213 protein-coding genes, 4 tRNA genes, 1 pseudogene and 1 riboswitch (2 of these 219 only partly in view) are annotated in these 226,529 nt (G+C 65.6%); of the genes and pseudogenes, 99 read left to right on the top strand and 119 right to left on the bottom strand.

The window, feature by feature from the left end:
* Nucleotides 1-1,157, top strand: partial view of an NCS2 family permease gene (locus tag NNX38_RS00335; protein ID WP_255796203.1) — the 3' portion only. Its footprint begins 274 nt before the window's first position; the window shows 1,157 of its 1,431 coding nt (coding positions 275-1,431); its start codon lies off the left edge, out of view; the stop codon is at nucleotides 1,155-1,157.
* Between the two features lie 100 nt (nucleotides 1,158-1,257).
* Here NNX38_RS00335 and NNX38_RS00340 read toward each other — a convergent pair whose 3' ends face one another.
* The 6 genes from NNX38_RS00340 to NNX38_RS00365 all read right to left on the bottom strand — a co-directional run bounded on the left by NNX38_RS00340 (nucleotide 1,258) and on the right by NNX38_RS00365 (nucleotide 7,700).
* Nucleotides 1,258-3,471 (bottom strand): catalase, encoded by a 2,214-nt coding sequence (locus NNX38_RS00340; protein ID WP_255796204.1) that lies wholly within the window; start codon nucleotides 3,469-3,471, stop codon nucleotides 1,258-1,260.
* A 152-nt stretch (nucleotides 3,472-3,623) separates the two neighbouring features.
* Nucleotides 3,624-4,493, bottom strand: coding sequence for a spermidine synthase (locus NNX38_RS00345; protein ID WP_255796205.1), 870 nt, complete (start codon nucleotides 4,491-4,493; stop codon nucleotides 3,624-3,626).
* Nucleotides 4,493-5,005 (bottom strand): GNAT family N-acetyltransferase, encoded by a 513-nt coding sequence (locus NNX38_RS00350; RefSeq protein WP_255796206.1) that lies wholly within the window; start codon nucleotides 5,003-5,005, stop codon nucleotides 4,493-4,495. The genes NNX38_RS00345 and NNX38_RS00350 overlap by 1 nt, the downstream gene beginning before the upstream one ends.
* Nucleotides 5,006-5,051: 46 nt before the next feature.
* Nucleotides 5,052-5,702 carry an O-methyltransferase gene (locus tag NNX38_RS00355; protein WP_255796207.1) on the bottom strand — a complete coding sequence of 217 codons (651 nt, stop codon included), beginning with the start codon at nucleotides 5,700-5,702 and terminating at the stop codon, nucleotides 5,052-5,054.
* 41 nt (nucleotides 5,703-5,743) lie between these two features.
* Nucleotides 5,744-6,088 (bottom strand): thiamine-binding protein, encoded by a 345-nt coding sequence (locus NNX38_RS00360; RefSeq protein ID WP_255796208.1) that lies wholly within the window; start codon nucleotides 6,086-6,088, stop codon nucleotides 5,744-5,746.
* Between the two features lie 97 nt (nucleotides 6,089-6,185).
* The gene (locus NNX38_RS00365) at nucleotides 6,186-7,700 is read right to left on the bottom strand and encodes an amino acid permease (RefSeq protein WP_255796209.1); all 1,515 of its coding nucleotides are present in this window, start codon (nucleotides 7,698-7,700) and stop codon (nucleotides 6,186-6,188) included.
* 245 nt (nucleotides 7,701-7,945) lie between these two features.
* On the opposite strand from NNX38_RS00365, the gene pta reads away from it, so the two are divergent.
* The 5 genes from pta to NNX38_RS00390 all read left to right on the top strand — a co-directional run bounded on the left by pta (nucleotide 7,946) and on the right by NNX38_RS00390 (nucleotide 14,669).
* Nucleotides 7,946-10,018 carry a phosphate acetyltransferase gene (pta, locus tag NNX38_RS00370; protein ID WP_255796210.1) on the top strand — a complete coding sequence of 691 codons (2,073 nt, stop codon included), beginning with the start codon at nucleotides 7,946-7,948 and terminating at the stop codon, nucleotides 10,016-10,018.
* Nucleotides 10,019-11,164, top strand: coding sequence for an acetate/propionate family kinase (locus NNX38_RS00375; RefSeq protein ID WP_255796211.1), 1,146 nt, complete (start codon nucleotides 10,019-10,021; stop codon nucleotides 11,162-11,164). It abuts the gene before it with no gap.
* Nucleotides 11,165-11,283: 119 nt separating this feature from the next.
* The gene (locus tag NNX38_RS00380) at nucleotides 11,284-11,757 is read left to right on the top strand and encodes a hypothetical protein (protein WP_255796212.1); all 474 of its coding nucleotides are present in this window, start codon (nucleotides 11,284-11,286) and stop codon (nucleotides 11,755-11,757) included.
* Nucleotides 11,758-11,897: 140 nt separating this feature from the next.
* Nucleotides 11,898-13,085: a zinc-dependent alcohol dehydrogenase gene (locus tag NNX38_RS00385; RefSeq protein ID WP_255796213.1), complete on the top strand. Its 1,188-nt coding sequence runs from the start codon at nucleotides 11,898-11,900 to the stop codon at nucleotides 13,083-13,085.
* Between the two features lie 237 nt (nucleotides 13,086-13,322).
* Nucleotides 13,323-14,669 carry an MFS transporter gene (locus NNX38_RS00390; RefSeq protein WP_255796214.1) on the top strand — a complete coding sequence of 449 codons (1,347 nt, stop codon included), beginning with the start codon at nucleotides 13,323-13,325 and terminating at the stop codon, nucleotides 14,667-14,669.
* A 7-nt stretch (nucleotides 14,670-14,676) separates the two neighbouring features.
* On the opposite strand, the gene NNX38_RS00395 is transcribed toward NNX38_RS00390, so the two are convergent.
* The 3 genes from NNX38_RS00395 to NNX38_RS00405 are packed head-to-tail and all read right to left on the bottom strand — an operon-like array spanning nucleotide 14,677 to nucleotide 17,450.
* Complete coding sequence (locus NNX38_RS00395; protein ID WP_255796215.1) at nucleotides 14,677-15,195, bottom strand: metallophosphoesterase; 519 nt, start codon at nucleotides 15,193-15,195, stop codon at nucleotides 14,677-14,679.
* A 3-nt stretch (nucleotides 15,196-15,198) separates the two neighbouring features.
* Nucleotides 15,199-15,594, bottom strand: coding sequence for a hypothetical protein (locus tag NNX38_RS00400; protein ID WP_255796216.1), 396 nt, complete (start codon nucleotides 15,592-15,594; stop codon nucleotides 15,199-15,201).
* Nucleotides 15,591-17,450 carry a glycoside hydrolase family 15 protein gene (locus NNX38_RS00405; RefSeq protein WP_255796217.1) on the bottom strand — a complete coding sequence of 620 codons (1,860 nt, stop codon included), beginning with the start codon at nucleotides 17,448-17,450 and terminating at the stop codon, nucleotides 15,591-15,593. Before NNX38_RS00405 ends, NNX38_RS00400 begins: the two co-directional genes overlap by 4 nt.
* Nucleotides 17,451-17,679: 229 nt before the next feature.
* Between NNX38_RS00405 and NNX38_RS00410 the strand changes: the two genes are divergently transcribed.
* Entirely contained in the window at nucleotides 17,680-18,885 is a 1,206-nt protein-coding gene (locus NNX38_RS00410) for a DUF445 domain-containing protein (protein WP_255796735.1), read from the top strand.
* A gap of 89 nt (nucleotides 18,886-18,974) precedes the next feature.
* Here NNX38_RS00410 and NNX38_RS00415 read toward each other — a convergent pair whose 3' ends face one another.
* The 3 genes from NNX38_RS00415 to NNX38_RS00425 form a co-directional block, all read right to left on the bottom strand.
* The gene (locus tag NNX38_RS00415) at nucleotides 18,975-19,727 is read right to left on the bottom strand and encodes a hypothetical protein (protein ID WP_370646342.1); all 753 of its coding nucleotides are present in this window, start codon (nucleotides 19,725-19,727) and stop codon (nucleotides 18,975-18,977) included.
* 157 nt (nucleotides 19,728-19,884) lie between these two features.
* On the bottom strand, nucleotides 19,885-20,160 hold the full coding sequence (locus NNX38_RS00420) for a GlsB/YeaQ/YmgE family stress response membrane protein (RefSeq protein ID WP_255791428.1): 276 nt from the start codon (nucleotides 20,158-20,160) through the stop codon (nucleotides 19,885-19,887).
* Between the two features lie 170 nt (nucleotides 20,161-20,330).
* On the bottom strand, nucleotides 20,331-20,963 hold the full coding sequence (locus tag NNX38_RS00425) for an alpha/beta hydrolase (protein ID WP_255796218.1): 633 nt from the start codon (nucleotides 20,961-20,963) through the stop codon (nucleotides 20,331-20,333).
* Between the two features lie 244 nt (nucleotides 20,964-21,207).
* Between NNX38_RS00425 and NNX38_RS00430 the strand changes: the two genes are divergently transcribed.
* From NNX38_RS00430 to NNX38_RS00445, 4 genes are read left to right on the top strand one after another with little or no spacing between them, the layout of a single operon-like run.
* Entirely contained in the window at nucleotides 21,208-22,257 is a 1,050-nt protein-coding gene (locus NNX38_RS00430; RefSeq protein ID WP_255796219.1) for a 1-phosphofructokinase family hexose kinase, read from the top strand.
* Complete coding sequence (locus NNX38_RS00435; protein WP_255796220.1) at nucleotides 22,257-24,446, top strand: fructose-specific PTS transporter subunit EIIC; 2,190 nt, start codon at nucleotides 22,257-22,259, stop codon at nucleotides 24,444-24,446. The genes NNX38_RS00430 and NNX38_RS00435 overlap by 1 nt, the downstream gene beginning before the upstream one ends.
* Nucleotides 24,447-24,477: 31 nt before the next feature.
* A complete protein-coding gene (gene ptsP / locus NNX38_RS00440; RefSeq protein WP_255796737.1) occupies nucleotides 24,478-26,178 on the top strand; it encodes a phosphoenolpyruvate--protein phosphotransferase in 1,701 nt (566 codons plus the stop codon).
* A 52-nt stretch (nucleotides 26,179-26,230) separates the two neighbouring features.
* A complete protein-coding gene (locus tag NNX38_RS00445; protein ID WP_229951419.1) occupies nucleotides 26,231-26,509 on the top strand; it encodes an HPr family phosphocarrier protein in 279 nt (92 codons plus the stop codon).
* 207 nt (nucleotides 26,510-26,716) lie between these two features.
* On the opposite strand, the gene NNX38_RS00450 is transcribed toward NNX38_RS00445, so the two are convergent.
* From NNX38_RS00450 to NNX38_RS00465, 4 genes are all read right to left on the bottom strand, one after another.
* A complete protein-coding gene (locus tag NNX38_RS00450) occupies nucleotides 26,717-27,454 on the bottom strand; it encodes a hypothetical protein (RefSeq protein WP_255796221.1) in 738 nt (245 codons plus the stop codon).
* Nucleotides 27,451-28,176, bottom strand: a complete 726-nt coding sequence (locus NNX38_RS00455) for a hypothetical protein (RefSeq protein WP_255796222.1) — start codon at nucleotides 28,174-28,176, stop codon at nucleotides 27,451-27,453. The genes NNX38_RS00450 and NNX38_RS00455 overlap by 4 nt, the downstream gene beginning before the upstream one ends.
* A gap of 131 nt (nucleotides 28,177-28,307) precedes the next feature.
* Complete coding sequence (locus tag NNX38_RS00460; RefSeq protein WP_255796223.1) at nucleotides 28,308-28,607, bottom strand: GNAT family N-acetyltransferase; 300 nt, start codon at nucleotides 28,605-28,607, stop codon at nucleotides 28,308-28,310.
* A 45-nt stretch (nucleotides 28,608-28,652) separates the two neighbouring features.
* Complete coding sequence (locus NNX38_RS00465; RefSeq protein WP_255796224.1) at nucleotides 28,653-29,216, bottom strand: hypothetical protein; 564 nt, start codon at nucleotides 29,214-29,216, stop codon at nucleotides 28,653-28,655.
* A gap of 216 nt (nucleotides 29,217-29,432) precedes the next feature.
* Here NNX38_RS00465 and NNX38_RS00470 point away from each other — a divergent pair, with 216 nt between their 5' ends.
* The gene (locus NNX38_RS00470; protein ID WP_255796225.1) at nucleotides 29,433-30,518 is read left to right on the top strand and encodes an iron-containing redox enzyme family protein; all 1,086 of its coding nucleotides are present in this window, start codon (nucleotides 29,433-29,435) and stop codon (nucleotides 30,516-30,518) included.
* The gene (locus NNX38_RS16865) at nucleotides 30,515-30,886 is read left to right on the top strand and encodes a CDGSH iron-sulfur domain-containing protein (protein WP_370646343.1); all 372 of its coding nucleotides are present in this window, start codon (nucleotides 30,515-30,517) and stop codon (nucleotides 30,884-30,886) included. The genes NNX38_RS00470 and NNX38_RS16865 overlap by 4 nt, the downstream gene beginning before the upstream one ends.
* Nucleotides 30,887-30,953: 67 nt before the next feature.
* On the opposite strand, the gene NNX38_RS00480 is transcribed toward NNX38_RS16865, so the two are convergent.
* Nucleotides 30,954-31,026, bottom strand: a tRNA-Lys gene (locus NNX38_RS00480).
* 149 nt (nucleotides 31,027-31,175) lie between these two features.
* Here NNX38_RS00480 and NNX38_RS00485 point away from each other — a divergent pair.
* The 3 genes from NNX38_RS00485 to NNX38_RS00495 all read left to right on the top strand — a co-directional run bounded on the left by NNX38_RS00485 (nucleotide 31,176) and on the right by NNX38_RS00495 (nucleotide 33,768).
* Nucleotides 31,176-31,817: a hypothetical protein gene (locus NNX38_RS00485; RefSeq protein ID WP_229951413.1), complete on the top strand. Its 642-nt coding sequence runs from the start codon at nucleotides 31,176-31,178 to the stop codon at nucleotides 31,815-31,817.
* Nucleotides 31,818-32,192: 375 nt separating this feature from the next.
* Entirely contained in the window at nucleotides 32,193-32,756 is a 564-nt protein-coding gene (locus tag NNX38_RS00490) for a DUF47 domain-containing protein (RefSeq protein ID WP_257794248.1), read from the top strand.
* 1 nt (nucleotide 32,757) lies between these two features.
* Complete coding sequence (locus NNX38_RS00495) at nucleotides 32,758-33,768, top strand: inorganic phosphate transporter (protein WP_255796227.1); 1,011 nt, start codon at nucleotides 32,758-32,760, stop codon at nucleotides 33,766-33,768.
* 7 nt (nucleotides 33,769-33,775) lie between these two features.
* On the opposite strand, the gene pstB is transcribed toward NNX38_RS00495, so the two are convergent.
* The 4 genes from pstB to pstS form a co-directional block, all read right to left on the bottom strand.
* Entirely contained in the window at nucleotides 33,776-34,555 is a 780-nt protein-coding gene (gene pstB, locus NNX38_RS00500; protein WP_229951410.1) for a phosphate ABC transporter ATP-binding protein PstB, read from the bottom strand.
* Between the two features lie 25 nt (nucleotides 34,556-34,580).
* Nucleotides 34,581-35,690: a phosphate ABC transporter permease PstA gene (gene pstA, locus NNX38_RS00505; protein WP_255796228.1), complete on the bottom strand. Its 1,110-nt coding sequence runs from the start codon at nucleotides 35,688-35,690 to the stop codon at nucleotides 34,581-34,583.
* Nucleotides 35,690-36,622 carry a phosphate ABC transporter permease subunit PstC gene (pstC, locus tag NNX38_RS00510; protein WP_255796229.1) on the bottom strand — a complete coding sequence of 311 codons (933 nt, stop codon included), beginning with the start codon at nucleotides 36,620-36,622 and terminating at the stop codon, nucleotides 35,690-35,692. Before pstC ends, pstA begins: the two co-directional genes overlap by 1 nt.
* A gap of 116 nt (nucleotides 36,623-36,738) precedes the next feature.
* Nucleotides 36,739-37,860 carry a phosphate ABC transporter substrate-binding protein PstS gene (gene pstS / locus NNX38_RS00515; protein WP_255796230.1) on the bottom strand — a complete coding sequence of 374 codons (1,122 nt, stop codon included), beginning with the start codon at nucleotides 37,858-37,860 and terminating at the stop codon, nucleotides 36,739-36,741.
* A gap of 219 nt (nucleotides 37,861-38,079) precedes the next feature.
* On the opposite strand from pstS, the gene NNX38_RS00520 reads away from it, so the two are divergent.
* The 3 genes from NNX38_RS00520 to disA all read left to right on the top strand — a co-directional run bounded on the left by NNX38_RS00520 (nucleotide 38,080) and on the right by disA (nucleotide 41,897).
* On the top strand, nucleotides 38,080-39,210 hold the full coding sequence (locus tag NNX38_RS00520) for an aromatic acid exporter family protein (protein WP_255796231.1): 1,131 nt from the start codon (nucleotides 38,080-38,082) through the stop codon (nucleotides 39,208-39,210).
* Nucleotides 39,211-39,254: 44 nt separating this feature from the next.
* Complete coding sequence (radA, locus tag NNX38_RS00525; RefSeq protein WP_227920644.1) at nucleotides 39,255-40,622, top strand: DNA repair protein RadA; 1,368 nt, start codon at nucleotides 39,255-39,257, stop codon at nucleotides 40,620-40,622.
* A gap of 198 nt (nucleotides 40,623-40,820) precedes the next feature.
* Complete coding sequence (gene disA, locus NNX38_RS00530) at nucleotides 40,821-41,897, top strand: DNA integrity scanning diadenylate cyclase DisA (RefSeq protein ID WP_255796232.1); 1,077 nt, start codon at nucleotides 40,821-40,823, stop codon at nucleotides 41,895-41,897.
* Nucleotides 41,898-41,899: 2 nt separating this feature from the next.
* Here the strand turns inward: disA and NNX38_RS00535 are convergent, their stop codons facing one another.
* Nucleotides 41,900-42,571: a hypothetical protein gene (locus NNX38_RS00535; RefSeq protein ID WP_255796233.1), complete on the bottom strand. Its 672-nt coding sequence runs from the start codon at nucleotides 42,569-42,571 to the stop codon at nucleotides 41,900-41,902.
* A gap of 88 nt (nucleotides 42,572-42,659) precedes the next feature.
* On the opposite strand from NNX38_RS00535, the gene NNX38_RS00540 reads away from it, so the two are divergent.
* On the top strand, nucleotides 42,660-43,601 hold the full coding sequence (locus NNX38_RS00540; protein ID WP_255796234.1) for an A/G-specific adenine glycosylase: 942 nt from the start codon (nucleotides 42,660-42,662) through the stop codon (nucleotides 43,599-43,601).
* Nucleotides 43,602-43,612: 11 nt separating this feature from the next.
* Here NNX38_RS00540 and dhaM read toward each other — a convergent pair whose 3' ends face one another.
* The 23 genes from dhaM to dacB all read right to left on the bottom strand — a co-directional run bounded on the left by dhaM (nucleotide 43,613) and on the right by dacB (nucleotide 65,734).
* Nucleotides 43,613-44,329, bottom strand: a complete 717-nt coding sequence (gene dhaM / locus NNX38_RS00545) for a dihydroxyacetone kinase phosphoryl donor subunit DhaM (protein ID WP_255796235.1) — start codon at nucleotides 44,327-44,329, stop codon at nucleotides 43,613-43,615.
* Nucleotides 44,326-44,967 carry a dihydroxyacetone kinase subunit DhaL gene (dhaL, locus tag NNX38_RS00550; RefSeq protein ID WP_255796236.1) on the bottom strand — a complete coding sequence of 214 codons (642 nt, stop codon included), beginning with the start codon at nucleotides 44,965-44,967 and terminating at the stop codon, nucleotides 44,326-44,328. Before dhaL ends, dhaM begins: the two co-directional genes overlap by 4 nt.
* A gap of 2 nt (nucleotides 44,968-44,969) precedes the next feature.
* Entirely contained in the window at nucleotides 44,970-45,971 is a 1,002-nt protein-coding gene (dhaK, locus tag NNX38_RS00555) for a dihydroxyacetone kinase subunit DhaK (protein ID WP_255796237.1), read from the bottom strand.
* A 201-nt stretch (nucleotides 45,972-46,172) separates the two neighbouring features.
* Nucleotides 46,173-46,349 (bottom strand): CsbD family protein, encoded by a 177-nt coding sequence (locus NNX38_RS00560; protein ID WP_227920630.1) that lies wholly within the window; start codon nucleotides 46,347-46,349, stop codon nucleotides 46,173-46,175.
* A gap of 194 nt (nucleotides 46,350-46,543) precedes the next feature.
* Nucleotides 46,544-47,059, bottom strand: a complete 516-nt coding sequence (locus NNX38_RS00565; protein WP_255796238.1) for an amino-acid N-acetyltransferase — start codon at nucleotides 47,057-47,059, stop codon at nucleotides 46,544-46,546.
* 147 nt (nucleotides 47,060-47,206) lie between these two features.
* The gene (locus NNX38_RS00570) at nucleotides 47,207-49,714 is read right to left on the bottom strand and encodes an ATP-dependent Clp protease ATP-binding subunit (RefSeq protein WP_255796239.1); all 2,508 of its coding nucleotides are present in this window, start codon (nucleotides 49,712-49,714) and stop codon (nucleotides 47,207-47,209) included.
* 96 nt (nucleotides 49,715-49,810) lie between these two features.
* Entirely contained in the window at nucleotides 49,811-50,137 is a 327-nt protein-coding gene (locus NNX38_RS00575) for an Lsr2 family protein (protein ID WP_255796240.1), read from the bottom strand.
* 91 nt (nucleotides 50,138-50,228) lie between these two features.
* Nucleotides 50,229-50,411, bottom strand: a complete 183-nt coding sequence (locus tag NNX38_RS00580) for a hypothetical protein (protein ID WP_255796241.1) — start codon at nucleotides 50,409-50,411, stop codon at nucleotides 50,229-50,231.
* A gap of 2 nt (nucleotides 50,412-50,413) precedes the next feature.
* Entirely contained in the window at nucleotides 50,414-51,868 is a 1,455-nt protein-coding gene (gene lysS, locus NNX38_RS00585; RefSeq protein ID WP_255796738.1) for a lysine--tRNA ligase, read from the bottom strand.
* A gap of 138 nt (nucleotides 51,869-52,006) precedes the next feature.
* Nucleotides 52,007-52,906 (bottom strand): pantoate--beta-alanine ligase, encoded by a 900-nt coding sequence (gene panC, locus NNX38_RS00590; protein WP_255796242.1) that lies wholly within the window; start codon nucleotides 52,904-52,906, stop codon nucleotides 52,007-52,009.
* Nucleotides 52,907-52,953: 47 nt separating this feature from the next.
* Nucleotides 52,954-53,874 (bottom strand): Rossmann-like and DUF2520 domain-containing protein, encoded by a 921-nt coding sequence (locus NNX38_RS00595; RefSeq protein WP_255796243.1) that lies wholly within the window; start codon nucleotides 53,872-53,874, stop codon nucleotides 52,954-52,956.
* Nucleotides 53,861-55,519, bottom strand: coding sequence for a PH domain-containing protein (locus NNX38_RS00600; RefSeq protein WP_255796244.1), 1,659 nt, complete (start codon nucleotides 55,517-55,519; stop codon nucleotides 53,861-53,863). The genes NNX38_RS00595 and NNX38_RS00600 overlap by 14 nt, the downstream gene beginning before the upstream one ends.
* Entirely contained in the window at nucleotides 55,516-56,028 is a 513-nt protein-coding gene (locus tag NNX38_RS00605) for a PH domain-containing protein (protein WP_229951393.1), read from the bottom strand. Before NNX38_RS00605 ends, NNX38_RS00600 begins: the two co-directional genes overlap by 4 nt.
* Complete coding sequence (locus tag NNX38_RS00610; protein ID WP_255796245.1) at nucleotides 56,021-56,557, bottom strand: DUF3180 domain-containing protein; 537 nt, start codon at nucleotides 56,555-56,557, stop codon at nucleotides 56,021-56,023. Before NNX38_RS00610 ends, NNX38_RS00605 begins: the two co-directional genes overlap by 8 nt.
* A 4-nt stretch (nucleotides 56,558-56,561) precedes the next feature.
* Nucleotides 56,562-57,053 carry a 2-amino-4-hydroxy-6-hydroxymethyldihydropteridine diphosphokinase gene (folK, locus tag NNX38_RS00615; RefSeq protein ID WP_255796246.1) on the bottom strand — a complete coding sequence of 164 codons (492 nt, stop codon included), beginning with the start codon at nucleotides 57,051-57,053 and terminating at the stop codon, nucleotides 56,562-56,564.
* Nucleotides 57,050-57,445: a dihydroneopterin aldolase gene (gene folB / locus NNX38_RS00620; protein WP_255796247.1), complete on the bottom strand. Its 396-nt coding sequence runs from the start codon at nucleotides 57,443-57,445 to the stop codon at nucleotides 57,050-57,052. Before folB ends, folK begins: the two co-directional genes overlap by 4 nt.
* A gap of 4 nt (nucleotides 57,446-57,449) precedes the next feature.
* Nucleotides 57,450-58,355, bottom strand: coding sequence for a dihydropteroate synthase (folP, locus tag NNX38_RS00625; RefSeq protein ID WP_255796248.1), 906 nt, complete (start codon nucleotides 58,353-58,355; stop codon nucleotides 57,450-57,452).
* A 7-nt stretch (nucleotides 58,356-58,362) separates the two neighbouring features.
* Nucleotides 58,363-58,977, bottom strand: a complete 615-nt coding sequence (folE, locus tag NNX38_RS00630; protein WP_255796249.1) for a GTP cyclohydrolase I FolE — start codon at nucleotides 58,975-58,977, stop codon at nucleotides 58,363-58,365.
* A gap of 69 nt (nucleotides 58,978-59,046) precedes the next feature.
* Nucleotides 59,047-61,131 (bottom strand): ATP-dependent zinc metalloprotease FtsH, encoded by a 2,085-nt coding sequence (ftsH, locus tag NNX38_RS00635; protein ID WP_255796250.1) that lies wholly within the window; start codon nucleotides 61,129-61,131, stop codon nucleotides 59,047-59,049.
* Between the two features lie 188 nt (nucleotides 61,132-61,319).
* On the bottom strand, nucleotides 61,320-61,871 hold the full coding sequence (gene hpt, locus NNX38_RS00640) for a hypoxanthine phosphoribosyltransferase (RefSeq protein ID WP_227920598.1): 552 nt from the start codon (nucleotides 61,869-61,871) through the stop codon (nucleotides 61,320-61,322).
* Between the two features lie 37 nt (nucleotides 61,872-61,908).
* A complete protein-coding gene (gene tilS, locus NNX38_RS00645) occupies nucleotides 61,909-63,048 on the bottom strand; it encodes a tRNA lysidine(34) synthetase TilS (RefSeq protein WP_370646344.1) in 1,140 nt (379 codons plus the stop codon).
* 6 nt (nucleotides 63,049-63,054) lie between these two features.
* The gene (locus NNX38_RS00650) at nucleotides 63,055-64,239 is read right to left on the bottom strand and encodes a zinc-dependent metalloprotease (protein WP_255796251.1); all 1,185 of its coding nucleotides are present in this window, start codon (nucleotides 64,237-64,239) and stop codon (nucleotides 63,055-63,057) included.
* Between the two features lie 67 nt (nucleotides 64,240-64,306).
* Complete coding sequence (gene dacB, locus NNX38_RS00655; protein WP_255796252.1) at nucleotides 64,307-65,734, bottom strand: D-alanyl-D-alanine carboxypeptidase/D-alanyl-D-alanine-endopeptidase; 1,428 nt, start codon at nucleotides 65,732-65,734, stop codon at nucleotides 64,307-64,309.
* A 218-nt stretch (nucleotides 65,735-65,952) separates the two neighbouring features.
* Here dacB and NNX38_RS00660 point away from each other — a divergent pair, with 218 nt between their 5' ends.
* Nucleotides 65,953-66,498 carry an inorganic diphosphatase gene (locus NNX38_RS00660; RefSeq protein WP_255796740.1) on the top strand — a complete coding sequence of 182 codons (546 nt, stop codon included), beginning with the start codon at nucleotides 65,953-65,955 and terminating at the stop codon, nucleotides 66,496-66,498.
* Between the two features lie 80 nt (nucleotides 66,499-66,578).
* Here NNX38_RS00660 and NNX38_RS00665 read toward each other — a convergent pair whose 3' ends face one another.
* Nucleotides 66,579-66,791: a hypothetical protein gene (locus NNX38_RS00665; RefSeq protein ID WP_255796253.1), complete on the bottom strand. Its 213-nt coding sequence runs from the start codon at nucleotides 66,789-66,791 to the stop codon at nucleotides 66,579-66,581.
* Between the two features lie 84 nt (nucleotides 66,792-66,875).
* Between NNX38_RS00665 and NNX38_RS00670 the strand changes: the two genes are divergently transcribed.
* Complete coding sequence (locus tag NNX38_RS00670; RefSeq protein WP_255796254.1) at nucleotides 66,876-67,511, top strand: hypothetical protein; 636 nt, start codon at nucleotides 66,876-66,878, stop codon at nucleotides 67,509-67,511.
* A gap of 1 nt (nucleotide 67,512) precedes the next feature.
* On the opposite strand, the gene NNX38_RS00675 is transcribed toward NNX38_RS00670, so the two are convergent.
* Both NNX38_RS00675 and serS read right to left on the bottom strand, forming a co-directional pair.
* Nucleotides 67,513-68,361 (bottom strand): HAD family hydrolase, encoded by an 849-nt coding sequence (locus NNX38_RS00675; RefSeq protein WP_255796255.1) that lies wholly within the window; start codon nucleotides 68,359-68,361, stop codon nucleotides 67,513-67,515.
* 142 nt (nucleotides 68,362-68,503) lie between these two features.
* A complete protein-coding gene (serS, locus tag NNX38_RS00680) occupies nucleotides 68,504-69,778 on the bottom strand; it encodes a serine--tRNA ligase (RefSeq protein WP_255796256.1) in 1,275 nt (424 codons plus the stop codon).
* Nucleotides 69,779-69,845: 67 nt separating this feature from the next.
* Here serS and NNX38_RS00685 point away from each other — a divergent pair, with 67 nt between their 5' ends.
* Nucleotides 69,846-70,919, top strand: coding sequence for a diacylglycerol kinase family protein (locus NNX38_RS00685; protein ID WP_255796257.1), 1,074 nt, complete (start codon nucleotides 69,846-69,848; stop codon nucleotides 70,917-70,919).
* A 46-nt stretch (nucleotides 70,920-70,965) separates the two neighbouring features.
* Here NNX38_RS00685 and NNX38_RS00690 read toward each other — a convergent pair whose 3' ends face one another.
* From NNX38_RS00690 to NNX38_RS00705, 4 genes are read right to left on the bottom strand one after another with little or no spacing between them, the layout of a single operon-like run.
* Nucleotides 70,966-71,283: a hypothetical protein gene (locus NNX38_RS00690; RefSeq protein ID WP_255796258.1), complete on the bottom strand. Its 318-nt coding sequence runs from the start codon at nucleotides 71,281-71,283 to the stop codon at nucleotides 70,966-70,968.
* 35 nt (nucleotides 71,284-71,318) lie between these two features.
* Nucleotides 71,319-72,293 carry a DNA topoisomerase IB gene (locus tag NNX38_RS00695; RefSeq protein WP_255796259.1) on the bottom strand — a complete coding sequence of 325 codons (975 nt, stop codon included), beginning with the start codon at nucleotides 72,291-72,293 and terminating at the stop codon, nucleotides 71,319-71,321.
* A 50-nt stretch (nucleotides 72,294-72,343) separates the two neighbouring features.
* Nucleotides 72,344-73,324, bottom strand: coding sequence for a prephenate dehydratase (gene pheA, locus NNX38_RS00700; protein ID WP_255796260.1), 981 nt, complete (start codon nucleotides 73,322-73,324; stop codon nucleotides 72,344-72,346).
* Nucleotides 73,321-73,647, bottom strand: a complete 327-nt coding sequence (locus NNX38_RS00705) for a rhodanese-like domain-containing protein (RefSeq protein WP_227920571.1) — start codon at nucleotides 73,645-73,647, stop codon at nucleotides 73,321-73,323. Before NNX38_RS00705 ends, pheA begins: the two co-directional genes overlap by 4 nt.
* Nucleotides 73,648-73,798: 151 nt before the next feature.
* Between NNX38_RS00705 and NNX38_RS00710 the strand changes: the two genes are divergently transcribed.
* Nucleotides 73,799-75,199, top strand: coding sequence for an amidase (locus tag NNX38_RS00710; RefSeq protein ID WP_255796261.1), 1,401 nt, complete (start codon nucleotides 73,799-73,801; stop codon nucleotides 75,197-75,199).
* 1 nt (nucleotide 75,200) lies between these two features.
* Here the strand turns inward: NNX38_RS00710 and NNX38_RS00715 are convergent, their stop codons facing one another.
* Entirely contained in the window at nucleotides 75,201-76,193 is a 993-nt protein-coding gene (locus NNX38_RS00715) for an MsnO8 family LLM class oxidoreductase (RefSeq protein WP_255796262.1), read from the bottom strand.
* 203 nt (nucleotides 76,194-76,396) lie between these two features.
* Between NNX38_RS00715 and NNX38_RS00720 the strand changes: the two genes are divergently transcribed.
* The 4 genes from NNX38_RS00720 (at nucleotide 76,397) to pgm (ending at nucleotide 81,292) form a co-directional block, all read left to right on the top strand.
* A complete protein-coding gene (locus NNX38_RS00720) occupies nucleotides 76,397-77,866 on the top strand; it encodes a peptide MFS transporter (RefSeq protein ID WP_255796263.1) in 1,470 nt (489 codons plus the stop codon).
* 114 nt (nucleotides 77,867-77,980) lie between these two features.
* Nucleotides 77,981-78,104, top strand: a riboswitch (SAM riboswitch).
* 19 nt (nucleotides 78,105-78,123) lie between these two features.
* The gene (locus NNX38_RS00725; protein WP_255796264.1) at nucleotides 78,124-79,329 is read left to right on the top strand and encodes a cobalamin-independent methionine synthase II family protein; all 1,206 of its coding nucleotides are present in this window, start codon (nucleotides 78,124-78,126) and stop codon (nucleotides 79,327-79,329) included.
* A gap of 71 nt (nucleotides 79,330-79,400) precedes the next feature.
* Nucleotides 79,401-79,604 (top strand): hypothetical protein, encoded by a 204-nt coding sequence (locus tag NNX38_RS00730; RefSeq protein ID WP_255796265.1) that lies wholly within the window; start codon nucleotides 79,401-79,403, stop codon nucleotides 79,602-79,604.
* Nucleotides 79,605-79,660: 56 nt separating this feature from the next.
* Nucleotides 79,661-81,292 (top strand): phosphoglucomutase (alpha-D-glucose-1,6-bisphosphate-dependent), encoded by a 1,632-nt coding sequence (gene pgm, locus NNX38_RS00735; RefSeq protein ID WP_255796266.1) that lies wholly within the window; start codon nucleotides 79,661-79,663, stop codon nucleotides 81,290-81,292.
* Nucleotides 81,293-81,368: 76 nt separating this feature from the next.
* On the opposite strand, the gene NNX38_RS00740 is transcribed toward pgm, so the two are convergent.
* Both NNX38_RS00740 and NNX38_RS00745 read right to left on the bottom strand, forming a co-directional pair.
* Entirely contained in the window at nucleotides 81,369-82,805 is a 1,437-nt protein-coding gene (locus NNX38_RS00740) for an aldehyde dehydrogenase family protein (RefSeq protein ID WP_255796267.1), read from the bottom strand.
* Nucleotides 82,802-83,674 (bottom strand): SDR family oxidoreductase, encoded by an 873-nt coding sequence (locus NNX38_RS00745; protein WP_255796268.1) that lies wholly within the window; start codon nucleotides 83,672-83,674, stop codon nucleotides 82,802-82,804. Before NNX38_RS00745 ends, NNX38_RS00740 begins: the two co-directional genes overlap by 4 nt.
* Before the next feature lie 137 nt (nucleotides 83,675-83,811).
* On the opposite strand from NNX38_RS00745, the gene NNX38_RS00750 reads away from it, so the two are divergent.
* Nucleotides 83,812-85,125, top strand: a complete 1,314-nt coding sequence (locus NNX38_RS00750) for a uracil-xanthine permease family protein (RefSeq protein WP_255796269.1) — start codon at nucleotides 83,812-83,814, stop codon at nucleotides 85,123-85,125.
* 18 nt (nucleotides 85,126-85,143) lie between these two features.
* Here the strand turns inward: NNX38_RS00750 and NNX38_RS00755 are convergent, their stop codons facing one another.
* Genes NNX38_RS00755 through NNX38_RS00765 form a run of 3 tightly spaced genes read right to left on the bottom strand, consistent with a single transcriptional unit; the run spans nucleotide 85,144 to nucleotide 87,110 of the window.
* A complete protein-coding gene (locus NNX38_RS00755; RefSeq protein ID WP_255796270.1) occupies nucleotides 85,144-86,094 on the bottom strand; it encodes a glycerate kinase in 951 nt (316 codons plus the stop codon).
* Nucleotides 86,042-86,254 carry a glycerate kinase gene (locus NNX38_RS00760; RefSeq protein ID WP_255796271.1) on the bottom strand — a complete coding sequence of 71 codons (213 nt, stop codon included), beginning with the start codon at nucleotides 86,252-86,254 and terminating at the stop codon, nucleotides 86,042-86,044. The genes NNX38_RS00755 and NNX38_RS00760 overlap by 53 nt, the downstream gene beginning before the upstream one ends.
* 46 nt (nucleotides 86,255-86,300) lie before the next feature.
* Complete coding sequence (locus NNX38_RS00765; protein WP_370646345.1) at nucleotides 86,301-87,110, bottom strand: glycerophosphodiester phosphodiesterase family protein; 810 nt, start codon at nucleotides 87,108-87,110, stop codon at nucleotides 86,301-86,303.
* 125 nt (nucleotides 87,111-87,235) lie between these two features.
* Here NNX38_RS00765 and NNX38_RS16870 point away from each other — a divergent pair, with 125 nt between their 5' ends.
* The 3 genes from NNX38_RS16870 to NNX38_RS00780 are packed head-to-tail and all read left to right on the top strand — an operon-like array spanning nucleotide 87,236 to nucleotide 91,861.
* Nucleotides 87,236-89,770, top strand: coding sequence for a DUF2156 domain-containing protein (locus NNX38_RS16870; protein WP_255796273.1), 2,535 nt, complete (start codon nucleotides 87,236-87,238; stop codon nucleotides 89,768-89,770).
* 16 nt (nucleotides 89,771-89,786) lie between these two features.
* Nucleotides 89,787-91,085, top strand: a complete 1,299-nt coding sequence (locus NNX38_RS00775; RefSeq protein ID WP_255796741.1) for an alpha/beta hydrolase family protein — start codon at nucleotides 89,787-89,789, stop codon at nucleotides 91,083-91,085.
* Complete coding sequence (locus tag NNX38_RS00780; protein WP_255796274.1) at nucleotides 91,082-91,861, top strand: phosphatase PAP2 family protein; 780 nt, start codon at nucleotides 91,082-91,084, stop codon at nucleotides 91,859-91,861. The genes NNX38_RS00775 and NNX38_RS00780 overlap by 4 nt, the downstream gene beginning before the upstream one ends.
* On the opposite strand, the gene NNX38_RS00785 is transcribed toward NNX38_RS00780, so the two are convergent.
* The 4 genes from NNX38_RS00785 to NNX38_RS00800 form a co-directional block, all read right to left on the bottom strand.
* Nucleotides 91,782-92,633 (bottom strand): HAD family hydrolase, encoded by an 852-nt coding sequence (locus NNX38_RS00785; RefSeq protein ID WP_255796275.1) that lies wholly within the window; start codon nucleotides 92,631-92,633, stop codon nucleotides 91,782-91,784. The genes NNX38_RS00780 and NNX38_RS00785 overlap by 80 nt on opposite strands.
* 77 nt (nucleotides 92,634-92,710) lie before the next feature.
* On the bottom strand, nucleotides 92,711-93,247 hold the full coding sequence (locus NNX38_RS00790) for a YbhB/YbcL family Raf kinase inhibitor-like protein (protein ID WP_255796276.1): 537 nt from the start codon (nucleotides 93,245-93,247) through the stop codon (nucleotides 92,711-92,713).
* Nucleotides 93,248-93,295: 48 nt separating this feature from the next.
* On the bottom strand, nucleotides 93,296-94,210 hold the full coding sequence (locus tag NNX38_RS00795; RefSeq protein ID WP_255796277.1) for a carbohydrate kinase: 915 nt from the start codon (nucleotides 94,208-94,210) through the stop codon (nucleotides 93,296-93,298).
* A gap of 34 nt (nucleotides 94,211-94,244) precedes the next feature.
* Entirely contained in the window at nucleotides 94,245-95,003 is a 759-nt protein-coding gene (locus NNX38_RS00800; protein WP_255796278.1) for an alpha/beta hydrolase, read from the bottom strand.
* A 106-nt stretch (nucleotides 95,004-95,109) separates the two neighbouring features.
* Here NNX38_RS00800 and NNX38_RS00805 point away from each other — a divergent pair, with 106 nt between their 5' ends.
* Together NNX38_RS00805 and NNX38_RS00810 are read left to right on the top strand one after the other, a co-directional pair.
* Nucleotides 95,110-96,225: a GTP pyrophosphokinase family protein gene (locus NNX38_RS00805; RefSeq protein WP_255796279.1), complete on the top strand. Its 1,116-nt coding sequence runs from the start codon at nucleotides 95,110-95,112 to the stop codon at nucleotides 96,223-96,225.
* 51 nt (nucleotides 96,226-96,276) lie between these two features.
* A complete protein-coding gene (locus NNX38_RS00810; RefSeq protein WP_255796280.1) occupies nucleotides 96,277-97,326 on the top strand; it encodes a winged helix DNA-binding domain-containing protein in 1,050 nt (349 codons plus the stop codon).
* A gap of 21 nt (nucleotides 97,327-97,347) precedes the next feature.
* Here the strand turns inward: NNX38_RS00810 and NNX38_RS00815 are convergent, their stop codons facing one another.
* Nucleotides 97,348-98,358: a LacI family DNA-binding transcriptional regulator gene (locus NNX38_RS00815; RefSeq protein ID WP_255796281.1), complete on the bottom strand. Its 1,011-nt coding sequence runs from the start codon at nucleotides 98,356-98,358 to the stop codon at nucleotides 97,348-97,350.
* Between the two features lie 181 nt (nucleotides 98,359-98,539).
* Between NNX38_RS00815 and NNX38_RS00820 the strand changes: the two genes are divergently transcribed.
* On the top strand, nucleotides 98,540-99,538 hold the full coding sequence (locus NNX38_RS00820; RefSeq protein WP_255796282.1) for an SDR family oxidoreductase: 999 nt from the start codon (nucleotides 98,540-98,542) through the stop codon (nucleotides 99,536-99,538).
* A gap of 93 nt (nucleotides 99,539-99,631) precedes the next feature.
* Here the strand turns inward: NNX38_RS00820 and NNX38_RS00825 are convergent, their stop codons facing one another.
* The 4 genes from NNX38_RS00825 to NNX38_RS00840 all read right to left on the bottom strand — a co-directional run bounded on the left by NNX38_RS00825 (nucleotide 99,632) and on the right by NNX38_RS00840 (nucleotide 105,866).
* Entirely contained in the window at nucleotides 99,632-100,075 is a 444-nt protein-coding gene (locus NNX38_RS00825) for a GNAT family N-acetyltransferase (protein ID WP_255796283.1), read from the bottom strand.
* 79 nt (nucleotides 100,076-100,154) lie between these two features.
* Nucleotides 100,155-100,622, bottom strand: a complete 468-nt coding sequence (locus NNX38_RS00830; protein WP_255796284.1) for an SRPBCC family protein — start codon at nucleotides 100,620-100,622, stop codon at nucleotides 100,155-100,157.
* A gap of 99 nt (nucleotides 100,623-100,721) precedes the next feature.
* On the bottom strand, nucleotides 100,722-103,199 hold the full coding sequence (locus tag NNX38_RS00835) for a phosphoketolase (protein ID WP_255796285.1): 2,478 nt from the start codon (nucleotides 103,197-103,199) through the stop codon (nucleotides 100,722-100,724).
* 36 nt (nucleotides 103,200-103,235) lie between these two features.
* Nucleotides 103,236-105,866: an ATP-dependent DNA ligase gene (locus NNX38_RS00840; protein WP_255796286.1), complete on the bottom strand. Its 2,631-nt coding sequence runs from the start codon at nucleotides 105,864-105,866 to the stop codon at nucleotides 103,236-103,238.
* A gap of 165 nt (nucleotides 105,867-106,031) precedes the next feature.
* On the opposite strand from NNX38_RS00840, the gene NNX38_RS00845 reads away from it, so the two are divergent.
* A complete protein-coding gene (locus NNX38_RS00845; RefSeq protein ID WP_255796287.1) occupies nucleotides 106,032-107,534 on the top strand; it encodes an SDR family oxidoreductase in 1,503 nt (500 codons plus the stop codon).
* 146 nt (nucleotides 107,535-107,680) lie between these two features.
* Nucleotides 107,681-108,910, top strand: coding sequence for an Ig-like domain-containing protein (locus NNX38_RS00850; protein WP_255796288.1), 1,230 nt, complete (start codon nucleotides 107,681-107,683; stop codon nucleotides 108,908-108,910).
* Here the strand turns inward: NNX38_RS00850 and NNX38_RS00855 are convergent.
* From NNX38_RS00855 to soxR, 4 genes are all read right to left on the bottom strand, one after another.
* A complete protein-coding gene (locus NNX38_RS00855; protein ID WP_255796289.1) occupies nucleotides 108,907-109,566 on the bottom strand; it encodes a pentapeptide repeat-containing protein in 660 nt (219 codons plus the stop codon). The genes NNX38_RS00850 and NNX38_RS00855 overlap by 4 nt on opposite strands.
* A 5-nt stretch (nucleotides 109,567-109,571) precedes the next feature.
* Complete coding sequence (locus NNX38_RS00860) at nucleotides 109,572-109,790, bottom strand: hypothetical protein (RefSeq protein ID WP_255796290.1); 219 nt, start codon at nucleotides 109,788-109,790, stop codon at nucleotides 109,572-109,574.
* A 66-nt stretch (nucleotides 109,791-109,856) separates the two neighbouring features.
* The gene (locus NNX38_RS00865) at nucleotides 109,857-110,408 is read right to left on the bottom strand and encodes a flavin reductase family protein (RefSeq protein WP_255796291.1); all 552 of its coding nucleotides are present in this window, start codon (nucleotides 110,406-110,408) and stop codon (nucleotides 109,857-109,859) included.
* Nucleotides 110,409-110,488: 80 nt separating this feature from the next.
* The gene (gene soxR / locus NNX38_RS00870) at nucleotides 110,489-110,947 is read right to left on the bottom strand and encodes a redox-sensitive transcriptional activator SoxR (RefSeq protein WP_255796292.1); all 459 of its coding nucleotides are present in this window, start codon (nucleotides 110,945-110,947) and stop codon (nucleotides 110,489-110,491) included.
* Between the two features lie 230 nt (nucleotides 110,948-111,177).
* Between soxR and NNX38_RS00875 the strand changes: the two genes are divergently transcribed.
* The 3 genes from NNX38_RS00875 to NNX38_RS00885 are packed head-to-tail and all read left to right on the top strand — an operon-like array spanning nucleotide 111,178 to nucleotide 113,354.
* Nucleotides 111,178-112,113 (top strand): thioesterase domain-containing protein, encoded by a 936-nt coding sequence (locus tag NNX38_RS00875; protein WP_255796293.1) that lies wholly within the window; start codon nucleotides 111,178-111,180, stop codon nucleotides 112,111-112,113.
* Nucleotides 112,114-112,128: 15 nt separating this feature from the next.
* Entirely contained in the window at nucleotides 112,129-113,031 is a 903-nt protein-coding gene (locus tag NNX38_RS00880) for a Ku protein (RefSeq protein ID WP_255796294.1), read from the top strand.
* Nucleotides 113,032-113,036: 5 nt separating this feature from the next.
* A complete protein-coding gene (locus NNX38_RS00885; protein ID WP_255796295.1) occupies nucleotides 113,037-113,354 on the top strand; it encodes a hypothetical protein in 318 nt (105 codons plus the stop codon).
* 31 nt (nucleotides 113,355-113,385) lie between these two features.
* Here NNX38_RS00885 and NNX38_RS00890 read toward each other — a convergent pair whose 3' ends face one another.
* The 3 genes from NNX38_RS00890 to NNX38_RS00900 form a co-directional block, all read right to left on the bottom strand.
* On the bottom strand, nucleotides 113,386-113,625 hold the full coding sequence (locus tag NNX38_RS00890) for a DUF2630 family protein (RefSeq protein WP_229951307.1): 240 nt from the start codon (nucleotides 113,623-113,625) through the stop codon (nucleotides 113,386-113,388).
* A gap of 53 nt (nucleotides 113,626-113,678) precedes the next feature.
* Complete coding sequence (locus NNX38_RS00895; protein WP_255796296.1) at nucleotides 113,679-114,242, bottom strand: cysteine hydrolase family protein; 564 nt, start codon at nucleotides 114,240-114,242, stop codon at nucleotides 113,679-113,681.
* A 122-nt stretch (nucleotides 114,243-114,364) separates the two neighbouring features.
* Nucleotides 114,365-114,868: a DUF4383 domain-containing protein gene (locus tag NNX38_RS00900; protein ID WP_255796297.1), complete on the bottom strand. Its 504-nt coding sequence runs from the start codon at nucleotides 114,866-114,868 to the stop codon at nucleotides 114,365-114,367.
* 130 nt (nucleotides 114,869-114,998) lie between these two features.
* Between NNX38_RS00900 and NNX38_RS00905 the strand changes: the two genes are divergently transcribed.
* The gene (locus tag NNX38_RS00905) at nucleotides 114,999-115,796 is read left to right on the top strand and encodes an SDR family oxidoreductase (RefSeq protein WP_255796298.1); all 798 of its coding nucleotides are present in this window, start codon (nucleotides 114,999-115,001) and stop codon (nucleotides 115,794-115,796) included.
* Nucleotide 115,797: 1 nt separating this feature from the next.
* A complete protein-coding gene (locus tag NNX38_RS00910) occupies nucleotides 115,798-117,282 on the top strand; it encodes an FAD-dependent oxidoreductase (protein WP_255796299.1) in 1,485 nt (494 codons plus the stop codon).
* A gap of 89 nt (nucleotides 117,283-117,371) precedes the next feature.
* Here the strand turns inward: NNX38_RS00910 and NNX38_RS00915 are convergent, their stop codons facing one another.
* Entirely contained in the window at nucleotides 117,372-117,962 is a 591-nt protein-coding gene (locus NNX38_RS00915) for an SRPBCC family protein (RefSeq protein WP_320416854.1), read from the bottom strand.
* Nucleotides 117,963-118,234: 272 nt separating this feature from the next.
* On the opposite strand from NNX38_RS00915, the gene NNX38_RS00920 reads away from it, so the two are divergent.
* Nucleotides 118,235-118,732: a Dps family protein gene (locus tag NNX38_RS00920; protein ID WP_255796300.1), complete on the top strand. Its 498-nt coding sequence runs from the start codon at nucleotides 118,235-118,237 to the stop codon at nucleotides 118,730-118,732.
* A gap of 109 nt (nucleotides 118,733-118,841) precedes the next feature.
* On the opposite strand, the gene NNX38_RS00925 is transcribed toward NNX38_RS00920, so the two are convergent.
* Nucleotides 118,842-119,546, bottom strand: coding sequence for a FadR/GntR family transcriptional regulator (locus tag NNX38_RS00925; protein ID WP_255796301.1), 705 nt, complete (start codon nucleotides 119,544-119,546; stop codon nucleotides 118,842-118,844).
* 264 nt (nucleotides 119,547-119,810) lie between these two features.
* Here NNX38_RS00925 and NNX38_RS00930 point away from each other — a divergent pair, with 264 nt between their 5' ends.
* The 3 genes from NNX38_RS00930 (at nucleotide 119,811) to NNX38_RS00940 (ending at nucleotide 123,005) form a co-directional block, all read left to right on the top strand.
* The gene (locus NNX38_RS00930; protein ID WP_255796302.1) at nucleotides 119,811-120,329 is read left to right on the top strand and encodes a gluconokinase; all 519 of its coding nucleotides are present in this window, start codon (nucleotides 119,811-119,813) and stop codon (nucleotides 120,327-120,329) included.
* Between the two features lie 119 nt (nucleotides 120,330-120,448).
* Entirely contained in the window at nucleotides 120,449-121,225 is a 777-nt protein-coding gene (locus NNX38_RS00935) for a metal-dependent hydrolase (protein ID WP_255796303.1), read from the top strand.
* A 49-nt stretch (nucleotides 121,226-121,274) separates the two neighbouring features.
* On the top strand, nucleotides 121,275-123,005 hold the full coding sequence (locus tag NNX38_RS00940) for a sodium:proton antiporter (protein WP_255796304.1): 1,731 nt from the start codon (nucleotides 121,275-121,277) through the stop codon (nucleotides 123,003-123,005).
* A gap of 38 nt (nucleotides 123,006-123,043) precedes the next feature.
* Here the strand turns inward: NNX38_RS00940 and NNX38_RS00945 are convergent, their stop codons facing one another.
* Together NNX38_RS00945 and NNX38_RS00950 are read right to left on the bottom strand one after the other, a co-directional pair.
* A complete protein-coding gene (locus NNX38_RS00945; RefSeq protein ID WP_255796305.1) occupies nucleotides 123,044-123,421 on the bottom strand; it encodes a VOC family protein in 378 nt (125 codons plus the stop codon).
* Nucleotides 123,422-123,490: 69 nt separating this feature from the next.
* Nucleotides 123,491-124,234, bottom strand: coding sequence for a LysR family transcriptional regulator substrate-binding protein (locus NNX38_RS00950; RefSeq protein ID WP_255796306.1), 744 nt, complete (start codon nucleotides 124,232-124,234; stop codon nucleotides 123,491-123,493).
* A gap of 80 nt (nucleotides 124,235-124,314) precedes the next feature.
* Here NNX38_RS00950 and NNX38_RS00955 point away from each other — a divergent pair, with 80 nt between their 5' ends.
* A complete protein-coding gene (locus NNX38_RS00955) occupies nucleotides 124,315-124,677 on the top strand; it encodes a DUF5997 family protein (protein WP_229951524.1) in 363 nt (120 codons plus the stop codon).
* A gap of 178 nt (nucleotides 124,678-124,855) precedes the next feature.
* On the opposite strand, the gene NNX38_RS00960 is transcribed toward NNX38_RS00955, so the two are convergent.
* Nucleotides 124,856-124,938 (bottom strand) — tRNA-Leu (locus NNX38_RS00960).
* A 451-nt stretch (nucleotides 124,939-125,389) separates the two neighbouring features.
* On the opposite strand from NNX38_RS00960, the gene NNX38_RS00965 reads away from it, so the two are divergent.
* Genes NNX38_RS00965 through pknB form a run of 7 tightly spaced genes read left to right on the top strand, consistent with a single transcriptional unit; the run spans nucleotide 125,390 to nucleotide 134,705 of the window.
* Entirely contained in the window at nucleotides 125,390-126,121 is a 732-nt protein-coding gene (locus NNX38_RS00965) for a DUF3662 and FHA domain-containing protein (protein ID WP_255796307.1), read from the top strand.
* A gap of 59 nt (nucleotides 126,122-126,180) precedes the next feature.
* The gene (locus NNX38_RS00970; RefSeq protein WP_229951523.1) at nucleotides 126,181-126,606 is read left to right on the top strand and encodes an FHA domain-containing protein; all 426 of its coding nucleotides are present in this window, start codon (nucleotides 126,181-126,183) and stop codon (nucleotides 126,604-126,606) included.
* A 44-nt stretch (nucleotides 126,607-126,650) separates the two neighbouring features.
* Nucleotides 126,651-128,126 (top strand): PP2C family serine/threonine-protein phosphatase, encoded by a 1,476-nt coding sequence (locus NNX38_RS00975; protein WP_255796308.1) that lies wholly within the window; start codon nucleotides 126,651-126,653, stop codon nucleotides 128,124-128,126.
* Entirely contained in the window at nucleotides 128,126-129,544 is a 1,419-nt protein-coding gene (locus NNX38_RS00980) for an FtsW/RodA/SpoVE family cell cycle protein (protein ID WP_255796309.1), read from the top strand. The genes NNX38_RS00975 and NNX38_RS00980 overlap by 1 nt, the downstream gene beginning before the upstream one ends.
* On the top strand, nucleotides 129,541-130,980 hold the full coding sequence (locus NNX38_RS00985; RefSeq protein ID WP_255796310.1) for a penicillin-binding protein 2: 1,440 nt from the start codon (nucleotides 129,541-129,543) through the stop codon (nucleotides 130,978-130,980). The genes NNX38_RS00980 and NNX38_RS00985 overlap by 4 nt, the downstream gene beginning before the upstream one ends.
* Nucleotides 130,977-132,818, top strand: coding sequence for a protein kinase (locus NNX38_RS00990; protein ID WP_255796311.1), 1,842 nt, complete (start codon nucleotides 130,977-130,979; stop codon nucleotides 132,816-132,818). Before NNX38_RS00985 ends, NNX38_RS00990 begins: the two co-directional genes overlap by 4 nt.
* A 6-nt stretch (nucleotides 132,819-132,824) precedes the next feature.
* Nucleotides 132,825-134,705: a Stk1 family PASTA domain-containing Ser/Thr kinase gene (gene pknB / locus NNX38_RS00995; protein WP_255796312.1), complete on the top strand. Its 1,881-nt coding sequence runs from the start codon at nucleotides 132,825-132,827 to the stop codon at nucleotides 134,703-134,705.
* On the opposite strand, the gene NNX38_RS01000 is transcribed toward pknB, so the two are convergent.
* Both NNX38_RS01000 and NNX38_RS01005 read right to left on the bottom strand, forming a co-directional pair.
* Nucleotides 134,702-135,376 (bottom strand): aminodeoxychorismate/anthranilate synthase component II, encoded by a 675-nt coding sequence (locus NNX38_RS01000; protein WP_255796313.1) that lies wholly within the window; start codon nucleotides 135,374-135,376, stop codon nucleotides 134,702-134,704. The two genes, pknB and NNX38_RS01000, sit on opposite strands and share 4 nt — an antisense overlap.
* Before the next feature lie 176 nt (nucleotides 135,377-135,552).
* A complete protein-coding gene (locus NNX38_RS01005) occupies nucleotides 135,553-136,323 on the bottom strand; it encodes a class E sortase (RefSeq protein ID WP_255796742.1) in 771 nt (256 codons plus the stop codon).
* Nucleotides 136,324-136,551: 228 nt separating this feature from the next.
* Between NNX38_RS01005 and NNX38_RS01010 the strand changes: the two genes are divergently transcribed.
* Nucleotides 136,552-136,803: a cell division protein CrgA gene (locus tag NNX38_RS01010; RefSeq protein ID WP_255796314.1), complete on the top strand. Its 252-nt coding sequence runs from the start codon at nucleotides 136,552-136,554 to the stop codon at nucleotides 136,801-136,803.
* 459 nt (nucleotides 136,804-137,262) lie between these two features.
* Here the strand turns inward: NNX38_RS01010 and NNX38_RS01015 are convergent, their stop codons facing one another.
* Both NNX38_RS01015 and NNX38_RS01020 read right to left on the bottom strand, forming a co-directional pair.
* On the bottom strand, nucleotides 137,263-137,886 hold the full coding sequence (locus NNX38_RS01015; protein ID WP_308219809.1) for a rhomboid family intramembrane serine protease: 624 nt from the start codon (nucleotides 137,884-137,886) through the stop codon (nucleotides 137,263-137,265).
* Nucleotides 137,887-138,189: 303 nt separating this feature from the next.
* Nucleotides 138,190-138,732 carry a peptidylprolyl isomerase gene (locus NNX38_RS01020; RefSeq protein ID WP_229951279.1) on the bottom strand — a complete coding sequence of 181 codons (543 nt, stop codon included), beginning with the start codon at nucleotides 138,730-138,732 and terminating at the stop codon, nucleotides 138,190-138,192.
* A 167-nt stretch (nucleotides 138,733-138,899) separates the two neighbouring features.
* Between NNX38_RS01020 and NNX38_RS01025 the strand changes: the two genes are divergently transcribed.
* Nucleotides 138,900-139,892, top strand: coding sequence for a hypothetical protein (locus NNX38_RS01025; protein ID WP_255796316.1), 993 nt, complete (start codon nucleotides 138,900-138,902; stop codon nucleotides 139,890-139,892).
* 117 nt (nucleotides 139,893-140,009) lie between these two features.
* Here NNX38_RS01025 and NNX38_RS01030 read toward each other — a convergent pair whose 3' ends face one another.
* From NNX38_RS01030 to dnaA, 11 genes are all read right to left on the bottom strand, one after another.
* On the bottom strand, nucleotides 140,010-140,933 hold the full coding sequence (locus NNX38_RS01030; RefSeq protein WP_255796317.1) for a DMT family transporter: 924 nt from the start codon (nucleotides 140,931-140,933) through the stop codon (nucleotides 140,010-140,012).
* A 134-nt stretch (nucleotides 140,934-141,067) separates the two neighbouring features.
* A tRNA-Ala gene (locus tag NNX38_RS01035) sits at nucleotides 141,068-141,140 on the bottom strand.
* A gap of 65 nt (nucleotides 141,141-141,205) precedes the next feature.
* Complete coding sequence (locus NNX38_RS01040; protein WP_229951275.1) at nucleotides 141,206-141,325, bottom strand: DLW-39 family protein; 120 nt, start codon at nucleotides 141,323-141,325, stop codon at nucleotides 141,206-141,208.
* Nucleotides 141,326-141,370: 45 nt separating this feature from the next.
* A tRNA-Ile gene (locus NNX38_RS01045) sits at nucleotides 141,371-141,444 on the bottom strand.
* A 123-nt stretch (nucleotides 141,445-141,567) separates the two neighbouring features.
* A complete protein-coding gene (locus tag NNX38_RS01050) occupies nucleotides 141,568-142,077 on the bottom strand; it encodes a DUF3566 domain-containing protein (RefSeq protein ID WP_229951273.1) in 510 nt (169 codons plus the stop codon).
* A complete protein-coding gene (gene gyrA, locus NNX38_RS01055; protein WP_255796318.1) occupies nucleotides 142,074-144,731 on the bottom strand; it encodes a DNA gyrase subunit A in 2,658 nt (885 codons plus the stop codon). The genes NNX38_RS01050 and gyrA overlap by 4 nt, the downstream gene beginning before the upstream one ends.
* A 69-nt stretch (nucleotides 144,732-144,800) precedes the next feature.
* Complete coding sequence (gene gyrB, locus NNX38_RS01060; RefSeq protein ID WP_370646346.1) at nucleotides 144,801-146,858, bottom strand: DNA topoisomerase (ATP-hydrolyzing) subunit B; 2,058 nt, start codon at nucleotides 146,856-146,858, stop codon at nucleotides 144,801-144,803.
* Between the two features lie 265 nt (nucleotides 146,859-147,123).
* On the bottom strand, nucleotides 147,124-147,642 hold the full coding sequence (locus tag NNX38_RS01065; RefSeq protein ID WP_370646347.1) for a DUF721 domain-containing protein: 519 nt from the start codon (nucleotides 147,640-147,642) through the stop codon (nucleotides 147,124-147,126).
* Between the two features lie 4 nt (nucleotides 147,643-147,646).
* Nucleotides 147,647-148,831 carry a DNA replication/repair protein RecF gene (gene recF / locus NNX38_RS01070; RefSeq protein WP_255796319.1) on the bottom strand — a complete coding sequence of 395 codons (1,185 nt, stop codon included), beginning with the start codon at nucleotides 148,829-148,831 and terminating at the stop codon, nucleotides 147,647-147,649.
* Nucleotides 148,832-149,018: 187 nt separating this feature from the next.
* Nucleotides 149,019-150,143, bottom strand: a complete 1,125-nt coding sequence (gene dnaN / locus NNX38_RS01075; protein ID WP_229951266.1) for a DNA polymerase III subunit beta — start codon at nucleotides 150,141-150,143, stop codon at nucleotides 149,019-149,021.
* A gap of 601 nt (nucleotides 150,144-150,744) precedes the next feature.
* The gene (dnaA, locus tag NNX38_RS01080; RefSeq protein ID WP_146359770.1) at nucleotides 150,745-152,166 is read right to left on the bottom strand and encodes a chromosomal replication initiator protein DnaA; all 1,422 of its coding nucleotides are present in this window, start codon (nucleotides 152,164-152,166) and stop codon (nucleotides 150,745-150,747) included.
* A 526-nt stretch (nucleotides 152,167-152,692) separates the two neighbouring features.
* On the opposite strand from dnaA, the gene rpmH reads away from it, so the two are divergent.
* The 8 genes from rpmH (at nucleotide 152,693) to NNX38_RS01120 (ending at nucleotide 158,701) form a co-directional block, all read left to right on the top strand.
* Entirely contained in the window at nucleotides 152,693-152,830 is a 138-nt protein-coding gene (gene rpmH, locus NNX38_RS01085) for a 50S ribosomal protein L34 (protein ID WP_022892375.1), read from the top strand.
* Nucleotides 152,831-152,893: 63 nt separating this feature from the next.
* A complete protein-coding gene (gene rnpA / locus NNX38_RS01090) occupies nucleotides 152,894-153,241 on the top strand; it encodes a ribonuclease P protein component (RefSeq protein ID WP_255796320.1) in 348 nt (115 codons plus the stop codon).
* 30 nt (nucleotides 153,242-153,271) lie between these two features.
* The gene (yidD, locus tag NNX38_RS01095) at nucleotides 153,272-153,643 is read left to right on the top strand and encodes a membrane protein insertion efficiency factor YidD (RefSeq protein WP_255796321.1); all 372 of its coding nucleotides are present in this window, start codon (nucleotides 153,272-153,274) and stop codon (nucleotides 153,641-153,643) included.
* Nucleotides 153,644-153,652: 9 nt separating this feature from the next.
* Nucleotides 153,653-154,615, top strand: coding sequence for a membrane protein insertase YidC (yidC, locus tag NNX38_RS01100; RefSeq protein WP_255796322.1), 963 nt, complete (start codon nucleotides 153,653-153,655; stop codon nucleotides 154,613-154,615).
* Nucleotides 154,612-155,157: a R3H domain-containing nucleic acid-binding protein gene (locus NNX38_RS01105; RefSeq protein WP_255796323.1), complete on the top strand. Its 546-nt coding sequence runs from the start codon at nucleotides 154,612-154,614 to the stop codon at nucleotides 155,155-155,157. The genes yidC and NNX38_RS01105 overlap by 4 nt, the downstream gene beginning before the upstream one ends.
* Before the next feature lie 39 nt (nucleotides 155,158-155,196).
* Nucleotides 155,197-155,829 carry a 16S rRNA (guanine(527)-N(7))-methyltransferase RsmG gene (rsmG, locus tag NNX38_RS01110; protein WP_255796324.1) on the top strand — a complete coding sequence of 211 codons (633 nt, stop codon included), beginning with the start codon at nucleotides 155,197-155,199 and terminating at the stop codon, nucleotides 155,827-155,829.
* 214 nt (nucleotides 155,830-156,043) lie between these two features.
* Nucleotides 156,044-157,165 carry an AAA family ATPase gene (locus tag NNX38_RS01115; protein ID WP_370646348.1) on the top strand — a complete coding sequence of 374 codons (1,122 nt, stop codon included), beginning with the start codon at nucleotides 156,044-156,046 and terminating at the stop codon, nucleotides 157,163-157,165.
* Between the two features lie 105 nt (nucleotides 157,166-157,270).
* Nucleotides 157,271-158,701 carry a ParB/RepB/Spo0J family partition protein gene (locus NNX38_RS01120; RefSeq protein ID WP_255796325.1) on the top strand — a complete coding sequence of 477 codons (1,431 nt, stop codon included), beginning with the start codon at nucleotides 157,271-157,273 and terminating at the stop codon, nucleotides 158,699-158,701.
* Nucleotides 158,702-161,313: 2,612 nt separating this feature from the next.
* Here NNX38_RS01120 and NNX38_RS01125 read toward each other — a convergent pair.
* Both NNX38_RS01125 and NNX38_RS16875 read right to left on the bottom strand, forming a co-directional pair.
* On the bottom strand, nucleotides 161,314-162,045 hold the full coding sequence (locus tag NNX38_RS01125) for an MFS transporter (RefSeq protein WP_255796326.1): 732 nt from the start codon (nucleotides 162,043-162,045) through the stop codon (nucleotides 161,314-161,316).
* A pseudogene (locus tag NNX38_RS16875) lies at nucleotides 161,978-162,598 on the bottom strand (MFS transporter); the annotation flags it as partial. The gene NNX38_RS01125 and the pseudogene NNX38_RS16875, both read right to left, overlap by 68 nt.
* Nucleotides 162,599-162,658: 60 nt before the next feature.
* On the opposite strand from NNX38_RS16875, the gene NNX38_RS01130 reads away from it, so the two are divergent.
* A complete protein-coding gene (locus tag NNX38_RS01130; RefSeq protein ID WP_255796327.1) occupies nucleotides 162,659-163,234 on the top strand; it encodes a winged helix-turn-helix domain-containing protein in 576 nt (191 codons plus the stop codon).
* Nucleotides 163,235-163,358: 124 nt separating this feature from the next.
* Here the strand turns inward: NNX38_RS01130 and NNX38_RS01135 are convergent, their stop codons facing one another.
* Nucleotides 163,359-164,618 (bottom strand): DUF1116 domain-containing protein, encoded by a 1,260-nt coding sequence (locus NNX38_RS01135; RefSeq protein ID WP_255796328.1) that lies wholly within the window; start codon nucleotides 164,616-164,618, stop codon nucleotides 163,359-163,361.
* A gap of 75 nt (nucleotides 164,619-164,693) precedes the next feature.
* Between NNX38_RS01135 and NNX38_RS01140 the strand changes: the two genes are divergently transcribed.
* Entirely contained in the window at nucleotides 164,694-165,356 is a 663-nt protein-coding gene (locus NNX38_RS01140) for a class I SAM-dependent methyltransferase (RefSeq protein ID WP_255796329.1), read from the top strand.
* A gap of 121 nt (nucleotides 165,357-165,477) precedes the next feature.
* Here the strand turns inward: NNX38_RS01140 and NNX38_RS01145 are convergent, their stop codons facing one another.
* The 6 genes from NNX38_RS01145 to NNX38_RS01170 form a co-directional block, all read right to left on the bottom strand.
* The gene (locus tag NNX38_RS01145) at nucleotides 165,478-166,671 is read right to left on the bottom strand and encodes a peptidoglycan-binding protein (protein ID WP_255796330.1); all 1,194 of its coding nucleotides are present in this window, start codon (nucleotides 166,669-166,671) and stop codon (nucleotides 165,478-165,480) included.
* A 6-nt stretch (nucleotides 166,672-166,677) separates the two neighbouring features.
* Nucleotides 166,678-167,004, bottom strand: coding sequence for a thioredoxin (gene trxA / locus NNX38_RS01150; RefSeq protein ID WP_229951243.1), 327 nt, complete (start codon nucleotides 167,002-167,004; stop codon nucleotides 166,678-166,680).
* 28 nt (nucleotides 167,005-167,032) lie between these two features.
* Nucleotides 167,033-168,076, bottom strand: coding sequence for a thioredoxin-disulfide reductase (gene trxB / locus NNX38_RS01155; RefSeq protein ID WP_255796331.1), 1,044 nt, complete (start codon nucleotides 168,074-168,076; stop codon nucleotides 167,033-167,035).
* A gap of 178 nt (nucleotides 168,077-168,254) precedes the next feature.
* A complete protein-coding gene (locus NNX38_RS01160; RefSeq protein ID WP_255796332.1) occupies nucleotides 168,255-169,742 on the bottom strand; it encodes an ABC transporter substrate-binding protein in 1,488 nt (495 codons plus the stop codon).
* 165 nt (nucleotides 169,743-169,907) lie between these two features.
* Nucleotides 169,908-171,569, bottom strand: coding sequence for a murein biosynthesis integral membrane protein MurJ (murJ, locus tag NNX38_RS01165; protein WP_255796333.1), 1,662 nt, complete (start codon nucleotides 171,567-171,569; stop codon nucleotides 169,908-169,910).
* Nucleotides 171,570-171,631: 62 nt separating this feature from the next.
* Nucleotides 171,632-172,162, bottom strand: a complete 531-nt coding sequence (locus tag NNX38_RS01170; RefSeq protein ID WP_227920343.1) for an NUDIX hydrolase — start codon at nucleotides 172,160-172,162, stop codon at nucleotides 171,632-171,634.
* Between the two features lie 143 nt (nucleotides 172,163-172,305).
* Here NNX38_RS01170 and NNX38_RS01175 point away from each other — a divergent pair, with 143 nt between their 5' ends.
* The 4 genes from NNX38_RS01175 (at nucleotide 172,306) to NNX38_RS01190 (ending at nucleotide 178,703) form a co-directional block, all read left to right on the top strand.
* Nucleotides 172,306-173,832 carry a CCA tRNA nucleotidyltransferase gene (locus tag NNX38_RS01175; protein ID WP_255796334.1) on the top strand — a complete coding sequence of 509 codons (1,527 nt, stop codon included), beginning with the start codon at nucleotides 172,306-172,308 and terminating at the stop codon, nucleotides 173,830-173,832.
* Nucleotides 173,829-174,485 carry a histidine phosphatase family protein gene (locus tag NNX38_RS01180; protein WP_255796335.1) on the top strand — a complete coding sequence of 219 codons (657 nt, stop codon included), beginning with the start codon at nucleotides 173,829-173,831 and terminating at the stop codon, nucleotides 174,483-174,485. The genes NNX38_RS01175 and NNX38_RS01180 overlap by 4 nt, the downstream gene beginning before the upstream one ends.
* A 1,172-nt stretch (nucleotides 174,486-175,657) precedes the next feature.
* Nucleotides 175,658-176,902 carry a D-inositol-3-phosphate glycosyltransferase gene (gene mshA / locus NNX38_RS01185; protein ID WP_255796336.1) on the top strand — a complete coding sequence of 415 codons (1,245 nt, stop codon included), beginning with the start codon at nucleotides 175,658-175,660 and terminating at the stop codon, nucleotides 176,900-176,902.
* A 115-nt stretch (nucleotides 176,903-177,017) separates the two neighbouring features.
* The gene (locus NNX38_RS01190) at nucleotides 177,018-178,703 is read left to right on the top strand and encodes a formate--tetrahydrofolate ligase (RefSeq protein WP_255796337.1); all 1,686 of its coding nucleotides are present in this window, start codon (nucleotides 177,018-177,020) and stop codon (nucleotides 178,701-178,703) included.
* A 67-nt stretch (nucleotides 178,704-178,770) separates the two neighbouring features.
* Here the strand turns inward: NNX38_RS01190 and NNX38_RS01195 are convergent, their stop codons facing one another.
* Nucleotides 178,771-179,856, bottom strand: coding sequence for an inositol-3-phosphate synthase (locus NNX38_RS01195; protein WP_255796338.1), 1,086 nt, complete (start codon nucleotides 179,854-179,856; stop codon nucleotides 178,771-178,773).
* Nucleotides 179,857-180,052: 196 nt separating this feature from the next.
* On the opposite strand from NNX38_RS01195, the gene NNX38_RS01200 reads away from it, so the two are divergent.
* The 5 genes from NNX38_RS01200 (at nucleotide 180,053) to NNX38_RS01220 (ending at nucleotide 186,758) form a co-directional block, all read left to right on the top strand.
* Complete coding sequence (locus NNX38_RS01200) at nucleotides 180,053-181,513, top strand: glycosyltransferase family 87 protein (protein ID WP_255796339.1); 1,461 nt, start codon at nucleotides 180,053-180,055, stop codon at nucleotides 181,511-181,513.
* Nucleotides 181,510-182,601, top strand: a complete 1,092-nt coding sequence (locus NNX38_RS01205; protein WP_255796340.1) for a peptidoglycan bridge formation glycyltransferase FemA/FemB family protein — start codon at nucleotides 181,510-181,512, stop codon at nucleotides 182,599-182,601. The genes NNX38_RS01200 and NNX38_RS01205 overlap by 4 nt, the downstream gene beginning before the upstream one ends.
* Nucleotides 182,601-184,055, top strand: a complete 1,455-nt coding sequence (locus NNX38_RS01210; protein WP_255796341.1) for an NAD(P)/FAD-dependent oxidoreductase — start codon at nucleotides 182,601-182,603, stop codon at nucleotides 184,053-184,055. Before NNX38_RS01205 ends, NNX38_RS01210 begins: the two co-directional genes overlap by 1 nt.
* 154 nt (nucleotides 184,056-184,209) lie before the next feature.
* Nucleotides 184,210-185,457, top strand: coding sequence for a hypothetical protein (locus tag NNX38_RS01215; RefSeq protein ID WP_255796342.1), 1,248 nt, complete (start codon nucleotides 184,210-184,212; stop codon nucleotides 185,455-185,457).
* A 113-nt stretch (nucleotides 185,458-185,570) separates the two neighbouring features.
* A complete protein-coding gene (locus tag NNX38_RS01220; RefSeq protein WP_255796343.1) occupies nucleotides 185,571-186,758 on the top strand; it encodes a hypothetical protein in 1,188 nt (395 codons plus the stop codon).
* Nucleotides 186,759-186,788: 30 nt separating this feature from the next.
* Here NNX38_RS01220 and NNX38_RS01225 read toward each other — a convergent pair whose 3' ends face one another.
* On the bottom strand, nucleotides 186,789-187,109 hold the full coding sequence (locus NNX38_RS01225) for a putative quinol monooxygenase (RefSeq protein WP_227920318.1): 321 nt from the start codon (nucleotides 187,107-187,109) through the stop codon (nucleotides 186,789-186,791).
* 114 nt (nucleotides 187,110-187,223) lie between these two features.
* Here NNX38_RS01225 and NNX38_RS01230 point away from each other — a divergent pair, with 114 nt between their 5' ends.
* The 14 genes from NNX38_RS01230 to NNX38_RS01295 all read left to right on the top strand — a co-directional run bounded on the left by NNX38_RS01230 (nucleotide 187,224) and on the right by NNX38_RS01295 (nucleotide 201,086).
* On the top strand, nucleotides 187,224-188,906 hold the full coding sequence (locus NNX38_RS01230) for an ATP-binding cassette domain-containing protein (RefSeq protein ID WP_255796344.1): 1,683 nt from the start codon (nucleotides 187,224-187,226) through the stop codon (nucleotides 188,904-188,906).
* Between the two features lie 14 nt (nucleotides 188,907-188,920).
* On the top strand, nucleotides 188,921-190,153 hold the full coding sequence (locus NNX38_RS01235; protein WP_370646349.1) for an MFS transporter: 1,233 nt from the start codon (nucleotides 188,921-188,923) through the stop codon (nucleotides 190,151-190,153).
* A gap of 66 nt (nucleotides 190,154-190,219) precedes the next feature.
* On the top strand, nucleotides 190,220-191,227 hold the full coding sequence (locus tag NNX38_RS01240; RefSeq protein WP_255796345.1) for an ATP-binding cassette domain-containing protein: 1,008 nt from the start codon (nucleotides 190,220-190,222) through the stop codon (nucleotides 191,225-191,227).
* On the top strand, nucleotides 191,224-192,066 hold the full coding sequence (locus NNX38_RS01245; protein ID WP_255796346.1) for an ABC transporter permease: 843 nt from the start codon (nucleotides 191,224-191,226) through the stop codon (nucleotides 192,064-192,066). The genes NNX38_RS01240 and NNX38_RS01245 overlap by 4 nt, the downstream gene beginning before the upstream one ends.
* Before the next feature lie 33 nt (nucleotides 192,067-192,099).
* A complete protein-coding gene (locus tag NNX38_RS01250; protein ID WP_255796347.1) occupies nucleotides 192,100-193,032 on the top strand; it encodes an ABC transporter ATP-binding protein in 933 nt (310 codons plus the stop codon).
* A 113-nt stretch (nucleotides 193,033-193,145) separates the two neighbouring features.
* Nucleotides 193,146-194,099, top strand: a complete 954-nt coding sequence (locus tag NNX38_RS01255; protein ID WP_255796348.1) for an ABC transporter ATP-binding protein — start codon at nucleotides 193,146-193,148, stop codon at nucleotides 194,097-194,099.
* A gap of 4 nt (nucleotides 194,100-194,103) precedes the next feature.
* The gene (locus tag NNX38_RS01260; RefSeq protein WP_255796349.1) at nucleotides 194,104-194,982 is read left to right on the top strand and encodes an ABC transporter permease; all 879 of its coding nucleotides are present in this window, start codon (nucleotides 194,104-194,106) and stop codon (nucleotides 194,980-194,982) included.
* 174 nt (nucleotides 194,983-195,156) lie between these two features.
* On the top strand, nucleotides 195,157-196,437 hold the full coding sequence (locus NNX38_RS01265; protein ID WP_255796350.1) for a M18 family aminopeptidase: 1,281 nt from the start codon (nucleotides 195,157-195,159) through the stop codon (nucleotides 196,435-196,437).
* 215 nt (nucleotides 196,438-196,652) lie between these two features.
* Nucleotides 196,653-197,003, top strand: coding sequence for a 30S ribosomal protein S6 (gene rpsF, locus NNX38_RS01270; RefSeq protein ID WP_227920298.1), 351 nt, complete (start codon nucleotides 196,653-196,655; stop codon nucleotides 197,001-197,003).
* A 34-nt stretch (nucleotides 197,004-197,037) separates the two neighbouring features.
* A complete protein-coding gene (locus NNX38_RS01275; protein WP_255796351.1) occupies nucleotides 197,038-197,601 on the top strand; it encodes a single-stranded DNA-binding protein in 564 nt (187 codons plus the stop codon).
* Between the two features lie 150 nt (nucleotides 197,602-197,751).
* The gene (gene rpsR / locus NNX38_RS01280) at nucleotides 197,752-197,991 is read left to right on the top strand and encodes a 30S ribosomal protein S18 (RefSeq protein ID WP_007269381.1); all 240 of its coding nucleotides are present in this window, start codon (nucleotides 197,752-197,754) and stop codon (nucleotides 197,989-197,991) included.
* An 18-nt stretch (nucleotides 197,992-198,009) separates the two neighbouring features.
* Nucleotides 198,010-198,459 carry a 50S ribosomal protein L9 gene (rplI, locus tag NNX38_RS01285; protein WP_255791275.1) on the top strand — a complete coding sequence of 150 codons (450 nt, stop codon included), beginning with the start codon at nucleotides 198,010-198,012 and terminating at the stop codon, nucleotides 198,457-198,459.
* Nucleotides 198,460-199,034: 575 nt separating this feature from the next.
* Nucleotides 199,035-200,417 carry a replicative DNA helicase gene (gene dnaB, locus NNX38_RS01290; protein WP_229951200.1) on the top strand — a complete coding sequence of 461 codons (1,383 nt, stop codon included), beginning with the start codon at nucleotides 199,035-199,037 and terminating at the stop codon, nucleotides 200,415-200,417.
* 54 nt (nucleotides 200,418-200,471) lie between these two features.
* The gene (locus NNX38_RS01295; RefSeq protein WP_255796352.1) at nucleotides 200,472-201,086 is read left to right on the top strand and encodes a cell division protein CrgA; all 615 of its coding nucleotides are present in this window, start codon (nucleotides 200,472-200,474) and stop codon (nucleotides 201,084-201,086) included.
* Here the strand turns inward: NNX38_RS01295 and NNX38_RS01300 are convergent.
* Nucleotides 201,083-203,080 (bottom strand): APC family permease, encoded by a 1,998-nt coding sequence (locus NNX38_RS01300; protein WP_255796353.1) that lies wholly within the window; start codon nucleotides 203,078-203,080, stop codon nucleotides 201,083-201,085. The two genes, NNX38_RS01295 and NNX38_RS01300, sit on opposite strands and share 4 nt — an antisense overlap.
* Before the next feature lie 667 nt (nucleotides 203,081-203,747).
* Here NNX38_RS01300 and NNX38_RS01305 point away from each other — a divergent pair.
* Nucleotides 203,748-204,509 (top strand): transglycosylase family protein, encoded by a 762-nt coding sequence (locus tag NNX38_RS01305; protein ID WP_255796746.1) that lies wholly within the window; start codon nucleotides 203,748-203,750, stop codon nucleotides 204,507-204,509.
* A gap of 117 nt (nucleotides 204,510-204,626) precedes the next feature.
* On the opposite strand, the gene NNX38_RS01310 is transcribed toward NNX38_RS01305, so the two are convergent.
* A complete protein-coding gene (locus tag NNX38_RS01310) occupies nucleotides 204,627-204,965 on the bottom strand; it encodes a MoaD/ThiS family protein (RefSeq protein ID WP_255796354.1) in 339 nt (112 codons plus the stop codon).
* The gene (locus NNX38_RS01315) at nucleotides 204,943-206,076 is read right to left on the bottom strand and encodes a sialidase family protein (RefSeq protein WP_255796355.1); all 1,134 of its coding nucleotides are present in this window, start codon (nucleotides 206,074-206,076) and stop codon (nucleotides 204,943-204,945) included. Before NNX38_RS01315 ends, NNX38_RS01310 begins: the two co-directional genes overlap by 23 nt.
* Nucleotides 206,077-206,232: 156 nt before the next feature.
* Between NNX38_RS01315 and NNX38_RS01320 the strand changes: the two genes are divergently transcribed.
* From NNX38_RS01320 to NNX38_RS01340, 5 genes are all read left to right on the top strand, one after another.
* Nucleotides 206,233-207,111, top strand: coding sequence for a DUF4031 domain-containing protein (locus tag NNX38_RS01320; RefSeq protein WP_255796747.1), 879 nt, complete (start codon nucleotides 206,233-206,235; stop codon nucleotides 207,109-207,111).
* Nucleotides 207,108-208,352, top strand: coding sequence for an MFS transporter (locus NNX38_RS01325; protein WP_255796356.1), 1,245 nt, complete (start codon nucleotides 207,108-207,110; stop codon nucleotides 208,350-208,352). The genes NNX38_RS01320 and NNX38_RS01325 overlap by 4 nt, the downstream gene beginning before the upstream one ends.
* A gap of 46 nt (nucleotides 208,353-208,398) precedes the next feature.
* Complete coding sequence (locus tag NNX38_RS01330; RefSeq protein ID WP_255796357.1) at nucleotides 208,399-209,757, top strand: MATE family efflux transporter; 1,359 nt, start codon at nucleotides 208,399-208,401, stop codon at nucleotides 209,755-209,757.
* A gap of 110 nt (nucleotides 209,758-209,867) precedes the next feature.
* On the top strand, nucleotides 209,868-210,371 hold the full coding sequence (locus NNX38_RS01335) for a hypothetical protein (protein ID WP_255796358.1): 504 nt from the start codon (nucleotides 209,868-209,870) through the stop codon (nucleotides 210,369-210,371).
* 76 nt (nucleotides 210,372-210,447) lie between these two features.
* Nucleotides 210,448-210,816: a hypothetical protein gene (locus tag NNX38_RS01340; protein ID WP_255796359.1), complete on the top strand. Its 369-nt coding sequence runs from the start codon at nucleotides 210,448-210,450 to the stop codon at nucleotides 210,814-210,816.
* A gap of 9 nt (nucleotides 210,817-210,825) precedes the next feature.
* Here the strand turns inward: NNX38_RS01340 and NNX38_RS01345 are convergent, their stop codons facing one another.
* The 3 genes from NNX38_RS01345 to NNX38_RS01355 are packed head-to-tail and all read right to left on the bottom strand — an operon-like array spanning nucleotide 210,826 to nucleotide 214,879.
* Nucleotides 210,826-211,920 (bottom strand): DUF2795 domain-containing protein, encoded by a 1,095-nt coding sequence (locus NNX38_RS01345; protein WP_255796360.1) that lies wholly within the window; start codon nucleotides 211,918-211,920, stop codon nucleotides 210,826-210,828.
* Nucleotides 211,917-213,485: a D-glycero-beta-D-manno-heptose 1-phosphate adenylyltransferase gene (gene rfaE2, locus NNX38_RS01350; RefSeq protein WP_255796361.1), complete on the bottom strand. Its 1,569-nt coding sequence runs from the start codon at nucleotides 213,483-213,485 to the stop codon at nucleotides 211,917-211,919. Before rfaE2 ends, NNX38_RS01345 begins: the two co-directional genes overlap by 4 nt.
* Nucleotides 213,482-214,879: an aldehyde dehydrogenase gene (locus NNX38_RS01355; RefSeq protein ID WP_255796748.1), complete on the bottom strand. Its 1,398-nt coding sequence runs from the start codon at nucleotides 214,877-214,879 to the stop codon at nucleotides 213,482-213,484. Before NNX38_RS01355 ends, rfaE2 begins: the two co-directional genes overlap by 4 nt.
* A gap of 235 nt (nucleotides 214,880-215,114) precedes the next feature.
* Between NNX38_RS01355 and NNX38_RS01360 the strand changes: the two genes are divergently transcribed.
* Together NNX38_RS01360 and NNX38_RS01365 are read left to right on the top strand one after the other, a co-directional pair.
* Complete coding sequence (locus tag NNX38_RS01360; RefSeq protein ID WP_255796362.1) at nucleotides 215,115-216,287, top strand: glycosyltransferase family 9 protein; 1,173 nt, start codon at nucleotides 215,115-215,117, stop codon at nucleotides 216,285-216,287.
* 17 nt (nucleotides 216,288-216,304) lie between these two features.
* Entirely contained in the window at nucleotides 216,305-216,961 is a 657-nt protein-coding gene (locus NNX38_RS01365; RefSeq protein ID WP_255796363.1) for a TetR family transcriptional regulator, read from the top strand.
* A 43-nt stretch (nucleotides 216,962-217,004) separates the two neighbouring features.
* Here the strand turns inward: NNX38_RS01365 and NNX38_RS01370 are convergent, their stop codons facing one another.
* The 4 genes from NNX38_RS01370 to NNX38_RS01385 all read right to left on the bottom strand — a co-directional run bounded on the left by NNX38_RS01370 (nucleotide 217,005) and on the right by NNX38_RS01385 (nucleotide 221,888).
* Entirely contained in the window at nucleotides 217,005-219,248 is a 2,244-nt protein-coding gene (locus NNX38_RS01370) for a cytochrome P450 (protein WP_255796364.1), read from the bottom strand.
* A gap of 22 nt (nucleotides 219,249-219,270) precedes the next feature.
* Complete coding sequence (locus NNX38_RS01375) at nucleotides 219,271-220,440, bottom strand: serine hydrolase (protein WP_255796365.1); 1,170 nt, start codon at nucleotides 220,438-220,440, stop codon at nucleotides 219,271-219,273.
* Nucleotides 220,441-220,483: 43 nt separating this feature from the next.
* A complete protein-coding gene (locus NNX38_RS01380) occupies nucleotides 220,484-221,296 on the bottom strand; it encodes an SDR family NAD(P)-dependent oxidoreductase (protein WP_255796366.1) in 813 nt (270 codons plus the stop codon).
* Between the two features lie 82 nt (nucleotides 221,297-221,378).
* Nucleotides 221,379-221,888, bottom strand: a complete 510-nt coding sequence (locus NNX38_RS01385; protein WP_255796367.1) for a hypothetical protein — start codon at nucleotides 221,886-221,888, stop codon at nucleotides 221,379-221,381.
* 263 nt (nucleotides 221,889-222,151) lie between these two features.
* Here NNX38_RS01385 and NNX38_RS01390 point away from each other — a divergent pair, with 263 nt between their 5' ends.
* On the top strand, nucleotides 222,152-222,379 hold the full coding sequence (locus NNX38_RS01390) for a hexameric tyrosine-coordinated heme protein (RefSeq protein WP_229951171.1): 228 nt from the start codon (nucleotides 222,152-222,154) through the stop codon (nucleotides 222,377-222,379).
* 39 nt (nucleotides 222,380-222,418) lie between these two features.
* Here the strand turns inward: NNX38_RS01390 and NNX38_RS01395 are convergent, their stop codons facing one another.
* Genes NNX38_RS01395 through NNX38_RS01410 form a run of 4 tightly spaced genes read right to left on the bottom strand, consistent with a single transcriptional unit; the run spans nucleotide 222,419 to nucleotide 226,017 of the window.
* A complete protein-coding gene (locus tag NNX38_RS01395; protein WP_255796368.1) occupies nucleotides 222,419-222,895 on the bottom strand; it encodes a MaoC family dehydratase in 477 nt (158 codons plus the stop codon).
* Nucleotides 222,896-222,935: 40 nt separating this feature from the next.
* Complete coding sequence (locus tag NNX38_RS01400) at nucleotides 222,936-224,132, bottom strand: acyl-CoA dehydrogenase family protein (RefSeq protein WP_255796369.1); 1,197 nt, start codon at nucleotides 224,130-224,132, stop codon at nucleotides 222,936-222,938.
* On the bottom strand, nucleotides 224,129-225,058 hold the full coding sequence (locus NNX38_RS01405; RefSeq protein ID WP_255796370.1) for an amidohydrolase family protein: 930 nt from the start codon (nucleotides 225,056-225,058) through the stop codon (nucleotides 224,129-224,131). The genes NNX38_RS01400 and NNX38_RS01405 overlap by 4 nt, the downstream gene beginning before the upstream one ends.
* Before the next feature lie 14 nt (nucleotides 225,059-225,072).
* Entirely contained in the window at nucleotides 225,073-226,017 is a 945-nt protein-coding gene (locus NNX38_RS01410) for an SDR family NAD(P)-dependent oxidoreductase (protein ID WP_255796371.1), read from the bottom strand.
* A gap of 181 nt (nucleotides 226,018-226,198) precedes the next feature.
* Between NNX38_RS01410 and NNX38_RS01415 the strand changes: the two genes are divergently transcribed.
* Nucleotides 226,199-226,529, top strand: the 5' portion of a protein-coding gene (locus tag NNX38_RS01415) for a MarR family winged helix-turn-helix transcriptional regulator (protein ID WP_255796372.1). The gene runs 128 nt beyond the window's last position; the window shows 331 of its 459 coding nt (coding positions 1-331); the start codon lies at nucleotides 226,199-226,201; its stop codon lies beyond the right edge, outside the window.

Genomic DNA, 226,529 nt, shown 5'->3' on the forward strand with positions numbered 1-226,529 from the left:
TCAACGCCTTCGTGGCCGTGACGGTTGCCTCCAACGACGGATTGACCTGGCCTGACGTGATGGGCCTGGTAGTCATCGCGGGCCTGGCGATGGTGATCCTGGTCCTCACCGGATTCCGTACCGCCGTTTTCCGGGCCGTTCCGCCCAGCCTGAAAACCGCGATCGTGGTCGGTATCGGCCTGTTCATAGCGCTGGTCGGCCTGGTCAACGCGGGCTTTGTCCGGCGCAATCCGGATGCCGCCGGCACTACTGTGCCGCTGGGGCTGGGCAACGGCGGCCAGTTGCTGGGGTGGCCCACGCTGGTGTTTGTCTTCGGCCTGCTGCTGACCATTGTGCTGATGTCCCGCAAGGTCCGGGGTGCGATCCTCATCGGCATCGTCGCCTCGACCGCTTTCGCTGTCCTTATCGAATGGCTGGCCGCTCCGGGCAGCCAGGGTGCCGGAGTGGCTACCGGCTGGTCGCTGGTGACCCCGAGCATGCCCCAATGGGCTGCTCCGGATCTCTCCCTGATCGGCGATGTCAGCCTCGTAGGGTCCTTCCAGACCCTGGGCGGAGTTGCCGCCTCGCTGCTGGTCTTCGTGATCCTGCTCAGCATCTTCTTCGACGCGATGGGTACCATGGTGGGCCTCGCCACCGAGGCCGGCAGCATCGACAAGGACGGCAACATCCCCCGCGTGGAGCGCGTCCTCCTGGTGGATGCCGCAGGTGCGGTGGCCGGCGGCGGTGCCGGTGTTTCCTCCAACCAGATTTTCGTGGAGTCCGGCGCCGGCATCGGCGAAGGTGCGCGCACCGGGCTCGCCTCCGTGGTGACCGGCCTGCTGTTCATCGTGGCCATGTTCCTGACGCCGCTGATCTACCTGGTGCCGTTCGAGGCCGTGGCCCCTGCCCTGGTGGTCGTGGGCTACCTGATGGTCTCCCAGGTGGGCAAGATCGACTGGAGCGACATCGGGCTGGCCCTGCCGTCCTTCCTCACCTTCACGCTGATGCCGTTCACCTACTCGATCGCTGACGGCCTGGGTGCCGGGTTCATCTCCTTCACCATCATCCGCGTCTTCCAGGGCCGGGGCCGTGAGGTCCACCCCCTGATGTACGTGGTGGCAGCGGCATTCGCCCTGTTCTTCGGCATAGGTCCCATCAGGGAGATTGTGGGAATCTAGGCAGGGAGCTATTCCCCCCCAGCGCTGCTAAACAAGAAGGGATCCGCGGCTGCGGATCCCTTCTCGTTTTATCCGGCTTGGGCACCGGCAACCGCGTCAGCTAGGCGGTTGGAAAACGCTCCCACACCCGGTGGTTGGCCAGGAGCGCGGTAACGCCGGACGCAACCTCGGTGGCTCCGCCTACAACAACGCCGGCCGTTTCCGCGGGGATGCCGGCAGCCGCAAGAACCGAACCTCCATCGCCCCAGGCACCAAGGGCCTTGGCGTGGCGGAAGGCTTCGGCCAGGAGCAGGGTGACCCTCGGGTCAAGCGAGGGGTGCCCGCCGGGGTTGCCCGCCTTGGCATCCAGGCTGTCCGCCGCATCCGGTGCCGCGGCACCCGAAGCCGCCACGATCACGGCGTCGAATTCGGTGGAGCGGGCCGTCAGGTAGGTCCGCTGGACAGTGATTTCCGCACCCAGCTTGCCGGCGTGCGGGGCAATGACCAGCGGAACCATGCCCTCCGCGTGGATAGCTGCCAGGACCTCGGAAACCGAGGCAAGATCGGACGCTTCATCGGCGACAACACCGACCACCCGACCTGCCACCGGCCAAGAGCCGCCGAGCTGGCTGAGCGCAGGGCTGGGGGCGGTGTCGGCAACGTCGAGGGCAGGAGCCGGGGCCGTGAGGCCCAGGCCGGCGGCCACGTCGTCGGCAAGGCGCTTGTCGATATTCGCAAGCGACTGGAGCTGGCGCAGCCGGATGTTCTCCTCGTAGCACTTGCCAAGTTCAAATGTGTAGGCCTGGACCACGTGGTCCTGCTCCACCGGAGTCAGGGAACGGAAGAACATCCGCGCCTGGCTGTAGTGGTCATCAAAGGTGGCGGGATTCTCGCGCACTTTACGGGCCGCGGGCACCTCGACGGGAACATCAATGAAGGCACTCATGTCTGCTCCGGCCATAAAGGGGCAGCCGCCGTCGAGCGAGTTGGGCTGGTACGGCGCCACGCCGGAATGGTCCGCACTCTGGTGGAACCCGTCCCGAAGCATGTCGTTGACCGGTGCATGCGGGCGGTTGATGGGAATCTGGCTGAAGTTCGGGCCACCCAGCCGGGTCAGCTGCGTATCGATGTAGGAGAACAACCGGCCCTGCAGCAGCGGGTCATTGGTGACGTCGATGCCCGGCACCAGGTGTCCGGGGTGGAAGGCCACCTGTTCGGTTTCCGCGAAGTAGTTCGTGACGTTGGCGTTCAGGGTCATGGTGCCGATGACCTGCACCGGTGCCAGTTCCTCGGGGACGAGCTTGGTCGGGTCCAGCAGGTCGATGCCCTCAAACATTTCGTCTTCGGTGTCGGGGAAGACCTGGATACCCAGATCCCACTGCGGGAACGCACCGGCTTCAATCGCGTCTGCGAGGTCGCGCCGGTGGAAGTCCGGATCCATGCCGTTAATGATCTGCGCTTCTTCCCAGACGAGGGAGTGCACACCCTGGCGGGGCTTCCAGTGGAACTTCACCAGGGTGGTTTGACCGGCGGCGTTAATCAGCCGGAAGGTGTGAACGCCGAAGCCTTCCATGGTGCGGTAGGAGCGGGGGATGCCCCGGTCGGACATGTTCCACATGGTGTGGTGCTGCGCTTCGGTGTGGAGCGAGACGAAGTCCCAGAAGGTGTCGTGGGCGCTCTGGGCCTGCGGAATCTCACGGTCCGGGTGCGGCTTCCCGGCGTGGATTACGTCGGGGAACTTGATGGCGTCCTGGATAAAGAACACCGGAATGTTATTGCCGACCAGGTCATAGTTGCCCTCGGCGGTGTAGAACTTGGTGCTGAATCCGCGGGTGTCCCGGACGGTGTCCGCGGAACCGCGGGAGCCGAGCACGGTGGAGAAGCGAACAAAGACGGGGGTTTCCACGCCCTTGGCCAGGAAGCCGGCCTGCGTGACTCCTTCGGCAGCGCCGTTGGCCGTAAACACACCGTGGGCTGCAGCGCCGCGGGCGTGGACCACGCGCTCGGGAATGCGCTCGTGGTCGAAGTGGGTGATCTTTTCACGGAGGTGGTGGTCCTGCAGCAGCACGGGGCCGCGGGGGCCGGCCTTCAGCGAGTGATCGGTGTCCCGCACCCGCACGCCCTGCGCGGTGGTGAGGAATTGTCCGCTCTGGGAGGTGGAGGACTTCGGTGCCCCGGTGGCCACGCCTGTGGCGGTAACGGTCTCCGGTCCGTCCTGATCCGGTTTGGGCGGCAGCGGTTCGCGGGGCTGCGTCGGTTCGGCCAGTTCCGGGGCCTGCGTAGCCGGGGCGCCCGGGATAGGCAGGTCGGTTTCGGATGTGTTCTTGCTGAACATGTAGCCTCCATTGTGGTTGGTCCAGCCGCCGCCCGAAGGCCGCGGCCGTCCTCACCACCCTACTGAAGTAAGCATGCTGACTGTTAACCCGAGACTGTCGGGCTGGCAGCCTTCGGCTCCTCGTGGCGCTTCACGCGGCGGGTCCGGGCCGCCTATCCCGCCGGCACTTCCTGGACAGGGTCGTCATGGAGGGGCCTGGAACCGGCAGCAAAGCTGCGCACCTTTTCGTCCGCCCACAGATGGGCGGGAACCGCTCCCCCCAGCAGGGTGCGTGGCAGGGACGGATCCTCCGCAAACGGGGTGTCACTGCCGGCCAGGATGATGTTGCCGTAACGACGGCCCTTCAGCATGGCCGGATCGGCTATCGCCGCGGTGTACGCAAACGCCGCACAGATGGTGGCGGCTTCGGCCCGGGCGCCGCGCAGGTCCGGCGTGTCGCCGCAGTTCACCACATAGACGCCGCCCGGAGCGAGCACCCGGGCCACCTGCGCGGTGAATTCCGCGGTCGTCAGCGGCACCGGTGTCTTGGCGCCGGCAAAGACATCGCGGATCACCAGGTCGCGGCTGTCCTCATGCAGGGTTTCAGTCACGGCACGCGCCTCCCCCACCCGCAGCCGCAGCAGGGGTGCCCGGGGCAGGTCAAACCACCCGCGGACCAGCTCCGCCAGCCTGCCGTCCAGTTCCACGGCAACCTGACGGGCACCGGGATATACGGCGGCCAGGTACCGGGCCAGCGAACACGCCGCTGCACCCAGGTGCAGGGCACGCAGCGAGGCATCCGGACGCCAGCGCGATTCCACCAGGGCGGCGATCCAGCGCATGTATTCAAAGTCCAGGTGGCGCGGGTCGGCAAGGTCGATATGCGAACTGTGCACTCCGTTCACCATCAGGATCCAGCCGTCGGGGCTGAAAGAGTCCGGAACCAGTTCACATGTTCCCGTGTCGATCGGATAAGTGCCGGCCACCGGGCCGTTGCCCGCCACGGCGTCCACCGGATCCTTGCCGGGGCGCTTGCGTCCCATCAGTGCCTCACCATCCGGATTTCCACCATGCCGGTGCCGGCCCAGACCTGCGGCAGGTCCTTGGACGTTCCGTCTGCCGCGAAACCGTTGCGCCGGTAGAACGCCTGGGCGCGTGCGTTGTCCTCCAGCACCCAGACATACGCGGGTTCCGTTTCCACGGCGTGCTCTAGCAAAGCCTGTCCAACACCCTTTCCGTACGCTTCAGCCAGAATGTAAATGGACCACAGTTCCAGCGGAACGTCCGCGTCGCTGTCCCGTGCGGGGCCGGCGGACGCGAAACCCAGGAGCCGGCCGTCTTCCGAATGGGCCAGCCAGTTCCGAATGGCCGGGTCCACTGCCTGTTCTGCCAGGGCTGCCCGCCGGTGTTCGACGGCGGCGCTGCGGTCCGCTTCCCGGCGCTGGAACACCTCATCCCCCAGTACATGGGCGTAGCTCTCCCGCCAGGACTGCAGATGGACGGACACAAAGTCCTCGGCATCGCCGGGGAGTGCGCGCCGGATAGTAAAGCTCATGTCTCCAGCTTAAGTCGGCACAGGCTGCGTCCCGGACGGCGAGCAGTCACAGCACCAGTGCGAGCGCGAAGCCGTCCCATCCCTTGCTCCCTACTGTCTGCAGTGCCGTGGTGTCCAGCCGCGGATGCGAGCCGAGGATGTCCACGGCGGCACGGGTGCCCTGCACTGCTTCGTCGCCGTCGGGGTCCAGGACGCTGCCGCCGCGGACCACATTGTCCACCACAATCACGCTCCCCGGCCGGGACAGCTTCACCGCCCAGTCCAGGTAGGCGGGGTTGTTGACCTTGTCTGCGTCGATGAAAAACAGATCGAACGGCTCCCCGCCGGCTAGATCCGGCAGGGTGTCCAAGGCGGCGCCCACCCGAATGGTTACCTGGCCCAGAAGCCCGGCCGCGGCAAGATTGGCGCGGGCCACCTCCGCATGGCGGGGTTCGTATTCACACGTGATCAGTTCGCCGTCGTCGGGCAGTGCCCGGGCCAGCCAGGCAGTACTGAACCCGCCCAGGGTACCGATCTCGAGTATCCGCCGGGCGCCGGCGATGCGGGCCAGCAGCATCAGGAACTTTCCCTGCGCGGCGGATACCTCGATGGGCGGAAGCCCGGCGGCCCCGGTCGCGGCGACAATGGCCTTCAGCTGGTCATCCGGCTGCACCACCCGGCTGTTGAAGTACTCCTCGACCTGCTCCCACTGCGACATCTCCTGCTCCCGTTCCGCCGGTGCGTCCGGCCGCTGCATGCCTAGGCGTGCCCGCTGTACTCGTCCAGTTCGCCGAGTGCCTTTTCCAGCCGTTCCACCTTGCCGGTCAACTCGCCGGTGTGCCCCGGCCGGATATCCGCCTTGAGCACCAGCGAAACCCGGCTGCCATACTGGCCAACCGCTTCCGTGGCCCGGCGGATTACATCCATCACTTCGTCCCACTCACCCTCCAGGGTGGTGAACATGGCGTCCGTGGAATTCGGCAGGCCGGATTCCCTGACGATCTGAACTGCGGCGGCCACGGCGTCGTGCACCGAGGCCGAAGGACCGGCGGCGGGGGTCTGCGGGCCGGTACCGGAGGGAGCGACGGAAAAAGCTACAAGCATCTGCCCAGTGTGCCACCGCAGGCACCAAAAAACCCGCGCAGGCTGCCAGCCGGCGCGGGTTTAGAGGTTTACTGGAGGACCGTCCGGCCCGCCGGACTCAGACTGCCGTGTCCTGGTTCGCACCTGCGGCGGCCACGTCCTGGAACTTCTCGTTCAGACGTGAATGCCGCTGGCCGTAGGCGAAGTACAGCAGGAAGCCGATAACCAGCCAGCCCGCGAAGTAGATCCAGGTCTCAACTGCAAGGTTGGTCATCAGGTACAGGCACAGCACTGCGGAAAGGACCGGGATCACCGGACCGAAGGGCACCCGGAAGGCGGGGCGCAGGTCCGGACGCTTCTTCCGCAGCACGAGGATGCCCAGGCTCACCACCACGAACGCGGAGAGCGTGCCGATGTTGATCATTTCCTCGAGTACGTCCACCCGCGTGAACCCTGCCACCACCGCAACCAGGACACCGAGGATGATCTGCAGCCGGGCCGGCGTCGAGTGCTTGTCGCTGGTCCGGGAGAGCGAGCGGGGCAGCAGGCCGTCCCGGGACATCGCCAGCACCACGCGGGCCAGGCCCATCAGCAGCACCATGATCACCGTGGTCAGGCCGATCAGGGATCCGACGGCGATGACCGATGCCGCGCCCGTGTTCCCCACGAGGGCAAAGGCCGTGGCGAGGTTGGGGTCTTCGGCTGCGGCCAGTTCGGTGTAGGGGACCATGCCCGTCAGGGCCAGGGAGACGCCGATGTAAAGCAGCGTGACCACGGCCAGACCGGCGAAGATGCCCCGCGGCAGCGTCTTGCCAGGGTCCTTGACCTCTTCGGCAGAGGTGGCCACAACGTCGAATCCGATGAAAGCGAAGAAAACAATGGCGGCGCCGGCAAAGACACCGAACAATCCGTACTGCGCAGGAGCGGCACCGGTCATGAAGGAGAACAGGGACTGCTGAAGGACCCCGGAGCTTCCATCAGTGGCGGTGGAGACCGGATCCGGAATAAACGGCGTGTAGTTCTCCGCCTTGACGTAGAAGAAACCGGCGACGATCACGAAGAGCACCACGCCCACCTTGATGATGGTGAAAACGTTGCTCACCTGGGCGGAAAGCTTGGTGCCCATGACCAGCAGGAAGGTAAAGACGGCAACGATAAGGAACGGGCCCCAGGTCAGCGAAATCACGCCCAGTTCCAGCGTTGCCGGTACATCCCAGCCGATAAGTGCAAAAACCTCGCTGAGGTAGATGCCCCAGTACTTTGCAATAACCGCCGCCGCGGTGAACAGCTCCAGGATGAGGTTCCAGCCGATGATCCAGGCAGCCAGCTCGCCCATCGTGGCGTAAGTAAACACGTAGGCGGAGCCTGCCACCGGAATGGCCGTGGCGAACTCGGCGTAACACATAATGGCGAGCGCGCAGGTGATTGCCGCCAGTACGAACGAAAGGGTTACGGCCGGGCCGGAGAACTGCCCCGCCGCCCGGGCACCTACCGAGAAGATACCGGCGCCTACGGCCACCGCGACGCCCATGATCATGAGGTCCCAGGTGGTGAGTGAGCGCTTTAGCCGACGGCCGGGCTCGTCGGCGTCCGCAAGGGAACTCTCGATGGGTTTGGTACGGAAGAGACTCACGTGGATCCTCGCCTTATCTGAGGGAAAAACTAACCGATCAATCGTAGGCTGAGCGCCGTGCGGCTCTTATTTTAGTCTCACATGCTGAGACAACCGAGTCCAAGAAGCACCCTCTGGGGAACCGGCGCCGGGGCTCTGGCTGGCAAGTGCCGCAGCCTTTTGGGAGGATGGATATGACGTACGCCACTCGCTTGTCAGGGGCGGCTAACCCAGGTTTCATCCCGGCAACGAACGGACAAGCAGCTATGGCCCGCGGAATCTATGTAAGCGCCATGACGCCCGGATCCGGCAAATCCCTGATCAGTCTGGGGCTGGCGGACATGCTCGGCCGGCATGCAGACCGGGTTGGCTTCTTCCGGCCGATCGTCGAGGGCGACCATCCGGCGCAGGATCCCATGGTGGAGCTGATGCAGCGCCGCTTCAACCTTGGTCCGGCCACCTGCCGCGGCGGCCTCACCCGGGCACAGCTGCGTGCGCTGCTGGTTGCCGGAGAGCGGGGCGAGGTCGATGCCCGCTGCCTGGCCGTCTACAGCGAAATTGCCGCGAACTGCGATGTCGTCATTGTCGAAGGCACCGACCTCTCCGGGCACGACGTCGCCCTGGAGTTCGATCTCAACGCCCGGCTGGCCAATGACCTGGGCACTGTCGTGCTCGCCGTCGTCAACGCCCAGGAAACCACGGCGGCGGAGACGGCCGACGCCGTCGACGTGGCCCGCCGCCAATTGGCCGACGCGAAGTGCGACCTGCTGGCCGTGATGGTCAACCGGGCAGCACCGTCCGACGTCGAGGCCATCACCGCCGCCATCCGGCCCGGACAGAGCGGCCGGCCGGTCTACGTCATTCCCGAACAGAGTGAAATCTCCCAGCCGTCGATCGCCGAAGTGCAGACGGCGCTGCAGGCCCGCCAGGTGGCCGGCAGCGCCAACCTTGAACGCGACGTTTCCGCGGTCAAGGTGGCCGCCATGACCGTGGGGAACTTCATCCCCCAGCTCTCGGACGGGACCCTGGTGATCGTCCCCGCCGACCGCGCGGACGTTATGGTCGCCACCCTGGCGTCCTCCTTCTCCTCCGACTTTCCCGTCGCCAGCGGCATGATCCTCACCGGGGGCATCGACGTGGAACCGGCCATTCTGGGACTGCTGGCCTCGGCACCCTTTCCCGTCTTCGAAGTCGGGACGGACACCTATGTCACCGCTCGCCGGGTCAGCCGGGTCCGCGGCGAGATTTCCAGCGGAAACCGGCGGAAGGTTGCTGCAGCGCTGGGCACCTGGTCTCGACATGTGGATGAGGCAGAGATGCTGGAACGCCTGGCACTACCCCGTCCTGCCACCACCACTCCGCTGCGCTTCCTCAACGAGCTGATCGTGCGGGCCCGTACCAGCCGGCAGCGGATCGTACTGCCGGAAGGGTTGGACCTGCGGGTGCTGCAGGCGGCGGAGATCCTCAGCCGGCGGGACGTCTGTGCCCTGACGGTACTGGGACCTGAGGGCCAGATCCGCGAGCTGGCAGCAAGCCAAGGCGTTGACCTTTCCAACATCAACCTCATCAACCCGGCGACCAGTGCCCTGCGCGAAGAATTCGCCAGGGAATACGCCACACTCCGTAAGCACAAGGGCGTATCCCTGGAAGACGCCAACGAACGTATGCTCCACGGGGCATATTTCGGCACCATGATGGTGCAGCTGGGCAGGATGGACGGCATGGTCTCCGGCGCAGCCCACACCACTGCCAACACCATCCGGCCCGCACTGGAGTTCATCCGGACCCGGGAAGGCGTCAAGATTGTCTCCTCGGTGTTCCTGATGCTGCTGGAAGACCGCGTCCTTGTTTACGGCGACTGCGCGGTGAACCCGGACCCGGACGCCGAGCAGCTGGCGGACATCGCCTTGGCCTCCGCCGCAACCGCCGAACAGTTCGGAGTCACGCCGCGGGTCGCCATGCTCTCCTACTCCACCGGCTCCTCCGGAACGGGCGGCTCGGTGGAACGCGTACGGCAGGCCACCGAGCTGGTCCGCCGTGCCCGCCCGGACCTCCCGGTGGAAGGACCCATCCAGTACGACGCCGCCGTCGACGCCTCCGTAGCCGCCTCCAAGGCGCCGGGCTCCTCGGTGGCGGGACAGGCCACGGTGTTCATCTTCCCCGACCTGAATACCGGAAATAACACCTATAAGGCCGTCCAGCAGTCCGCCGGAGCCGTGGCCGTGGGCCCGATCCTGCAGGGCCTGCGCAAACCGGTCAACGACCTCAGCCGCGGCTGCACCGTTGAGGACATCGTGAACACCGTAGCCATCACCGCGGTGCAGGCACAGGAGGATTAAATGCTGGTTCTTGTCATCAATTCCGGTTCCTCTTCGCTGAAGTACCAGGTTCGGGAGACCAACACCCAGGAGCTGCTGGCCAAGGGCATCATTGACCGGATCGGCGACGTGGTTCCGGACCACGCCTCCGCACTGGAAAAACTCAGCAGCCGGCTCCGCGACGAACTGGACGGACGCACCATCGACGCCGTGGGGCATCGGGTGGTGCACGGCGGGGAACGCTTCAGCGAACCCGTGCTGGTCAACAACGAAATTGTCCGCTCAATTGAACGGCTCAGCCCGCTGGCCCCGCTGCACAACCCCGCGAGCGCCATGGGTATCCGCGCCGTCCATGACAAGTGGCCGAAGATCCCGCAGGTGGCCGTCTTCGACACCGCTTTCCACCGCACCCTGCCCGAACACGCCTGGCGCTACGCCCTGCCCGACAGCCTGTACCGGCGCCACGGCATCCGTCGCTACGGCTTCCACGGCACCAGCTACGCCTACGTGGCACCGGCCGCTGCACGGTTCCTGGGCATTGAGCCTGCAGAGTTCGACGGCGTGATCGCCCATCTGGGCAACGGAGCCTCGGTGGCGGCCATCAAGGGCGGCAGGAGCATCGACACGTCCATGGGATTCACCCCGCTGGAGGGCCTGGTGATGGGCACCCGCAGCGGAGACGTTGACCCGTCGATCCTCATTTTCCTGGCCCGCCAGGGGTACGACGCCGATGCCCTGGACAACCTGCTCAACCGGGAGTCCGGGCTGCGGGCCCTGGCCGGAGAGTCGGACATGCGCGGCATCGAGGAAGCGGCCGACAACGGTAATGAGCAGGCCCGGCTGGCCCTGACCGTGGCCGCCTACCGGCTGGCCAAGTACATCGGCGGCTACCACGTGGCCGTCGGCGGCGCGCAGGCGGTGGTTTTCACTGCGGGGATCGGCGAAAACGGCTGGAGTTTCCGCCAGCTGGTGGTGGACCAGCTGGGTCCCCTCGGCATCCAGCTCGACACCGAAGCCAATCTTGCAACCGGCAAGCAGGCCCGGCGGATCAGCACGCCCGACTCCGCGATTCCCGTCCTCGTGGTGCCCACCGACGAAGAGGAAGCCATTGCGGAGGCGACCGCCGCCGTCGTCGAACGCCACACGGAATCCGCTGCTACGTTCTAAGCGTTTGCAACCGAAATCCGCCAAAAAGGAAAGAACGGCAGACAGCGGGACATCCGCGTTGGTACGGTTGCAGACCCGGTTAAGCAGCGGCCGGGAATACCTGTCGGCGTGGAGAAGACATGGAAAAGCCGCTTCGTGTCCTGGTCCGGATAGATACGCGGAATGCAGCAGCCTCGATTGAAGTCCGCGGAGCACTCACAGGCGCCAGCTGCGGGACCCTGCTGAACATCCTCCAGCACACCGCCACCCTCGGCGCCGATATCTGCGTGAACCTCACGCGCACCGCCCGGATCGAAGCCGCTGCCTTGGAGGTGCTTGCCGGGGTCGCGGACGACGTCGAGCGCTCGGCGCCTGCCCACCTGCAGCTGCGCGTGCACATCCAGCTTCCACCGGATGCCCTGCCCGGCCATCCGACCGCCGGCAGCCTTCCCCCGGGGAGCCAGGAAGCACTGGATAACGAGACTGCACTGGAAATGATCCTGCGCCGGGACACCCGGGTCCTTGCCGGACTCCGCGAAACCGCCCCCAGGGACACCGCGGTACCCGCCGGAACCGCTCCGCGGTGGCGTAGCCTGCCGGCCCGGCCCTCCTAGCCGGCCCGCAAACCCCTTCCGCCCCGCCGAAGGCATTCTGCCCGAGAAAACACCTGTTTTGTCAGTACGCTTATGAATTGACACAATGGGAGTTAGTTCTTTCAACGCACTTCAGAATGCAACCAGCAGGAGGATCGCACGTGAAAGCAGTTACATGGCAGGGTAAAGAGTCCGTCAGCGTCGAGGTAGTTCCGGATCCGGTGATCCAGGAACCCACCGACGCGATCATCCGCGTCACCTCCACCGCGGTCTGTGGATCAGATCTCCACCTGTACGGCGTGCTGATGCCGTACATGAAGCCGGGTGACATCCTCGGCCATGAGTCCATGGGCATCGTGGAAGAGGTCGGCTCGGCAGTCACCAATCTAAAGAAGGGCGACCGCGTGGTCATCCCCTTCCAGATTGCCTGCGGCAGCTGTTTCATGTGCCGCCAGGGCCTGCAGACCCAGTGTGAAGTCACCCAGGTCCGCGAAAAGGGAATGGGTGCCCAGCTGTTCGGCTTCTCGGAGCTCTACGGTTCCGTTCCGGGCGGCCAGGCGGAATACCTGCGCGTGCCGCATGCTGACTACGGCCCCATCAAGGTCGGCTCGGAACTGCCGGACCACCGTTACCTGTTCCTCTCCGACATCCTGCCCACCGCCTGGCAGGGCGTGCAGTACGCCAACGTGCCCGACGGCGGCACCCTGGCCGTCTACGGCCTGGGACCGGTTGGCCAGTTTGCTGCCCGCATCGGCACCCACCTCGGCTACCGCGTCATCGCCGTGGAGCCCGAGGAGGAGCGCCGGAAGCTCGCTGCACAGTACGGCGTCGAGGTGCTGGACCTGCACAAGGACGTAGCCGACGAGCTGCGTGAAATGACCGACGGCCGCGGCCCGGATTCCGTAGTGGACGCCGTCGGCATGGAAGCGCACGGCTCCCCGGTCGGCAAGGCTGCGCAGACTGCGGTTGGCCTCCTCCCGGACAAGCTGGCGCAGAAGGCCATGGAAACGGCCGGCACCGACCGGCTCTCCGCCCTGCACGGCGCACTCGACGCCGTCCGCCGCGGCGGAACGGTCTCACTCAGCGGCGTGTACGGCGGCACGGCCAGCCCGATGCCGCTGATGAACATGTTCGACAAGCAGCTGAACCTGCGGATGGGCCAGTGCAACGTCAAGCGCTGGGTTGATGACCTGATTCCGCTGGTCGAGGATCCGGCCGACCCGCTGGGCGTGACCAACCTGGTGACCCACCAGGCCGGCCTCGAGGACGCACCGGAGCTGTACCGGAAGTTCCAGCAGAAGGAAGACGGCTGCATCAAGGTTGTTTTCCAGCCCGGCATCCAGAACTAACGGATACCGGATCTGCCCTGAAAAGCCAGGACCCGCCGCAAGGTGCGGGTCCTGGCTTTTGCGGTTAACCGCCCGGGCACCCCGCCCGGAGTGCCCGGGCGGAAGGCTCGCAGATGTAATTCGCACCACACACCCCTGTGGCCCTACACTCATTGAGGTTCCAAAAACGAACACGCGTTCGGTATGCGTACAGCATGGCCGGGCACCCCCACCTCAAGAGCAAGTTAGGTAAGACCCATGGAAATCAAGGAACGCATCGAAGCGGCTCCCATGAAGCGCATGCAGGTCGGCATTGTCGCCATCTGCGTCGCCCTGAACATGATCGACGGCTTTGATGTCCTGGTCATGGCTTTCAGTGCCAACTCGATCAGCGAGCACTGGGACCTCAGCGGTGCCCAGCTGGGCATGCTGCTCTCCTCGGCCCTCTTCGGCATGGCCGTGGGATCCATCCTGGTGGCCCAGGTAGCTGACATCATCGGTCGGCAAAAGACCATCCTGATCTGCGCCCTGGTGATTTCCGCGGGCATGTTCGCCTCCGCGTTCGCTCCCACCTATGAAGTCCTCTTTGTCCTGCGCTTCATCACCGGCCTGGCCATCGGCACCATGCAGGCGAGCCTCAACGTCTTCGTCTCTGAGTACTCCTCGGCCAAACGGCGTTCCACCTCCATCAGCTTCTACAGCGCGGGGCAGCCTATCGGCGGCATGCTGGGCGGCATCATTGCGGGCATCCTGATCGCGGCCTACAGCTGGCATGCGGCGTTCATTTTCGGCGGCATCATCACGCTGGCCATGATTCCGTTCATCCTGAAGCTGCTGCCCGAATCCCTGGACTACCTCATGACCCGGCGTCCTGACGGCGCGCTGGACAAGACCAACCGCATCCTGGCCCGCCTGGACCAGCAGCAGATCACCGAACTGCCCCTCATCCCCAAGGGCACGGCACTGACCGTCGGATCACGCTGGAAGTCCCTGTTCTCCGGCAAGTACGCGGCGACCACCGTCTTCCTGTCCATCGCATTCATGATGCTGATGGCCAGCTTCTACTTCGCGAACTCCTGGACGCCCAAGCTGGTCGCTGCCAGCGGCTTCACGGCGCAGGACGGCATCGACGCCGGCGTGCTCTTCAGCCTCGGCGCGATCATCGGTTCCATTGTCTTCGGACTGATCGCCGCCCGCTTCGCCGTCAAGTGGGTCCTGGTCACGTTCTTTGTCCTCGCCGCAGGCGGCTTCGGCGTGTACGCGGTCTCCACCGGCGCACTGCCCACGGCCCTGCTGGCGGCGGCCCTCCTGGGCTTCCTGGTGAACGCAGGCATCGCCGGCATGTTCTCCATCGGTCCCGTGTACTACTCCTCGGATGTACGGGCCACGGCGGTCGGGTTCATTACCGGCATGGGCCGGGTAGGTGCCATCATCTCCCCGATCGTGGCCGGCTCCCTGATTGACGGCGGCTGGGAACCCGGCAACCTTTACTTCCTCTTCATCGTTCCGATGCTTGTGGGCGGCGGAGCGATCGCCTGCCTGCGCACCAGCCGAAGCAAGGCGGCCGCACCGGCGGCCCTCCGCAAGGACACCGTCCCGGCCTGACCTGCCCCTAGGAACGCCCGATCTCCCGCGGTGGAAGCCGCTGGAGATCGGGCATTATTGTTTTCCCGTCAATTTCCAGCCGCAGATAGGTGCAGAACGGCTGCCGCCGACGGTCCGTGGGGGACCCGGGGTTCAGCAGGCGCATCCCCGCAGGTGTTACGGAGTCCCACGGGATATGGCTGTGGCCGAAGACCAGCAGGTCCGTGTCCGGGAACTGGGCGTCCATCCGCTCTCCGCGCTTTGCGGCGGTACCTGTCTCATGCACGACGGCGAGCCGCACCTCCTCGACCACCGCCCGGGCCACCAGCGGCAGCCGCTTACGCAGCCCGGCGCCGTCGTTGTTGCCGTAACAGGCAATCAGCCGCCGCGAGCGGGACTCGAGCTGGTCGAGCAGCTCCTCGTTCACCCAGTCACCGGCGTGCACCACAATGTCGGCGGCTTCAATGTCCGCCCAGAGGACCTCGGGAAGCACCTTGGCCCGCTTGGGCAGGTGGGTGTCCGAGAGCAGCAGGAGTTGAGTGGCCATCCGCTATTTCCGCAGGTTCCATGCCCACAGGATCAACGGCAGCTGGAGCGGGAGCCGAATACTGTGGATCAGTTTCTCTTTGTCCCCGCCGCGGGGGCCGAAGGCACGCTGCAGGGCAGAGATATGCCCCGCGATGAAGGCAACGTACATGGCCGCCGTCCCCGTTGCCGCCAGCCGCCGGGTGCCCGGCAGCAGCAGTCCGGCCGCGGCCGCAAACTCAATGACTCCGCTGACGTGCGTCCACTGCCGCCGGGTCAGCAGCCCGAACTTCCCCTCGGTATCGGTGCTGATGCTGCGCGGAACCACCGCGTTGTAGAAGCGCGGGTTGCGGAAGTGGTTGACGGCGCTGGTGGTCAGCAGGGCCGCCATGGCCGCTGCTGAGAGCGTCTGTCGGTTCATCGGGTTCCTTCGGTTGGGGGGACGGCCGCGTGCCGGGATGGTGCGGGCGGCGCAGCAGCGACGGCGACGGCGATCGCATCGGCTGCACGGACCAGGGCCAGGTGGGAAAACGCCTGCGGGAAGTTCCCGGCCATGGTGTTGTTTTCTGCATCATATTCCTCACTGAGCAGCCCAAGCTCGTTGGCGTACCCCACCAACTGGTCCATCAGCCGCCGGGCAGAGGGCAGCCGCCCCGTGTGGGCGTACTGCTCCACCAGCCAGAAGCTGCACGCCAGGAAGGGGTTCTCCCCCGCCGCCAGTCCGTCCACCCCGCTATCGGTGGCGTAACGCAGCAGGAGTCCGGAGCCGTTGAGCAGCTCCGCCTCCAGCCGGGCAACCGTGCCCAGCATTTTCTCGTCGTCGTAAGCCACGAAACCCACATGCGGCAACTGGAGCAGGGAAGCATCTACGGTGCCGCTGCCGTAGAACTGGGTGAATGAGTTCAGGGCTGGATCCCAGCCTCGTTCCATCACTTCATCGCGCAGCCCGTCCCGCAGGCCCTCCCAGACCTCCACCGGACCGTCGAGCCCGTAGGCCCTTGCGGCCTTGGCGGCCCGGTCAAAGGCAGCCCACATCATCACCCGTGAGTGGGTGAAGTGCCGGGGCGTCCCGCGCATCTCCCAGATGCCGCGGTCCGGCTCTTCCAGGTGTCTTTCCAGGAAGGTCAGCAGCGCCCGCTGCAGGGGCCAGGAAAAGTGGTCCTCCGGCACGCCCCTGTCCCGCAGCCGGTCCAGGGCCACCATCACTTCGCCCACGACGTCCGCCTGGTACTGCCCCACCGCCCCGTTGCCGATGCGCACGGGTGCGGCTCCGCCATAGCCGGGAAACTGCGGGAGGATCCGCTCGGGCAGTTCCCGGCCCCCGTCCACGGCGTACATGATCTGCAGGTCCTCCGGATCTCCGGCGACGGCGCGCAGGAGCCAGCTGCGCCACTGCAGGGCCTCGTCCTGGTAGCCGTGGGTCATCATGGCTTCGAGCGTCAGGGCGGCATCCCGCAGCCAGCAGTACCGGTAGTCCCAGTTCCGGTCCCCTCCCGCAGCCTCGGGCAGGGAGGTGGTGGGAGCGGCGACAATCCCGCCCGTGTCCTCATGGGTCAGGGCACGCAGGACCAGCAGGGAACGCCGCACCGCCTTCTCATAGGGGACGTCCCGCAGGAAGCGTCCGTCCCAGTCCTGCCAGTAGGCGGTGGTCCTGATCAGGGCGGCGTCCACATCCATTTTGGGCGGCACCGGCCGGTGCGAGGGGTACCAGGTGAGGTCCAGGTCCACGCATTCCCCGGCCCGGACGGTGAAACGGCCTACGTGGCGGTGGTTGTCCGCGTCCGGCAGGCTCGGCCCGCGCAGGACCAGGGCACCGGGGCCGGCTATGGCGGAAAGGTGCTCGCCGCCGTCGTCCCACCCCCGGAAAACCCAGGGAATGACCGTGCCGTAATCAAAACGGATTTCCAGTTCCTGCCGCATCTCCACACTGCCGCTCAGGCCCTCGATCCGCCTGATAAGGGACGCCCGCCGGTCCTTCACCGGCATGAAATCCGTGACCCGAACCGCACCGGTGGGCGTCTGCCAGTGGGTCCGCAGCACGAAGGTGGACTCCACGTACCCGCGGTGCGTTACCGTCGCAGCAGTATCTTCCGGGGCCAGCAGCCACCGGCCGTGGTCGCTGCTCCCGAGCAGCGCACCGAACACCGACGGCGAATCGAACCGCGGCAGGCAAAGCCAGTCCATGCTGCCGGTCCGCGAGATGAGGGCTCCGGTATGCAGGTCCGAAACCAGCGCATAATCCTCTATGGGGGATGCCATGGCACTACTCAACCACACGGTGCCGAGTCCTCAGCTCGTAGCGCAGCTGCGGCAATCACTGGTTAGATTGGGGTGGTCCCGCACGGAGGTTCCTTACGGCGGATCGGCAAGCGGGACCGGCACTGGATTAGGGAGCGGTATTGGAACACGCGTCAACCTCGAAGATGTCCTTCTCCGTGAAGGAGGTGCACGCGTGAGCGTGGTTGCCCAGCCCACCGATGAGCAGCGCGCCTATGCCCTGCGGCGCATGAAGATGCTCGCCACCGGCCTGCTGATCCTCCTGGCCGTTATCTTCCTCTTTTCCTTCGCACTGCAGGACAGGTACCCGTGGCTGGAATACGTCCGCGCAGCAGCGGAGGGCGGCATGGTGGGCGCCCTTGCCGACTGGTTCGCGGTTACCGCCCTGTTCAAGCATCCGATGGGTGTGAAGATCCCGCACACGGCCATCATCCCCGAGAAGAAGGACCAGATCGGGGCGTCGCTGGGCCAGTTCGTGGAACAGAACTTCCTGGCCGAGGACATCATCCGGGCCAAGCTCGATTCCATGCACGTCGCAGCGAAGGCAGGCGCCTGGCTGGCCCGGCCGGAGGGGGCCGAACGCGTCGCCACCGAAGGTGCCGCCGCCATCCGCGGGGCCCTGCGGGTACTCGACGACGACGCGGTCCGCGACGTCCTGGAATCCATGTTCCGCCGCCATGTGGTGGATCCGCAGTGGGGGCCGCCGGCCGGCAAAATGGCCCAGCGGATCTTCGAGGAGGGCCACCACCACCAGCTGGTAAACCTGATTGTGGACAGCCTCGCTGACTGGGTCCTGGCCAACCCGGAAGTGATCGGCCGGCTGGTAACCGAGCGTTCGCCGTCGTGGGTTCCCGCCTTCGTGGATGACCTGGTCGGCGACCGCGTGCAGATCCAGGCCGAACGGTTCCTGATCGATGTGCAGGAAAACCCCAACCACCAGCTGCGCGTGGCATTGGACAACTACCTCACCGGAGTGGCCCGGGACCTGCAGGAGGATCCCAAGACCATGGCCAAGGCCGATGCCGTGAAGGAGCAGGTGCTGGATGACCCGCGGGTGCGCGAGTTGATGACCTCCACCTGGACCACCATCAAGAACGCGCTGATGACGGCCTCGGATGACCCGGACAGCGAACTCACCCGGAACTTCAAGTCCGCACTGCAGGACTTCGGCACGCGGCTGATCAACGAGCCGGAGCTCGCGGCCAAGGTGAACGGCTACGTGGCAGACGCTGCGGGATACCTGGTCCGCACGTACAGCAACGACATTGCCGCCGTCATTACCGAGACGGTCGAGAACTGGGATGCGCAGGAAACCTCGGAGAAGATCGAACTGCAGGTCGGCAAGGACCTGCAGTTCATTCGAATCAACGGCACAGTGGTTGGTTCGCTGGCCGGGCTGGCAATCTTCACCATCGCCACGGCTGTGTTCGGCTGAACCCCGTATTCGGGTAAGCAGGCACGCTTTAGCCAGGAAAGGCCCGCCGGCATGCCGGCGGGCCTTTCGCAGTTCCGGGGAGGCTGCGCCTAGGCTGACTTCTCCAGCTGGTCCAGTTCTCCTGCCAGCTGTCCGGGGATCGACGTCGGCGGTTCACCGAAGGCGGCCCGGGTCGCCTTGATAACACCCTTGCCCATGGCCCGGTTGCCCACGCCGCCGACGACGGCGCCCACACCCAGCGGCAGGGCACGTCCGAGCAGGGCGGTACCCTGGCGGGCCATGACCCGCTTGAGGAACTGCTTGCGGATGCTGCCGCCCACCGAGCCCATCAGGCCGGAAGGCATGCTGCCCATGCTGCTGCCCCAGGCCTGCGCGGTTCCGCGGCCGGAAAGGGACTGCATCATGGACGTCCCTTCCTCGCCCAGCATGATGGCCATGACCATGGTCCGGGACTTCTCCGGATCGGCCAGCCGGACTCCGTGCAGCTCAGCCACAGACTGTGCGTACAGGGCTGTCGCCTCGAGGAAACCAACCGTCGCTGCTGCTGACAGGCCAAGTGCCGCGACGGTTCCCACGCCTGGAACCACGGCGGTGGCACCGATGGCTGCGCCGCCGCCGGTCACCGCGTTGAGGTAGTGCCGGTCCAGGATGCTGATCAGCTCGGCGGCGTTGGCGGACGGGTTCTTGCGCTGCATCCTGCGGATGTTCGCCAGCACCAGAGGCCGCTGCACTTCGACGGCACGCTCGATGGCCTTCACGACCTGCGGCTTGGGCTTGCCGTCCGCACCCATAGTGGCTCGTCCGGCCAGTTTGGCTGCGGGATTGAACTTACGTCGCTTCACAGAACTCTCCTTGGGGAAATCCGGTACGGGCTACACGCCTACGGTATTACTTCAACGCCAACGGTTTTACCTAAAGCAAAGGGCGGGGTCCGGCGGAAGATTCCGCCGGGGCCCCGCCCTCTAAATCAACGCCGCGTCAGCGGCGCTTACGCGCTAATTAGGCGCGGTTGCCGCTCTTGCGGGTAACGAAGCCGTAGATCACCAGAACGATGAGTGCGCCGACGATTGCCAGGACCCAGGTCCACAGGTTCGTCAGGCTGAAGAGCTCTCCACCGTTGTTGAAGAGGAGGCCGCCGAGCCAGCTACCCAGAAGGGCGCCGATAACGCCCAGAACCAGAGTGGCGATCCAGCCGCCGCCCTGACGACCCGGGAGGATCATCTTTGCAATTGCACCTGCGATGAGACCAAGAATAAGGAACGCAATGAAACCCATGAGATTCTCCTTGCTATGTGAGTGACAGTGATTTGAAGCACGACCTTGTGAGCCACGCTTTCCTCCAGACTACTTGATCAGCAACCTTAGCTCGTAGTCCGAGGGGAATTCCTCTTCAACTGGGTGTGTGTTAGGTACCGCGGGCGTGTGCCGATTCTGCCTATTCTGCCTCACGGCGTGTCGGAGGCAAGGTACCGCCGGAGGAAGACCGCTACATCGGTGATTTCACTCGTACCGATGGAATGCCCCATTCCCGAATAGGTCCGCGCCGTCAGCGCCGCATTCTCGTCAAGCCACTGCGCGGTGTAATCCACGGCGTCTGCGTTAATCACCCAGTCCTGCCGGTCCCGCCCCCAGAAGAACGGCACCCGGACGGGCAGCGGTTCCGCCGCGGCGAGGAGTTCGTTGCGGGCAATAAAACCGGAAAGGCCGACGACGGCGCGGAAATCCTTCGGCCTCAGCCGCAGCAGCGTGCCTGCCATGGCCATGCCCTGGGAGAATCCCACCAGCGACATTCCGGTGAACCCGTATTCCGTCCGGGTCCGGTCCAGCCAGGCCAGCAGCGAGAGGGCCGATTCCAGGACTTCGGTGGTGTCCGAGTTCAGGAGCGGATCCAGCAGAAACCATCCGCTGGCTCCGCCCACGTCCAAGGGTCCCCGCACGGCGGCTCCGACAGCAGAAGCCGGCAGGGCGATGAAGAGCCGCTCCATTGCCTGCTCGCCGGACCCGTAGCCGTGCAGAAAGACCACCAGTTCGCGCCCCCGGCGTCGCTCTGCCGGCTCGGACCACGTTACGTTTTCCATCGGTTCAGCGTAGCGCCGCACCCCGTTTACAGGCCGTCGGCGCGGCCTCGCCCGGCGGCCATTGCCACGGGTGGTGCGGCAAAAGTAAAGTCGCATCAGCGCATAAACGTGGCCATCGCCACAGATCGCGGGCGTTCATGTATCCAAGCAGAAGCCACCTAAAGTACCGGGAACCGCACCGGCCAGCAGTTCCACTCCCTACAGCGGCCGGCCCTGGCAGGCACGGCCTGGACGGATCCCCTTCATGATCCTCACGCTCACTGCCAATCCCAGCCTCGACCGCACCGTTTCGCTTCCCGGCGCACTGGAGCGGGGAGCCGTCCAGCGTGCCGTTGCCGCGGGGGAAGAACCGGGAGGCAAGGGCGTAAACGTCTCCCGGGCCTTGACCGTCTCCGGCGTCCGGTCCGTCGCCGTCCTTCCCGGCGCCGACGCCGATCCGGTCATGACCGGATTGCGGCAGGCCGGAGTCGAGTACCTGAACCTGCCCATCGAGGCGCCGCTGCGCAGCAACATCACGCTCACGGAGCCGGACGGCACCACCACCAAGATCAATGCTCCCGGTCCGCCGCTGAAGCCGGTGGAGCAGGAAGCACTGATCGCCCTGCTGGTAGGGGCCTGCACTGCCGGCGACAGCGGCCCGGGTTCCTGGCTGGTGCTGGCCGGGTCGCTCCCCCCGGAAGTACCGCCGGACTTTTACGCTTCGGTGGCCCACACTGTGAGGGACCGGCTGGGGGCCCAGGCACCGCGCATAGCCATCGATTCCTCCGGACCGCCCCTCATGGGCGCGCTGCTGCACGGAGCGGAGCCGGACCTGCTTAAACCCAATGCCGAGGAACTCGCCGAAGCGACGGGGTTCTCCTCCGAAGCGGAACTGGAAGCGGACCCCCTGCTGGCGGCGCGGGCGGCGGGGATGCTGATTGAACGCGGCGTCGGCGCCGTGCTTGCCACCCTGGGCGCGAGGGGGGCACTGCTGGTCACCGCCTCCGGAAGCTGGCTGGCCACCCGGCCGCCCGTGCAGGCCCGCTCGACGGTTGGCGCCGGGGATTCGGCCCTGGCCGGGTACCTGCTGGCCGAGGTCGCCGGTGCGGCCCCGCCGGACTGCCTCAGGCAGGCGGTGGCCCACGGGGCTGCTGCGGCCTCCCTTCCCGGAACCACTGTTCCCGCCGTGGCAGCTACTGATCCCGGAGCGGTAACGGTCACCACCCTCGACGGCACAGGCGGCGGTACCCCGCGGGGACCCGCGGCCGCCGGGAGCGCCACCGCTCCGCCGTCGTCTTCTAAGGAGGAAAGCTGATGTCGGACCTCATTACGCCGGACCTGGTCACGTTGGACGAGGATCTAGGCACGGACAAGAGCACTGTCATCGCCCATCTGGCCCGGGGCGTGGTAGCCGCGGGCCGGGCGACCAGCTACGAAGACCTCTATGCGGATGCGATGGGCCGCGAATCGAAGACCGCCACCGGTGTGCCCGGCGGCATTGCGATTCCGCACTGCCGATCCGCGGCGGTCACCAGACCGACGCTCGCCATGGCACGGATTCGTCCCGCTGTGGACTGGGGAGCGAAGGACGGCCCCGCCGACATCGTCTTTTTCATTGCTGCTCCGGAAGGAGCGGACCAGGAGCACCTCCAACTGCTCGCAAAGCTGGCCCGGTCCCTCATCCGTAAGGACTTCACCGCCTCCCTGCGTGCGGCTACTTCGCCGGTACAGATCGTGGAACTGGTCGACGGAGCCCTCGGGCTCGGCCCCGCACCTGACAGCGCCGGAAGCGCTGCCGGTTCGGGCGGCGCCGCTGCGGCGGGCACGGCCACCGGCGCCACGGCCGTGGGCAGCAACGCCGGCTCCCGCGACGGAGGCAGCAACGCCGGCTCCCGCGACGGGGGCCAAGCGGGCGGAACCGCCGACGGCGGACACGGAGCCGACGCTCCTGCCTCCGCCGGCGGCACCGGGGCGACCCACACGGACACCTCCAGGTCCCGGCATCTGGTCGCCGTCACCGCATGCCCCACCGGCATTGCGCACACCTACATGGCCGCCGATTCCCTCGCCGCGGCGGCTGCCGAGCGCGGCGTCGACCTGCAGGTCGAAACGCAGGGTTCCGCCAAATCCACTCCCTTGGACCCCTCGGTGATCCGCAACGCGGAAGCGGTGATCTTTGCCGTCGACGTCGATGTCCGGGACAAGGGGCGCTTCGCAGGGAAGCCGTTGATCAGCGGACCGGTGAAACGCGGCATCGACGAGCCTGGCGTGATGATCGACGAAGCCCTCAACGCGGTCAATGACCCGAATGCCCGACGCGTGTCCGGGGGTGGAGGCGGCGGAGAGGAGAACGACGGCGGCTCCGGCTCCGGCGGGGAAGGCTTCGGCGGACAACTCAAGCGGGCGCTGCTTACCGGCGTCAGCTACATGATTCCGTTTGTTGCCGGCGGCGGCCTGCTCATTGCCCTCGGCTTCCTCTTGGGCGGCTACGAGCTCGCCCTGTCGGTCGACGACGTCGCCAACGGCGACCGGATGCTGGACGGTACCTCGATCCTGAATCCGCCGCCGGAAGGCGTGATCCCCTATCTCGGGGCCGTGTTCTGGAAAATCGGCTCCCTGTCCATGGGCTTCCTGGTACCTGCTCTGGCCGGCTACATTGCCTATGCCCTGGCTGACCGACCCGGCATAGCCCCCGGCTTCACTGCGGGAGCCGTGGCGGTGTTCATGGATGCCGGCTTCATCGGCGGCATCATCGGCGGCCTGCTGGCCGGCTACGCGGCCCGGTGGATCGGCGGCTGGAACGTTCCGTCGTGGATGCGGGGGCTGATGCCGGTGGTCATCATTCCCCTTTTGGCGTCGATCATCGCCTCCGGCCTGATGATGCTGGTCCTGGGCGGACCCATAGCTGCCTTGACCATGGGTCTGAACAACTGGTTGACCGGCCTCACCGGGGTGGCGGCCATCGGGCTGGGTATCATCCTTGGCCTGATGATGGGTTCCGATCTTGGTGGTCCGATCAACAAGGTGGCCTACGCGTTTGCCGTGGCCGGGCTCGGGGAAGGCAGCTTCGAGAACCAGGTGCCGTGGGAAATCATGGCAGCGGTCATGGCCGCCGGCATGGTCCCGCCGCTGGGCATGGCATTTGCCTCCACTGTGCTGGCAAAGAACCAGTTCAGCATGGCGCTGCGCGAGAACGGAAAGGCGGCGTGGCTGCTGGGCGCGGCCTTCATCTCGGAGGGCGCCATCCCGTTTGCCGCTTCCGATTTCTTCCGGGTCATTCCGTCCACCATGCTGGGCGGTGCGGTGGCAGGTGCGATCTGCCTGGGCACCGGAGTAACCTCACAGGCACCGCACGGCGGTATCTTCGTGTTCTTCGCCATCGGCAACCTGCTCATGTTCATCGTCGCCATACTGGCAGGAGCAGCAGTTACCGGCTTCGTCTATGTCGCTTTGAAGCGGTACGTAAAGCCCCGGAAAAAGGCGGAGGAACCAGCAATTGCCTAACGCACAGTCGATGAAGAGGAAGGCTTAGATGATGCGGACCATCCAGGGAATCGGAGTCAGTGCCGGACGCGTCCTCGGCCCCTCACGCCGGATGCCGCCTCCGGTGGCCGAGCCTGATGCCGAGGCGAAACCCGCACCGGGCAGCACCGTGGACGGGGAGAAAAGCCGCCTCAAGGATGCCGCTGAAGCAGTTCGGGGGGACCTCAAGCACCGGGCGGAAACCGCCTCGGGCGACGCGAAAGCCGTGTTGGACGCCACGGCCATGATGGCTTCCGATCCGATGCTGCTCAAAGCGGCGGGCAAACACATCAACGCAGGCATGGCCACGGACCGGGCCATCTGGGAAGCGGGCATGGAGGTGGCCGCCATGCTCCAGAGCCTCGGCGGCTACATGGCTGAACGAACCCAGGACGTGCTCGATGTCCGCGCCCGGATTGTCGCCGAGCTGAACGGACTGCCGGCTCCGGGGATTCCGGCTTCCGATGTCCCCTTTATCCTCACGGCCGTGGAGCTGGCACCGGCGGATACGGCAACGTTGGACCCGGCAATGGTGATCGGACTGGTCACCAGCGAGGGCGGCCCGCAGTCCCACACGGCAATCCTCGCCCGCTCCCTGGGCCTGCCCGCCGTCGTCGGAGCGCCCGGCGCGGACGAGGTGCCTGATGGCGCCGAAATCTTTCTCGACGGCGCTGCCGGCACCGTGGTGGTGGAACCCGGGGAAGAGGAACGGGAGGCCGCGCATAAATACGCAGCACGCTCCGCACTCCCGGTATTCAACGGCACGGGGACAACCTCGGACGGCCACAGGGTCCCGTTGCTGGCTAACGTCGGCTCCGGGAAGGACGCCCGGGCCGCGGCGGAAGCAGGTGCCGAGGGAATCGGGTTGCTCCGCACGGAGTTCTGTTTCCTCGGCAGGGATACAGAACCCACCATCGACGAACAGGTTGCCGCGTACGGTGCGGTGTTCGAAGCATTTCCCGGCCGGAAGGTAGTGATCCGGACCCTCGACGCCGGTGCGGATAAGCCGCTCCCGTTCCTGACGGACGCAACGGAACCCAACCCGGCGCTGGGGGTACGCGGTTTCCGGACCGACCGGACCACCCCCGGTGTCCTCGCCCGCCAGCTGGAGGCTATCGCCGCGGCTGCCGGAGCCCACACTGCCGACGTCTGGGTGATGGCCCCGATGGTCTCCACCGCAGAGGAAGCCGCCGACTTCGCCGTGATGTGCGCGGCAGCCGGACTTGGCATGCCCGGAGTGATGGTGGAAGTGCCCTCAGCGGCCATTATGTCCGAAGCCATCCTTTCGCGGGTGCGGTTTGCCAGCCTCGGCACCAATGACCTGACGCAGTACACCATGGCCTCGGACCGGCAGCTGGGTTCGCTGGCAGCACTGAACGACCCGTGGCAGCCGGCTGTCCTGCAGTTGATTTCCGCCACCGTGGCCGGTGCCTCCCGGGCTACGGCCCTGGAACCGGCGGCCGGCGCCAGGACCGTGGGGGTTTGCGGTGAGGCAGCCGCTGACCCCGCACTCGCCGTCGTCCTGGCCGGCATGGGAGTCAACACGTTGTCGATGACGCCCCGGGCACTGTCCAGCGTGGGGGTGGTACTGGCTTCCGTGAGCCTGGAGCAGGCCAAGGAGCTGTCAGCGCGGGCCCTGGCAGCACACTCCGCCGCCGAAGCCCGGACCATTGTCCGCAGCCGGCTGCCCATCCTCGAAGAGCTCGGCCTGTAGGTGGTCCAAGGCGGAACGAAAGCCAGCAGCTAAACCACGGAAGGAATGAAAAATGGCAGAGCGCAAAGCCACAGTGGCCAGCCGGGTGGGACTCCATGCCCGGCCGGCATCGATCTTCGCGGAAGCGGCAGCGGCCCAGCCCGTTGACGTGACCATAGCGATGGAAGGGGACCCGGCCGAAGAGGCAATGGACGCCTCAAGCATGCTCTCCCTGATGAGCCTGGGCGCGTCGCACGGAGATGTGGTGGTGCTGCGCTCGGACGGCGAGGGTGCGGAAACGGCCCTGGAGGAACTGGCAAAGATTCTCGAAACAGATCTGGATGCGACCTAGGCAGACCAGGCAAGAGGCGGGGCACTCATCCGTTCCATGAATGTCCCGCCCTTGCTTTCAGCACCGGCTACTTCCGGAAATGACGAAGCCAACGGCAGTGCCGCTGGCTTCGTTGTAACTTCACGCTGACCCCCCACAGGCAGCGGACGTTACATATTCATTATTCTGGCATACAAACATGAAAATGTGGACAACTTTACCTAATTGTCACCTTGTGTAGTTGGGAGTCAGCAAGCTTTGCTTTTGCTTGTTTCTTGCGGCGATACCGTAATAAGCCACGGCAGCGAGCCCCGCTGTGAGAACAATGACCGAGGAATGCGGAAGGATGTAGTCCCAAACGCCGGTCTGCCGGCCGGTCACCCACAGCACAGACCACGTCAGGATCTCGGCAAGGGCAACGCCTATCAGTGCCGATCCGACCCGCAGGAGGGCAGGCCGCCCCGCCGTCGCGGCGACACGGAAAGCCGGGATGATCAGGCAGGCGGCTATATAGGCCGGATAGATCCGTCCCAGCACCGAGTAGGCCCAGATATGCTCCTGGTGCATGTAGCCGTTGAGGCCCGGCGAAGACACAGGCATGTCTCCCATGCTGAACAGCACGGTGGTGGCTGTAACGGTTGCAGCCAGCACTACGAGTCCCGGCAACCCCAGAATGATTTTCTGTACCTGGGGAGCCCGGAAGGCTGCAGCAGCACTGCCGCCAATAAGCGCTACGACTCCGTAGGTGGCATAACGGAGAATCAGGTTTGCATGGTTTTCTCCGCCCAGCCAAGCGTCCACAGGCAGGTAAATCGACGGAATGCTCAGGGCCACTCCGACAGTAGTAGCAGCAAGCCCCCAAAAGAGCATGGGATTGCGGCCCTGCACAGCCAGCGGCAGCCGAACCAGGGTAAAGACGGCCACCACGGCCAGCGCGCCAAACTGAATGGCAGAGGCTATATTCATCCCAGGTTCTCCAAGAGCGTTAGATCATTTTCCACATCGTGTTCAAACTTCTTTAGTTGCTTTCCCACCCCGTCCAAGCGGTCCCGGGCCAGAAACAGCAGTTCCGAATCAGTGAGCGCAGCCAGAGCCTCCTGCTGGCCCTTCTGGGGCCACCCGGCCTCGCCCGGCGTGACCAGGCCGGTGGCCACCAGTCCGCCCGGCAGCGAGGCACCCGCAATCCGCGCGGCCTCCACAGCCAATTCGGGTGCCAGCCGGCCGGCTGAAAGCTGCGCCGAAATATTCTGCGGCGCGACGCCGGTCCTGGCGCTGAGCTGCTGGCGCAGGTCCCCCGGGTCTACTGCCTCGAACCAGGAACGAATCGCGTTCCGGTGCGGATGCCTGGCCAGGTCCGGGCATTCCGGCGGCCCGGTCTGGGTGGCCCTGGCCAGGATCATCTGCAGGATGCAGATGTAGGAAACCTGGCTGATGAGTTCCGCGGCGCTGGGCCGCCATGGCCCGCCCAGCAGATCGGAGTATTCCTCGAAGTCAGAAAGTGCCTCTACCGGATTTTTCCCGTACGCCCGGGCTACCCGGACCACGGTAATCTCCGCAACTTTGCCGCGGACAACCTGCTGGGCCAGAGTGGAGCGCTTGATGCCCGTCCGGCGGCAAACGTCCGCGTTGGATTCGCCCGGAGCCACTGCGGTGCGCCAATTCTGGAAAGCCTTGGCAGACACCGCCATCTTCGGCCCCCCTCGATTGGATTTACCCGGACAAATGGAATTATACTGTTGGAACTGGCTTCCCCTTCTGCGTTCCCCCCATATGCAGAGCGGGAAGCCAGCTTCAATTAACGCCCGGCTTGCCGCCCTGACTACTCCTGCGGCCAGGACACGTGGTGGCTGTATTCCGGATGCTTGCCGAGGTAGGCGGCCATATAGGAGCAGTACGGCTTGACCCGCCGCCCGCCGCTCACGATGTCCTCCACGGCATATCGGGCCAGGCGTGACGAGTAGCCCTGATGCCGGAAAGCCGGCTCCATCTCTGTATGGGTCAAAGCAACGCCGTCCGGCTGTTCCTGATAATCGGCCATGCCCACGAGCGTGCCGTCCAGCCGCAGCTCGTACCGGTTCAGCGCCTCATTGCGCGTGAAGCTGATGTCTTTGCTAGTCATGGCCCGAGACTGCCACGCATTCCCACCACGGTCCAGCCCCCGCAGTCAGGCCGCCTGCCCGCCGTCAGCTGCCGCTTCCGCACGGCGAAGCGAATCTTCCAGCGTGGTCACAGCTTCGGCGTAGGCAGCGGCCTCCGCCGCGGTGCCCGCTTCGGGGCGCAGTTGCTCGGCGGCCTTCAGCGCCCGGATAAAGGTCCGCGTTTCCGGGGTGCGTACGTCCAGCATCTGCGGGTTTTCCGCCGCGAGCCAAGGGTCCAGTTCATAGGCACTCCAGCGGGCCAGGACTTCCCGGTGCCGGGCGGCGGTGGCATTTACCGCGGCCTTCAGCTGTTGGCGTTCGCGGTTCCGACGACGACGGCGGTCCCGTCGCCCCACCCAAAGCGACGCGGCGATGCTGCCCGCCACCACAACTGCCCCGACAGCGGCGGACGCGGCCGACGTGGCAGCCAAGGCCCAAGCGGCAGTCAGGAGCACTCCCAAAAAGGCGGAGAACCCGACCCAGAAGAGACCTTCCCCGTCCCGGGTAGCAAGCGCCCGGTCTACACCGGCAGACCCGGCCACGAGCACTGCCGCCAGCACCAGCAACGGCAGAACCGTTGAAGGATCCATACCGGGCATTTCCACCCTCCTGCATATTGGCCGTCTTTGTATTGGCCGTCCTTGCCTCCATTGCACCGAACCCGGCGGCAAAGGTCAATGCCGGCCCTCCCCGCCCGGCAAACGGGCCCCTTGGGGCCGCACCAAGTATGCTGACGGTTTGGATTCGTTCCAACCACCCCATGAAACCGCCGGAAAAGCGCCCTGTAGTGCGTTGTAAGGAAAGCAATGAAGATTCCCGCCCCGAGAGGGCCTGTCAGCGCCACCTTGATCGATCTCCTCCGGAACCGCGGCGGAACAGGTCACGCCAACGCCTACGGTTCATTGAACCTGCTGTTGGACGAAGCACTGGCTGCCACTGCGGATCTGCTCCGTGACGAAGACCTCCAGCTGACCTTGTTCTGCCTGTACGAGCTGCATTACAGCGGACTGGACGGAGTTGAGGATGCCGCCGAGTGGGATCCCGAACTGATCCGCGTGCGGGCACGGCTGGAGGCGGCCTTCGAGGATGTGCTGCGCCGCGCGGTGCCCGTCCCCGAGCTGCCCGCGCCGGAGAGCGAAGCCGTAGCGGAGACCCTCTTCCGTCTGGCAGCCGACGACGACGGCCCCAGCGTTTCCCGGTTTGTCGCCAGCAAGGCCAGCGTGGAACAGCTTCGTGAGTTCCTGATCCTGCGCTCGGTCTACCAGCTGAAGGAAGCGGATCCGCACAGCTGGGCAATTCCGCGCCTGCCGGTGGGCCGCGCAAAGGCAGCGCTGATCGAAATCCAGGCCGATGAGTACGGCGGCGGGCGAGTGGAACGGATGCACTCGAAGCTGTTCGGCACCACCATGGAGGGTCTGGGCCTGGATTCCGGCTACGGATACTACATTGACCAGGTTCCCGCCCTGACCCTGGCGTCCTCCAATGCCATGTCGCTCTTCGGGCTGAATCGCCGGCTGCGCGGCGCCATTGCGGGGCATCTGGCGGCGTTCGAGATGACGTCCTCGATCCCCAACTCGTTCTACGCCCGCGGGTTCCGCCGGCACGGCTTCAGCGACGATGTCACCTACTACTTCGACGAACACGTGGAAGCGGATGCCGTGCACGAACAGATTGCCGCCAGGGACCTCGCCGGCGGTTTGGCCGAGGCTGAGCCCGACCTGCTCGCCGACATCATCTTCGGTGCCGCGACCGTACTGGCCATCGATGCCTTGCTCGGCGAGGAGCAGCTGAATGCCTGGCAGGCAGGCGAGTCCGCGCTGCTGCCCCTGGTGAACGACGGCGGGCCGGCAGCGCCGGCCGTAACGGCTGCGGCCGGCGGAGTAACCCCGTGACGGCTCCGGCAGCCGGCCCAGTAGACGCCGAAGACGCCACGCAGGATGCGCTGACGGAGGCGGACGCCGAGCAAGCGGACGTCCAGGCGGAGGAGGAGGAGACCGACGCGTGGAAGACGCGGGAAGGAGCCGCTCCCGCTTCCATCGTGGCCTGCCCCAACGGTCCCCTGCTGGTCCGCGGCGACTTTGAGATTGTCACGCCTGACGGGGTTCCCGTACCCCGTGACCGGGAAACCGTTGCCCTGTGCCGGTGCGGCGGTTCGGCCATCAAGCCGTACTGCGACGGCACCCATAAGTTGATGAAGTTCGATACCGCCCGCCGTCGTCCGGTTCCGGCACCGGCGCGCAAGGCGGCGGAAGAAGCGTAACCCGGCGCTGCCGGATATAAGAATGGCTTGCCTTCACTGAAGGCAAGCCATTCTTATTCTTATTCGGTGCGCCCAGCAGGGCTCGAACCTGCGACCCACGACTTAAAAGGACGTTGCTCTACCAACTGAGCTATAGGCGCTCCACCGGCCGTGGCTTTTGACAGCGCACGGACCGACTGTCCCACTTTATCGCACACCACACAGATCGTGGAAAACCCCGGTCCGAGGCACCGCCCGGCACCCCTGAGACCGCCTCGATTCCGCGTAAATCCCGGAGTATTCTTCCAGTATGAGTGAGTCCAATTCAACGCCGCGCCATCACAAGCCAAAGCCTCTTGCACCAGTGGACTTCGCCAACTTCCCCGGCGGTGCCGATCCGGCACGCGTTTCGGAGGCGGCCCATCTCGCCGCCCAGGCGCTGGTCCACCACGGCCGCGAGAGCACCGATCCGGAAGTCACCCGCCGGCTCGTGGAACTGACCGACCAGCAGGGGGTGGAAGCGGTGGCCGAGATGTGGGCTGAAAGCCCCGCCCGGTCCCTGCCCGGCGCCCTCTGGCGCCTGTATGCCCTCCGGGCGTCCATCCAGCGGAATCCGGAACGGATCGCCGCCTACTACGCGGCAGGCAAAGACGTTGCACAGGTGTCCAAGGTAGTCGCCGGAGTAGCCGAGCCCCTGGGGGCGGATGAAGTGCGGGCTATGGCGGACACCATTCTTTCCGGTGCCTTCGAGGGTGACTTCGACGTCGCACTGGAGCGTTTTGCCGCATTCTGCCGCGTGGTGGCCCTCGGCCAGGCCAATCATGCCGATTCCTCGGAGGCCTCCAACGGGGACCGCGCCACCCTGCTGACCCGCAACGCACGCCAGCTGGTACACACGGCCGAGGACCTGGAGCACTCGGCAGCCGCCTGGCGGCGCGGAGAGCTCGACTAGCCATGCCGCACCGTGCACAGTGGCAAGGCACACAATGGCGCTCCTCACAGTGCCGCCCCGGCCCGCATGGCCGTGTTGACATCACCGGCCGAGCGTAGAAAACTGAAATCGGTGTCGGACTGCGGAACCCCCGGGCTTCAACTCTGAGCCGCTTCGAGCGGCCTTCCGCCGAGAGGCGCTCCCGGTCCGGCACCGTTACTTTTCCCCAGCTGGTTCTCAGCGGGATTCTTTCGCGGGCTTTCCCGCAATTCCAGCCCAGCCATCGGATATTCTTGGGCCTGTGAGCACCCTCGATACTTCCCCGGCCGATGTGCGTCCAGCGTGAAGCTTCAACTCTTCCCCCAAGAAAATGCAGGCCTTGAGCTGCTCTCCCGCATGGCGTCACAACTGCTGCGCGGCACCGGCGTGCTGGCGGAGATCCTCGGGGCCGAGCCGGATGAGTTCGAGCGTCTCACCGAGCAGCTGCATCAGATCGATGCCGAAACCACCGATCTGCACTTTGCGCTGATGACGCAGATGCGGACCAGCTTCATCAACCCACTCCCCCGTGAAGACCTCTATGAGCTTTCCCTGCTCCTGATGTCCGCCATGGAGTGCCTGGACGCCTCAGCGGAAACCATTTCCCTCTACAAGCTCACAGGGGTTTCCCGCCGGGCTTCCGAGCAGCTGGAAGTCATCGGCCGGCAGGCTGAGCTGACCGCCGCTGCCATGCGCCGGCTCGCTTCGCTGGAGGACCTGGAAGAGTACTGGATCGAAATGCTTCGGCTGGCCCGGCGGGCCGAGCGGTCCCGCCGGATCTGGGTGGCGGAACTGATGCGTGAGTACAAGCCCATGGCCTATGCCCGGCACCGGGACCTCGCCGACCAGCTATCGGGTACCTCGGTGCAACTGCGCCTGGCGGCAACATTCGTGGGCGGCGTCCTCGTCCGGGAATCCTAGGGTGGCGGCCCTCCTCCTGGCCGGCGTCGTCCTGCTCGCCGGAGCCTATGCCTTCCTCAACGGCTTCCATGACGCATCCAACTCGGTGGCCACCTCCGTTCGTACGCGGGCACTGACCCCCACCGTGGCCATTCTGCTGGCCGCCGGCTTCAATCTCCTGGGTGCGCTGGTGAGCACCACACTGGCCGTTGCCCTGACCGTCCGGTTCGTGGATCTTCCGGCCGGACCCGAGGGCCTCGGCATCCTGATTGCCGGGCTGCTGGCGGCCTGCGGATGGGGCGTGTGGACCTGGTGGCGGCGGATGCCGTCGTCATCCACTTCCGCCCTGGTGGGCGGGCTGGTGGGTTCCGGCGCGGCCTCAACCCTGGTGGGCGGGCAGAACATAGCCGAGTCCTACCGGCTGATCTGGGAGCAGATAGCCCTGCCGTTGCTGCTGTCCCCCGTGATCGCCTTTGTACTGGCTTACCTGCTGGTTTTCCCGGCCACGTGGTTGATGCGTTACAGCTCTCCGCGCCGCGGGGACGCCGGAAACCGGATAGCGCAGTCCGTCTTCACCTCCGCCTTCTCCCTGGGGCACGGAATCCAGGACGGGCAGCGGACCATGGCTGTGGTGGTGCTTGCCCTGCTGGCCGCGGGGCAGACCGTTGAAACCGGCATTCCCTTCTGGGTGCAGCTGTTTGCGGCGCTGGCCCTGGCCGGCGGCACGCTCTTCGGCGGCTGGCGGATCACGCACACGCTGGGGTACCGACTGGTCCGGATGGACCCGCTGCGGGGCATGAGCGCCCAGGCGGTCAGCTCCGCCATGCTGTTCCTTGGGGCGCTCTGGCTGCACATTCCGCTTTCGAGTACCCAGACCATGACGTCCGCCATCGTCGGCGCCGGTACCAACCAGCGCTTTTCCACCGTCCGCTTCATCCCGCTGCGGGAAATCCTCGTCACCTGGCTTGTCACGGCGCCCGTAACCGCACTGCTCGGCGGGATCCTGCTGCTGGCCCTCAGCCCGCTCCTGTAGGCGCCGCTTATCCGAAGCGTCCGGAAACGTAGTCTTCCGTGGCCTGCTCGGCGGGGTTGCTGAAGATGACCGGGGTATCGGCGTATTCGATCAGCCGGCCGGGCTTGCCGGTGCCGGCGATGTTGAAGAACGCCGTCTTGTCCGACACCCGCGCCGCCTGCTGCATGTTGTGCGTGACGATAACCACCGTGTAGTCACTCTTGAGTTCCTCGATGAGGTCCTCGATGGCCAGCGTCGAGATGGGGTCCAGGGCGGAGCACGGCTCGTCCATCAGGATCACCTCCGGGGACACCGCTATGGCGCGGGCTATGCACAGGCGCTGCTGCTGGCCGCCGGAGAGCCCGGAGCCGGGCTTGTCCAGGCGGTCACGGACCTCTTTCCAGAGGTTGGCGCCGGTCAGGGACTTTTCCACCAGGTCATCGGCGTCGGATTTCGAGATGCGCTTGTTGTTCAGCTTCACGCCTGCCAGGACGTTGTCCCGGATGGACATGGTGGGGAAGGGGTTGGGCCGCTGGAACACCATGCCCACGTGGCTGCGGACGGTCACCGGGTCAACGCCGGGGCCGTAGAGGTTCTCCCCGTCCAGCAGCACTTCACCTTCGACACGTGCGCCGGGAAGCACCTCGTGCATCCGGTTCAGGGTGCGCAGGAAGGTGGACTTGCCGCAGCCCGAGGGGCCGATGAAGGCGGTCACGGAGCGGGGTTCAATGTTGATGTTGACGTCCTGGACGGCAAGGAAATTGCCGTAATAGACATTCAGGTCTTTGACGTCGATGCGCTTGGACATGGTTTCCTTAAATCGCTTTACAGGGCTAGCGGGAGGTCCGGGGGGCGAAGATCCGGGCGATCAGGCGGGCGCCCAGGTTCAGCAGCATCACCATGATGATCAGGATCAGTGCGGCCGCCCAGGCCCGCTGGGTACTCGGATCTGTATTGGTCGGGGAGGTGGGGCTCATCAACTGCCGGTAGATAAAGGTGGGCAGCGTGCTCATCCAGCCCGCAAACGCGTTGAAGTTGATGGTGTTGACGAAGCCGGCGGTGACCAGCAGCGGTGCCGTTTCCCCGATCACGCGGGCAATCGCCAGGGTGACGCCCGAGGCAATGCCGGAAATCGCGGTGGGGACCACTACCTTCAGGATGGTCCGCCACTTACGCACACCCAAGGCGTAGGACGCCTCCCGGAGTTCGTTGGGCACGATCTTGAGCATTTCCTCGGTGGAGCGGACCACCACCGGGATCATCAGCACGGAGAGGGCGACGGCGGCAACGAAGCCGGTGCGGGTGCCCGGTCCGAAGACGAGCCCGAAGAACGCGGCGGCAAACAGGCCGGCCACAATCGAGGGGATACCGGTCATCACATCCACAAAGAACGTTATGGCCCGCGAAAGTGTTCCGCCACGGCTGTATTCCACCAGGTAGACAGCGGCCAGCAGGCCCACGGGCACCGAGATGACCGTGGCCCAGAAGGTGATCAGCAGGGTGCCCACAATGCCGTGGTAGGCGCCGCCCAGCACCGCGGTCCCGTTGTCCACCGTGGCGTTGTCCACGGCGCCGGTCATGCCGCCCATGGAGGTGAGCAGGAAGTCCGGGCTGAGGCCGGGCAGGCCGCGGACCAGGACGGTGAAGATCACCGATACCAGCGGCAGCAGCGCCAGCAGGAAGGCACCGCAGACCAGGTTCGTGGCGAGGCGGTCCACTGCGTGCCGCTTGCCCTCGACGACCCAGGTGACAACCGTGCCGCCGATGACGAAAAGCACGGCGGTGAAGATTGCGAAGGACGTGACGGAGAAACCGATGAGGGCGGACAGTGCCGCACCCAGGATCAAGGCAGCGGCGAGCACAATCCAGGGCGTATAGCGGGGCAGCCTGTTCTTGGTCAGCAGGGACCCGGGACGGCTGAGGGCGGAGGTTGTATCGAGCATCAGTTGGCTCCCGAGAATTCTTTGTGGCGGCTGATGATCCAACGGGCAACCACGTTGACCGCCAGCGTGATCAGGAACAGCACGAGCCCGGCAGCGATCAGTTCCGAGAGCCGGAGCCCGAACGCTTCAGGGAAGTTCAGGGCGATCTCGGCGGCGATGGTCTGGTTCCCCGGCCGGATCAGGCTGGCGATCAGCCCGCCGGAGGAGAGCACCAGCGCCACAGCCATGGTTTCGCCCAGTGCGCGGCCCAACCCCAGCATGACGGCACTGATGACGCCGGGACGGGCGAACGGGAAAACAGCCATCCGGATCATTTCCCAGCGGGTGGCGCCCATGGCCAGGGCCGCTTCCTCGTGCAGCTTTGGCGTCTGCAGGAAGATTTCCCGGGTAAGGGAGGTAATGATCGGCAGCACCATCACGGAAAGCACAATTCCGGCCGTGAGCATGGTCTTGCCGGTCTGGCTGGCCGGACCGGCGAAAATCGGAATCCACCCGGCGTTTTCAGCCAGCCAGTTGTACGGACCCACCAGCGCCGGGGCCAGCACCGTCATGCCCCAGGCGCCGTAGACCACCGACGGGATGGCGGCGAGCAGGTCCACCAGGTACCCCAGCCCCTGCGCAAGCCGCCGCGGGGCATAGTGGGAGATAAACAGGGCGACGCCGATTCCCACCGGTGTGGCGATCAGCAGCGCGATAAGTGCCGCAATGACGGTTCCAATGACCAGCGGCAGGATGTACTGGCCGAACCCGCCGCCGCCGGAGATGTCCGCCGGATCGGCCATGAACGTGGGCAGCGCCTGCCACATCAGGAAAACCGCCACGCAGAACAGGACGAACAGGATCAGGCAGCCGGCTGTCACCGTAATGCCGGAGAATATCTTGTCTCCGGCGCGGCCCGCGCCGCCTTCTCCCGTTATGGACTTGCTGGACACTGCTCAACCCTTCGAAATGCGTTGGTGCAGACTCTTTATCAGTGTAGGTACTCCGCCTTGGAGCGGACCCCTGTCCTCCCCTGCAGGGAGCCGGGGAGGACAGGATAGTGGCCGGGCTAGGAACGCACCTGGATGGTTTCCAGTGCCGCTTGGGCCCGGCTCCGGAGGCTCTCGGAGAGCGGCGCGCTGCCCGCGGCGTCGGACGCGGCAGCCTGGCCTTCGTCGCTGACTACGTAGTTGCCGAAGGCACGGACCAGGTCCACGGTCTGCTGGTCCTCGTAGCTGGTGCAGAACACGTGGTAACTCACCAGCACCACGGGATAGGCACCCGACTCCGCCGTGTCACGGTCCAGGTCCATGGCCATATCCGCTTCCGGACGACCCTCCCCTGTCACTGCTGTGGACGATTCGACGGCGAGTGCGGCGGCGTCGGCACTGAACGGTACGTAGGTATCGCCCACCAAGACGCTGACCTCGCCCAGGGACCCGGCCGCCGACGCGTCGGCATAGGTGATGCCGCCCTCGGTGGAGGCCACAGTGGAAATGACGCCACCGGTGCCGGAGGCGCTTTCCCCGTTCGGCAGCCCGGCCGGCCATTCACCTGATGCCTTATCCGTCCACTTTTCGGGTGCTGCTTCGGCCAGGTACTCGGTGAAGTTCTTGGTGGTGCCGGATTCGTCACCGCGGTGCACCGCCGTGATGGCAGTGTCCGGCAACTCCGCTGCTTCGTTCTGCGCGGTGATGGCCGGGTCATTCCAGGTGGTGACCTCGCCGCGGAAGATCGCTGCAATGGTGGCTGCGTCGAGGTTCAGGTCCGTTATGCCGGGAAGATTGAAGGCCACGGCGATCGGCGAGATGTAGACGGGAACGTGGATGGCGCCGTCGGGACCGCAGACCTCCGCGGCCGCAACGCTTTCTTCTTCATCAAGGTAGGCATCGGACCCGGCAAACTGGACACCCCCGGCCAGCAGCGCTTCCCTGCCGGCGCCCGAGCCGTCCGGTGAATACTGCACGGATGCCTGCGGATTGGCGGCGCCGAAGCCCGCAATCCAAGCCTGCATGGCCGCGTCCTGGGAGGACGCGCCGGCACCGGAAAGCGTGCCGGTGACGGAGCTTTCCGCACCGGTACCGGCCGGGGCCGGCGCCGCACTGTCGGTGCCGCAGGCCGCGAGGCCCAGGGCAACGGCAGCGGAAACGGTTAAAACGGATGCAGTGCGGCCGAAATTCGAAACCTTCACCATCGGATCCCTTTCAAGGGGTTTGTTCGGCACTGGTGCGCCGGGAAGCTGATTGCGGAAAGCAGTCGAGCACGTGGAACCTCCAACACGTTCCTGTCCTAGGGTGGCGAACCAAGGTGAACGGAAAGTTAACGCCCGCCGGGCGGCGGCGGAACATCCGCTTGCCGCCGAATGTAACGCCGGATACAGGTTGCCCTCAGCTCCCCCTAGACTGGTTCCATGCCCCAACGCAGCTCCTTCGCCAAAAGCCGGGGTTTCCTGCTAAACCGGGCCCGCGTAGGGCTGCAGCGCAGCCGCAATTCCGTGGTTCCGGCCCTGCAAATGACCATCTGCGCCGTCGGGGCGTATGCCTTCGCCGAGTACGTGCTCGGACACGAGGGCCCGCTGTTCGCCGCGACGGCCGCCCTGATATCGCTGGGGTTCTCCCGGGAACCGCGGACCCGCCGGGTGCTGGAGGTGGGAATCGGCTGCACACTGGGCATCACCATCGGTGAAATCCTGCTCACTCTGCTGGGCAACGGCCTGGCCCAGGCCGCCGTCGTCCTCTTTTTCTCCGTGATGCTGGCCCGCTTTTTGGACCGAGGCGTCATTTTCACCACTCAGCTGGGGCTGCAGTCCCTGCTGGTGGTACTCCTGCCAGCCCCGGACGGCGGTGTCTTTACCCGCAGCGTGGACGCCATAGTCGGCGGTGTTTTTGCCCTGGTGGTGACCATGCTGGCGCCGCGGGATCCGCGCCGGGAACCGAAGTCCAACATCCGCGAGCTCCTGCACGAACTGTCTGCCGTGCTGCGGCAGTGTTCCGAAGCCATCGCCAAGAGCGATTCCACCATTGCATGGCATGCCCTGGTCCGGGCCCGCAACACACAGCCCCAGCTGGACACCCTGGCCCGCAGCGTCCGGGACGCACGGGAAGTCGCCCGGATTTCGCCCGCCTACCGGCGGTACCTGGCGGAACTGGGCGATCTGCGCGGCTCCATCGGCTATCTGGACCTGGCGGTCCGCAACAGCCGGGTTTTCGCCCGCCGCACGACGTCGGTCATTAACCATGCATCGCTGGATGACGAGGCCATCGAGAACGTGTCGGAAGTGCTGAACGAGACCGCCGATGCCGTGGACGTCCTGGCCCGCGCGCTGGGCGGCGGTGAGGGCCCGGACGCCCGGCTCCGACACCTTCGCCAGGCCCGCAACGAGCTGGCGGCGGTGGGGACCCGCCTGCACCCGAAATCACTGGGAATCACGGACCTGCAGGGCGACGCGCTCATCATGCTCTTCCGCCCCCTCGTGGTGGACCTGCTGGAATCCACCGGAGTCACCCACGAAGAGGCGGTTACCTACCTCTCGGAGGTCTGAGCCCCGCGGAAAAAAGTGTCAGTGCCGCGGGATAGCCTGATTCCATGGCAACAAAGACTGCACGGCCCAAGACCGCCAACTTCCGCTGCTCGGAATGCGGCTGGACCACGGCCAAATGGGTTGGACGCTGCGGCGAGTGCCAGGCCTGGGGAACGGTGGAGGAATCCGGCGAAGTCCTGGCCCGGACCACCGCCGCCGCCGTGGTTGCCCGTCCGGCCCTGCGGATCGGCGAGGTCGACGCGACCACCGCCGCGTACCAGGCCACCGGGGTAGGTGAACTGGACCGCGTCCTGGGTGGAGGACTGGTGCCCGGTGCGGTCATCCTGCTGGCCGGTGAGCCCGGAGTGGGTAAGTCCACCCTGCTCCTCGACGTCGCCGCCCGCGTCGCCGGCCTGGGCCGCGACGTCCTGTACGTCACCGGGGAGGAATCCACGGCGCAGGTTAAACTGCGCGCCGAGCGCATCGGCGCCGTGTCGGAGAACCTCTATCTCAGTGCAGAAACGGACCTCAGCCAGGCCCTGGGCCAGGTGGAGCAGGTCTCCCCCGGGCTGCTCATTGTCGACTCCGTCCAGACCCTGAGCAGTACCGCCGTGGACGGCAGCGCCGGCGGCGTCAGCCAGGTCCGCGAGGTGGCCGCGTCTTTGATCAATGCCGCGAAGACCCGGAACATGACCACCCTGCTGGTCGGCCACGTCACCAAGGACGGTTCCATCGCCGGCCCCCGGCTGCTGGAGCACCTGGTGGACGTGGTGTGCCAGTTCGACGGCGACAGGCACTCGAGGCTGCGGCTGCTGCGTGCGGTCAAGAACCGCTACGGACCCACGGACGAGGTAGGCTGCTTCGACCTGACCGAAGACGGCATCGAAGGCCTCGCAGATCCCAGCGGGCTGTTCGTTTCACGCACCAAGGACCCGGTCTCGGGCACCTGCATCACCGTGACGCTGGAGGGCAAGCGGCCGTTGGTCGCCGAGGTCCAGTCCTTGGTCGCTGAAACCGGAAATGCCCAGGCCCGCCGTGCCACCAGCGGCGTTGACGCCTCCCGGGTAGCCATGCTGCTGGCGGTCCTGCAGCAGCGGGCCTCCATGAGCCTGGCCAAGGATGACAGTTACGTCTCCACCGTAGGCGGCGTAAAACTGGGCGAGCCGGCCACGGACCTGGCGGTGGCACTGGCTGTGGCGTCGGCGAAGATGAACAAACCGCTGCCGGCGCAGCTCATTGCTTTCGGTGAGGTTGGACTGGCCGGGGAAGTGCGTCCGGTACCCGGTATTGCGCGGCGGATCAACGAGGCCGAACGCCTCGGCTTCACCCACGCCGTCGTTCCGGCTTCCCCGAACGGACCGGGGAACGTCCCCTCCGGCTTCAAGGTCCGGGAAGTCTCCACGTTGGCCGAGGCACTGGAACTGCTCTTCTAGCACTGCCGTTTCCGAAGCCCCGGGCAGCCGGCGGTGAGCGGCATCACCGAAGCTGTCCGAAGCGGGTTACATGCCGGGCTCGGGCGGGGACGTGCCGTGGTTCACGAGTTGGATGGTCTGCCGCGATCTCCCACTAGTATAGGGACGGGCAAGCCTCAGCCCAGATCGCCCAGGCCCCCGGGCCGGAAGGAAGTGACCATGGCCCGCAGTCCCGAAGACGCGCTTAAAGCAACCCTGGCGCGGGTCGCACCCGGGACCGAGCTCCGCGACGGACTCGAGCGTATTCTGCGGGGCCGCACCGGCGCCCTGATCGTCCTCGGCTTTGACCGTGCGGTGGACAGCATCTGCTCCGGCGGGTTCGATATCGGCATCGACTTCTCCCCCACCAGACTCCGGGAGCTGGCCAAAATGGACGGCGCGATCGTCTGCGACCGCGACGCCAGGAACATCCTGCGCGCGGCGGTGCAGCTGGTCCCCGACCACACCATCGAAACGCATGAATCCGGCACCCGGCACAGGACCGCCGAACGCGTGGCCATCCAGACCGGCTTCCCCGTGATTTCGGTCAGCCAGTCCATGCGGATCATCCAGCTCTACGTAGGCGGACTCCGCCACGTGCTGGAAGGATCCGAGCCGGTGCTGGCACGTGCCAATCAGGCACTGGCGACCCTCGAGCGCTACCGCGCCCGGCTGGACCAGGTCACCAACTCCCTCTCCGCATTGGAAATCGAGGCGATGGTGACGGTCCGCGACGTAGCGGTCACGCTGCAGCGCCAGGAAATGGTCCGCCGCATTTCCGAGGAAATCTCGCAGTACGTCCTCGAACTCGGGGTCGACGGCCGCCTGCTGTCCCTCCAGCTGGAGGAACTGACCACCGGCCTCGGCCCGGGCAGCGAAATGATCCTGCGCGACTATGCGGACCTGAATGACGGAAAGCGCAACATCGAGGAACAGATCTCCACGCTGCAGAACATGAGCTCGTCCGAAATGGTGGACCTGGGCAAGATTGCCTCGGTGGTCGGCTTCCAGCCGGGCCAGGATTCACTCGAAGCCGTGGTGCAGCCGCGCGGCTACCGGCTCCTGAGCAATATCAAGTCGGTTCCGCCAGCAGTATCCAACCGGTTGGTGGACCACTTCGGCGGCCTGCAGAACCTGATGGCTGCGAACATCGATGACCTGATGACCGTCGACGGCATCGGCGAGCAGCGCGCCCGGACCGTCCGTGAAGGTCTCTCCCGGATCGCGGAGACCAGCCTCCTCGACCGGTTTATGTAGGCCTATTCCAGTTCGAAAACAGCCGTTTCGCTGGTGACTTCGCCGAGCCTGGCGGTGAACACGTAGTAGCCGGGGTTCGGGTTGGACGCCACGGCGGCGCAGCCCGGGGCCGACCGGTTCCGGTCCCAGGTGAAGTTGGCCGTCTCCGAGGCGCCCGGCTCCACCGTCTTGAGGTAGTCCTCGCCGCCGTCCTGGCAGTCGGTGGAGGAGAAGATCCGGTCGGAGCCGCTGGCTACCGAAAACTCCATCTGCGAAGTTCCCACGTTGATCTCGCAGGCGGATTCCCCGGTGTTTGTGACCGTCAGCGCCAGGACCGGCGCCGCACCGGCCGGGTAGACCTGGGCATCGGTGGCGGCGGTAACCAACACGGACTCTGCGGGGCAGGCGGATTCCGACGGGGTCGCCGCGGGTTTCGGAGCCTTCGGCGTTTTCGTCGCAGCCGCAGGCGTGGCAGCCGGGGCAGTAAGTACGGGAGACGGGACGGTGGCGTCGGCTACGGTCTGTTTCTCCGGTGTCAAAGCACCAATCACGGCGGCGACCCCGAAACCGAGTCCCACCAGGAGCAGCACCGCGAGGACGCCTGCAACCAGCCGCCGCCGGCGGTAGACGGCGGGGCTCGGACGGCGCGGGCCGGGGCGTGGTCCGGCCGGCTGCTGTCTTCCCATCCCATCCATGGTTCAAGGCTAGAGATGAGGACCGCGATTACGGGCCGCACCACGCCGGTTAGTAGAGTATTGCTGGTCATATGCAAGGGAGTGCAGCATGGATTCACAGGTGGAAGACCTGCACCGCCGGATTACCGGGTGGTTCGCCGGCAATGCCCGCGAGCTGCCCTGGCGGGACGCCGAGCGCACGCCCTGGGGTGTCCTGGTCAGCGAAATCATGCTCCAGCAGACGCCGGTGGCACGGGTGCTGCCTGTCTGGACTGAATGGCTGCAGCGATGGCCGACGCCGGCCGGATTGGCTTCGGAGCCCAGCGGGGAAGCCGTCCGGGCCTGGGGCAGGCTGGGCTATCCCCGGCGGGCCCTGCGGCTGCATGCGGCAGCGAAGGCCATTGTCGAGGAGTTCGGCGGCGAGGTGCCGTCCACCTATCCGGAGCTGCTGCGGTTGCCGGGAGTGGGTGACTACACCGCCGCCGCAGTCGCTGCGTTTGCGTTCGGACGGCGGGAAACAGTGGTGGACACCAATATCCGCCGGGTGCATGCCCGGGCAGTAACCGGGAACGCCTTGCCCTCACCGTCCCTTACCGCTGCCGAGATGCGGCTGGCCGCTTCCCTGCTGCCCCTCGACACCAGTGACTCCGTGGCCTGGAATGCCTCTGTCATGGAACTCGGCGCACTGGTCTGCACCGCCCGCAGCCCTCGATGCCAGGAGTGTCCGATAGTGGACCGCTGCGCCTGGGTGGCAGCGGGCAGGCCGGAACCCCATTACACGGCGAAGGGCCAGGCCTGGGCCGGAACGGACCGCCAGGTCCGCGGGGCCATGATGGCGGTGCTGCGCTCCGCGGAAGGTCCGGTCCGCCGGGAACTGCTGCTCCATGCGCCGGTGGATCTGGCCGGCCCGGGGCTGGCCGCCGAACTGGATCCGCTGGGCACCCTGCACCGGCTTCAGGCACCGCAGGAACAAATGGAGCGCGCTTTGGCCGGCCTGATCGCGGACAGGCTGGCGGCAGAAGACGCCAACGGAGTGTCGCTGCCGCTTTGACGGGCGCAGGCTCAGATTTCTCCGAACCCGTTCCGCACCTGCTCGGCCACGAGTTCCACCGCCCTGGCCGCGTCTGGTCCGGTGGCGGTGACACTGAGCGTTTCGCCGGGCCGCAGGCCCAGCGTCATAAGCATCATGACCGATTTGCCGTCCACGCCGTTGATGGTGATCTCTGCGTCCAGGTCCGCCAGTGCCTGCGCCACGACTGAGGCCGGACGGGCGTGCAGGCCCATCGGGTTTATCAGGGTCCACGCGCCGCTGGCGGAGTCCGCAGCATCGGGCGCCGGCTCCCCGGAGGCAGGCGGGCCTCCGGCGGCTTCGCCGGGTGCTGCACTATCCGGAGTGTAGGACGCCCCCGCCGACTCCGCGGCGGCCGAAACCTCGGCAACGTTCCTTCCGGTCTGTGCCGCTACGGCTGCGGCCACCGTGCCCTCGACCAACGGCGCATCGGCCATGAGCACCCGCTGCTGCTGCTCGGGTTCGAGGAATTCCAGCGCCGATTCCGCCGTCATCACTGCGGAGCCAAGGTCCGTCAGCAGGACCGTGCCCTCGCCGGAGTCCGTGGCAGCAATACCGGCCATGATTTTTTCCAGGCTGGTGCCGATGCCGTCGTCGTCAGTTCCCCCTGCCGGAACTATCCGAACGTCTGCGGCCATCTGAGCCGCCAGCTCGCAGACGCCCTCGGCCAGCTTCCGGCTGTGCGAAACTACCACCAGGCCGACGCTCACGCTGCCGTCTCCGCCGCCGAAACCGCCGCCTGCAGGATCAGCGCCGTGGATGCGGCCCCGGGATCGAGGTGCCCCGCGCTGCGCTCCCCCAGGTAGCTGGCCCGGCCCTTGCGGGCGACAAGCGGCTCAGTGCCGGCCAGTCCGGCGTCGGCTGCGTTCGCGGCCGCCGTCAGGATCTCCACCGGACCTGAACCCGCCGCCTCCGCCGTGACAGCGGCATCCACTGCGGGAGTCCAGGCATCGATCATGGTCTTGTCCCCGGGTTCGGCCTTGCCGCGGGCAACTATTCCGTCCCGGGCGGCCGTCAGCACGGCGACCAGCTCGGCCGGTCCGAGGGCGGAGGCGCTGCCCGCCGCGGTGGAGGCACGCAGGAATGCCGTTCCGTACAGCGGCCCGGCGGCGCCGCCCACCTTCGACATGAGGGTCATGGCGACCGTTTTGAATACCGCTCCGGGTGTCTCCGGCACGCCGTCGGCGTCCAGTTTCTCCACCACCGCGCTGAATCCGCGTTCCATGTTCTCCCCGTGGTCGGCGTCGCCGATCTCCCGGTCCAGGGTGGTCAGCCGCTGGCGGTTCCCGCTCAGGGCAGCGGCGCTGAGGCGCATCCACCGATCTGCCCAGGCTGCATCCAGTTCCATGCCTATACTCCCCACCGCAGGGCCGGTGTGTTGACCGGCGAGTCCCAGAGGTCCGTAAGTTCATCATCCAGCCGCAGGACGGTCACTGATGCCCCTTCCATCTCCAGGGCGGTGATGTAATTGCCCACCAGGGAACGCTCCACCCGGGCACCTCGGTCTGCCAGGATTTGGGCCGCCCGACGGTACACAATGTACAACTCGCTCAGCGGAGTGCCGCCCATGCCGTTCACGAAGAGCAGCACCCGGTCTCCGGAGGCGACCCCGAGATCGCTGAGCACCGGTTCCATCAACTGGTCCGTAATGGAATCCGCCGTCGTCATTGGCACCCGGTGCCGGCCGGGCTCGCCGTGGATCCCCACACCCATTTCAATCTCGTCTTCTGCCAGGGTGAAGCTGGGCTCACCGGCATGCGGCACCGTACAGGGTGCCAGGGCAACGCCCATGGACCGGACGTTCGCATTGACGCGCTCGGCGATCTCCGCCACCTTGGCAAGGTCATCCCCGCGGTCCGCGGCGCCGCCGGCAATCCGCTCCAGCAGCACGGTCCCGGCCACGCCGCGCCTTCCTGCTGTGTAGGTCGAGTCTTCCACCGCGACGTCGTCGTTCACCACGACTGTGCGGATGTCGATGCCTTCGACGCCGGCAAGTTCGGCGGCCGTCTCGAAGTTCAGGATGTCGCCGGTGTAGTTCTTCACCACGAGCAGGACGCCGGAGCCCGAGTCGCTCTTCACGATGGCCGGCAATATCTGGTCCGGGGTAGGCGACGTGAACACGGCTCCGGGAACCGCGGCCGTGAGCATGCCCTGCCCCACATAGCCGCTGTGCAGGGGCTCGTGGCCGCTGCCGCCGCCGGAGACCAGGCCTACCTTGCCCTGTACCGGAACGTCGCGCCGGAGGACGTAGTCCGGGTCCAAATGGATCTGGACCAGGTCATGGTGGGCCAACCCGAATCCTTCGAGTGATTCGGCCACCACCGAGCGGGGATTGTTGATGAGTTTCTTCATGACGCCGGGCTCCTTAGCGGTCGGACTGCCGAGCCCCGCGAGCACGCCAAGGCTCCCTCTCCCCAAACGACCCTACCCGCGCAGCAGGCAGTGCAACAGAGTGCCGGCGTGCCAGCTGCACCGACAGCGCCTTAGATCGAAAAGCCGCCCGGGCATGAAAAAGCGGGAGGGGCGAACCCCTCCCGCTTCTTTAATAAAGCCTTACTTGCCCTTGAAAGCGTCCTTGACGTTCTCTCCGGCGTCCTTCAGGCTCGACTTGGCCTGGTCGCCGTGGCCTTCGGCCTCCATGCGCTCATTGCCGGTGGCCTTGCCTACGCCTTCCTTGACCTTGCCGCCAAGATTTTCGGCCTTGTTCTGCATCTTGTCATCTGCGCCCATTGCTGAACCCGCTTTCTGATCGTGGCCCGTGCAAACGCGAAACTGCTGCTGCTTAGGCAACTGTTTACTGATGCGTTCCGTCGGGACCCTTGATGATGCTAAGTATCCTGAGCTTATCCAGCTTTGAAGACAAAAGGCCAGCACGGCCCTCCCGGTTACTCTCTCTGCGAACGCGCCCCGGGACGGCCGCCGGATTAGAACGAGCGGATCATCCGGGTGTTTCCCAGGGTGTTCGGCTTTACCCGGGCGAGGTCCAGGAACTCGGCAACGCCCTCATCGGAGGAACGCAGCAGTTCGGAATAAACCTCCGGATCCACGGCTGATTGATTGGCCATGACGGCGAATCCATGCCGGCGGAAAAACTCCACTTCAAAGGTCAGGCAGAAAACCCGCCGCACACCTATTTCCACCGCATCAGCGAGAAGCTGTTCCAGCAGGAGATGGCCGATTCCACTGCCCCGCAGTGCAGGATCAGCGGCCAGGGTGCGTACTTCCGCAAGGTCTTCCCACATCACGTGCAGTGCACCGCAGCCCACAATCCGCCCGTCGGCGTCCTCCGCAACCCGGAATTCCTGCAGCGCCTCGTAGTAGGCCACCGCCTCCTTGGCCACCAGGATCCGCTCCTCAGCCAGCGGCGCAACGAGGGCGCGGATGCGGGGAACATCGGAAGTGCGTGCGCGGCGGATGGTGATGGCGGGTACGGAAGTCACCGGCCCAGTCTAGGACCGTCGGGGCGGCCGCACCCAAACTTCGTTTCTCCGTTCGACGCTTCACGGCCGCCCCTTAACGCGAAAGGACCCGGCGGGCTGTCTGCCCGCCGGGTCCTTTACCCGTGCATTGGTTGTACTGAGCGGCTGTTAGTCGCTGACGCCGGCTTCGATTGCCGAGGTAGCTTCCTCAATCGCCTTCGGAACACCGCTGCCGACGAATGTGAACTTCGCTTCGTCGCCTTCGCCCTCGACGTCCACCGAGATGGCCTCGCCGGGCTTGAGTTCCCCGAAGAGGATCTTCTCGGAGAGCTGGTCCTCGATTTCGCGCTGGATGGTCCGGCGCAGCGGCCGGGCACCCATTGCGGGATCGTAGCCGCGCGTTGCCAGCAGCACCTTGGCGGCCGGGGTGAGCTCGATGGTCATGCCCTTCTCGGCCAGGCGCTGGCTCAGACGGTTCAGGAACAGGTCCACAATCTGGACAATCTCTTCCTGGGTCAGCTGCGGGAAGACCACCGTGTCATCAACACGGTTGAGGAACTCGGGGCGGAAGTGCTGGCGCAGCTCTTCCGTAACCCGTGCCCGCATCCGGTCGTAACCGGTCTTGGTGTCCGTGCCGGACTGGAAGCCGGTCATAACGCCCTTGGAGATGTCCTTGGTACCAAGGTTGGTCGTCATGATGATGATGGTGTTCTTGAAGTCCACCATGCGGCCCTGGGCGTCGGTCAGGCGACCGTCTTCCAGGATCTGCAGCAGCGAGTTGAAGAGGTCCGAGTGGGCCTTCTCCACTTCGTCGAACAGCACCACGGAGAACGGACGGCGACGGACCTTTTCGGTCAGCTGCCCGCCTTCTTCGTAGCCCACGTATCCGGGAGGAGCACCAAACAGGCGCGAGACCGTGTGCTTCTCGGCGTACTCGGACATGTCCAGGGTGATGAGGGCGTCCTCGTCACCGAACAGGAACTCCGCAAGGGCCTTGGCGAGCTCGGTCTTACCGACGCCGGTGGGGCCGGCGAAGATGAACGAACCGCCCGGACGCTTCGGGTCCTTCAGTCCGGCCCGCGTACGGCGCATGGCCTGCGAGATGGACTTGATGGCCTGGTCCTGGCCGATGACGCGCTTGTGCAGTTCGTCTTCCATCCGCAGCAGGCGGGTGGATTCTTCCTCGTTCAGCTTGACCACGGGGATGCCGGTGGAGTTGGCAAGCACCTCGGCGATGAGTTCCTCATCCACCTCGGCAATGTCATCCAGGCCTCCGGACTTCCACTGGCGTTCCTTCTCCGCGCGCTGATCCTGGAGCTTCTGCTCCTTGTCACGCAGGGAGGCGGCACCTTCGAAGTCCTGGGAGTCGATTGCCGACTCCTTCTCCATCTTCAGCGCCGAAATCCGCTCGTCGATTTCCTTCAGCTCCGGCGGGGCCGTCATCCGGCGGATCCGCAGGCGGGCGCCGGCCTCGTCAATCAGGTCGATTGCCTTGTCCGGCAGGAACCGGTCGCTGATGTACCGCTCGGCCAGCGTAGCTGCGGAGGCCAGTGCGGCATCGGTGATGGAAACGCGGTGGTGCGCTTCGTAGCGGTCACGCAGGCCCTTGAGGATCTCGATGGCATGTGCCACCGAGGGCTCGGCAACCTGGATCGGCTGGAAGCGGCGCTCCAGCGCGGCATCCTTCTCGATGTGCTTGCGGTACTCGTCCAGAGTGGTGGCACCAATGGTCTGCAGCTCGCCCCGGGCCAGCATCGGCTTCAGGATCGATGCCGCATCAATGGCGCCTTCGGCGGCACCCGCACCCACGAGGGTGTGGATCTCGTCGATGAACAGGATGATGTCGCCGCGGGTGCGGATTTCCTTGAGGACCTTCTTCAGGCGTTCCTCAAAGTCACCGCGGTAGCGCGAACCAGCAACCAACGAACCGAGGTCCAAGGTGTAAAGCTGCTTGTCCTTCAGGGTCTCGGGCACGTCGCCGCGCACGATCGCCTGGGCCAGCCCCTCTACGACGGCGGTCTTGCCGACGCCGGGCTCGCCGATCAGGACAGGGTTGTTCTTGGTCCTGCGTGAAAGCACCTGCATCACGCGTTCCATTTCATGCTCGCGCCCGATTACCGGGTCAAGCTTGGATTCACGCGCGGCCTGTGTGAGGTTGCGGCCGAACTGGTCCAGCACCACCGATCCGGCGGGCTGGCCTTCCTGCTGCTGGCCACCGGTGGAGACGGGCTCTTTGCCCTGGTAGCCGGAAAGCAACTGGATGACCTGCTGGCGGACGCGGTTCAGGTCAGCACCAAGCTTGACCAGCACCTGCGCGGCTACGCCTTCACCTTCACGGATCAGGCCGAGCAGGATGTGTTCGGTGCCGATGTAGTTATGGCCGAGCTGCAGGGCTTCACGAAGCGAAAGCTCCAGCACCTTCTTGGCGCGGGGGGTGAAGGGGATGTGGCCGGTCGGGGCCTGCTGGCCCTGACCGATGATCTCCTGCACCTGCTCGCGGACAGCACCAAGCGAGATGCCCAGGGATTCAAGGGCCTTAGCAGCGACACCTTCACCCTCATGAATGAGCCCAAGCAAAATATGCTCGGTGCCGATGTAGTTGTGGTTGAGCATGCGGGCCTCTTCTTGGGCAAGCACGACAACGCGACGGGCACGGTCGGTAAATCTTTCAAACATGAGGCACACTCCTAGCTAACGCGTAATTCGATGCTACGTGCCCCAGGGGTGCTTAAGGAGCTTGTTCGCCGTCGGCGTGAGAGGCGGGCGGTATGCCTAGCTCTGCGCGGCCCGGTAGGCGTCGATGATCTCGCTGTTTACGCGGCCGCGCTCGGAAACGGTGTAGCCGTTCTTGCGGGCCCATTCGCGGATCTGTGCAGCCTCGTTGCTGCGGGCTGCGCCGGTGCCGCGCGGACGCCCGGTGCGGCCTCCGACCTTACGGCCGGCATCCACGTACGGCTTCAATGCATCGCGGAGAGTTTTCGCATTGTCTTTCGACAGATCAATCTCGTACTGTGACCCGTCCAAGGCAAACCGTACGGTCTCATCCGCACTTCCACCGTCGACGTCATCCACGAGAATGATTTTTACCTTTTGCGCCATGACAGGCTCCTAAGCAGCTAAAAATGGGAAGACTAATTATGAGACCACTTAGAGTATGACGCAATTGGTAAAGCCCCGTCAAAGTACTTGGCTATTTATTCTCTTCTTCACTCGGTTTTTCCAAAGCTTCATGGTCTACACTCTGGTCAGCTTCCCGTTCTGCCTCGGCAAGGGCCTGCCGCTCCGACCGGTCCGAGTTAAGCAGGGCCCGCATCACGAAATAAAAGAGAGCTGCAACACAAATTGACGGCAGGAGGACTTCTACATATTCCATGGCTAACCCAATTCCGGCTTAAGGAGGGGGAACAGAATTGTTTCCCTGATTCCGGTATTCGTGAAAAGCATCACAAGGCGGTCAATTCCAAGGCCGATCCCGCCCATCGGAGGGGCACCATATTCCAGTGCCCGCAGGAAGTCTTCGTCCAGGGCCATGGCCTCGTCATCGCCGCCGGCCGCCAGCAGGGACTGCTCGGTGAGGCGTTCACGCTGGATAACCGGGTCAATCAGTTCCGAGAATGCCGTACCGCGTTCCATGCCGCCGATGATGAGGTCCCAGGCCTCGATCAGGCGGGGATCCTCGCGGTTCGGACGGGCGAGCGGCTGCGCCGAGGGCGGGTAGTCGTACACGAAGGTCGGCTGCAGCAGCGTCGGCTCAACAATTTCGCCGAATAGTTCAATAACCAGCTTTTCCGCGTCCCACTTCGGATCCACCTTCACGCCGTGCTTTTCCGCAACATCGCGGAGCACGGCGGCGTCGGTATCCGGGGTGATCTGCATGCCCACTGCTTCGGACAGGCCTGGGTAGACGCTCAGCCAGCGCCACTCGCCGTCCAGGTCAATGGTGCCGGCAGCAGTTTCGATCTTCCGGCTGCCCATGAGGTCCGCGCAGTGCAGGATGATTTCCTTCATCCGCTCGGCCATCACAAACTGGTCCGCGTAGGCCTCGTAGCATTCCAGCGTGGTGAATTCGGGGGAATGCGTGGAGTCCACGCCCTCGTTGCGGAAAATGCGCCCGATTTCGAACACCCGCTCAATCCCGCCCACCACTGCACGCTTGAGGTACAGCTCCGTGGCGATGCGCAGGGTCATCTTCTGGTCGAAGGCGTTCAGGTGAGTTTCGAACGGCCGGGCAGCGGCACCGCCGTGCACCAGCTGCAGCATGGGGGTTTCCACCTCCACATAGCCGTGTCCGTGCAGGGTGTCGCGGACTCCGCGGATGACTGCCGCGCGCTTGTAGACCATGTCCCGCGCTTCGTCGCGCACCATCAGGTCCACGTAGCGCTGGCGGACGCGGGTTTCCTCGCTCAGTCCGGCGTGCAGCACCGGCAGCGGGCGCAGGGCCTTGGAGGCCATCGACCAGGACTGGGCCATCACCGAGAGTTCACCGCGGCGGGAAGAGATAACCTCTCCGCGGATAAAGACGATGTCGCCCAGGTCCACCAGCGACTTCCAGTCCGCCAGGGATTCCTCGCCGACAACGGCGAGGCTCAGCATGGCCTGCAGCCGGGTTCCGTTGCCTTCCTGCAGGGTGGCGAAGCAGAGCTTTCCGGTGTTGCGGATGAACACCACGCGGCCGGTAACGCCCACGGTCTCGCCGCTGGCTTCGTCGGCCTCGAGGTGGCCGAACTTTTCGCGTACTTCCTTGAGGGAGGCGGTGCGTTCCACCCCTACCGGGTAGGCCTCATCCCCCCGGTCGATGAGCCGCGCACGCTTCTCGGCACGGATGCGCATCTGTTCGGAGGTGTCTGCGGCTTCGGGAACGGGGTTAGATGTGGTCACGGTTATTAAGTTTACAGAGCAAAGCGCCGCTCCCGGTTCCTGCGCTCCATGCACCCGCCCCCGGGCATGCACGGAGCACAGGTACTTTGGCTACGGCAGCAGGGTGTTGTCGATCAGGCGGACCGGGCCTACCCGTGCAGCCAGCAGCGCCAGCGCGGTTCCGGCCAGTGGTTCGCCGGCAGTTCCAGCGAGCGGTTCAAGGGTCTGCGGGTCCACCACCTCGAAGTAGTCCAGTTCCACTCCGGGCTGCGACGAGACGAGCTCGACGGCGTCGGGCAGGCCCAGGGGCTGCCCCGCCGCAGCGCGTTCCTTCAGCAGGTTCAGCGCCCGGGACAGCACCAGTGCCGCCTGCCGCTGGCCGGCGTCGAGGAAGCGGTTACGGCTGGATTCGGCGAGGCCGTCGGCCGCCCGGACAATCGGCACACCGGTGACCTCCACGTCGAAGTTGAGGTCCGAGACCATCCGCCGGATCAGGGCCACCTGCTGGGCGTCCTTCTGCCCGAAGTAGGCCCGGAAGCGCGCCGGTACCCGCGGAGCTGCCAGGTGGAAGAGCTTGGCAACCACGGTCAGCACGCCGTCGAAGTGTCCCGGGCGGACGGCACCCTCCCAGCGGGTACCCATGGTGCCGGCGCTCACGCGGACCAGCGGCGCTCCACCGGGGTACATTTCGGCCTCGGACGGGGCGAAAACGAGGTCCACCCCGGCGCGGCCCAGGAGCTCCAGGTCCGCATCGAGGGTGCGGGGGTACCGCTGGAGGTCCGCCGGGTCGTCGAACTGGAGGGGATTGACGAACACCGAGGCGGTGACGACGTCGTTGTCCGCCCGCGCGGCGCCCATCAGGGAGGCGTGCCCTTCGTGCAGGGCCCCCATGGTGGGAACCAGTGCGAGGGAGGGAATGCGGGAGGGGTTGGCTGCGGCCGCTTTTTCGAGCAGCTCCTCGGTGGCGGAGCGCAGTTCGGCAGCGGTGGTGACGAGGCGGGGGGTGTTCAAAACTGTCCTTCTATGGGGTTCGTGCGATGGGGGGGGCGTTCGGATGTTCAGGGTTCCTGCGGGTCCCGAAGGGCGGCCAGGATGGCTTCGCCCTGCTGGGGAGTGAGCAGTCCGCGGTCAACGGCCCGGGAGGCGGTTGCGGCGGACAGCGCGGCGTAGGCGGCGCGGAGGTCCTCCGTGCCTGCCTCGGCAAGGGCGCGGGTATGTGCGGACACGGTGCCGACGTCGCCCCGGGCAACCGGGCCGGTGAGGGCCCCCTCGCCGGAGGCCAGCGCGTTTTCCAGCGACGCGCGCATGAGCGGCCCCAGGAGCCGGTCCGGATGTTCGACGCCGAGGCCGGCCAGCAGCTGCGTGGACTGGGAGGCGAGGGTGACCAGGTGGTTGGAGGCGTGGGCGAGGGCCGCGTGGTAGAGCACCCGGTCCGCTTCGTCGATGACCACCGGTTCGGCGCCCATCTCCACCACGAGTGCCTGGGCGATCGGCAGGACGGCGGCGGGGGCGCTGATGCCGAAGGAGCAGTCCGCCAGCCGGGTCAGGTCCAGGCTCATCCCGGTGAAGGTCATGGCCGGGTGCAGTGCAAGGGGAATGGCGCCCGCTGCCCGGGCCGGGGCAAGGATTTCCGTGCCGAACCGCCCCGAGGTGTGGGCTACCAACTGCCCTGCCTGCCAGGCGCCGGTTTTCGCCAGCCCGGAGACCAGCGGACCCAGGGCGTCGTCCGGAACGGCGAGCAGGACCAGTTCCGAGCGTTCCACGATGTCCGGAATCTCAAGGATCGGCACTCCGGGAAGCAGGTTTTCCGCCCGTTCGCGGCTGGCGTCGGACACCGCGGAAACGCCGACGACGGCGTGCTCGGCTGCGCGCAGGGCAGCACCGAGGACGGCACCGACGCGGCCTGCACCGATGACGCCGACCCCCAGCCGGCCGCGGCGCCGGCGTTCTTCGACGCTGGCTGAATCAGCGGTGTTCATGGGGAGGCTCCTCCTTGGAGACGGGTGGTGGCATAACCGGGGTGGGCGGCGGGTTGGCAGAGCTGGGCGGCGGGTTGGCAGAGCCGGGCGGCGGGATGGCAGAGCCGGGCGGCGGGGCGGCTGGGGCCGGGTTCGTGGCGGCAGGTGCGGACTTTGCCAGGGAAGGGCCGGTGCCGCGCAGCCACTGCTCCGGGAGGTCCCGGCGGCGGGCGGTCCGGGCACGCTGCGCCTGTTCGTGGAGCAGTTGCCGGGCGGTGTCCGCATCGATTTCCACCACTCGAGGGGAAACCGGTCCGGGCGTGGAGTGCAGGACCAGGTCCGCCAGGCGCAGGCGGCGGGCCACCGGGCCCTGTTCCAGGGCGAGTGACTGGGTCCTGCTGTGCGGAACCACCTGAAGTGACCGCCACAGGAATCCGTGCCGGGACAGGAGGGCGGTCTCCGTGACCAGGTAGCCGTTCCGCCGCCGGGAAAGCGGGGACAGCCAGCGGGCACGCCGCGGCGAGACGGTGAAGCCCGCTGCCGGGCCGGTCCCGTTCATGCCTGCGGTGAACACCCCCACCGGATCCTCGGTTCCGGGATCGGGCACAACCAGGGCCAGCATCCGCAGGACCTCCTCCGAGGTACCCGCGGGCAGCAGCCGGGTACGCGCCGATGATTCGCCGTCGGAACCCGCTCCGTACCCGGCGACATTCACTGAAATCGAATACCACCCAGTGATCCGCCAAAGCGGCGGCTGCCGAACGGCCAGGGCCTGGATCCGGCCGGGCGGTACGGTCTGCGCGCGGGTGTCCAGCAGTCCGGAGCGGATCCTGATGCCCTCCCGTGACACGGAGGCGCGGAAGTTGAACCCCGAACTGAACAGGCCCCAGTACGCGCTGCCGAAACCGAAAATGATGGGCACCATGGCGGCGATGGACGCGGCCTCTCCCGTGAGGGCGGTCAGGACAATTACTGCCGCGACGGCCAGTATCAAAAAGACGGTGGTCCCGGACAGCAATACGGAGGCAATCACGCGTCCGGCCGACAGAGCCAGCACCTGCTGTTCGCCAGGCACCGTTGCGTCGTCACCGGTGCCGCTGCCGCCGTCGGACTGTTTTTCGTCGGCACCGGAGGCGTCGTTCAGGATCCGTGCCCGAAGCTGTTGTGCGTCCGGCAGGCGGAGGAACGCCAGGCGCACTGCGGACTCACCGGCGTCGGCTACCTCAAAACGCAGTTCGGCCAGCCCGAAAATCCGTGCGAGCAAGGGCTGGACAATGTCGATGGCCTGTACCCGGTCCAGCCGGGCCTGGCGTTGGCGGCGCACCACCACGCCCGAACGTACCCGGATGTGATCATGGGTGAGCTGGTAGCGCGTAAACCACCAGGACAGGAAGAAGGCGCCGGCAATAACCACCAGGGCGATCCCCAGCGCCAGGACTGTCCAGAACAGTGCCCTGCCTGCGGGCAGGTCCATGCCGCCGCCGGAGAACCACGACTCCACCTGGTCCCTGCCCACGAAATAGGCGAGGGCGGCCAATGCTATCCAGCCGCGGACCAGCGGGGAGACCGGGTGCACCCTTTTCCACTCGGGTTCGGTCCGGGTTGCCGGATCTGTGCCGGCGGTTCCGGGATCCTCGCCCGGAACGCGAGCGGCGCCGGTGGTCACAGCCCGGCCAGCTGCGCTTCGCCGCGGGCGGACAAGTGCTCCCGCAGGCGGGCACCCTCGTCGGTCGGCAGCCCGGCAATGCCGGCGTTGGTGCCCGGGGCGGCGGTATGGAGTTTCAGCGTGCACAGCCCGAAGGCCCGTTCCAGGGGTCCCACTGCGACGTCCACGTACTGCATCCGGCCGTAGGGAACCACCAGGGTGCGCTGGAAGAAGATGCCCCGGCGAAGCAGCAGGTCCTCGTTGCGCTCGGCGTAACCGATCGCACGGACCTGGCGGGGAAGCAGGAGTCCGCGCCACAGCAGGGTTACGGCAAAGAAGATGGGCAGCCCCCACGCCAGCCACGCCGGATAGCCGGGCCAGATCCCGGTGAGGCGCAGCACCAGCGGAAGGCCGGTCACGACCAGCGTGATCACGGTTTCAATGCCCCAGCTCAGCAGCCTCAGCCGCAGGTACTTCGGCGAGACGCGCTGCCACTGCACCGCTGAGGGGTCAATAGCCTCGCTAGGCATATTCTCCACCATCCCCCGCACCATCCCCCTTGCCGTTCACCGTGCCGTTCCCCGCTCCGCCTCCGGAGCCGGGCCCGGTGCCGTCCTTGTCGACAGGGGGCAGCTTACAGAACCGCTCTACGGTAAGCCCCGTGGCAATCATCAGGATCCCGCCTACGCTGACCGCGAGGGCGGACCAGGTACCCGCGTGGCCCGGCCGCAGCGACCACAGGGGCAGCTGGGTGAGGAAGATTGCGGCATGCCAGCCAAGCAGCAGGGCGCCGGCGTAGGCGAGTGCCTGCGCCAGGACAACCGTACGGGCGGCCGCAAGGGGATCCAGATTCCGGTCCCGCCGGCCGTTACGCCAACTGCGCACCCGCAGTCCGAGGAAGAGGGTGGCACCGGCCACCAGGATGATGGCCACCAGCGCCACCGAGCTCAACACGGGTGCTGGATAGCCGTTTTCCGACAGGAAGAAGTTCGCGGCCCAGCCCACAACGCCGGCAACGAGGCCGATGACGGCCAGCCACCGGTATTGGATGCTGCTCACGAGCTCATTCTCCTTCGAAGACTTCGAGTCCGGGAAGGTCCTCGGCACGGGCGGCCAACTCGGCCACGGGCACCGAATCCAGCCGGGCGTCGGGTTCCATCCAGGCCCAGGGCTGCAGGACGAAGGCCCTCGTCGCTGCACGGGGGTGCGGAATGATGAGGTCCTCATCATTCAGGTGCAGGTCCCCGTACGTGATGATGTCGACGTCGAGGGTCCTCGGACCCCACCGGACAATGCGTTCCCGGTGGTGGCGTGCCTCGACGGCCTGGCAGTGCGCCAGCAGGGCGTGCGGTTCGAGTTCGGTTTCGATCGCCACCACGAGGTTGAGGTAGTCAGGCTGTTCAGGGCCGCCGACCGGACGTGTGCGGACTACGGGGGAAACGGCGCTCAGCCGTACCTGCGGATGGTCGGCCAGCTCCGCTACCGCTGCGGAGAGAGTGTCCCGGCTTTCCCCGAGGTTGCTTCCGAGGGCAAGGACGGAATGGACGGCACTCATGCGCGCTCCCGGTGGATAGTGACCGCAACATCGCCGAACTGCACCGTGATCGGTGCCTTCGGCTTATGCACGGTGACCTCGACTGCGGCAAGGACGGAGAAGGAAGCAAGGACGGCGTCCGCAATCCGGGCCGCCAGCGCCTCGATCAGGTTCAACGGTTCCCCGGTGATGATCTGCACCACGCGTTCGGCAACCTCGCCGTAATGCGCCGTCAGCGTCAGGTCATCCGTGGCCGCTGCCGGCCCCAGATCGGTGAACAGGACCAGATCCACAACGAAGGGCTGCCCGTCCCGCCGCTCGTGGGGAAAGACACCGTGGAAACCGGTGGCAGTGATGCCGCTTAGGGTGATCCGGTCCCTCAGCGCCGGTCCGGAAGCTCCCGTGCTCAGCATCCGGCTACCCTTTCCAGGCTGCGGCGACTTTTACGGCGTCGAGGCTGGCCGGGACGTTGTGCACGCGCACTGCCCAGGCGCCGGCGGACGCCGCCAGTGCGGACACCGCGACCGTGGCGTTGTCTCGTTCCAGCGGCTGGGCCGCCTTCCCGTAGCTGGTGAGCAGCGAGCCGAGGAAACGCTTGCGGGATGCACCGATAAGCACGCGGTGGCCCAAGGCGTTGAGACGACTGATTCCGCGCAGCAGCTCCCAGTTCTGTTCGCCGTCCTTGGAGAAGCCCAGCCCGGGGTCGAGGATGATCTGTTCGGGGGCGGCACCGGCGGCGTAGAACCGGTCACGGACCTTCAGCATTTCCGCTGCCACCTCTTCGACGACGTCGGCGTAGCTGGCGTTGGGGTCATTGCTGCGGACATTGCCGCGGCTGTGCATCAGGATGTAGGAGACCCCCGTACGCGCAACAAGCCCGGGCATCTGAGGATCGGTTTCGGTGCCGGACACGTCATTGATGATCGCGGCGCCGGCTTCAATCGCCTTTTCCGCCGTGGCGGCATTCATGGTGTCGATGCTGACGAGTGCCCCTGCACGGACCATGGCCTCGACCACGGGCAAGACCCGTGCCTGCTCCTCCTCCGGGGAGATGCGCACGGAGTCAGGCCGGGTGGATTCGCCGCCGACGTCGATGATGTCTGCGCCTTCGTAGTGCATCTTCAGGCCCGCACGGATGGCTGCGTCAGTATCGGCGAATTGCCCGCCGTCACTGAAGGAATCGGGGGTGACGTTCAGGACGCCCATGACCAGGGTGCGGTCGGCGGGAAGGTCGGAGAGCTTGCGCGCCTTGCGGGCGGGCCGCACTACGGGCAACGGGGAGGTTGCCGGGCCGGTGCCGGGTGCGGCAGCGAGTGAATCCATGGTGGTCCTATCGTCCTAGTATCAGGCTCATTGCTTCTGCGCGGGTCGCGGTCTCGCGCAGCTGGCCGCGCACCGCCGAGGTCACGGTCTTGGCGCCTGGCTTGCGTACCCCGCGCATCGACATGCACAGGTGCTCGCATTCAATAACCACTATGGCACCGCGGGGGGAAAGATTGGTCATCAGTGCGTCCACGATCTGGGTGGTCAACCGCTCCTGGACCTGGGGCCGGCGGGCGTAGATGTCAACCAGCCGGGCGAGCTTCGACAGTCCGGTCACTTTGCCCTCGTGGGAGGGGATGTAGCCGATGTGCGCGGAGCCGTGGAAGGGCACCAGGTGGTGCTCGCAGGTGGAATAAAAGGGAATGTCCTTGACCAGGACCATTTCCTCATGGTCCAGGTCAAACGTGGTGGCCAGCAGGTCCGAGGGGCTCTGGTGCAGTCCGGCGAAAATCTCGGTGTAGGACTTAGCCACCCTGCTGGGGGTTTCCCGTAAACCGTCACGGTCCGGGTCCTCCCCGATCGCGAGGAGGATCTCCCGGACCGCGCGTTCAATCCTTGGCCGATCCACCGGGGAATCCGCTGCCGCTACGGCGGTCAGTAGGTCATCATCGAAATCCGTCACTGGTCGATCCTATCGCGCCGGCACTTCGTTCCCCGGCGATGCCGGGCGGCCCCGCAGGGCCGCCCGGGCCTACGCCTCGGGGGGCGTGCTGCCGTTGCTTCCGCTCCGGCCGGGATGGCTGCCGTTCCCGCTGCCCTGGGGCAGGCCGTTGCTGGACACATCGAAGTCCTGCGGCAGGTCGGCGTCGGCAATCTGGTCCTGGGGAGCAACCGAGGCCGGATCCGGGGCACCGATTTCCTTCGCCTGGCGCCGTTCCTTCTGGGAGACCACCGGCGGCATGCTGTGTACGGGGCGGGTGGGCTTGGACAGCCAGACCTCCCGGACATCGCGCTTGCGCACATCCGAGAAGACCTCGGCGATCTCCGCCTGGTTCAGCGTCTCCCGCTCCAGCAGCTCCAGCGCGAGCCGGTCGAGGACGTCGCGGTTCTCGGTGAGGATCTGGTACGCCTCGTCATGCGCGTTGTCCAGCAGGCGCCGGACCTCCTCGTCGACCACGTAGGCCACCTGGTCGGAGTAGTTGCGTTCCTGGCTCATGTCCCGGCCCAGGAACGGCTCGCCGCCGCCCGAGCCGAGCTTGACCGAACCGATTCGCTCGCTCATGCCGTACTGGGTGACCATCTTGCGGGCCGTGGAAGTGGCCTTTTCGATGTCATTGGAGGCACCCGTGGAAGGGTCGTGGAAGACAATTTCCTCCGCGACGCGGCCACCCATTGCGTAGGCGAGCTGGTCCAGGAGCTCGTTGCGTGTCACCGAGTACTTGTCATCCTGCGGCAGGACCATGGTGTAGCCGAGTGCCCGGCCGCGCGGCAGGATGGTCACCTTGGTGACCGGGTCCGTGTTCCGCAGGGCCGCAGCCACCAGCGCGTGTCCGCCTTCGTGGTAGGCGGTGATCTTGCGTTCAAGTTCCTTCATCACGCGGCTGCGCTTCTGCGGGCCGGCAATCACGCGGTCAATCGCTTCGTCCAGTGCGCGGTCGTCAATAAGGTCCGCGTTGGAGCGGGCGGTCAGCAGTGCTGCTTCGTTCAGGACGTTGGCCAGGTCCGCACCGGTGAAGCCCGGAGTCTTCCGTGCCACGGTCTCGAGGTCCACGCCGGGAGCCATTGGCTTGCCCTTGGCATGGACCTGCAGAATGTGCAGGCGGCCCTGCATGTCGGGGGCCTCGACACCGATCTGGCGGTCGAAGCGGCCCGGGCGCAGCAGTGCCGGGTCCAGGACGTCGGGCCGGTTGGTGGCAGCGATCAGGATGACGTTGGTGTTGCCGTCGAAGCCGTCCATTTCCACCAGCAGCTGGTTCAGCGTCTGCTCGCGTTCGTCGTTTCCGCCGCCGACGCCGGCGCCGCGGTGGCGCCCGACGGCGTCGATTTCGTCCACGAAAATGATGGCCGGGGCATTGGACTTGGCCTGTTCGAAGAGGTCACGGACGCGGGAGGCGCCCACACCCACGAACATTTCAACGAAGTCGGAGCCGGAGATCGAGTAGAACGGCACACCGGCCTCGCCGGCGACGGCGCGGGCCAGCAGGGTCTTACCGGTGCCGGGAGGGCCGTAGAGCAGCACACCCTTGGGGATCTTTGCGCCCACGGCCTGGAACTTACCCGGATCCTGCAGGAATTCCTTGATCTCGTGCAGTTCCTCGACGGCTTCGTCGGCGCCCGCGACGTCGTCGAAGGTCACCTGGGGCATGTCCTTGTTGGTCAGCTTGGCCTTGGACTTGCCGAACTTCATGACCTGCGAGCCGCCGCCCTGCATGCGGGACATCAGGAACCAGAAAATCAGGCCGATGATGATGAACGGCAGGAACAATCCGAGGAAGCTGGTGAACCAGTTGGTCTGCACCGGCTGGTCCGTGTAGTTTGCCCCGGAATTGTTAACCGCCTGGACTATTTCCTCGCCGCGCGCAGTGCTGAAGTAGAACTGGACGTCAGTGACGCCCTTGTCATCAACGCCGCTGTCATTCAATGTCAGGTCGACACGCTGTTCGCCGTCATAGATCTTCGCCTGCGAGACTTTGTCCTGCTCGAGAAGCTCTATGCCTTCCTTGGTGTCCACCTGCGTTGCCCTGGTGGTACTAAGGCTCGGCACGAGGATCAAAAGAGCGGCCACTGCCAGCGCGATCCAAATGAGCGGGCCCTTGAAGAAGTTCTTGGATTTCATTCGACGTCAGGGCTAATGCCCCGTCCCTCCTGGTCAACAACGCTGGTATGCGCGGAATTTACCTACTAGCTATACACCGTCCCCCAGAAGAACACGGTCCGGGGAGGGGATTAGTTCCCTCAGGGCGTAGAGCATTGCGTCCGTGACTGTCCCCTTCGCAGGGACGGGGAGAAACGGGGCCGGAACCGTTATTCGTAAACGTGCGGTGCGAGGGTACCGATGAAGTCCAGGTTGCGGTACCGCTCTGCAAAGTCCAGGCCGAAACCGACCACGAACTCGTTGGGGATTTCATAACCGACGTACTTAACGTCGATTTCCACCTTGGCTGCATCCGGCTTGCGCAGCAGGGTGCAGATTTCCACGCTGGCCGGGCCGCGGGATTCGAGGTTGGCGCGCAGCCAGGAGAGCGTCAGGCCGGAGTCGATAATGTCCTCGACAATCAGCACATGCTTGCCCAGCAGGTCCGTCTCAAGGTCCTTGAGGATACGGACGACGCCGGAAGACTGTGTGCCGGAGCCGTAGGAGGACACTGCCATCCAGTCCATCGTGACGTGGCTGTGCAGGGCGCGGGAGAGGTCAGCCATCACCATCACGGCTCCCTTGAGGACGCCGACCAGCAGTACGTCGCGGCCGGCATAGTCGCGGTCAATTTCGGCCGCCAGTTCATTGATCCGGGTTTGGATCTGTTCCTTGGTGTAGAGAACGTGCTTGAGATCTGACTGGACGTCGTGTGAATCCACGAATGACTCCCGGGTGCGAAGTGTTGCAGCTTGGATGTTAGGTGCTGCTCTTTTTCCTAAAAACAAGATTGCCATAGCTTGGGGCGCCGTGGTGAACCGATTTGGCGCGCGGCTGGCGGTAGACGCTGACTTTCCCCACCAGTTGGACGGGTCCCGCCGACCCGGTGCGCCGCAGCAGCGCCTGGACCGCCGCCAGGCGTTCATAGCTCGGCTGCGCACCGCCGAGTTCAAGCGCGGCGAGGGCCAGTACACGCTGGCGGACGGCGGGGGCAAGGTTCCGCAGCTGCTCTTCGGGCAGCAGCAGCTCCTCGGAATCCGGTGCGTCGCCGGCCGGAACCCAGGCGCGCAGCTCCGCAAACGCCTGCGCCGCGACGGCGTCGAGATAGTCGGCGTCGGCGGAGAGGATACGTGAGGAACGGAACAGCGCTTCGGCGATGCCGGGGCCCAGTTTTTCTTCCAGGAACGGCAGCACTTCGGTACGGACCCGGGACCGGGCATACGCAGGATCCTGGTTGCTGGGGTCGTGCCAGGGATCCAGCCCGGCATGCTCGCAGATTTCCACCGTCTGTTCCCGGCGCAGGCCCAGGAAAGGCCGCAGGTATTTTCCGCGAACGGCGGGCATGCCGGCGAGGGACCGGGTGCCGGAACCGCGCATCAGGCCCAGCAGCACCTGCTCGGCCTGATCGTCGAGGGTATGGCCAAGCAGGACGGCGTCGGCGTCCAGTTCCTCGACTGCGGCGTCCAGTGCCGCATAACGGACAGTGCGTGCGGCCGCTTCGGGTCCCATGCCGGAGGCCGGCACCTCCACCTTCCGTACAAGGACGGGGTCCAGGCCCATCCCCTCCAGCTTGTCCCGCGCGGCGGCTGCGACGTCGGCACTGCCCGGCTGCAGGGAGTGGTCAACGACGACGGCACCCACCCGGTAGTCCCCCCGCCGGGAGAAGAACGAGGCGGCCAGCGCCAGGGCCAGGGAATCCGGGCCGCCGCTGCAGGCAACCAGGATCAGCGGCGGATGGTCTCCGCCCGGGGCCAGGCCGGCGTCGCGCAGGGTGTCACGGATGCTGTTGCGGGCATCCCCCAGCGTCGGAAGGAGCCGCTTGCGTACCCGCGGCGCCGGTCGGGCAGCGGCTGCTGTTCCCTCTGCCGAGCCGGAGGTGTTGAGGTTTTCGTCGAGCACGTTTTGTTACAGTCCCATCCGGGCAATCCATAGGTCCGCGGAATGGATCTCCGCTTCGGTCGGGAGGTTTTCGGGGCGCTCCCACACCCGGTTAAAGCCTTCCATGCCCACCTGGTCGGTGACGGCACGGACAAAGCGCGCGCCGTCGCTGTACTGGCGCATCTTGGCATCCAGCCCCATGATCTGGCGGAAGAAGCGGTCAATCCAGGTGCGCTTGGCGCCGCGGTTGTTGAACCGCTGCCGGATGGTTTTGACGCTGGGCACGATGCTCGCATCCACGGCGTCCATGACCACGTTTGCGTGGCCTTCCAGGAGCGACATCACTGCCGTCAGGTGGGAGAGCCGTTCCTTGTCCTCCGGATCCTGCAGCAGGGAGAGCAGGTCCACGGACTTGTGCGGCACGCCGTCCGCATCCACGCCGCCCTTGGGTGCTGCCAGCGCCTTCACGGCGGAGCCCAGCCGCTCGGAAATGGTCTGCGCCTTGTCCATCATGCCGTTGGAGAGCTGGCTGATCTGCTCCAGCATGTGGGTCCGCAGCCACGGCGCGGCTGCGAACTGCACCCGGTGCGTCTGCTCGTGCAGGCAGACCCAGAGCCGGAAGTCGGCGGGGTCCACGTTCAGTTCACGTTCCAGCGTGACGATGTTCGGGGCTACCAGCAGCAGGCGTCCGCCGGGTTTGCCGACGCCGCCCAGGGCGGCGAAGGGATCGTACTGGCCCAGGACCTTGCTCGAGAGGAAGGCCAGGATGGTGCCCAGCTGCGCGCCGGTCATGGTTCCGCCCAGTGCCGTGTTGGCGGCGGCCAGCTGTTCCGGGCGGGTTTCGGCCAGATGCTGCAGGGCCGGTCCCATCAGCACCGAGAAGCTCTGCGAGTTGGCGCGGGCCCAGGATGCCCGGTCCACAATCAGCACGTCCGAGTCCCGCAGGTCGCGGGCCGCTTCCAGTCCGGTGATGCGGTGGACGTGCGCAACGGAGGCGTCAGCGGCGGCCCGCAGGTCCGCCACGGCGTCGCGGATCTCGCGGGCGGACATCTTCGGTCCGGGCGCCACCATGGCCGCTGCGGTGGAAGCTGCCAGGTCCCAGTTCACCAGCGACGGCGCCCCGCCGGCGGACGGGTGGGCGTCGGTATTTTTCCCTGCAGGGGCGGAAGGTGCCGGGACGGGGGTCGGACGGCTTCGCTCGTTGCTCTCCATTGCTCCATTCGACCACATTGCCTTCCGGCACCACACCACCTTGGGGGAACGGAGCGTCTTGCCGGTGTTACCGGCACCCGCATCCGGCCAGCACGGCTGCCGCGGAATCCACGGCGTCCCGTGCCTGCTGGGTGTTTCCGTTCAGGCCGCTGGCTATGAAAGTGAAGGCAAGTACCCGGCCGTCGGCGTCGGCGGCGTACCCGGTCAGCGCGGTGACCGCCAGCAGGGTTCCCGTCTTGGCCCGCACAATTCCCGCCGCTGCGGAATCGGCTGTCTCGTCATACCGCCCGGCCAGTGTTCCGCTCAGGGCCGCAACGGGCAGTCCGCCGGCGACGGCGCGCAGATCGGGGTCCGTAGTGGTGAGGAGGATCTGCATCAGCGAGGTCAGCTGCGCGGCGGACACCGAAGTTTCGCCGGACAGGCCGCTGGTATCCCCGAGCACCATTGCTCCGGCATCCACCCCGAGGGCGGCCACCTCGGCCTTAACTGTTTCAATTCCGCCGGCAAAGGATGCCTCACGGTCCGTGGCTGCCGCACTGAGCCGGGCCAGCACCTCCGCCAGGTAGTTGTCCGAGTTCAGCAGCATGTAGTCGACCTGTTCGGCCAGCGGTGCGGAGCGGACCTCGGCGAGGGCAACAGCGCCTGCCGGAGCGGTGCCGCGTTCAACAAACAGCTCAACGTCGATGCCCTTGGGTGCAAGGGCAGCGGCGAGCGCGGCGCGGTAGGACTCTCCGGCGGACAAGGCGGCGTCGCCAACGCGGGGTCCCGGCCCGGTGCCCTCCTCTGCCCACGCCGAGCTCACCGCAAGGGAATGGATCGGGGCGATCTCACCCGCCGCGACATCGGCTTCCCCCCACGCGTCCGAGAGTGCCGGGCCGGTGAACAGCGAATCATCCACCAGCACCTTCACTGGTCCTGCGGTTTCCTTTGCGGCAAGCGCCGCGGCGGTCTGTTCGGCCAGGGTGGCCAGCCCGGCGTGGCCGGCCACGGACTCGGGATCTGAATCCCCAGCGGTCAGCAGCACATCGCCGCCGCCGCGCAGGACCACCGTGCCCGGGTCTTCCCCCGGCAGGGCGGTGGTGGGGAAGCGCGTGTCGCCGTCCATCGCGGACAGCGCCGCTGCCGCGGTCAGGACCTTGAGGCTTGAGGCGGGGGCCAGCCCGGTGGCGCCGTCGCGCTCATAAAGCACGGTGCCGGTGAGCGCGTCCTGCACCACGGCGGAGAAGGTGCCGCTTCCCTCCACGGCCAGTTCGGCATCGAGCAGACGGGCCAGCTGCTCGACGTCCGGCATCGGATCCGACGCCTTCGGAGCAGCTACCAGTGCGCTGTCCGTAAGCTTCACGGGTGCCTGCTGGTAGCGGGGAACCACCTCGGCGCGCTGCACCCGGGGTTCGGTCAGGGACTGGGCAACCGGAGGGAGGGCATAGCAGGCCAACGGGACCAGCAGCACTGCGAAGGCCAGGGCCAGCAGAGTGCCGGAGAACATCCGAGACATGTCCCACCGACTCTTTCATTTCCGCCGGCTTGCCCGGCCCGTTTCGGCCCTGCACACGTTCTGTGCACAGGACATATATCTTTAAGACTAGACCGACGCCGGTGCCCGCCCCGATCTTTCCGGTCGCGGGGCATGCCGGCGCATGATCGTCAGCCAAATCTTTCCAGTGGTTCCTCAGCGGGCCACGCCAGTGAGGAGTCGCAATGCCCGAAACGCCCATGACGCTCGACGTCACCATCGAGATCCCCAAGGGATCCCGGGTCAAGTACGAAATTGACCACGAAACCCACCGCCTGCGCCTGGACCGGGTCCTGTTCACGTCCATGGCCTACCCCACCCACTACGGGTACTTCGAGAACACCCTCGGCGAGGACGGCGATCCCCTGGACGCGCTGGTGATGCTCCAGGACTTCGACCTGATGCCCGGCGTACTGGTGGAATCCCGCCCCATCGGCGTGTTCAACATGGTTGATGACGGCGGCGGCGACGCCAAGGTCCTCTGCGTTCCCGTGGACCCGCGTTTTAACCACATCCAGGACATCTCGGACGTCTCCGACTTCCTGCTCGACGAGATCAAGCACTTCTTCACGAAGTACAAGGACCTGGAGCCGGGCAAGTGGGTCGAAGCCGCTGACTGGGCCGGCCGCGAGGACGCCGAAGCCGAGGTCAAGGCCTCCCTGGAGCGCTACCAGGCACACGGCGAAGGCCACGAAGAGGACGAGGCCCAGGGCCGCGACGTCGACGCCAACCCCGTCAACAACTAGTTCTTCCTGCCGGCCCTGCCGGTACGACGGCGGTGCGTCCCTTACGGGGCGGCCGCCGTCGGCATTTAACGCGGCAAGTCTCAGTTGCCGCGCGCCTTGCGCCGCGCCCACGCGCGCAGGTCTCCCGCGTGCGTCCTGGCCGGGACCACCGCCACCAGCACGGCAACGGCAAGGACAATCCAGCTGGAGGTCAGCCATGCCGCCCACAGGCCCAGGAGGACGATGCCTGCCCCGAACAGCAGGGGAAGCAGCGGGCGGCGGTCCGGGCGGGGTGCTTGCTCCTGGCTGGTCATGCGCCCGACTCTACCGTGGTGCCGGCCCGGGCGCGCCACAACCGCATTCGGTTGTTTTCCGCCGGAGTCTGACATGCTGATGCCATGCATTTTGTGCTGACCATCAACCAGCGGGACACCCGGGAGGTCGGGGACCTGGTTCCGGACCTGATCCGCTCCCTTCGGCATCTGGCTGCTGCCGTTCCCTTCCAGCGCACCGTCGGTGACGAAGCCCAGGGGGTGCTGACCGATGCGGCCACCGCGGTGGAAGCCGCGCTGACAGCGATCCGGCAGCGCCGCTGGCACGTGGGCGTGGGGGTGGGCGAGCTCCAGGTTCCCCTCCCGGAGAATCTGGCTGATGCGCGGGGCTACGGACTGGTCTATTCCCGGCGTGCCGTGGAGCGCGCCCAGCGCACCGGCGACCGTGTGCCGCTGGCGGTGGAGGGGCCGGATGCGGAACTGGCGGCGGAGGCGGAAGCCGTGCTGCGCCTGCTGGGCCTGATTGTGGCCGCCCGCTCCGAGGCCGAGTGGAAGGTGCTGGACCTCATGACCCCGGGAGCGCGCGGGCAGCAGAAGTTCGTGGCCCAGGAACTGGGAATCACCGCACAGGCCGTGAGCAAGGCGGTGGTCCGGTCCCACTGGAGTGAAGAATGGGCCACCCGCCCGGCCGCCGCGCGGCTGCTGGGACTGGTCTACGGTCCGGCCTCGCTTCCGCCGGCAGCCCTCCCCTACCGGGCGTGAGCTAGGCCGTGCCGTCCAGCACGCTGGACAGCACGCTCGCCGCACCGTCCTCGTAGACCGTGCCGGTGACCTCGGAGGCTGCTGCCAAGACCTCGTCCGGTGCCTGTCCCATGGCTACGCCGCGGGCGGCCCAGTCCAGCATCTCGATGTCGTTGCGGCCGTCGCCCAGACCAATGGTCAGCGTCGGGTCGACCTCCAGCCGGCGGCGGACCTGCTCCAGCGCGCTGGCCTTGGTGACGCCGGACGCTGCGATATCCAGCCAGGCGGTCCAGCCCACGGAATAGGTCACGCCGTGCAGGCCGATCGCCTCCACCGCCTCGCCGAATTCCTCTGCGGTGCTGTCGGTGCTGAAAACCACCACGCGGACGGCCTGTGCCTCCAGCATGGACTCAAAGTCCACCGCGAGGGCTTCGGCGCCGAAGCTGGCGTCCTGGAACCGTTCGGTGGACAGGAAGCGCCCTTCCGCATCCTCCAGGGCGAATTTTGCGGTGGGAAGCTTTGCCCGCAGCGCGGCCAGTGCCGGTTTCGGGTCGAAGACCACACGGTCCATAACTTCGTAGCCGTCTTCGAGGGCGGGATCCAGGCGCAGGGTTACGGCACCGTTGGAGCAGACGCAGTATCCCTTGGTCAGACCCAGGAGTTCGAGGATGGGCAGCGCGGCGCCGTAGGACCTGCCGGTGGCCACCACCAGGTGATGACCTGCTTCCGAGGCCTTTCGGGCGGCCTCGCGCACGCCCGGGGACATGTGGCCGTCATGGTCTACGAGGGTTCCGTCTACGTCGAGGGCTACCAGGTGTCGCTTGTCAGGGGTTCGCTGGTCTTCGATGCCAGCGGTACTCAATGTTGTCATCGTTTTATCTAAGCAGATGGGCAAGGAAGGCGGCTAGGACAGCTGCCATAGGACCGGACCGGCGGACAGGGTTGATGCGCGCCCGGGCGAACGACGGCGGGACCCCGGGCAACGCCCGAGGTCCCGCCGTCACTGCATGGAGCTAGAGGACCGGAAGGACTTCCAGGCCGCCCAGGTACGGCTGGAGCGCAGCCGGGACATTAACGGAGCCGTCCGGGTTCTGGTGGTGTTCCAGAATGGCGACGATCCAGCGGGTGGTGGCCAGCGTTCCGTTCAGGGTGGCCACGGCACGGGTGCCCTTGCCTTCAGCCTGCCGTTCGCGGATGTTCAGGCGCCGGGCCTGGAAGGTGGTGCAGTTGGAGGTGGAGGTCAGCTCGCGGTAGGCATTCTGGGTGGGAACCCAGGCCTCGCAGTCGAACTTCCGTGCCGCGGACATGCCTAGGTCGCCGGCAGCCGTGTCGATGACCCGGTAGGGCAGTTCGACCTTGGCCAGCATTTCCTCTTCCCAGGCCAGCAGCCGCTGGTGCTCTTCCGCTGCATCCTCCGGCCGGGTGTAGACAAACATTTCCACTTTGTTGAACTGGTGGACGCGGATGATGCCGCGGGTGTCCTTGCCGTGCGAGCCGGCTTCGCGGCGGTAGCAGGAGGACCAGCCGGCGTAGCGGACGGGGCCGCCGTCCAGCTCGAGGATTTCGTCTGCGTGGTAGCCGGCCAGCGGCACCTCGGAGGTGCCCACCAGGTACAGGTCGTCTTCGGCCAGGCGGTAGATCTCGGCGTCGTGGGCGACGTCGAAGCCGGTACCCTGCATCGTCTCGGGGCGGACCAGGGTGGGGGTGATCATCGGGACGAATCCGGCCTTCACAGCCTGGTCCATCGCCATGTTCAGCAGTGCCAGTTCGAGGCGGGCGCCGACGCCGCGCAGGAAGTAGAAGCGGGAGCCGGAGACCTTGGCGCCGCGTTCCATGTCGATGGCGCCGAGCAGCTCGCCGATTTCCAGGTGGTCGCGGGGCTTGAAGCCCTCGGCCTCGAAGTCACGGGGCTTGCCGACGGTCTTGACTACCTCGAAATCGTCCTCGCCTCCGACCGGAACACCGTCGGACACCAGGTTCGGGATTCGGCGCAGCAGCGCGTCGGATTCGGCCTGGATGGCGTCAGCCTCGGCGCCGGCGGCCTTGACCGCGGCAGCCAGTTCCTTCACCTCGGCCAGCAGGGCCTGCTTCTCTTCACCCTTGGCGGCGGCGACGCGCTTGCCGAAGGCATTCTGCTCGGCGCGCAGGGTCTCGTAGCGGGTCCGGGCGTCGCGGCGGGAGGCGTCAGCGGAAATGATCGCGTCCACAAGGCTCTCGTCGGCCAGCCGGGCGCGCTGCGAGGCTCGGAATTTTTCGGGGTTTTCGCGGAGCTCATTTACATCGATCACGTCTCAAGGGTACCCAAAACCTGCCGGGCCTTTGCCCTGCGGGGCGGCGGCTATTCTGGGAGGCATCATGCCCGTTGAAATTACCCTCCTCCTTGTCCTCATCGCCGCCCTGTTGGCCTCCGCCGCAACCTGGGCCATTGCCGGCACCCGAAGCAGGCGGCGGGCGGCGGCGGACGCTGCAGTGTTCGCCCCGCGCGGAGCGGCCCACCAGCGGGTGGCGATGGTCGTGAACCCGGTCAAGGCGCTTGCTGCCGACGCCGAGGCGCTGCTGCGGGCTTCCTGCGAGCTCGCAGGCTGGGATCCGCCGCTGATCCTGGAAACCACCGTGGACAGCCCGGGCTACCTGCAGGCGCTGCAGGCACTGGAGTCCGGGGCCGACGTCGTCCTCGCCGCGGGCGGCGACGGCACCATCCGCGAGGTCTCGCGCGCGGTCGCGCATTCCGGTGCCGCCCTGGGCCTGATCCCGCTGGGCACCGGCAACCTCCTTGCCCGGAACCTGGATATCTCCGTGGCGGACCTGGCGGGAAACATCCGCAACTCGCTGCACGGGGATGTGCGGCGGATCGATATGGCCGACATTGTGCTCGAAGACGCCCCCACGGGCGGGCGTTCCCACAATGCATTCCTGGTGATGGGCGGGATCGGCCTGGATGCCCAGGTAATCGCCGCCACCAGGGATGAGCTCAAGAAGCGCGTGGGCTGGCTGGCCTACAGCGAAGCCGGCGTCCGCCTCCTGCCGGGGCGGCGGACACGGATGACCGTCAGCATAGACGACGGTCCGGCGCAGTCACAGAAGGTGCACAGCGTGCTGGTGGCCAACACCGGACGCCTGCCCGCCGGAATCGATTTCATTCCCGACGCCGTGGTGGATGACGGGCTCCTGGACGTCGTCATCATCAGCCCGCGCAGCGTCCTGGGCTGGGCCTGGGTGGCGGGCAAAGTAATGACGCGCTACCCCAAGGACCTCCCGGTGATCCGGCACCACCGGGTCCGGAAAATCACGGTGACCGTCGCGGAACCCACCCAGACGCAGCTCGACGGCGACCTGACCGGACCCGCCACCACCATCACCGTGGAGGTGGACGCCGGCGCCCTGCTGGTCCGGGTGCCGCCCTCGCCCGTCCTGCCGCCGGAGGCATAGAAACGGCGCCGCACCGGTGGGTGCAGCGCCGTTTCGCAGGAAGGCGTTACTTGCCGTCCTGGGTGCCCTCGGAGTCGGTGTAACCGCCTTCGCGGTCCTTATCCGTCTTGGCGCCGTCTGCGGCGGTGTACTTGCCTTCGTCCTCGCTGGGGGAGGCCTGCTCGCGGATCAGCGCCTCTTCCTCGGCAAAGCGGATGTCGTTGCCCTGGTCGCCTACATCGCCGCGGTAGTTATCGTCATTGGTGGAAACACCGCTGGGCTTCGGGTCCTTGAGCTGCTCTTGTTCGTTGGGGTACTCGCTCATGCCGGCACCTTCCTTCTTGGGGTGGTTGTCCAGTGCGCCAATACTGCGCGCGCCTTCCATCAGCATACTTATCGCCGGTGCCTGCGGAAACCCGGTTAATCCTCGAGCATCATCCGGGTTGCGGTCTCCGAAGCGGAGAACCCCGTCACGGGGATGACCTGGCCGTCGAAGAAGCGGTCCACCACGCGGGGGTCGATGTAGGACTTGCGGGCGATCGCCGGGGTGTTGCCCAAGTGCTCCGCCACGTCGCGTGCGGTGGCCGCCACGGCCTTCTGCTTCGCCCGATTGGTGGCGGCTGCCGGCGCCATCCGGGCCAGGGACATGGCCGCCACCACCGTGGCCTGCCAGGTGCGGAAGTCCTTGGCACTGAATTCTCCGCCCGTGACTTCCTTCAGGAAGGCATTCAGCTGGGCCGCATCGACACTGTGCCAGGCACCGTCAGCCCCGAGGTAGGCCAGCGCCGTGTCCGCATCCGGGCGGCGGAGCATCGGTTCGAGGGCGGCCGCGAGGTCGGCATCCTTGATGGAGGTGTGCCATTCCTGGCCGCTCTTGCCGGGGAAGTCGAAGCGCACTTCCGTTCCGTCCAGCCGCACATGCTCGATCCGCAGGGTGGTGGTGCCGTAGGAACCGTTGGCCTCCGCATAGCGGGTGCCGCCCACGCGCAGCGCGCCGGCGTCGACAATCCGCAGGGCTGCTGCCAGGGCACGTTCCGAACCGCAGCCCTCGGCGCGCAGATGCTTGGTGATCAGGCGGCGGGCCGCCGGAAGGGACTGGGCGAAGGCGAGGGCGCGGTCGAATTTCTCCCGGTCCTTCATCTCACGCCACTGCGGGTGGTACATGTACTGCTTACGTCCGGCGGCGTCGGTTCCCGTCGCCTGGATGTGGCCGTTGGGGTACGGGCTGATCCAGACATCCGTCCAGGCCGGCGGAATGGCCAGCGAACGGATCCGGGCCACGACCGTCCGGTCGGTGATGGCGTTGCCGCGGACGTCCCGGTAACTGAACCCCTTGCCCCAGCGGCGGCGGGAGTAACCGGGATGTTCGCAGTTGCTTCGCCGCAGACGGCCCATGATGCGTCCCTTTCACCCGCTGCGGACCGGTTCGGCCGCAGGTTCCAGCCCTAGTATCCGTTCAGCAGGGACTCGAACCAAATATCAGCGGCCCGAAAAGCCTCGTCACTGGTGTGCCGGGGTATCTCCGACTCGCGGTGGTCCGCGCGCGGATATGAGCCCAGGAAACGCAGTTCCGGGCTGATCCGGTGCAGGCCCTTCAATGCATCCGCCATCCGGGCATCCGCAATGTGGCCGTCAGCGTCGATGCTGAAGAAGTAATCACCAAGGAACATACCCGTGGGACGGGACTCGATCCGGCTCAGGTTCACCCCGCGGGTGGAAAACTGGTCCAGAATTTCCATCAGGGCACCGGGGTGGTCCTCCGGCAGGGGAACCACCAGGGTGGTCTTGTCGGAACCGGTCGGTTCGGGAAGCAGGCCGGGCAGGCTGATCATCACGAACCTGGTCACAGCATCGCGCACATCGCCGATGTCCTCGCGCAGAACTTCCAGCCCGAGCCGCTGCGCCACCAGCGGTGCGCAGATCGCGGCGTCGAAGGACGGATCGGGCTCGCTGAGTTCCACTGCTGCCGCTGCAGTTGAGGAGGCAGGCAAATATTCCGCCTCGGGAATATTTCCTGCGGCCCATTCCCGGCACTGTGCCCAGGCATGGGTATGGGTGGAAACCGTCCGGATATCCGCCAGGGCCACCCCCGGACGCGCCGCCAGGACAAACGTGATGGGGACCAGGATTTCCCTCATGATCCGCAGCGAGGCACCGGCGGACAGCGCATCGAGGGTGGCGCTGACGCCGCCCTCCACCGAGTTTTCAATCGGCACCACGGCAGCCGTGGCCTGCCCGGAGCGCACCATTTCCAGTGCGGAGTTCACGCTGGGCGCCGGAATGCGGACGGCGTCCTGTGCACCCGGGATGGTCAGCAGAGCAGCCTCCGTGAAGGTGCCCTCCGGACCCAGGTAGGCGTAAACCACGGTTTCCCCCAGCGGGCCGCGGTGGTGCGGCGCGGCCTGGGTGTCGGCGGCATGCGTCATTTAACGGTCGGTTCCTGCCCGTTGTCGGAAACCATGGGCTTCCCCGCCTCGAGCCAGGCACCCATGCCGCCGTTAACGTTGACGGCCGAGTAGCCGTTGGCTTCCAGCCACTGCGTGGCCCGGGCGCTTCGGCCGCCGGTGCGGCAGATGACGGCAAGGTCCTGGTCCGGGTCCAGATCATCAAGGGCCTCGGGCAGCCGGTCAAGCGGAATGTGGAGGGCGCCGTCAACATGGCCGGCCTCCCATTCGTAGTCTTCCCGCACGTCGAGGATCTTCGCGCCCTCGGGAATGGTGTCTACGGTTACACTCTGCATCTCACTCATTGCTGCCCTCACTGTCCTACCGGTTGAAAGCTCCGCACCACGGTTCCGGGCGCGCCCGGGCCCGCCGTACGGTGCCGTTTTGTCCAGCCTATAGTGGGACGCGGTCCGAGAGAATAAACGCCCGGACGCCGCCCGCACCGAAAGGCACGCGATGCCCGCTCTCCACGAGATGACCGCCGTTGAACTCCGGGATGCCCTGGCCTCCGGCGGGCTCGGCGCGGAGGAAGCCACCGACCACTATCTGCGGCGCATCGAGGAGCTCAACCCGGCTTTGGGGGCGTTCCTCACGCCGACGCCGGAACTCGCCGTCGCCGAGGCGAGGGCTGCGGATGCACACCGCGCCCGGGGCGGAGAGCTGGGACAGCTGCACGGAATGCCGTTGGCGCACAAGGACCTCACGGACGTGGCGGGCGTGCGCACCACCATGGGCAGCGCGGCTCTGGACCCGTGGACAGCCAGGGAGGATGCGCCCCTGCCTGCCGTCCTGCGCCGGGCCGGGGCGATCAGCCTCGGCAAGACGCAGGTACCCGAATTCGGACTCAGCAGTTACAGCGAAAACCGGGTCGGCCCGCCGGCGCGGAACCCGCGCGATCCGCGGCTCAGCCCCGGGGGATCCTCCGGCGGCAGCGCAGCAGCAGTCGCCGCCGGGCTGATCCCCTTTGCTCCGGGTACCGACGGCGGCGGCTCGGTACGCATCCCTGCGGCGGCTACCGGCCTGGTTGGCCTGAAGCCCAACCGCGGAAGGATCCCGGCCGGCTCGGGACAGCAGGACCTGGGCCAGTTCGTGGTGGCCGGCCCGCTGGCCCGGAACGCAGCGGATGCGGCACTGCTGCTGGACGCGATGGTCGCCGAACCCAATTACCGTGCCACCAGTGCTGCTCCCGTCACCGGAACGTTCCTTGCGGCTGCGCTGCGGGCCGAGGGCAGGTTCCGGATCGGCGTCAGCACCCGTTCACCCTTTGAATCCAGGTTGGAGATCCGGCTTGATCCCGAGGCGCTGCAGGCGCTCGAAACCGGTATCGCGGCCCTGACCGGCGCCGGCCACGATCTGCTGGACGCGGACGTGGTTTATGACGAACGGTATCCGGACGCCTTCCAGGTGGTGTGGACGGCCGGGCTGGCCACCGCCCCCTTGGCACCGGGCGGGGAAGAACGGCTGACCGACCTTGCCGCCGTCATGCGTCAGCGCGCTCTACGGCGCAGTGCCGCGGACCTGGTAGGCGCCGTCGACGTCCTCCGTTCCTTTGAGGCCGAGACCATCCGGCAGTACAGCGGCTACGACATGATCCTGACGCCCACCCTGGCTATGACGCCGCGCCCCCTCGGCTGGTACACCAGCGACGACGCCGGCGCTGGTGACCGGGCGGACGAGGATTATGCCCGGCAGTGCCGGTACTCGCCGTTCACGTCCATGGTCAATGTCTGCGGGCTTCCCGCGATTACCCTTCCGGTGCTGGATACCGCGGCCGGCCTGCCGATGGGTGTCCAGCTGATCGGGCGGCCCGGCGCCGAGGCGGATCTGCTGTCCGTGGCAGCCCAGCTGGGGTACTGACCTAGAAGAGGCCGGCCAGCAGCCGGTCGGATTCCCGCTGCCCCTCGGCATCGAAGGCACCGCCGGTCACGAGCAGCTCGTCCGCACCGGAGGAAGCCACCAGGTCCTCGAGCCTGCCGTGCACTTGTTCCACCGTGCCGTAGACGGAGGTCTCGAGGGTAGTGCGGACCAGGTCCTGCCGCCGTCCGGACAGTTCGGCGGCGCTTTCCGCTACTGACAGGGCGGGAAACACCCCCTTGGTCCGGGAATCGGCCAGGGCATGCGCCTCGGGCAGCAGCAGTTCCCTTGCCCCTTCCTCGGTGCCGGCCGCAGCGACGTTGACCGCCGCAAGCACGTAGGGCCGGGGAAAACGGCCCGAGGGGCGGAAGGCCGAGCGGTAGCGTTCGAGTGCACCTGTCTGCCCGGCGCTGTTCTGCCGGAACAGCGCCGGGCCGCCGAGGACAACGCCCAGACCCGCCCGGGCTGCTATTTCCACTCCTGCTCCGGTGGCAAGCACAAACACCGGCGTTCGTCCGTTGTCCTGCGGGCGGGCGGTGATCGGCGCAGTGCCGTCGAGATAGGTGAGCAGTTCCGCCAGCTGCGCTTCAAATTCCCCTGCCTCGGCCGGCCCCGCCCGCAGTGCCGTCCGCACCGCCGGAGTGAACCCGAGGGAACGGCCCAGGCCAAGATCGATCCGGCCGGGATACAGGGCCTGCAGCGTCGCTGCCTGCTCGGCTACGACCAGCGGCTGGTGGTTCGGGAGCATCACACCGCCGGAGCCGATCCGGATGCTGCGGGTGCGTGCCGCCAGCGCGGCCATCAGGACGGCGGGCGCCGAGCCGGCGATCCCGGCCACGGCGTGGTGCTCGGCAACCCAAAAGCGCCGGTACCCCAGCCGGTCTGCGGATTCGGCACGTTCAAGCACGGCACTAAGCGCATCCGACTCGGGAAATCCTTCGCGGGAGTTTGCGCGGTCAAGGATTGAGACGGGAACACTGAGGCTTGGCATACCCATGCCAACCCCCTGCCTGCTTAGGGAATTCCGGACCGGTCGCGCAAATCGTTCCGTCATGCAGGCCCACAAGCATGTAATGCGGGCAAAAGCATCCGTTTTGCCTGTGATCTTAGGCACTCACGGATGGCAACCTTCCTTGTCTCCGGCGGATTCTTTCGGATTTGGCTGCTTGACCACCTGCCGAGGGTGGGAATATTAAACTCGTGAGCCATACCCCCAGTACCTCAGGCGTAAAAGAAGCGCGTAAAACCTTCTTCGGCCATCCCCGGATGTTGGCCAACCTCTTCAGCGTTGAGCTGTGGGAGCGATTCTCCTTCTACGGCATGCAGGGCATCCTGCTGTACTACATGTACTACAGCACCACCGACGGCGGCCTCGGCATCGACGAAGCTATTGCCGTCTCCCTGGTCGGCGCCTATGGCGGTGGCGTGTACCTCTCCACCATCCTCGGTGCATGGCTGGCGGACCGCGTCTTCGGCGCCGAACGAGTGCTGTTCTACGCTGCCGCACTGGTCATGCTCGGCCACATTTCCCTGGCTGTCCTGCCGGGCGCCGTCGGACTGGCCGCCGGCCTGATCCTGATCGCCCTGGGCTCCGGCGGTGTGAAGGCCAACGCGACATCGCTCGTCGGCACCCTGTACGACGAAAAGGACCAGCGGCGCGACGCCGGCTTCTCCATCTTCTACATGGGCATCAACATCGGCGCCCTGATCGGCCCGATCCTGACCGGCCTCGCCTGGACCGAATACGGGTTCCACTACGGCTTCGGCCTGGCCGCCATCGGCATGGCCATCGGCCTGGTGCAGTACGGGGTGACCCGGAAGAACCTGCCCGAATCCGCGCACGAGGTAGCCAACCCGCTGCCGAAGCAGCAGTACATGAAGATCAGCCTCATCGCGGCTGCCGCCTTGGTTGTCATCGTGCTGGCCGTTGTCTTCGAGCTGCTGACCGCCAAGAACCTTGCGGTGGTTATGGCGATCCTCGCCATCGTGGCCTCCGTCGCGTACTTCGTGATCATCCTCAGCAGCAAGAAGGTGAACCAGGTGGAACGCCGCCGGGTGTACTCCTTCATGCCGCTCTTTATTGCCAGTGCTGCTTTCTGGGCCTTGTTCCAGCAGCAGTTCACGGTGGTGGCAATGTACGCGGACAGCTCGCTGAACCGCACCATCTTCGGCTGGGAAATGCCGCCGAGCTGGGTGCAGTCCATCAACCCGGTCTTCATCATCATCTTCGCAGCCGTCTTCGCCGGCGTCTGGACCAAGATGGGCGACCGCCAGCCGTCCTCCCCGCTGAAGTTCGCCATGGGCCTGGCCGTCATGGGCCTCGCCTTCCTGGCCTTCATTCCGTTCTCGGGCGGCGCACCGAACAGCACCCCGCTGCTGGCCATGGCCGGCATCCTGCTGCTGTTCACGTTTGCTGAACTGTTCCTGTCCCCGATCGGCCTGTCCGTGGCAACCAAGCTGGCCCCGGAAGTCTTCCGGACCCAGATGGTGGCACTGTTCTTCCTGTCCGTCTCCCTGGGCACCACCCTGGCGGGCTGGCTGGCCCAGTTCTACGACCCGGCAACCGAAGTCAGCTACTTCACCTTCAGCGGCGTTACCGCGATCATCCTGGGCATTGCCCTGGCTGCGGCTACACCGTCGATCAAGAAGCTCATGGGCGGCGTGCGCTAAGCACCCGGAGCTTTTCAAGGACGGCGGCACCGGAACTCTCCGGTGCCGCCGTCCTTTTTATGTTGCGTCATTTGCTTGGCGGCGCCCCGCCGGCATGGCTAGGATGGGTGCCAGCTTCAGGAGACACGGCCGCCAAGCTCCGACTTGGCCGTGCACCAACCCCATGCTTCGCGGGTGGTTCGGATGACGAAGCGGCCTGCACCGCCTCTTGGGCATCCGGTGCGGGCAAGAGCACCGATTCCTAAAGGATCACCGCCATGCGCAAAAGCACTGACCGCATTTTGACCACCCACGCCGGTTCCCTCCCCCGGACCCCTGAACTGATCGCCGCGAACGCGGCCCGTGAAACCGACCCCGCGGATACCGGGGGCTACGCGGAACTGCTGCAGGCCGCCGTCGCTGACCTGGTGCGGCGCCAGCGCCAGGCAGGCATCGATATCCCGAACGACGGCGAATACGGGCATGCGATGTCCGCGAACGTCGACTACGGGGCCTGGTGGTCCTATTCCTTCGCGCGGCTTGGCGGCCTGAGTGTTGCCGAGACGGGGATCTGGGACATGGAACCGCACCGCTCGGAGCCCGGCAACGTTGTCCTCACCAGTTTCGGTGACCGCCGGGACCGTCAGCGCTTCTCCGATGCCTACACCGACCCGACCTCCGGTATCACCACCGGGGCGCAGAAGGTCTTCCCCAAGGTCACGGGTCCGGTGGAATACACCGGGTACGACGCCGTGGCCAGCGACATTGCCAACCTCAAATCCGGGTTGGCCGCGGCAGGTTTGTCCGAGGGTTTCCTCGCCTCGCTCTCCCCCGGTTCCTGTTCGCGGATCGCCAACGAGTACTACGCCTCGGAGGAGGAGTTCATCTATGCCTGCGCGGATGCCATGCGGGAGGAATATCTTGCCATCGTGGACGCCGGGCTGATCGTCCAGATCGATGATCCGTCCATTGCCGAGAACTGGGACCAGATCAACCCCGAACCTTCGGTGGCCGACTACCTCAAGTTCACGCAGATCCGCGTCGAGGCCCTGAATTACGCCCTGCGCGGGCTGCCCGAGGAACAGATCCGCTTCCACCTGTGCTGGGGTTCCTGGCACGGGCCGCACACTACGGACATCGAGTTCCGCCACCTGGTGGACACCCTGCTGCAGATTAACGCCGGGGGCTACAGCTTCGAGGCAGGCAACGTGCGGCATGAGCACGAGTGGCGGGTCTGGGAAGATACCAAGCTGCCGGACGGGAAGGTTCTCATTCCCGGCGTGGTCTCCCACGCCACCAACGTGGTGGAACATCCGGAACTGGTGGCGGACCGGATCGAGCGCTTTGCCCGACTGGTGGGGCGGGAAAACGTTATTGCGTCCACCGACTGCGGGCTGGGCGGCCGGGTGCATCCGCAGATCGCGGCGGCGAAGCTGGAGACCCTGGGAGAAGGCGCCCGGCTGGCCAGCAGCCGGCTCTGGTAGGCCCTGGACCGGGTGGATAGAGTGGAATCGTAAGGGTACTTACGGTGTAACCAAACGCAGAGGAGGCCATCGTGGCTGACAAGAATGCGAAGGATCCCAAGACGGAATCCACGAACCCGATCGAGAACGCCGTGGAGAACCTGATGTCGACCTCGAAGGAAGTCCCTGACGGAAGCGGCAGCCAGGACCACTCCGACCCGCGGACCGAGGTGCACTCAAGCCTCGCGCAGGGCCTGAACTCCGACAACGGGAACTTCAAGGAAAAGAAGGGCTGACCGGCGGGCAGGCGTGCGTCTGCCGCCGGCGCCGTTTCTTTGGCATGCTTAGGGGTATGTCTAATCGTGCCGGCCAGCGTGCCGAACCTTCCGACCTTGTAGATCTCACTGCCCTTCTGGACGCCTATTACGACGTCGTACCGGATCCTTCCAATGTCGCCCAGCGAGTAGTGTTCGGCACCTCCGGGCACCGGGGATCCTCCCTCAACGGGGCGTTCAATGAGCAGCACATCGCCGCGATCACCCAGGCCATCGTTGAATACCGCACGTCTGCGGGAATCACCGGACCGTTGTTCATGGGCAAGGACACGCATGCGCTGTCCGAACCGGCACAGAACACCGCGCTGGAGGTCCTGGCCGCCAACGGCGTGAATGTGCTCATTGATGCACGCAACGGGTTCACCCCCACCCCGGCCGTGAGCCATGCCATTCTGGTGCACAATTCCACGCGCACGGAACAGGCTGACGGCATTGTGGTCACCCCTTCGCACAATCCCCCGGCAGACGGCGGCTTCAAGTACAACCCGCCCACGGGCGGACCCGCCGGATCGGACATCACCAACTGGATTGCCGACCGCGCCAACCAGCTGTTGGAGAACGGCCTGGACGGGGTCCGGCGCATTCCGCTGGGCGAGGCACGCCTGGCCGATTCGGTGGGCACCTATGACTTCCTGGCACACTACGTGGAAGACCTGCCCGCGGTGCTGGACCTGGATGCCATCCGCAGCGCCGGGCTCCACATCGGCGCCGACCCCCTCGGCGGCGCCTCCGTGGACTACTGGGGCGCCATCGCGGAACGGCACTCACTGAACCTGACGGTGGTCAATCCCAACGTGGACCCGCAGTGGGCGTTCATGACGCTGGACTGGGATGAGAAGATCCGCATGGACTGCTCCTCGCCGTACGCCATGGCATCGCTGATTTCCCGGGCCGGGGACTACGACATTGCCACCGGCAACGACGCCGACGCCGACCGGCACGGCATTGTCACGCCGGATGCGGGACTGATGAACCCGAACCACTACCTGGCGACCGCCATTGACTACCTGTACCGCAACCGCTCCGGCTGGAGCGCTGACGCAATGGTGGGCAAGACCCTTGTCTCCTCCTCCATGATCGACCGTGTCACCGCGGATCTGGGGCGGGTCCTCATGGAGGTACCGGTGGGCTTCAAGTGGTTCGTGCCGGGTCTGCTCTCGGGCGAAACTGCGTTCGGCGGCGAGGAATCAGCCGGCGCATCCTTCCTCCGGCTCGACGGCCGCCCCTGGAGCACTGACAAGGACGGCATCCTGCTGGCGCTGCTGGCCTCGGAAATGACGGCCGTCACCGGCAAGACCCCGTCCCAGCGGTACCGCGAACTGACCAATCAGTTCGGCGATCCGGAATATGCACGCGTGGACGCACCCGCCACCCGCGAGCAGAAGGCTGCGCTGGCCAAGCTCTCGCCGTCGGACGTTACCGCCACCACCCTGGCAGGCGAGGAGATCACCGCGCGCCTGACCGAGGCACCGGGCAACGGAGCGCCCATCGGCGGCCTGAAGGTGACGACGGAAAACGCCTGGTTCGCCGCGCGCCCCTCGGGCACTGAAGACGTTTACAAGATCTACGCTGAGTCCTTCAAGGGCGAGGAACACCTGCACCAGGTCCAGGCCGAGGCCAAAGCCATCGTGGACGGCGTGATTTCCTAGCTGCCGCCGTAAACAGTTCGCCGTAAACAGAAGGGGTGCACCGGCAGGTGCACCCCTTCTGTTTATCCTGCAGCGCTTACAGCAGCCGGCGCAGGAGCCGCTTCTTCAGCCCCGTGTAGGGCGGGTACGCGAACCGGAGGGTGTCCAGCAGCGTGCCCTTGGTGAAGACCGGCCGCAGCTGGCTGAACGTGTCGAAGCTGAATTTGCCGTGGTACGCGCCGGTGCCGCTGGCACCTGCACCGCCGAACGGCAGGCCGGGTACGGCCAGCTGGACGGTGCTGGCGTTGTGGTTGATGCTGCCGGCCCGGACGCCCTCTTCGAAGGTCTTCCGGTCCGCCGCGGAGTTGCTGTAGAGATAGGCGGCCAGCGGAACCGGACGGGAATTGATGAATTTCATTGCCTCCGCCAGGTCCCGGACCTCGATGATCGGCAGGATGGGGCCGAAGATTTCCTCCTGCATCACCGGTGAATCCGGGGCTACGTCGGTGAGGATGGTCGGTTCCAGGTACAGGCTGCCGCGGTCGCTGCGCCCGCCGGCCAGGACCGTGCCGCTGTCCAGCAGCCCCACCAGCCGTTCCCAGTGCTGTTCATTGACAATCCGGCCCAGATCCTTGCTTCGGGACGGATCCTTGCCGAACTGCTCCGCGACCGCCTTCACAAGCTGCTTCTTCAGCGCCGGCGCTGCCGCTTCCGTCACCAGGACGTAGTCCGGGGCCACGCAGGTCTGGCCGGCGTTGAGCAGTTTCCCGAAGACCAGCCGGCGCGCGACGGCGGCCCAGTTGCCGTCCAGCACCACGGCCGGGGATTTCCCGCCCAGCTCGAGGGTGACCGGGGTCAGGTGTTCAGCGGCCGCCTGCAGGACAATCCGCCCCACCCGCTCCCCGCCGGTGAAGAAGATCGAATCGAAACGCTCCTTCAGCAGTGCGGTGCTGGCCTCCTGCCCGCCCTCGACCACGGCTACAGCTTCCGGGTCCACGTAGCGCGGGAGCAGGTCCGCCAGCACGGCCGACGTCGCCGGGGCCAGTTCGCTGGGTTTGAGGACCGCCGCGTTGCCTGCGGCGAGGGCACCGACCAGCGGCGCCAGGACCAGCTGCACGGGATAGTTCCAGGGACCGATGATCAGCACCACGCCCAGCGGCCGGGGTTCGGTCCGGGCCGACGCCGGCTGCAGGCCCAGCGGAACGGGAACCCGCCGGCTGCGGGCCCACTTCTCCAGATGCTTCAGAGCGTGTTCCGCCTCCGCCCGCACCAGTGAAAGCTCGGTGACGTAGCTTTCGAGCGGGTTTTTACCCAGGTCAGCGGCCAGCGCGTCTGCTAGTTCCTGTTCCCGCTCGTGAAACAGCCGGACCAGCCCCTCGAGCTGCTGCCGGCGCCAGGCGAGCGGGCGGGTGCGGCCGGAGTCGTAGGTTTCCCGCACCCTGGCCAGCACGGCGGGAACTGCTGCGGGGGACCCGGCGACGTCGGTGGAGGAATCGCTGGAGGATTCGGAGAATGCGGAGACCATCTCGCTCATGCCTGGGTGCTTTCCTTGCGGGAGGTTTCGTCTGCAGAAGCCGGTTTCCGGCCGGTGAAGTGGTCCATGGACTGGTAGACCTTGAAAACGCGCCCGGCCACCACGTCCCAGGCCGGTTGGGGCAGCACATTGCGCAGGGCACTGCCCAGGGCCACGGTCCACGGCAGCTGGATCCGCGCCTTCCCGGCGAGGAGCGCCTCCCAGGCCTTGTCGACCACGTATTCCGGTTCCATCAACGGAGTCATCAGCGGCCCCCGGGCCCCCTCGAACATTCCGGTCTTGATGTAGCTGGGGATCAGGGTGGTTACGGCAACGTGCCCGTTGCCCGATTCGGTGAGTTCCAGCCGCATGGAGTCGCTCCAGCCTATGACGGCCCACTTCGACGCCGTGTACACACTCATTTTCGGCACGGACAGCGTTCCCGAGGCCGAAGCCACGTTGAGGATGCGCGCCGGCGTGCGCCGCTCGATCATGCCGGGCAGGAACGCCCGGGTGACCTGCATGGGCGCCAGCGTGTTGACCTGCATCACCGCGTCGATGTCAGCCTCCGGCGCGTGCTCCCAGAAGTATTTGCCGCGCACAATCCCGGCGTTGTTGATCAGGATGTCCGGCACACCAACCTCGCGGATGACCTGATCGGCAGTGGCCGTGATGTCCGGCAGGGAGGCAACATCCACCGCGTAGGGGTGGATGGCCGACGCGCCCAGTTCCCGCAACTGCGCGGCGGTGTCCTCCAGGGCCTCGGCGTTGAGGTCCCACAGCACCACTGATGCCGCGCCTTCACGCACGGCCCGCTCAGCGTAGAGCCGGCCCATGCCCATGGCAGCCCCCGTGATGAGAACTACGCGTCCTGCAACTGAAATGCTCATGCTGCTCCATCGTCCGATCGGTTGTAATCCAGCCCCGGCCCGGCACCGTGCACTGTTCTTATGCAACGTAACATCCCTGGAATCCTCCGGCGGATAGAATCGAGCCAACACACACATGTCTTCCGGAAGGCACCACCATGAGCAGATTCGGTACGGACTGGACCCTTCACGGAGACGGCAAGACCATCCGGCCGGGCAGCTACGTTGCCCCGGAGGAACGCCTGAGCTGGCCGCGGACCATCAGCATCGGCTCCCAGCACGTGGTGGCCATGTTCGGCGCGACCTTCCTCGTGCCGCTCCTGACCGGCTTTCCGCCCGCCACCACCCTGCTGTTCTCCGGCATCGGGACCATCCTGTTCCTGATCATCACCGCCGGACGGGTTCCCAGCTATCTGGGTTCAAGCTTTGCCTTTATCGCTCCAATCGGAGCGGCCACCAACCAGCACGGTCCCGGCGGCGCCCTGGGCGGCATCATCATGGCGGGCTTTGTCCTGTTCCTGGTCGGACTCGCCGCGCAGCTTGCCGGCACCCGCTGGATCCAGGTCCTGATGCCGCCGGTGGTCACCGGCACCATAGTGGCCCTGATCGGCCTCAACCTGGCCGGTTCGGCACGGGACAACTACGAGCAGGGGCCGCTCACCGCCACCGTCACCGTGGTGGTGATCCTGCTGACCACGGTCCTGTTCAAGGGATTCCTGGGCCGGCTGTCGATCCTGGTTGGCGTGGTGGCCGGCTACATCACGGCCATGCTGCAGGGCGAGGTGGATTTCCAGGCCATCGGCGATGCCGCCTGGATCGGGCTGCCCGAATTCATGTCCCCCACCTTCCACTTCTCCGTTATCGGCCTTTTTGTTCCGGTGGTCCTGGTACTGGTGGCCGAAAACATCGGACATGTGAAATCCGTTGCCGCGATGACCGGCCGCGACCTGGACCCATACGCGGGCCGGGCGCTGATGGCCGATGGCCTGGCCACCATGCTGGCCGGTTCCGGCGGCGGTTCCGCCACCACCACCTACGCGGAGAATATCGGTGTGATGGCAGCCTCCCGCGTGTACTCCACGGCTGCGTATTGGGTCGCGGGCATCGTGGCCATCCTGCTCAGCCTGTTCCCGAAATTCGGGGCCATGATCGCCACGGTGCCGGGCGGCGTGCTGGGCGGCGCCGGCGTCGTCCTCTACGGCATGATCGGCATCCTCGGCGTGCGTATCTGGGTGGATAACCGGGTCAACTTCTCCAACCCGATCAACCTTTCCACCGCCGGCCTGGGCCTGATCATTGCCATCGCGAACTTCACCTGGGTAGTGGCCGGGCTGGAATTCGGCGGTATTGCCCTCGGCACCGGCGCCACCTTGATCGCCTACCACGGCATGCAGGCGATCGCCCGCTGGCGGGGGACGGATCCGGACGAGCCGCAGGAGGACGCCGGGGCCAAGCCTAGCCGGCTCGGCTGAGCCGCCGGCCGGCCCGGATCAGGCTCCTTCCAGTGCCTGGCGCGTAGCCCGCGCCAAGTACTTTGCCGCCTGCTCCATGGCATCCTGCGGCTGCTGGACCATGTCCAGCAGGCTGACGGCCGCAACAATTCCGTACTCCTGCAACTGGTCAGGGGTCAGGGTGATCCGGCCGGCCACGGCCACCACGGGGATCCCGGCGTCCCGGGCCCGGGCCGCCACCTCCAGGGGTGCCTTGCCGTAGCGGGACTGCTCATCCAGGGAGCCTTCGCCCGTGAGCACCAGGTCGCAGCGTGTGAGTGCCAGGTCCAGCCCGGTGAACGCGCTGAGCAGTTCGAACCCGGGGTTCAGCGACGCGCCGGTGAACGCCAGGAACCCGGATGGAAAGCCGCCTGCCGCGCCGGCGCCGGGAATGTCGACGTCGACGCCGGTCGCGGACTTCAGCAGTTTTGCCCAGTTACCCAGCGCGTCCTCGAGGACCGCCTGCGCCGGGGAGTCGGCGCCCTTCTGGCCGCTGAACACGGCCACCGTGCCTTCCGGGCCAAGCAGCGGGCTCGTTACGTCGGCGGCGATCTTCAGGTCCACGCCGGCCAGCCGGGGATCCAGGCCGGCAGCGTCCAGGGAGACGGCCTGCGCCAGGGCAGCTCCCCCGGGAGGCACCGGCGCTCCGGCGTCGTCAAGGATCTTCAATCCCAGGGCCGTCAAGGCGCCGGACCCGCCGTCCGTCATGGCCGAGCCGCCGATTCCAAGGATGATCGTGCGCGCACCTGCATCCAGTGCCTCAGTGATCAGCTGCCCGCTGCCGTAGCTGGTGGCCGCCAGCGCGGTCTCGGGTGTGGGATCCAGCAGGGTCAATCCGCTGGCCCGCGCGGTTTCGATCAGGGCAGTATCTCCGCTGAGCGCCCATACGGCGGTGATTTCACCGCCCGAGCGGTCCCCGGACCCGGGCGGTGCGGGCCTCGGCCCCTGCAATCAGTGCAGCGTCAAGGGTGCCCTCGCCGCCGTCCGCCACCGGTACAGCGGTGACCTTGGCTTCCGGGTAGACCGCCAGCACACCTTCACCCATGGCTGCCGCGGCCTCCGCGGCGCTGAGTGATCCTTTGAATTTGTCCGGAGCAATAACTACACGCATGCCCTCATCCTGCCAGCAGGGACGGACAAGACCGTCCAAGTAGTCCTTACCGCCACTGCCCGCGGTCTTTGAGGACGTCCACGAGAATGTCCGAACGGTCCGAAACGATGCCGTCCACCCCGAGGTCCAGCAGCCGGTTCATGGTGGGCGCGTCGTTCACCGTCCAGACGTGGACCTGGATGCCGGCGCGGTGGCAGCTGCGGACAAAACCCGGCGTCACCACGCGCAGAGGGCCGAAGCGCAGCGGAACCTGGACGCACTGGAAACGGCCCACCCGGGCGAGGACCGCGGCTACGCCCAGCGGGGCGAGCAGACGCAGCGCAGCAGTCAGGGCACTGCCGGCGGAGCTGGCAGCCGGCCGGCCCAGCCGGCGCAGGGCGCTAAGCCGGCGGACGTCCGAGAAGGACGCCACCAGGACCCGGTCATGGGCAGAGTGTTTTTCGATCAGGTCCGCAAGCAGTGCTGCTCCGGCAGCGTCCTTGACGTCTACATTCAGCCGCATTTGGGGCCACTCGGTCAGGAGTTCTTCGAAGGTGGGGATCCGTTCCGCCCCGCCCACCAGTACCTCGTCGAGTTCTTTCCGGGTGAGCCGGCTGATTTTGCCCACCACGCCGCCGGAAAGGCGGTCCACGGTTTCGTCGTGGAAGGCCATCAGGATACCGTCGCGGCTGGTGCGCACATCCGTTTCCAGGTAGCTCAGCCCCAGGTCCGCGGCGGCACGGAATGCCGAGAGCGTATTTTCGTAGCCGTCGGGGGAAAAGCCGCGGTGCGCCAGGGCGATGGGTGCCGGCGGGGACTCCGGGTGCGCCGTTTCGGTGTCGCGGGGCGCACGGAAATATGGATAAGTAGCCAACACATTCGTACCTTACCAAGGGCCGGACTGTGCGGGGGCGGGCCGCGCCAGACCGCACGCGCCTAGACTGGCAGCACCTCGACCGGCAGCAGTCCCTGCAGCCGCCTTGTTCCGTGGAGGTCAGTACCGTGCCTGACAAACTTCCCGTGTGGCGCCGCTTCGGAGCACGTTGGCCGCTCCGGCGCCTGCTGAGAAGTGCCGGCAGGGCTCCCGCCACCCTCACCTTTATTGCCTTGTTCTGGATCCTGGGGGCGTTCACATTCTTCCGCGGCCCGGAGGGGCCGGTGCTGGACTGGGCGGCTGCTTCCGTGAGCACCGTGGCCGGCAATCCGGCACCCCTGCTCCTGTGCTGCTTTTGGGCGGGAGGCCCGACCGGCTACCTCGGCGGTACCCTGTTGGCGCTGCTGGCCGGGTTACCCGGCGAGCGGCAACTGGGAACCGGACGGTTCCTGCTGGCCGGTTTCGGCGGTCAAGTCACGGGGCTGCTGCTGACCACCGGCTTCGCCTACCTGACCAGCGCCTCCATCGGCGACTGGTCCCGCGCCCTTGTCTCCGAGTCCTTCGTGGGTCCGGTGGCCTTCCTGGCCGCCGCGGCCGCTGCTGCCAGCGCCCGGCTCGGGACCCTGTGGCGCCGCCGCCTGCGGCTCACCCTGTTTACGCTGCTGATACTGCTGGCGCTCTACGGAGGAACCTTCTCCTCTCTGACGGTTCTGGGCGCGGCCACTGCCGGCGCACTGGCCGGGCCCTACCTTGCGGGCCGTCGGCCGTCGATTCCACACAGGCTGGTGAGCAGCAGGCGGGAGGCGCGGGTGCTGGTGGCCCTGGTTGTGCTGGCTTCCGCCGCGGGCCCGGTGATCAGCGCCCTGAGCAGCCAGGCCGTGGGACCGCTTTCGGTACTGCGGTACCTCTTTACGGACGTGGAGGTGAGGACTCCGGCAGAGCTGGAGCAACTGTGCGGTGAAGCGGCGGATTCAGCGCGGTGCATCGCCGCGCGTGTCCAACTGCGTGCCGGCCCGGCCGCATTCTTCCTGGCTACCCTGCCCCTGGTGCTGCTGGCTGTTTTTTCCGACGGACTTCGGCGCGGGCGCCGCTTCGCCTGGCTGGCCGCACTGCTGCTGCAGGGGGCTATGACGGTGCTGGCCGCGGTGCGGATCGGCCGGCTATTGACCGGGGAAGAACCGGGCACCCTGGCCCCCGGCACCGGAAGTTACATCGCACTGGTACTGCCCATGGCCGTTCCGTTGGCGGTGCTGGTGCTGCTGGCTTTGACCCGCGGACTCTTCACCGTTTCCGCGCCTGCCGGCACCTACCGGCGGCTGGCGGGCACAGCCGTCCTGGCGGCCGTTTTGCTTGCCGCGCTTTACCTGGGCGTGGGCCTGGTGAACCGGAACGGTTTCTCGCCGGCCGCGACCCCCGGGCTGCTCACGGCCGATCTACCCGGACGCTTCCTTCCTGTCCTCGAGGTGACCAGCCGGGCTCCGGGCATTGTGCCGGAGAGCCTGCCGGCGGTCCTGCTGTATGAAGGCGTCGGGGTAGCCTTCTGGATCCTGGTGTGCGTCCTGCTGCTGCGTTCCTTCCTGGTTCCGCCTTACAGCCCGGCAACCGCTGATGCGGTCCGCGCCCGTTCGCTGCTTCGAATCCACGGCGGCAGCACCATGGCCTGGATGACCCTCTGGTCGGGCAACAACTACTGGTTTTCCCCCAGCGGGAATTCCTATGTGGCCTACCGGATGGATAGCGGAGTGGCGCTGAGCGTCGGAGAGCCGGTGGGACCCCGGAATGAAGTGCGCAGCGCCGTCGAGGGCTTCTCGGCTTTCTGCACCGCAAACGGCATCACTGCGTGTTTCTACTCCGTGGGTATCCAGGTGCGGGACCTCACCAGCAGGCTGGGCTTTTTGTCCCTTCAGGTGGCCGAGGAAACCGTACTCCAACTGGGCTCCCTCGCGTTCAAGGGCAAGAGATTCCAGGACATCCGCACCGCCATGAACCATGCCCGCAAGGAGGGCATCCGTGCTCAGTGGATACGTTATCCCGCGGCACCGCTGGCCGTGAAGGACCAACTTCACGCCATTTCGGAGGAGTGGGTGGCGGACAAGAACATGCCCGAGATGGGCTTTACCCTGGGCGGGCTGGAAGAAGTGGATGACCCGGAGGTGCGCTGCCTGCTGGCCATCGACGAAGACGGTACCGTGCATGCGGTGACGTCCTGGCTCCCGGTGTACCGGAACGGGGTGGTAGAGGGCTGGACACTGGATTTTATGCGCCGGCGCAGCAGCGGCTTCCGGTTGGGGATGGACTTCCTCATCGCGTCCGCGGCACTGTCGCTCCAGGACGAGGGCTTTTCCTTCCTCAGCCTTTCCGGCGCACCTTTGGCCCGCGCCTACGGGGAGACGGACGACCACGACGGAACCGGGGAGGGACAGCCCATGATGGACCGGCTGCTGGACCGGCTGGGCGAAACCCTGGAACCGGTGTACGGCTTCCGGTCCCTGCTGGCTTTCAAGGCCAAGTTCGCCCCGGAGTACCTGCCGTTGTTTATGACCTACCGAGACCCGGCGTCCCTGCCCGCCATCGCCAACGCACTGGCGCGGGCCTATGTTCCGGGCCTGTCTTTGGGGCAGGGACTGTCGCTGGCCCGCCGGATCGTGGACCGTACCGCATGAGGACGCCCCGGCCGTGATGGCCCTGTCCCTGGTTGACGGGATCCTTCCCGTCCTCGCTCTGGCACTGGGCGCGGCTTCGCTTCTCTGGCTCGGGATTGCGGGGAGGCGGCTGGGCCTGCGCCGGATCCTGGTCTACGCAGTAGTTGCGGCGGTCTGCACCGCACTGCTTTATGTGCTGGCAGAAGTTATATTCCATTGGTGGAATGCTTCGCTTCCACGGACGCTCTACCTCTACTCTGCCCTGGCAATCCTGGGGCTTCAGTTGGCGTCCGGGCTCATGGCAGCTCCAGGCACCCCGTTGTCCCGCCGGGTAGCGGGCATTGCGGCCGGGCTCGGAATACTGCTGGGTTTGGCCTGCACGGTGAACCTCGCCTACAACCAATACCCCACGGTTGGATCCCTCCTGAACCCGCCCACGGCCACGGATGATCCCATTCCCGCTCCCGCCGACGCAGGAGCAGACCGGCCCGCTGCCTCCGAAAACAGCTGGTCGCCGCCGTCGAACCTGCCCGGCGAAGGCAGGGTCTACCGGGCAGAAATCCCGGCGGCAGCCTCTGGATACGCGTCCCACCCCGCGTTGATCTATCTTCCGCCGGCCTATCTGGCGGACCCGGGTGCCGTCAGCCTGCCGGTGCTGGTTTTGATCCACGGCCAGCCGGGCTCCCCGAATGACTGGCTGGTCAGCGGCCGGATAGCCGAAATGATGGACGGCTTTGCCGCCCGCCATGCCGGCCTGGCTCCGATTGTCGTAATGCCCGACGCCAGCAATGACTCCAACCCCGACTGGCCGCTGTGCCTGGACACCACGGTCAGCGACTCGGCAACCTATCTGGCCCGGGACCTTCCCGCCTGGGTACGGCAGCAGCTCGGGGCCGGGACGTCCGGCGCGCACCAATGGGCGATCGCGGGGTATTCGTTCGGCGGCACCTGCGCCGTGCAGCTGGCGGCAAACCACCCCGATGTCTATCCCACGTTCCTGGATATCGCCGGAGAGAACCAGCCCACCGATGCGGACGGGCAGCAGGCCCTGCTGGACACCTACTTCGGCGGTGACAAGGCCGCTTTTGCAGAACAGAATGCCGTGGACCGGTTTCACCGGATGGCGTTTCCGGACCTTGCCGGGATCGTCGTCGTCGGCCGCGAAGACAAGGTCTACGCGCCGGAAGGCCGGCAGGTGTACGAAGCGGCCCGGGCTGCCGGCGCGGACGTGCAGTTCCAGGAGCTTCCGGGCGGACACTCCTGGCAGGTCTGGCGGGCCGGGCTGGAGAACAACCTGGACTGGCTGTGCAGCCGGCTTGGCATACTTGAGCCATGAGCCTGGACCCCGCACAACATCCCTCCCCCGCCGCAAATCCGCTCAGGCGGCTGCTGCATGCAATCAGCCGCGCAACCTCGCCGCATGTGACCCTGCTGGTGATCCTGGCCGTCGGCCTCCTGCCGGCATTGGCCCTGACTCTCGTGTCCGCGGAGGTCTATGACTCGGTCGCCGACGCGGACGGCGTGGCCGGGCTGGACCGGCCGGCACTGGAAGCGGCGCTGGGGCTGCGCACTCCCGCGCTGGATTCCGCGGTCACCGGTTTCACCAACCTCGCCGGGACCATCGGCATGCCCGTCATCGCCGGGCTCGTGGTGCTCGTTATGTGCCTGCGCTGGCGCTCCTGGACGCCGCTGATCCTCACGGCGGCCGCAGCCGCCGGTTCCCTGCTCATGACGGTCACCGGAAAGGCTTTGATCGGGCGTACCCGGCCGGAACTGGCGGATGCCGTTCCGCCGTACGAATCCTCCGCCTCGTTTCCGAGCGGACACACTCTGAACTCGATCGTCATCGCGGGGATCCTGGCCTACCTGGTGATCCTGCACGTGCATAACCGCTGGGCGAAGGTCTTCGCAGGGCTGGCGGCAGCGGTCTTCACGTTTGCCGTGGGCCTGAGCCGGGTCTATCTGGGCCACCACTGGCTGACGGATGTGCTGGTGGCCTGGACGCTCGGAGCGGCCTGGCTCGCGGTGGTGATTACCGCGCACCAGCTTCTGCGGAGGCTTCCCGAACATCGAGCAGCCGCTCAAGGATCACCGCCACGCCGTCGTCCGTGAAGCCCGGTGCCGTGTAGTCCGCCGCCTGGCGGGCATCCGGGTGGCCGGTTGCCATCGCGTAGCCCCGGCCGGCCCAGTCCAGCATGGAGATGTCGTTGGGCATGTCGCCGAAAGCTATGGTCTCCGCCGCGCTGATGCCCTTCCCCTTGGCGTAACCGGCCAGCGTGGCGGCCTTGTTCAGTCCCGGCAGGGACATTTCCAGCAGCGGCATCCGCGGTGCCGAATGCGTGGTTTCCACCAGTTCGGCCACCGCCGGCGCCACCCGGCGCAGGAACTCGTCCGGGGAGATGTCGGTTCCCCGGGCGAGGAATTTCGCCACACCGGGCTGGCCCGCAAGGGATTCACGCAGCGGTCCGGGCACTATGCCGCCGAGGAGTTCCACGGATCCGGTGTCCACGAAGCCGTCCTCCAGATGGAGGCCGTCCACCGTCTCCGCCGCGAAACGTGCCCGCGGGAAAAGGTCCCGGATGACCTCCGCGGCGGCGAACATCTGCTCCAGCGGGAGCAGCTGCGTGGAGATGACCCGCTCGGCGGCCAGGTCATACGTGATGGCCCCGTTGGAGCAGATCACGGTGCCAACATGTCCGATCCGCTCGCGCAGCGGATCCAGCCAGCGGGGCGGGCGCCCGGTCACGAAGACGACGTCGATTCCTGCTGCCATGCAGGCACGGAAAGCCCTTACAGTCCGGTCGCTGATGCTGTTGTCCGCACCCACGATGGTGCCGTCTAAGTCACTTGCTATCAGCCGTACCGGCAGCCGCTGTTCCTGCATGCCATCAAGCTTACTTCCGGCCCCGGCAGGGACCGGAACGGTGCGCAGCCTCCCCAACTGGGACTGCCTGCGGGACGCTAGTCCTCGCGGATTTCCGCGGTGCCGATCATCGTGGAGCGCGCCAGGGTGTGGGTGAAGAGCGCGAAGCCCAGGGCAGCCGGTGTGGCGTCCGGCGGCACGTCCAGTTCCTCCGTATCCACGGCGTGGACCACCACGAAGTAGCGGTGCCGTCCGTGTCCTGCGGGCGGGGCCGCGCCCACGAAGCCGGGGAATCCGGCGTCATTGGCCAACTGCACGGTGCCGGCGGGCATCTGCCCCGTATTGGCGGCATCTGCGGCGAGACCCGTGACCGACGCGGGGATGTTGAAGGCCGCCCAGTGCCAATAGCCGCTGGCGGTGGGTGCGTCCGGGTCATACATCGTCACGGCAAAGCTGCGGGTCTGTTCCGGGAAACCGGACCAGGTCAGCTGCGGCGAGGCATCGCTGCCGTCGGCTACGCCCATCTTGGCGCTGTACTGGGCCGGTGCGAACGTGCCTCCGTTCGCGAATTCTTCACTCTCGACGGTGAACTCCGGCACCTGCGGCAGTGCCTCGTACGGGTCTCGGCTTTCCACTGATTTCCTTTCGGGTAGTTGGCATCGGGGCCGCGGCGTGCGGCGGGATCAGGGAACTTCGCGGCGGTAAGGCGGGTTGGCTCCGGCGCGGGAAACGGTGACGGCAGCTGCGCGCGCGGCGAAGGAGAGCAGCTCCTGCAGTTCGCCGACGCCGATCCGGGCCAGCTCGCTGCGGCGGGCACCGCCGTCGAGCTCCCGGTCCATCAGCCCCACCAGGAGGGCGGACATAAACGAATCCCCGGCACCCACGGTGTCCACCACACTGACGGTGGGTGCGGCGACTTCGCATTCACCCGCCGCGGCCACGGCCCACGGTCCCTTCGAACCCCGGGTGACCACTACCAGCGACGGGCCCGCAGCGAGCCAGCGCCGGGCGGATTCCTCCGCAGATTCGTTCGGATACAGCCACTGCAGATCTTCGTCGGAGGCCTTGACGACGTCGGCGAGGGCGACGAATTTCTCGGCCTGTTCACGGGCGTAGGAGACGTCGGTGATGATGGTCGGCCGGCAGTTCGGATCGTAGGTGATGGTGCAGCCGGGCCGTGCCTGTTCCACGGCGCGCAGCACGTGGCTCGCACCGGGCGAGAGCATGGACGCGATGGAACCGGTGTGCAGCATGGTGGTTCCGTCCAGCAGGGCCGGAAGGTCCTCCGCCAGGCCCGGAAGCTGCCATTCCAGGTCAAAGGTGTACCGGGCGCCGCCCACCGGATCCAGCATGGCCGTGGCCACGCTGGTCGGCAGGTCATCGGCTTCGAACGCGGTCAGCACGGAATTGGTTCGGAGGTGCTCGGCGATCATCGCCCCGTAGCTATCCGAACCGAAGCGGCCCACAAACTGCACGGGCCGGCCGAGCCGCGCCACGCCCACAGCTACATTCAGCGGGCTGCCGCCGGGGTGTGTTCGCCGCGGCGCCGTGTCGCTGACTACTTCATCAACAAGGGCTTCCCCAATAACTGTAAGCACACTGCCAACCTAACAGAGCAGTCTCCCGGTTGCCTTAAGGAACAGGTATTCCGGCCGCCTCACGGACCGCCTCGACGACGGCGTCCCATGCCGGGGTGCCGGGGGTGATCATCGCGAAGTGGTCGCCGGGAATGAGGCGCAGCTGCGCCTCTGTACCGCTTGCCCGGGCAGCGTCCACCCAGCTGCTGGAAGAACTGAGCGGCACTGTAGTGTCTTCCTCGCCGTGCAGCGCCCAGACCGGAACCGGCAGCGGCAGTGCACACATGGGATCCGCATCCCGGTAACGCCGGGGATCCTCTTCCGGCGTGCAGCCGAGGAAGTTCCGCACCGCGCCGTTGCTCAGGCCCAGTTCGTAAGCCTCGGCCAGGTTCAGGACTCCGGAGGAGCTGACGACGCCGGCCGGCAGAACGTGCGGATTGGTCCGTGCCGCGGCCAGCACGGCCAGGTGGCCGCCGGCGGAGTGGCCCAGGAGGACCACCCGGGAGAGGTCGACGTCGTACTCCCGTGCCGCCGGCGCCAGCGCGTCGATTCCGGCGCAGACATCCTCGAACGTTTCCGGCCAGCCGCCGCCTTTGCCGGCCCGGCGGTATTCGAGGTTCCAGGCGGCAAAGCCGCGGGCGGCCAGGTCCGCCGCCAGCGGCCGGCCGAGTTCCGCGTCATAGGCTGCACGCCAGTATCCGCCGTGGATGATGACCACCGCTGCCTGCGCTGCGGCACCGCTTTCCGGAAGGGTAAGTTCGGCGTACTGGTCCGGGTGCGGCCCGTAGGAGATACGAAGTGCAGGCGCTGGCATGACGATCCTTCTGCTCGCGGGGCTTAATCTGATAGGGAGCCTATCGCCAGGGTCGGAGAAACGCCGTGCCATAGGCTGGGGGCAGGCAGGGGAAAGGGAAACAGCTTTGAGCGCGTGGGACACACTGGATGAGCGGCTGCGGCCCACAGTCCAGGCCAGTACCGATGAGTACGCCCGGGTCCGGCCGGGATTGGAAGCGGTTACCGCGGAGATGGAAGCGAATCTTCGCGCTGTTTTTGCCGACAGTCCGGTCAAGCCGCTGTTTGTTGCCTCGCGAACCAAGACCGTGGAGTCGTTCCGGGACAAGGCTTCCCGGATGCTGCCCCCGGAGCATCCCGGCGAATTGCCCTCCCTGCTGTTCCCGGATCCGCTGCGCAACCTCACCGACCTCGTGGGCCTGCGCATCATCATGACGCTGCCGCACGAAGTGGATGAAGCGGCGAACCTGATCAAGCGGCAGCGGGCGGAGTTTGACTGCCGCGGCGACCGCGAGAAGGACATTGGCTCCATTGAATCCGGCACCTACGGCTACTCCAGCCGGCACCTGATCCTGCGGACCATCCAGAACGAGACGGTGCGGAAGTTCCACAAGCTGCTTGACCCGGACCAGCGGCCCAACGGCAGCTACCTGTTCGAAGTGCAGATCCGTACCGTGCTGGCCCACGCCTGGTCCGAAATCGAGCATGACATCCGGTTCAAGGCCGGCGATCCCCGGGCCTGGAGCCCGTATTTCGACCGGCAGTTCACGGCAACCGCGGCCATGCTGGAGACGGTGGAAACCGCCTTCGCCGAGCTGCATGAACGCTACGAAACGGTCACCGGTTTCTGGGACGAGGAAGGCCAGGGCAGTGCACCGCTGACCCCGAACCGGATCCGGGACATTTGGATGACCCTGCTCCCGCACGTCAACCGCAAGTCCGGTGATGACTGGGGGTGGGCAGCGGAAATGCTGGCTGCGCACGGCATGAAGACCACCATGGACCTGGCCGGGCTGCTGCAGGCAGAGGCCATCACGAAGGTCCGCGCGGCCCTGGATCACCGCTATTCGCCCGGACCGGACCGGCTGCTCGATGACCTGCTGCTCTGGCGTTTCGGCAAGGAACACATCGACCTCACGGCCGAACCGGAGGATGCACCGGTCAAACCCCGCCGGGAGTCCCTGGGTCGCCGTTACCGGCTGATGCAGCTTTACCGGGCGCGGGAAGCGGACCAGGGCCAGTAGCCGGTCCCCGGAACCTTGCCGGGCACCGCTGCGCCCGCATAGCTTTGCCCCGTGGTCATTTCTCTTTCAGGGCAGGATGCACGGCGGATGCGGCGCTCCTCGCAGCTGCTGGGCGGTTCGGATCTGTCCCCGGCCGACGTCGTAAGGCGTGCGGTCGCGCTGCAGGGCCAGGACCTGCCCGCAGTGCTGCGGGCCATTGCCGTCCGTTCCCGCCCCGGAACCACCGTCCAGGACGTCCGGGACGCGTTTGACCGCGGCGAACTGGTGCGCGGCTGGCCGATGCGCGGCACCCTGTTCGCCACCACTCCGGAGCATCTGGCGGCCCTGCTGTCCTTCACCGCGGAACGCATCCGAAACATGGCTGCCCGACGCCGGGCTGAGCTGGGGCTTGAGGAGACGGTACTCGCGCGGGGCCGGGACACCCTGCGCGAGGCGCTGGGCGAGCGGCCCCTGCGGCGCTCCGAGGCGCTGGAACTCTGGGAAGCTGCGGGGATCGACACCACCGACGGACGCGGCTACCACCTACTGATGCACCTCTGCGTGGAGGGTCTGGCGCACTGGGGACGGTTTTCCGGTACCGAGCAACTCCTCACCCTCACGGCACCGCGCGCCGTCAGCCCGGGAGCGGCCGACGGCGACCTCACGGCCCTGGTGCGCGGCTTCGTGCTGGCGCGCGGTCCGGTCACCGAAGCTGACCTGGCCTGGTGGACCAAGCTGCCCAGGACCGTGGTGCGCAAGGCCGCGGCCGGGGTGGCGGACCTGGTTCAGGTGGAAGTGGACGGTCGGCCGGCGTGGATCATCGGTGAGCCGGAGATTCCGGAGCGTTCCAGAGTGTCACTGGTGCCGGCGTTCGATGAGTGGATCCTCGGTTACGCGGACCGTTCCCTGGTTGCCAGCCCGGCGATGCTGGCGGCAATTGTCCCGGGCGGCAACGGGGTCTTCCGCCCGGCCGTGCTCGACGACGGCGTGGCCGTGGGAACCTGGCGGCTGCCCCGCACTTCCCGGGCCACCCCGGAACCGGTAATCGACCTGGTGGAACGGGTCTCGGCAGCCAAGCGGCGGGCCATCGAGCGGGCAGTGGCGAACTGGCCGCACGGCTGACGGGTTGCGCGGGTTACCTGCTCAGGCCGAAACGCGCCTCACCAGCCGGACCGGCGGCAGGCTCGGCTCAGCTGGCTGCACGATAGATTCCACACCTGATTCCGGAGCGCCAAGCGGCGCACCCAGCGGCGCCACGGCCATCCGCGCAAACCGCTCCCCCAGCTCCCGGGCGTCCATCCGTACCGTGGTCAGCGGCGGCACCGCCAGCGACGCCAGCGGAATGTCCTCAGCTCCGATCACCGCCAGGTCCTCCGGTGCACTCAGTCCATGCGCGGCCAGCCCTGCCAGCAGGGCGAAGGCGTGCTCGTCGTCGAACGCACAGGCTGCGGTCACCGGCTGCGGTCCTGCTCTCCAGCGGTCGACGACGGCAGCCGCCTCCCCTGCGTCCAGGCCCAGCCGGGCGACGTCGGGCTGCGGAAGCCCGAGCCGGCTGCAGGCGTCCGCAATCGCTGCCAGCCGGACATCCACCCGCCAGGCGTAACCGGACTCCGGTGGAACCGCCACGCCGATCCGCCGGTGTCCCGCGGCGGCCAAGTGCTGTACCTGGCATGCCCCGATGCCGAGGTCCGGCGCCAGCGGGTCTTCCAGCGCCTGGTGCAGGGACGCCACCTTGATGCCGCTGGCCGCCAGGGCTGCCAGTTCCGGCTCCGGGAGCGGGGTGAGGAGGATCAGCGCTGCCGGAGCCAGCGACTGCACCAGGGACGGCGCTCCCCCCTGCGCCGGCAGCCGGTGCGCCACCAGACGCAGTCCCTGCCGTTCCACTTCCTCGGAGGCGGCGTCGATCATGATGGCCAGGGCGCGGCCCAGGGGCTCGGGCGGCAGCAGCATCAGGACCAGGTCGCTGCGGCCGCGGCGCAGGGTGCGGGCAGCCGTCGACGGCGTGTACCCGAGTGAGCGGGCTGCGGCCAGCACCCTGTCCTGCGTCGCGGTGGAGATACTCTGCCCGGCACGGCCGTTGAGCACGTAACTGACGGTGGCACGGGAGACGCCCGCGGCCTGCGCGACGTCGTTGGACGTGACCCTGCGGTTCATCCCGTCCCTCTTTCGCCTAGCCTTTGCGACCCGCCCAAACACGGCAATGTCAGCCCTTATCCATTGGAGATTTCTCCGGTAGTCTGACGATACAGGCAACTTACACGTGTAACCATCGCGGTGAGCTGCCGAAACCGGCGGCCGCAGATTACGGCCGCTCCCCGATCGAAAGGACCGGTTCGTGGCCAATTCGCCCATCACCGCCCAGAACACCGTCCAGCAGTGGCTCGACCACCCCGCCGGCGGCCCCGCCATCCGCGGTTTCCTTGCACAGGCCGGTAGCGACGAGAACACACTCGGCCCCGCCCTGACCATGAAGCTGCAGCAGCTGGTTGACCTCAGCCAGGGCAAGTTCCCGCAGGCCGCCGTGGATGAACTCGTGAAGCAGGCCAACGGCGGCGTGATGCCCGAGATCGCGGAAACCGCCCTGCCGACCGTTGAAGGCCGTTTCGAAGGCCGCACCATCATCGTCACCGGCGCCGGTTCCGGCATCGGCCGTGCCACCGCCAGCCGCATCGCCCGTGAAGGCGGCCGCGTGATTGCCGTCGACATCGCCGAGGTGAAGATCAAGGAACTCGCCGAAGAACTGGGCGAGGCCATTGTTCCGGTTGCGGGCGACCTGACCGACGCCGCCGCCATTGACCGCATCATGGCCGCATCCGGCGCCAAGATTGACGGTCTGGCCAACGTGGCCGGCATCAATGACGACTTCTCCCCGCTGCACGAGGTCTCGGATGCCATGTGGCAGAAGATCTTCGCCGTCAACGTGGACGGCCTGATGCGCCTGACCCGCGCCGTGCTGCCGACCATGCTCGAAGCACGCAAGGGCTCGATTGTGAACATCACCTCCGAGGCCGGCCTGCGCGGCTCCGCTTCCGGTGTGGCCTACACGGCGTCCAAGCACGCCGTCGTCGGCATTACCCGCAGCACCGCGTTCATGTACGCCCGTGAAGGCATCCGTGTAAACGCCGTGGCTCCGGGCGGCGTGGCCACCGGCATTCCGATGGGCGGCAAGACCAGCGAGTACGGCGAGGCTCGCTTGTCCCCGGCACGCGTGAATATTCCGGGCCTGGCCTCGGCGGAGGACCTCGCGGCCTCCATCACGTTCCTGCTCAGCGATGACGGCGTGAACATCAACGGCGCCATCCTGCCGTCCGACGGCGGCTGGTCCGCGGTCTAATCACTCACCACAGATAAGCACGACGGCGGCCGGTTCCCTTCTCCGCGGAGGGAACCGGCCGCCGTCGTTGTTTTGGCCGGTCCTTGCCGCGGGTCAGAACCGGTAGACGGCCAGTTCCTCCGCCGCCTCGAAACCGTGCCGCGCGTAGAAGTTCTTTGACGCCTGCGACGGCGAGGTGACAATCCGCGCCGCCCCGATGCCCCGCGCATAGTCGACTGCCGCGGACACCAGGGCGCTGCCTACCCCCGCGTTGCGGTGCGCGGGCAACACGTAGGTATTCGCCAGGTAAACCCAGACTGAAGCCGGTTTGTCCGGTTTCGGCATGCGCTCGAAGATCGACAGGTTCAGCATGCCGATCAGGGCGTCGCCGCCATCCGCAACGGCAACGAAGAAGGTACGCGGGTTGGCCGCCAGCCACGTGCTGAACTCGGCCACAAAGCCCGCATCAGCCGGACCGTCCCCGCCCGCCTCGGCCACCCAGGCAGCCCGGAGCCGGGCGAGTTGGGGGATGTCCAGCGGTGTGCTTTCGCGAATCATTGCGCCACCTTACAACGACGGCGGCCCGCGCCCTCCCGAAGGAAGGCACCGGCCGCCGTCGTACGTTCTAAAAAAGCCCCTAGGCTCCGGAAACCGCTGCGGCGAGCTTGTTCAGTGAGTCCTCAAGGTCGTCCTTGGACACCAACGGGAAGGAAACCTTCTTCAGGGTTTCCTTGTCGGTGACGTGGGACCAGTCATAGGTCAGGGTCACCTCGGTGGAGTCGGCGCCGTCGGCCTGAAGTTCCCAGACCCACTGCCAGCCCTTGGGCTCGGTGCCGGCCGGGGCGGTCTGCCAGGCCAGCAGCTTGTTGTGGTCGTACCCGGTGACGTGGTTTTCCGTCTGGTAGTCGCCCATTTTTTCATTGTGCATGTTCATTTTGAAGACCTGGCCGGAAGCCGTGATGCGGTCGGTCTTCTCGTCCGAAACGACCATGCCGGAACCGTCCAGCTCGTGGTGGCGCTCGGGGTTGGACAACAGGTTAAAGATGTCTGCTGCCGAGGCATCGATGACCCGGGAAACTACAACGCTCGTCTGATCAGTGGTCAATGAACTCTCCTTCGATGGATGGATCGTACTTTTTCCACGGCGGGCTGCCCCTTACGGGCGCCGCCGAAGCTTGTGCGTACCGCGCCCGGCCGGTGAAACTCAGCCGGGCGTGTCCTGCTCTGCTTCCTGCAGGTTCCAGCCGGTGATGTACGGCGGATCCTGCCCTTCGTCGCGGGTGTACTGCCGGGCACGTGCCCGTTCGTCCTGCAAATGCTGCCGGAAGGACGCCTGCGTCGATCCCAGCGACGCTACCCGGTCCAGCACGTCGATGGCCAATTGGAACCGGTCAATCTGGTTCAGCATGGCCATGTCGAACGGTGTGGTGGTGGTGCCTTCTTCCTTGTACCCGCGCACATGCAGGTTGTCGTGGTTGGTGCGCCGGTAGGTCAGGCGGTGGATCAGCCAGGGATAGCCGTGATAGGCGAAAACCACCGGCTTATCCTGCGTGAACAGGGTGTCGAAATCCCGGTCGGACAGCCCGTTCGGATGCTCGCGCGGATCCTGCAGCACCATCAGGTCCACCACGTTGACCACCCGGATTTTCAGCTCCGGCAGTTGGTCCTTCAGCAGCGCGGCAGCGGCCACTGTTTCCAGGGTCGGCACGTCGCCGGCGCAGGCCATCACGACGTCGGGATCGGTCCGGGTGCCCGGACCCCCACCTTCGCTGCCGGCGAAGTCCCAGATCCCGATGCCGCGCTCCACGTGCAGCAGCGCCTGCTCCGGGTCCAGCCAGACCGGGGCCGGCTGCTTGCCGGAGACCACCACGTTGACCCGGTCCCGGCTGTCCAGGATGTTCCCGGCCACGGCCAGCAGTGTGTTGGCGTCCGGCGGGAGGTAGACCCGGATGACGTCTGCCTTTTTGTTCACCACGTGGTCAATGAAGCCGGGGTCCTGGTGCGAGAACCCGTTGTGGTCCTGCTGCCAGACGTGGCTGGAGAGCAGGTAGTTGAGCGAAGCGACCGGCTGACGCCAGCTCAGCCCGCGGCTGACCTTCAGCCACTTGGCGTGCTGGTTGAACATGGAATCCACAATGTGCACAAACGCCTCGTAGCAGTTGAACACGCCGTGCCGGCCGGTCAGCAGGTACCCCTCCAGCCATCCCTCGCACAGGTGCTCGCTGAGCACTTCGGCCACGCGTCCGCTGCGGGCCAGATGTTCGTCGAGTTCGTCAATCCGCTGCTGCCAGGCCTTGTCCGTGACGTCATAGACGGCCTGCAGCCGGTTGGACGCTGTCTCATCCGGCCCGAAAATCCGGAAGTTGGAGGGGTTCTTCCGGATCACTTCGCGCAGGTAGCCGCCCAGATTAAACATCGGGCTGACCCGTTCGGAGCCCGGATGGTCGATCTTCACGGCATGGTCCGCGTACTCCGGCAGGTGCAGGTCCTGGAGCAGGCGCCCGCCGTTCGCGTACGGCGTTGCACTCATGCGCAGGTCCCCTTCCGGGGCCAGCGCGGCAATTTCTTCGACAAGCCGGCCCTCGGCGTCAAACAGCTCCCCGGGTCGGTAGGACTGCAGCCATTCCTGCAGCTGGGCCAGATGCTCCGGGTTGTCGTGGATCTCGGACAGCGGCACCTGATGCGCACGCCAGGTGCCCTCGACCTGCAGTCCGTCGACTACGGCCGGCCCGGTCCAGCCCTTGGGCGAGCGGAAGACGATCATCGGCCACCGCGGAGCGTGCTGCTCCATCGCATCGGCGGGGACGTCCGGGGTCACCGCGGTTTTTTCGCCGGTGCGGTACGGCTCCTGGATCGAGGTGATTTCCGCCAGGCAGGTCTCCAGCACGGCAGCGAAGTCCTCATGGGCCTGCCGGACGGCGTTCGGATCCTCCACGGTCACCACGTAGGGGCGGTAGCCGTAGCCTTCGAGCAGCTTCAGCAGCTGTTCCTCGGGCATCCGGGACAGGATGGTGGGGTTGGCGATCTTGTAGCCGTTCAGGTGCAGGATGGGCAGCACCGCCCCGTCCACGGCCGGGTCGAGGAAGCTGTTGGAATGCCAGCTGGCGGCCAGCGGACCGGTTTCGGCCTCGCCGTCGCCGATCACCGTGGCAGCCACCAGGTCCGGGTTGTCGAAGACCGCCCCGTAGGCGTGGGCCAGGGAATAGCCCAGTTCACCGCCCTCATGGATGGACCCGGGAGTCTCCGGGGCCGCATGGCTGGGGATTCCGCCGGGGTAGGAGAACTGCCGGAACAGGGTGCGCAGCCCTTCCTCGTCCCGTCCCACATGGCTGTAAATCTCCGAGTAGGTGCCTTCCAGCCAGGCGTTGGCAACATTCGCCGGGCCGCCGTGCCCTGGTCCGGTAATGAACAGGACGTTGCGTTTCTGCTCGCGGATCAGCCGGTTCAGGTGGGCGTAGATGAAGTTCAGTCCGGGGGTGGTGCCCCAGTGGCCCAGCAGCCGCGCCTTGACGTCGGATTTTTCCAGCGGCCGGCGCAGCAGCGGGTTGTCCCGCAGGTAGATCTGCCCGGCGGAAAGGTAGTTCGCGGCCCGCCACCAGGCGTCCACGCCGTCCAGGGCGCTGTCGGGATGCGGTTCTGTGCCGGGGATGCGGTCCGGCGGGGCAGCACTGGTCTCGGTCATCTTGGGTCCTTTCCGGACGGTGTAGACGTGGTGAGCCTAGACGGTCTCCACCACGACGTCGGAGGGTTTCTTATCGGGGCGCAGGCCGCGCCAGACGGGATGGCGGAGTTTTCCGGTGCCGGTGCGTTCGGAGAAGGTCACTTCGCCCACCAGTGCCGGCCGCACCCACTGGGCATCGGAGGCATCTGCGGACGGAACATCGTCCAGCGGCGCCGTTTTGCGGGACATCTTCTTCAGGCGCGGGCCGATAGTGGCGAGGTCCTTCTCGCTCAGTCCGGACCCGACCCGTCCGATGTATTTCAGGTCAACCCCGTCCGGAACGGCAACCAGGAGGGAACCGACCTTGTTCTGCCGGTTGCCCTGCCCCGGCCGCCAGCCCACCACCACTACCTCCTGGGTGAGCTGGTTCTTCAGCTTTACCCAGTTCTTGGAACGCTTGCCGGGGTTGTAGGTGCTCGTGCGGCGTTTGGCCATCACGCCTTCCAGCCCCAGTTCCTTGCTGGCCGCCACCGCCTCGTCCATGGACATGTCCAGTGCGGGGGGAACCTGAAGGTGCCCGCCGGGGACGGGCTCGACGGCCTGCTCGAGGATTTCGCGGCGTTGTTCGTAGGTGAGGTCCGCCAGCGAGTTCCCGTCCAGCCAGAGCAGGTCAAAGACCATCAGGTGTACCGGCGTCCGCCCGGCGGCGGCGGCGATTTCCCGCGGTTTGGTCAGGTGCATGCGGGGCTGCAGCAGGCCGAAGTCCGGCCGGCCGGCCTTGTTCAGCGCGACGAGTTCGGCGTCCAGTACGGCCCGTTCCCCGTTGAGGTGCGCGCTGAGGTCCTGCAGTTCCGGATAGGCGGCGGTCATGTCATTGCCGTTGCGGGAGATCAGCCGGGTGCCTTCCGGCGTTACCGTGACGACGGCGCGCACGCCGTCCCATTTCATTTCGAAGGCCCACTCGTCGTCGTCGTTGATCTCGGCCCGGCTGCCGAGGGTTGCCATCATCGGCTCGACCGAGGGCACCGAGGCGTCTTCCGCGTCGCGGGCCACCTTCCCGACGTCGATGGACGAGGTTTTTGCCGGGGCGGCGGCCGTGGCGGGGCGTGTCCGGGCGGCAGCGGCCACGGACTCCGTGGGCGATTCCGGCGCGTCCACGGGCGCATCCGCAGGAGCGGCGGCGGACCCGTCGGCCGGAGCTTCGGGCGTCCCCTTTTCGCCCGGCTTCGGCTGGTTCTTCATGAGGTGGATCAGCCAGTTATTGTTGGCCTTGTCGCCGCCCGAGCCGGTGTGGATCAGTGCGTAGCGCCGGTCGGCGGCCCCTTCCCGGGCCAGGCCGCCGTCGGGTTGGCCGTGGAGTACGGCGATGACTTCCTTGCCGTCCCGCCACTTTTCCCGCTCATACGTGCCGTGATCCCAGATGGTCACGTCCCCGCCGCCATATTCCCCTTTGGGAATATGTCCTTCAAACTTGCCGTAATCCAGCGGATGATCCTCGGTCTGCACGGCCAGATTGTTCTTTCCGGACGTCGACGGCGGGCCCTTGGGCAGCGCCCAGGACACCAGCACGCCGTCGTGCTCCAGGCGGAAGTCCCAGTGCAACCGGCGGGCGTGGTGCTCCTGGATAACGAAGCTGTTGCCCTCCGAGGAAGTGGACGGTTCCTCCGGGACGGGTTCCGGTGTCTTTGCGGCGTCCCGCATGCTCCGGTACTTGGTCAGCCGGTCCCCGCCGGAGCCGGCCTCGGTGTCGCCGGTCTCCGCTTCCTCGAGTGCTTCTGCCTCGAAGGCGCCGCTTTCCATGCCGGCGAGCGGATCGGACCCGCTGCGGACGCGGTCCATCACCTGCAGGTAGTCCAGTTGGGCGAGATCCGGATCCTCGAGTTCTTTCCAGGTCCGCGGGGCGGCCACCGTGGGCGTGAACCGTCCCCGCAGCGAGTAGGGGCAGATAGTGGTCTTGTTGCCGTTGTTCTGGCTCCAGTCCACCAACACCTTGCCCACGCGCCGCGTCTTCTTCATGTCGCTGACCACCAGATCCGGATGGTCCGCCTCCAGGGCGCGCGCCAGCTCATGGGCCACCGCATTGATGTCGTCGGAGCTCTGGCTTCCGTCCAGTGCGGCATAGAGGTGGATGCCCTTGGAACCGCTGGTCACGGGCCGGGCGTCAAGGCCCATGTCAGAGAGGATTGCCCTTGCCAGCCGGGCCACTTCGGCGCATTCGGCCAGCCCCGCCCCTTCACCGGGGTCGAGGTCCAGCACCATCCGGTCCGCATTGCCGATCTTGCCGCGCGGCCCGAACTGCCACTGCGGCACATGGATTTCGAGGGCGGCGGACTGGGCCAGCCAGGTCAGCGTGGCCAGGTCATTCACCACCGGGTAGGTATTGGTGGAGGTTTTGTGCTCGATCGAGAACCGCTTCACCCAGGACGGAGCGGAGTCCTCGAGGTTCTTCTGGAAGAACACCTGGCCGGGATGCTCGGGAGTCCCCACACCGTGCACCCAGCGCTTGCGGGTCGCCGCTCGGTTGCGCGAGTGCGGCAGCATGTACTCGGCCACGGCAGCGTAGTAGGCAATCACGTCCGCCTTGGTGGTCTCCGTTTCCGGATAAAGCACCTTGTCCAGGTTGGTCAAGCGGAGCCGGTGCCCCTCCACACTGACGGTCTCCTGGTTTTTTCCTCCGCCTGTCGCCATGCCCCCTAGTCTTACCGGGATACCGGGCAAATACCAGTATTTCATCAGGGGGCTTATCAATCCGGAGGTAACCTCCACAGCAGACCGGAAGAGTCTTCGGAAGGTTTCACCCAGAGTGTCCGGCTGGCCTGACCATCGGCGGCGGCGCGCGCGTATGTTGGAAAAATGACGGAAAGCCAGCACATTCTGGTCACTGGGGCCACCGGTTACATCGGCGGACGGCTTGTTCCGCTTTTACTTGAGGACGGCCACCGCGTGCGGGTCCTGGCACGCTCCCCCGAAAAGCTCTCGGATGTGCCCTGGGCGTCCGACGTCGAAATCGTCCAGGGCGACCTTTCGGACCGGGAATCTGCCGCGGCCTCCTTCACCGGTATCGACACCCTCTACTTCCTGGTGCACTCCATGGCGTCCGGGAAGGGTTTTGGCGGTCAGGAGGCAGCTATCGCCCACTTGGTGGCCGACGCCGCCGCGGAGGCCGGCGTGCAGCGGATCGTGTATCTCGGCGGGCTGCATCCGGAGGAAGGCGAGTTGTCGCCGCACATGAAATCCAGGACCGAGGTGGGGCGGATCCTGCTCGACGGCGAGGTGCCCGCCGTTGTCTACCAGGCCGGCGTCGTGATCGGTTCCGGTTCCGCCTCCTTCGAGATGATCCGGCACCTGACAGAAACCCTGCCCGTGATGCCGGCGCCAAGCTGGGTACGTCGTCGCATCGAACCGATTGCCGTCCGGGACGTCCTGCACTACCTGGTGCGGGCCGTGGACCTCCCCGCCGGCGTGAACCGGACCTTCGATATCGGGTCCCGGGAAGTCCTGACCTACGCGGAAATCATGAACGGATATGCGGAGGAAGCCGGATTGCCCCGGCGCCGCATCTACGCCCTGCCGCTGCCGGCTCCCCGGCTGGCCGGACTATGGGTGGCCCTGGTGACCCCGATCCCGCGTTCGATGTCGTTGCCGCTGGTGGAATCCCTGCAGCACGACGCCGTTGCCAAGGAACACGATATTGACCAATACCTGCCGCTGCCCGACGGCGGACTGACGGACTACCACGACGCAGTGAAGCGGGCACTGGGCAAGGAGAAGCGCGGCGAGGTGGAGACCACCTGGGCCAGCGCCTCGGCGTCGTCCGATCTGGCCTCCGATCCCCTGCCCAGCGACCCGGACTGGGCGGGCCAGACGGTTTATGTGGACTCCCGGCAGCGCCGCGCGGCCGTGGATCCGGCCGCGGTCTGGCAGGTCATCGAGGGAGTGGGCGGCCGGAACGGCTGGTATTCGCTGCCCATGGCCTGGGCCATCCGCGGGGTGCTGGACAAAACCGTCGGCGGGGCGGGCCTTACCCGCGGCCGGCGGAACCCCACCACACTGTTCACCGGTGACGTGGTGGACTGGTGGCGGGTGGAACTGCTGGAGCGCGGCACCCTGCTGCGGCTGCGTGCGGAGATGCGGGTGCCCGGCAAGGCCTGGCTGGAGATGCGGGTGGACCCGGACGGCGACGGCGGCAGTGTCTACCGGCAGCGGGCCATTTACTTCCCGAAGGGTCTGGGCGGCAAGCTCTATTGGTGGCTTATTGCCCCTTTCCACGGCCTGATCTTTCCCTCCATGGCCAAGAACATCACCCGGCAGGCAGCGCGCCTCACAACCCCGGCCGCCCCCGACACGGCCGTTTAGGCGACAATCGTGTAACAGCGTCCGCGAAATCCAAAGAAGCTAATATCATCGGTAGGACTATACGCGCCGGTCGAGCCGGCCCAGCTGCAACTATGCCGGTTCCGTCTTCCTGACGGCTCCCGGCGTGTACTTGAGGGGACTTGGCTGTGCAGGACAAGAAGAGCCGTAAATGGCCAATAGCCGCGGCGGTTGCCGCGGTGCTCGTCATAGGCGGAAGTCTCGGCGCAGCCTTCGCCACCGGCCGTCTGGGCCCGTCCGAAACCGGTTCGTCTCCCTCGGCCGGCTCATCGGCATCGGCGTCGCCCTCCGTGCAGGCCGCCCCGGTATCCATCACCACCACGCCGGCTGACGGCGCCGTAGGCGTCAACCCCGCAGATCTTCCCTCCGTCACTGCCACCAACGCAGTCATCAACAAGGTCATCCTGAAGCCGGAGGCCGGCGGAGATCCCGTACCCGGCGTAATGTCCGCAGACGGAGCCGTCTGGACCGCCGATGCACCGTTGGCCTTCAACACCAGGTACGGCATGGAGGTGGTGCTCACCGACTCCGCCGGCAAGGAGACCACACGCAGGCAGGGCTTCGAAACCGTGCTTCCCGCAAATGAAGCCAATGCCTTCATGTATCCGCAGAACGCCGCCAGTGTGGGCGTGGGCCAGCCCATCGACATCACCTTCAGCGAACCGGTCACCAACAAAGACGCCGTGGAACAGGCCATCACGGTCACCAGCACCTCGGGCCAGACCGGTGCCTTCTTCTGGATCACGGACAACCGGGTCCGCTACCGCCCGGAGGCCTTCTGGGCCCCCAACAGCGCCATCACCGTGGACATGCAGTTGTTCGGCGTCGACTTCGGCAACGGCATGATCGGCAACTTCAACGAAACCCGCACCTTCAACACGCACAACACCCGCCTGGCCGTGGTGGATAACAGCACCAAGACCATGCAGGTCTTCCTGGACGGGCAGCTGGTCCGGACCTTCCCCGTCACCCTCGGCGAACCCACCTGGCCTTCGCCCGGCGGCTACCAGGTTGTCGTCAGCCAGCACGAGAAGCTGCCCTTCCGCGCCGAAAGCATCGGACTGTCGCCCGGAGACCCGGACTACTACGAACCGTTCGACGCCTCGTGGGCCAGCCGCCTGACCAACAGCGGCGTCTTTGTCCACCAGGCCCTCGACGGCGCCGTAGGTGCACTGGGCCGGATCAACGTTTCGCACGGCTGCGTAGGGATGTCCGCCGAAGGAGCCAAGTACTTCTACGACACCTTTGACGCCGGCGACGTGGTGCAGGTGCTGAACACCGAAGCCGGGCCGGTCCCCATTGACGACGGCTACGGCGACTGGAACATCCCCTGGGACCAGTACGCCGGGCAGCCCTAAGCTTCCACGCGCAGGCCCAACTCGGCCGCGAACAACGGAGCCAGCAGCATCAACTGCTCTTCGTCCACAGTGAACCCTTTGAGTCCGTCGATTTTGCCAACGCTCCGGAACACGGATCCGCGCAGGTCCGCGTCCACCGCCGTGCCGCCACCCAGCAGCATCGAGTCGATCCGGCAGTCGCGGAACGCCACCCGGTTCAGCCGCGCGCCTTCGAGGTCCAGTTCCCCGATGATGCAGTCGGAGAACAGCACGTTGGTCAGGCTGCAGTCCCGCAGGTCAAGGAAATCGATCTTGCCGCCGTCAACGCGGACGGAGTTCCAACTTCCGCCGTGAAGATCCGCGGAACCCAGGCGCGGATTGGAAATTTCCACGTCCCGAAACGAGGTTTTGGCAGCCCGGAACACTGGGGCATAGAGGTTCTCCAGCGTTGATTCCAGAAACCGGGCGGCGGTGAGGTCGGCGTTGTCCAGGGACACTCCTGTGAGGCTGCATTCGGAGAACACTGCGCCGCGCAGCTCTAAGCCGGCGAAAGACTCTCCGTTATAGGCCACCGCTTCCTGATGGCTGCCCACCGGGACGTCGGCACCGTCGCTCAGGTCCTGCGGGCGGACCGGCTCAAGGACCGGCGGTTTGGTGCCGGTGCTGCGGGAACGCACCATACCTAGGCGGACCGGCGGCCGATGAGGAAGTATGCGATGGGACCGGCGAAGTTGATGCCGCACGCAGCCATCCACCATCCGCGGCTGCCGCGGATCTGGTCCTTCGGTCGCTTCTTCAAATCCCGCAGCGCTGCTCCGGCGAGCAGAAACTGGACTCCGGTCAGGGCTCCCAGGCCCTTTTTCTGTCCGCTGCTCAGGTCCTTGAGTTTTTTCTTTGCCATCGCCGTGCCTTCCGGTGGGTAGGTTCCCGCCGACGGTCGTCGAACGGGCCTGAACCCGATTATCCGCTATTGGCCGCTTCCGGGAGCAACCGAGCCGGCCTGGCCGAGCACGGAGTGCCCGCCCAGGCGGTGATAGGTGCGGTTGTGGTAAACCAGCGGTTCCTGCTCCGTGCTGCCGGGGAGGATTTCCAGGACGGTGGCTGCGATCAGGATGGAACTGCCCACCGGGATCCTGCCGTCGATCCGGCAGCGAAGTGCCACGGGGGCTTCTTCCAGGAGGGGTTCGCCGCCGGGCAGCGTGCGGGTTGGCGTGGAGCTGAACCGATCCGCGCCCTGCCGGGCGAAAAGTGCAGCGAGTCCGGCATTGTCGGCGCCAAGCAGGTGGACGACGACGGTCTCGGACCCGGCAATGACACCGGCGGTCCCGTGGGTTGAGGCCAGGGAAAAGGACAGGATCGGCGGCTCCGCCGACACGGAGGAAACCGAGGAGGCGGTCAGGCCCACGGGGCCGCTGCCGCCGTCGGCCGTAATGATGGCCACGCCCGCCGGATGAGCCCGAAAGGCGTCCTTGAATGCATCCGTTACATTCCGCTCGCACAGAGCCGTATTCCGCGTCATCTCAAGTCCTTCCGCAGACCAACCCATCGAGGGCATCCCTCAACGCTAGAACCTCAACCTTAGTTGAGGTCAAATCGTGCCTAGACGTCGAATGCCCGGGCGCCCGTGCCGGTGCCCGCATCATCAGGATTCACGAACCGGCACTGGGCCAGTGAGAGGCAGCCGCAGCCAATGCAGCCGCCGAGCCGGTCACGAAGCGCCTGCAGGTGGCGGATGCGGGTATTGAGTTCCTGCTGCCAGGCGGCGGAAAGCCGCTGCCAGTCGGCCTGGTCCGGAACTCCGTCCGGAGGCAGTGCGGCGAAAGCACGGTTGATTACGGCCAGCGGAATGCCTGCCTGCTGCGCGGCGCGGATCACGGCCACCCGCCGCAGCACCGATCGGTCATAGCGCCGCTGGTTACCAGGTGTCCGCCGGCTGGAGAGCAAGCCCTGACGCTCGTAAAAGTGCAGCGCCGAGACGCTGACGCCGCTGCGCTCGGCCACCTGCCCCACGGACAGTTCCACACGCGCCGGCCCGGATCCGGGTGTATTCGCTTCCACGGCCTCGCCTTCCATCGCTGCACCCATTATCCGCCCGCTGCCGCCGCCCGCGTTCCGGAGGCAATTATGCGGGCGCGCCGGTCCGCGGAACCGAACGAAGCCAGCAGGATTCAGTCCTTCCCTCCCGTTCACTGGCGGCCGGGACTGCGGCATGTGAAAGTGTCCCTATCGGGCCGAAACCGCTGCGTTGCGCGGTCGGTAAAGGTGCCGCCGCAACGAAGGAGGCAGCCATGGATCCCGCACCCCTCGGACCGCCGGAGAAACCCGGAACGCTGGTTTTCCTGCCGGGCACCGGCCGGCCCAACCCGCAGCTCGCGGACTGGATCCGGGAGCAGGTGGCCGAGGTGCCGGGATTATCCGATTACCGGGTGCTGGCGGTTGACTGGGCCGCCGCCGCACCCGATGAGGTCAGCTTTGTCCCGGCATTGCCCCCGCGGTATGTCGCCGACGATCCGCCCGGCGTTACCGATACGTCCCTGGCCCTTGCCCTTTTCGGCATGGACCTGGTGGCGGCTGATCCGCTGAAACAGGCCTCCAGTGCCGGTGCCCCGCCGGCGCGGCCTGACGCGGCTTTCCTGGGGGAAACGCTGCAGGACCTGGTCCTGGGGGTGCTCACGGACGCGGGGATCCGGCACCGGATCCGCCTCACGGATGCCGCGGGCAGCTTCTTCGGCAAGGTCGCCTTTTATCTGCGCCACGGTCCCGCTGCCCGTGCCCGCGTTGCCGACGCCCTGCGCAGTACGGACCAAGCTGCACCGGTGGTGCTGTTCGGACACAGCCTCGGCTCCGTGGCGGCTGTTGACCTGCTCAGTTCCCCCGAGGCGGAGGGCATCCGGGTGGATCTGCTGGTGACCGTGGGCTCGCAGGCGCCGTGGTTCTACCTCCTGGATGCCCTCGCCTACCTAGGACCGGACCGCGGCGGTTCAGGGCCGGCAGTTCCCTGGTTGAATTTCTGGGACGAGCGCGACCTGATTTCCTTTTGCGCCGAACGGGTGTTTGCCGGCCGGGATGTGAACGTGACCGACAGCGAAGTGGACTCGGGCAAACCCTTTCCCGAATCCCATACCGCCTATTTTTCCGATCCGCGCGTGTACCGGCAGCTGTGGGAGCATCTGCGGGAGGCACGCGCAGACAAACCCGGCTCTGGCAACGGAAGCGGAATCTAGTGTTCACTGGATTACATGAGAGCGATCTGGAAAGGCGCCATTGCGTTTGGGCTGGTCAACGTGCCGGTCAAGGTTTATGCCGCCACCGAGGACCACGACGTCAGCCTTCACCAGGTGCACGGCAAGGACGGCGGACGCATCCGCTACCAGCGCCGCTGCGAGATCTGCGGCGAGGTGGTGGAATACAAGGACATCGCCAAGGCGTACGACGACGGCGAGCAGACCGTGGTCCTCACCGACGAGGATCTGGCGTCCCTTCCCGTGGAGAAAAGCCGGGAAATCGATGTCGTGGAATTCGTGCCCAGTGAGCAGGTGGATCCCATCCTGTTTGACCGGACGTACTACCTGGAGCCGGACTCCAAATCGACGAAGTCCTATGTACTGCTCCGCCGCACCCTTGAGGACACCGACCGCACGGCTATCGTGCAGTTCTCGCTCCGGCAGAAGAGCCGGCTGGGTGCCCTGCGCGTACGCGGCGACGTGCTAACCCTCCAGACCCTGTTGTGGGAGGACGAGGTCCGGGAGGCCACCTTCCCCTCGCTGGATGAAAAGGTGCGGATTTCCGCCAAGGAGCTGGAGATGTCCTCGGCCCTCGTGGATTCCTTCAGCGGGGACTTCGACCCCTCGGAATTCACCGACGATTACCAGGAACAACTCAAGACCCTGATCGATGCCAAGCTCGAACAGGGAGAATCGCTCGACACGGAGGAGACCTTCGGCGGAGAATCCGAGGAAGACGAGGGCGGCAAGGTCCTGGACCTTATGGAGGCGCTGCGGCGCAGCGTAGAGAAGAACCGCGACAAAAAGAGCGGCACCGACACTAAAAGCACCAAAGAGGACGGCGCCAAGAAGGCTCCCGCCAAAACCTCGAACTCCAAGAGCACGAAAAGCACAGCCAAAACCCGGAAAGGCGCCTGACCACTATGGCATCTCGTAATTTCTTCACGGACCAGTTCGGCCGGCAGACCATTTTCAAGGTGCCCAACGGGCCGCTCATCGGCTGGGGCGTGTTTGGCGTTGCGTCCATGATGGCACTGACGCCCAGGAACGCCGGGCTGCTGAAAACCCTCAGCAAAGGCTGCCTGATGGTCTGGGCCCTTGGGGAGACCTTCCGGGGTGAAAGCGGCTTCCGGCGCAGCATCGGTGCCGCCACCCTGCTGCGTGAGGTCACCGGCCCGGCGGACCCGGATACTGAAGCCGGCACGCCGAAGGTTTCCGGCAGCAGCCGGAAGCAGCACTAGTCCGCTCGGGGCCGCCCGTACGGGATGATCCCTACTGGCGGTATCCCTCGACTTCACCCACGGGCCGCTCCTGCGCCTCATCCGGGTTCTGTCCGGCGTCGGCCTTGGCCCGCCGCTGGCGGAGGAGGTCCCAGTACTGGTCGAGCTGTTCCTCCACCCGCCTTAGCTCTGCGGCATGCTTTTCGGGTTCCGCACCCGGGTCCGCCTCACGAAGGGACTGCTCCTGCGCTACGAGTTCCTGGATCCGGTGCTGGATTTCCTGTTCGTCCATGGCTCCTACGCTAACCGGGGCGGACGGCGGATTCCAGCACTGGGCGCGGCAGTCTAGGCCTGCTGTGCGTTGAAGAAGTCCTTCAGCTCGGCATTGCTCTCGATCGGCTGGCGGTACTCGTCCGAGAGCACGCGCAGGACCGCTTCTTCGTACTCGTCATTGGTGGAGGCCAGTGCCTCGCGGGCAAAACGGACGCGGAAATTGTTCGCGAAGGCGTCGGCGGCGGTTTGGGCTACGCAGTTGTGGGTCGCGACGCCGGCCAGGACCAGGGTCTCGACATTCCAGTTACGCAGCCGCAGCAGGAGATCCGTGCCTACAAAAGCGCTGTCTCGGGTCTTCACCAGGCGCGGCAGGTCCGCGTAGTCCAGCCCCGGAATGAAGTCGGCCTGCTCGCTGCCGCTGAAGATGAAGCCCTGGTCGTCGTCCAGCATGCTCAGGGTCCAAGTGGACTTATCCCGCTCGTGTTCGGTGCAGACCATCAGCACCGGAATACCGGCGGCCTTGGCCAAGCCGATGAGCTCGTTGGTTTTTTCCACCAACCGTTCCTGATGCTTCTGCAGGGCGGGGCTTTCGAAGTAGGCATTCTGCATGTCAATGACCATCAGTGCGGCGGACAATCCAGGTTCCTTTCGGCGAAACCGCCCGGTGCGGGCGTGTCGGTAAACCTAGTCTGCCAGCACTGGAAGGCTGCAGGCCAAACGCGCGTCCCGGCTGCTGTACCCCCGGAACGCTGTGGATCCTAGTTGGGAACTGATCCTTCGCCGGGGTTCGGGTTGCTGCGGTACGAGCTCGATTCGCTCTCACGGCCCAGGAAGATACCCAGCAGGATCATCACTACGGCCAGCACTGCGTGCAGCCAATTGTCCGCCGTGTTGAAGGGAACGAAGTTGGCGTCTGAGTCCAGCGGGATGAGCAGCCCGTAAATGAAGAGCAGGGCGTAGAGGATGCCTCCTCCCAGCAGATAGAGCTTGGCCGAGGAGTGCTTTCGCGCCAGGGCAAGCCCGGCAAAGCCCAGCAGCATGTGGACCACGTTGTGCAGCACCGACACCTGGAAAATACCCAGGAGGGCGGCCTCCGATGCGTATCCCGAGAAGTAAAGCTGGCCGTAATTGATGGTGGCCCCGGGAATGAACCCCAGGACTCCGATAAGCAGGAAAACAATCCCAAAGGCAATTGCGGCTTTTTGCGCACTGGTCCTGCGGGCCGAAAGACCGCCGCCGGAACTGTAGCTGGGGTATGCCATGATGACTCCTCTGCTCCGCAGCACGGGAGGACCGGACCGGGAGGATTCGGTGATCAGGACTTTAAACTGTTGCACAATTGGGGCAAGGTGGGAAGCATACTGACTTTCCAGGACCATGAGGGGGTACCAAATGGGGTTTGCGCCTAAAACGGCGATAGTCACGGGGTCTGATTCCGGCATAGGACGTGCCGTGGCCGTAGCTCTGGCCAAGGCGGGAATGGATGTGGGCATCACCTGGCATTCCGATGAACAGGGTGCCATGGACACTGCGGAGGAGGTCCGCTCGCACGGCCGCACCGCCGTCGTCGCCCGCCTGGACACCACAGATCTGCCCGCATGCGCGGACGTCGCGGACTCCCTGGCGGAGCAGCTGGGCGGCCTGGACGTGTTCGTCAACAACTCCGGGACCGGAGACGGGCAGAAGTTCCTGGACCTGACCTATGACGCCTGGCGCACCACGGTGGACACCAACCTCAGCGGGGCTTTTGTCTGCCTGCAGCGGGCAGCTCAGCGCATGGTTGCGCAGGGCAACGGCGGCCGGCTGATCGCCGTCACCAGCGTCCACGAACTCCAGCCACGGGTGGGCGCTGCGGCCTACACTGCCTCCAAGCACGGGCTCGGCGGGCTGATGAAGACCATCGCCCTGGAGCTGGGAAGCTACGGGATCACGGCCAATTCGGTGGCGCCCGGGGAAATTGCCACACCCATGACCGGACAGACCGACTCCGACCCTCGGGCCGAGGACCGCCCCGGCATTCCCCTGGGCCGGCCCGGCTACGCCTCCGAAATCGCCGACGTCGTGGCTTTCCTGGCCTCACCGGCCTCGTCCTACGTCACCGGGGCCTCATGGCCCGTCGACGGCGGCATGCTCCAGATGGGACCGCAGGGCGGCTCCCACATCACTTCGTCAGCTTGGCGGGAAGGATAACTTGAAATCTCTATGGCTCGATAACGCGCCCGTTATACCCACTGATCCCTTCGACCCCGAGGCGTCCTACGACACCGTGGTGGTCGGTGCCGGACTTACCGGCCTCACCACGGCGGCCCTGCTGGCCCGCAGCGGACAGCGCGTGGCCGTCCTGGAAGCACGCACGGTAGGCGCCGTCAGCACCGGCAACACCACAGCCAAGGTTTCCCTGCTGCAGGGAACGCAGCTCTCCGGCATCACCTCGCACCACAACGCGGAGACCGCCCGCCAGTATGTGGAAGCCAACCGGCAGGGACAAAGCTGGCTGCTGCGCTTCTGCGACGAAAACGGGATCGGCTACGAGGTCCGGGACGCGTACACCTACGCCACCACCGAGCAGGGGCTCAAGAGCCTGCGGAAGGAACACGAGGCGGCCCAGGCCGCCGGACTCGACGTCGAGTTCACCGCGGAGACCGAACTGCCCTTTGAAACCACTGGTGCACTTCGGCTTCGCGACCAGGCACAGATCCAGCCGATGACGGTGCTGGCCGGCCTGGCCAAGGACTACCGCGCCCATGGCGGCACCCTGATCGAGGGCGTCCGGGTGACCGGCGCCCGCCATGAGGAGGGGGCCGGCATCAAGGTCGGAACCAGCCAGGGCGAGGTCACCGCCCGGCACCTGGTGTTGGCCACCGGCATCCCGATCCTTGACCGCGGCGGCTACTTTGCCGTCCTGAAGCCCGAGCGTTCCTATGCGGTAGCCCTGCCGGTAACGGGAACGGTTCCGCAGGGCATGTACCTCTCCGTCGATTCGCCCACCCGCTCGCTGCGTACCGCAGAGGCAAACGGCATCTCCTACCTGCTCGCCGGGGGCAACGGGCACACGGTCGGCCGGAAAAAGCACACCCAGGAACTGGTGGACGATCTGGTGGACTGGACCGTGGAGAACTTCGCAGTGGGAAGCGCGGCCAGTTATGCCTGGTCGGCGCAGGACTACTCGCCGGCACGGAGCCTGCCCTACGTCGGGCAGCTGCCGCTGATGGGTTCCAACATCTATGTAGCCACCGGATACAACAAGTGGGGCATGACCAATGCCGTTGCGGCTTCGCTGGCCCTGAGCGCGGAGATCCTCGGCGGAGAGAACCCGTGGGCGCGCGAGCTGTACAAGCCCCGGGTGGCCCCGCTCGATGCCGCCTCCACCCTGCGGGACAACGCCGAGGTGGGGCTTTCCATGCTCACCGGCTGGGCCGCCGGACTGGCCAACAGCACCGACGCGGCCCCGCCGGAGGGGCAGGGCGTGGTCTCCCGGGAGAACGGGAAGCCGGTGGGTACCTGCACCGTGGCCGGCGAGACCAGCCGGGTGTCGGCCGTGTGCCCGCACCTCAAGGGAGTCTTGAACTGGAACGACGCCGAACAGTCCTGGGACTGTCCGCTGCACGGCTCCCGGTTCACGGCCAAGGGCACCCTGCTGGAAGGTCCCGCGGTCAAGAACCTCGATCCCGCCTGATCGCCGGACCCGGTAAACCCGGACACCGTTAAACAGAGACTGCGGATGCCTTGAAGGCATCCGCAGTTCTTATTTGACCTGCCGGATGGTTAGAGGCCGGCCCGGGGTCCGCCGGATTCCGGGTCATCCATTGCCGGATCCACGTCCGGAGCCGCCGCGAGCCGCGACGTGTCAGTGGAGGTAGGTCCTACCGGAGCCGTGCCGGCTGCGCCGGTGGCAGCATTGCCCGGTGCATCAACGTTTCCCCGCCACGAACCCGTTTCCGAACCGCGGCTCTCAATGAATTCCTTGAAACGGGCAAGATCGGATTTGACCTGCCGGTCATCGGCGCCGACCACGGAACCCAGCTTCTCAACGACGTTTTCGGGTTCCCAGTCCAGCTGGACGGTTACCCGGGTCTCGGCGTCGCCCAGGCGGTGGAACGTTACGACGCCGGCATGGGACTTTCCGTCAGTACTCTTCCACGCGACCCGCTCGTCCGGATGCTGCTCGGTGATTTCAGTGTCGAACTCCCGCTCGACACCGGCCACCTTGGTCACCCAGTGGGTGGTGGTGTCCGAAAGCTGGGTGATGGAGATAACGCCGCCCATGAAGTGGGGGAAGGACTCGAACTGGGTCCACTGGTTGTAAGCGGTGGTTACCGGTACTGATACGTTGATTGACTCTTCTACGGTGGTCATGCTGTCCCTCCGGTAGTGCGAATCCTGCCTTTGGCCGGGCCGTTTCCCACCGGCCCCGTTTTCCTCACCGTACACAGGACGACAACGCACTTCAACTGGAAGTAAGGTTGCTTATATTGGCTTTCCCGGGAACCCGTCCATTCTGTTCCGAGCCGCTTCCCGGGGTTAGGCTGGGGAACAATCCACCTGCCGAAGCCGCTTTGTCCGGACGGTATCCGGGCTCTTTCGGCAGGTGAGTCCAGTACTCATTTTTCGTCAACATTGGAGGAAACATGAAGGCATCTGAAGAGCTGACCACCAACCTGCAGGCCGTCCTGGTGGACATGATCGAACTGCATCTGCAGGGCAAGCAGGCCCACTGGAACGTTGTCGGTAAGAACTTCCGGGACCTGCACCTGCAGCTTGACGAGATCATTGACGACGCTCGCATCTTCGCGGACGAACTGGCCGAGCGCATGCGTGCCCTCCGCGCCGTCCCGGACGGCCGCAGCGTGGCGGTAGCCAACGGCACCAGCCTGCCGCCGTTCCCCGCCGGGCTGGTTGACACCCGCGACACCGTGACGCACGTGGTCGCCATGCTCGAGGCCGTCGTCAAGACCATGCGCGATGTGCATGACCAGGTGGACGAAGAGGATCCGACCACCGCGGACATCCTGCATGGCTTTATTGCCAAGCTCGAGCAGTACGCCTGGATGGTGGATGCCGAGAATATCTCCGCCACGGCAGAGGTAGTCACGCCCGAAGACAGCAATCTGGAACCGACCCGCTAAGACTCCAGGTTCCGGGCCGGCGCATCCCTTTACACGGGGTGCGCCGGCCTTTGCCGTCCCTAGAGGCTCTGCCTGCTCTGCGGCCCAGCAGCCGTGCCCCGGGGATCGGCTAACCCGCGATGGCCTGCCGCACTTCTTCCAGTAAATCCATCATGTGCGCCAGCGCGGCAGCACCGTCTCCGGCGGCGACGGCGTCGGCCACCAGCGCATGCCCCCGCAGGGCAGCCTCGCTCGGGTTCGGCGGCATCATGCCCTGCCGGGTGCGGCCGGCAAGAACCTCGGCAACCACATCCTGAAGCGATGCGAACATGTCGTTGCCACTGGAGCGCAGCAGCAGCGTATGGAATTCAATATCGGCCTGCAGGAACTCCTCCAGCTCCCCAGCCTCCCCGAGCCTTCGAAGCTCCGCGGCCAGCTCCACCATCCGGTCCCGCTCGGCGGCTGCAGCGTGTCTGGCGGCGGCCGCCGCGGCTACCGGCTCCACTCCCACCCGCAGTTCGGTCAGGGTACGGAACTGCTCCGCCCGGCCCGGCCCGGCAAGGCGCCACTTGATGATCCGCGGATCGAACACGTTCCACAGCTGGGGATCCTGCACCACAATGCCGACCCGGCGCTTGGAATACACCAGGTTCATGGACTCGAGGATCCGCATGCAGTCGCGGACAACGGTTCGGGAAACGCCGAACTCCTGCTGCAGCCCGTCAAGCGTGAGCCGGTCCCCCGGCGCAAGCACGCCCGAGGCAATGTCCTGGCCCAGGGTTTCGATGATCCGGGCGTTCAGGACCGCGGCCGGCGGGCCGGCGTGTTCGTTCATATCCACATCTTTCCAGCTACGTTCCCTGTATATTCCTTTAGGTGCATATATGAGTAGGGGGCCTGGATTCAGCAGGAATCCTGCTGATAGCGGCTATCCGCCCCTGCTTCAGCCTAGTCTCCGAAGTGTGCCTTTGATCAGCCGCTGACGGAGCATATGATTCCTCCGGCCGCGGCACCTTTAGTTGGTGATACCTTTGTGCTCAACAGTTCCGGTCAGCAAACCTGTCCGAACCCGCGACAACGGCGTCCCAAGGAGATTTCAATGGCCCCAGCTGCACAGCACCTCGTCATCATGGGTGTTGCCGGATCGGGCAAAACCACCATTGCCAACCTGCTTTCCAAGCGGCTCGGATGGATTGCGGCGGAGGCTGACGAGTTCCATCCGGCCGTTAATATCGCCAAGATGTCCGCCGGCGTCCCCCTCGACGACGACGACCGGTGGCCGTGGCTCTACGCCATCCGCGATTGGATGGGTGTCCAGGCGGAAAACGGCCGGTGCACCATCGTTACTTGTTCCGCATTGAAGCGCACGTACCGAAATGTCCTCGCGCAGGCGGCCGGAAACGTAACGTTCGTCCACCTGGACGGGAGCGCCGACGTTCTTGCGGAACGGATGAAAACGCGAAGCGGACATTTCATGCCGCCGTCTCTGCTTCCCTCGCAGCTGAGCACCTTGGAGCCGCTTGCCCCGGACGAAGCCGGTCTCCGGATTGAAATAACGGATTCTCCTGCGGAAATCGTGGATGCCATTCTGCGGCACCTGGGCTTCGCGGTCGCCTAGGCATCTCCGCCGGTCCGCCGGTCCAAGGTGAACGCAGGGTGCGGGAAACCGTGGAAAAATAGGTAGCCTCAATAAAATCTTTTGGCGCCTGCACCGCCCTCTGGAAGGACTTTTCAACCATGATGGGTGGCCACCATGCCGCTAGCGGCGCTGCAGCCTGGGTTGCCGTCGCCTCCACCGCTCCCCACGCATTCGGCTGGTATCCGGTGACTCCGCTCGGCGTCGTCACCGGAGCCCTGTTGACCGCCGGTGCCGCACTACTGCCCGATCTCGACCATCACAGCGGCACCATTGCCCATTCCCTTCCTCCGCTCACCAAAATCCTTGCCCGCTTTACGGAGGCCGTCAGCGGCGGCCACCGGCGCGGCACGCATTCCCTGCTCGGGCTGGCGGTCTTCGTGGCGCTGGCGACGGCACTGGGCAGGGTGACCACGGAGGTGCCGGTCTTCGGATCAGTGGCGCTGGGAGCGGGGATCCTCTCCGTCCTGCTGATGGGATTTGCCTTCAAGGCACTGAAGATCGCCGGCGGACCGGTTCGCAGCTGGTTCCTCGCCCTGGCCTTCTCGGGGTTCATTGCCGTTTATGCCCCGGAAAACAATGACTGGCTGCCGGTGGCGGTGGGTCTGGGAGTGGCCGTACATATTGTCGGCGACCTCCTCACCCACCAGGGCGTAATGATTTTGTGGCCGCTGCGGATCAAGCGCCCGCGTTCCCTGGTCCGCTTCCCTGTGGTCAGTAAGCTCTGGCGGAGCAGCGGCTGCTTCTCGCTGCCCCTGATCGGCGCGGCCGGATCATGGCGCGAATGGGCCCTGATGGTGCCCGTGACCATTTACGCGATTTACGGCGTCACCGTGGACGGCGTGACGGCGCTGACCGGCTGGTCCCCCTACACCTGACCCGAACATCCGCAAGCGAACCCATCCGGAGCGGGGCTAATGTTGAAATGTGGAATTGGGTCTTCTTGCCGTGGTAGGCGTCGCCGTCATTGTGACGGTTGCTGCCTTCTCCAGACGTCTTGGGATAGCAGCACCGCTCATCCTGGTGGTGGTCGGGCTGGCCCTCTCCTACACGCCGGGTGTGCCCGAGTTCTCCGTTCCGCATGAACTGATCCTGATGGGGGTGCTGCCCCCGCTGCTCTACGCCGCAGCGATCAACGTCCCAGTGGTCGACTTCCGGCGCAACATCGGTGCCATTTCGTCGCTGTCCGTGTTCCTGGTCCTGGTTTCCGCTTTCACCACCGGCTTGCTGCTTTATCTGCTGCTGCCGGACCTCAACTTTGCCGCCGCAGTGGCGCTCGGCGCCGTCGTGAGTCCGCCGGATGCCGTGGCCGCCACGTCCGTCGGCAAGCGGCTTGGCCTGCCGCCACGCCTGGTGACAGTGCTCGAAGGTGAAGGGCTGGTCAACGATGCCACCGCCCTCGTGCTGCTGCGCTCGGCCATCGCTGCATCTGCCGGCGGCCTGTCCAGCATCTGGGCAGGGGTGGGGGATTTCGGTTTGGCCGTCGTCGTTGCCGTTCTGGTCGGACTGCTGGTCGGCGCGGCCACCGTCTATGTCCGGTCAAGGCTGCATGATCCGGTCCTGGACACCGCCATTTCCTTTGTTGTTCCGTTCATTGCCTTCATTCCGGCGGAGGAAGCCGGAGCGTCCGGCGTGCTGGCCGTCGTCGTCGCAGGGCTTTACACCGGACACCGGAGCGGCTCCGCGTTCACGGCGCAGGCGCGGATCAATGACAGCATCAATTGGCGCACCATCCAGTTCCTGCTGGAAAACGGCGTGTTCCTGCTGATGGGCCTGGAACTCCGGCACCTCGTGGAAAATGTCGACACCAGTTTGCTGCCGGTCCTCGACGCCGTAATGATCGGCCTGGCAACCACCGCCCTGCTGATCCTTGTACGTTTCGCCTGGGTCACCCCCTTGATCTATCTGCTCAGGGCGAAGGTCCGGTATCAGGAACATCGGACCAAGCGATTCAGGCGGTGGCTGGACAAGATCAAGGACGGCGGGCTGACGGATGACCGCCAGCGCCGGCGGCACCGCCGCGGCGAGCTGCTCTACCGCCGGCGCCGGGCCGACGTCGAGCAGTTGAACCGCGAGGGCCTGGGCTGGCGCGGCGGCGTGGTGATTTCCTGGTCCGGAATGCGCGGTGTGGTGACCCTGGCCGCGGCCCAGTCCCTGCCCGATCAGACACCGTACCGCGAACAGCTGGTACTGATCGCCTTTACCGTAGCGATCACCACCCTGCTGCTGCAGGGCCTCACCCTGCCATGGCTGATCCGTATTCTGGGCGTCCAGGGCAGGGATGTCACAGCGGACCAGCGGGAACTTGCCAAGCTGATCGATGAGCTCAGCGGCGCCGGACTCAGCATTTTGGAGCAGCCCGCAGAGTGCCTGGGCGTGCGTCAGGAGGTGGACCCGGATGTGGTCGAAAGGGTCCGGCAGAGCACCTTCCTCCGCAGCGAACTGGCATGGGAGCGGGTACGCGCACTAGGGGAAAACGAGGATCCGACGCCGCAGCTCCAATACCGGGCACTGCGCCGCGCCGTCGTCGAGGCCGAACGGAACCAGTTGCTGCTGGCCCGCCGCGAGGGACGCTATGCTTCCCGGACCCTTTCCGAGGCACAGCGGTTGCTGGACCTGGAAGAATCCCGCCTGCGCCCCCGGCTCGGGGAACGCTAGCGGGCGCCGCCGGAGCAGCATCGCGGCTGGCCCTCGCCTCAGTCCTGGTGGAGCTGGAGGTAGTTGCCGCAGCCGTCGTCGAAAACGGCCTGGGCGCCCGTTGAATCCAGGGTGGGTTCACCGAGGAACTGGACGCCGAGCCCCGATAACCGCTCGTACTCCGCCTGCACATCCGGGACGCCAAGCACCAGCACCGGCAGCTGTTCCCGATACAGCCCCGACCGGTACGCTTCGGCAACCGGGTTGTCGCTGGGTTCGAGCAGCAGGCCCGGACCGCCCGGGTCCTCAGGCGAGCAGACGATGAACAGGTTGTATTCGGGCATGGCCATCAGGGGTTCCAGTCCCAGGGTGCCTGTGTAGAACTCGTAGGCACGTTCCGGGTCCACCACGTGGATACCGCTCATTTTGATTCGCATCCGCGAAACGGTACCCCCGGCTCAGGCGGGTGTCAGCAGTGGCGGAACAGCTGTTGATTCAACGGTGTTTCAACGGCTGCGGCGCGGCTTGCCGTTCTTGCCGGCGCCTTTGCCCTTGCCTGCGGGACGCCCGCCGGACTTTGCCGCAGGCTTGGCCGCGCTCCGGGTCTGGCGTTCCTTGGTCCGCTTCTTGGCTGAGGACTTCTGTTCAGCCTGGATGGAGGGCTGGCGGGAGCTGTTCGCGGTCCGTCCCCGCACCACCCCGATGAACTCTTCTATGTCCGGCTCGTCCCGGTCCTGCAGCCAGGCAATTCCGATCCGGGTTGCCGGCACGCCGCTCACGGGCCGCGCTTCAACGTCCTTCCGGGAGTGCAGACGGGCTACCGACATGGGGAGGATCACAACACCGCTGCCGGCGGCAGCCACCTCAAGGGCGACGGCGGCGCCTCCCATCGCGTCAATGTCCAGAATCGTCTCGCCGTCGAGATCCGCGAGGTCGACGGCGTCGAAGGCCGCCAGGGGGTGCTCCTTTGAGGCAGCGGCCACCGGCTGCTCTTCGTACAGCGGAACCACGTTCACCCCGTCCGGGCGCGCGAAACCTTCGGCAGGAATACGGATAAACACCAGATCCGCCCGGTTGGAGGCAAGTTCCTCCAACGCGGCAGGCTCCTCACACTGGAACGTCCGGAGTTCCTGGTCCTGCCGTTCCCGCCAGCGGGTAATCCATTTGCCCGGTGTCACGCCCGGTACGTAGGCCACGGTCAACGGCCGCGACGTCGCCCCCTGCAGGGGTGCTGATGTGTCTGTGGGCATCAGAACACCTTAGCCCACCGGAAGGTGGCGCGGCGGGCGGATACCCTTGGAATATGACCACCGAGAAATCTCCCCAATCCATGAAGCCTGCCACGGCAGCCAAGAAACTGGGCATCTATCTGCCCGCAGCGCCGCAGGATTTCCAGGACGGGCCTATTTCGCGGGCCCGGTTCGACGAACTGCAGTCCAATCCGCCTGAGTGGCTCACCGAGCTGCGCCGCACCGGCCCGCATCCGCGCCCCGTCGTGGCGCAGAAGCTCAACGTCTCCATCGGCGGTTTGACCCGCGCCGGCGTGACCGAGGCCCTGACCACCGAGGAAATCAAGGCACTGCTGGCCCAGCCGCCGGCCTGGCTGGTTGAGGAACGGGCGAGCTTTGCTGCCGTCCGTGCCGAAGCCCAGCGCGTAAAGGAAGCAGAAGCCAAGAAGGCGGAACGCGCCTAGGAGCCGTTCGGCTCACCGGATTCGCAATAAGGGAGGGGCCGCGCAGATGCTGCGCGGTCCCTCCCTTATTGCGTTGGCCCTTGTTCGGAGTCCCCTGCTCCGGGGGGATCGCCCGGGACGCAGGACGCAAAAAAGAATGACCCCGGCCATCTGGCCGGGGTCATTCTTTTTATCTATGTGCGCGAGGGGGGATTTGAACCCCCACGCCCTTTCGGACACTGGCACCTGAAGCCAGCGCGTCTGCCGTTCCGCCACTCGCGCATAAATGGTTTCCCGCGGCAACGCTGTGCGGACGACCTCACACGATCCAAGTGGATCCTGCCTGTGATCATTCGTTGCGTTTCCTCGGGAACAGCAGAATCAAGCATACCGGCATTTTGGCCAAACACCTAAACGGCTTCCGGGACAACCTAAAAACCGTGCTGTTGCAGGGAAACGCCGGCTGTTCTCCCGCCTGCACAGGGGAGGCCGGGAAGCCGGCAACGGATGTGGAACAGCGACCGGACCGGCGCGCGGGGCGCCGGGACGGCGGTAAGACATTTATCTGCAGTCACCAGTAGTATCGAAGTGGACGCATATACCTGTGCTCTGCCGGAACCAGTCGCGAACCAGTCCCGAACCAGTCCCGGCAGACAATTGAGCCCGCACCGCGGCGCCGGGCAGGTACTGCTGACGAGGTAATTCAACGGACAGGACACGGAAGGAGACGAACTTGGGCATACTCGACAATGTCGAACGCGGCATCGAAAAGATTGTTCGTGGTGCTTTCGCGTCCGGTTCGTCCGGCCGTGTTGAACCGCTGGAGCTTGCCATCGCACTCCGCAAGGAACTGGATCAGCATTCCATGGTCCTGGGCCAGGGCCGGACCCTGGCACCGAATGTCTTTACGGTGCGGCTAGCCACCTCGGATTTCACCCAGGCGCAGAAGTGGGGCGCGCCCCTGGCTGAAGAGCTCTGCGACGTAGTCATCAAGCATGCCCGCAGCCAGTCCTACACTCTTCAGGGGCCGGTGCGGGTTTCGTTTACCCGCGATTCCTCCCTTAAGGCAGGGGTGCTTGAAGTGGATTCGTCCACTGAAAAGTCACCCTCGGCCCAGACCCGGATGCCCTCCCCTCCTGCACCGCGGCAGGGACCATCGGCTCGGATGCAGCCCGTCTTGGACGTTGACGGACAGCGTTACACCCTTAATGCGCCCTCAGTGGTTCTGGGCCGCTCCTCAGAAGCCGACATCCTCGTGGACGACACCGGCGTTTCCCGCCGTCATCTGGAGATCCGCACCGAGAACGGAGCCAGCCGTGCCGTCGATCTGGGCTCCACCAACGGCAGCTTCGTCAACGGCCAGAAAGTTCAAGGTGAAGCAGTGCTTACCGACGGATCCACAATCACCATGGGGCGCACCCGAATCGTCTTTCGGCTGCTGCCCGTCCGGACCGGGGGACGTTAGTGCTCAGCGAATTAACTGAAACGCTCCTGCGCTACGGCTTCCTGATCCTGCTGTGGATCATGGTGGTCAGCGTAGTCGGTGCCATCCGACGCGACCTCGCCGTTGGCAGCCGCAACCGGACCGGGACCCCGACGGCCCGCCAGATCCGCAAGGACCCGAACCTTGAAAAGCGTGCGCCGGCCCCCAGCAAAGTGACGCCGAGGGAGCTCGTGGTGACGGAAGGTCCGCTGCGCGGGACCACACTGGACCTGGCCGCCAGCCCCATCCTGCTCGGACGGGCACAGGAAGCAACCCTCGTCCTGGAAGACGACTATGCCTCGGGCCGCCATGCCCGCCTCTTCCCCCAGGGCAGCCGCTGGTTCGTTGAGGACCTCGGTTCAACAAACGGAACCTATCTCGGTGGAAGCCAACTTACCCGGGCGTTGCCCGTCGAACCGGGTGTGCCGATCCGCATCGGTAAGACGGTCATCGAATTGAGGCCCTGACAGTGGCCCTGGTTCTCAGATATGCAGCACGGTCCGATGTTGGAATGGTTCGTTTCAAGAATGACGATTCCGCCTACGTCGGCCGCTACCTCGCCGTCGTTGCCGACGGCATGGGCGGCCACGCCGGCGGCAACGTCGCCTCCGCCTCCACCGTGCTCGATCTGGTCCATTTGGACAGCAGTGTCCACGAGGACGAACCCCTGACCGTCCTTGCCGACGAAATCCAAGCGGCGAATTCGCTGCTGTCCGAGTTGGTCACCACCAGCCCCCAGCTCTCCGGCATGGGAACCACAGTCACTGCACTGCTGCTGCACGAGCAGCGTCTGGCACTGGCCCATATCGGCGACTCCCGGGCCTACCGGCTCAAAGACGGCCGGTTCGAACAGATCAGCATCGACCACACCTTCGTGCAGCGGCTGATCGATGAAGGGCGCCTGCAGCCCGAAGAAGCCGAAGTGCACCCGCATAAAAACGTCCTCATGCGCGTGCTTGGCGATGTTGATGCCAGCCCCGAGCTGGACCTGGCCACTTTCGACGTCGAGCCCGGCGAACGCTGGTTGCTGTGTTCGGACGGGCTGACCGCCGTCCTGCGGGACTCCGACATCGAGGGTGTTCTCCGCAGCACCTCGGACCTGCAGGAGTGCGTAGACACCCTGGTTGAGCTCACACTGGCCGGCGGTTCTCCGGACAACGTGACAGTTGCTGTCATTGAAATCGATGAGGACCCCGACGCCGGCTCTGCCCCGGCCACCGCTCCGCTCTCCGAAGTTTCCTCCAGGGACAACGGGTACCGCCCCACTGCCGCTGTAGCTGCGGCCCCGCCCGTGACCGAGGATGAGCCGGGATCGCGCACGGAGAACACCGTTGCCCGGGACGACGCCGATGACGCCGAGAGTGAGCGCGAACGCGCCCACCTGATCCGCCAGGATCTGGCCTCCCGACCGCACGTACTGGTTGGCGCGGCGTCCCTTGCCACCGAGACCGGTGAAATTCCGATCGTCACGAAGCGTTCCGCCGAGCGGCGCGCTGCCCGCATGCTTACCCACAAGGCAGAATCCGAGCAGGATGCAGAGCAGCCCGCCGGGGATTCGCCCCGTTCCGGTTGGAAGCGCTGGCTGCTGCCCGCGTTCCTGACCGTGGTTGCGCTGCTGCTCGCCGTCGTCGTCTGGCTCGGCTACACCTGGACACAGACCCGCTACTACGTGGGCTCCTATGACAATCGGGTCGCCATCTACAACGGTGTTTCCCAGACTGTCGGCCCCATCCAGCTCTCACATGTCACCGACGTATCCGATATTCCGGTGGACAGCCTCTCCGAGTATCACCGCAACCGGGTGGAGGACACCCTTCCCGCCCGGGACCTTGAGCACGCCGAAGAGATAGTCACCGAGTTGCGGGACACTGCCAAGGCGGTCCTGTGCCCGCCGGTAGACACGGGTTCCCCGACCGATGCACCTACACCAGGTGCTACTGCCGCACCCGAAGCCAAACAGAACAGCGCCTGCGGAGGTGAGCAGTAATGTCGGACGTCCTCACCGTGCCTAAACCGCGCCGGAACACTGAAGCCCTCCTCCTCCTCGTCGCGCTTCTGGTCGGCGTTGGAGCCAACATGATCGTTGGCCTCGACGAAGACCGCGCCTTCGACTCCGACTTCTGGGTCCAGGGCGGAACCCTCATGGCACTGGTAATCATCTTCCACCTGGTGCTGCGCTTCCGGGCAAAATATGCCGATCCGGTAATACTTCCGATTGTCACTGCCCTTAACGGCATCGGGCTGGCCATGATCCACCGCCTGGATATCACCAACGGCGACGACGCAGCGGACCGCCAGCTGTTGTGGAGCACGGTAGCCGTGGCGGCAGGGATCGCGGTGCTGTTCATCATCAAGGACCACCGGATCCTGCGCCGCTACACCTACATCTCCTTGATAGTCAGCGCGATTCTCTTGCTCCTTCCGCTGATGCCCGCTCCTATCGGCCGCGAGATCAACGGAGCCCGGATCTGGATCAATGTCGGCATCGGCACCTTCCAGCCCGGTGAAATCGCCAAGATCACCCTGGCCATATTCTTTGCCGGGTATCTGTCCACCAACCGGGACCTCATCCTGCTCGCGGGGCGCAAGGTCGGGCCGCTGCAGTTCCCGCGTATGCGGGACATGGGCCCCATGCTCGTTGCCTGGCTTGTCAGCATCGGCGTGCTGGTCTTCCAGCGGGACCTTGGCTCGTCCATCCTCTTCTTCGGCCTGTTCATGGCCATGATCTACGTCGCCACCAGCCGCGTCAGCTGGGTAGTGATCGGTGTGGGCCTGCTCGCAGCGGGCGGATTCGTCGCCCTCCAATTGTTCAGCCACCTGCAGGCGCGCATCAACGGCTGGCTCAATGCCTTTGACCCGGAGGTCTACAACGGAGCCGGCGGCAGCTACCAGGTAGTGCAAGGGCTCTTCGGCCTGGCCAGCGGCGGGCTTGTCGGCACCGGTTTGGGACAGGGCCGCCCTGATCTGGTGACCTTCGCGAACAGCGATATGATTATTGCCGCCCTCGGTGAGGAACTGGGCCTGATCGGCATCTTCGCGATCGTGCTGATGTTCGTCCTGCTGGTATCCCGCGGATTCCGTGCCGCCCTGGGTACCAAGGACGGTTTCGGAAAGCTCCTGGCCTGCGGTTTGTCCTTCATCATTGCCCTGCAGTGCTTCGTGGTGATCGGAGGCGTTACGCGCCTGATCCCGCTGACCGGGCTGACCACCCCGTTCATGTCTGCCGGCGGCTCCTCCTTGCTGGCCAACTGGATCATTGTGGCGCTCCTGCTCATGATTTCCGATGCCGCCCGCAGGCCCGCGCCTACCGGTCCCCTGTCCACCGACATGGTTCCCGCCATGGCAGAATCCCGGTCCGGCGCTTCCGCCCGTACCCGGCGTTCCCCTAAGGAAGGAGACGAATGAACCAGGCCATCCGTAACAGCTGGGTAGTGGCCCTGGCAATGTTCGTGCTCATTCTCGGTTCGCTGACGTATGTGCAGTTCTTCGCCGCCGAGAAACTCAACACCAACCCGAATAACAACCGGGCCATCTACCGGGATTTCGGGGAGCCCCGCGGCTCCATCCTCGTGGATGGCAAGGCTGTCGCCGAGTCCGTTCCGTCCGACGACCAGTTCAATTACCAGCGGGTCTATAACAGCCCCGAGCTGTATTCGCACCTGACCGGATTCTTCAATCTGAACGGCACCACGCAGCTGGAAATGGCAATGAATGACGAGTTGTCCGGCAACAGCTCCCAGCAGTTCTACGACAAGCTGGTCCAGGTTTTCTCCGGCGCGCAGAGCCAGGGTGCCTCGGTGGAACTGACCATCGATCCGGAACTCCAGCAGTTGGCCTATGACCTCATTCCCGACGGCCAGCGCGGGTCAATCGTGATGATGGACCCCAAGACGGGCGATATCCTCGCCATGGTCTCCAAGCCTTCCTATGACACCAACCTCCTGGCCGCCCACGACACCGGGCTGCTCAGCACCAACATGGACGCCCTCACTTCCCAGCCGGGACTGTCTCCGTATACCAATCCGGCCACGCAGTCCCTGCTGGCTCCCGGCTCCGTCTTCAAGCTGGTGGATACTGCGGCAGCCCTGGAATCGGGGAAGTACGATGCCGACTCCGTGATCCCGAACCCGCCCTCGCTGCCGCTGCCCGGAACCAACATTTCCCTCCCGAACTTCGTCACCGGAGCCTGCTCGGCCCGCGCCGAGGCGGATTTTGCCTTTGCCCTGGCCCATTCCTGCAACACGGTCTTCGCCCAGGTGGCGCTGGACCTCGGCCAGGACAATATTGCGGCACAGGCCGAGAAGTTCGGTTTTGATACCTCACTGAAGATTCCCACGGACGTCGTCGCCAGCCACTTCCCCGAAAACGAGGACGAGGCCCAACTGGCCCTGGCCTCCATCGGCCAGGGCAGTGTGACCGCCACCCCGCTGGAAGTCGCCATGATCTCTGCCGCCATCGCCAATGACGGCGTGCAGATGACTCCGAACCTGATCCGCAGCGTCCGCGCTCCTGATCTGTCCGTAATAGACGAACCGAAGCCAACGGAACTGAACACATCCGTCAGCCCCGATACGGCACGCCAGCTCACCGAGTGGATGGTCGGCGTCGTAGACAACGGCAGCGCCACCGCCGCCCGGATTCCGGGCATACAGGTGGCCGGCAAGACCGGTACGGCCCAGGTCGAAGGCCGGGGAGACAATGCCTGGTTCACCGGGTTCGCTCCGGCAGACGATCCGCAGGTGGCCATTTCCGTTGTCATGGAAGACGTGGATCTGACCACCGGTGCCCAATTGACCACTCCAAGCGCGCAGAAACTCCTAGAGGCGGTGTTGAATAAGTGAGGCCTACATCGGGTATCACCTTAGGCGGCAGATTCCAGCTGACCGACCGTATTGCCATTGGCGGTATGGGCGAGGTCTGGAAGGCACGGGACCTGGTCCTGGGCCGCATTGTTGCCATCAAGATCCTCAAGGAGGAGTACACCGGGGACCCGGGCTTCCTTAACCGATTCCGGGCGGAGGCCCGGCACACCGCGCTGCTCAACCATCCCGGCATCGCCAATGTCTTTGACTACGGCGAAGAGGACGGTTCGGCGTACCTGGTCATGGAACTCGTTCCCGGCCAGCCGCTGTCCACCATCATTGAGCGCGACAAGGTGCTCTCTCCGGACCGGACACTGTCCATCATCGGCCAGGTCGCCACCGCGCTGGCCGTGGCCCACAACCAGGGCCTGGTACACCGGGACGTGAAGCCCGGCAACCTGCTCATCATGCCCGACGGCAAGGTCAAGATCACCGACTTCGGGATCGCCCGCCTGGCCGACCAGGTGCCGCTGACTGCCACCGGGCAGGTCATGGGCACTGCCCAGTATCTGGCTCCGGAACAGGCAACCGGACAGCAGGCGACGGGTTCCAGCGACATCTACGCGCTTGGTGTCATTGGCTACGAACTGCTTGCCGGCCGCCGTCCCTTCTCTGGCGAATCCCAAATCGCGATTGCCCTGGCACAGGTCAATGACACGCCTCCGCCGCTGCCGGAAACCATTCCGGAGCCGGTGCGTGCCCTGATCATGTCCATGCTGGCGAAGGACCCGGCGGACCGTCCGGCCGACGCCGAGTCGTTGGCCCTTGCTGTGAGCGCCATCCGTCGCGGAGACATCCACGCAGCGCAGGAAGCCGTCCCCGGCATGCTGCTCTTCGGATCCTCCGCCGGCGCGGTCACGGCCCCGGTGCCCACCACTGCCACCCGCGTGGTGGACACCGCACCGTCGACATCGGCCTTGCCCACGGTCGCCGGTGCCTCCGTGGCCGATGCCCGCACGGGTGAGCTTGCCGCGTCCCGTGAGTGGACCGACGAAGACGAAGTCGATTACGACGACGGCGACCCGGGGGACGTCGAAGAGGAAAAGCGCCGCAGCCCCTGGACGATTCCGCTGATCGCCTTGCTCGTGCTCATTCTGGCCGGCGTCGTGGCGTTCTTCGTACTCACCGGCTCCGAGGGAGACGAGGACCCGGCCCCCGCCGCGAGTTCGTCAGCCGCCAGCCCGTCCCGCAGCCCCTCACCCTCCAAGACCACGGCGACTGCCACGCCGTCCGAAACCCCCGACGACATCCGCATCGACTCGGCCACGTACGAGGGCCGGCCCGTTGACGAGGTCTACGGCGAACTCATCGCCCTGGGCCTTCAGGTGGAACGGCTTCCCGTTTCGGACGCGAACGTCCCGGAGGGTTCCGTCATTGAGGTCAACCCCTCGGGAACGCTGAGCCGCGGGGACGCCGTGACAATTCTTTACTCCTCGGGCCCGGAAATGGTTTCCGTCCCTGCCCTGGCAGGACAGCAGGAGGCTGCGGCCCGCCAGCGCATCGTCGATGCCGGCCTGGTGCCGGTCAACGGCGGCACCCAGCAGTCCGACGCCGCGCCGGGAACTGTCGTGGGGGTCAATCCCTCCGAAGGCACCTCCGTGGCACGGGGTTCTTCCGTCACCTACTACATTGCAGAAGCAGCCCCTTCAACCCCGGCTCCGGCCCCCGCCCCGACCGCCTCGACTTCTTCCGCTCCTGACGCTGGGAACGAGGGTGCCGAAACCGGTACCGGTACGGGTCTGAATCAGACCGGTACCGGTACGGGTCTGGATCAGACCGGCGGCGCCAGCATGACCGGCCCTACAGGCAGCAGCTAAGAGACCATGAGCGCAGAATTCCTTCGAGGGCAGCCCACCCTCAATACCGATAACGTCCTGAACGGGCGCTACGAGGTGGGTGAACTGATCGGACGCGGCGGAATGGCCGACGTCTACCTTGGCCGGGATATTCGACTGGGCCGGACCGTGGCCATCAAGGTGCTGCGTCCGGATTTGGCCCGTGATCCGCTGTTCCAGTCACGCTTCCGGCGCGAGGCACGGGCAGTGGCGGGGCTAAACCACCCCTCCGTCGTGTCCGTATATGACACCGGAGACCAGGAGTCCGCCTCGCCGCGGGACGACGTGCGGCTGCCCTACATCGTGATGGAATACGTTCCGGGGCGGACCCTGCGTGACCTGCTTAAGGCAGACGAGCTCACCATCGAGAAGTCGATTGACTATTCCCTCGGGGTCCTCGCTGCCCTTGATTACAGCCACCGCTCGGGAATCGTCCACCGGGACATCAAGCCGGCCAACGTTATGGTGACCGCCGACGGCGGAGTCAAGGTTATGGATTTCGGCATTGCCCGTGCCATGGCGGATTCAGCCGCAACCATGACGCAGACCCAGGCCGTAGTCGGTACCGCCCAGTATCTATCCCCCGAGCAGGCCCGCGGCGAAACCGTGGATGCCCGCAGTGACCTTTACTCCACCGCATGCCTGCTGTTCGAGCTGCTTACGGGCAGGCCTCCGTTCATCGGTGAAAGCCCCGTCTCCGTGGCCTATCAGCACGTCCGGGAACAGCCCGTCACGGCCAGCAGCCTGAACCCCGAAGTTCCAGCCGCCCTGGATGACGTCTTGAAACGCGGACTGGCCAAGGACCGCGACCACCGTTATCAGACTGCGCGGGAATTCCGGGAAGCCCTGCTTTCGGCGCGCGACGGCGGACCCGTCACCGCTGCAACACAGGCGATCTCCGTGCCAAGGCCGCCGGAACCAGCCACGGTTGCCATGGTGCCCGAGGACGAACCCCGCACCCGGGCCATGGCCAAAGTGCTTGCCGGCGGCTCGCTCCTTGCGGACGATGATCATCCCCGGACGGAAGACCGCCCCGCCCTCGACATCGGATCCACAGGCGACCGTGACCCCCAGCAAAAGGCCCGCCGGCGGGCCTGGATCACCGTCTTCAGTATTCTGGTGGTCCTGGTGCTCGCCGTCGGCGGATTTGTCGGATGGAACATGGTCAATGCCGAACCCCCCGCTCCTGCTACCGCAGCCGTACCCCAGGTCGAGGGCAAATCCCAGACCGATGCCATGAACGCCATTATCAGCGCCGGCTTCCAGCCACCCAGGATCAGCGAGGAATACAGCGACAGCGTGGCCGAGGACCTGGCCATCCGCACCACTCCGGCGGGCGGCGCAGAGGTAGTCAAGGACGAGAGCATCACGCTCTACATCTCCAAGGGACCTTCCAGCATGACCATCCCGCAGGATCTGGTGGGAATGACGGAATCGGGCGCCCGCGACGAACTTCGCGGGCTCGGCCTCAGGGGCGGGGCCACGATCGGGGGCAACAGCTCCACCATGGAGTCGGGACGCGTCCTCGGCACCGATCCCGCTATCGGCGAGACCGTGCCGGCAGACAGCGAAGTCGACATCGTGGTCTCCACCGGACGGGTAACCGTTCCGAACCTCGAGGGGATGCCTTGGGAGGAGGCCCAAACCAAACTGCTGGATCCGACACTCCTTCTGACTCCGAAACGGACGGAGGTCGAATCCGATGCAGCACCCGGCACGGTCATCGCGCAAAGTGTTCCCGCCGGTACGGACGTGGCCCCGCGCACTACCGTGGTCCTGTCGGTTGCCAAGGCCCCGGCTCCGGAACCGACGCCTGCTCCGACGCCCTCGCCGTCCAGTACGCCCGCCCTCGCTCCGGGACGGCGCTAGGCGCGGGCGGGAGTCTTCGGCCCGGCCTGCGCTGCGCTGGAGATGAGCGGGCTCAGCGTGGCCGCGTGGGCCGCCGCTCCTGCCAGTCCGACTGACTCCAGCCAGTTGCCCAGCATTTGGTAGCCGCCCTCGGTGAGGACGGACTCGGGGTGGAACTGCACGCCGGACAGCGGTGCTGCCGCGTGCCGCAGGCCCATGATGATTCCGCTGGCTGTTCGCGCCGTAACCCGCAGCTCGGCGGGAATGCTATCGGTGACAGCCGCCAGCGAGTGGTAGCGGGTAGCGGTAAGCGGGCTGGCCAGTCCCGCAAAAACATCCTCACCGCCGTGTTCCACGAGCGAGGTCTTCCCGTGCATCAGTTCAGGCGCGTGCGTCACCGTGCCGCCGTAGGCTTCCGCCAGCGCCTGATGGCCCAGGCAGATGCCCAGCATCGGCGTTGCGGTAGCGCCGCACCAGCGGATCAGGTCTACCGACACACCCGCCTCACCCGGTGTGCCCGGACCGGGGGAAACCAGCACCCCGTTGTGGCGGGCAGCCAGCTCCATCGCCGACTCGACACTCAGGTCATCATTGCGGATCACCGTGGTTTCCGCCCCGAGTTCCTGCAGGTAGCCCACCAGCGTATATACAAAGCTGTCATAGTTGTCGACCACCAGGATCCGGGTGCTCATGGTGCTAGGAACCGCCAATCGTTGAATCCGTCAATGAAGGAAGAAGACTGCTCTCGGCAAGCCAGGGGAAGACATACTCCATCAGGGCCAAGATGGCCGCGGCTATCAGCACCGCGGAGAGCAGGATCCGGAACCACAGCGGTCCGGGAAGGTGCCGAAACAACCATCCGTACATTTTAGCGACCTCCGGAGGCATTGGCGGCAACGACGTCTGCAATTGCCGGCGGGGGGCCCGCGGACAGAGGCTGCCACGAGTCCAGCAGGGCGTACGCAATAATGCGTTCCTCGGAGCCGAAGCGCGGGTTGCAGCTGGTGAGGGTCAGGAAGCGTTCGCTCGGGACAGCTGCCGGATCCGTGGGGACAGCGGCAATCACATCGACCCGGTCGGGCAGCACTATCTGGGTATTGCGGTAGACGTAGTCGTAGTAACCGTCCGCGGTCTGAACGTAGATGTGGTCTCCGGGCACGAGGGTGTGGATAGGATCCAAGGCCTTGCCGTGGGTCTGCCGGTGGCCGGCCACGGCGAAGTTGCCAACGCCTCCGGGCATCGCGGTAGCGGGATAGTGTCCCAGCCCCAGGCGATCCAGCACGGCCGTTCCGACGCCGCTGGTCACGGGCGCGGCATAATCCGCCCCGAACCGGGGAACATACACGACGGCGAATGTCTCGCCTTCCTTACTCAGAGGGTCCAGCACCACCGGATCTCCGTAGTCCTGGGACGAGGAAGCCGGTGGTGCTGCGGGGAGGTCGAAGTCCTCAAACAACCCGTCAATGGCCTCCTGCTGGGCCCGGTTGGAGTCAATGTTGGTCCACCAGAGCTGCCAGGCGACAAACAGTGCCAGAACAACTCCGAGCGTTATCAGGAGCTCTCCGGCTATCTGGACCAGCATCCGCCCCTTTCCTCCTGGACGGCGCGTGGAAGCACGACGCCGGCGTCGGTGCTGCATGGTGGTGACGGGTGGCTCGGCCAACGCTCTCCTTTTGGCGGGGACCGGTATTTCACGGCCTTAGGGAACCCGGGACAGCTTGGCCCCGGAATTCGCTAGGATAATCAGAATAGGGATGACCCTAACAGGTCTGCGCGTTGAAGGAGACTTCTCCGGCGGGACCGTGGTTGTCCCAGCCCATGACCACAACCACCGGCGTCTGCAGAGCCGGTTCCGCTAGGAGGATCCGTGCCTGAGTCCAAATCCCGCAAGAAGCCTTCCCGCCCCGCAGCCCCAACACAGACTGCGTCGGTGCCCAAGGAAAACCCCGTTTGGTACAAGCCTGTCATGTTCGGCCTGATGATCCTCGGCCTGCTGTGGATCATCACGTACTACATCACCCAGGGGGAGTACCCGGTACCGGCTTTCGGTGACAGCAACATCCTGGTGGGCTTCGGCCTCGCGATTGTGGGCTTCCTGATGACGACGCGCTGGCGCTGACGCTCCGGCCTCGTGCCCTAGGCTTCCCGGTGCCGTATTCGGCACCGGGAAGCCTTTTTGTTTGCCCGGACGACCGCTATCCCCGGTTTTCCACGTTGTTCACAGGTTGTGCACGGAGTTATCCACAGGTGTGGGAAACTCTGTGGGTTACTTCGTCAACTTCCTTGCAAACAAAGGGAAGGAGGTTATCCACACCTGTGGAATTACATGTGTGTAACTCCCCGCAGCCTATGGATAACCCTGTGGATCGGCCGTAGGACTCGGAAATTACATGCATGTAGGTTATTAACACTGTGGGTATCCCTGTGGATAACTTTTGGATGTCCGGAGCGCCCTTGCGCCTTCATCCCGGCACGCAGGGCCTGAGGGGCAGATCCATGGGAGACTTCCCCGACGTTAAAAGGCTGTGCCCGCCGTCAGTGACGGCGGGCACACAAAAAGACGGCAATATTGCGCGGGTTACCCGGGGATAATCTGCACCGGAGACTGCCAGAGCACAGCTGCCACCACAAGCACCAGCACTATCCCGGCCAGACCGGCGAACTGGATGGCCGTGCGCCGCTTTCCACGGGGCGTGTACGCCAGAACGGCGGCACAGGCTGCACCGGTGACCAGGCCGCCCACATGGGCCTGCCAGGCGATCCCGGGGACCACGAACCCAAGGACGAGGTTGACTGCCAGCAGGATCAGCAGCGAACGCAGCTCCCCCCGCCGCTGCCGGATCACCACGAACAGGGCACCGAAGAGTCCGAACACGGCACCGGAGGCGCCCACCACGGCAACCGCGGGATCCGCCAGGTACATCACGCCCACAGACCCGCCCAAGGCCGAGATCAGGTACAGCAGGGCGAACCGGACGCGGCCGAACAAGGGTTCCAGGCTGCGGCCCAGGAACCAGAGGGCGTAGAGGTTAAAGGCAATGTGGATGGGACTGCCCTGTGAATGCAGGAATGCTGCGGTCAGCAGGCGCCACGGCTGATAATCCGTCAGTACAGGTGCGTAGAAGAAAGTCCGCGTGAATTCCGGCTGCAGCAGCTGCAGCACGTAGGCCACGGCACACACCGCCATGATGGTGATGGTCACCACCGGTTTTCCATCCGGGGCAACTCGCCCTCCGAAGGGAGTCCGGTATGTCGGCTGCGTCTTGCGCTGCTCGTTGAAGCAGTCCACGCACTGGACGCCTACTGCAGCGTTCTGCTGGCACTCGGGGCAGGCAGGGCGCCCGCAGCGCTGGCAGCGGATGTAGCTGACCCGGTCCGGATGGCGGGGACACACGGGCACCTGAGAAGCCGGCACCTCGGCCGGCACACCATATGACATTGCTGGGACTCCCGGATTGACGAAAAGCCCCGGCCGGAGACTCCGGCCGGGGCACCTCCGAACAGATTAGAGCTGTTCGACGGTAATGCTGTTGATAACCACGTCTTCGGCCGGCTTGTCGCGTCCGTCGGTGGAAACCGCGTTGAGCTGGTCCACCAGTGCACGCGACTCGTCGTCGGCAACCTCACCGAAGATGGTGTGCTTGCCCTGCAGCCACGTGGTGGGCACGGAGGTGATGAAGAACTGCGAGCCGTTGGTACCCCGGCCCATCTGGACACCCGCGTTGGCCATGGCCAGCTTGTACGGGGCGGAGAAGTCGAGATCGGGGTTGATCTCGTCGTCGAACTGGTAGCCCGGTCCGCCGGTGCCGCGGCCCAGGGGGTCGCCGCCCTGGATCATGAAGTCCTTGATGATGCGGTGGAAGATCGTTCCGTCGTAGAGCGGACGGGTGGTCTTCTCACCCGTTGCCGGATCGGTCCACTCGATTTCGCCGGTGGCCAGGCCCACGAAGTTCTTGACCGTCTTGGGGGCGTGATTTCCGAACAGGTTGACACGGATGTCACCCATGGAAGTGTGGATGGTTGCTTTTGCTGTAGGAATAGCAGTCATAAGGACATTGTTCCACGGCGCTTCTACGCGTGGGCGGAATCTGCCGTGTTCAGCGCACAGTGAAAACCGCGCCCTGTCAGGGCCCTTGATAGCAGAGACCCGCAGGAACACGTAGGCTAAGGCTGAAACGACAACTATCCCGGGAGGTAGTTTTGAAGAAGGACCGCATGACCCATGATCTCGAAGCCAATGTTGCAGCAGGCATCGTGACTGCCCGCGAGTGGGCAACACCCAAGGTCGACGCAGCCAAGGGCTGGGCCGTTCCGCGGATTGAAAAGGGGATCGAGACCGCATCTCCGAAGATCCAGGACGGCATCAAGCGCGCTGCTGATGAAATCGCCCAGGGCGTAGCCACCGTCACGCCCCGCATCCAGGGCGGGCTCGAGAAGGTTGGGCCGCGCATCAGCCACGCAGTGGATGAAGCCGCTCCGCGCATTCAGAACACCCTGGACCGTGCTACCCCGGCACTGAACACGGCCAAGGACCGGGTTGTCGATGATTACATTCCCGCCCTGTCCACGCGCATCGGGGTTGCCGCAGACAGCGTTTCGCGCAGCCTGACCGCTGCCAACGTACCCGTGCAGACGGCCGTTGCGAAGGTTACGGGAAACAAGAAGGCACTGAAGCGGGCACAGAAGGCGGCCGCGCAGGCTGCCAAGGAAGCCCGCAAGAACCAGAAGAGCGGCGGCAAGGGCTGGCTGGTCTTCGGCATCATTGCAGCGGCAGTAACGGCCGGAGTGGCCGCCTGGCGCGCTTCCCGTCCGGTCGAGGATCCGTGGAAGACACCGGCTCCCAAGCCTGCCGCCGGCACCGGCGCAGCGCCCAAGCCGGCAACCACCACCCCGGCAACGGCTCCTGCCAGCACCGGTGCTTCCTCGGCCGCTGCGGCCAAGCCGGCAGAGGCCACCACGCCCATTGTCGAGGTGCCCAAGCCGACGCCGGCGGCTAAGCCTGCCGCAAAGACCACGGACGCCGCTGCGCCCGCACCGTCTGATACCGCGGAGACCGTTGCCAGCATCAAGGAAGCGGCCGAGCGCGCTGCTGCCCGGTCCGGCGAGAAGGCCTCCGAGGCCGGCAAGCACACCAAGGAAACCACCGGCGACGCCAAGGATGCTGCAAAGCCCTCCGGCGCCCATTCGGAGAACAACACCGGCAAGTAGCAGAACCGGTTCGGGCATCGGCTAGGGCCGGACCGGACAAGTACTGAAGAAGGAGGGCTCCGCCTATGGCGGAGCCCTCCTTCTCTGCTTTGGCAGACTCTGCTTTGAAACCCCTGCCTAGAGCTGGTCCCCGCCAAGGGCCGGCGGGGCGGGAGGCACCTGCTGAGCGGTTGCCGCTGACCGTCTGCGGAGCCTGCCCTGGCCGGCAACGACAACCGTTAGTCCGGCCAGGATTAGTGCCAGTCCCGCGTAAGTACCGGCGGGAAGCTGCTCGTCAAGGAAGACGGCCGCCAGGATGGCCGCTCCCGGGATCTCCAGCAGGATGATCATGGACACGACCAGCGGACTCATCACGGCCAGCAGGTGATTAAACACTGTGTGGCCCAGGATCTGCGCCACCACGGTCACTCCAAGGATCCCCAGCCACGCCGCCGGCGGGAAGCCGACAATAGGCTGCCGGAAGGCTGCACACAGGGCCAGGAGGAGCAGCGCGCAGGCACCGTAGCAGAGGGTTGTATAGATGCCCGTAGACATCGATTCCCGGGCCTTCCCGCCGGCAATCGTGTACACGCCCGCCAGGGCGCCTCCGGCCACCGCGAGGACGTCACCGAAGAGCGCCTCCCGGGACAGGCCCAGATCGAACCCGGAAATCACCAGCACGCCTGCAAATGCGGCCGCGAGTCCCGCCAGGACCACGGGCGGAACCCGGATACCCCGCAGGACATTGAACAACGCGATCCAGCCGGCCTGCAGGCATACCAATGCCGTGGCGGCCGCAACAGAGGTCAACTGCAGCGAGGTGATGAAGCAGGCAAAGTGGAGCGCCAGCGCGACAGCGGCAATGGCGGTCCACTTATAGTCCCGGGCGGTGAGCTGCCCGAACTCCCGACGCCGGCCCAGCACGGCCGGAGTACCCATCAGCACCGCGCCGATGGCATTGCGCCAGAAAGCAATGGCCAAAGCCGGAGCCGCGGTAGCGGCCATAATGGGACCGGAAGCGGAGACGCCCAGCACTCCTACCACCGCGAGGAAAATATTCACAGGCCAACACTAGTGCAGGACAGCCGGGCCCCGGCGCTGCGGCAGGGGCAGGGATCCTGCGAAGAGCCGGCCATCCCTGATGGGTGAAACGCAGAAGGTCCCCGCTCCGAAGAGCGGGGACCTTCTGTATTCGGTGGAGGCACGGGGACTCGAACCCCGAACCCCCTGCTTGCAAAGCAGGTGCGCTACCAATTGCGCCATGCCCCCGAAATGAGAACTTATCCAGTATAACCTACTGTTGCCCTAGGTTATGACCAGGAAGCTGTTTGGTTTTAGTCGACCTTGTCGGTCGATTCCTTCCAAACGGTCTTCTCAGCAGCAGTTTCCTGCCACTTCTTGAAAGCAAAGACTCCCGCAGCCGCAGCTGCCGTTACTGCCAGCAACTTCTTCACGGAATCCTCCTTGCCGTTGTGGTCCACCTCTTGCAAGGTGTTCCGTGGGCGTACCAGGACTTGAACCTGGGACCTCTTCGTTATCAGCGAAGCGCTCTAACCGCCTGAGCTATACGCCCCGAACCTCTTCGGGCCGAGATATGACTTTACCGTACCTTCGGCCCCGCGCCAAATCGAGTGGTTTTCCGGTTCCGGAGGCGCTGTTTGAAGCGCTGTTTGAACTCCTCCGGAACCGGAAAACGCTAGTCGTCTGTCAGTGTGACACCAATGCCGCCCACCAGGGTGGAGGCGATGTTGTACAACACGGCTGCGAGCATCGACAGCGCCGTCAGCAGCAGGACGTTCACCACGGCGATGATGGTCGCAAAGGAAACCACCTGTCCCAGCGAGGCAAAGTCACGGAGGTCGAAGCCGCCGGACTCGCTGCCGGCAATCTCGCCCAGCAGCGTGTTGACGCGGTCAAAGATGCCGGTCAGGTCCAGCACGGTCCACAGCACAATGGCAGCCACCACGGTGACGACGCCCAGCGCCACGGACAGCAGGAAGGCCATTTTCAGGACGGACCAGGGATCGATCTTGCTGACCAGCAGCCGGGCCTTGCGGGCCTTGGCCTTGGGAGCGGGCTTCACCAGCGGCTGGCGGTTACCCGAGGTGCTCTGACCCCCTCCAGGACGCTGGGCAGGGCGGGCGGGGGTTTTCACCCGCGGCCCGCCGCCCGAGGACGACCTAGGGCTTGGGTTGGTCGAGCTCACTCGCTACCTCCATCTTGTGCTGACTGTGCATCGGGCGCAGCCGTTTCATTTGTAGACAACGGTACTTCATCGCCTGTGGGCGCCACAGGTGCCGCCCCGGCGGCTGCCAGGGCCGCTGCGGAAGTTCCGTCCGATGGTTCAGCGTCCTCTTCAATAGCCAGGTCGCGCTCGGAATTGCGGGCAACGGCGATGATCCGGTCATTCTTGTCCGGCTTGGCGAAGATAACTCCCATCGTGTCGCGCCCCTTGGACGGCACGCCGGTGACGGAAGAGCGGACTACCTTGCCGCCCTGCATAACCACCAGTACTTCGTCCTCTTCCTGGACCACCATGGCGCCGACCAGATGGCCGCGTTCCTCGGCGAGTTTGCCGACCTTGATGCCGAGGCCGCCGCGGCCCTGGACACGGTATTCGTCCGAGCTCGTGCGCTTGGCATAGCCGCCTTCGGTCACCGTGAAGACAAACGAGTCCTCGGTAACGACGTCGGCCGCCAACAGTTCGTCGTCTTCCCGGAACTTCATGCCCGTAACGCCGGACGTGGCCCGTCCCATGGGGCGCAGGGCATCGTCGGTGGCCGTGAAGCGCAGCGACTGGCCCATGCGGGAAACCAGCATCAGGTCATCCGTTTCGGAAACCAGCTGGGCCGAGACCAGTTCGTCGCCGTCCCGCAGGTTGATGGCGATGACGCCGGCGGAACGGTTGGTGTCATAGTCCGCCAGCCGGGTCTTCTTCACGAGTCCGCGCTTGGTGGCGAGCACCAGGTACGGAGCGGCGTCGTAGTCCGGCAGTGCCAGGACCTGGGCGATGTGCTCGTCGGGCTGGAAGGCCAGAAGGTTGGCCACGTGCTGGCCCTTGGCATCCCGGCCTGCTTCTGTCAGTTCGTAGGCCTTGGCCCGGTAGACCCGGCCCAGATTGGTGAAGAACAGCAGCCAGTGGTGCGTGGTGGTGACGAAGAAGTGCTCGACGACGTCGTCCCCGCGCAGCTGGGCGCCCTTGATGCCCTTGCCGCCGCGGGCCTGCTGACGGTAGTTGTCGCTGCGGGTGCGCTTGACGTAGCCGCCGCGGGTGATGGTGACCACCATTTCCTCTTCGGGAATGAGGTCTTCCATGCTCATATCGCCGTCGTAGCCCATGAGGATGTGCGTGCGGCGGTCATCGCCGTACTTGTCGGCAATTTCCTGCAGTTCCTCGCTGACAATCTGCCGCTGGCGCTCGTCGGAGGCCAGGATGACGTTGTACTCGGCGATTTCCGCTTCGAGCTTGGCATGCTGGTCCTGGATTTTCTGGCGTTCCAGGGCAGCCAGGCGGCGCAGCTGCATGTCCAGGATCGCCTGGGACTGGATCTCGTCGATTTCCAGCAGACCCATCAGGCCGTTCCGGGCGTCCTCGACGGTGGAGGAACGGCGGATCAAGGCAATGACCTCGTCCAGTGCGTCCAGCGCCTTGAGCAGGCCGCGCAGGATGTGGGCGGCTTCCTCGGCCTTGCGCAGCCGGTACCGGGTGCGGCGCACAATGACTTCGAGCTGGTGGGTAACCCAGTGCCGGATGAAGGCATCCAGGCTCAGGGTGCGGGGGACGCCGTCCACAATGGCCAGCATGTTGGCACCGAAGTTGTCCTGCAGCTGGGTGTGCTTGTACAGGTTGTTCAGGACCACCTTGGCGACGGCGTCGCGCTTGAGCACGATCACCAGGCGCTGGCCGGTGCGGCCGGAGGTTTCGTCGCGCATGTCGGCGATGCCGGTGATCTTGCCGTCCTTGACCAGCTCGGCGATCTTGACGGCCAGGTTGTCCGGGTTGGCCTGGTAGGGCAGCTCGGTGACCACCAGGCAGGTGCGGCCCTGGAGTTCCTCGACGTTGACCACGGCACGCATGGTGATGGAGCCGCGGCCGGTGCGGTAGGCATCCTCGATGCCCTTATGCCCCAGGATCTGCGCGCCGGTGGGGAAGTCCGGACCCTTGACCCGGCGGATCAGTTCTTCAAGCAGCTCATCATTGGGCGCGTCCGGGTTCTGCAGGTACCACTGGACCCCGTCAACAACTTCCCGCAGGTTGTGCGGCGGGATGTTGGTGGCCATGCCCACGGCAATGCCGGAGGAGCCGTTGACCAGGAGGTTCGGGAACCGGGACGGCAGGATGGTCGGTTCCTGGTTGCGGCCGTCGTAGTTGTCCTGGAAATCAACGGTTTCCTCGTCGATGTCCCGGACCATTTCCATGGCCAGCGGAGCCATCTTGGTTTCCGTGTAACGGGGCGCCGCAGCGCCGTCGTTACCCGGGGAACCGAAGTTGCCCTGTCCCAGGGCCAGCGGGTAGCGCATGGTCCAGTCCTGGATCAGGCGGACCAGGGCGTCGTAGATCGCCGAGTCGCCGTGCGGGTGGTACTGGCCCATGACCTCGCCGACCACGCGGGCGCACTTGTTGAAGGAGCGGTCCGGACGGTAGCCGCCGTCGAACATCGCGTAGAGCACGCGGCGGTGCACGGGCTTCAGGCCGTCCCGCACGTCGGGAAGGGCTCGTCCCACAATGACCGCCATGGCGTAGTCAAGGTAGGAGCGCTGCATCTCGGTCTGCAGGTCGATCTGCTCAACCCGGTCTGTCAGTGCGGTCCCGGCCAGGGGAGTCTCGTCCCCGGTTACCTCGGGAGTCTCATCACTCATAGTTCTGCTTCCGTTTCTAAGTCGCTAAAGTCCATGCTCTCCGGCAGCCAGTCGCCGGCACTGAATCCGCTAGATGTCCAGGAAGCGCACGTCCTTGGCGTTCTGCTGGATGAAGCTGCGGCGGGACTCGACGTCTTCGCCCATCAGCACCGAGAAGACCTGGTCCACGGCCGCTGCGTCATCCATGGTGACCTGCAGCAGCGTGCGGTGGTCGGGGTCCATGGTGGTGTCCCAGAGTTCGGTGTAGTCCATCTCGCCCAGGCCCTTGTAGCGCTGGATGCCGTTGTCCTTCGGCAGGCGCTGGTTGTTGGCCAGGCCCCGGGTGATGACTTCGTCCCGCTCACGGTCGCTGTAGACGTAGTCGTGGGCGTGGTTGGACCATTTGATGCGGTACAGCGGCGGCTGGGCCAGGTACACGTAACCGTTTTCGATCAACGGACGCATGTAGCGGAAAAGCAGCGTCAGCAGCAGGGTGGTGATGTGCTGGCCGTCGACGTCGGCATCGGCCATCAGCACGATCTTGTGGTACCGGGCCTTCTCCACATCGAAGTCCTCGCCGATTCCGGCACCGAACGCGGTGATCATGGCCTGGACTTCGGCGTTGCTGAGGGCCCGGTCCAAGCGGGCACGTTCCACGTTCAGGATCTTGCCGCGCAGCGGCAGGATGGCCTGGGTTTCGGGGTTGCGTCCGCGGACTGCCGAACCGCCTGCGGAGTCGCCCTCCACAATGTAGATTTCCGACTTCGACGGATCCTTGGAGGAGCAGTCCTTCAGCTTGCCGGGCATGCCGCCGGATTCCAGGAGTCCCTTGCGGCGCGTGGATTCGCGGGCCTTGCGGGCCGCGAGGCGGGCCTGGGAGGCCTGGATGGACTTGCGGATCACGTCGCGGGCCGGGCCCGGGTTGCGTTCAAGCCAGTCACCGAGCTGGTCGGTGACCACCCGCTGGACAAACCCCTTGACCTCGGAGTTGCCCAGCTTGGTCTTGGTCTGGCCTTCGAACTGCGGTTCGGCGAGCTTGACCGAAATGACGGCGGTCAGCCCTTCACGGATGTCATCGCCGGTGAGGTTGTCATCCTTTTCCTTGATGATGTTCTTCTCGCGGGCGTACCTGTTGATCAAGGACGTCATGGCGGCACGGAAGCCCTCTTCGTGCGTTCCGCCCTCATGCGTGTTGATCGTGTTGGCATAGGTGTGGACGCTCTCGGAGTACGCAGTGGTCCACTGCATGGCCATTTCCACGGCCATCTTCTTGTCCGAGTCCTCGGTTTCAAAGGCGATCACGTCATCGTGGACAACTTCGACCTTCTTCGCGGAGTTCAGGTACTTGACGTAGTCGAGCAGTCCATCCGCGTAGAGGTAGTCCACCGTGCGGTGCTTCGGAGCCGCGTCCGCGTCAGTGGTTTCGGCGATCTCCTCGGTTTCCTCTTCCAGCGTGCGCTCATCCGTGAGCCGGATGCGCAGGCCCTTGTTCAGGAAAGCCATCTGCTGGAAGCGGGCACGCAGGGTCTCGAAGTCGAACTCGGTGGTCTCGAAGATCGCCGGATCCGGGTAGAACGTCTGGGTGGTGCCGGTTTCGCTGGTTTCTTCGCCCTGGCGCAGCTCGCCGACGGGGTTTCCGCCGTTCGCGAAGCTCTGCCGCCAGACAAAACCCTGCCGGCGTACTTCAGTTTCCACCCGCTCTGAGAGCGCGTTGACCACGGAGATACCAACGCCGTGGAGGCCGCCGGACACTGCATAACCGCCGCCGCCGAACTTGCCGCCGGCGTGCAGGATGGTCATAACAACCTGGACGGTGGGGATGCCTTCGGTGGGATGAAGATCCACGGGAATGCCGCGGCCGTTGTCAGTGACGCGCACGCCGCCGTCGGACTGCAGAACCACTTCAATGTGGTCGCAGTAGCCTGCCAGCGCCTCATCCACGGAGTTATCCACCACTTCATACACCAGGTGGTGCAGACCGCGGGGGCCGGTGGAACCGATGTACATGCCCGGGCGCTTGCGGACCGCTTCAAGGCCTTCCAGAACCGTGATTTCATTCGCGCCGTATTCCACGGGGGTGGCCTTTTCCGGCGCGGCGTGGTCCTCTGGTGTTACCTCTGAGTTGTCCATCTCATTGTCGTTAGCCACAGGTGCTGTCGACTCCTCTTGTGTTCGTCAGAATTGAAGCCTCCCCAGCGGACAGGCATCTCCACTCTCAATTCTACCGCGCCACGGGGGACAAACCTGTCCAAAACACCCCCTGACAGGCCACTAATGACGCTTTGAAGCGAATCGGAGCGCACCGGATAGGGGCGGATACCAGCCAGGGGGTTCTCCGGCCCCTAACCGCCTCCTGTACGGGCGGGATTTCAGTCCCTTCCGTACAGGCGACCGAGATGCCGAGCGGTCCGGTCTACCCGTAGGTATCCCGGGGCCCCCGCCCTTTGACGCTGCGAAGTCCCTTGCGCCAGTTCGGCGCCGCCGGGCCGATGACCTCGATCTTGGTGACGACGCCGGAACCGAGTTCAGCGTCGAATCGTGCAATCAGGGTGTCCCGCAGCAGCCGGAGCTGGGTGGCCCAGGCCGTCGAGTCGCACCGAACCTGCACCGTGGTGTCCTGAAAGGACTCCGGTTTGCAGTGCGCGCTGACTTCGCTTCCCACCAGCTCTTCCCAGCGGGAAATCACCGATCCGACGGCGACGGGAGAGTTCCAGCCGCGTTCATTCACGAAGCGGGTGAAGACATTGCCCAGGCCCTGCGGGTCCCGCCCGACATACTCGCCGGGGATAAAGGGGGCCTGCCGGCTGCGGCCGGTCTTGCGCCGGGTTGCGGGGGTGCGCTGGTTTCCGCGGGCCTGTGCAGCCTGGCGCATGCGGTTGAGCTGCTCACGGGCGGCGTCGGGCCGGCCTTCGGGCTCCTCACCGGGGAGCACGGGCTCAGGAGACGGGCACACTGACGCCTCCCGGGATCACGTTAATGACCCGCCCTGCCAGTGATTCCGGGATGTCGTCGCCAACAGCCGCAGTCACCAGTACCTGCTCGGCTCCAGCCACAATTCCGGCGAGCCGCTGCCGGCGCTGCACATCCAGCTCCGCAAACACGTCGTCCAGGATCAGGATCGGCCCGGAACCGGGGGTGGAATCGTCGCTGGTCAGCAGGTAGTAGGACCCCAGGCGAAGGGACAGGGCGAAGGACCAGGTTTCCCCGTGGGAGGCATACCCCTTGGCGGGCGCCTGTCCGAGGATCAGCTCCAGTTCGTCTCGGTGCGGACCCACCAGGGAGATCCCTCGTTCAAGCTCGCGCCTGCGGTTGGCGGCGAATGCCTGCAGGAACCGCTCCGTGAGTTCCGGAACGGTCAAGGAATACAACTCGTCCGGATCCTGGGAACCTTCCACCGCGCCGTCGTCGTTGACGGTTCCCTGCAGGGTGGACCGATAGACCGCCCGGGCAGCCTTCGAGCCGTCGGTGAGGTCTCGGTAGGCCGCCTGCAGGTGAGGCTGCAGGCGTTGGAGCGCCTCGAGCCGGGCGGCCACCAGCTGGGCGCCGGCTACGGCCATGTGCTGGTCCCATACGTCCAGGGTTGCCTCGTGCGCGGAGGTGACACGGCCGGCGGCCCGTGCAGATTTCAGCAGGGCGTTCCGCTGCTTCAGCACGCGGTCGTAGTCCGAGCGGGTTGCCGCATGGCGGGGCACCAGGGAAACGATCAATTCATCCAGGAAACGACGGCGGCTACCGGGATCGCCCTTGACCAGTGCCAGGTCCTCGGGCGCGAAGAGCACCGTCCGGCACAGGCCCAGGATGTCCCGGGCACGAACCGGATTGGCGCGGTTGATCCGGGCCCGGTTGCCGCGGCCGGGGTTCAGTTCCAGCTCGACGCCGGTGGCCTGGGAGCCCCGCACCAGGCGGGCCCGGATCAGTGCCTGTTCGGCATCGAAGTTCACCAACGGGCCATCCGTGCTCACCCGGTGGGAAGACAGCGTGGCCAGATAGCCGATTGCCTCGACAATGTTGGTTTTGCCCGTGCCGTTGGGTCCGACAAATACGGTGACCCCGGGTCCGAGCCGGATGTCCAGCTGCGGATAACTGCGGTAGCCCGTCAGGGAGAGGTGGTCAACGTACATGGGTTCTGATCCTCTCCTGTCCGTCGGGCCTGTCGGGCCGCCGGCCGTTTCCTGCCAGCGGGCTGCCCACTACTCAACAGGCCATTGTCAAATTGTGTTACATCGACATTGTTACGCCGTTTTTTCGACGCCATCGCCCGCGGGTCGCCGGGATGATGACCGGTAAGCCGGGCCTGCGGGCGGCGAACTACTGGTTCGGCAGACGTACCGGCATCAGCAGGTAGCGGTAGTCGGCCTGGTCATCGCCGGTGAGCTCTTCCTGGGCGGAAATCACTGCCGGCTTGGGCGGCGTCGTGAAGGAGAAGCGGACATATTTGCTCGGGAACGCGCTCAGGCCTTCGCTCAGGTAGTGCGGGTTGAAGGCGACCGTGATGTCGTCGCCTACCAATGCCGCTTCCAGTGCTTCAGATGCCTGGGCGTCTTCGCCGGTACCGGCATCAAGGGAGAGCTGGCCATCGGTGAAGGCCAGGCGGACCGGTGTATTCCGTTCGGCTACGAGGGAAACTCGACGTACGGCTTCCACCAGCGCAGAGGTTTCCACCGTGGCGTGGATAGGCGTGTTTTCGGGGAAAAGAGAGCGGATCTTGGGGTAATCGCCGTCTACCAGCAGCGAGGTGGTGCGCCGGCCGCCGCTTTCAAAGCCGATAAGTTCGCTGTCATCGGACAAGGCGATGTTGAGGTCCCCTGCGCCGCCGAGGGTCTTGGCCACCTCGTTGAGTGTCTTGGCTTTGACGAGTGCACTGGTGGAAATCCCCGGAGTAGCCGGTTTCCAGGACAGTTCCCTCAGCGCCAGACGGTACCGGTCGGTGGCCAGGAAAGTGATGAGATCATCTTCGATTTCCATCCGCACACCCGTGAGGATGGGCAGGGTGTCATCCCGGCTGGCGGCAATGATGACCTGCGACACGGCCTGTGCGAAAGCATCGCCGTCGACGACGCCGCTCACCTCGGGCAGGGCCGGCAGTTCCGGATATTCGGCTTCAGGCATGGTCGCGAGGTTGAACCGGCTGTTGCGGCAGGTCAGCGTGACCTTCGAACCGTCGGTTTCAACTTCCACCGGAGCCGAAGGAAGGCTGCGGCAGATCTCGGCCAGCAGGCGGCCGGAAACCAGGATGGTGCCTTCTTCGCTGATGTCGGCCGGAATCTGGAGACGTGCGGAAATTTCGTAATCGAAGCTGGCGATGCTCAGGGAACCGTTTTCAGCCTTGATAAGCAGCCCCGAAAGGACCGGAACCGGCGGGCGCGGAGACAGGGAACGTGCTGTCCACGTGACGGCCTCGGCCAGGACATCCCGCTCAACTCGAAACTTCACTGAAGGGTGCCGCCTTTCGCAACGTACTTCTCAGTACAACTGATCTTGTCTTGAACTCGTGTGAGCTATGTGGTGGTGGAACGCGGGAAGCATCCGCCGACGTGTCCGGGTAGGAGCGGATAGACGTGCATTCAGCTCCAGCTACCGGACCGTACGGGTTTACACGCGAATGACAACCATACTCTGTGACAGCTTAGCCCTGTCCGGTGGTGAACTGCACCGGAGCGGGACCGGAGAGGCGACGGTCAGGTGCTGGCCGACAGTCTGGTCTATGAGTTTTTCATTGGATGTGTCGGGTGGTTCGAGGTGTCCGGGAGCTTAGTTGTTATTTGGTGGAACCCAATTTCTTAAGATCCGTAGTGTTAATAACTCCTGTGGATACTGTGGATAACCCCTCACACCGGGGCGTCCCGGCCGTTTAAGCCTGTTGATAACCTGTGGACTCGCTGCAGCGGCCGTGCTCGGGGCTGTTGGAAACTTTTTAAGGGTTCCGCGTATCCACAGGGAAGCGTGGGTAACCAGGGGTTGTCCACCGGGTTATCCACACCCTTGTCCACAAATGTTAATTTCGAGCCCCTGCGGGGCTCTTTTTTGCCGGTGTTCAGGCCTCGCGCTGCTGCTGCTTGATCCTGTTGGTCAGTTCAGTCACCTGGTTGTAGATAGCCCGCCGTTCGGCCATCAGTTCGCGGATCTTGCGGTCCGCGTGGATCACCGTCGTGTGGTCCCGCCCGCCCAGTTCCTGGCCGATCTTGGGCAGGGACATGTCCGTCAGTTCCCGGCACAGGTACATGGCGATCTGCCGGGCGGTGACCAGGGTGCGGGTCCGGGACTTGCTGCAGAGTTCTTCGAGGCTGATCTGGAAGTAGGCGGCAGTCTGCCCGAGGATTGACGCGGCTGTAATTTCCTGGGCGCCGTCGTCGGTAATCAGGTCCTTCAGGACAATCTCGGCCAGACCGACATCCACCTGCTGCCGGTTCAGGCTGGCGAAGGCGGTTACGCGGATCAGTGCACCTTCAAGTTCCCGGATGTTGGTCGAAATCTTGGACGCGATGTATTCCAGGACGTCGTCCGGAGCGCTGAGACTGTCCCCGATTGCCTTCTTCCGCAGAATCGCGATGCGGGTTTCGAGCTCCGGCGGCTGCACATCCGTCAACAGGCCCCATTCAAACCGCGACCGCATCCGTTCCTCGAAACCGGAAAGCTGCTTGGGCGGCAGGTCCGAGGTGATGACCACCTGCTTGTTGTGGTTGTGCAGGGCGTTGAACGTGTGGAAGAACTCCTCCTGGGTGGCGTCCTTGTTGGCCAGGAACTGAATGTCATCAATCAGCAGGATGTCCACGTTGCGGTACAGCTGTTTGAAGCTGGCGCCTTCGTCATAGCGGATGGAGTTGATGAAGTCGTTCGTGAACTCCTCCGAGTTCACGTAGCGGACGCGGATACCGGTGTACAGGTGCCGGGCATAGTGGCCGATGGCATGAAGGAGATGGGTTTTGCCCAACCCGGAGTCCCCGTAGATGAACAAGGGGTTGTAGGCCTTCGCCGGAGCTTCAGCAACGGCTACGGCGGCCGCATGGGCAAACCTGTTGGACGAACCGATAACGAAGGTCTCGAAGACGTACTTCGGATTGAGGCGGCCGAATTCCTGGCTGGTGCTCGGCGGCGTCGGGGAAGGCGCGCCGCTTTCGCCGGAGGGTACGGGACTGGGGGCCGCCGGCTGCTCTTCGGGTTCCGGTTCGGCTTCGGCCACGGGAGTGAGGTCGGAGTCAATGACGAAAGCACACTGGATATCGGCCTGGAAAACGCCGCGAAGGACTTCGTCGAGGATGTTCTTCAGCTGCGTCTGCAGCACTTCACGAGTCAGTTCGTTGGGTACCGCAACCAGAAGAGTGGTGCCGATCAGGCCCTGGGCCTGCGCAAGCACCACGAATCCACGCTGTCGGGGAGTGACCCTGTCATCGGTCTCCAGAGTCCGAATGACCTTGCGCCAAGAGCTGCCCACATCGTTGATTTCGTCCGTACCCACAAAAACCTCTCATGACGCCCTGCGGCTGTCTAAGAAAACTCGGGATCCCGGTGGGGATCCCGGCACTTCATCCACAGAGTTATGCACAGATAGTGGATAAAGTACCCGTCGCCAAGCCTAGAGGATGATTTCCCGTGGTGGTAGCTGGAAATCCGCCTGTACAAGGGCCTGTTGGCTCCCTCACAGGGCACTTGGCCGCAGGATACCCACAGCAGTTGTCCACAGCTGTTGAAAAATCTGGGTGCACAACCGGATGTGCGGACTATCCACAGGGTATCCACAGCCCGGCGCAGGCTGTGGATTACCCGGGGTCCGAGCCCGGTTTGACTGGCGCCCCCGTCTCACCTAACGTTGAGTAGTCCTTTGTGTCTGCTATCTGTACTCACACATGCCCTGCAGGGGTTCTGGAAATCAGGGTCCAGGTCCGGGCGAGTACAGACAGACACATGAAACAAAGCGCCGCTTGTTCTTCCCCCTTGTCGCAACAAGTGCCGGCGCGACTCAAGATTGTCTTGGAGTAACTACCGTGAGCAAGCGGACTTTTCAGCCGAATAACCGCCGTCGTGCCAAGAAGCACGGCTTCCGCCTTCGCATGCGTACCCGTGCCGGCCGTGCCATCCTTTCCGCACGCCGTGGCAAGGGCCGTACCGAACTGTCGGCCTAAATAACCTCAAAGTTTGTCGATGCTGCCTCTTAGCAGCTTTACCCCGGATTCCAGGTGGTCCTAATGCTGGCCGTACGGAACCGGGTAAGGGTATCGGCAGATTTTTCTCGTACTGTACGTTCCGGTGCCCGCAGTGGGCGCCGGAACGTAGTGCTATATGCGCTTCCTACGGGTGACCAGCCGAGCCGCATAGGCTTTATAGTGGCCAAATCCGTCGGGAACGCGGTGACACGCAACCTCGTTAAGAGAAGACTGAGGGAAGCGGCAGCGCAGAGCCTCGCTCTCCACCCCACCGGGTTTGACGTGGTGGTGCGGGCCTTGCCTGCTTCCGCGTCGGCGTCGTGGCCGGCACTAAGTGCGGACTACCACAGCGCCTTGAACGCCTGCATAGCCAAACTTTCGCAGCTTTAGACATGTCAGGTGAGGAAGGATGAGCCAGCGATGAGGGACTCCGGATCTATTCCGTTGAGGGCCTTGATTGCTGTTGCCCGTTTCTTATGGAACCTCCCGCGCATGCTCCTCATCGGCCTGCTGATGGCGTACCGGAAGGCCGTTTCGCCCCTCTACGGCCAGGTCTGCCGATTTTTCCCTTCGTGTTCCGCCTATGCCCTCGAAGCAGTCACCGTCCACGGAGCCGTAAAAGGTTCCTGGCTGGCTTTCCGACGGCTTATCCGCTGCCATCCTTGGAACGGCGGCGGCGTGGACCACGTACCTGATGGACACCGGATTTGGGACTCAACGAATGTCCCGAGGATCATTGTGCTGAATCACCCCGTGATTCCAGCTGACGAAGACAGCCGCTCGGCGGCCTGAGGAGAGTAAATGGGTTTCTTCGAGACGATACTGTTCCCCTTTAAGTGGGTAGTGTCATGGATCATGTGGATCTTCCACGAGGGATTCGTTTTCCTCGGGATGGATGCCGCATCCGGGTGGACCTGGACGTTGTCCATCATCGGCTTGGTGATCGTGATCCGCGCCGCGTTGATTCCGGTCTTCGTCAAGCAGATCAAGGCGCAGCGCGGAATGCAGTCCCTGCAGCCCGATCTGCGCAAGCTGCAGCAGAAGTACAAGGGCAAGACCGACCAGCTTTCGCGTCAGGCAATGACGCAGGAGCAGATGGCCCTGTACAAGAAGCACGGCACCAACCCGTTTGCGGCCTGCCTGCCCATGCTCGTACAGATGCCGTTCTTCTTTGCCCTGTTCCAGGTGCTGAACGGAATTTCCTCGTCCAATGCCGCGGGCGAGGGCCAGGGCGCGCTGTCGCACAGCGCCATCCAGCAGTTCGACGAGGCCACCATCTTCGGTGCCCCGCTGTCCTCATCGCTCCTGCACGGTTTCGGCGACGAAGGCCACTTCTCGGTTGTAGTGCTCTCGATCATCATGATCCTGGCCATGACCGCTTCGCAGTTCATCACGCAGAAGCAGATCATGTCCAAGAACATGTCCGAAGAGGCCCTTGCTAGCCCGTTCATGCGCCAGCAGAAGATGATGCTCTACGTACTGCCCATCGTCTTCGGCGTCGGCGGCATCAACTTCCCCATTGGCGTGCTCATCTACTGGACCACCACCAACCTGTGGACCATGGGACAGCAGTTCTTCGTCATCCGCCGGATGCCTACCCCCGGCTCGCCGGCGGCCAAGGCCCTCGCCGAGCGTCGTGCCCGCAAGGGCCTGCCGATGGCTCCGCTCCTGGGTGAGAAAAAGGGCGAAACGCCCGTAGAGGTACCCGCAGCACCGAAAGGCCAGCGCACCCAGCCTCAGAGGAAGAACAGGAAGAGAAAATGAGCACCGAGCACATTGACGATCCCGCAGTTCCCCTGGAAGACGCTGCCGAACCTGAACAGGTCCGCAGCGGGAGGCTTGAGGAAGAGGGCGACGTAGCCGCCGACTACCTGGAAGAACTCCTGGATATCGCCGACATTGACGGGGATATCGACATTGAGGTCCGGAACGGCCGTACGTACATCTCCGTAGTGTCCGAGGAAGGCGACGACGCCGCTCTTCAGGCCCTGGTGGGACGGGATGGTCAAGTGCTTGAGGCATTGCAGGAACTCACGCGGCTGTCGGTGCTGACGGCCACGGAAAACCGCTCACGGTTGGTCCTGGACATCATTGGCTACCGTGAGGAGCGCGGCGGACAGCTGCAGTCCATAGCTGAGGACGCAGCCAAGCGTGCCAAGGAAACCGGGCAGGAAGTGGCGCTCGTACCCATGAGCGCCTATGAGCGCAAGATTGTTCACGACGCCGTGGCTGAACTTGGCCTGGTCAGTGAATCCGAAGGTGAAGGCGCGGACCGCCACATCGTCGTTTCCCTGCCTGCTTCTTAGTTACCCCACCCGGCAGTGCAGACAAGGAATATCAAGTAAGTGGTTGAAACAACTCCCGCAGAACTGGACGCCGCCCGGAAGATCTTCGGTGACCGTCTGGAACTGGCTCAAAGATACGTAGAGCACCTCGCGACGTCGGGCATGGAACGGGGCCTTCTCGGCCCGCGGGAAGTTCCGCGGCTCTGGAGCAGGCACGTCCTGAACTGCGCTGTGGTGGCCGAGCTGATCCCTGCGAATGCCACCGTTGCCGATGTGGGCAGCGGTGCCGGGCTGCCCGGCCTGTGCCTGGCCATTGCCCGGCCCGACCTCAGCATGACGCTCATAGAGCCGCTTGAGCGGCGGGTCATTTGGCTCAATGAGGTGGTCACGGATCTTGGACTCGACAATGTCCGCGTGATCCGCGGCCGCGCAGAACAGGTAGTCGACGAGGTAAACGTGGATGTAGCCACGGCCCGGGCTGTCTCGGCCCTCGGCGGATTGGCCGGACTGACGGTGCCCCTGCTGCATGGCAGTGGCCAGGTGCTGGCCATCAAGGGCCGCAGCGCCGAAGAAGAAGTGCAGAAGGCCGCGAAAGCAATCCGCAAGTTGGGCGGACGGGATACTGCGGTGCTGACCGTAGGGGCAGACGTCCTTGAAGAACCCACCACGGTGGTACGCATAACTGTGGGGTGAGGAGCCCGACACCTTAGCTTTCATGCACACACCCATGCCGGTCCCGGGGAATGGCCGCGAAGCGGATAGTCTAGATGAACTAATGCCTTAACGCTTTATGTTGGAAAGTGAGCATGACCAGGTGAGTGCGCGTGATTCTGCCGCAAAACGAATTCCTCCCTTCGCCGCACTCGGTTCTGCCCTGTCCGCCTCGTTCGGTAGAAAGCAACCACAAGTGGTTGTGGAAAAGCCAGCGATCGTTTCACGTGAAACGGTGCCGGCCGAGCGGTTGGAACCCGCTAAGTCGCTGGAACCCGCTAAGTCGCTGGAACCCGCTAAGTCGCTGGAACCGGCCGAGCAGTTGGAACCCGCCCAGACTGAAAGCAGTGCCGCACTCGTGCAGGCCCCCCGAGCTATCGAAGGTGGTGTATCCGAAGGAGCCGCTCCTGTGGCGACCTCGGAAGACGTTATGGATTTGATGGACGAGAGCACCCCGCTGGCGCGGGAACTGGCCAGTGAAAACCGGCGTCGGGAGAAGCTTCGCGGACGCGTTTTGCCGCGGCCGCCCCAGACGCGCATCATGACGGTGAGCAACCAGAAGGGCGGGGTGGGGAAAACGACCACCACGGTCAACCTTGCTGCTGCCCTGGCGACCGCCGGCCAGAACGTTTTGGTTATCGACATCGATCCGCAGGGAAACGCATCTACGGCCCTTGGCATCGACCACCGTGCTGACGTGGAGAGCATCTACGATGTACTGATCGATGACCTTCCGCTGGCCAATGTGGTTGCGCAGTGCCCGGACATCAGCAACCTCATCTGTGCGCCCGCGACTATCCACCTCGCCGGGGCAGAAATCGAACTGGTTTCCCTGGTTGCGCGTGAACAGCGTTTGAGCCGCGCCATCAATGTCTATGCGGCCGAACGGGAAAAGCAGGGGCTGGAGCGCCTGGACTACATATTCATTGACTGCCCGCCGAGCCTCGGCCTGCTTACCGTCAATGCCTTTGTAGCGGCAAGGGAAGTCCTGATCCCGATCCAGTGCGAGTACTACGCGCTCGAGGGCCTCAGCCAGCTGCTGAAGAATATCGAGATGATCCAAAAGCATTTGAACGCTGATCTGGTTGTCTCCACGATTCTGCTCACCATGTACGACGGTAGAACGAATCTCGCCGCACAGGTTGCGGCCGAGGTACGCGAACACTTCCCCGAGCAGGTGCTGCGCGCGGTCGTTCCGCGGTCGGTACGCGTTTCGGAGGCGCCGAGCTACCAGCAGACCGTGATGACGTATGACCCGTCTTCAACTGGTGCGCTTTCCTATTTGGAAGCGGCAGCCGAGATAGCCCAGCGCGCCTAGTGACACCCCGGCGGGGTTCGGCTGCCAGCTAGCTTCCGCGCCATAGAATACTCTCACAATCAATCCGTGCCGCTTGAAGTGCTGGCATAAGGGAAGGACTTACCCATGGCCGAGAAGCGTCGGGGTTTAGGCCGCGGTCTGGGAGCTTTGATTCCTAGCAGTGCGGAGCCTGCGGAGACAGAAAACCCGAACCAGGGAACCGTTACTCCTGGGCGTCCGGCTGATTTGTTCTTTGCTGCAGCGGATGAGTCCCGCTCCCAGTTCGGCGGTACGGGTCCGCGCAGGGGCGCAGGCATTAACAAGGAAGCGCTTCGCGGTCCGGCAAAGAAGTCGACCACGCGCAGCTCCGCGTCCCGTCCGGAAGCCCGCAAGCCTGCGGAGGCAGAGGCTCCCAGCCCTGCTCCGGCTGCCAAACCCGACGACTCAGGGGCCGCAGGGACGGTTGCTGGGTCAACCCCGGCCCCCACCCCGGGTTCCACCAACAAGGGCGCCAAGGCGGCTTCCAAGGCCACCCAGAGCGACGTAAAGGGTGCGGCGAAGACCAAGCCCTCCGACGGTCCTCAGGCTGCGGTTGAAGCCACGCAGGCCGCTCCGGTGCCTGCTCCGGCGGATGCGGCTAAGGAAGCACCGGTTCAGGATGCTGTTGGCCCGGCGGATGCGGATGTTTCCCGTGAAACATCGACCCCGGATTACAGCGGGGAGGAAGGCCTGGTTCAGGTGCCAGGTGCAACGTTCGCCGAGCTTCCTATCGATTCGATTCATCCGAACCGTAAGCAGCCTCGATCGGTCTTCGATGAAGATGACATGGCCGAACTGGTACATTCCATTCGGGAAATCGGCGTACTCCAGCCGATCGTCGTTCGTCCCTCGCTCGAGGGCGATGCGGAGCACCCCTACGAACTTGTTATGGGTGAACGGCGCTGGCGCGCGTCGCGCGAAGCAGGACTCTCCTCGGTGCCGGCTATCATCCGGTCCACCCAGGATGTTGACCTTCTCCGGGATGCACTCCTCGAGAACCTGCACCGCAGCCAGCTGAACCCGCTGGAAGAAGCTGCTGCATACCAGCAGCTTCTGGATGACTTCGGTTGCTCCCACGAAGAACTCGCAGATCGCATCGGCCGCTCCCGGCCCCAGGTAACCAACACCCTGCGGTTGATGAAGCTTCCTCCGTTGGTTCAGCGCCGCTTGGCCGCCGGAATTCTGTCTGCTGGGCATGCACGCGCATTGCTCGGGCTTGGGGATCCTGCTGAGATGGAGAAGCTGGCGCAGAAGATCGTAGCCGAGGGCCTTTCCGTTCGTGCCACCGAAGAGATCGTTTCGCTTGCGGACGGCCTGCGGAAGCCAGCCAAGACATCGAAGCCAAAGATCGGCGCCCGGCACGAACGGCTGGATTATCTGGCGACGTCCCTCGCTGACCGCCTGGACACAAACGTCAAGATCACCCTTGGTGCGCGGAAGGGTAAGGTCAGTATCGAGTTCGCCAGCGTGGATGACCTGAATCGTATTATGGGTGTCCTCTCTACGCCCGCGGAGTAGTTCCTAGCCCAACGAGGTGCCTAAAGGGCCGGTGTTTCACGTGAAACCCCGGCCCTTAGTGCTTTCTGAGGAAAGGTCGCATGGGCAGGTCTGCCGGGATCGGCTGTCACCGTGCAAGCTCGGCGGCCGCCCACGCTACTGCGATCGAACGGTTGAGCGGGTCTACGGACCGTAGGCGGCCGGTTTGTTCCGCTGCCGCCCGTCTTATATTGCTGTTGATGTGTCAGATGCTCGCCCCGGGACGCATGTACCGTGCACCGACACACTGGACGGTAGCTCCGTCGGTATGAGGCAGTCTCCACCAAGTTCCCGCTTCTCGTCGTTTCACGTGAAACAGACGTGGCCAGGGCGGTGAACTTGCTCCACGTCTCTGATCCCTGGCCTGAAGGGCGGGACTGCAGCTCCGATGCATCGGCCAATGCTAAGTTTCACGTGAAACCCAGTTCCAGCTACGGCGGCAATACCTACACCTTGTGGTCTCGCGCCTCAACTGCCGCAGCCCTCCATTCGACCACCTGACTGGGCGAATACATGCCCGGCGGGCGTACTGAGCCGGTTGAAGTCGTGTCGAGCTACGTCCACGTCTTGTGATTGCGGTTTCCTTGAGTCGGGTGCGCGTAGTGCCTGGTCGCCGGCGAATCCCACCGGCGAAACCCACGGTGCCAGTGAACCTTAGGCGCCAGCACGTCTGAACCTTAGGCGCCAGCACGTCCCAGGTTACTTGGACGTGGATAGAACCGGTTCCGCGACTAGCGCGGTCGCGAACCGCCCATGGGTTGATGGAACCGGTTCTGGGCCACGGATCGGACCGGTATCCGTATGCAAACTAGGCGCCGCGGTGCCCCTCTCAGGCCGACACGGCTGCACAGCATCAGCTGATTGCCGCCCTGCTGGAGGCTGAGACGAGCGGCAGGACTTGGGCTGTTTCACGTGAAACGACGTGCTTGCAGACAGCGTGGACGCCCGGCACGCGTTAGTGGAGCGCCTTCCGAAATCATGCGGGCACTGTCCGGCCGGGTGGTCGCCCGTGTACTGGTATCTGGGTGGCCATCGGCGGTAGTGTTGACGGCCATTGTCGAGGGTCGAACACGGTCCTTCACTGACTCATAGGGACAGGCTGATGGCTTACGATCATACCCCGCCACCGGCATCGAGGTCCTGGCGCTGTGCCACACCTCGGGAAGCCAGATGAAACCGTGCGCTGTAAATGTGGGGCGGGCGAAGCGCAGCGGTCCTTCATTCGGTTTGGCGGTAAGTGTGAAGCGCAGCGGTTCTTCAATAGGTATTGGGCCTGCGCCACGCTGCGAATTGTTCGTATTCCCCTGGTAGCCCCGTACTCCCTTGGTAGCCCCGCACTGTTTCACGTGAAACTACCCGGGCGTGTGGTCAGGGAGGCACTTAGCTAGGCCCATGAGAAAGGCGTGCGTCCACCGGACATGGTGGAAAGCGAGCTGAGTGGACGGGTTGTTTAGCAGCCACTCAGTCCGCAATATCGCTGCACGGATGACGGAGGGATCGTAGGAACCGGGCTGCATCTCTTGGCAGCGTTTCACGTGAAACACCAGCCCGCGGGGTAGAGAGGGCGCCCTTCCCCAGGCCGCTGCACCTAGGCGGGCGAGACGTGGGCGCGAGGAACAGGAGGGCTACATGCGGCCGTGGGATCACCCCGTGAAGTCATGGACCACCGAGCCGGGTTCTGTGCACCTAGGCGGGCTGCAGCCCGCCTAGCGGTATATGAGCAGGCTCTGCCTCGCCGCCGGCCCTGCGGTTGCCGACCAGTATCCCGCTTTAACTTGGCGTCGATTACGGGGTGCGGATTCGAACAGCACCCAAGCAGACCTATTGGTCTGGTGCTGACAAGGGCCGGGCCCAAGGCGCCCGAGAAGGGCCCCACGGACTCTACTTCCACCGGAGCTCGAGGCTGGAACTACACGGGAGCAATTAGCAGGATGCCGGCATGAAGGATTCACGTGACTGCTGGACCCGGTTGGGTGTTATCCCGTGTCATGTGTCGCCGAGGCTCCAGGCAGAGGTTCCAGAGCGCCGCACACGACGCCACAGTTGCTTAGCGAAGATAGAAACAACTGAACCGAGAACGCAGGTGACGGCTGGCGCATGCGGCACCACGGGTAGCGGCCGGTATCTTTCCAAACCTGGAGGAGTGCCGCGCCGGATACCGCCAGCCTATCCCCGTGCCGGAAAGTACGTCGGGCGGCCGTCCCGCTAAAGCCAAGTCCGTGCTCAACGTGTGGATGGAGGTGGGGCCTCCGAAGACCCGCTCGGCCTGCCGTCCGCGGTTGAGCTTCTCCTGGCCGGCTAGGGTTTGTAGCCGTCGAGTGTTTGCCGCTCCTGTGATTCTTCCAAGCGTCCGATCGAGCCTGGCTGCGCTTCGGCTAAGTGCTGCCGGACGTCGCCAGTGGGGGGCGTCCTTGTCTGAGGCTGGATGTGTTCCTCATTTAACCTGGTCGAAGCAGCACCGGACACCGGACACCGGACACCGGACACCGAACACCGCACCGCACCGCACCGCGCTGACCAGTTCCGCCCTCGACGCCGTGTTTCACGTGAAACGAGGACAGGGTGGATGGTGGAGCACGGTGGCTCAAGAATGCCTATCCGGCGGAAGGATTGGCCGATGCGGGCTGTTCATCGGTTAGCTTCCGCATTCTTCGCAGGGGTGACAGCGCGACCGGCAGGAAGGCTACACAGGCGGCCGCCGCCGCGATCCAGAGTGCTGCCTCCGCTCCATACAGCTGCCCAAGCACTCCGCCCAGCAACGCGCCGACGGGCTGAGTACCCCAGACCAGGAAACGCATGGTTGCGTTCATGCGGCCCAGCAAGCGGTCCGGGGTCAGTCTTTGCCGAAAGCTCACTTGAGTGACGTTGTAGACCACCGTGCCGAAGCTGGCCACGGCCAGTCCAGCCGCGCCCAACCAAACCGACCATCCGCCTCCCGCAGCAGGCAACAGAAGAGCAAAAGGCGCTGTCACAGCCATGGACAGCCAGATGGCAGGTCCTTCACCCAGCCACAGGGTTAGCCGCCGGGTCACCAGCGCGCCGGCAAGGCCGCCAACCCCAAGAACCGAAAAGACCATGCCGATTTGGTGCGCACCAAGGCCAAGCTCTCTCGGAAGGAAGAACACCAGCATCGCCATGTACGCGGCAAAGGCCAGGTTGAACAATGCTGTGGCACCAGCAATGGCCCGCAGCAGGGGGTTGCCCAGAACGAAACGCAGGCCCTCTGCGATGCCCCCCCAGCTGGGATCCCGGCACTGGCTCTGGCTTGGGCTGCCGGTGACGCATGCGCCCAATGAACAGCGCGGACAATCCCATCGCGATTGCATCCAAGGCCAGGGCAATGGGCGCCGTCAGCCAGGCAATGAGCTGGCCGGCTGCGACCGGACCCCCAAGTTGGGCAACTGAGTGCACCGTTTCCAACTTGGCATTTCCTTCGACCAAATGGTCTCGCCCGATAAGTCGCGGCAGATAGCTTTGGTAAGCGACGTCGAAGAAGACGCTGAAAACGCCGATAAGCAACGCCACGACGTAAAGCTGCCAGACTGTGAGTACCCCAAGCCACCAGGCGAGCGGAACAGTGAGCAGGACCGCCGCCCGAATCAGGTCCGAAGAGACGAGCACTTGGCGGTAGCGCAGCCGATCGACCCATACTCCGGCGGGCAGTCCGATCAACAGGAACGCAACGGTGCCCATGGCCGAAAGCAGTCCAACTTCGAATTCACTGGCCGTCAGTGTCACCACCGCCACGAGTGGCAGCGCCAGGCCCGAAACCTGCTGCCCTAGCTGGCTCAGGGAAGTGGCATAGAACAGGAATCGGAAGTCGTGATCCCGTAGGACCCCGCCAGGGGCCACAGCCGCGTCGCCGTCTTCAGTCGTCATGCGGTTGACTCTGACCAATCGATTGATCTTTGTCAATAGGCCTTCTGGTATTGTGCACACATGACAGACGAGAGCGGCACGGTCCCTCGGCGGTCAGCAAGCGAGGAAGAGGCGAAAGCCCTTGCATCGGCAATGCGTATCCGCATTTTGCGCCTCTGCAGGAAAGAGCAGCTGACCAACAAGGAAATTGCGACCAGGCTCGCAGCCAATCCGGCGACAGTGCTCTATCACGTCCGCAAGCTCGTCTCAGTAGGTTTCTTGGAACCGCAGGAGGCGCGGTCCGGGCCGAGTGGCGCATACGAGATCCCTTACAGCGCCACGGACAAGTCATGGCAGTTAAACCTCGATGGCCGGGATCTCCGCTTGCGGGGCGCAGCTATCGGCGCGTTTGTTTCCGAGGTCGGACAGGTCCCCGCGTCGGAACAGGTCCAAATCTCCCGGCTAGGTATACGTCTCACCGAAGAGGGACATGCCCGGCTCCTCGAACGCCTCCAGGCTCTGCTGGATGAGTTCGAAGCCGAAGAACCTCCTGAGGGCAGCACACACTACTCGCTTTTTATGGCGATCCATCCTGACTCCCCACCCGAAACGCAGCTAGAGCGGCAACCAGGCAATGCCCGCAAAGCCAACCCCTGACGGTTTAGCAGGGGCTTATTTTGACCAGGTCACCCAGGGCACCCAGGTCACCCAGGTCACCCAGGTCACCCAGTGCACCCAGGGCTACACGGCGGCGGGGAGCGTGTTGTTTCACGTGAAACGGTTACCTGATTGACTGCAGCCGTTCGGCCGCGTCGATAAAGGGCTGGAGCGGCGGAGTGAAGAAAATCGCGCCGGCAAGTCCGCCTCTGCGCAGGGTCGCCCCGATGTGCACCGGAGGTACGAGGCGGAGCCTCGCAATGGCGGCAGCATCCATACCCCAAGGGACCCCGCGCCCGCCGAGCGCCGGAATCCGCAGCGTCGGATGCTCCGTCGAGGCAACCGCATACAGGGAGCTGGTCAGTTCCATCATTTGCGCCGGGGTCCCGATGGAGACCGGGCTCAGCGCGGGAGCCGCCGCCGCAGCGGCGCCGCCCAGCCCCAGTGTTTCCATGATCAGGCTGTCGCCACCGCTGTACCCCAGATCAGCGGACGTCCAAGGCGCCATGAGTTTGCCGGAAAACCCGGCGATCGGCGGCAGTGGTGTACGGAACCACTGGCCCGGCACGCCGGAAACCCTGACCGCGAACTCCTTCTCGTTCATTGCCATGGCCGTGACGATGGAACTGCCCGGAATTGACTCTGCTCCATCTGCAATCACCTTTGCGGCTGCCATGGCGACGTGCAGGAAATGGAATTCCGCTGTGTCGAGGTACGCCAGCAATGAAGCAGCCTCCGGGCCATCGCCCGGACGCCGGAGGATGCGTTCCAGGACGGCATTCCGGAACAGAAGCCCGGCAGCGGTTTGCCTTCCGTGGAGTTCATCGCCCATCGCCAGCGCCTGCCCCATGATGGGCAGGAGCGGTATCGGAGATTCCCGGAGGAGCTGCGCCAAGGCCGGTGCCACGTGGTTCCTGATTCGGGCCAGATTGTCGTCAACCGCTGGTCCCTGGGATCCGAAGGTAAGCGCCTGCGTCCCTGGACCTTCATTCATCCTGCACGTAGCGGTGCGCCCGGACAGGCGGTCCTGCACCACCAGCACGGGCATGGAGGCAGAGCAAACCCCCGTAAGCGAACCAACGGCACCGTACTCGTGGCAGGAGCCCAGCCGGATCTCCCCCGAGTGAAGCAAGGCGTCAGCCTCTGCCGGGGTGGCAGCGAGCCCTTCGAATACGGCGGCGCCAACAACCGCCAAGCGTTGGCAACCGGTGTAATCCTGCCACTGCATCAGCGGTCCCGAGACGAGGATGGTCTCCTCAGTCATGCCCGGGACTGCCTCCAGAGCTGGGAGGATGTCGATCAGCTCGGGCTCCGCGGAGAGCATGGCCTCGACAGCTGCTTGGTTGGCAGAGAGGCGGGAAGCCTCCCTCGACGTCGTTGTCATACTGTTGCCGCCGCCATGGCATTCCCCCGGACCGTCATGCCAGAAGCATGGCACACGGCACGGTACGTTGGTGCGATGAATGATGGCGGGTTGCCCGGCGTCCCGGGTGCGGTCGCCCGGGCCTACGACGCCGTTGCGCGGGCCTACGCGGAACTGATCCCGACGCCGGGCGGGGCCGGGGGGCCGGAGGATGAGCTGGACCTGGCCATGGTGCGCAGGTTTGCCGGCTTGCTGCCGGCCGGAGCCGCCGTCCTGGATGCGGGCTGCGGAGCCGGGCGGATGATTAGCTATCTCGACGCACTGGTGCCAGTGGCTATCCAAGGGTGCGACATTTCGGAAGGTATGGTCCGCCAGGCACGGAAAGCCCATCCGCAAAGGCGGTTTGAGGTAGCTGCGATATCCTCGTTGCCCTACGCCGACGGATCATTTCACGGGGTGCTGGCCTGGTATTCGATTATCCACACCCCGGCTGCAGCACTACCGGAGGTTTTCGCCGAGTTCCGGCGGATACTTCGCCCCGGTGGACGGCTCCTGTTGGGTTTCCAAGCGGGGTTAGGGCCCCGCAGAATCACAAAGGCCTACGGACAAGAAATGGAACTTACTGCCTACCTCCACGACATCCCAAAAACAGCCGCGGTGCTGGAGGGAGCAGGTTTCCAGATCCAGGAAAGCCTGAGCCGCCCCCCGACCGTCGGGGAAGGCCATGCACAGGGATTCATCAGCGCACAATGCCCTTAGCTGACAGGCCCGGCGGGAACCTCAGGATGTCCTGCACAGCGGACGCTCCGACCTCACGGAGAGTGAAAAACGCGGGATCTCCGCGCTCAGTACCGGGTTTCCATAGGAAACGCCGGACTGTCTAGAGGCCGGAAACCCGTCTCGCAGCCGGTTCTTCCGCCGGGTTGAACTTCAGCACATCGTCAAGGGCCAGGGTGCCTGTGGGCTGGTCCTCCTCCTCGAGGAGGTACAGGCGCTGGATACCAATCACGATTGAATCGGCAACCGTCTGGCGGAAGACCGGATCGGCGAGGCGCTCGGCGTCGTGCGCGTTGCTGAGGTAGCCCAGATCCAGCCCCACGGACGGTACGCCCGGCACCTTCAGAGTGTCCCAGGTCCGGGCATGCACGCCCAGGTTGTCCAAGTCGGTGCGGGCGCCTAGTTCCTTCAAGAGCAGGACGGCGGCCCGGTGGCCGATGGGGGAGCGTGCTTCACCGGTACCCGGCAGGCCCCAGTAGTAGGCAGCCATGCCGGAGGCGGCCTGCTGGTTCAGCCAGTCACAGTGGATATCCAGGTTCAGGCTGGGCACGTTCCGCGGAGATCCCGATTCGGATGCGGCACCGCTTTGCTGCGGAACCAGCCGGGCACCGAATTCACGCAGGATGCGTTCCACACGCCCCGCGATATCCGTGGTGACCAGCAGTTCGGTCAGCGGATCACCGCTGAGCCGCTCGACGCAGTGCGGGGACACCAGCTGCGAACGGCCGATGTTTACGGAAATAACGCGTCCGCGCAGGGCCGCGGTGGAGCGGTCCAGCCGTTCGTAGTCGCGCAGGGCGAATGCCTGGCTGGGCGAGATGGCACGGTTCACCCGGGACATGGACAGCATGGTGTCGCGGTCGCACACGCCGGTGCCCGGCAGCCCCAGGTTCTGCTGCAGCTCGGCCACTGCGTAGCGGGTACGCACTCCGAAACTGCCGTCAATGTGACCGTAGTAGAACCCGAGGTGGGACAGGTGGCGTTGGAGCTCGGCGACGTCGTCGCCCCGCAGCTGCCCGCCCTCAACGTAGTTCAGGGTCCGGTCGCCGAAGCGGAACTGCGCCTCGGACAGGGCCCGCTGGGTGTCCGGACCGGCAACGCCGTCGACAATCAGGCCTCGGCTCTGTTGGAAAGCCCGGACCGCGGCGTCTACGTGGTCATCGAAAACGGTTGGATCATTAACGGCGTCCGGTGCCAGGTAGGACAGGGTGACGCCGGCGCGCAGCAACGCTTCACGAAGCGCTACCACGCGCCGGCCGGCATCCAGCCTCCGCAGGCTTTCACCATGCACAGTCATTGCTATTTACTTCAGGAAGGCCGCGAATTCCTGTTCCAGGACCTGCTTCGGCTTGGCGCCGATGGAAGTCGCCGCAACCTCACCGCCCTGGAACACGTAAACGGCGGGGATGGAAGTGATGCCGTACTGCGCGGCGATCGCGGGGTTTTCATCCACGTTCACCTTCACTACGTCCACCTTGTCGCTGTACTGCGCGGCAATGTCGTCGAGGATGGGGGACAGCATGCGGCACGGGCCGCACCATTCAGCCCAGAAGTCCACGATTACGGGCTTGTCTGCGGTCAGGACATCGGTACCGAAAGAAGCGTCGGTTACTGCTTTTGCACTGCTCATTTTTTGCTCTCCTAAGCGAGGAACGGAATTAGAGGGCTGCGTGTTCGGAAACAGCCTCTGACGGCGGGGTGGGGACCTCCGCCGCAGTGGAGACGGAATCGCCCAGATCGGCGAGGTAGTGTTCGACGTCGACGGCGGCCACACAGCCCGAGCCGGAGGCGGTGATGGCCTGCCGGTAGGTCGGGTCGATGACGTCGCCGGCCGCGAAGACGCCCGGAAGGGATGTCTTGGAGGTACGTCCCAGGACGGCGATGGTGCCCTCCTCGGTGAGTTCAAGCTGGCCGCGGACCAGATCCACCCGGGGGTCGTTGCCGATGGCCACGAACACGCCCGTGACGTTGAGCTCGGATTCGGAACCGTCCTTGGTGCTGCGCAGCACGAGGCCGGTGACCTTGTCCTCGCCGCGGATAGCGGCTACTTCCGAATCCCAGGCGAAGCGGATCTTCTCGTGGGAAAGGGCACGCTCCTGCATGATCTTGGAGGCACGCAGGCTGTCCCGGCGGTGCACCACGGTTACCGAGGAGGCGAACTTCGTGAGGAACAGTGCTTCCTCCAAAGCGGAGTCCCCGCCGCCGATGACGGCGATGTCCTGGCCCTTGAAGAAGAAGCCGTCACACGTGGCACACCAGCTGACACCGCGCCCGGAAAGGCGCTTTTCGTCCGGCAGTCCCAGTTCCCGGTACGCGGACCCGGTGGAGATGATGACTGCGCGGGCGCGGAAGGTTTCGCCCGTACCGATGGTCACCGTTTTGATATCGCCGGTGAGGTCTACCTCTGTGACGTCCTCGAAAAGGATTTCGGTCCCGAATCGAGCGGCCTGCTTTTCGAAGTTGGCCATCAGATCCGGTCCCATGATGCCTTCGGGGAAGCCGGGGAAGTTCTCCACATCGGTGGTGTTCATCAGCTCGCCGCCGGCGGTAACTGAACTCGCAATCAGGAGCGGTTTCAGGTTGGCACGCGCTGCGTAGACGGCAGCAGTGTATCCGGAGGGGCCGGAGCCGACGATGATGACCTCGCGGACGTCGCCGGCAGCGGCGGCGCCGTCGTTGGCTACGGGGTTTTCGGTGCTCACGGGGCGGTGAACCTCTTCCTTGTAGAACTACAGTGTGGAACTAAAAATCGAGATCGAATCCCAAAGGACCGATTCCTATGTGGATCACCCGGCACAACGAATACCGGGCCCAGCTTATTCCGGCAGGCCCGGCGGGGCAGGCTCGTCACGGCTGGGCGGAAGGATCCGAGCGCAGGGGTCAGGACACGCCGATTTCGGCGATCCTAAGTCCCCACGGGTACGCGGCCTGCACCCCGCTGAGGCGGGGCAGCTGCGTGAAGTTGACGATGACGTAGCGGGCAGAAGCAGCCTGCCCGTCCGTCTTCGGCACCGGAATGCTGGTGGTGGGACCGGTGAAGCCGCTCTGGGCAACCGACGTCGCACCCTCCAGATCCGGAGTGTCGTTGAGCATTACGGAGAAGCTGCCACCCGTGCCGTTCAGCTGGGTGATGTTGATCTCATTGATCGCCGATTCCGAACCCAGATCCACCACCATGGCCAGGCTCGGGGCGAGCCCGCCGAACGTGTCGCTGGCATAGACGTAGCTGGACCAGTAGGAGGACGGGTTGCCGTCGATGATCTGCGGCAGGGCGCCGTCGTTGGCGGAATCGAGCTGCGGATTGCCCGGAACCAGACGGGTGATGCCTGCAATCTCGGGTGCCGGTGCAGGTGCGGCGGCGTCCGCGCTCGGGGCGGCCTGCGCAGCCTCCTGCGTCGGTTCCGTGGAGGCACCGGCTTCCGGGTTGGACCCGAACATATCGCCCATTTTGCCGAGCTGGGAAACGGCGAGGACCACTGCGAGGACAAGCACGAGACTCAGGATCGCGCCGATAAGCACGCGGCCGGACTTGCGGTTCGGTTTCTCCTCGGCGCTGTCCTCTTCGAAGTCCTCGTCCGGATCGCCGTACCCGTAGCCGTCATCGTCGTAACTGCCTGCCGCCAGGGCGGACTTGGGGAAGGTCGACGCCGAGCGGGAGTTCCGTTCCGGAACCGGTGCAGCCCGGGGCTCGTCATCTTCCCACTTAGTGACCTTGGCCGGCTGCGCTTCGGCGGCCGACTGCCTGGGCCGGTTAGCGGGAGGCGGGGGGACGTTGGCACCGCCGGTGGCGGCCTCGGCCGGAGCGTCGGCTGACTCGCCGAACTGAAGGTCGCGCTCGGCCGCAGCGGCCCCGGCGCCGGCTCCAGCAGCAGCAGCGGCGCTGCGTCCAAACCGGGGGAGCTTGGGCTTGTGCGCACCGGAGAGCAGCGGCTTGCGCGGCTCACGCGCCTCGTGTTCAACGTAGCGGTCTTCTTCAACGGTTTCCGGCTCGCGGGAGCGGGGCATACCGAAGATTTCCGAGCCGAGGGTGTCGGTAAAGAAAGGCTCGACGTAGGGGGCATCCCGCTCAATCACGAGATCCAGGAGATCCGCCGCGCTGGCAGTATTCGTGACCAGGTAGGTACGGCCGTCGCTGACACCCAGATCCAGCACCTGGACGTTGCCGTGGCGTTCACCGGTGGCGATTTCACGGGCGCTGGCCGAGACCTGGCTGGCATTCACGGGGGCGGCTACGAGGATGCTGACGGAGCGGTTCAGGACCTGGTCCACACCATCGAGCACCATGTCCTGCTCAGCTGAAGCGAGTACCAGGGCTGTCACCTTGTAACGCCCGCCCAGTACTGAACCGACGTCTACGGACTGTGGCACGTGTTCCTCCCATGAAAACGGCAATAAGACTGCGTCAGGCTTATCTGACATTGCGTACTCGGATGTTCGTTCACGGACACGGAACGCGGCCGGCTGCCGCAGCCCTGAACTGCCTGCTTTGTTCCCATGCTACCCGTGCCGTCACAGAATGCCGGAAGCGGCACTTTAGGGAGTGCGCCGGAGTTTGGCAAGGAGCGGTGCCAGGAACGCGTCCAGCTCGGAGACCTTCAGAACGCGCAGCATGAGGTAGTACGCCATGGCCATCAGGGCGCCGCAGACCACCAGGACTACGGTGGCGGAAGGCAGCGATTGCCAGGCAAAGCCGTCGGCCGAGTAGCCGCCCAGCACAGCCAAGGCGGCCGAACCGACGGCGGAAGCAGCCAAAGCGGCAACCACGAGCCGGACGTGGACGTCGAAGACCCGGGCGCCGCCGTAGTCGCCGAGGCTGCGGCGGAGGAAGATGTGACTGAGGACGACGGCCGCGACGTTGCCCAGGGAATAGGCGATGGCCAGGGCGAAGATGATCCGGTCGGCGGGCAAGGTGGCTGCCCCCAGGGCAAGCGTGATGCCGAAGGCCGAAAGAATCAGCTGCATAACGAGCGGGGTCTTCGCGTCCTCGTTGGCGTAGAAGGCACGGTTCATCAGGAAGGTGGCGCTGAGGAAGGGTGCGCTGATCGCCAGCAGCACCAGCACCTGGGCCTGCAGCGCGGCGGAGACATTCGATCCGCCGCTGAACCAGATGCTGATCGGTCCGGCCAGGACAATCAGCACCGCGGAGCAAAAGACGGTGGCCACCCCGATGGCCCGCAGCCCCTGCGACAGGGTCGCCCGGACGCCGTCGTAGTTTTTCTCCGAGTAGGCGTGGGACATCTGGTTGAAGAGCACCGTGGCGAGGGACAACGTGATGACGGAGTGCGGAATGATGTACAGCATCGACGCCGTTTCCAGGTTCAGCTGCCCGGCAATCTCACGGCCCATGGCCTGGTATTCGGGCCGGGCTTCGGAGGCGATCGTGGCCACGGCTGTGTAGACCAGGTAAGCGCCGTTGCCCACAAGCATCGTGATGATGGTCCACTTGGCCACCTTCCCGGTTTCCCGCAGGCCCACCCCGCGAAGCCCGAACGAGGGACGCAGCCCCAGTCCAAGGCGGCGCAGCGGGACCAGCAGGATCAGTGCCTGCATCACAATGCCGAGGGTGGTGCTGCCGGCCAGGATGACGGTGGCCTGGGTAGTCCAGTTCTCCGGAGAGAACGACGACGTCTCCTCCCTGCCGATGAACGTAATGAAGACGAGCAGGCCGGCGATCGCGATGATGTTGTTGACCACGGGCGCCCACATGTAGGCGCCGAACCTGCCGTTGGCGTTGAGGATCTGCCCGATCACCGCGTAGGCGCCGTAGAAGAAGATCTGCGGGAAAAGCCAGTAGGCGAAGGTGGTCGCCAGGGCCAGCTGGTCCGGGCTCAGCGACAAGACCGTGGACAGGATCACGGGTGCAGCGAGCGTGGCCACGAGGGCTATGCCGGCCAGCACGAGGAGGCAGAGGGTGAGGATCCGCGAAACGTACTCGGCGCCCCCGTCAGGCCGCTTGCTCGCCTTGATGATCTGCGGGACCAGCACTGCGTTGAAGACGCCGCCGGCCACCATCAGGTAGATAAAGTTCGGCAGCACGTTCGCTGAACTGAAGATATCGGTGACCAGTCCGGTGCTGCCGATGGCGATTGCCAACAGGGCGGTGCGGACCAGTCCAAGGACACGGGAAACGAGTGTTCCCGATGCCATCACGACACTCGAACGCGTAGTACTGGGGGCTATGTTCTTTTCGGCCATCGTGACCCTATGTTCTCACCTCCGGTCCGGATTGCCTCAAACGGCGCTGCGCCCCGGGGGAGTCAAAGGTAGCGGGGGAGGATCTCGCGGGCGAGGTCCGCGATGCGGCGCTCGTTGGGGAAGGAGAGCCGCCGGCCGAGCTCCGCCAGCGGAACCCAGGCGACGTCCACGGCTTCGTGGTCCGGATCATTTTCGATGGTCAGGTGCCCGCCGCAGGCTTCCAGGAGGAAGTGGTGGACCGTCTTATGCACCCGGTGCCCGCTGACCGTAAACCAGTAGTCGATACTGCCCAGTGCCGTCAGGATGCGGCCGTCAATGCCCGTCTCCTCCGCAATTTCGCGGATGGCGGCAGCCTGATTGTCTTCGTCGTTTTCGGGGTGGCCCTTGGGCAGGCACCATTCCAGCCGGCCGCCGCGGTTCAGTCGGGCAATGATCGCGACGTGCAGCTGCTCCGTTGAGGTGTCGACCACAATCCCGCCGGCCGAAACCTCCTCCACCGTGGGGAGGGGGGTATGCACCGAATGCGCACCGGCGCCGCCCATTGACGCAGTCAACGGGGTCCGCTTGGGGGCGCTCGGTACGGGATGGGCCATACTCCCACTGTAACGATCTTTGCCGGGGGATGATGACTGTTATGCGGGCTGCCGGAGAGGAAGCGGGAACCCTCGGCGTGTCCGCGCTCCAGCTCTCACCCCTTGTCGGCCTTCACCGTTTTATCTGGCAGGCTTAAAGCACTATGGTGCACCTTTTTGATAGTTCGGCTTTGAAGTCCCCGTTACCCGAGGTGATCCCGGAACTCGGGGCGCGTTTCGAGGATGCCGGATACGAGCTTTCGCTCGTTGGCGGCCCCGTCCGCGACCTGTTCCTGGGCAGGGTTTCCCCGGATCTGGATTTCACCACCAACGCGCGCCCGGACGACATCATCAGGGTCATCAAGGGCTGGGCCGACACTTACTGGGAGATCGGCCGGGAGTTCGGCACCATCGGGATGCGCAAGGACGGCTTCCAGGTGGAGGTCACCACCTACCGGGCCGATGCCTATGATCCCGACTCCCGCAAGCCCGCCGTGGCTTTCGGCGACAAGCTTGAAGACGATCTGTTCCGCCGTGACTTCACCATGAACGCGATGGCGCTGCGGCTGCCGTCGATGGAACTGGTGGATCCCTTTGGCGGCGCCCGCGATCTGCATGCGGGGATGGTGCGTACCCCCGGTGCGCCGTCGACGTCGTTCTCCGACGATCCGCTGCGCATGATGCGGGCCGCCCGCTTCGCCTCCCAGCTGGGGGTGGAAGTGGCGCCGGACGTTTTTGAAGCGATGCGGGACATGGCCGGGCGGATCGAGATCATCTCCGCCGAACGGGTCCGGGACGAATTGACCAAGCTGATCTGCGGCAAGGCCCCGTGGACCGGCGTGAACCTGCTCGTGGAGAGCGGCCTGGCCGACCACGTGCTGCCTGAGGTTTCGGCGCTGCGCCTCGAGATTGACGAGCATCACCGGCACAAGGACGTGTACCAGCACTCCCTGACGGTCCTCCGCCAGGCGTGCGAACTGGAAACCGACGGCGACGGTCCGGTGCCGGCACCGGATTTCGTGCTGCGCTTCGCGGCCCTGATGCACGACGTCGGAAAACCCTCCACCCGCCGCTTTGAGTCGACCGGGTCCGTGAGCTTCCTGCACCACGACGCCGTCGGCGCCAAGCTGACCGCCAAGCGGATGAAGGCCCTGCGGTTCGACAATGACACCATCAAGGCCGTGGCCCGGCTGGTGGAACTGCACATGCGCTTCTACGGCTACGGTGATGCAGGCTGGACCGACTCGGCGGTGCGCCGCTACGTGAACGACGCCGGTCCGCTGCTGCAGCGGCTGCACCGGCTCACGCGTTCCGATGTCACCACCCGCAACCGGCGCAAGGCCGAGCGGCTGGCTTTCGCCTACGACGATTTGGAGCAGCGCATAGCCGCCCTGGCCGAGCAGGAAGAGCTGGCCGCGATCCGTCCGGACCTGGACGGCGAACAGATCATGGCGCTGCTGCAGATCCGTCCCGGACCGGTGGTGGGCCGCGCGTACCGGTTCCTGCTGGAGGAACGGATGGAAAACGGTCCGCGGAGCGAGGCTGAAACAGCTGAGCTGCTCCGCGCCTGGTGGGCGGAACAGCCCGAGAACCAGATTGCTGCCGCTGGCGCAGCACCTGATACAACGGAAAAGGAACCCCAGCGGGAACCGGAAGCATCAGGTACGAACGTGAAGGACAGCGAAAAATGAGCAACGGGGAAAATTTCGGCCCGGCAGTCCCGGACCTGACTCCGTCCGGAACCCGGTTGCCCCGCCTCTGGCTGCTGCGCCACGGGGAAACCGAATGGTCCCGGGAAGGCAACTACACCGGCCTGACGGATATCCCCCTTACGTCCGAGGGTGAGGCCCAGGCTGAGGCCGCGCGGGCCAAGATCGGTCCGGTGACCTTTGACCGGGTACTGACCTCCCCGCTGATCCGTGCCCGCCGCACCGCAGAACTGGTGGGTTACCCCGACGCCGAGGTGGTTCCGCACGCCCACGAGTGGGACTACGGGGACAACGAGGGCCGCAACAGCCGGCAGGTCCGCGCAGAAAACCCCGGCTACCTGATCTGGAAGGACGGCGTGCCCAACGGAGAGACCCTGGCGCAGGTTGCCGAACGGGCCGACCTCATCATCTCCTCCGTGCAGGCCGGCTGCGGCACCGAAATGGACCGCGACCCCGAGGCGACGCCGGTGGAGAAGGTCCTGCTCGTGGCCCACGGCCATTTCCTGCGTATCCTGGCTGCCCGCTGGCTCGGCCTTGCCCCTGAGATGGGCCGGCATTTTGCGCTCAGCACCGCAGCGGTCTGCACTCTCGGCTGGGACAAGCACACGCCCGCCGTTGTCGGCTGGAACCTCTAGTACTGCGACACGGCCCTGCCCGCACGACCCTGGAATAAAAGTTTTTTAGGGAATTTGGAGAAAGTGCTTGGCAGGGCCGTGAAGTCTGTTGTACCTTTCTTTTGCGGGCACATTAATCGTCCGCAATAGACCGAACTGGATTCCCTGCTTACGGAGCTGCTTCTGCAGCTTTACGTCAGTGTCCAGTACCCCGGGTACCGCGAACAGGAGGTGGAGATTGATGAACACTAATGGAATTCACATCGTAGTTACCGGCGGCAAAACCGGCAGCAATCTCCGGCCGTCCTTCCGGAAGTCCCAGGTACCAACCTCGGTCCTCCCCGGTCGGCCCCGCGCCGCTTCCCGGTTTACCGGAACTGCCAGCTGGCCCGTTTCAGCGTAAACGCTGCCGGCCCGGCAAAACAGTCCACCGCCACCGGCGCCAGGTGCTCCCGTCCAGCTCCACACACGCTCTTCCGTCGCCCCTCCCTTTTCGTGGGGAGCTGGCCGGGCCCGTGTAGTGGATTAGCCGCGGAACGGTAGCCGGCATTCCCCTTTGAAAGACATTGCTGCGTCAAAGGTCGGGTATTTCCCGCAAATCGCCTTGACGTCGCTTTAACGTCCTTTATTGGCTCCCTGCGTCATTTCGACGTTATTTTATCCCCTTATTCTTTTGTGCCCTTTTTCGGGCCTTCCTGTCGGAGATTCCAATGCCTGAATTACCCCTGCCCGGTACCACTCTGCCCAAAACCAACCAACCCGGCCCCCGGTCCGGACTTCAGAGCCGGCTACATGCTGCCGCCAGCCTTGATGAGTCGCTGCTGCCCCGCGCACGGCCGCCGGAACAACCCGCTCCTGTCCTGCGACGCGCAGCCAAGGGGGTGTACGCAATGCTCAAGCGACTGCGGAGTTCCTACCTTCGGTCCAGTGCCGTCCATCACGCCCGGATGGACGCGGCCCTGACCGGTGAACAAGGTCACCTGCTGATGCACTACTTCAATTCCGTCAAATAATCGATGGTCCCGCCTGGACCTGTTCAACCGTCGCTGCCCGGCACCCTGTGGATGCCGGGCAGTGCCGTGTCCGGCATCCGGCGGCGAGGGGGCGGACGTGTTCTGGCTGACAGGAAACAAAGCTCGAGCCCGCGGCGTTATAAAGTCGATAGAGAAGTTAACGGTCAGGAAGGGAGCGAAGTGCCCCAGGTCAAGCGTGTGGCCATGCTCTCCCTTCATACCTCCCCGCTTGAACAGCCCGGGTCCGGCGATGCCGGCGGCATGAACGTCTACGTCCGGTCCGTTGCCCTGGAACTGGCACGCGCAGGTACCGAGGTGGAGATCTTCACCCGGGCCACGGACCCGCTGCAGACCGCCGACGTTGCCCTGGCCCCCGGAGTGAAGGTCCGCCACGTGGTTGCCGGTCCCGTCCGCAAGGTGGCCAAGGAAGAGCTGCCGTACCTGGATCTGGCCGGCGCGGTGGCTGAAGCGCAGCCGTTCCTGCTGGACGGCGGCTTCGATGTTGTCCACTCCCATTACTGGGTTTCAGGCGCCGCAGGACTATCCGTGGCGCGGCAGTGGGACCTCCCGCTGGTCCACACCATGCACACCATGGCTCGGGTCAAGAACCTGCAGGGGCAGCCCGGTGAAGCACTCGAGCCGCAGATCCGGATTGACGGCGAGGAGCAGATAGTCCGCGGTGCGACCCGGTTGATAGCCAATACCAGCACCGAGGCCGCCGAGCTGGAAACCTTTTACGGAGCCGATCCGGAGTCCGTCGACGTGGTGGCACCGGGCGTGGACCTGAATGTGTTTTCCCCACGGGGCAGGCCCGGAGTGCAGGCAGGGCTGGGATTCCTCCCCGGGGTCTTCCATGTGGTTTTCGCCGGCCGGATCCAGCGCATGAAGGGCCCCCAGATTCTGGTGGAGGCCGCCGCCGAGCTGCGCCGCCGCCGGCCGGACATCCCCCTGCGCGTAAGCATCCTCGGCGCCGGCAGCGGCTCCTCGGTGCTTGACCTGGCACCGCTGGTCCGCCGGTTGGGACTGCAGGACACGGTGTCCCTGCGCCCGCCGGTCGAGCCACACCAGCTCGCTGCCTGGTTCCGCGCCGCCGACGTCGTGGCCGTGCCTTCCTTCAGCGAATCGTTCGGCCTGGTGGCCCTCGAGGCCCAGGCCTGCGGCACCCCCGTCCTCGCCGCCAATGTGGGCGGGCTGCCCAAGGCCGTGCGCAACGGATGCAGCGGCGTCCTTGTTGACGGCCATGCCCCGGGCCGCTGGGCCGCCGAACTGGAGGCACTCTACGACGGCACCGACCGCCGTCGTGCGCTCGGCGAAGGGGCTGCCGCCCACGCTCAGGCGTTCGGCTGGCGCCGGACCGCCATGCTGACCGCGGAAAGTTACCGTGAGGCGGCCGAGCAGTTCGCCAGCCGCTCCGTGCGCAAGTAGCACTGGGCAGCTCCACAGGCTGCTGCCGCCGCCTCCCTGCTGATAGCTTGTCTTGCATCCATACGACCAGCGGCCGCCAAGGGTTTTCGTTGACGGCACAGTGGAAAGGCAGAAGATGACTGTCGGTGCCGATACGCCCTCGGACCTCGAGATTTCCCGGGCGGCACGCCTGCTGCCCATCACCGAGATAGCCCGCCGTGCGTCCATTCCCGACGCCGCGCTGGAACCCTACGGACGCTACAAGGCGAAGGTTGACCCGGCCCTCCTGCCCGAGAGTCCGGCGCGCGGTCGGGTGGTTTTGGTTACGGCCATGAGTCCCACGCCCGCCGGCGAAGGCAAATCCACGGTGACGGTGGGACTGGCCGACGCCCTCCAGCGGGCAGGCGAAAACGTGATGATCGCCCTGCGTGAGCCGTCCTTGGGTCCGGTCCTGGGGATGAAGGGAGGCGCCACGGGCGGCGGCTACTCCCAAGTGGTGCCCATGGAGGACATCAACCTGCACTTCACCGGCGATTTCCATGCAATCACCGCAGCCAACAACGCGCTGGCCGCACTGGTGGACAACCATATCTTCCAGGGAAACCAGCTGGGGCTGGATCCGCGGCGCATCACCATCAAGCGGGTGATGGACATGAATGACCGCGCCCTGCGGGACATCGTGATCGGCCTCGGCGGTCCGGCGCAGGGGGTCCCGCGGCAGGACGGCTTCGACATCACCGTGGCGTCGGAGGTAATGGCCGTCTTCTGCCTTGCACGGAATCTATCGGACCTGTCCGACCGCCTGTCCCGGATCACGGTGGGCTACACCTATGACCGCCGGCCGGTCACCGTTGCGGACCTCGGTGCACAGGGCGCCATGACGCTGCTGCTGCGCGATGCGGTGAAACCAAACCTGGTGCAGACCCTGGCCGGAACCCCGGCACTCGTCCATGGCGGCCCGTTCGCCAACATTGCCCACGGCTGCAACTCGGTCATTGCCACGGCCACAGCGCGCCGACTTGCGGGCGTCGTCGTCACGGAGGCCGGTTTCGGCGCCGACCTCGGCGCGGAGAAGTACCTGGACATCAAGGCGCGGGTGGCCGATGTCGCCCCGGCCGCCGTCGTGGTGGTGGCCACCGTCCGTGCACTCAAGATGCATGGCGGAATACCCAAGAGTGATCTGGCCGCGGAGAATCTGCCTGCTCTGCAGGCAGGGACGGTGAACCTGCACCGGCATCTGGAGAATATCCGCCGGTTCGGAATCAACCCCGTGGTGGCGGTCAACCGGTTCATCACGGATACCGAGGCGGAACTGCGCTGGCTCATCGACTGGTGCGCGGAGGAGGGCGTGACGGCCGCGGTGGCAGATGTGTGGGCGCAGGGCGGCGGCGGCCCCGGCGGCGACGACCTGGCGGCAGCTGTGCTCCGGGCGTTGGAGCAGCCCTCCGATTTCCGGTTCCTGTATCCGGATGAGCTGCCGGTGGCGGAGAAGATCAGTACCGTGGCCCGGGAAATCTACGGGGCCGCAGACGTCGAATTTTCTCCCCCCGCCCGGCGCCGGCTGCAGGAGATCGAAGAGCGGGGCCTGGAGCACCTGCCGGTCTGCATGGCCAAGACTCCGTACTCCTTCACGGACGACCCCACGGTCCTCGGCGCGCCGGCCGGATTCACCCTCCATGTGCGGGACCTGATCATCAAGACCGGTGCCGGCTTCGTGGTGGCATTGACGGGCGCCGTCATGACCATGCCCGGACTGCCCAGGAACCCGGCAGCGCTGCGCATGGACGTAGCCGCGGACGGCACGCCCAGCGGACTGATTTAAGGGCGGAACGCAGCAATGCCCCCGGTTCCGGAGTCTTCCGGAACCAGGGGCATTGCCGCCGGGGGTCTTAGCGCTCAACCTCGCCGCGGATGAACTGCTCTACCTTTTCCTTGGCCAGGTCATCGTTGTACTGCTCCGGCGGCGACTTCATGAAGTAGCTCGAGGCCGAGAGGATAGGCCCGCCCACACCGCGGTCCAGGGCAATCTTGGCGGCACGCACGGCATCGATGATGACGCCGGCGGAGTTGGGGGAGTCCCAGACTTCCAGCTTGTACTCCAGGGACACCGGAGCGTCGCCGAAGTTGCGTCCCTCAAGGCGGACAAAGGCCCATTTACGGTCATCGAGCCACGCGACGTAGTCCGACGGGCCGATGTGGACGTCGTCGGCCTTCAGATGGGCCGAGGTGTTGGAGGTGACGGCCTGCGTCTTGGAGATCTTCTTGGATTCCAGGCGCTCGCGTTCGAGCATGTTCTTGAAGTCCATGTTGCCGCCGACATTCAGCTGGTAGGTGCGGTCCAGGATGACGCCGCGGTCCTCGAACAGCTTGGCCATGACGCGGTGCGTGATGGTGGCGCCGATCTGGCTCTTGATGTCGTCGCCGACAATCGGCACGCCGGCAGCGGTGAACTTGTCCGCCCACTCCTTGGTGCCGGCAATGAAGACGGGCAGCGCGTTGACGAAGGCGACGCCGGCGTCGATGGCGCACTGGGCGTAGAACTTGGCAGCCTGCTCGGAGCCGACCGGCAGATAGCAGACCATAACGTCCACAGCGTTGTCCCGAAGGGCAGCAACAATGTCCACCGGCGACGCATCGGATTCAGTGATCGTTTCCCGGTAGTACTTGCCGAGCCCGTCGAGGGTGTGCCCGCGCTGCACGGTGATGCCGGTCTGCGGCACATCGGCAATCTTGATGGTGTTGTTTTCGCTTGCGCCGATCGCGTCAGCCAGGTCGAGGCCGACTTTCTTGCTGTCGACGTCGAAAGCGGCAACGAACTGCACGTCATTGACGTGGTAGTCGCCGAACTTCACGTGCATCAGGCCAGGGACGGTTTCGTTGGGATCGGCGCTGCGGTAGTACTGGACACCCTGCACCAGCGAAGCTGCGCAGTTTCCAACACCCACAATTGCGACCCGGATGGGGTTCTCGGACACGGTTCTCCTTTGAAGAAAAATGTTGAACGCTGCGCCCCCGGCGCAGACAACCTCCACAGTCTACGTGCTTGGCATCACATCTTCCGCTCGGCCCGGACTGCCGGGTTCCCAGGGGGCTGTTTTCCCCCGTTCCCGTCCGTTTCCCCTCGGTTCCTGCCGTGGCCGAACGGGACGCGCACTGGTGGATACTGGACCCATGCAGCCCAACTCCCGGCGCGGTCCGCAGCGCATTGTGGCGCCCTCCCGCAACGATCCGTTCCTGAGGAAGTTCACGGAAGGCATTGGCGGTCCCCTGGGCCGCCATGCCGCCCCTGGCATCGTCTCGCCCGGATTCTTCACCGTGGAACGGGTGCTGGTCCTATTCACGATCGTCTCCGCACTGCTGGCCGTCCTGATTAAGACACCCTGCCGTGTGGGCGGCTGGGGCACCCCGGACCAGTTTTACGCCGCCTGCTATTCGGACTGGCCGGAACTTTTCCGTACCCGGGGGATAGGCGACGGCGTTTTCCCGTTCCTTACGGAGGGTGCGCTTTTTGAGTATCCGGTCCTCCTGGGACTCCTGGCCGGTGCCGCCGCCCTGGTGGTGCCCGGCGAAGGCGGCACGGCCTTGAGGTCGCTGCAGTATTTCGACGTCAACGCACTCCTGGCCACGGGGGCATGGATTGCCACGGTCATAGCCACCATGCGCCTGGCCGGGCGCCGCCCGTGGGACGCTGCCATGGTGGCGGTAGCCCCGGCGGCGATCCTGTCCGTCTTCATTAACTGGGACATTTTCGCAGTGATGCTGGCCACGGCCGGCATGTTGGCTTTTGCCCGGAACCGTCCGGTGGCAGCAGGCGTGCTGATCGGGCTGGGAACCGCGCTCAAGCTTTACCCCGTGCTGATTCTCGGCGCCGTGCTGGTGCTCGCGCTGCGGACGCTCCGCCTGCGCCCGGCGGTGCTGACCTTTACGGCTGCGGCAGCAACCTGGCTGGCCGTCAACCTGCCGTTCCTGCTCCGCGATTACGAGTCCTGGCGCTTCTTCCTCACGTTCACCCAGGACCGCCCGGCGGGCTACTCTTCCATCTGGTTCGCCTGGAACCTGACCGTGGAGCGGGCCGGCGGAACCGGCGTCGGACCCGAATTCATCAATCTGTGGGCCTACCTGCTGTTTGCACTGGCGTGCCTTGGAATCGCCGTGCTGGCGCTGCGATGCAGACGGCGGCCGCGGTTGGCGCAGCTGGTTTTCCTGATTGTTGCGGCCTTCATCCTCACCAATAAGGTCTACTCGCCGCAGTTTGTTCTCTGGCTCATTCCGCTGGTCGCCCTGGCCCGGCCGAGGTGGCGCGACTTCCTGATCTGGCAGTTCTTCGAAGTGATGCACTGGTGGGCTATCTGGATGTACCTCGCGAAAGAGACCTCCGGCGGCGCCGCCGAGAACAACCTCGATTCGCCCTACTACGTGCTGGCTGTTCTGGGCCATGTGCTGGCCACCGCTTATCTGATGTACCGGGTGGTGTCCGACATTCTGGAACCCGACGGCGATCCCGTTCGCCGGGGCGGCGTCGACGATCCGCAGGGCGGACCGTTCGACGGTGCCCCCGACCGCTGGGCCCTGCGGCGGCGAAGGCCGGTATCCTTGGAAACGCATGCGGCCCCGGCGAAAGAAGCACAGTGACCCCCGTTCCATACCGTTCCGAGCAGCTCACCCAAGAGGCGTTCGAGGCGCTCGCCGCCGCGCACCCCGATGTGGTGATCCCGCTGGAGCAAACCCCTTACTGGGCGGATTTTGAGCGGAAGCTTGGCCGCAGCCCGTACGGCATCTGGGCCTATTACGACGGCGACACCCTGGTTGCCACCGCCAGCTACCTTCGCTCCGAACGGCGGCTGCGGCCGTCCCTCGTGGTCGTCAACGGTCCCACCTGGTTCACCACGCGCACGCACAACGCCGAAGCCCGGCTCGTGTCCACTGTGCAGGAACAGTTCCGGGCCGATCCCGCCGTGGACCCGCTGTATATCCGGATGCAGATCGCGCATCCGCAGCTGCCCGTCACCGGTCCGCTGGAACACGGCTGGTACGAACGGGAAATCGTCGTCGACCTGACTCCGGATACGGACGAAATCTTTGCGTCGTTCCGTTCCAACGCGCGGAACCTGATCCGCAAGGCGGAGAAGCTGGGCGTCAAGGTCCAGACCATCGAGCGCGCCCGCTGGGCAGAGGTGTTCCGCACGGAACTGTTCCCGATCATGCAGGAAACCGCTTCGCGGGACGGCTTCTCGAGCTTCGAGTCCTCGTTCTACGAAACCCTGCTTACCGAACTCGGCGACCATCTGCGCCTCATGGTGGCGTACATGGACGGACAGGCCGTGTCCTGGCTGATCACCACCGAGTACCGCGGTTACTCCGTTTACTACTTCGCGGCGAGCTCGCACAGCGCCCGCAAGACCAATGCGCCCTACCTGCTGCTCTGGGAGGCCTTCAAGGTCCTCAAGGAAGCGGGCAACACGGCGTGCGGGTTGACCGGGATCGTCAGTGACAACTACCCGAGCCTGATTAACGTCACCACGTTCAAGCGGAACTTCTCCAAGACGGTGGTCACCATCCCCACGACCTATGACATTCCCCTGCATCCGCTGCGGTACGCTCTGGTGGCAAACGCCCTGAAGCTGCGGCGCGAGGCACCCGCGAAGCTGCGCAGCCTGCCGGCCTCCGCCAAGGGTCTTGCAGGCCGGATCACCGGACGGAAGGGCGAAAAGGCGGCCTAATGAGCGATGTCAGTGTAGTCGGGGCCGGTCCCAACGGACTCGCGGCGGCGGTCATCATGGCCCGCGCCGGCCTCGAGGTCGAGGTGTTCGAAACCCAGTCCACGGTCGGCGGCGGGAGTCGCACCAAGGAACTGATGGAACCCGGCCACCTGCACGACATCTGCTCCGCAGTGCATCCCATGGCCTTGGCCTCTCCGTTCTTCCGCAGCTTCGGACTGGACCGGCGGATTAACCTGGTGGTGCCGGAGATTTCCTACGCCTCGCCGCTCGACGGCGGCCGCGCCGCCCTGGCGTACCGGAACCTGGACCGGACGGTGGAGGGGCTCGGAAGGGACGGTGCCGCCTACCGGGGGCTGATGGAGCCGCTGGTCCGGCGCAGCGAGGCAATCACCGAACTGCTGATGGGTTCCCTCCTGAGTGTTCCCCGGGATCCGATTGCGCTGGCAAGCTTCGGACTGGCCGCCCTGGACCAGGGCACGCCACTGTGGAACCGGCGGTTCGTGGAAGACGCGGCGCCGGCGCTGCTCTCCGGCGTAGCGGCGCATCCGGTGGGGAAAATGCCCTCGCTGCCTTCCGCTGGCGGCGGATTGATGCTGGGCACCCTCGCCCATTCAGTCGGCTGGCCCATCCCGGTAGGCGGTTCCCAGGCCATCGCCGAGGCGATGGCCGACGATCTGCGGGCGCACGGCGGAAAGATTTCCACCGGCCACCGCATCACTTCCCTGGACGAGGTGGCGGGCTCCCGGGCCGTCATCCTCGACGTCTCCCCGTCGGTGCTGCTGGAGCTGGGCGGGGAGCGCCTGCCGCCGCGTTATGCGCGGGAGCTGGAACGCTTCCGCTACGGCAATGCTGCCTGCAAGGTGGACTTCATCCTCTCCGGCCCGGTCCCCTGGGCCAATCCGGAGATGTCCCGTACCGGCACCGCCCACCTGGGCGGCACCCGGGCGGAATTGGCCGCAGCGGAGGCCGACGTCGCGGCCGGCCGGCACCCTGCCCGCCCCTATGTCCTGTTGTCCCAGCCCAGCGGCTTCGATCCCACCCGGGCGCCCGCGGGCCGTTCCGTGCTCTGGTCCTACTGCCATGTGCCCGCCGAATCCACGGTGGACATGACAGAAGCGGTCACGGCGCAGATCGAGCGTTTCGCGCCCGGATTCCGTGATGTGATTGTCGATTCGCGGGTGACGACGGCGGCGGACCTGGCACAGTACAACGCCAACTACGTGGGCGGGGACTTCGGCGGCGGGGCGGTGACGCTGGCCCAGATGCTGATTCGTCCGGTCCTGTCCCCGAAGCCGTGGCGCACGGCGCTTCCCGGTGTCTACCTCAGCTCGGCGTCAACCCCGCCGGGACCGGGCGTCCACGGGATGGGTGGCCTGCATGCTGCGAAGCTGGCACTGAAGGACGTGTTCGGGCTGCCGATGCCGTCGCTGGAACCCGTGCAGGGAGCCCGTTAGGACCTCTGCCTCCCGGTCAACCGGGGGTTCCTTGGCGCCCGGGATCCACACTGCCTGAGATTGTGATCCATGCCATAGAACCTTGTATGTTATCGGGTACCGGCACCGCAGCCGGGTACTTGAACTGGGGGAACAAGTCATGGGGGACAGACAAATGGATAGCCGCAGCCCGGTTGATGGCGCACAGGGGAACCAGGGGGCTCCGCCGCCGCCGCCCGGCCCGGGCATCCAGCAGCAGCAGCACCCACAGCAGCCGCACCAGCCCAATCCCCAGGCACCGGCTCCCCAGGCACCGGCTCCGCAGGCACCGGCTCCGCAGGGGCAATGGCCCCAGGCGGCTCCTCCGCCACCCGGGGGACCCGGACTGCCGGGACAGGCATCGAAGCAGAACCCGAAGCGGCGTAAAGGCCTGATCATTGCCGGCAGTGTTGCCGCTGGACTGCTGGTGATTCTCGGTGTTGGCGGGTTCTTCGGCTACAAACACCTCAGCGAGACGACTTACAGCCCCCGGGTGCAGGCAGAGGAATACCTCCAGGCACTCGTCGACGCGGACGTGGAACGCGCGATGGAAATGGCTCCCGCCAGCGGGGACGAAAAGGACCAGCTGGACTACTCGCTCATGACCAATGAGATCTACTCCAAGGCGACCGACCGGATCTCCGGATTCGAAGTGACCAATGTGGAGGTCAACGACGACGGCACTGCCGACGTGAGTGTTGACGTCAAGCAGGGGGACGATACCGAGTCCATGCAGCTGAAGTTGTCAGAGAATGGGACGGAGGCCGTGCTTTTCAAGAAGTGGAAGCTGGATGCCCCGCTGGGCAGCTGGTCGCTGAAGTACAGTCTGGACGCGGACGCCTCCGGACCCGCCGTAAACGGCGTAGGCATTGAAGTGCCCGAGGACGGCAGGAAGCTGGCCGTGCTGCCGGGGGAGTACACCTTCAATGCACCTACCGGAACGAAGTTCATCAGCTACGGCGAGGACGAGAAAATGTCCGTCCGCCTGAACGGCCAGGAAGCATTGATGGGGGTCGGGTTCACCCCGGAGATCACGGACGCGGCGCGCGAGGAGATCAAGGCAAAAACCGCTGCGCACATCGAGGAATGTGTCGCGTCCACGGAGCTGATTCCCAAGGGATGCCCGAACCAGATGGATGACCAGGATCCGAACAACTTCCGCAATATCAAGTGGACCATGACCAAGGCACCCCGTTACGACAGCATCGAGGGTGACCCGACCGGACCGTTCAGGGTGGAATCCGTCGACGGGGCCTTTGCCTTGGACTGCGAGATGAAGCAGGGCGACTCCTGGGAACCGCAAACGGGCACGGTAGAGCTCTACTCGCTGCCGGCCGAGGTCTACATCCTGGGGGACGGCATTTCCATCCTGTTCCCCCAATAGCAGCAGGCGGCCCCGCCGGATCCGGCGGGGCCGCAATTGTTACCTCCGTCATAAACCCGATAAGTTATCGGGTGCCGGCCGCGCAGCCGGTTACTGAACCGGGGGAGCAAGTCATGGGGGACAACAACAAGGTGGATTACTACGGGACGGGGGCCGGAGTATATCCAGCCTCGCCGACGCCCGGTGCCGGCACCGAAGACCAGCAGGAGTGGCCAAAGCAGCAGTGGCCGCCGACGCCCGGACAGAGTGCCAAGCAGGGGCAGGCGCCGCCCCAAGCGGACCCCAAGCAGACTAGAACCCTGATGATCGCCGGCGGAGTTACCGCGGCAGTGCTGGTGGCCCTCATCGTCGGAGGGTACTTCGGCTTCAAGCACCTGAACGAGAACGTGTACGGCCCGCAGGTGCTGGCAGAAGAGTATCTGCAGGCAATCGTCGACGGGGACGTGGAACGGGCCGTCGGCATGGGTCCCGAACACAATTGGCAGAACTTCTCCTTGATGACCGATGAGGTCTACGCCAAGGCGGAAAACACGATCACCGGCTTCGAAGTGACCGATGTGGTGGTCACCGACGGCAAGGCTGACATCAGCGTCGACATCGAGCAGGGCGACGACACCCAAGCGGTAACCCTGGACCTGCGCAGCGATGGCACTGAGGCGTTGTTCTTTCGCAAATGGAAGCTGAACATCGGCCTGGAGAGCGCCGCGGTGCACTACATACTGCGGGGGGATGCCACTGCCGTGGCCGTCAACGGTGTGGACATTCCCGGCCAGGACATGGAGCTGCTCCGAAGCAGCACGATGTTTAATTTCCTGCCCGGCGATTACACCCTGGATGCCTCTACCGGTAGTCCCTACGCCGATTATCCTGACGAGTCGGTGAGCGTGCGGCTGAACCGGGACGGCACTGCTGCTGCGCAGGAACCCACCATTGACCTGAAACCGGTTCTGACGGACGCCGGCCGCGAGGAAATTCAGGCCGGGATAACGGCCCACCTCGAAGAATGCATGAAGTCCACGGAACTGATGCCGAAGGGCTGCCCGAACCAGTGGGAGGCCGAGGATCCGGATAGTTACCGGAACATCTCCTGGAGCATGCAGACTGCCCCCACCCTCGACCCCATCGAAAGCGATCCCACGGGACCGTTTTCGGTGAGGGCCGTGAACGGGGAATTCATCTTGGACTCCGAAGTGAACCGGGGCGACTCGTGGCAACCGCAGCGGGAGAGCTACCAGCTTTACTGGATGTACGCCGGTGTGGAGATCAACGGCGAGGAACTGTCCCTCACCTTCGCTGACTGACAGCACTCCCGCTCCGGACGGGACGTAGCCCTATTCGACCGTCAGCTCACCCATCCGCGACCATTCTTCGCCCTCAATAACGGTGTTGATGATCTTCGGGGTTTCCACCAGCGCCGGGACCATGTCCTTCATGGCCTGCTGGAAGTGGTCGCTCTGGACGTGGGCGGCCGCGGCGTCGTCCTTGAACGCCTCGACGAGGACAAACTCGTTGGGGTTTTCCAGGCTGCGGGACCAGTCAAACCAGAGATTGCCGGGCTCTGCGCGGGTGGCTTCGGTGAACCCTGCGGTCAGTTCCGGCCAACGCTCGGTCCACTCGGGCTTGACGAGGAACTTGACGGTAATGAAGATCATTTCGGTCCTGCTTTCTTGAGGTTTTCCTTGAAATTCCAAGGGTTTTCATCGTATGCCCGGACGGCGGCACCGAGCCACCGGAGGGCGGGACGGACGAAATGGGAAGATGGGTACGTGGCGCACCTCGACGTATCCAACATTGACTATTTCCTCTCCGACGGACGGCAGCTGCTCAACGGCGTCAGTTTCAAGGTCGGCGACGGGCATAAGACTGCCCTGATCGGCCCCAACGGCACCGGGAAAACCACCTTGCTGCGGATTATCGCCGGGGACCTGTTGCCGGACGAAGGCACGGTTTCACGGTCCGGGAACATGGGCATCATGCGCCAGTTCGTCGGGCAGGTCCGGGATGACAGCACGGTCCGCGACCTGCTCGTCTCGGCCGCGCCGCCGGCACTCGCTGCCGCTGCCCGCGAAGTGGACGCCGCCGAGCTGGCCATGATGGAGCACGACGACGAGCCCACCCAGATGCGCTACGCCACCGCCATCACCGAATGGGGCGACGTCGGCGGGTACGAGCAGGAGACCGTCTGGGACGAGGTGACCATGGCCGCGCTCGGCCTGCCCTTCGACCGGGCGCAGTACCGCAAGGCCGCAACCCTTTCCGGCGGCGAGCAGAAGCGGCTGGTCCTGGAAGCGCTTTTCGCCGGCCCCGACGAGCTCCTGCTCCTGGACGAACCGGACAACTACCTCGACGTGCCCGGCAAGCGCTGGCTCGAAGGAAAACTTGCCGCCTCCAAGAAATCCGTGCTGTTCGTCAGCCACGACCGGGAGCTGCTGGACAATGCCGCCACCCGCATCGTGACCCTGGAGCCGGGCATCAACGGCGCCTCCGCTTGGATCCACGGCGGCGCGTTCGGCAGCTACGTCAAAGCCAGGGAAGACCGCAACGCCCGGTTCGAGGAACTGCGCCGGCGCTGGGACGAGGAGCATCTCAAGCTCAAGGAACTCGTCAACATGTACAAAAACAAGGCCGCGTTCCGCTCCGACATGGCCAACCGCTACCACGCCGCCCAAACCCGGCTGGCTAAGTTCCTCGAAGCCGGCCCGCCGGAAGCCCTGCCCGTTGAACAGAACGTCAAGATGCGGCTGCGCGGCGGCCGCACGGCAAAGCGCGCCGTCGTCGCCGAGAAGCTGGAACTGACCGGACTGATGAAACCGTTCAGTACGGAAATCTGGTTCGGCGACCGGGTGGGGGTGCTCGGCTCCAACGGCTCCGGAAAATCCCACTTCCTGCGCCTGCTGGCACTGGGCGGCAGCGATCCGGATCGGGAACACGAGCCGGTGTCGGAGGTGGAGATCGCCCCGGTACCGCATGCCGGGTCGGTGAAGCTGGGTGCCCGCATCCGTCCCGGGTTCTTCGCCCAGACCATGATGCGCCCGGACCTCGCCGAACGGACCCTGCTGGACATCCTGCACCGCGGCGATGAACACCGGTCCGGGCTGGGCCGCGAGGCAGCCGCGGGAGCCCTGGACCGCTACGGTCTGGCCTCCTCTTCGGAGCAGAAGTTCGAGTCCCTTTCCGGCGGCCAGCAGGCACGCATGCAGATCCTGCTCCTGGAGCTGTCCGGCGCCACCCTGCTCCTGCTGGACGAGCCCACCGACAACCTGGACCTGCACTCGGCCGAGGCGCTGGAAAAGGCTATTGACGCGTTTGAGGGGACCGTACTGGCGGTCACCCACGACCGCTGGTTTGCCCGCAGCTTCGACAGGTTCCTGGTGTTCGGCTCCGACGGCAGGGTCTACGAGTCCGAGACTCCGGTCTGGGAAGAGAAACGCGTGGAGCGCGTGCGGTAGGGGACAATACTGGCGTGAACGAAAACAGTGCGCAGCCCCTCAACGATGCCGCCCTCCGGCACGAAACAGCCCTGAATAAAGCACTCATTGCCGTCTTCGTAATCTTCGGCCTCAACGGCCTGGTGTTTGCCAGCTGGGCGGCCCGCATTCCGGCCGCCGCCGAGGATCTGGGCATCGGTGCCGCCGGCGTCGGCCTGCTCCTGCTCTTTTCGGCCATCGGATCCGTGGCTGCGCTGCCGCTGGCCGGTTCGGTGGCCCAGCGCATCGGCACCGCGGGAACGGTGCGGGCCGGTGGAATTACGACGTCGGCGGCCTCCCTGGCTATTGCCGCCGGACTCAGTCTGGGGTCGATTCCGTTGACCGGTGCCGGCCTGCTGGTCTTCGGCGTCGGTATTGCCGGCTGGGATGTCGCCATGAACCTGGAGGGTGCCGACGTCGAACGCCGGGTGGGCCGGACAGTGATGCCCAAGTTCCACGGCGCGTTCAGCGCGGGGGCGTTTGTGGGGGCCATGATCGGTGCGGTGCTCTCCGCCTTGGGCGTCTCGCTGTCCCTGCACCTGCTGGGCATCCTGACCGTTGTCTGCATCGCGGTGCTGATTGTGCCGCGGAACTTCCTCCAGCTGCCGCACCATGCTTCCGCCGGCGGGGCCGACGCGACGGCTAACCCCTCCCGGTTCGGCGCCTGGCGGGAGGGGCGGACGCTGCTGATCGGCGTCGTCGTTATGGGCGCAGCGCTCACCGAAGGTGCGGCAAATGACTGGGTGGCGAAGGCGACCGTGGACGGACTGGGCACCAGCGAGTCCGCCGGTGCCGTGATGTTCGGTATTTTCGTGGCCGCCATGACCCTCACCCGCTGGTTCGGCGCCCGGCTGATCGACCGGATGGGCCGCGTACCGGCGCTGCGGGTGTGCATGAGCGCCTCGCTCGCCGGCCTGCTGCTCTTCGTTTTCGCCCCGAACCTCGGGCTCGCCGCCCTCGGCGCCGTGCTGTGGGGCATCGGTGCGGCCCTGGGCTTCCCGATGGGCATGTCCGCCGCCGGGGAAGATCCGGTCCATGCTGCGGGCCGGGTATCGGTGGTGTCCACCATCGGCTACATGGCCTTCTTTGTCGGCCCGCCGGTGCTGGGTTTCCTGGGCGAGCACTGGGGTGTGCGCAACGCCCTGCTGGTGGTGGGCGCGGCCATGCTGGTATCCATTGCTTTTGCTCCTGCCGCCGCCGAGCAGAAGGCCGAACCCGAATCCGCCTAAAGCTGCGGACCGTTTCTGTCCGCAAAGGACGGGCGCGGCGGGCCTCCCCGGTCCTACCCTCGACGCATGTCCTTTTCACCACAGTCCGCGCCGTTGATTTCCGCCGAGGGGCTGACCAAGGTCTACTCCTCGAAATCCGGTCCCGTGCATGCGCTGGACGGACTGGATATCACTGTCCCCGAAGGAACGGTGACCGCTTTGCTGGGCCCCAACGGGGCCGGGAAAACGACGGCCGTCAAAGTCCTGACCACCCTGATCCGGCCCAATTCGGGCACGGCCGTCATTGACGGCATCGACGTCCTCTCCGACCCCAAGGAAGTACGCCGCATCATTGGAGTGTCCGGCCAGTACTCCGCCGTGGACGAAAACCTGACCGGGATCGAAAACCTGGACATGGTGGGGCATCTGTACCACCTGCCCGCCCGGCGCGCGAAGGAACGGGCAATCGAACTCATCGACATGTTCGAGCTGTCCGACGCCGGCAACCGTCCGGTCAAGGGCTATTCCGGCGGCATGCGCCGCCGCCTTGACCTCGCCGGCGCCCTGGTGAACCAACCCCGGGTCCTGTTCCTGGACGAACCGACAACGGGGCTGGATCCGCGGTCCAGGATCGCACTGTGGGGCGTTATCACCGACCTCGTGGCCCGCGGGACCACCCTGCTGCTGACCACCCAGTACCTGGAGGAAGCGGACCAGCTGGCAGACAAGGTGGCCGTGATCGACGAGGGGAAGGTTATTGCCGAGGGCACCTCCGATGACCTGAAGGCACAGATCGGCGGGCACCGCGTGGCGGTGGCGCTGCATCGCCAGGAGGATGCTGACGAAGCGCTGTCCATCCTGGGCCGGCACGGCTCCGGGGATCCGCACGTTTCCGGCGACGGCCGCACGCTGGAGGTCGCCGTCGTCGACGGTCCCGCCGCGCTCCAGCGCATCCTGTCCGAGCTGGAGGCCGGCAGCATCGAACTTCATGACGCCGGCATCCGCCGCCCAACCCTGGACGACGTTTTCCTGCAGCTCACCGGCAAGCCTGCCGAAGCGGACAGCGAAACGGAGAAAGAGGAGGCACGCCCATGAGTGCGGCAGTATCGGCCACCGGCATCCGGGCCGGCAGCCCAAGCCTTCCGGCACGTTGGATCGGCGACGGCTGGACGGTCACCAAGCGGAACCTGATCAAGATCAAGCGCTCACCGGACATGATCATCTTCGCCGTGCTGCAGCCGATCATGTTCGTGCTCCTGTTCAGCCAGGTCTACGGCGGGTCCATTGCTGTTGCGGGAACGGACTACACCCAGTTCCTGATGGCAGGCATCTTTGCCCAAACCGTGGTGTTCGGGTCCACGTTCTCCGGCTCCGCCATGGCACAGGACCTGAAGGAGGGGATCATTGACCGGTTCCGGACCCTCCCGATGAGCCCGTCCGCGGTGCTGATCGGCAGGACCAACGCCGACCTGGCGCTGAACGCGATCTCCATGGTCATCATGATGGGGACCGGCCTGCTGGTGGGCTGGCGGGTGAACACCACACCCGGGCGGTTCCTGGCCGCCATCGCGCTGCTTTTGCTGTTCTCCTACGCCTTCAGCTGGGTCATGGCCCTGCTGGGTATGTCGGTGCGTTCACCGGAGACAATCAACAACGCGTCCTTTATGATCCTGTTTCCCATCACCTTTATCTCCAACGCGTTTGTGCAGAGTTCCAACCTTCCCGGCCCGCTGCAGACTTTTGCGGACTGGAACCCGGTCTCGGCACTTGTGCAGGCCGTGCGGGAGCTGTTCGGCAACCTTGGCACCGCCCCCGTGCCGGACACCTGGCCGATGCAGAACGCCGTTGCCACGGTGCTGATCGGCGCGGTTGTAATGCTCGTGATTTTCGTGCCGCTGGCAGTGCGGAAGTTCGAGTCGATCAGCTCCCGGTAGCGGGCCGGAGCCTTTTGGAAACGAGGATCAACCATGATTGAGGCCCGCAGTCTCGCCAAGGTCTTCGGCGGCAAGACTGCCGTCGACGGCATCACCTTCGATGTCCAGCCCGGCAAGGTCACCGGCTTCCTCGGCCCGAACGGGGCAGGTAAGTCGACCACCATGCGCATGATCATGGGGCTGGACTATCCCACCGCCGGCAGCGTGGCGGTCAACGGCCGGCCTTACGCCGAGCACAAGGCGCCTCTGCGGGAGGTCGGTGCGCTCTTGGAGGCGAAGGCTGTCCACCCTAAGCGGACGGCCTACAACCATCTGCGGGCGCTCGCCGCCAGCCACGGCATCCCCAAGGACCGCATCACCGAGGTCATCGAACTGACGGGCCTCGGTGCGGCGGCCAACAAGCGCGTGGGTGGTTTCTCCATGGGGATGGGCCAGCGGCTGGGAATCGCGGCGGCGTTGTTGGGAGATCCCCGCACGCTCATCTTCGACGAGCCGGTCAACGGCCTGGACCCGGAGGGCGTGCAGTGGGTCCGCCATCTTGCGAGGGGCCTGGCCGCGGAGGGCCGCACGGTGTTCATTTCCTCGCACCTGATGAGCGAGATGGCAGTCACCGCTGACCACTTGATCGTGATCGGCCGCGGCAGGATCCTGGCGGATGCGCCCATGGACCAGGTCCTCGCCGGTACCGGCCGTGAACGCACCTTGGTGCGCGCGGACGACGTCGATGCCCTGGCAGCGGCAATAGGTTCGGACGGCGTGGAAGTACGCCGCCCGGCACCGGGCCAGCTCGAAATCCTCGGGCTGTCCGCCCGCGGCATTGCCGAAGCCGCGCTGTCGCGGCGGATCCTGGTCACTGAGCTGACCCCGCGGCAGGCATCCCTGGAGGACGCCTATATGGAGTTGACCCGTGGAGAGGTCGAGTACCAGTCCCGGGATATCCATGAGGACGGTCGGGGAAATCCCTAGTCATCCCTAAGGGGGACCCCTGATTCATCCCTTGGACCGGTCCCGTTGCGGCGCCGGCCCCCTATGGTGGAGGTAGACCCCCCAGCTTTTGCTTCCCAACGTGAGGATCACCCATGATCGAGGCATCCGGCCTCTCGAAGCACTACGGCGGCAAAACCGCTGTCGACAATGTTTCCTTTACTGTCCAGCCCGGCAAGGTCACCGGTTTCCTGGGTCCCAACGGGGCCGGTAAATCGACCACCATGCGCATGATTGTGGGTCTGGACCGTCCAACTTCGGGCCGGGTGCTGGTCAACGGCAAACCCTATGCCCGGCACAAGGCACCGCTGCGCGAGGTCGGTGCCCTGCTCGACGCGAAAGCCGTCCACACCAAGCGCAGCGCGTACAACCACCTGCGGGCCATGGCGGCCACCCACGGCATTTCCGCCAAGCGGGTGAACGAAGTCATTGAGCTCACCGGCCTGGGCCCGGTAGCCAAGAAACGGGTAGGCGGCTTCTCCCTGGGCATGGGGCAGCGGCTTGGAATTGCATCGGCGCTGCTGGGAGACCCGCACACGGTCATCCTGGACGAGCCGGTCAACGGACTCGATCCGGAAGGTGTCCTCTGGGTCCGCCACCTGGCCCGGGGGCTGGCCGCGGAAGGCCGCACCGTGTTCCTCTCGTCCCACCTGATGAGCGAAATGGCGCAGACCGCGGACCACCTGATTGTGATCGGCCGCGGCCGGATCATTGCCGATGCGCCCATCGCCGAGATCATTGCCGGCCAGAACAAGGTACGCGTCCTGGTCCGTACGGACAGCCCGGGCGAACTGCTCCAAGCGCTGGCCGGGCCGGGAGTCAGCGGCGTGGAGAAGGAATCCGGGCTGCTGGAGGTCACGGGTGCGGGACCACGCACGATCGCCGAGGCCGCCCTGGACCGCCGGATCCTGGTGTACGAACTGACGCCCCTGCAGGTTTCCCTCGAGGACGCCTACATGGAGCTGACCCGAGACGACGTCGAATACCGGTCCCAGGACCTCCCGCAGGAGCTAACCGCCGCGGGAACTGCCTCCGGGAAGGGGAACTAGAACCATGAGTACCGCTACAACATCCAAGAATCCCGCGTCATCGCCGGCGGCCTCCTCCGGCTCCGGGCTGAGCTTCCTCCGGGTCCTGAAATCCGAGTGGATCAAGATCACTACGGTCCCTTCCACCGTAATCCTCCTGGCCATCACCGTGGTGGTGATGGTCGGACTCGCAGCTCTCGCTGCCTGGGGCACAGCCCAGATTGTCAATGAATTCGGCGGCGGTGCCGGCAGCCCGGAAGCAGCGCAGGCCGGGCCGCCTGCGGCCGACAGCCTGGTTCCGGAGATCCCCGCCAGCGGACTCTTCTTCGGCCAGTTGCTCATCGCTTCCCTCGCGGTGGTGCTCATCGCCTCGGAATGGGGCACCGGAATGATCCGCTCCACCTTCAGTGCCGTTCCGAAGCGCATTCCGGCGCTGCTGGCAAAGAACCTGCTTATCGCCCTGATTTCCTTCGTGGTCGGCGCCGGTGCCGCCTTCATTTCCTTCCTGGTGGCCCAGCCGATCCTGGGCAGCGCGGACCTCACCCTGTCCCTGGATGATGACGGAGTGCTTGCCAGCATCCTCAACACCGGAACGTGCCTGGCGCTGATCGCCGTGTTTGCCATGGCAATCGGAACCTTGCTGCGGAACACAGCCGGAGGTGTGGTGACTGCCATCGGCATCATCTTTGTCCTGCCCCTCGTAGTGGCCATCCTGGAGAACCTGGCGGACTGGATTCCGGACGCCGCACGGTTCCTGCCGAGCAACGCGGGAACCCAGCTGGTGACGGCCGGCCCGATTGCGGACGGAGCCCTCACCCAGCTGCAGGGCGGTCTGGTCCTCGCAGCCTGGGCAGCTGTACTGCTGATCGCTTCCCTGGTCGTAACCAAGAAACGGGACGTCTAGGGCACTGAACTTCGGCAAGGGTGGCGGCGGAAGAACGGCCGCCGCCACCCTTGCCGGAATCAAGCCTCACGAACAATTCCTCCACAACCCCCGGCAATGCTCGTGCCGGGGGTTCTTTACGCCCGCGAAGGCCGATGGTTACGCCGGGGCGGCGGGCTCTGGTTGAATCGGAGCATGTCTGACGCATTGGCCCACATAAATGACCTCGGCGCGTTTGTCAGCGCCTCGCCCTCCAGCTTCCACGCTGCGCGTGAAGGAGCGCGCCGTCTGGCGGAGGCAGGGTTCACGGAAGTATTCGAGACCGAAGATTTCCCGCGCTCGGCCGGAAAGTTCTTTGTAGTACGAGACGGCGCGTTCATCGCCTGGGTCACGCCGGAGGACGCCGGCCCCGCCACCGGGTTCTCGATCCTTGGTACCCACACCGACTCCCCGTCCTTCAAGCTCAAGCCGCGGCCCACCACCGGACGGCTCGGCTGGCTGCAGGCCGGCGTCGAAGTCTACGGCGGCCCGCTGCTGAACTCCTGGCTGGACCGGGAGCTGCAGCTCGCCGGACGGATGGTCACCCTGGCCGGCGAAGAGCGGCTGGTGGAGACCGGCCCGCTGATGCGCTTTCCGCAACTGGCCATCCACCTGGACCGGGCCGTGAACGAGGGCTTGAAGCTGGACAAGCAACAGCACATGAACCCGGTCTGGGGACTGGGGGACCCGTCTACGTCCGACCTCGTGGCGCTGCTGGCAGCCAAGGCCGGCCTGGCACCTGAGGAGATAGGCGGCTACGACATCGTTGCCGCAGACACCCAGGCGCCGCAGGTTTTCGGAGCCGAGGGGGAGTTCTTCGCCTCAGGGCGGCTGGACAACCTTTCCTCAGTCCACGCCGGCGTCGTCGCACTTATCGCGGCCGACGTCGCGCCCACGGCGCCGGTTGCCGTGCTCGCGGCGTTCGACCACGAAGAGGTGGGTAGCGGCAGCCGGTCAGGCGCTGCCGGCCCGTTCCTCGAAGATGTACTGCTGCGGATCGGTGACGGGCTCGGCGCGACGACGGCGGACCGTGCCCGGGCGATGGCCGCGTCCTTCTGTATTTCCGCTGATGTGGGACATGCCGTTCATCCCAACTACGCGGAGCGGCACGATCCCGCCAACCACCCGGTGCTCAACGGCGGGCCGCTGTTGAAGATCAACGCCAACCAGCGTTACACCACGGACGCCCCCGGCATGGCCCGCTGGGCGAGCCTCTGCGCGGCCGCCGAGGTGCCGTACCAGGAATTCGTTTCCCACAACTCCGTTCCCTGCGGCTCCACCATTGGACCCCTGACCGCAACCCGGCTCGGAATCCGGACCGTGGATGTCGGGATCCCCGTCCTCTCCATGCATTCGGCCCGGGAAATGGCAGGCGTAGAGGACCCCCGGCGCCTGGCAGCAGTGGCGCAGCTGTTCTTCGCGGCAGGGGCTGCCTGATCCCGGGTGGACGGGCCGCCGGAAGGACCGCCGGATCCCGGCGTGTCAATCCCGTCCCGGGAAATCGGATAGGATAGGAAAGTCTGTGCTGTCGGCTTCGGTCGGCAGATTCCCCCCGCTGCGGATCAGCTGCAAGCCGTGGGGGAGACAACGCAAAAGAACCTCCTGTTACGGAAATGCCGTGACCGTATAGCCCAAAGGAGGTGGGTTCACAAATGCGTGCTTATGAACTGATGGTAATCATCGACCCCGAGGTCGAAGAGCGTACCGTCGAGCCTTCGCTCGATAAGTTCCTCAATGTTGTCCGCAACGATGGTGGAACCATCGACAAGGTAGACATCTGGGGCCGTCGTCGACTGGCCTACGAAATCCAGAAAAAGACTGAAGGCATCTACGCGGTGGTTAACTTCACCGGTACGCCTGCAGCAGCAGCCGAGCTTGATCGCCAGCTGAGCCTTAACGAAACCATCATGCGCACCAAGATCATCCGCCCGGAAGAGCAGAAGATCTCGAAGAAGGATGCCAAGAAGGCCGCTAAGGACGCTGCAAAGGTTTCCGCAGAATAATTTCGGCAACCCGTACTGATATCAGGAGGCTTTCATGGCAGGCGAGACAACAATCACCGTCGTCGGTAACCTAACCAACGACCCGGAACTGCGGTTCACTCCGTCCGGTTCGGCAGTGGCGAACTTCACCATTGCTTCGACCCCGCGGACCTTCGACCGTCAGTCCAACGAGTGGAAGGACGGCGAAACGCTGTTCCTCCGCGCGTCTGTCTGGCGTGAAGCTGCTGAAAACGTCGCCGAGTCCCTCACCAAGGGAACCCGCGTAGTTTGCCAGGGCCGCCTGAAGTCGCGTTCGTACGAAACCAAAGAAGGCGAAAAGCGCACCGTGATGGAGCTTGAGGTCGACGAAATCGGCCCCTCGCTGCGTTATGCCTCTGCCAAGGTCACCCGCACCCAGCGCTCCGGCGGTGGTGGCGGTTTCGGCGGCAACAACGGCGGCGGCGGCGGCGGCTTCGGCGGCAACTCCAACTCCGGTTGGGGCGGCGGCCAGCAGCAGCAGGCGCAGTCCGCACCGGCTGACGATCCCTGGGGCGCCCCTGCGGGCGGCAACTCCGGTGGATGGGGCAGCGGCCCGGATTCGAACGATCCGCCCTTCTAAACCTCTTCATTCGAAGAGCGGCTACCCCCATTCGGGAGAAGCGGCCCTTCACCCGGCGCCTTCGGGCGCCATCCTCAGACGGCAACCGCCGTCGAGCCCATCCCGTGGAAAATGTATCCACGGGCTCCACTAGACATAAGGAGCTCCACGATGGCTAAGGCTGAACTTCGCAAGCCCAAACCAAAGTCCAATCCCTTGAAGGCCGCTGACATCACTGTCATCGACTACAAGGACGTAGCATTGCTGCGCAAGTTCATTTCCGACCGCGGAAAGATCCGCGCTCGTCGCGTAACTGGCGTCTCCGTGCAGGAACAGCGCAAGATCGCCCAGGCAATCAAGAATGCCCGCGAAGTTGCTCTCCTGCCTTACTCCGGCGCTGGCCGCGGCTAAAGGAAAGGAACCTAACTCATGGCAAAGCTCATTCTGACCCACGAAGTAACCGGTCTCGGCGCTGCCGGCGACGTCATCGAGGTTAAGGACGGTTACGCACGTAACTACCTCCTGCCCCGCGGCTTCGCTCTGACCTGGACCAAGGGTGGCGAGAAGCAGGTTGAGTCCATCAAGGCTGCCCGCGCTGCCCGCGAGCACGCTTCCCTGGAAGATGCTCAGAAGCAGGCTGCTGCTCTCTCCGCCAAGCCGGTCAAGCTGACCGTCAAGGCCGGCGAGTCCGGACGCCTCTTCGGTACCGTCAAGCCCGCCGACGTTGCCGCTGCTGTCGAAGCCGCCGGTCTCGGCGCCATCGACAAGCGCAAGGTTGAACTCCCGACGCACATCAAGTCGGTTGGTTCCTTCCAGGCCAACGTCCGCCTGCACAACGATGTTGCAGCCGTCATCGACCTCGAGGTCGTTGCAGGCTAACGTCTGACGCAGACACGCAAGCACCCTCCTGCCCTCTGGGCCGGGGGGTGCTTTTGTGTGGGGACCCGCTGCCGCGGCCGCCTTTCTCCCAGCTCCGGCCGCAGCCCTCCGCAATGCACGGTCCGCTGAGGCGGCTGTTGTGGATATCGCGGGGGACATTTGTGGATTTCGGCACCCCTAGGCCTGTTTGGAGCTCCTGTCAACACGGCCCCGGCGCCCCGGCGCGGCAGAAAAATAGTTTGTTTACACAGGTGTGGACAAGCGTTTGCCCTAGTCAGAGGCCCTTTTGTGGAAAAAACTAAGATTTATCCACATGCTTATGCCCAGCCTGTGCACAAGACACGCCGCGTTATGCACAGACTGTCCACAGGACCTGTGGATAACTCGTTTGTCGGCAGGGCGAAGGAGGCATACGGTTGCGGTGAATCCCTTCTTCAGACGCATGTCCGCCGGCTCGGATCCGTCAGCACCGCCGCCGCCGTTCCGGCCGAAAGTCAGTGCGGGCTGATAGAGATAGACAAGCCCTCCGGCAGGGCAGGGATCGAAACGTCTTAGCCTTTATTGAAAGGGTCACAGTGTCGCTCACGCATACGGACTCCCCGGCATCAACATCAAGTCCGGACTTCGCGAGGACACCGCCGCAGGACCTGGTCGCAGAACAATCGGTGCTTGGCGGCATGATGCTCTCCAAGGACGCCATCGCAGACTGCGTGGAAGTCCTGCGCGGACTCGACTTCTACCGTCCTGCCCATGAGGCCATCTACGAGGCCATCATTGATCTCTACGGCCGCGGGGAACCGGCCGACGCCGTCACCGTTTCTGATGAACTCACCAAGCGCGGCGAGATTGGCCGGATCGGCGGCCCGGCCTACCTGCACGAGCTGATCCAGTCCGTTCCTACCGCGGCCAACGCCGGCTTCTATGCCGAAATCGTGCGCGAGCGGGCGGTTCTGCGTCGGCTCGTTGGCGCAGGCACCAAGATTGTCCAGCTGGGCTACTCCAACGAGGGCATGGAAGTGGATGACATCGTCAACGCTGCCCAGGCCGAAATCTACGCCGTGGCCGAACGCCGGACTGCAGAAGACTACGTGCCCCTGAAGGACATCATCGAGGGCACGGTGGACGAGATTGAGTCCGCCGGACACCGCGGCGAAGGCATGACCGGCGTGCCCACCGGCTTCTACGAATTGGACGAGCTCACCCAGGGCCTGCACCCGGGCCAGATGATCGTTATCGCTGCCCGCCCCGCCGTCGGCAAGTCCACCTTCGCGCTGGACTTCGCCCGGTCCGCGGCCATCAAGAACAACATGACCACCGTCTTCTTCTCCCTCGAAATGGGCCGCAACGAAATCGCCATGCGCCTGCTCTCGGCTGAAGCGACCATCGGCCTTCAGGACCTGCGCAAGGGCACCATCAAGGACGAACAGTGGGGCAAGATCGCCACCACGATGGGGCGCATGAATGACGCGCCGCTGTTCATTGACGACAGCCCCAACATGTCCCTGATGGAAATCCGTGCGAAGTGCCGCCGCCTGAAGCAGCGCCATGACCTCAAGCTCGTGGTGCTGGATTACCTGCAGCTGATGTCCTCGGGCAAGCGCGTGGAATCCCGCCAGCAGGAAGTCTCCGAGTTCTCACGTGCACTGAAGCTGCTGGCGAAGGAACTCGAAGTTCCCGTGATCGCGTTGTCGCAGCTGAACCGAGGTTCGGAGCAGCGCACCGACAAGAAGCCCATGGTCTCCGACCTGCGTGAATCGGGCTCCATCGAGCAGGATGCGGACATGGTCATCCTGCTGCACCGCGAGGACATCTACGACAAGGAATCGCCGCGCGCCGGCGAGGCCGACGTCATTGTGGCCAAGCACCGTAACGGCCCCACCAAGACCATCGTTGTAGGGTTCCAGGGCCACTACTCACGCTTCTCGAACATGGCGGTTGAGGGCGGCAGCGGCTTCTAGCCGCCGCGTTCACCGCTCCTCCACCGCTTCCCCCACCGCCCCAGGAGATCCACCATGCCCAAGTCCAAGCCCCGCAAGAAAGCCGTCTCCAAAAAGAAGCAGGCCCGCCGCGCCGAGCATGAAGTCAATGCTCTGCTGCGGGGCGAAACCGCCTACTTCAGCGATGAGGCAGAGGCGCTGCTCACTGCCCGTGGCTGGATCAGCGAGCGGGACCAGCCCGGCGGCCCGGACCAGGGCGACGCCTGGTACTGGATGCCGTCCCAGCTGCCGGCGTACCTGGAGGAAGGCGAACCCGTCCCCACCTCCATCTACCCGTCTTCCGAAAGCACCTTCGTGAGCCAGCTGGCGACACCGGACGGCTCCGTTCCCCCCGTGGCGCAGACGGAGTACGACTCGCTGGAGGCACTCGAGGCGGACCTGGACCGGCTGCAGGCCTACCGGGTGCCCGACGACGCGTGGACCGTTCTGGGCGGAGGCCCGTCGGCTGAAGAGACACCCGGCGATCTCATCGACTCCATTACCGAGGAATGGGAGCTCATTGCAGAGCTTATCCACTTCCCGTACAGCAACGAGGCCGGTCCGCGTTCCTTTGCGGTCGTGGAGCAGGCCGTGCAGGACGGCAGGCTTACTGAGTACGCCTACCGGTCGATCCTGGCCGGCCGCGCCTAGCCCCGGCTTGAGGCGCCGGGGCCGCCGGCCGGCTCGCCATGGGTATCGTGGCTGGAGGCCAGCTGCCATGGCACGGAGGCGACCATGATGGCCGGCTCGAAGTGCAGCCGGGCTTTGATGCGCAGCGCAGTCTGGTTGTGCACCAGCTGTTCCCACCACCGGCCCACCACGTACTCCGGAATGTAGACCACGAACAGTTCCCGCGGCGCGTTGCGCCGGGCATCGCGCAGGTACGCCAGCACGGGGGAGATGGTCTCCCGGTACGGCGAGGAGAGGACCGTCAGCGGCACTGGGATCTGCAGGCGCTCCCAGTCGGCCAGTGTGCGGCGGGTGTCCTCCGGATCAAGATCCACAATGATCGCGTTCAGGCTGGAGGGACGGGACGCCCGTGCATAGGCAATGGCGCGCAGGGCGGGCTTGTGGACCTGCGAGATCAGGATCACCGCATTGACCCGGGACGGCAGGGCCAGACCGTGGTCGTCGGCGCTGAGCGCCAGCTCGCGGGCAACCGTGTCGTAATGGACCCGGATGCTGTACATGATCACGTAGAGCACGGCCATGGCCAGCAGGGCAATCCACGCACCGTGGGTGAATTTGGTGATGATGACGATGAGCAGCACCAGGGCGGTCATGCCGAAGCCGATGGAGTTGATCGCCCGCGAACGCTGCATCCGGCGTCGTACGTCCTTGTCCCGTTCGGTGCGCAGCTTGCCGGTCCAGTGCCGGATCATGCCCAGCTGGCTGGCGGTGAAGGAAACGAAGACCCCGACAATATAGAGCTGGATCAGCTGGGTCACATCGGCGTCAAACGCCACGATGAGCACCAGGGCGCCCAGGCCCAGAGAAATGATGCCGTTGCTGAACGCCAGCCGGTCCCCGCGCGTGCGCATCTGGCGGGGCAGGAACCCGTCCTTCGCCAGGATCGAGGCCAGCACGGGGAAGCCGTTGAACGCGGTGTTGGAGGCAAAGACCAGAATCAGCCCGGTGGCGGCCACGACAAGGTAGAACGCGATGCTGCCGTCGCCGAAGATGGTCTCCGCCAACTGGCTGATTACCGGATGCTGCACGTAGTCCTCGCCCACGGGGGAACCGTTGGCTGTGAGCTGGGTGGCCGGGTCCTGGGCTACGTGGACCTTGGTGAGGTTGGCCATGGCGATGATTCCGCCGATCATTGCTGCGGAAATCACGCCCAGGAGCAGCAGAGTGGTGGCGGCATTGGCGCTCTTGGGTTTGCGGAACGTCGGGACGCCGTTGCTGATGGCTTCAACGCCGGTGAGTGCGGCTGCGCCCGAGGAAAAGGCACGCAGCAGCAGGAGGACGCCGGCAAGCCCTACCAGCCCTTCGTCGAAACCTGATTCCCGCACCAGTTCGAAGGATGCCGAAGGGGCCTGACGGAGGTTTCCGCTGAGGAACTGGAGGAAGCCGGTGAGGCACATGCCCAGCACGGAAGCCATGAAGATGTAGGTAGGTACGGCAAATAAGGCGCCGGCCTCCCGGATGCCGCGCAGATTCACCAGAACCAGCAGCGCGACGCCGATCACGGCGATGGTGGCCTGGGTGCCGTGCAGTGCGGGGATGGCCGTCACAAGGTAGGACGCCGCGGAGGACATCGACACAGCGACGGTGAGCACGTAGTCCACCAGCAGTGCGGAGGCGACGGTCAGGCCGGCGGGCTTGCCCAGATTGGTGCTCGCAATTTCATAGTCACCGCCGCCGGACGGATACGCGTGCACGTTCTGCCGGTAGGAGGCGACCACCGTGAGCAGCACAATGATGACGGCCAGCCCCACCCAGGGGGAGAGGGTGACGGCAGCGACGCCGGCCAGCGCCAGGGTAAGGAGAATCTCATCGGGCGCGTAGGCAGCAGATGAGAGGGCGTCCGAGGCAAAAACCGGGAGCGCGATCCGCTTGGGGAGGAGGGTGTGCGAGAGCCGTTCGTTGCCGTAAGGACGCCCGACCAGAATGCGTTTGAGCGCATTGAAGAATGTGAGCACGAGGACCAACGTTAGACCCGTCCGCCTGCACTGTCCAGAAGCGGAAAAACGCGGTGGCTGCGCCCTCCTCCGGGCCTGGCTGCCCGGCTGGATGCCCGGCTGGGCCACCTGCACCATCCGGCACTTGGGCACCATCATCGGAGCGCGATCGCGGGGGCCTGATAAGGGCATCCGGTGTCGGGGCAGGCGGTTGATGGCGGAGCGGGGATCGATTCCGGCCAGGAGTTAGAGGTTGCCGTCTTTTAGTGGCCTTCGTCACCACGAGAAAATGATCCAGGTCACGGAAAAGGCGTTCTAAACCCCCAAAACCGGACTGTGACAAAAACTACAAAACCGGGCTTGGATTCTACTTCTCGCGCTTGTTTGTGCGGATCTTGAAAAGATAACGATTCGTGCATACTTGATATCGATTTGATCTCGATAAAAGACTCCCCTACGTTGGTTAAGGCCCTGATCGAGGGCTGGACCGCCTGACTGGATCGAAGTCGGCGGCGGCCGGCACCAATTCGAGTGCGGCCTCAAACCAGTAAGCCTGATGCCACGCGTCCACTGCACGTCGCCGCTGCGTGGCATTGACGAAGACCTCTATCACTTTGGGGAAGGCGACGGCGTGCAGACGCCCGGGGACGGGATGAGCGCAGGTGGAACCCATGGGAGCAAAAGACTTATGAAGAACCAGAAGATCCGTCGTATCGTTCGCCGTGGCCTGGCTACCGCCGCCATCACCGGTGCTGGCGCTGCAGGACTCGTAGGAATGGCCGCTCCGGCCAACGCAGCCTCCATGGACTGGGACGCTCTCGCACAGTGCGAAAGCGGTGGCAACTGGTCCATCAACACCGGCAACGGTTACTCCGGCGGACTGCAGTTCAGCCCCAGCACCTGGGCAGCCTTCGGTGGCACCGGCGACGCAGCGAACGCCAGCCGCGAGCAGCAGATTGCCGTAGCCGAGCGTGTCCTGGCTGAACAGGGCCCCGGCGCCTGGCCTGCCTGCACCGCCAAGCTGGGCCTGACCGGCGCTACTGCCAACCCGCAGGCTGCCCAGGCTCCGGTTGAGCAGGCTCCTGTCGCCGAAGCCGCTCCGGTTGAGACCTACACCGAGCCCGCTCCGGTGGTCGAGGCCGCTCCGGTTGAGACCTACACCGAGCCTGCTCCGGTGGTCGAGGCCGCTCCGGTCGAGACCTACGTACAGCCGCAGACCGTTGCTCCGGCACCGGCCAGCGTCCCGGTTGAAGCCGTGGCTCCGGTTCAGACCCCGGCCCCGGCCCTGTCCGGCGAGACCTACGTCGTCCAGTCCGGTGACACCCTCTCCGGGATCGCCGAGAAGCTTGGCATCGAAGGTGGCTGGCAGGCGCTGTACAACGCCAACCTGGACACCGTTATCCACCAGGACCTGATCTTCACCGGTCAGACCCTGCAGCTGCCGGCCTAATTAGGGCAGAGTGAGTCTTCGGTAGCTGTTCCGCCTTAGTGCGGGAATCGAAGCAGAACGGGCGCTTTACGCAAATGCGTATAGCGCCCGTTCCTTTTTAACTTTCCTTTAACTTCCTCACCCGCCGGCGATTGACTGCAGGACCAGAAGCTCCGCGCGGGCGGGCAGCACGGTGGACGCACCCTCCAGGTCCCGGACGTCCTCTCCGTCCAGGTACAGGTTCACATAGCGGCGCAGCTCCCCGGTTTCATCACAGATCCGCCGGTACACGCCCGCAAAATCCGCCTGCAGGAGCGCCAGGACATCCGCAACCGTGACGTTTTCCGGTGTCCCTGCACCAGGCGCGGGACGAAGGGTCAGCATGCGCCGCCCGTCCGCGGCGTCGGCCAGTGCCGCAGGGAGCAACAGCTCGACGTCGCTGCGGCCGGGAGCGTCAGGCCGCAACTGCGCGGACACAGAGCACATCCGGAAGATTGGCCGCTACCAGGTGAAAGCTCTCACCCTCGTCGGCGCTGGCATACACCTCGCCGCCGCGGGTGCCGAAGTAGATGCCGGCGGGATCGGCGTCGTCCACATAGGCAGCATCGCGCAGCACGGCGTTGAAATCATAAACGGGCAGACCGGCGTCGAACCGTTCCCAGCTCCCGCCTGCATCGGTGCTGCGGTACACCGCGGGGCGGCCCTGCGGCGGATTGCGTTCCCCCGCCGAACCCAGCGGAATGGTCCAGATGGTATCCGGGCGGGTTGGGTGGGCAAGCATCACGAACCCGAAATCCGCGGGCAGGCCGTCCGCTATGGACAACCACTGTCCGCCGGCGTCGTCGCTGCGGTACACCCCGCCGTGGTTCTGGGCGTATAACCGCTGCGGGTTGCCCGCGTCCCGGGCAACCTTGTGCACGCACTGTCCGAACTCGGGATATTTCTCCGGCATAAAATCCGCGATGATGCCGGTGTTGAACGCACCCCAGCTCCGGCCGCGGTCATCGGAGCGGTAGACCCCGCCGCTGCTGATCGCCACATGGACGGAATCGTCACCTGGACTCGGCAGCACCGTATGGGCGGCCGGGCCGCCGTAGCCGGCGCCCCACTGGGTGCGGTGCGGGTGGTCCCATAACCCCCGCACCAGTTCGAAGTGCTTGCCGCCGTCCTCCGAGCGGAACACGGAGATCGGTTCGCAGCCCGCCCAGACCACACCCGGCCGGTCCGCGCTGTCCGGTGCCAGCTGCCAGATGCGCTCCAGCGAGGCGCCGGTGTCCTCGGGAAAGGCAATGGCCGCCTGCTCGGGTTCCTGCCAGGTCCGCCCCAGGTCATCCGAAATCGCTACATTGGTGCCCCACCACTCGGACCGGACACCGGCCAGCAGGCGAGGGGTCCCGCTGCGGGCGTCGAAAGCCAGGGACGGGACCTCCGTCATGGCAAACTCCGGCCCGCGCACCTCCCAGTTTCGACGGTCGGGGCTCGTGGCCAGCCACAGCCCCTTACGGGTTCCAATGGCGACCACGGTGGAGGCGCCGGGTGATCCGGCGGGGGACATGGCAGCAGGCATCGCTTCGGGCACGGCATCCATGCGGTTATTCCAGCACCGGGGGTGCCCTGGAACAAGGGCGTTCCCAAAGACCGGCCGCCCCGACGCCCAACGGATGCGCACCGCCGCATGGAAATTGCTGCCCCGGGTGCGATAGACATACAGGATGCTGTTGTTGCACCCGGAATCCCGGCGTCCATGATCTACATCGATCCGCCGATGTGGCCGGCGCACAACACCCTCTTCTCGCACCTGATTTCCAACTCCGGGCTGGACGAGCTGCACGCGTTCACCCGGGAGGCGGGCATCTCGGACCGGGCGTTCGACGGCGACCACTACGACGTGCCCCTGGAACGCTATGACACGCTTGTGTCGCTGGGGGCCGTGCCGGTCAGCTGCGGCGATCTGGTCCGCATCCTCATCTCCAGCGGGCTGCGGATCCCGGCACGGGAGCGTCCTTCTGCCCTTGCCGCCCCGCTGCGCCACCGGTGGAACCGGCTGCTGCCCGGGACACCGGAGCTGGGCGAATACCTGCTTCAGCTCTGGAATGAACCGCATCGCCGCTACCACGACCGCAGGCACCTGCTGCAGGTCCTGGAGGCTCTGGACCTGCTTGCCGGCGGAGAAATTCCCCGGCCCGTGGCCCTGGCGGCCTGGTTCCATGACGCCGTGTACACCGGCCGGGCCGGCGCGGACGAGGATGCCTCGGCCCGGCTGGCCGAGCAGCTGCTGCCCGGCGCGGGTGTGCCTGCCGCAGAGACCGCGGAATGCGCACGGCTGGTCCGCCTGACGGCCCGCCATGACCCGGCTGCAGCGGACAGCAACGGGGCGCTGCTCACGGACGCGGACCTGGCAGTGCTGGCCCGCGAACCAGCGGGCTATGCCGCGTATCTGCAGGCCGTCCGCGCCGAATACGCGCACCTTTCAGCGGAGGACTTCACTGCCGGACGACGCCGGGTGGTCCGTCAGCTTGCCGCAGCCGACCCGCTCTACCGGACGCCCGTCGGACGGCAGCTCTGGGAGGAACGGGCCCGCCGCAACCTTGCTGCGGAACTGGCGGGAACTGACCAGCCATGACAAGACGCGATGACGCGACCGGGTTCAGCGGCCAGTTCACCGGGCACCGGCGCGGCAGCCCCGGTTACCGCGGCGTCCTGGTGGGACTGGCCGCGGCAGGTGTAGCTACCTTCGCCCAGCTGTACTCGCTGCAGGGAGTCCTGCCCGAACTCGCTGCCGATCTGGGTATCTCTGCGTCTTCGGCCGCGTTGACGGTTTCCGCAGCCACCCTCGGACTCGCCGTCACGGTGATTCCCTGGTCCGCCGCAGCGGACCGGTTCGGCCGGCTGCCGGCCATGCGCCTGGCGATCCTGGCCGCGGTAGTGCTTGGCCTGGCCGTTCCCCTGAGCCCCAATCTGCCGGTGCTGCTGGGACTCCGTTTCCTCGAGGGGGCGGCACTGGGCGGGATTCCGGCGGTGGCGCTGGCCTACCTGAGCGAGGAAGTGAGCAGGCTGCATGCCGCCGTGGCTGCCGGGACCTACGTTTCGGGCACCACCATCGGCGGCCTCGCGGGCCGGATCCTGGCCGCACCCCTGACGGAACTGGTGAACTGGCGGGTGGGTGTAGCCGCCGTGAGCCTCCTGGCCGCCGGAGCCGCAGCCGTTTTTATGCTTACCGCACCCCGCCAGCACGGTTTTGTGCCCGTACGCCGGGCCGCCCCCGGACACGGACTGGCTGCGCGGCTGGCGGCGAACCTTCGCAGCCCGCGGCTGCTGGCCCTGTATGCACAGGGTTTCCTGCTGATGGGCGGCTTCGTGGCGGTCTACAACTATCTGGGTTTCCGGCTGGGCGAGCCGCCCTTCGGGCTGCCCCAGAGCCTGGCCAGTTCCCTGTTCCTCGCATATCTCGCCGGAACCTGGTCCTCCCGGGCCGCCGGTACCCTGGCGGCCCGGCTTCGCGGCGGGCGGAAGCCGGTGCTGCTGCTGTCCCTCGGCGGCATGGCGGCGGGCCTTGCCCTGACCCTGGCGGACAACCTTCCGGCAATCGTCGCCGGACTGCTGGTCTTCACCGCCGGTTTCTTCGCCGCGCATTCCATTGCCTCCGGCTGGACTCCGCTCCTCGCCCGGGAGGGACGGGCGCAGGCATCCTCGCTCTACAACCTCTTCTACTACACCGGGTCCAGCCTGCTGGGCTGGGTGGGCGGCTACTACTTCCAGCAGGGCGGCTGGCGGTTCCTGGTGCTCTTCGTCGGGGTGCTGCTGCTGGCTGCGGCACTGGTGGCCGTCCTGGTCCTACGCAGTAACGACGACGGCGGGGAGTAGCGCCCGCTTTCGATGCGGGGCCTGCGCAAAACGTAGGCTGGAAGGTGTGAAGACCGAAGCGGACCTTTCCTCCCGGCGGCTCAGCCGCCGGATCCTGGCCCTGGCCCTCCCGGCGCTGGGCGCGCTGATTGCCGAACCCCTGTTCCTGCTGGCGGATTCCGCGATCGTCGGGCACCTCGGCGTGGCCCAGCTGGCCGGCGTCGGCCTGGCCTCCACGGTGCTGCAGACCGCCGTCGGGTTGATGGTTTTCCTGGCCTATTCCACCACCGGAACGGTGGCGCGCTACCTCGGCGGCAACCGGCAGCCTGAGGCGCTCGCGGCAGGACGGGACGGCATTGCCCTGGCCGTCCTGTTAGGCGCGGTGCTTTCGACCGCGGGGTACCTGTTCGCTCCGCAGCTGTGCAGCGCCATGGGTGCCACCGGTGACGTGCACCGCTACGCCGTCGACTACCTGCGCTTTTCAATGCCGGGCCTGACCGCGATGCTGGTGGTCCTGGCCGCCACCGGGGTACTGCGCGGGCTGCAGGACACCCGTACCCCGCTGGTGGTCGCCACGGCCGGCTTCGCCGTGAACATCGGACTGAATTACCTGCTGGTCTACGGGTTCTCCCTGTCTGTGGCGGGATCTGCCCTGGGCACCAGCATCGCGCAGTGGGGCATGGCGGTGTTCTACCTGATCGCGGTGGCGCGGATGGCACGCTCCCACGGTGTACCCCTGCGTCCCGCGGTCGCGGGGATCCGGGCCACCGCCCACGTCGGCTCGTGGCTGATGCTGCGGACACTGAGCCTGCGTGCCGCGGTGCTTGCCACAGTCCTGGTAGCCACCGCGCAGGGGCCGGAATCCCTCGCAGCCCACCAGCTGGTTATGACCGTGTTTACCTTCCTGGCGTTCGCGCTGGACGCGCTGGCCATCGCGGCGCAGGCAATGATCGGCAAGGAACTGGGTGCCGGAGATACGGCGACGGCCCGCGCACTGACCCGGCGGATGATTGTGTGGGGTGTGGGCTTCGGCGTTATCACCGGCGCGCTGCTGGCGCTGGTGGCGCCGGTGGCAGGCGTGCTCTTCACCGGCGACGCCGGAGTGCAGCAAGCCATGACCGCCGGGCTGTGGATCCTCGCGGTGTCCCAGCCGATCTGCGGGCTGGTGTTTGTGCTGGACGGAGTGCTGATCGGGGCGGGGGATGCCAGATACCTGGCCCTCACCGGCGTGCTGAACCTGGCCGCCTATCTGCCCCTGCTGATCTGGGTGCACGCTGCGGACCTGTCCGGTTCCGGAGGGATCGCGTGGCTGTGGGCGGCATTCGCCCTCGGCTATATGAGCGCACGCGGAATCACGTTGTCCTGGCGGACCCGGCGGGACGCCTGGATGGTGACCGGTGCCGTGTCCGGTGCAGGGAGCGACTAAGCTTGACGGTGGCCAACCGGCCACCGATATGACGTAAAAGTGAAAGCGGAGGCTCTGCAGTGGGCGCATCCAATCCCGGAGCACCTTGGGGACCCATGCTGGTCCGTTCAATGGTCGCAGCAGTCTACGGCGTGCTGACCGTGTTCTGGCAGGATCCCACCGAGCCTGTCCTGGTGATTGCCGGCGGCACGTATCTGCTGCTCACCGGCGTCGCACTCTGGCCCATGCTTACCGCGGCCCGCGGACACGGCAACGTTCGGACCTTCCTGCTCGTTGAAGCCGCCGCCTATGTTCTTGCCGGTGCCGCCACCCTGGTCTTCGCCTCGGCCGAAGCATTCCGGGTGTCGGCCGCCGCGGCCCTCATTCTCGGGGGAATCCTGGAACTCACCCTCTGGGTCCGGAACCGCACCGGCTTCCTGCCGGCCCGTGACTGGCTGATCACTGGTGCCGCCGCCCTCGTGGCCGGCGTCCTGGTGCCGCTCGTCTACGACCTGGGCGTCCGGGCGCTGCTCGGCGTGACCGGTGGCGCGGCGATCATCATTGCGGTGATCGTGGCCATTTCCGCGCTGGGCGCCCGGCATGATTCCCGCGCCGCCGTGGACGAGCAGGCATAGGCCGTAAACTAGGTATCGCGCGCGGTGCATTTACGCACCGATCCGCGCCACCCCAACGCAGCAGGAGGCAATGATCGTGGCGAACAGCTCAACCGGTGGACCGCAGAGGCGGAACTCCGTAAAGGCACCGCTGATTTTCTCTGCCGTGCTGGCGTTGATTGCGGGCCTTGCAACCATGATCTTCGCCACCGGGGGAGCGGAACAGGAGCTGCGGTTCGACCTCGGGCTCATTGCCGTCGGCATTGCGTTTATCGCGTCGCTGCTGGTTTCTTCGCTGCTGCTGATGACGGAGAAGCCGAACCCCGAGCACCTCAGCCAGGGTTCGGGCATCCACCGCAGCTCGGCGAGCATCCCGGGCGGTGCGGGAAACGTCGGCAAGCCGACCCCGCCCGCGGCTCACACGGACGACGACGAGTCTCCCCGGCCCACGGATCCCACCGCCTGAGCAGCCGGGCTAGTCGAAAATCTCCTTGCTGATGTCCGTCGGTGCGTCGTATTGGCGCTCCGGCAGGTTCTTTAGCGCCTCCAGAACGGTCCCTTCGGCGCCCGCCCCCTCGGCCTTTTTCACGATGTCCTCCTTCGAGGCCGGATAGTCCAGGCCTCCGAGGGTTTTCTGCACGTCAATCGGGCTGGGTTTCTCGGCCATGCGTTCTCCTTTGTGGTTGCTGATGGACGGGTTGTACTCGGCGGTGCCCAGGATGAGCTCGGCGGCGTCAGCGGACCGGTCGGTAACCGTGGTCGGTGACTCCAGGTGGACTGCACCGGAGGGAACCATCCCGGCGCCGCCGAACCTTTCCATCACCCGCCACTGGGCTGCAACGTCCTCCCCGGCGTGCCCGGGCGGCAGCTGGTTCCAGAATCCGAAGCCTCCGCACTCAAGCAGTGCCTGCCGGTCATAGAGGACGCAGGCCCCCACCCAGGCGATCCGGTACAACCGCCATTCTCCCGGCGGGATGCCGAGGCCGGAAGCCACATGCGCCAGATTCGCCGCGTTGTGCAGGGTCCAACGCGAGAAGCCCGGCTGGCTGCGGCGAATCCGTTCCGGCTGCACCTGTCCGTTTTCCCACACCTCGAACGGCTGCTGTTCCTCAGGCCGCCGGTCGGCGAGATAGGACAGTCCCTGCACGGCCGCCCCCACGAATCCGCCGCCGGACGACGCCAGGGCGGCCGTCAGCCGGGCCAGCATGTCCGGTTCCAGCCAGACGTCGTCGTCCAGGAACAGGACCTGCGGAGCACCGGACTGTCCCAGCAGGAAGTGCCGCTGTTCGGCCAGCCCCCGCGCCGGCAGGTGCCTCAGGAGCCGGACCGGACGGCCCTGCGCCTCCAGGACCCGGACCATCGCTTCCGCGGCCGGATGGTTCCAGGACGGGACATCGGTACTTTGGTCGCTGATAACGACGGCGAAGTCCGGCCCGTCCTGCGCGGCCAGCCCCGCGAGGGTGACCGCGAGTTCGGCCGGCCGGTTGCGGGTCGGAATCAGCACGTCCACCTCCGCCGCGCTGCCCGAACCGGGCGGACCGGCCCAGTCCCCGGACCAGCGGCGCGTCACGGCGGGTCCCCGGGATTGTTCCCGCCTGCGGCAATGCCGCCGTCGCCCGCGGGGTTCCCGCCGGTCTCCCCGGCATCATTCGCGGTGCCGCCCGACCGGATCCGGGACACCAAGGCAGTGGTGGAGTGGTCGGAGACATAGTCCAGGATCAGCACCCGGCCGCCGCACTCCTCCACCACCGGGGTTTCCGCCAGCATCTGCGCGGAGTAGTCCCCGCCCTTGGCGTAAATATCCGGCCGCAGTTCCCGGATGAGCGGAATCGGGGTGTCCGTCTCGAACACGGTCACGTAGTCCACGCAGCTGAGCGCTGCGATGATCCCGGCCCGGTCATGGACGGGATTGATGGGACGGCCCGGTCCTTTCAGCCGGCGGGCGGACGCGTCGCTGTTCAGGGCGACCACCAGGATGTCACCGAGCTGCTTGGCCTGGTTCAGGTACCGGGTATGCCCGCGGTGCAGGACGTCGAAGCAGCCGTTGGTCAGGACAATCCTGCGCCCGGCAGCCCGTTCGACGGCGGTCCGGGCCAGGAGATCCGCCTGGCTGAGCGCCGTGTCGGCAAAGCCGTCCAGATGCTTTTCCAGGTCGGCGGTGCTGCACACGGAGGTCCCGGGCCGCTGGACAACAATATCGGCGGCGTTCTGCGCCAGGTCCGCAGCGGTGGACAGCGGCAGCCCTGCGGCACGAGCCAGTGTCAGGCAGGCAACGAAGGTGTCACCCGCTCCCGACGCCTGTTTTTCGGCAGCGGGACGCGCCCAGGTGCGGTGGAACCCGCCGTCGGCGCCGATCACGGCCGCGCCGTCGCGGTCCAGGGTGACAGCTGCCGCTGCCGCACCTGCGGCGGCCAGCAGGTCCGGTGCATAGGTGCGAACCGCTGCGGCACGGTCCGGCCCGAGCGGCTTTGTCCCGCCCAGCAGTTGCGCGGCTTCGGCGGCATTCGGTGTGACCAAGTCGGGCGCCAGAGCGGCCCAGCCCGCGGCGTCGTGGGCATCCACGACGGTGAGGCGACCGCCGCGCAGTGCCACCAGGGCGTCTCGGACGGCGCCGTGCAGCAGCCCGGTGCCGTAGTCGCAGACCACCAATGCATCGGCGTCCGCCAGCAATGCAGGCACGGAGGCCGCCAGCAGTTCTGCTGCCTCGGCCGGGAACCGCCCGCCGTCGTCGAGCCGGAACAGTACCTGTTCCGCGGCGACAATCCGGTCCTTCGTGGCGGTCGCGGCGTCGGGGTGCTGCACCAGCCCGCGCAGATCCACGCCCGCCTCGGCCAGGATGCTGCGCAGCCGGTCCCCGGCGGCGTCGGTGCCGGTCAGTCCGCCAAGCCGCACCCGTGCACCGAGGGCCTGCAGGTTCATGGCGGTGTTTCCCGCACCGCCGGGTGCGTAGTCCTTCCGCTGCACATCCACCACGGGTGCCGGCGCCTCCCGGCAGAACCGTTCGGTGACCCCGGACCACCAGCCATCCAGCATCACGTCGCCGATGACCGCTATGCGGAGGGAAGCTGCCGCGAGACGGTCAGGCAGCCCTGGCGCGAGGCTGCGAACCTCCCCGGGGTTCCGGAAGTCCGTCACTCCGGTATTCCCGGTGCCGCGGTGCCAGGGGAACCGACGTGGACCACCTTTACCAGGGAGAACTCGTCCAGGAGTTCCGGGCCGTAGCCAAAGCCGCGGCCGCTCCGGCGCCGGGGCTGCGCCGAGCCTCCCGGGGCGCCGCCGAAGACGGCGTTGATCTTCACGGTGCCCACGTCCAGGGCCGCCACTGCCTGCTGCACGTGAGCAATGCTGCCCGTCAAGACAGTGGCGGCCAGTCCGTAGGGCCCCGCAGCTGCCAGGGCGAGCCCGTGGTCGAAGCTGTCCACCACCTGGATGGGGGCCACGGGGCCGAACGTTTCGGCGTCGAAGACCTCCATCCCGGCCGAACAGTTCAGCAGGACGGTCGCGGGGTAGTGGGCACCGGGTCCTTCCGGCAACACGCCGCCCTCCGCAATCGTGGCCCCGCGGACCAGCGCCTGGGTTATCTGCTGGTGCACGGTGTCGCGGAGTCGGGCATCCACAAGGGGCGCCACCGCACCCTCCCGATTACGTCGCCGCGCTTCGGCAATGAGCTCGGCGCAGAACGCATCCGCGATATTCCGGTGCACGTAGATGCGCTCCACCGAGGTACAGATCTGGCCGCTGTTGCTGAATGCCCCGACAGCTGCCTGTCCGGCCGCCCATCGCGGGTCCACATCCGCATCAACCAGCAGCGGATCGTTGCCGCCGTTCTCAAGAATGACGTGGGCTCCCGTCAGCGCAGCCGCCCGGGCAATCCTCGCGCCGGTTGCACTGGAACCCACGTGCGCCAGGACGTCCACCCCTGCCTCCATGCTCAGCAGGGCACCCACATCCGCCCCGCCGGCGAGTGTTGTCAGGACACCCGCGGGGAACACCGGGGCGAGGATTTCCCCGAGCAGTTTCCCGGTGTGGGGCGAACGCTCGCTGGGCTTGGCAATTACCGTGTTCCCGGTGGCCAGCGCCGCGCCGATCAACCCGGCGGCCACGGCCACCGGGTCGTTCCACGGGGTCAGCACAACGGCGACGCCGCGCGGCCCGGTTACCGTGTAATCCGCAGCCAGTGCCGCACCGCGGAGGCTGTGCCCCCGGTGCACCGGGCCGAGTTCGGCGTACTGCTCCAACGTGGCCACCCCGGCCTGCACCCCGGCAAGGGCCTCAGTCTCCGGCCGTCCGGTCTCGCGGGTGTTCCACGCGGCCACTTCGGCGGCCCGCAGTTCCAGGGCAGCGGCAGCGGCGCGCAAGAGGCGTCCCCGCTCGCCGGGGTCGGTGCCTGCCCACCCGGGGAGGGCGCCGCGGGCTGCCGCCACGGCGGCTCGGATGCCGTCCCGTCCGTCCTGCTCCATCCGACCCACCAGGGTTCCGTCCCGCGGATCGAAAATGGTGATCGGCTCGAGGGAACCGTTGGGGTCCATCGGGGAAGCGGGCGGGGGAGCCGGCGGCTGAATGGTGGTGGACATGCTGCTCCTTCTCGCGCGTTGTATAGCTCCCATACCCCGTTTCCGGCGGGTTCAGACAGGTGGGGCAAGCACGTGCGGGCCCGGCTCATCTGGAGTAAACACCTCCCTTGGGTCCGGCGTCGCCAGCACCTATGGTGAGTGCCCACGGGGCAGACCGCGCGCACGCGGGTCCTCGGCGAAAGGAAGCCCAATGAAGCAGAAGACCACGGAACAGCGCGGGCCGCTGCAGCCCCGGGGGGACCGGCCGGGACTTGTCCGCGGGGTCGGCCCCCTGGCCGTGCCCTTTCCGAATGTGGAGAAAATCGCCGTGCTGCGCGGCGGAGGGCTGGGGGACCTGATGTTCGCCCTGCCTGCGGTCGAAGCGCTCGCCGCCGCGTATCCGTCCGCATCCATCACACTGCTTGGCACTGCGCTGCACGCCGCCCTCCTGGCGAACCGGCCCGGACCGGTGCAGCGGGTGGAGGTCCTGCCAGCCGCCCCCGGCATTGCCTCCGGACCGGAGGACCCGGAGGCCGTCGAGGCGTTCCTGGCCCGGATGCAGCGGGAGCGGTTCGACCTGGCCGTACAGGTGCACGGCGGCGGCCGGAACTCGAACCCCTTCCTGCTCCGCCTGGGGGCACGGCACACAGTAGGGACCCGCACCCCCGATGCCGCTGCCCTGGAACGGAGCATTCCCTACATCTACTACCAGCACGAGGTCTTCCGGGCCCTGGAAGTGGCCGGGCTCGCCGGAGCCGCCCCTGTCAGCCTCGACGCGCAGCTGCCCGTCCTGGCTGAAGAGGCAGCAGCGGCGCGGGCCCTGCTATTGCCGGACCGGAACCTGGTGAGCCTGCATCCCGGGGCCACGGACCCGCGGCGGCGGTGGCCGGCGTCGTGCTTCGCGGAGGTGGCGGTGCGTGCCGTCGACCGGGGCTGCCAGGTGGTGGTGGTGGGCGACGACGCCGACCGGGGCCTCGCGCAGGAGGTTGTGGACCGGGCGCTCGCGGCGGCCGGACCCGAAGTGCCCGTCCGCTCGCTGGCCGGGGAACTGGGCATCGGCACGCTCGCAGCCCTGCTGCAGGCCAGTGCGGTGATGGTGGGCAATGACAGCGGGCCCCGGCACCTGGCGCAGGCGGTTGGAGCCGCCACGGTGGGGATCTACTGGTTCGGCAACGTCGTCAACGCCGGGGCGATGGGCCGCATCCGGCACCGGGTGCACATGTCCTGGGTGTCGGAGTGCCCCACCTGCAAGGCCGACGTCACGCAGGTCGGCTGGACGGCGGAGCGGTGCGAACATGACGACTCGTTTGTGGCGGAAGTGCGGGCGGCAGAGGTGTGGGCCGACGTCGACGAGCTGCTGGGGCAGGCTCGGAAAGCCCGCTAAGGTCGGGGTATGCACATTTGGTATCCGGCGTCGCGGCTGCAGCCGGACGGCGTCCCCTGCCGTACGGTGGGCCGCCGGTGAACCTGCGCGAGCAGCAACGGAGCGAAACCCGGCAGCGGTTCATTGACACCGCCATGCAGTTGTTTCAGGAGCAGGGTTTCACCGCAACCAGCATGAACCAGATTGCGGTTGCCGCCGGCGGCAGCCGCGCCAACCTCTATCTGCATTTCCGGAACAAGCCCGAACTGGTCATGGCTAAAATGCGGGACATTGAACAGGAAATCACGGACGGCTACCGCGCGCTGGATGAGCTGCCGCAGCACGATTTTGCCGCCCTCCGCGGGTGGCTGGTGGACACCAAAGGGCTCTGGTCGCGGTACGCAATCGAATTTGCGGCCATGGAGCAGGCCATGGCCGCAGACACGGCGGTGGCGGACGAGTGGCTCGGCATGCTGCGTCGCGTCAGCGGGTCAATGGAGCGGCTCTACCGCTCCTGCTCCTCGAAACAGGAGCGGGAAGAACTGCAGACCCATCTCGTGACTTTCATGATGAGTTTGGACCGCAACTTCTACTTCCTCTACGTCCGGGGACACCAGGAGCGACACGAAATGGTGCTCGATGCGCTGACCCGCCAACTCATGAGCCTGTTCGCTGACAGGTTTCCGTCCCAGTAGCAGCCGGAGTCCCGGCTGCAGCTGGAACGGAAACCCAAAGCGGCTACCGGTCCAGGACCAGCCGCGGACAGCCCCGCCCGGCCCGGGATACGCAGATCATCAACGTCTCATTGGCATCCTGCTCGTCCGGCGTGAGGATCGAGTCACGGTGTTCGGCCCGCCCGGACACGATCCGGGTTTCGCAGGTGCCGCAGGTTCCCGTCTTGCAGGAAGAAATCACCGGCAGCCCGGCCCGGTCCGCAGCGTCGAGGATGCTTTCGTCCGGACCTACTTCAACGGTGACTCCCGAGGTTGCGAACTCCACCTCGAAGGCAGTGTCCGGTTCAGAGCGTTCCAGCACCTTGGCGGCAAACCGTTCCACCCGCAGCGACCCCTTGCGCCAATGGGCAGAGTGGGTTTCCACGGCCCGCAGCACCGGTTCGGGTCCGCAGCAGTAGATGAGGGTGTCTTCCCGCGCGTCCTGCAGCAGTCCCGGCAAATCCATCAGTCCGTGGGTGTCCTGCGGCACGAGGGTGACGCGCTCCCCGTAGGCGGCCAGTTCCTCGAGGAACGCCATTGAAGCCCGTGTGCGTCCGCCGTACACCAGTTGCCAGTCGGCGCCGGCCTGTTCCGCTTCGCGGATCATGGTCAGGAGCGGGGTGATGCCAATGCCACCGGCAATGAAGAGGTACTTCGGTGAGGGGGCAAAGCGGAAGTTGTTCCGTGGCCAGGAAACGGTGACGGTACTGCCTTGATGGAGCGTACGGTGCACCGCCATCGAGCCGCCGCGTCCGGTATCGGACCGCAGCACGCCCACGCGGTAGGCTGCTGTGTTGCCCGGATCCGAGCACAGCGAATACTGGCGCACCAGCGTCTCGGGGTCCCCGGGTACGTGCAGATCGATGTGCGCGCCTGGCTTCCACCCGGGCAGGGCACCTCCATCGGGGTGGCCCAGGAGCAGGGAGACCACGCCGTCGGATTCTTCCCGGCGCTCCAGGACCCGCAGGTTCAGGGTTCGCACGGCGCGTTCCCGGGAGCGGGCGACGTCGGCCACGTCCCAGTGCACGTTCAGTGAGCGGCGCGCGGGCAGCAGAGCAAACCGGACGAAGTCCACGGCATCAGCGTCGTCCGGGCGCATTGAGGGCAGGCGTTCGTAAAGCACCTTCAGACCCGCAGCCCCCTGGACCCGGGCGAGCGGATTGCCCAGGCACTTGTGGCGTCCGGTGGAGAAGGCCAAATGGTCCATTGGATCCTGGCGGTGGATATCGAAGGCAAACGGGCTGTCCACGTGGGCCGGATCTGTGTTCACCGAGGCCAGGGCAAGCCAGACCATGTCCCCGGCCTTGATCTGTGCCCCGCCGAGCTCAATGTCGATGTTGGACCGGCGGGAAGCGAACGTGGAGGAAGGCCGGCGGCGGACGGTTTCCTCAAAGACCCGCGGCCAGAGCTCAGGCTCGGCCAGGGCATCTTCCCGTGCCTGCGGGTTTGCGGCCAGGAACAGTACTGCGTTCGCCATGGCCTGAGCGGTGGTGTCGGTGCCTGCCGCGGCAAACTCGGTGAGGTGTATGGCTATTTGGTCCGCGCCGAGGGTATATCCACCGTCTTCGCTCCGCGCGGAAGCCATCACGCTGATCAGGTCCCCGGCATCGGAGTTGCGGCGTGATTCAATGATGTCCCGCAGCACGAGGTTTGCCTCGGTGTAGCGTTTCCAGACCTGCGAGCGGAGGGGTTCCGGGAACGGCTCCTGCGCCGAGGCCAGAATCTGGAAGAAGTCGTCCCGCAGCTGGCGCATCATCGCGTCATATTCGTAATCGAGACCCATGAGGGCCATCAGGGTTTGGGTGGTCAGCTCGAGGCAGTAATCCTCCAGCAGGTTGCCCTTCCCCTGGTCCTCGAACCCGTCAATGATGCGGTGTGCACGGGACTCGATCTCCGGCTGCAGCGCGTCCATTCGTTCCTGCAGGAAGCCCAGCTGTGCCACACTGCGGGCGGTGGTATGTCCCGGAGGATCCGATCCCACGAGGATTCGGGACATCAGCTCTGCGGGAATGGTGGACTGGTAGGCCTCCGGCACCTCTATCAATCCGCCGTTGGATGCGGAAGAGAACTTCTGCCAGTCGGAGAGCACGGTCAGGGCATCCTCGCGGCGGGTGACAATCCAAGCATTGAGGTGCGGATAAAAGAAGGTGGGGGTCTCGTCACGGACTTCCGCAAAGTGTGCGGCTGGGTCGCGGTAGTAGGCATCGCCCATGGCATCGAAGCCGTGGGCCACGGGGCATTTTGACGGAGCGGAGGGGGCAGCGGTCATGGCGGATTCCTTTGAAAAGAAGTCAGAGGGCGGCGGCGACGGCGAGCGTTGAGATTTTCTGGAAGCGGGCCACGTTCTCGCCCTCATCCATCACGCCGGAAGAGAGGAACACGAACGTGAGATCGCGCGCGGGATCCACCCAGAACAGGGTCGATCCGGCCCCGTAGTTGCCGAAAGTCCGGGGGCTGGTGAACGGGCCGAAGAAGTTGGGAGCGGTACCGGTGCCGGAAAGGGAAAAACCGAGTCCAAAGTTGCCGCGCGGGGTTTCCCAACCCCGCATGGCAGCGATTCCTGCGTACAGGTCGTTGGGCATGTCCCCGGTCTGCAGGGTGGTGGCAGCGTCGATGACGGCAGGCGCCAGCAGCTGCTCGCCGTCAACGGCGCCGCGGTTGCGGAACAATTCGGCAAATCGGAACACGTCATCGACCGTGGAGGTGGCGCCGACCCAGGGCATCTCCGCGTTCTCGGTGATATGCGTGTTCAGGCATTCGATATCCTCGGGTGCCAGCCAACCGTCTTCAGGCACGTAAACCTTCAGCGGCACCGCGCGTCCGGTCCTCCCCGACGGGAGCCCGAAGGCAGTGTCCTGCATCCCCAGAGGTTCGAAGACCAGGTCGCGGGCCAAATCGCGGAAATGCTCGTAGCCGTAGACGCGGCGTACCATCTCACCGATGAGCGCGTGGTTGATGGAAGGGGCGTAATTGAGGTTGCTGCCTGGGTCGTTGACCACGTCCACGCTGCCCAGAGCAGCAATGACATCGGCCAGGACACCGAAACGTTCCGCCGGCAGTCCGGGGTCCGGGGTCGCGGGCATGCCGGAGCGGTGCGTCAGCAGGTGGCCAAGATTGATTCTGTCCTTGCGTACGGCACGGAACCGGTCGGTGCCGAAGAACTCGGGTATCACGTCCACCACGCGAGTGGACAGCGCGAGCCTGCCCTCACCGAGGGCACGGTAGGCCAGCGTGTTGGTGAATGCCTTGGACATGGACAGGATGCGGTAAACGTCCCCGCGCTGCGTGGCCCGGCCGGTTTCCCGTTCGGCGAACCCGTAGCTGCCCTGCAGACCGATCCGGCCGTGGCGGGCCACGATGATGTTCACCCCGTCGTAGTCACCGCGTTGGATGTCCGCCTCAATGGTGTCTTCAAGGGTTTTCAGGGCAGAGGGGTTCAGTCCCTCAACGTTGTTGATCATGGAGCCTTCCGGGGACGGGTTGATACGGGGGAGATGGTGCTGGTCAGGACATCAGGGCGCCGCCGGACGGCGAGAGCACCTGTCCGGTGTAGTGAGCGCCGGCGTCCGAGGCCAGGAAGACCAGAGTTCGAGCAATCTCCTCGGGTTCCGCGAGCCGTTTCAGCGGTTGCAGCGCCAGCAGTGCCTGAACATGCTCCTCCCCGGACTGGGTCAGCAGGGGAGTGTTGATGCCGGCAGGAGCCAGGGCGTTCACCCGGATGCCGAAGGGGGCCAGTTCACCGGCGGTGGTGCGAGTCATCCCGACGACTGCGGCCTTGGACGCGGGGTAGTACGTGGGCATGGGCAGGCCAACAAGCCCGGCCACCGAGGCGAAGTTGACGACGGCGCCCCCGCCCGCGGCCTTCAGCAGCGGGACGGCTGCGCGCAGGCAGTAAAAAGTTCCGTACACATTGATCCGCATGACGCGGTCGAAGTCCTCGTCAGGAATCTCTGTGATGAATTCAGGGCTGAACGGCTCACCGGCCTTCATGGCGGCCAGCATTCGGTGGTTGATTCCGTCCAACCACTCGGTGGCCTGCCGGTGAGGGGTGTTCACACCGGCCGCGTTGATCAGCACATCCAATCGGCCCTGCTCGTCTGCCACCCGCTTAAAGGCTGCGGTGACCGCGGCCGAGTCGGCAATGTCAACGGCCAGCCCGGTGGCGTGCGGTTCCTCGCTGAATTCACGGTCCACGGCGTTCTGGGAGATATCCAGGGCATATACGGTGGCGCCCTCGGCCAGAAAAGCCCGGGCGGCGGCCAGACCCATTCCCGAGCCGGCTCCGGTAATAACTGCGATCTTGTCCTGCAGGTCCACGCAAACTCCTCTGACGCTTGTGATGTGAACCACATCATGCCAGCTGACTAGACAGGTGTCTAGTCAATGGTTGCGTTGCTGCTCATCCCTGGAGCCGTACCCATACCAGCACCGCATGCGTGGTGTGCACACCGGCGAACAGACCGGCGGCGGCGAGATACATCCAGGGCCGGTACCACGGAACAAAACGCAGGGACGAATGCGCGCCGACGCCGGCCAACCAGAGGATCGAGGACCAGGCCGGTGCGGTGAAACCGGCCAGCGAGGTGCTCCAGCGGCTGTCCGGAGCGGCGATGACGGCGGCCCACGCAGCCGCGTATACGAGGACTCCGGTGGCGTAGAGGCCCCAAACCGGCCGCTGCCCCCGGAGGGTCAGGGGCATCAGCAGGGGAACGGCAGCAACCAGCATCCGGAGGAGGCTTTCCGCCGCAGCAAGTGCCGCGGGGATCTCCCGCGAAAACGTGCCATACCCGGCGGGCAGCAGGGGCGTCACGGCGGCATTGAGCAGCAGCAGCGGAAGGACCAGCCAAAACCGGTTTGCCAGCCACCGCTCCCGCCGGAACAGGGAGGTAGAGGTTTCCACAACCGGCATGCGGTTACGGTATGCCACCCCACACCGGAGCGGAACCCTGGCCTCGATCCTGCTGCAGGCAGTGGTTGCCCCAGTGGAGACGGCCCTGAAGCAGCGCGCCGGGACGTAGCCTGCACCCCGCTGTCCTCGCTCCAGGGGAGGGTAAAGCGACGGAAACGGTTGAGTGCCGGGCGGTGCGGCGCAAGACTGTTGGCGTCGGGTGTATCCCCCCGCGTGCACCGAGCCGGCAGGCCGGCGGACTTTGAAAAGACAGGACGGACACCATGGAGCTAGTTCCGAACAATTCGCTTAAGTGCGCAACGCCGGAGGAAGGGCGGCAACTGGCCGTCAACCTGGCGCTGCAGACCGCCTTCGCCATTCAGCCGGACGGGCAGGTGGAGCACATCATCCGCGATGCCTATGCCAATAACCCGGACAGCATCATCGCTGCCTCACACGTGGTGGCCACGGAGTTCGCGACCGTTGCCGCCGCGAACAACTACTGGCGGTAGCCCTTCGGCCAGACCCTCAGGCCGCCCCGCCCCGACCGGCTAGGCGTACAGCCGGCTGAGGAACCGGGCGATAACGGCCGGGCGCTCCTGGCCCTCGATTTCGATGGTGAGGTCCGCGACCACGTGCAGGCCGTTGCCCTTGACCTCCTGGACATCGGCAATCACGGCGGACATCCGGATCCGGGAACCGACCTTCACCGGCGAGGTGAAGCGGACCTTGTCCAGACCGTAGTTGACCTTTGTCTTGACGCCCGTCACGTCAAACAGCTCGCCCCACATCGGGATCAGCAGCGACAGTGTCAGGAATCCGTGGGCTATCGGGGCGCCGAAGGGGCCGTCCTTGGCCCGCTCCGGATCCACGTGAATCCACTGATGGTCATCGGTGGCATCGGCAAACAGGTCTACCTGACCCTGTGTAATCTCGCGGTAAGCCGAGGTGCCGAGGTTCTTGCCGATGAGGTCCTTGACCTCTTCGAACGCTACGACGGTCTGGGCGGAGGCGGGTGCTTCAGTCATGGAAAACTCCTAGGTTGCTGGACGGATACGGCGGAACGTGTCAGGCGAAGGCGCTCTTGCCGGTGACTGCGCGGCCTACGACCAGCGCATTGATTTCGTGGGTTCCCTCGTAGGAATAAACGGCCTCGGCGTCGGCGTGGAAACGGGCGACGTCGGTGGCCAGGGTGATCCCGTTGCCGCCGACCACTTCGCGGGCCAGGGCAACGGTTTCCCGCATGTGCAGGCTGATCCACATCTTGGCCAGGGCGGAATCCTCATCGCGGAAAATCCCTTCCTGCTGGCGCTCCGCGAGGCCTGCCACTAGATTCAGGGACGCGGTGACGTTGCCCAGCATGCGGGCAAGTTTTTCCTGGACCAGCTGGAAGCTGCCCAGCGACCGGCCGAACTGTTCGCGGCTGCGCACGTACCGCAGGGCAGCTTCGTAGGCTCCGGCCTGGATGCCGGTGGCAATCCAGGCGACGTCGGACCGCATGGCCCGCAGCATCGCCGCGACATCCTTGAAGGAGTTCACGTTGCCGAGCCGCCGGGATTCAGGAACACGGACGCCGTCGAGGTAAATATCGGCATTCTGCATCATCCGCAGCGACGTTTTGCCGCGGATCTTCTCGAGCCGCACCCCGGGCGCTTCGCGGTCCACGAGGAACCCCTTGACCTGTCCGTCGGCGCCGTCCCGGGCGAAGACGGCCAGGTAGTCGGCAGTGAACGCCCCGCCTATCCACCGCTTGGCCCCGTCCAGGATCCACTCCTCGCCGTCGCGGCGTGCCGACGTCGCCAACCCGCCGGCAATGTCCGAACCGTGCTCAGGCTCGGTCAGGCAGAACACGCCGGTCATCTCAAAGGAGGTGATCAACGGGTCCCACTGCGCGAACTGCTCCGGCGTTCCGCCTACCCGGCAGGCTGTGCGGAAGAGCCCGGCCTGCGCGGTGTAGTAAGTGGCAAGTGAGGCATCGGTGCGGGCCAGTTCGAAGATCCGGAAGCCGTGGTAGAGCGCGCGGGGCTCGGCGCCGTCCGCGGTGAGTTCCTGAGGAACCATCAGGTTCAGCTCCCGCAGCGGGCCGTCCAGTTGGTACGGGAACTCCCCGGCCTCCCAGTATTCCGCCAGCAGCGGCCCGGCGGAGTCCTCCAGGACCCGCCGCAGGCGCCGCAGCGGTGCCTTTTCCGCCTCGGTCAGGCGCCCCTCAACGTTGAGCGGGTCGCAGTCGGGGTACAGGCGCGGCTCGGTCAGCAACCCGGTCATGCGCTTTCCCCTGCGCTGGCAGCGCCGGCAGCCGCGCCGGCCGCGGTATCCAGCCCGAGCAGGCGCACCGCGTTGTCCTTGAGGATTTTCGGGCGTACTTCATCCTTGAAGCTCTGCTGCTCGAAGGCACCGAGCCACTTCTGCGGGGTGATCAGCGGATAGTCGGTGCCGAACAGGACCTTGTCCTGCAGCATGGAGTTCGAGGCTCGGACCAGGGACTCCGGGAAGTACTTCGGCGACCAGCCGGACAGGTCCATCCAGACGTTGGCCTTGTGGGTGGCAATGGAGTTGGCCTCGTCCTGCCACGGCACGGACGGGTGCGCCATGATGACCTGCAGTTCCGGGAAATCCGCGGCGACGGCGTCGAGCAGCATGGGGTTCGAATACGCAAGCTTGATGCCGTAGCCGCCCGGCAGCCCCGCCCCCATGCCGTTCTGCCCGGTGTGGAACAGGGCCGGGACGCCCAGGGCGGAAATGGCCTCGTAGATCGGATAAAACTGCTGGTCAGAGGGATCAAAGTTCTGCAGCGAGGGGTGGAATTTAAAGCCCTTGACGCCGTAGTCCTCCACCAGCATCCGCGCCCGGTCCACGGCGCGGCTGCCCTGCAGCGGATCCACTGAACCGAAGGGAATCAGCACGTCATTGTTGCGGGCCGCTCCCTCGGCAATTTCCTCGATGGAGTTCGGTTCGTGCCCCAGCGCGGTGGTGGCATCCACGGTGAAGACGACGGCGGCCATCCGCCATTCGCGGTACCGCTCGGCGATCGTGTCCAGGGAGGGGCTGCGGTCTTCGGCTTTGAAGTACTTGGCGGAAGCCTCGGTGAGGGCTGCGGGCAGCGAGGCGTGGCCGTGGTCGGAGCACTCGATGTGCACGTGCATGTCGATGGCGTCCAGGGACGCGAGGTCCAGGCCGTATTCATAGCGCATAGCGGTTTCCGTCCCTACCGGGCCTGCGGTTCAAGTTCTTCGGGCAGCGGAGGCATCTTCTCACCGACGGGCTGGAGGTTTCCCTCGATGAGCGCCGGGAACTGCTCGCGCAGGGCCTCAAACGTCCAACCGCCCTGACGGTATTCGGTGACCACGGGTACCGGGTGGGAGAAGATCTGCAGTCGGTCGCCGCCGGCACCGATGACCTGCCCGGTGATCCCAGCCGCGTCGTCGGAGGCCAGATATGCGACCAGCCCGGCGACGTCGGCCGAGGTGCCGAAACCCAGGTCCTTGCGGAAGAAGTCCGGCATCGGCTCGCCGCGGTGGTCCGCCTCGACGGCGGCGCGGAAGTAGGGGACGGTCTCGGTCATGGCGGTGGCGGCCACGGGAATGACGGCGTTGGCGGTGACGCCGGCCTTGCGCATTTCCAGCGCCCACGTGCGGACCATACCCACAATGCCGGCCTTCGCCGCGGCGTAGTTGGTCTGCCCGAAGTTGCCGTACTGGCCGGTGGGGGAGCCGATGGTGATGATCCGGCCGGCCACGTTGTTTTCCTTGAAGTACCGGTAAGCCTCGCGGGCGCAGGTGAATGTTCCGCGCAGGTGGACCTGGATCACGAGGTCAAAATCTTCGTCGGTCATCTTCAGGAGCGACTTGTCCCGCAGCACACCCGCGTTGGTGACCATGATGTCCAGGCGGCCGAAGGCGGCTAGTGCGCCCTCCACCAGGGCGGTGGCGGCTTCAGTGGTGCCCACCGGGGCGACGACGGCGACGGCCCGGCCGCCGGCGGAAGTAATCATTTCGACGGCGCGGTCGGCCGTTTCCTGGACCACGTCATTGATGACGACGGCGGCACCCTGGCGGGCGAGTTCGGCGGCGTAGGCCAGTCCGAGGCCCTGGCCGGAGCCGGTGACGACGGCGACCTTTCCGGCAAGTGCACCAGTGGAATCGTTGGTCATGGGAAGCTCCTTTGCTTGGGCCAGCCAGCAGGTGGTGTGACTGCGGCCACGTTGCGGGACTGGATCCATTCCACGGCATACCGTTGAAAAAGTCAACAGTTATGATCCTCATTTATTGGAAGCCGCGTCCGTCTCCTAGGATGGGGTCCTACCGTGCCCCTGCCGAAGGATCAAACACTCCATGAGCACCTCCCCTGACGGCGTTGCCGACGCAGCGCGCTTCGCCGCTACCGATCTCGGTGCCGAACCCGTGTTCCTGATGGCGCGCGCCGCGTCCATCGGGTCGGCGGAGGCCAACCGACGGCTGGCCGACCTCCGGCTGAAGGTGCGCCACTACTCGGTGCTGTCCCTGGCCTGCAGTGGAGCGGCGCCAACGCAGCGGGAGTTGAGCCAGTTCCTGGTGCTGGACCCCAGCCAGATCGTGGCCATCGTGGACGAGCTGGAGCGCCGCGGCGCCGTCGAACGCCAGACCGATCCCCGGGACCGCCGCTCAAAGGTCATTGTGCCCACCG

Origin of the sequence: Arthrobacter sp. zg-Y238 (assembly GCF_024385525.1) — a bacterium.
GTDB lineage: Bacteria > Actinomycetota > Actinomycetes > Actinomycetales > Micrococcaceae > Arthrobacter_B > Arthrobacter_B jinronghuae.

Bases quoted from the DNA above. Each gene is read 5' to 3' on its own strand.
- NNX38_RS00340 (WP_255796204.1), bottom strand. From the start codon at position 3,471: ATGTTCAGCAAGAACACATCCGAAACCGACCTGCCTATCCCGGGCGCC.
- NNX38_RS00345 (WP_255796205.1), bottom strand. From the start codon at position 4,493: ATGGGACGCAAGCGCCCCGGCAAGGATCCGGTGGACGCCGTGGCGGGC.
- NNX38_RS00350 (WP_255796206.1), bottom strand. From the start codon at position 5,005: ATGAGCTTTACTATCCGGCGCGCACTCCCCGGCGATGCCGAGGACTTT.
- NNX38_RS00355 (WP_255796207.1), bottom strand. From the start codon at position 5,702: ATGTCGCAGTGGGAGCAGGTCGAGGAGTACTTCAACAGCCGGGTGGTG.
- NNX38_RS00360 (WP_255796208.1), bottom strand. From the start codon at position 6,088: ATGCTTGTAGCTTTTTCCGTCGCTCCCTCCGGTACCGGCCCGCAGACC.
- pta (WP_255796210.1), top strand. From the start codon at position 7,946: ATGGCCCGCGGAATCTATGTAAGCGCCATGACGCCCGGATCCGGCAAA.
- NNX38_RS00375 (WP_255796211.1), top strand. From the start codon at position 10,019: ATGCTGGTTCTTGTCATCAATTCCGGTTCCTCTTCGCTGAAGTACCAG.
- NNX38_RS00380 (WP_255796212.1), top strand. From the start codon at position 11,284: ATGGAAAAGCCGCTTCGTGTCCTGGTCCGGATAGATACGCGGAATGCA.
- NNX38_RS00390 (WP_255796214.1), top strand. From the start codon at position 13,323: ATGGAAATCAAGGAACGCATCGAAGCGGCTCCCATGAAGCGCATGCAG.
- NNX38_RS00395 (WP_255796215.1), bottom strand. From the start codon at position 15,195: ATGGCCACTCAACTCCTGCTGCTCTCGGACACCCACCTGCCCAAGCGG.
- NNX38_RS00400 (WP_255796216.1), bottom strand. From the start codon at position 15,594: ATGAACCGACAGACGCTCTCAGCAGCGGCCATGGCGGCCCTGCTGACC.
- NNX38_RS00410 (WP_255796735.1), top strand. From the start codon at position 17,680: ATGAAGATGCTCGCCACCGGCCTGCTGATCCTCCTGGCCGTTATCTTC.
- NNX38_RS00420 (WP_255791428.1), bottom strand. From the start codon at position 20,160: ATGGGTTTCATTGCGTTCCTTATTCTTGGTCTCATCGCAGGTGCAATT.
- NNX38_RS00425 (WP_255796218.1), bottom strand. From the start codon at position 20,963: ATGGAAAACGTAACGTGGTCCGAGCCGGCAGAGCGACGCCGGGGGCGC.
- NNX38_RS00430 (WP_255796219.1), top strand. From the start codon at position 21,208: ATGATCCTCACGCTCACTGCCAATCCCAGCCTCGACCGCACCGTTTCG.
- NNX38_RS00435 (WP_255796220.1), top strand. From the start codon at position 22,257: ATGTCGGACCTCATTACGCCGGACCTGGTCACGTTGGACGAGGATCTA.
- ptsP (WP_255796737.1), top strand. From the start codon at position 24,478: ATGCGGACCATCCAGGGAATCGGAGTCAGTGCCGGACGCGTCCTCGGC.
- NNX38_RS00445 (WP_229951419.1), top strand. From the start codon at position 26,231: ATGGCAGAGCGCAAAGCCACAGTGGCCAGCCGGGTGGGACTCCATGCC.
- NNX38_RS00450 (WP_255796221.1), bottom strand. From the start codon at position 27,454: ATGAATATAGCCTCTGCCATTCAGTTTGGCGCGCTGGCCGTGGTGGCC.
- NNX38_RS00455 (WP_255796222.1), bottom strand. From the start codon at position 28,176: ATGGCGGTGTCTGCCAAGGCTTTCCAGAATTGGCGCACCGCAGTGGCT.
- NNX38_RS00460 (WP_255796223.1), bottom strand. From the start codon at position 28,607: ATGACTAGCAAAGACATCAGCTTCACGCGCAATGAGGCGCTGAACCGG.
- NNX38_RS00465 (WP_255796224.1), bottom strand. From the start codon at position 29,216: ATGGATCCTTCAACGGTTCTGCCGTTGCTGGTGCTGGCGGCAGTGCTC.
- NNX38_RS00470 (WP_255796225.1), top strand. From the start codon at position 29,433: ATGAAGATTCCCGCCCCGAGAGGGCCTGTCAGCGCCACCTTGATCGAT.
- NNX38_RS00485 (WP_229951413.1), top strand. From the start codon at position 31,176: ATGAGTGAGTCCAATTCAACGCCGCGCCATCACAAGCCAAAGCCTCTT.
- NNX38_RS00490 (WP_257794248.1), top strand. From the start codon at position 32,193: ATGGCGTCACAACTGCTGCGCGGCACCGGCGTGCTGGCGGAGATCCTC.
- pstB (WP_229951410.1), bottom strand. From the start codon at position 34,555: ATGTCCAAGCGCATCGACGTCAAAGACCTGAATGTCTATTACGGCAAT.
- pstA (WP_255796228.1), bottom strand. From the start codon at position 35,690: ATGCTCGATACAACCTCCGCCCTCAGCCGTCCCGGGTCCCTGCTGACC.
- NNX38_RS00520 (WP_255796231.1), top strand. From the start codon at position 38,080: ATGCCCCAACGCAGCTCCTTCGCCAAAAGCCGGGGTTTCCTGCTAAAC.
- radA (WP_227920644.1), top strand. From the start codon at position 39,255: ATGGCAACAAAGACTGCACGGCCCAAGACCGCCAACTTCCGCTGCTCG.
- disA (WP_255796232.1), top strand. From the start codon at position 40,821: ATGGCCCGCAGTCCCGAAGACGCGCTTAAAGCAACCCTGGCGCGGGTC.
- NNX38_RS00535 (WP_255796233.1), bottom strand. From the start codon at position 42,571: ATGGATGGGATGGGAAGACAGCAGCCGGCCGGACCACGCCCCGGCCCG.
- NNX38_RS00540 (WP_255796234.1), top strand. From the start codon at position 42,660: ATGGATTCACAGGTGGAAGACCTGCACCGCCGGATTACCGGGTGGTTC.
- dhaL (WP_255796236.1), bottom strand. From the start codon at position 44,967: ATGGAACTGGATGCAGCCTGGGCAGATCGGTGGATGCGCCTCAGCGCC.
- dhaK (WP_255796237.1), bottom strand. From the start codon at position 45,971: ATGAAGAAACTCATCAACAATCCCCGCTCGGTGGTGGCCGAATCACTC.
- NNX38_RS00560 (WP_227920630.1), bottom strand. From the start codon at position 46,349: ATGGGCGCAGATGACAAGATGCAGAACAAGGCCGAAAATCTTGGCGGC.
- NNX38_RS00570 (WP_255796239.1), bottom strand. From the start codon at position 49,714: ATGTTTGAAAGATTTACCGACCGTGCCCGTCGCGTTGTCGTGCTTGCC.
- NNX38_RS00575 (WP_255796240.1), bottom strand. From the start codon at position 50,137: ATGGCGCAAAAGGTAAAAATCATTCTCGTGGATGACGTCGACGGTGGA.
- NNX38_RS00580 (WP_255796241.1), bottom strand. From the start codon at position 50,411: ATGGAATATGTAGAAGTCCTCCTGCCGTCAATTTGTGTTGCAGCTCTC.
- lysS (WP_255796738.1), bottom strand. From the start codon at position 51,868: ATGCGCATCCGTGCCGAGAAGCGTGCGCGGCTCATCGACCGGGGGGAT.
- NNX38_RS00595 (WP_255796243.1), bottom strand. From the start codon at position 53,874: ATGAACACCGCTGATTCAGCCAGCGTCGAAGAACGCCGGCGCCGCGGC.
- NNX38_RS00605 (WP_229951393.1), bottom strand. From the start codon at position 56,028: ATGCCTAGCGAGGCTATTGACCCCTCAGCGGTGCAGTGGCAGCGCGTC.
- folK (WP_255796246.1), bottom strand. From the start codon at position 57,053: ATGAGTGCCGTCCATTCCGTCCTTGCCCTCGGAAGCAACCTCGGGGAA.
- folB (WP_255796247.1), bottom strand. From the start codon at position 57,445: ATGCTGAGCACGGGAGCTTCCGGACCGGCGCTGAGGGACCGGATCACC.
- folP (WP_255796248.1), bottom strand. From the start codon at position 58,355: ATGGATTCACTCGCTGCCGCACCCGGCACCGGCCCGGCAACCTCCCCG.
- ftsH (WP_255796250.1), bottom strand. From the start codon at position 61,131: ATGAAATCCAAGAACTTCTTCAAGGGCCCGCTCATTTGGATCGCGCTG.
- NNX38_RS00650 (WP_255796251.1), bottom strand. From the start codon at position 64,239: ATGGAGAGCAACGAGCGAAGCCGTCCGACCCCCGTCCCGGCACCTTCC.
- dacB (WP_255796252.1), bottom strand. From the start codon at position 65,734: ATGTCTCGGATGTTCTCCGGCACTCTGCTGGCCCTGGCCTTCGCAGTG.
- NNX38_RS00660 (WP_255796740.1), top strand. From the start codon at position 65,953: ATGACGCTCGACGTCACCATCGAGATCCCCAAGGGATCCCGGGTCAAG.
- NNX38_RS00665 (WP_255796253.1), bottom strand. From the start codon at position 66,791: ATGACCAGCCAGGAGCAAGCACCCCGCCCGGACCGCCGCCCGCTGCTT.
- NNX38_RS00670 (WP_255796254.1), top strand. From the start codon at position 66,876: ATGCATTTTGTGCTGACCATCAACCAGCGGGACACCCGGGAGGTCGGG.
- NNX38_RS00675 (WP_255796255.1), bottom strand. From the start codon at position 68,361: ATGACAACATTGAGTACCGCTGGCATCGAAGACCAGCGAACCCCTGAC.
- NNX38_RS00685 (WP_255796257.1), top strand. From the start codon at position 69,846: ATGCCCGTTGAAATTACCCTCCTCCTTGTCCTCATCGCCGCCCTGTTG.
- NNX38_RS00690 (WP_255796258.1), bottom strand. From the start codon at position 71,283: ATGGAAGGCGCGCGCAGTATTGGCGCACTGGACAACCACCCCAAGAAG.
- NNX38_RS00695 (WP_255796259.1), bottom strand. From the start codon at position 72,293: ATGGGCCGTCTGCGGCGAAGCAACTGCGAACATCCCGGTTACTCCCGC.
- pheA (WP_255796260.1), bottom strand. From the start codon at position 73,324: ATGACGCATGCCGCCGACACCCAGGCCGCGCCGCACCACCGCGGCCCG.
- NNX38_RS00705 (WP_227920571.1), bottom strand. From the start codon at position 73,647: ATGAGTGAGATGCAGAGTGTAACCGTAGACACCATTCCCGAGGGCGCG.
- NNX38_RS00710 (WP_255796261.1), top strand. From the start codon at position 73,799: ATGCCCGCTCTCCACGAGATGACCGCCGTTGAACTCCGGGATGCCCTG.
- NNX38_RS00715 (WP_255796262.1), bottom strand. From the start codon at position 76,193: ATGGGTATGCCAAGCCTCAGTGTTCCCGTCTCAATCCTTGACCGCGCA.
- NNX38_RS00725 (WP_255796264.1), top strand. From the start codon at position 78,124: ATGCGCAAAAGCACTGACCGCATTTTGACCACCCACGCCGGTTCCCTC.
- pgm (WP_255796266.1), top strand. From the start codon at position 79,661: ATGTCTAATCGTGCCGGCCAGCGTGCCGAACCTTCCGACCTTGTAGAT.
- NNX38_RS00740 (WP_255796267.1), bottom strand. From the start codon at position 82,805: ATGAGCGAGATGGTCTCCGCATTCTCCGAATCCTCCAGCGATTCCTCC.
- NNX38_RS00745 (WP_255796268.1), bottom strand. From the start codon at position 83,674: ATGAGCATTTCAGTTGCAGGACGCGTAGTTCTCATCACGGGGGCTGCC.
- NNX38_RS00750 (WP_255796269.1), top strand. From the start codon at position 83,812: ATGAGCAGATTCGGTACGGACTGGACCCTTCACGGAGACGGCAAGACC.
- NNX38_RS00760 (WP_255796271.1), bottom strand. From the start codon at position 86,254: ATGCGTGTAGTTATTGCTCCGGACAAATTCAAAGGATCACTCAGCGCC.
- NNX38_RS00775 (WP_255796741.1), top strand. From the start codon at position 89,787: ATGGCCCTGTCCCTGGTTGACGGGATCCTTCCCGTCCTCGCTCTGGCA.
- NNX38_RS00780 (WP_255796274.1), top strand. From the start codon at position 91,082: ATGAGCCTGGACCCCGCACAACATCCCTCCCCCGCCGCAAATCCGCTC.
- NNX38_RS00785 (WP_255796275.1), bottom strand. From the start codon at position 92,633: ATGCAGGAACAGCGGCTGCCGGTACGGCTGATAGCAAGTGACTTAGAC.
- NNX38_RS00800 (WP_255796278.1), bottom strand. From the start codon at position 95,003: ATGCCAGCGCCTGCACTTCGTATCTCCTACGGGCCGCACCCGGACCAG.
- NNX38_RS00815 (WP_255796281.1), bottom strand. From the start codon at position 98,358: ATGAACCGCAGGGTCACGTCCAACGACGTCGCGCAGGCCGCGGGCGTC.
- NNX38_RS00825 (WP_255796283.1), bottom strand. From the start codon at position 100,075: ATGATTCGCGAAAGCACACCGCTGGACATCCCCCAACTCGCCCGGCTC.
- NNX38_RS00835 (WP_255796285.1), bottom strand. From the start codon at position 103,199: ATGACCGAGACCAGTGCTGCCCCGCCGGACCGCATCCCCGGCACAGAA.
- NNX38_RS00840 (WP_255796286.1), bottom strand. From the start codon at position 105,866: ATGGCGACAGGCGGAGGAAAAAACCAGGAGACCGTCAGTGTGGAGGGG.
- NNX38_RS00845 (WP_255796287.1), top strand. From the start codon at position 106,032: ATGACGGAAAGCCAGCACATTCTGGTCACTGGGGCCACCGGTTACATC.
- NNX38_RS00860 (WP_255796290.1), bottom strand. From the start codon at position 109,790: ATGGCAAAGAAAAAACTCAAGGACCTGAGCAGCGGACAGAAAAAGGGC.
- NNX38_RS00865 (WP_255796291.1), bottom strand. From the start codon at position 110,408: ATGACGCGGAATACGGCTCTGTGCGAGCGGAATGTAACGGATGCATTC.
- NNX38_RS00875 (WP_255796293.1), top strand. From the start codon at position 111,178: ATGGATCCCGCACCCCTCGGACCGCCGGAGAAACCCGGAACGCTGGTT.
- NNX38_RS00880 (WP_255796294.1), top strand. From the start codon at position 112,129: ATGAGAGCGATCTGGAAAGGCGCCATTGCGTTTGGGCTGGTCAACGTG.
- NNX38_RS00885 (WP_255796295.1), top strand. From the start codon at position 113,037: ATGGCATCTCGTAATTTCTTCACGGACCAGTTCGGCCGGCAGACCATT.
- NNX38_RS00890 (WP_229951307.1), bottom strand. From the start codon at position 113,625: ATGGACGAACAGGAAATCCAGCACCGGATCCAGGAACTCGTAGCGCAG.
- NNX38_RS00900 (WP_255796297.1), bottom strand. From the start codon at position 114,868: ATGGCATACCCCAGCTACAGTTCCGGCGGCGGTCTTTCGGCCCGCAGG.
- NNX38_RS00905 (WP_255796298.1), top strand. From the start codon at position 114,999: ATGGGGTTTGCGCCTAAAACGGCGATAGTCACGGGGTCTGATTCCGGC.
- NNX38_RS00915 (WP_320416854.1), bottom strand. From the start codon at position 117,962: ATGACCACCGTAGAAGAGTCAATCAACGTATCAGTACCGGTAACCACC.
- NNX38_RS00920 (WP_255796300.1), top strand. From the start codon at position 118,235: ATGAAGGCATCTGAAGAGCTGACCACCAACCTGCAGGCCGTCCTGGTG.
- NNX38_RS00925 (WP_255796301.1), bottom strand. From the start codon at position 119,546: ATGAACGAACACGCCGGCCCGCCGGCCGCGGTCCTGAACGCCCGGATC.
- NNX38_RS00930 (WP_255796302.1), top strand. From the start codon at position 119,811: ATGGCCCCAGCTGCACAGCACCTCGTCATCATGGGTGTTGCCGGATCG.
- NNX38_RS00935 (WP_255796303.1), top strand. From the start codon at position 120,449: ATGATGGGTGGCCACCATGCCGCTAGCGGCGCTGCAGCCTGGGTTGCC.
- NNX38_RS00945 (WP_255796305.1), bottom strand. From the start codon at position 123,421: ATGCGAATCAAAATGAGCGGTATCCACGTGGTGGACCCGGAACGTGCC.
- NNX38_RS00950 (WP_255796306.1), bottom strand. From the start codon at position 124,234: ATGCCCACAGACACATCAGCACCCCTGCAGGGGGCGACGTCGCGGCCG.
- NNX38_RS00955 (WP_229951524.1), top strand. From the start codon at position 124,315: ATGAAGCCTGCCACGGCAGCCAAGAAACTGGGCATCTATCTGCCCGCA.
- NNX38_RS00970 (WP_229951523.1), top strand. From the start codon at position 126,181: ATGGTGGTCAGCGTAGTCGGTGCCATCCGACGCGACCTCGCCGTTGGC.
- NNX38_RS00975 (WP_255796308.1), top strand. From the start codon at position 126,651: ATGGTTCGTTTCAAGAATGACGATTCCGCCTACGTCGGCCGCTACCTC.
- NNX38_RS00980 (WP_255796309.1), top strand. From the start codon at position 128,126: ATGTCGGACGTCCTCACCGTGCCTAAACCGCGCCGGAACACTGAAGCC.
- NNX38_RS00985 (WP_255796310.1), top strand. From the start codon at position 129,541: ATGAACCAGGCCATCCGTAACAGCTGGGTAGTGGCCCTGGCAATGTTC.
- pknB (WP_255796312.1), top strand. From the start codon at position 132,825: ATGAGCGCAGAATTCCTTCGAGGGCAGCCCACCCTCAATACCGATAAC.
- NNX38_RS01000 (WP_255796313.1), bottom strand. From the start codon at position 135,376: ATGAGCACCCGGATCCTGGTGGTCGACAACTATGACAGCTTTGTATAT.
- NNX38_RS01005 (WP_255796742.1), bottom strand. From the start codon at position 136,323: ATGCAGCACCGACGCCGGCGTCGTGCTTCCACGCGCCGTCCAGGAGGA.
- NNX38_RS01020 (WP_229951279.1), bottom strand. From the start codon at position 138,732: ATGACTGCTATTCCTACAGCAAAAGCAACCATCCACACTTCCATGGGT.
- NNX38_RS01025 (WP_255796316.1), top strand. From the start codon at position 138,900: ATGACCCATGATCTCGAAGCCAATGTTGCAGCAGGCATCGTGACTGCC.
- gyrA (WP_255796318.1), bottom strand. From the start codon at position 144,731: ATGAGTGATGAGACTCCCGAGGTAACCGGGGACGAGACTCCCCTGGCC.
- recF (WP_255796319.1), bottom strand. From the start codon at position 148,831: ATGTACGTTGACCACCTCTCCCTGACGGGCTACCGCAGTTATCCGCAG.
- rnpA (WP_255796320.1), top strand. From the start codon at position 152,894: ATGCTGGCCGTACGGAACCGGGTAAGGGTATCGGCAGATTTTTCTCGT.
- yidD (WP_255796321.1), top strand. From the start codon at position 153,272: ATGAGGGACTCCGGATCTATTCCGTTGAGGGCCTTGATTGCTGTTGCC.
- yidC (WP_255796322.1), top strand. From the start codon at position 153,653: ATGGGTTTCTTCGAGACGATACTGTTCCCCTTTAAGTGGGTAGTGTCA.
- NNX38_RS01105 (WP_255796323.1), top strand. From the start codon at position 154,612: ATGAGCACCGAGCACATTGACGATCCCGCAGTTCCCCTGGAAGACGCT.
- NNX38_RS01120 (WP_255796325.1), top strand. From the start codon at position 157,271: ATGGCCGAGAAGCGTCGGGGTTTAGGCCGCGGTCTGGGAGCTTTGATT.
- NNX38_RS01125 (WP_255796326.1), bottom strand. From the start codon at position 162,045: ATGCAATCGCGATGGGATTGTCCGCGCTGTTCATTGGGCGCATGCGTC.
- NNX38_RS01130 (WP_255796327.1), top strand. From the start codon at position 162,659: ATGACAGACGAGAGCGGCACGGTCCCTCGGCGGTCAGCAAGCGAGGAA.
- NNX38_RS01135 (WP_255796328.1), bottom strand. From the start codon at position 164,618: ATGACAACGACGTCGAGGGAGGCTTCCCGCCTCTCTGCCAACCAAGCA.
- NNX38_RS01140 (WP_255796329.1), top strand. From the start codon at position 164,694: ATGAATGATGGCGGGTTGCCCGGCGTCCCGGGTGCGGTCGCCCGGGCC.
- NNX38_RS01145 (WP_255796330.1), bottom strand. From the start codon at position 166,671: ATGACTGTGCATGGTGAAAGCCTGCGGAGGCTGGATGCCGGCCGGCGC.
- trxA (WP_229951243.1), bottom strand. From the start codon at position 167,004: ATGAGCAGTGCAAAAGCAGTAACCGACGCTTCTTTCGGTACCGATGTC.
- murJ (WP_255796333.1), bottom strand. From the start codon at position 171,569: ATGGCCGAAAAGAACATAGCCCCCAGTACTACGCGTTCGAGTGTCGTG.
- NNX38_RS01170 (WP_227920343.1), bottom strand. From the start codon at position 172,162: ATGGCCCATCCCGTACCGAGCGCCCCCAAGCGGACCCCGTTGACTGCG.
- NNX38_RS01175 (WP_255796334.1), top strand. From the start codon at position 172,306: ATGGTGCACCTTTTTGATAGTTCGGCTTTGAAGTCCCCGTTACCCGAG.
- NNX38_RS01180 (WP_255796335.1), top strand. From the start codon at position 173,829: ATGAGCAACGGGGAAAATTTCGGCCCGGCAGTCCCGGACCTGACTCCG.
- NNX38_RS01190 (WP_255796337.1), top strand. From the start codon at position 177,018: ATGACTGTCGGTGCCGATACGCCCTCGGACCTCGAGATTTCCCGGGCG.
- NNX38_RS01200 (WP_255796339.1), top strand. From the start codon at position 180,053: ATGCAGCCCAACTCCCGGCGCGGTCCGCAGCGCATTGTGGCGCCCTCC.
- NNX38_RS01210 (WP_255796341.1), top strand. From the start codon at position 182,601: ATGAGCGATGTCAGTGTAGTCGGGGCCGGTCCCAACGGACTCGCGGCG.
- NNX38_RS01215 (WP_255796342.1), top strand. From the start codon at position 184,210: ATGGATAGCCGCAGCCCGGTTGATGGCGCACAGGGGAACCAGGGGGCT.
- NNX38_RS01220 (WP_255796343.1), top strand. From the start codon at position 185,571: ATGGGGGACAACAACAAGGTGGATTACTACGGGACGGGGGCCGGAGTA.
- NNX38_RS01225 (WP_227920318.1), bottom strand. From the start codon at position 187,109: ATGATCTTCATTACCGTCAAGTTCCTCGTCAAGCCCGAGTGGACCGAG.
- NNX38_RS01240 (WP_255796345.1), top strand. From the start codon at position 190,220: ATGTCCTTTTCACCACAGTCCGCGCCGTTGATTTCCGCCGAGGGGCTG.
- NNX38_RS01245 (WP_255796346.1), top strand. From the start codon at position 191,224: ATGAGTGCGGCAGTATCGGCCACCGGCATCCGGGCCGGCAGCCCAAGC.
- NNX38_RS01250 (WP_255796347.1), top strand. From the start codon at position 192,100: ATGATTGAGGCCCGCAGTCTCGCCAAGGTCTTCGGCGGCAAGACTGCC.
- NNX38_RS01255 (WP_255796348.1), top strand. From the start codon at position 193,146: ATGATCGAGGCATCCGGCCTCTCGAAGCACTACGGCGGCAAAACCGCT.
- NNX38_RS01260 (WP_255796349.1), top strand. From the start codon at position 194,104: ATGAGTACCGCTACAACATCCAAGAATCCCGCGTCATCGCCGGCGGCC.
- NNX38_RS01265 (WP_255796350.1), top strand. From the start codon at position 195,157: ATGTCTGACGCATTGGCCCACATAAATGACCTCGGCGCGTTTGTCAGC.
- rpsF (WP_227920298.1), top strand. From the start codon at position 196,653: ATGCGTGCTTATGAACTGATGGTAATCATCGACCCCGAGGTCGAAGAG.
- NNX38_RS01275 (WP_255796351.1), top strand. From the start codon at position 197,038: ATGGCAGGCGAGACAACAATCACCGTCGTCGGTAACCTAACCAACGAC.
- rpsR (WP_007269381.1), top strand. From the start codon at position 197,752: ATGGCTAAGGCTGAACTTCGCAAGCCCAAACCAAAGTCCAATCCCTTG.
- rplI (WP_255791275.1), top strand. From the start codon at position 198,010: ATGGCAAAGCTCATTCTGACCCACGAAGTAACCGGTCTCGGCGCTGCC.
- NNX38_RS01295 (WP_255796352.1), top strand. From the start codon at position 200,472: ATGCCCAAGTCCAAGCCCCGCAAGAAAGCCGTCTCCAAAAAGAAGCAG.
- NNX38_RS01305 (WP_255796746.1), top strand. From the start codon at position 203,748: ATGAAGAACCAGAAGATCCGTCGTATCGTTCGCCGTGGCCTGGCTACC.
- NNX38_RS01315 (WP_255796355.1), bottom strand. From the start codon at position 206,076: ATGGATGCCGTGCCCGAAGCGATGCCTGCTGCCATGTCCCCCGCCGGA.
- NNX38_RS01320 (WP_255796747.1), top strand. From the start codon at position 206,233: ATGATCTACATCGATCCGCCGATGTGGCCGGCGCACAACACCCTCTTC.
- NNX38_RS01325 (WP_255796356.1), top strand. From the start codon at position 207,108: ATGACAAGACGCGATGACGCGACCGGGTTCAGCGGCCAGTTCACCGGG.
- NNX38_RS01335 (WP_255796358.1), top strand. From the start codon at position 209,868: ATGGTCGCAGCAGTCTACGGCGTGCTGACCGTGTTCTGGCAGGATCCC.
- NNX38_RS01355 (WP_255796748.1), bottom strand. From the start codon at position 214,879: ATGGACCCCAACGGTTCCCTCGAGCCGATCACCATTTTCGATCCGCGG.
- NNX38_RS01360 (WP_255796362.1), top strand. From the start codon at position 215,115: ATGAAGCAGAAGACCACGGAACAGCGCGGGCCGCTGCAGCCCCGGGGG.
- NNX38_RS01370 (WP_255796364.1), bottom strand. From the start codon at position 219,248: ATGACCGCTGCCCCCTCCGCTCCGTCAAAATGCCCCGTGGCCCACGGC.
- NNX38_RS01375 (WP_255796365.1), bottom strand. From the start codon at position 220,440: ATGATCAACAACGTTGAGGGACTGAACCCCTCTGCCCTGAAAACCCTT.
- NNX38_RS01385 (WP_255796367.1), bottom strand. From the start codon at position 221,888: ATGCCGGTTGTGGAAACCTCTACCTCCCTGTTCCGGCGGGAGCGGTGG.
- NNX38_RS01390 (WP_229951171.1), top strand. From the start codon at position 222,152: ATGGAGCTAGTTCCGAACAATTCGCTTAAGTGCGCAACGCCGGAGGAA.
- NNX38_RS01395 (WP_255796368.1), bottom strand. From the start codon at position 222,895: ATGACTGAAGCACCCGCCTCCGCCCAGACCGTCGTAGCGTTCGAAGAG.
- NNX38_RS01400 (WP_255796369.1), bottom strand. From the start codon at position 224,132: ATGACCGGGTTGCTGACCGAGCCGCGCCTGTACCCCGACTGCGACCCG.
- NNX38_RS01405 (WP_255796370.1), bottom strand. From the start codon at position 225,058: ATGCGCTATGAATACGGCCTGGACCTCGCGTCCCTGGACGCCATCGAC.
- NNX38_RS01410 (WP_255796371.1), bottom strand. From the start codon at position 226,017: ATGACCAACGATTCCACTGGTGCACTTGCCGGAAAGGTCGCCGTCGTC.